This window comes from Ochrobactrum sp. S1502_03 (assembly GCF_044435015.1).
Lineage (GTDB): Bacteria > Pseudomonadota > Alphaproteobacteria > Rhizobiales > Rhizobiaceae > Brucella > Brucella chromiisoli.
Map to the genome: position 1 here is coordinate 1 of NZ_JAYEXN010000005.1, position 167431 is coordinate 167431.

The following is a 167431-nucleotide window of genomic DNA, read 5'->3' on the forward strand; positions in this document are numbered from 1 at the left end:
ATTTAAAGTTACGGGCCCGCGCACGCTAAACCTTGCAACCTAAAGGAGGGGTACTTTTTGGACGCCGATAAGGGGTCCCGTTTAAACGCCGATTGACACACGGTGTCAACCGTAACATCTGAAAGCACCAGCTTCGCCGGATAGGAATATGGCTTGCCATCGGCACGTAGTATCTCAATCTGGCCTATTTTCTCTTCTGCCGCAAATTGCACGGCATCGAGTTTTGTCGCAGGCAGGCGTAAATCCACATAAACACGTTCCAGCTGCTGAACGACTGCGAGTTCGGTCTGCCCCGAAATTGATGCGAGAGAGCCTTCGTCCGCGACGGTGCGCCCGACGTAGCCATCAATCGGCGATCTTATGGTGGCGAAGTCAAGATCAAGCTGACGACGGTGAAAAACAGCACGTGCCTCGGCCAGATTTGCCTGCGCCGTCGTTAGATTATTGCGCGCGTCTTCATAATTTTTGAGACTTGCCGCTTTACTCGCGAGCAAAGCTTCAGCGCGCTGAAAACCCGACCGAGCATGCTCCAGCGCACTTTCTGCACGCGTCAATGCGGCCCGTGCAGTTTCCAGATCCGCCAAAAATAAAGCGGGTTCAATCTCGAAAAGGATCTGACCAGCGCTGACACGGGAGCCGGCCTCAACAACTTTCTTTTTAATGATCCCACTGACTTGCGGCCTGATTTCAACTTTCTTAAAAGCCGCAACTCGCCCCGGCAGTTCATCCGTAAGAAGAACGCGTTCGCGACCGACTTTAACAGTTTCGGCGCGCACTGGGACGGCTGATGAGGCAACCTCGGCTTCCGGAGCTGAACTGCTCCGACCTTGCAAAGCAAGCATGGCAGCGATGAAACATCCGCCTGCAACGATAGCGAAAATGGAGAAGCGGCGGTGAGACATTATGTGGTCCAGATTGCATCTATTACCCGCTTGTCGCGCCGCTGCGTTCAGATAATATTGAGGGAATGTGCAGATCACGTGGAGGCAGTGATATTGCTTGCAGAAAATTTTCTCGTAAGCAGTGATATACGAAGAAGACAACGCCCCTTACTACAAAGCCTCAAGCGAATGCGGGTTAAGAACCACAGCAAAACGCAATAATTTAACGAGCGTAGTGGAAGGAAGCGTCTGGCAATTGCAGATGTGTTTCTTGCGTCGTATTAACAAGATACGCCATTAAAAAGGCGAACAAAAACAATATAATGCAGACGATCGAAAAATTGCGTATGAGCACAATGTTCCTCTTTGCGTTCATGTAACAGACACTCCGTGCAAGCCAATCTGACGTCAAATCAATTCGACGGGCATTACTCGTATGTGCCTAAGGACTGGAAAAGTTAGCAGTTTGCCAATGATTGGATGCGGCCCACTATATCTAGTCCGCCAATCGTCCGATACCAAAGAAGTGCTATTGCGATCTAAGTCGCTTTTTTAATCTCTCTCACCACACGTACCAGAGAGCGTATTTCTTAAAGCGGAAAGATAACCCCAACCATCTTCCATTGCGGTGAGAGCTGCACGAATCCACATCGCCACCTTATCATCAGATATCGGGCCAACTAGCTCCCAAAGCTTACCATCGATGTCTTCCGCTTTGATGAAAAACTTATCGTCTACCAAGTCCACAAGCGGAGGAAAAAAAACAATTACTGAAGTTTTATCAGTCATTCGATTTCCCTAGAATGAAAGCTCTCGGCCGACTCGGGAGGAGCAACCTTGCTTATTGAGATTGATCGTTCGTATTGGCCCTCTCAGAGAGGCGGGCCATCGCTGCAGCATGTCGATATCAAGCCTTTGTGGAATTATGGTGCAGATTCACTGCAAGCTTTATGAAGCGTATAAGTAACCCGTATAATATTACGTTGCGGATCTGTCGCAAAAATATTTGATAGGGACTATACGGCTTTATTTCTGGGCGCACTGATGCCGGGAGCTCTGCTAAGACTTCGAATGGCGAGCAGTTATCATCGGCTTGGCAATGCGTTTGGTAAAGCGATGATGCTGTTTCATGCTGTGTGGACAATTATTTTTCGATCATAGCGAGAGAGGGTTTTGTTTGTGAGCAGGAGAATAAGCCATCGTGGAGTGTACCTCCACAAAGGCTGTTTGACGCATTCAGGGCAAAATCCGCCACGTCCCGAAGGGATATGATGAAAATATAATTGTCCACACGGCTAGGGCGTACACTCATAAATAGCCGAGCTATTTGAGCTGACGGAACATGCTGCTGGCCCGCATGGCAATTCGCAAGCCAAGTCCAATAAACAACCGCGATCTCTTCCCACTTTGTCGCAATCTGGGTTTCCTGATCTCGCCTCATCGACTATTACGCCATAACTTTCCTGTTAACCCTCTTACATCTCCGACCGCCACCCGTTCATTGCGCGTTCATACTGCAGAGACCGGAGCGCGATAAATTCGGCCCTTGGCTATCAAGGCATTGATAATCTGTGTTCTCTGTCAGACCAGAAAATCGCACGTTCTAAACTCCACAGCCAAAGCTTGAGTCTGCTCACTTTTTACAGCAACAAACCGGATCGTGGAACGCAAAACTGCCTCGCAGATCGTTCCTGGATCATTCTTCTGGCGCTTAACGAATGGCTTCACATAAGCTGGCGGGATCGGTCAAACTGTACGTCCCAAAGCACCTATCTCAAACCCCAATGATGCCGGCTGGAACATGTGACCATCCCATCACAGCGATACAACAAGGGAGAGCGGTCTTTCTCAGAGATTGCATCAAATGGGCCGCATCAAACGAACCCAGCGTTGGCATATGGACAGCATTGTATTGATCCGCGGAGTTGTTTTGAGATCGCAAGCAATGGCATACCCACGCCCTTTTTGAGAGCAAGCAGCAGCTACCCATCAAAGTGATACCGTACCCAATAAGCTGCAATGACATGTGGGGACGAAAACTCGACACAAAACCATCAACATGAAACAATAGGGTTTATTCAGCTTTTTGAAAGTTAAACCCAGTTTTTATTTCACTGGTGTGACTGGCTCTAGAAGCCGTCTATCACGGTCTTTTCCGCTTTATAAGAAGCAAATAATACTTTGCCTTCCATTCGCAATCATATGTTGATTTGGTTACGATTGTCTAGTCCTAGAGCCGTTTTGACCCGAATTCCATTGCCCAAGGCAAAAAACATTCGGCCCCTGTTTGTGAGACGTATCGTTGAGTGCCCGGATACAAGCTCAGGCAAAAAGCCGCCTCCAAAGACCGACCGGCTTTGGTGATAATGCGCACCTCCTTTGAAGGCGGGACCTACCCTATAGATCTGACCGTTGTTCTTTATCTTGCCCCCAACCCAATTCTTAAACGTCCTCCTGTTGCTGCAGCGTCGCGCCTTTTTCGATATCGTTATCGCATAATGGCAATATGTTCGATGGATGAGATTGGTTCAGCATTCGCACAGGCAATGAAGTCGGTCCTCTTCGCACAGCTTACGTTTTGAATGCGCTGACACAATGTTGCCGGAGGAGATGACCCGCAAAATACGCTTTCACAGCAAGACGTCAGGAAACGCATTGCTAAAGAGCCCCAATCGAAGCGTTCCAATATCTTAACCAAATCCGATTGGCTGGTGATTCCTCCACAGCGGAACCGCAGAGCAGAGCTTGAGATTTGCTCAAACAAACGCCCATAAACGGGTATGCGTTGAACTGATTCCGATAGACTGCCGTCTATTTTCGACAAAAATCATAAGTTTCAATGTGATAGATGAAAACCGATTCGTAGGAAGGCAAACAATGAAATGGCTAAATTGCGTGGAGTAACGCTTTGTTAACAGAGCCTCTTGCGACAAAATAAGAATCGGACATAATGACGGTATTTAGGCGGTATTAGTTCCAGTGCCGTCACTAGGGACCTTAAGGTAATGAATATCGCAAATTCGACAGCACCGATGTCGTTCGACGACATGATATTGATGCAAGGGCGCGAAATATCGCACAAGCTCAATTTGCTGCGCCATGAAAACTTCCCTCCGGATGCGCGCAAGCAGTTGCGGCAATTTTCTATGGCTGAAGCTGCGTATTTTCTTGGTGTATCCCCGAGCAATCTCAAAAAGCTTCATCTGGAAGGCAAGGGCGTTGAGCCTACCATCCTTTCCGGCGGACGCAGAGCCTATTCTATCCAGCAGATGCAGGAACTGCGCCATTGGCTTGATCGAAATGGTCGTGCTGAGGTTAAGCGTTATGTACCGCATCGGCGCGGTGATGAGAAGCTCCAGGTCATTGGTGTTGTGAATTTCAAGGGCGGCTCGGGTAAAACAACGACTGCCGCGCATCTGGCGCAGCATCTTGCCCTCACCGGCCATCGTGTTCTGGCTATTGATCTGGATCCGCAGGCATCAATGTCAGCCTTGCATGGCATTCAGCCGGAACTCGACAATTTCCCCTCGCTCTATGAGGCCATTCGTTACGACTCCGAGCGCAAGCCGATCCGTGACATCATTCGTCAAACGAACTTTCCGGGACTTGATATCATTCCTGCAATGCTTGAGCTGCAGGAATATGAGTATGATACACCGCTTGCCATGCAAAACGGCGGGGAGGGTAAAACCTTTTTTAGCCGTATTGCCATGGCGCTGGCGGAGGTCGATCAGGATTACGACGTCGTTGTGATCGATTGTCCGCCGCAGCTTGGTTATCTCACGCTCACCGCCCTTTCAGCGGCAACGTCGGTTCTGATTACGGTTCATCCGCAAATGCTCGACCTCATGTCGATGTCGCAGTTTTTGCTGATGCTTGGCGATATTCTCAAGACCGTCCGTCAAGCAGGTGGTGCCGTGCATCTCGACTGGTTCCGATATCTGATCACCCGCTATGAGCCAACAGATGTGCCTCAGGCGCAGATGGTTGGCTTCATGCAAAGCATGCTGGCATCCCATATGCTCAAGCATCAAATGCTCAAATCAACGGCAATCTCGGATGCAGGCCTTACCAAGCAAACGCTTTACGAGGTTGAGCGCTCGTCCATGAACCGCGGAACTTATGATCGCGCCATGGAAGCCATGGAGCTGGTAAACTCGGAGATACGTGGGCTCATACATGAAGCCTGGGGACGTTAGACTGCCGTCTAATTTTGAAATAATGAAGTAAAATCAGTCTTATGCCTGGTTTGAGGATATGAGAATGGCACGAAAGAATATATTTGAAAGCGTCATGCGCCCGGAAGCAACGGAAGAACAGTCCGAAGCCCCCGTAGAAAGCGTGACTCGTCGTTTCGGTGCCGCAAAGTCTCTCTCCGCGTCTATTAACGAACTCGCAAAGCAGGCTGCACAAAAGCTGGATGGTGAAACGATCGTTGAACTGGACCCGGCGGTTCTCGATGTTTCTTTTATAGCGGACCGCCTGCAAGAAGCGAACGATCAGGAATATGCCGAGCTGCTGGAAGCCATTCGGGAAAGAGGGCAGGACAGTCCAATTCTTGTTCGCCCTCACCCGCAGACCAGCGGCCGCTATATGATCGTTTTCGGTCATCGCCGCGCCCGCGTCGCTCAAGAGCTCGGTATCAAGGTCAAGGCCGTCATCAAGCCACTGGAAGATCTTGAACATATTCTGAGCCAGGGGCAGGAAAATTCAGCCCGTGCTAATCTCAGCTTCATTGAACGCGTACTGTTTGCAGCGCGCCTTGAAGCGATGAATTTTGATCGCGAAGCGATACAGGCAGCCTTGTCGGTAGATTATCAGACCTTGTCGAAGATGCTGACAATCCCGCGGTCTATTCCCGAAGATATGCTGGTGGCCATTGGGCCTGCAAAGGGTATTGGACGGGATCGCTGGCTGGAATTGCGCAAGCTGATCGAAATGCCCAGCAAAGCGGATGCCGCGCGTGAACTGATCGCAACAGATGCTTTTAAAAATGCGCAGTCTGCCACACGCTTTGAGCAGCTCTATGGCTATTTGAAAGGGTCACGGCAAAACAAGCCTGTCACAAAGGCTGCTTCGCGCGCTGGAACCACATGGGCACCAGACGACAAGAGCATCAGTGTCGTGGTCAAAAAAACAGGTAAAACGGCCACACTGGCGCTTGGTGCCGCAAATGGACAACGTTTTGCTGAATGGATTTCCCGTAATCTCGATACGCTTTATGCGTCATTTCGGGATGAGGAAAAGTGAGTGCGTAAGCGTAATCCCAGTTCTGAAAAGCCCATAACCTATTTCAGAACTGGCCAGTATAAAGTTTTCATCGCATCGCCCAGATATCAAGAGGCAGTGCATTTAAAAAATTCAGGGAAACTTATCCCTGTCTTCTGAGTAGCGGGTAAGATTGAGTTGGATGCAAGTGATGGTCATTTGCACGAACGAACGAAAAGGAAACCGAAGCAAAAGAAAAAGGCCCCCAAACGTCGCCGCGTGGAAGCCCTTCTCATTGGTTTAGCAGCTAGAGAATCGCAAATCTACGAATCACTGTCAAGTATAATTAGCGTCATTTTGGCGGTTGAATTTCTTTTGCCTTGTGGAAGGTGGAAGAAAATGGAGTCTCAATTCGGCTTGACGCCCTTTGGTCGTCAAAGGATGACTCATGCCTTGCTGACAATGCAGCAAAAGGCACGGGAAATTCCTGAAGGATCAGCTGTCGATAAATGGCAGCTTCATCGTTGGCTCTGCGAAGGCAAGAGCATTCTTGGTATCAGTGACCGCACGCTTGCAGTTCTTGCAGCGCTGCTATCCTTTTATCCTGAGAATATTTTGAGCGAAACCAATGGCCTCATTGTGTTTCCTTCCAACAAACAACTCGCCTTGCGCGCCCATGGCATGGCCGATGCAACCTTACGCAGACATCTTGCAGCGCTGGTCGATGCAGGTCTTGTTGCGCGCCAGGACAGCCCTAATGGCAAACGCTATGCCCGCCGTACGAAAACAGGCGATGTCAAACTTGCTTTTGGTTTCTCTCTTGCCCCACTGCTTGCACGCAAAGACGAAATTGAAGCCGCCGCCGAAAAAGTCAAAGCCGATAAGACCCTGCTACGCGAATTGCGTGAGCAGCTAACTTTGCTACGCCGCGATATAGCCAAAACACTTGAATATGCCGTCGAACAAAAACTGGACGGATCATGGACTGATATCAGTACAGTTTTCAGAACTGTCGTGGACACAATTCCGCGCCGTGCCAGTGCACAAGAACTGCTTGTTTTAATCAAGAAGCTGAATGAAATTTACGCCACTGTTGATAACGCTCTGAAAAACAACGAAAAAAATCAAAATATGAGCGGCAGAGAGTCTCAAAATGAGCGGCAATATTATGAATCAAAACCAGATTCCTATATTGATAGAACCGTTGCAAACATGAGAACTAAACAGTGTTCCTCAACTGACAAACCGTTACCAGAAAGGACTGTCTCGCTTGATTTCGTCCTACGAGCCTGTCCTGAAATAACATCCTATGCTCAACAACCGATTACTCAATGGCAGCATCTTGTAGATGCAACCGATAAAGTTCACGGGTTTATCGGCATCGATACCCGACTGCATCAATTCGCTCTGAAAATTTTAGGAAGAGAAAACACAGCCATTGTTATTGCTTATCTCCTACAGCGATATGGCGAAATTCGCTCCATCAGCGGTTATTTGCGTATCCTGGTGGAAAAGGCCGCTGAAGACGGATTTTCTGTAAGAGCTTTGATGAGCAGCGCTCTGCACGGCAGACATCGCGACATGCAAGCACAACTGCAATGAAAAAGGCGCCAGAGCTCTCCCTGACGCCCGACATAGACAAAAAAACTGCTTAAGACTGTGTGTCTATAACAGCCTTGTTATCGTCCTTGGTTTTGACCAGCGAAACCACAATACCAGCGCCCAGAATGGCAAAGGTAATACCAAGCGACCATGCTGGCGGGAATTTCTCCCAGCCCATCAGGTCTGCAATGAACATCTTGGAGCCAATGAAGATCAGCAGAATGGACAGTGCATATTTGAGATAGGCAAAACGATGCAGAATAGCCGACAAGGCAAAGAACAGCGCTCTGAGGCCAAGGATCGCAAAGATATTGGAGGTATAGACGATGAACGGATCGGTGGTGATTGTGAAAACAGCAGGCACTGAATCGACTGCGAAAATCAGATCAGCAAATTCGATCATGACCAGCGCCAGGAAAAGCGGCGTTGCAAAGCGCAGCATCTTACCCGTTTTGCCATCCTTGATACGCACGAAAAATGCATTGCCATGCAGCTCATCCGTCACACGCATGTGTTTGCGGGCAAAGCGAAGAAGCGGGTTACGGCTTAGATCAGGCTCTTCATCATCACCAGAGAAGAGCATCTTGATCCCTGTGCCAATCAGGAAGATCGCAAAGAGATAAAGAACCCAGTGATAATTTGCGACAATTGTGGCACCCAGACCGATCATGATGCCGCGCAGGATGATAACGCCAAGAATACCCCAGAACAGCACGCGATGCTGATATTTTCTCGGGATTGCAAAGAAGCTGAAGATCAGCGCAATGACAAAGATATTATCAAGCGCCAGCGTCTTTTCGACCACAAAGGCCGTGAGATACTGTGCTGTCGCCTCGCTGGTCATCTGCCACCAGACGAAACCGGAGAAAGCCAGGCCAAGCGTTATATAGAACGCTGACATTTTGAGGCTTTCGCCAATCTCGATCTCATGGTCTTCTTTGTTGAAGACACCAAGATCCAGCACCAGAAGTGCAAGAACAATGCCGATGAACACCAGCCACATCCAGAGCGGTGTTCCCATAAAGAGTGTTGTGAAAATTTCCATTTCCGACCTCTGTTTCATTTAACAAGGTCGGCGAGGATATGACCGGGCTGACCTCGAGCTTACTCGAAGTGGTCCGACATCACGGTTTCAAGGAAACCGCCAGAGGGGCCCGGTCCACACTGTTTAAATAGAAATCGAAAGTTTGGATTCAAGTCTCAAGAGATTTTTTTTCAGATTGAGTGCCCAGCCGAAAATCCTCATCGTCAAAAGCTTTGACGATCAGCTCTTTCGGGCATGTGTTCGCTATCATGCTGGCCAATAGAATTCGTGCCTGTCCGGGGCGCAGGGTTTGCGAATGGATCGCACCGGCTGTAACCAGATCAAAACCACCGCCACCGCCGCCATAGCCTGCCAACAGCACACCTGTTGGAACGCGGCTTGAAACCACGACCGGAATATTATGCTTTGAGCATTGCTTCACGGCTTCAACGATAGCCGCGTTGGCATTGCCTGAACCAAGCGCTGCAAGGATGATGCCATCTGTGCCTGCTTGTATGCTGGCCTGAATATGCAGATCATCACAGCCGGGATTAATGGCAACGATGTCGATACGTTTGCCAGCGACCGGCGCGGGGAGGTGAATGCCGTCGGGTGTTTTAAGCGCGCGCACCGATCTGAAAGCGTCAGCGTGGTCACTGCTGTATTTGAAAGCACCCCATGCAGGAACAATCCGGCCACCAAAGGCAATCACCACGCCCTTATCCCTGCTGGCAGGATCAGCGGCAAGGCGGATTGCTGTGGCCAGATTGGCAGGACCGTCAGCATCGGGATGATCAGCTGTAAATTGTGCGCCTGTGAAAATGACTGGCTTGGAAATATGCCGTTGCAGATGAACAAGAAGGGCGGTCTCTTCCATGGAATCCGTGCCATGAAGCACAACAATGCCGCTGATTTGCGGGTCGTCGAGCTGCACTTGAACGGCATCGCTAATGGCCTGCATATCGATGAGCGTCAGGCTTGAAGAATCCTTGGCCATCAGATCAATTGCACGCAGGCTGGCATCACGCCCTGCAAGAGTTGCGAGCAGATCTCCGCCGTTCAGCGTCGGTGTGCTTGCCCCGTCTTCCCCGCGCTTGCTTGCAATAGTTCCACCGGTGGCGATAACCGCCACCAATGGTTGGAATTGCGTCTTATTCACTCTGCCCCTCACTTGTCAGCATGGCCCGCCTCGGCTGCGCGTTCGGCTGCCAGACGATAGATTCGGTCACGCAGACAATACCAGCCAATAACCAGCGCAGGTACAATGATAATCATCGAACCGATGGTATATGAGCCAATAGGGTAATCGAAAGCCATCAGCACCAGAACGCCGAACAAAAACAAAAGCGTGAGAATGCCGGTGTAAGGTGCGCCGAACATGCGGAAGTCCGGACGGGCGATTTCACCCTTGCGCGAAAGAGACCAAAGCTTGAGCTGGCACAGGATAATCACGCCCCAGGCGGTGATAATCCCCAGTGAAGCCAGATTAAGTGCAATCTCGAACGCTGCCGCCGGAACAAAGGCGTTGAGCACCACACCAAGCGCGGTCACTGCGGGGGTGACAGCGATGCCGCCATAGGGCACGCCATTTTTGTTCATTTTGGCAAGAGACGCAGGTGCTGAACCGGAAACAGCCATGGAGTGGAGAATGCGTCCGGTTGAGTAGAGACCGGCATTGAGGGATGACAGAACCGCAGTGAGAACCACAAGGTTCATGATAATATCAGCACCCTCGACGCCAATTTTACTGAAGAAGGTGACAAACGGGCTTTCTCCGCCCGAATAAAGCGTGTGAGGAAGCAGCATGGTGAGAAGCAGGACAGAACCGACATAGAAAACCAGCAAGCGGAAAACGACTGTTTTAATCGCGCCTGGCATGATCTTGCGTGGATCTTCTGTCTCGCCAGCCGTGGTGCCAATCAGCTCAATCGAGGCATAGGCAAACACGACACCTTGTATAATGACAAGTGCAGGCAATATCCCGTTGGGGAAGAAGCCGCCGCTCTCACGAATAAGATGGAAACCCGGCTGATGACCATCAATTGGTGTGCCGGTCACGACAAAATAAATGCCGACAATCAGGAAAATGACAAGCGAGAGCACTTTGACAAGGCTGAACCAGAATTCCAGCTCTCCAAAGACTTTGACCGAGAGCAGGTTCATCGAGAGCACAATGATGAGCGCGGTCATCGCAAACACCCACTGGTCAATGCCTTCGAGCCATGGAACATAATGCTTGAAGAAATTCATGTAGAGCGCGACAGCGGTCACGTCCGCAATCGATGTCATGGCCCAGTTGAGCCAGTACATCCACCCCGCTGCAAAAGCCATTTTTTCGCCGTAGAACTCGCGTGCATAGGAGACAAAAGAGCCGGAGCTCGGGCGATGCATGATCAACTCGCCAAGGGCGCGCAGTACCAGAAATGCGAAAAAGCCGCACACAGCATAAACAAGCACCAGTGAAGGGCCGGCCTGTTCCAGCCGTCCGCCCGCGCCAAGAAACAGACCCGTACCAATGGCACCGCCAATGGCAATCATCTGGATCTGACGTGGTTTAAGCGCTTTGTGATAGCCGCTGTCTTCTTCTTTGTAGACTTCACATTCAGATGGCGTCGCCTTGATAAATTCCGTTGTCATCGCTCCTCCCTGAGAGCCAGATTTTCTATGAAGAAATAGCTTTGATGAAATGCTTTCGACGATGGACCGTTGCGTTTTTGATATTCTGTAATGCTGTATGACAAATTTCTGAAGCTCTTAACGCATATCAGAAATCGGCAGTCAAGCAGGCGCGGGAGCGGATGTTTTTGATGAAATGCAGGGCGTGGGGCAGCTGGAACTTAGGGTCCACTGCGTCAATGTTATAAAAATTATACAGTAGATTCAGAATTTTAAATTCGGTTTTATGCCTTGGTATGCTCTGTCAGAACACGGCATAAATCACTCCGAGAACGAGCTGTTTTACATTATTTTTCTTTTGCAATAATCGTGGTCACAGCCAGTTCGACCTGTCCGAGATGGTTTTGCATGGCAAGCCGTGCCCGCTCCTGAGAGCCGGATTTGATCGCTTCGGCGATCTGGCGATGTTCAATATTGGACGCGGTGCGCCGACCAGCCATCAGATTGACGAGTTCCGACTGGCGCGAAAGGGCATCGCGCGCATCTGCTACGATATTGGCGAAAACCGTATTGCCGGAAGCTGTAGCAATCATGCTGTGAAATTCGGTGTCGAGAAGAACCCATTTATGAAGGTCCGTCTGCCTGTCCATGCGCTCACAAATATCCAGGATTTTTTCGATCTGATCCTGCGTATGGCGTGTTGCGGCCCAGCCTGCTGCGGGCACTTCAATAAACGGACGCGCCTCAATAAGATCACTCGCCGAATAGCCGCCATAACTTAATTCCGGGCCCGGTGAAGATTTCAGCACATAAGTGCCGCTTCCGGTGCGGGTGTGGGTGAGGCCGAGCGTTTGAAGCGAGCGCAGTGCTTCGCGCACGATTGGACGACTGACGCTGTATTTTTCCGCGAGCTTGGCTTCAGAGGGAAGCCGTATTCCGATCTGCAGGCGTCCGGTCGTTATGGCTGACCGTATATCCTCAAATACGATTTCAGCAGCATTTTTTCGGTTAACCGGCGTACTATTGGATACCCAGTCAATCATGATGCTCACTCCTCCGCTTTCACGCAACTTGTCTAACAGCTAGGCAATTTGTGAAATCAAGGCAACAGCTGTTTTAGGTATAATGCGGGTTGGCAAGCACATGTACAAAGGCGCAAAGCGGTTTTCGGGTAAGATGCAGGCTCATAGCGCGCTGCGATCTGATTGAAACGAAGTCTCACGTCATCTCGATAGAGCCTATGCGTTAAGAAAATATCAGCGTTGTAAGCTGTGATAGCGTCCTTGATGATAGATCAGAGGTTCGCCACTGCCGGTTACGATTTTGAGTGCGCGACCAATAACAATCGCATGGGTATGGCGCGTGATGACGTCTTCAACTTCGCAATCAATGGAAGCGAGTGCGCCTTTGAGCGCCAATGCACCGCTCGCAAGCCTGTACCATTCGGCGCCTTCATAGCGGCGCGCACCCTTTTCACCGTTCCGGCCTGCAAAACGATCGGCGATGGCCTGTTGCGCATCGGATAAAATATTGAGGCAGAAGCAACCTTCAGCATTGATTACCGGCCAGACAGATGCAGTGAGATTGATATTGACGATGATGGTGGGCGGTTCAACGGACAGTGCTGTCGCAGATGTCACCGTTGCCCCCGTTTTGGCTTCGCCGGTGCCAACACTCACAACACAGATGCCGGCAGCAAGCTGCCGCATCGCAGCTTTGAGTTCATCCGCTGTGGCCATTGCGCTGGGCGCATCGGGCGTTTCGAAATTCAGTCTGTTTGGATGTGCCATTATTCATGCCAACCGGAAAACCTGCGGGGCAGGCTTTCCGGCCTTTGTTTTGGGGAGGCGTATCGTGTCTATCTTATACCGGGTATCGGTGAGTATGGCTCATAGATACCCGGTTAAACTTGTGTGCTGCGTGAGCACCTTAGTGCCTTGGTGTCATGCCTGGCCGCGCAATATTGAGATGTTCGCGTAATGTCGAGCCACCATACTCTGTGCGGAAAAGCCCACGCTCCTGAAGGATCGGCACGACCTTTGTGTTGAAATCTTCAAGACCGCCGGGGAAATATGGAGGCATCACATTGAAGCCATCGGCAGCTTTGCCTTCAAACCATTCCTGCATCCGGTCGGCAATCTGCTCGGGCGTTCCAAGCACAATATGGTGGCCACGACCGGCCGCGACGCGAAGAGCAAGGTCACGGATGGTGAGATTCTCGCGGCGCGCCAGATCACGCAGAAGTTCTGCTCGGCTGCGAAGCTGATCAGAAATCGGCAGGTCGGGCAGGGGGCCGTCCAGATCATATTCGGCAAGGCTGTGGCCGATACGCTCTTCGAGAAGCGGCATGGCACTCTTGATATCTGTCCAGCGATTGAGTTCTTTCAGCTTTTCGGCAGCATCCTCGAAACTTTCGCCAATGATCGGCATGAAGCCCGGCATCACGGCAACGCTGTCGGCGTCCCGGCCTGCTTTGACCACGCGTTCTTTCAGGCCTGTATAGAATGCCTGTGCTTCCGGCAGGCTCTGCTGTGCTGTGAAAACAATATCCGCGATACGTGCCGCCAGATCCTGGCCTGGGCCGGACGATCCAGCCTGAATGAGCACCGGATGACCTTGCGGAGAACGCGGAATATTGAGCGGGCCCTGCACCGTGTAATATTTGCCGGCGTGATTGAGCACATGCAGCTTGTTCGGATCGGCATAGACGCCTTTTTCCTTGTCTTTGGGAAAAGCATCATCATCCCAGCTATCCCAAAGACCGCGCACGACATCGACGAATTCTTCAGCGACCGCATAGCGCTCATCATGTTCAGGATGGCTTTTGGAGAAGTTGTTTGCCGTACGGGCGTAGGATGTGGTGACGATGTTCCACGCGGCCCGTCCATGGCTCAAATGGTCAATGGACGCAAAGGCGCGGGCTGTGTGATAAGGCTCGCCATAGGTGGTCGAAGCGGTGGCTGCCAGCCCGATCTTGTCTGTGACCATGGCAAGTGCGGATAGCAAGGTCAGCGGCTCAAACCGCGCTACCATCGACGGATGCGCATCGACGCCGCTGGTCAGGCCATCGGCCAGAAATACCATGTCGAATTTCGCTTTTTCCGCTTCTTGTGTCACACGGCGCAGCAGATCAAAATTCTCGCTGCCCGCTTCCGCATCCGGGTGACGCCAGCCGGAAACATGGTGGCCAGCACCTTGCAGGAAAAGGCCGAGATGCATTTGTTTCTTGGTCATGTCTTTTACTCCGGGGATTGGTTGAGCCACGCGATAAGCTTTTGCAAGTCGTCTGCGCTGGTCATGGATTGGACGAGATCGGGTATGCCTGCAAAGCGCAGATCATCCTTTGTCGCATCTTTGAATTTGCCGGTTGGATCGCTGATACTCGGCAGACCATCGACACGCTTGGAAAGCATCGAGCCGTCTTTCAGCGTTACATCGATCATGACGAAGCGTGTTTTGGGATCGGGCGAGAGCCGCGCTGCGCGCTCGTCATGGTGTCGCGTTACTTTCGCTGCGAGCTGCGTGAGATCGGCATCGACCGGCCGCTCATCGAAATGCCCAATTGTCAGTTTTCCGTCCCGCAAAGCAGCCGCAAAAATATATTCCGGGCTGAACCGCGCATCAATGCCCGTCACAGGCTTGGTTGTCACCAGTGCGGCATCGCCTCCGGGGGGGAAGGTGATGGAAACGGAGGCGATCTGATCGGGTTGCAGCGCGTTTTCATGGCGCAAGGCTAAAGCGCCGACAGCAACCGGATGCGCCGCTGTACAGCAGGGGAACGCTTTCAGCGTCAGGCCCGGAACGATAATCTGCCATGGCGCACCCCAACCTTGGCTCACGCGGGATAGATCTTGCGCACCAAAGGCAAAGGCTTTGAAAAAGCCGTTTGCGTTGTCGATGAAATCCGGTGCACCGTGAAAGCCAGCTTCGGCCAGTCGGGCGGCCGTGAGACCGGCGCGCGCGGCAAATCCTGCATGAAGCGGCTTTGCGTCAAAGCCGAATTGCAGGCGAAGCCCTGCTGATTGTGTGGCCGCGAGACCAAGAGCAATGGCTGTGGTCGTCGCATCGAATTTGAGAAGATGCGCAATGGCTGCCGCAGCCCCGATGGTGCCGAGCGTTGCGGTCGCGTGAAAGCCGGTTTCATAGTGTTTTGTGCCCATGGCAAGGCCAAGGCGTGCCATGGTTTCCAGTCCGACAATGTAGGCGGCAATGAATCCGTGCGCGCTGACATTGCTTTCTGCGGCCACCGAAAGGAGTGCGGGAATGATTGCAATTGTCGGATGTCCGCGCACACTGCCATGCACATCGTCATAATCAAGCACATGGGCTGCATGACCATTGATCAGTGCTGCCGAAAAAGGATCGGCTTTTCCGCTCTGACCAATGAGCGCGACAGTGCCGCCCACACCCAGAACCTTGCTGACCAGAAGCGTGCTGCGATCATTTGCACCGCCAAGTGCGCAGGCAAGAAAATCAACAATTGCCGTGCGGGCAATCGCGATTGCATCGGGCGATGGTTTAGAGCCAACAATCGCCTGGCTTAAGGCTTTCGTTACATGATCTGTCATATCAGATGCCTTCACCGCCTTCATTGATGCGGTTTGCATTGCCACCAAGACCGTTCACGAACGCACGGATGCGCGGGTTTGTGGACTTGTAGAAAAGCTGCTCCGGCGTGCCGTGTTCGATGATGCGACCATTTTCCGTAAATACGATCGTGTCGCTGATTTCTTCGGCAAAACGCATCTCGTGGGTTACAAGAATGCTCGTCATGCCTTCATTGACCAGATCGCGAATGACCGACAGCACTTCGCCGACGGTTTCCGGATCAAGCGCGGAGGTGACTTCATCAAACAGCACCAGCTCCGGGCGCATGGCAAGCGCGCGGGCAATGGCGACACGCTGTTGCTGACCACCGGAAAGTTCGCCCGGATAGGCGTCGGTCTTATGTTCGAGCCGCACTTTTTTCAGCAGTTCTTTTGCGTGGCGCTCGGCTTCGGCTTTGGGCGTGCGCAGGATTTTGACCGGCGCAAGCGTGATGTTTTCAAGAACTGTCAGATGCGGGAACAGATTGAACTGTTGGAACACAATGCCGATGCGCTTGCGCAATTTAATGCGCTCGGCTTCGGTTTTAAGCGCATCCACGCGGGTTGCACCTACGGTGATCTTGCCTGATTGTGGGATCAGCAGACCATTGATGCAGCGCAGAATGGTCGATTTTCCCGAGCCTGATGGGCCGATAATCGAGACCGCATCGCCCTTGTTGATCTTGAGGTCGATGCCCTTGAGCACTTCATTCTGCCCGAAAGACAGATGAACGTTCTCCAGTTTGACCAATGTAGTTTTGGTGGTGTCGCTCATGTGAATTCCAGATCCTTGTCAGCGGGAGGAGAGCCGCTTTTCGAGCCGCTGTGTGAAGCGCGACACGGGATAGCAAAAGAGAAAGAACGCCATCAGCACACTCAGATAGATGATGACGGTGAAATCATTGCGCTGCACAGCGGTGCTGGCATCGGTTGCCGAATGCAGCAATTCATGCACGCCGACAAGCGAAGCGAGGGCCGTCCCCATGGTAATGGACGTATAAAGATTCATCCACGGTGGCAGCGAGCGCTTGATGCATTGTGGCAGAATGATCCAGCGCAGCGATTGCAGGCGCGAAAAGCCCAAGCCCTGTGCCGCTTCCCATTGCGCGGTCGGGATTGACTGGATAGAGCCGCGCGTAATTTCTGCAATATGTGCGCTTGCCGGGATCGCCAGGCCAACGACCGCCTTGATCCAGTCGGGGAAGGGGACATAATTGCCGAAAACCACCAGCTCGAACGGGAAAATATAGGTGGCGGCAAAGATCAGCACGAGATGCGGTGCATTGCGGAAAATCTGCACATAGGTGATTGCCGGTGCGCGGATGATTTTATAGGGCGCAAGCTCCATGATGCCGAGAATAATCCCTGCCAGCGAGCCAAGCGTGATGGCACAGATGCTGATGAGCACATTCATGGCAAAGCCTTTGCCAAGATAAGGCAGCCAGCTGAGCCAAATTTGTCCGAGCGACGGATCAATATAGAACCAGAACGCAACCGCAAGAATAATGGCCGTGAATGTGAGCGTTGCTGGCGAAAGCCTGAGGCCGGGCTTTTGTTCAATTGCGATCGTCATTGGCCATATCCCGGAATTGCAAGGCGTTTTTCAAACCAGTAGCCAAGGCGTGCGACGAAGAGATTGATGATGCTGAAAAACAAAAGAATGACCAGCATCAGTTCGACCACATTGTCACGCTGGGTCCAGATCAGGATCGACGCATAGGTGATTTCGCCCACGGCAATGGCCGACCCGACGGTGGACAGCTTGACCAGATTGACGAGATTATTGACGATTGCAGGCAGTGCGGTGCGGATTGCAAGCGGCAGTTCCACATAGATCAGCACCTGCAAAGAATTAAAACCGATGGCTCTGGCTGCTTCAATTGTTGTGCCGGGCACGGCTTCAATACCGCCGCGCAATGCTTCGGCGTGAAGAGCGGCACTATGCAGAGCCGTGATTGTTATCAGCCAGAAAAACGGTGTCAGGGGATTGTTCTGCGCGCCGCCAATTGCATTGGAAATCAGCATGTTGAGCACGAGAAATCCACACATGAGCTGAACGAGTGTCGGCGTATTGCGGGTGAGTTCGACATAGCCGCGCACTGGCACCGAAAGCCAGCGTTTGTTGGAGGTTAGCGCCCCTGCAAACAAAAAGCCGAAAAACAGACTGAGCGGAATCGTAATGATGACCAGTTCAAGCGTGGTGACCATGCCATGAAACCAGATCCCGCGTTCATAACTGCTGTTGAGAAATTCATAATTGAGGCCGATTGCGCCTGTCAGTTCGATAAAGCGCGAAATCAGAGCTTCTTCCATTGAAACTATCCGGTAATTTTCCGCAAACGCTCTGGAGATGCGGACGGATCGACCGCCCGCAAATCGTCTGGCCTGATAAAGTCGAAACTCACTGAGACTTGAGCTTGTTGTGCTCTTCTTCCAGATAGCTGAGGTTTGGCAGTCGGTTAGCCTTGGCGATCTCAATCATTTTTCCCGACGCATGCAGATCGCGGACGATCTTGTCGAGAGCTGCTTCGGTATCGTTTTCATCCTTCTTGAGCCAGATGACAGAATCCGATGGAATGAGGTCGGTTGGGGTAAGAAGACCGTAATCCTTCCATTCATCGGCGCGATCCTGAAGCAACAGGCCGAGTGTGCCGCTTACGTGCACCGAAACATCGCAATTGCCGCCCTTGAGTGCCAGAAGTGATTCCGGCTGGCTTGGCAGTGCTTTAACATTGGCACCATATTCCTCGGCCAGCGGCTGTGCATAATTGGAGCCTTGCGAAACGCAGGCGACCTTACCCTTGAGGTCTTTCCAGTCTTTGATACCACTGTCTTTACGACCAATGGCGGCACCACCCATGCGATCATAAGGCGTCTTTACATAACCCAGTGTTTTGGCGCGCTCTTCTGTATATTGCATGTTGGCGATCAGAATATCGACCTTGCCCTGCTGCAGAAATTGCACCCGGTTGGGCGGCGTGACAGTCTGCGTTGCAAGCTCTACGCCCAGCCCCTTTGCGAGTTCTTTGGCAATATCGATGTTGAGGCCCTTTTGTTCCTGCGTCTTGGGATCAATATAGCCAAAGGGCGCGCCCGAAAGGATGACGCCAACGGTTAGTTTGCCTTTGGCTTTGATACGATCCAGCGTTGCGTCCGCATGGGCGGAGACGGAGGTCGCAAGCGCCATGAGCGAGCCTGCAATGAGAGCTTTGGTAATGTTTTTGACGCTGAGGCGCATGGGGGAATTCCTTGGTTTAAGCTGGTGCGAATTTAAGGAAGCCACCCTCTCTTTACGACGAACAGAATTCCATTCCTGAAAACCAGGTTAGAATATCATTCTAATAAAGCGGAAACATGGAACGAAATTCTTGGACGCTATTCGATAGCGTCCTTTGTGAGAACTTATTGATATGTTCGGGCATAAATTCAGTTACCCGGCCTTTGAGAAATTGCTAAGGTTTCATCTGGAGAGCATGCGGATCTTCGTTTGAAGACTGCCGCGTGGGATGAGCGACAACCATAGAAGAGAGACATTCATGTCTGTTCGGTTCAATCGGCTGTTACTGGCCTTTACGACTGCGTTTTGCTTTGCGACATCATTGAGTGCCAATGCCACCGAAACCCGGCGCATTGAAACGACGCAGGATGCCGATTATTTCGGCTTTGATATGCGAACCGAAAAGAATGTCTCGCTCGCGCAATGCAAAAGCATCTGTCTTGGCGATAATACCTGTCTGGCCTTCACCTATAATCCAAAGGTCAAATGGTGCTTTCTGAAAGCTGATTTTAATAAGCTCAACGAGTCTGTCGGTTCCATCGCGGGCAAGGTCGTGACGGAAACGCCTGCCGCGGTCGCCGTTGAAGATATTGGTGCGCCGCCAGCAATCTCGTTCTTTGCCGCCAATCTGGTTGATGAAGCCCGGCGTCTAAAGCGTGAAATGGCAAGCCTTGAAAGTTCAGACAGCCTGCGCACATTGCGCAATGAGGCGAGCACTGCCAGCATGAATGGCGATCCGCGAACGGCGATGGAAAAATTCCGCTTAGCTGCAAGCATGGCGCCGGACGACAGCCAATTATGGGCCGGATACGCACTTTCCGTCCTTGCTATCGAACCATCGAATTATCAGGAACGTTCCAAGTTTCAGCGCGATGCGACCTCTGCCGCATGGTTCGCCTACCAGACATCCCGCACCACCGACGACCGTGCGCAAGCACTTGCTGCCATGGCGCAGGCGCTGGAAAAGCGCGATGCGTCGCGCCCGGCTTTGCAGGCCTATGAAGCAAGCCTTGATCTCGTCAATTCCGCATCGGTTCGCGCCGCCTATGAAGATCTCAAAGCCCGCAAAGGCTTCCGCATCGTCAATAACACGGTCGATAATGATAATGCCGCGCCGCGCATCTGCGCGCAGTTCTCAGAAGATCTGGTAAAAAGCGGTGTCGATTATTCGAGCTTCGTTACGCTCGATAATGGTGCGCCAAAAGCTGTTGACACCAAGGACCGCCAGATTTGCGTCGAAGGTCTGGAACATGGCCGCAATTATAATGTGACGTTCCGTCAGGGTCTGCCATCGTCTGTTGGCGAAGTGCTTCCAGCACCGGTTACGCTTTCGATCTATGTGCAGGATCGCGCGCCATCCGTGCGCTTTACCGGCGATAGTTTTGTGCTGCCTGCGAAAGCCCGTCGCGGCATTCCGCTGGTCAGCGTCAATCTGGATGCTGCCAAAGTGAAGCTTTACCGGGTTGGTGACCGTTCGCTCGCACAGCTCCTTTCCGGCTATCAGTTCCTGCGTCAACTCGACAGCTACGACATCAGCACGGTTTCCGATCAGATGGGTGCACCTGTCTGGGAAGGCGAAATCGAGGTTGCTGGCAATGAACTGAACAAAGAGGCGACAACCAGTTTCCCGGTTGATGAAGCGTTGCCAGCGCGCAAGCCCGGCGTCTATGTGCTGACCGCCGAGCCGCTGGTGCAGAAGTCCGATGATGAATATGGCACCAAGGCCACGCAATGGTTTGTCGTTTCCGACATCGGCCTTTCGACCTATACCGGACAGGACGGCATCAATGTATTTGCCCGGTCGCTTGAAAGCGCAGAACCGCTTAAAGGCGTGAAGCTGACGCTGCTTGCACGCAACAACGAAGTGCTGGGCGAAGCGACCACCGACAGCGATGGCCGGGCGACGTTTACACCGGGACTGACACGCGGCACGGACGGCATGGTGCCAGCGGTGCTGATGGCCAGTAGTGATGATGAGGATTTCACATTCCTCGACATGGCGCGCGCCGGTTTCGATCTTTCCGATCGTGGTGTGACAGGCCGTGCCGTGCCGAAAGCGCTTGATCTTTATGCATGGACAGAGCGCGGTATCTATCGTGCTGGCGAAGTTGTGCATGTGGGTGCGCTTGCGCGTGACGACACCGCAACCGCGATTGATGATCTGCCACTCACCTTTATTTTCACGCGCCCCGATGGCGTGGAAGATCGCCGTCTTGTTTCCGATAGCAAACTGGCGGGTGGTCATGCCATCGACCTGACCTTGCCGTCGAACGCCATGCGCGGCACTTGGACGGTGGGGATCTACACCGATCCCAAGCAGCCAGCGATTGCCACGCAAATGTTCCTGGTTGAAGATTTCGTGCCGGACCGGATCGAGTTCGATCTGACGTCCGACAAGCCGGAAATCGCCGTGGGTGAAACCGCCAATATCACCGTGGACGGTCGTTTCCTCTATGGTGCGCCTGCCGCCGGTCTTGCGCTTGAAGGAGAAGTCACGCTTTCGACCAAGCGTCAGTGGGACCGCTTCAAGGGCTATTATTTCGGCCTCGCTGATGAAGATCAGGGCGAAGCCACGCGCCTTCCTCTGGATGGTCTGTCGAAAGTCGATGACAATGGCAAGGCGACTTTCCCGGTTGCAGTTGAAGAAATGCCGTCAACGACGCGTCTCGTCAATGCAGCCGTGACCGTTCGTATGCGCGAAACGGGTGGCCGTGCGGTTGAGCGCAAGATCGATCTTGCCATTCAGCCGGAAACCGATCTCATCGGCATTCGTCCTGAGTTCTCCGGCGATGAAGTCCCACAGGGCGGAACCGCGAAGTTCAGCCTGATCGCCTCTGACAGCAAGGGTGATCGCAAGGCGCTTGATGGCGCACAATGGTCGCTGGTCAAGATCGAGCGTAATTATCAGTGGTATCGCAGTGGCAACAGCTGGAACTACGAACCAGTGACTTTCACCAAGGCGATTGCCAACGGCAAGATTGACCTTACAACCGATAGCGAGGCTGAAATCAGTCTGCCGGTCGATTGGGGCCGTTACCGTCTGGAAATCGAAACTGCCGATGCTTCAGGTCCGGCCACAAGCTATGAGTTTGATGCAGGCTGGTTTGTCAGCTCAACCTCGACCGAAACGCCGGACGGGCTCGAAATCGCGCTCGACAAGGAACATTATGCGGCAGGTGACACGGCAGAACTGAAAGTGTCCCCGCGTTTTGCCGGTGAGTTGCTCATCACCATTGGTGCAGAAAAGCTGCTCAAGACCATCACGGCCAGCGTGCCGGAAGGTGGCACGACCATCGATATTCCGGTGGGTGAGGATTGGGGTGCGGGTGTCTATGTCACGGCCACGCTGTTCCGTCCGGGTGAGGCGATTGAAAGCCGTATGCCTGCGCGTGCGATTGGCCTGAAATGGCTCAAGGTCGATCCTGCCGACAAGCAGCTAGCCGTTTCGCTCACCCCGCCTGAAAAGATCGCGCCGCGCTCGACACTTTCCATCCCGGTTTCGGTTGAAAATGCGGGTGGCGAACAGGCCTATGTTATGGTCGCGGCGGTCGATGTCGGCATTCTCAATCTCACACGCTATCAGCCGCCGAACCCTGAAAACTGGTTCTTCGGTCAGCGTCAGCTGGGCCTTGAAATGCGCGACATGTATGGTCGCCTGATCGACGGTTCGCTCGGCGTCACCGGCAAGCTGCGCACAGGTGGCGACGGTGGCAATATGGCAGCGGAAGGCAGCCCGCCCACCGAAAAGCTGGTTGCGCTGTTCTCTGGTCCTGTTGAACTCGACAGCGACGGCAAGGCGATCATCGATTTCGACATACCGCAGTTCAACGGGACCGCGCGTGTCATGGCGGTGGCATGGACCAAAAAAGCTGTCGGCCACGCGGTCGCCGATGTCATCATCCGTGATCCAGTAGTCATCACGGCTGGCCTGCCACGCTTCATGGCCCCCGGCGATCAGGCCAATATCCGCTTCGATATTGCCAATACGGATGCACCGGACGGCGATTATCGTGTGAGCCTTGAGACCACCGATAATCTCGGTGTCGAGGTTGGCTCTTATCCTGAAAGCATCGCGCTTAAAGGTGGCAAACGGCAGTCGATCAACGTTCCACTCAATGCTGTGGCCACGGGTGCGGGTGGTGTGACGATCCGGCTTTCCAACGATGCTGGTCTCAATGTCGAACAGGCGCTTGCATTGCCGGTGCGTCCGGTTGATCTGCCGGTCACGACCCGTCATGTCGTCAATCTCACGGCCAATGGCGGAAGTGTGCGGGTAGATGGCGGTCTTCTGTCTGAAAGCCTGCTTGATGGTGCTTTCGTCAGCGTTGGCGTGACGCGCAGTGCGGCCTTTGATGTGCCCGCTTTGCTGATGGCGCTCGACCGTTATCCTTATGGCTGCACAGAGCAGACCACCAGCCGCGCACTGCCTTTGCTCTATTTAAGCGAAATGGCAGCAGGTACGGAAGCGGCAGCAGGTCTTGCTGATCAGGAAGAGCTTAAAAAGCGCGTACAGGATTCTATCTTCCGCGTGCTCAACAACCAGTCTTCGAGTGGTTCGTTCGGCCTGTGGTCGCCGGGATCGGGTGATCTCTGGATGGACGCCTATGTGACCGACTTCCTGACGCGTGCCCGCGAAAAGGGCTATGGCGTGCCGCAGCAGGCGATGCTGTCAGCGCTTTCTAACCTGCAAAATGCGCTCGGCTATACCACCGACGTCAAGGAACGCGGCAACGACATTGCCTATGCGCTTTATGTTCTGGCACGCAACAAGAAGGCTTCAGTTGGCGATCTGCGTTACTTTGCCGATACCCAGCTTGAAAACTTTGCAAGCCCGATGGCCGTTGCCCAGCTTGGTGCAGCATTAGCGCTTTATGGTGATCAGCCGCGTTCGGAACGCGTGTTCAATGCGTCGCTCCAGCTCGCAACCAGCCAGTCCAGCTATGACTATAATCGCTCCGATTATGGTTCGCCGCTGCGTGATGGTGCAGCAATGCTGGCTCTGGCTGCGGAAACCAAGCCTGCGCCGAAAGTGCTTCCCGCTCTCATTACGCTGGTCGAGTTCCAGCGCGAAAAGGCGCGTCACTTAAGCACGCAGGATCAGGCATGGATGCTGCTCGCAGCCCGCGGGCTTCAGGATGACAATGGCGCAATCAGCCTCGACATCAATGGCACAGCGCATCAGGGCGCGTTCTCCGAGCGTCTCAATGGTGCAAGCCTTGAAGCGCAGCCGCTGGTCGTCACCAACAAAGGTCAGGGTTCAGTTGATGCTGTTGTGACAGCCGTTGCGCCGCCTGCACAATCGCTGCCTGCGGGTGGCGAAGGTTTCAACATCGAGCGCACCTATTATACGCTTGATGGTGAACCGGCCAATGTCACCGGGGTCAATCAGAATGAGCGCTATGTGGTTGTTCTGAAAATCGACGATTTGCAGGAATGGCAGTCGCGTCTGCTTGTGACCGATCTGCTGCCCGCTGGTTTCGAGATCGACAATCCGGGGCTTGTTTCCAGTGCTGACCTTGGCAATTTTCCATGGCTCGACAGCACACAGGCAGCGCATCTTGAGTTCCGCAATGATCGTTTTGTGGCCGCTTTCGACCGTTCGGCAGGCGAGAAGAAGCCGATTACGCTGGCTTATGTGGTGCGTGCTGTGACGCCGGGTCTTTATACCCATCCGGCAGCAACGGTTGAGGACATGTATCGTCCGCAATTTGCAGCGCGCACGGCGACAAGCATGATGGAGGTGACTTCTGGTCAATGAAATCAGGCTGGAAAATAGCGATTGGCGGTGCCGCATTTCTTGGCATCGCCGCTGTCGGACTCGTTATCGGGCTTGACTGGCTCGACCGCGCTTATCCGCCGCCTTTGCCGGAACGGCTGACCATTTCCACTGAAGTCATGGATCGCGACGGCGCTTTGCTGCGTGCCTATGCAACGCCGGACGGCTATTGGCGGCTGAATACACGGATTGAGGATGTCGATCCGAAATTCGTGAAAATGCTGATCGCCTATGAGGACAAGCGTTTTTACGAGCATGGCGGCATTGATTTCACAGCGCTATTGCGTGCCGCCTATCAGCTTGCAGGGAGTGGCCGTATTGTTTCCGGCGGTTCCACACTTTCCATGCAGCTTGCACGCCTTATCGAGCCGCGCGAAAGCCGGAGTTTTGGCTCAAAATTCCGGCAGCTTGCGCGTGCAGTCCAGATTGAGCGGCGGCTGAGCAAGTCTGAAATTCTCGAACGTTATCTGACACTCGCACCCTATGGCGGAAATCTGGAAGGCGTGCGCTCGGCTTCACTCGCCTATTTCGGCAAGGAGCCGCTGCGCCTTACCACATCGGAAGCAGCGCTCCTTGTGGCTTTGCCGCAATTGCCGGAACGCCGCCGCCCGGATCGCGAGCTCAAAAATGCTGTTGCTGCGCGCGATCGTGTGTTGGATCGCATGGTTGCGTCTGAAGTATTCACCAATGAGGAAGCCGAGCGCGCATCGCGTGAGCGCATATCCGCGACGCGTCATCCCTTGCCTTCATTGGCCGCTCATTTTGCCGATCTCGCATTGAAGCGGGCACCGACTGAGGCCCGGCATCAGCTGACGCTTAAAAAGTCGGTGCAGGTTGGGCTTGAAGTTGTGGCGCGCGAAGCTGCCGCAAAGCTTGGGCCAAAAGTATCGGTCGCCATGGTGCTGGCCGACAGTCGCAACGGCAATATCTTAGGCGAAGTCGGATCCGCCGATTATTTCGATGGCAAGCGGCAGGGCTGGATCGATATGACCCGCGCTGTGCGCTCGCCCGGTTCAACGCTCAAGCCTTTCATCTATGGGCTGGCTTTCGAGCAGGGACTGATTGCGCAGGAAACCATCATCGAGGACCGCCCTCAGGATTTTGCAGGCTATCGTCCGCGCAATTTCGATATGAGCTATCAGGGCGATGTCAGCATCCGTCAGGCGCTGCAAATGTCGCTGAATGTGCCGACCATCAGCCTGCTTGATGCCGTCGGCCCTGCACGGCTCACCACGCGTATTCGACAGGCGGCGGTTAATCTGCAATTGCCGAAAGGTGAAGCGCCGGGACTAGCTATCGGCCTTGGTGGCGCGGGCATCAGTCTGCGCGATCTGGTGCAGCTTTATACTGGCCTTGCCAATGGCGGGCGAGGGGCAGCCCTTCATGACGGCACCGAAGGTTCAGAACCGGTGCAGCCATCGGCTCCTCTTCTCACCGAACAGGCGACATGGCAGATTGGCGATATCCTGGCTGGCGTGGTGCCGCCGCAAGGCGCGAAACGCCTCGGCCTCGCTTACAAGACCGGCACGTCCTATGGCTATCGCGATGCATGGTCGGTCGGTTATGACGGGCGTTATGTGCTGGGTGTCTGGGTCGGGCGTGCCGATGGCGGCTCGGTGCCGGGCCTTGCCGGTTATGTTTCGGCAGCGCCCATCCTGTTTGAAGCCTTTGTGCGCTCAGGCGTGACATCCGTGCCTCTGCCGCGTGCGCCTGCTGGCGCGTTTCGGACAGCACGAGCCGATCTCCCGGTGACGCAGATACGTTTTTCGTCTGCAAGCGATGCTCTGCCGGTTGTCAAACCCACGATTGAGCCAGCACCGCGTATCGTATTTCCACCAGATGGTGCGCATGTCGAACTCAAAGCCCTGACCGATAATGCCTCGCCGCTGGTGCTGAAATTACAGGGCGGACGCGCACCGTTTCGCTGGCTTGCCAATGGCAAACCCATTGCCGAACCCAATCGCCGCCGCACGGCCACCTGGCTGCCGGATGGCACCGGCTATTCTACGCTGACTGTTGTTGATGCAGGCGGACGCGCTGTAAGCGTGAAAGTTTTTATTGAGTGAACAAGAGAAATCAGTTCAGACGCTTATCTTTGAGGCTGTCCGGGATAAGCCGAATCGTTTTGTGATTCATGATCATTGCTGGCAAGGAGGCCAGCAATGATAGCCCCACTTCTTTCTTTCGATTTACGGACCCGCGTTGCGGCGGCCTTGGTGGGAGACACGAGCGTTCACGCAGCTGCAGACCTGTTCGCCGCGGTAATCTTCATCGTCGCCGCATATATCCTATATCGTAACTGGACTGGTATCGGCTAACTCTGGAACTGGCAGTTTTTCATGGTGGGGCAGGCGACGCCGGAATGAACACCTATTCGCGGCTGCCCCACGGCTGTGGCAATTTGTGCCTGTTCAATGAAAACCGGCCGTCTTCAAGACAGAAATGGAAAGCCGGATCATAGCAGCAGAAATCCGATTTTCGCCTATGACCTAACCACAACCGCCAGCCATCCCAGACTAACCATCCATAAGGGCGCTGTCAGTCGTCCCATAATGCGTCGGTTGGTAGCCATTGCCAGCAGAATTATCATCAGTGGCGTAGCCAGTACTCCATTGATAGTAGAGGGTCTCGGGGGCATCGGCAAACAGTCGGACAGCGGCCCCCATCGCTGCAAGGACCACCCCAATGTTGATGAAATTTGCGACGAACAATAACATAACCGCGTCACGCAATAGCCAGGGGGAATGATGTCGGCGCAAGTTTTGTGCAACGCCAATACCTGCACTCACACCTTGCATTGCAGCCATTAAAGCGTTTTCCTTTCATGATGGATCGTATCCGCAGGAAGCAAAGTAGTTTTGAGCTTCTTGTTGATCAATGAGTTCGACGATTTTTCCAATCCTGTCCCATAGGCCGCTGACGGTTCGCTCAGTGACCTTTCGCAAAGGGACTTTTAACCTGAAGAAAACGTTTTCTATAGGGTTGAAGTCCGGGCTATATGCCGGCAGAAACATCAGCCTCGCGCCCGCCGCTTCGATTATCTCACGTGCCGCGGGCCGTTTGTGACTGGAAAGATTATCGAGGATGACGATATCGCTTGGCTTCAATGTCGGAGCGAAAACCTGACCCACATAAGCCTCGAACCATTCACCATTGATAAGTCCATCAATGACGAGAGGCGCGACCATTCCTGTGTTTCGTAGTCCGGCAACAAGCATCGTTGTTTTACGATGGCCGTGCGGGAAGTCCTTTTGCAGCCGCTCGCCCTTGAGACAGCGTCTGTGCGTAGGTGCCAGATTGGTTGTAGTCCATGTTTCGTTGATAAAGACCAGTCGTGCAGGATCGAGATCACGTTGCTTGTCGAACCAAGACTGACGCATTTCCAAAAGATTCGGACGGCTTTGCTCTACCGCGTGACCAATCTTTTTTTTGCGCGTCTGGTCGTGCCGGATGAGGAAACGGTGTAACGCTGACTTGCTGATAACAATACCTTGTGCAGCCAGAGCGTCACGCAACTCGAACAAGGTGGCGTCCCGATGCTCGCTGAGCCACATCATAATCAGATCAGCATGGGCTTCCATCTAGCGAGAATGGCGGTCACCACCAAGTGGACTGGGATAAATATTCCCCTTTTCAATTTGCAAGTTTCGCCAACGGCTGACTTATTTAAAATATGACTTTATCTATCTTGTTTTTATGCAGGCATAGGGATTATAGGGAGAATTATATAACAGGCCTTTCTAATCGCCTCCATCGATCAACCCAGAGGTTTCTCTCCGTGCTCTCATTGAAGTCCTTCTTTTCCGCTTCTGGCCTAGTTGCCATTTTGGCGCTGCAAATCAGCCCGGCTGGTGCTGCAACGACACAATATCCGCTGACCATTGATAATTGCGGCGCAAAGATCACCATCAAAAAAGCGCCGGAACGTGCAATTGGTCTTGGACAGAACAGTGCTGAAATCATGCTGCTTCTGGGCCTTGAAGATAAGATGGCCGGAACAGCATTTTGGCCGAGTAAAGTTCTTCCGCAGCTTGAGGAAGCAAATGCCAAGGTCAAGCTTCTGACCGTCGAGTTTCCAACCTTCGAATCGATTCTTGCAGAAAATCCGGATTTCGTGGCCGCTGCATTGCCGACCTTGATCGGGCCGAGCAGCAAGGTCGCCAAGCGCGAAGATTTTGATAAGCTTGATATTCCAGCCTATCTGTCACCCAGCACCTGCCTGAGCACAACGCGGGTCAAAGACCAATATGGCAGCCGCGACGAGCTCTGGAACATGGATCTGCTTTATAAGGAAATTGACGAGCTTTCTCAGATTTTCGATGTGGCCGATCGTGGTCAGGCGCTGATTGCTGATTTCAAGGCGCGTGAAGCGGCATTGCGTGCGAGCGTACCCGCTGGCGATAAAAAGCTTTCCTATGTGTTCTGGTTCTCCAGCCAGTCACCGTCTGCTGATGCCTATCTGGGCGGTGGAAATGGTGCTTCGACCTTTATCGCGGATGTTCTGGGTGGCGAAAACGCCATCAAAGCAGAAGCTGAATGGCCAACACTTGGCTGGGAAAGCATCATTGCAGCCAACCCGGATGTTATCGTTGTTGCCAATCTTGACCGCAACCGGTGGGAACTCGACAAGCCGGAAGCAAAGATTAAGTTCCTCAACACCGATCCGGCTGTCAGCCAAATGCCCGCAGTGAAGAACAAAGCCATTGTTGTCATGGACGGCCAGGCGATGAACCCGACCATTCGCACGATTTATGGTGCTGAACAGGTTGCAAGCCAGTTGAAAGAACTTGGTATTCTAAAGTGAATGTCGCAAGCCATTCTCTGAGGCACTGGGGGGCTTTCGGCCTTTTGCTGTTGGCGTCCCTTGCCTGTATTGGAACAGTTGTCGGTATCAGCGTCGGGATTGGAGATCTTCCAATCCCGTTGTCAACCACATTGGCGGCTATAACCAATCGTCTGGGATGGACGAACATCGAGCTTAGCCGCATTCATGAGACGGTGATCTGGGACTATCGTCTCAGCCGCGCTTTGGTTGCAGCTTTCTGCGGTGCGGGCCTCGCCCTCTCGGGTGCGATCATGCAATCACTTTTGCGCAATCCACTGGCCGAGCCTTATGTGCTTGGTATTTCGGCTGGCGCCTCCACCGGTGCCGTGGTTGTGGTGATTTTAGGTGTTGGCGCGGGCGCGGTCTCGCTCTCAGCGGGTGCTTTTGTTGGCGCCTTCGCAGCATTTTTCTTTGTCGCCCTTTTGTCCAACGGCACAAGGGGTGGTGCGGATAGAACCATTCTTGCGGGTGTCGCCGCGTCGCAGCTTTTCAACGCCATAACCTCTTATATTGTCACGACCTCGGGAAATGCGCAGCAGGCGCGCGATGTGATGTTCTGGCTGCTCGGTAGCTTTGGTGGTGTGCGCTGGCCTGAATTTGTGCTGGTGTCGATCATTATCACGCTTGGTCTGTTGGCCTGTCTGCTCTATGCCCATGTTCTCGATGCATTTGCCTTTGGTGATGAAGCCGCGTCCTCACTTGGGGTCAATGTCGGTCGCGCGCGCATTGTTCTTTTTGCACTGACGGCAATGATGACTGCCACAATCGTCAGTATGGTGGGTTCAATCGGATTTGTCGGACTGGTTGTCCCGCATGCAGCACGTTTTATCGTCGGGCCGCTGCATATACGGTTGCTGCCAGCCTGTGCGGTGATAGGCGCGATTTTCATGATTCTGGCTGATATTGCTTCGCGTGCCCTCATACCGCAGCAGGTTTTGCCCATTGGCGTTGTGACGGCACTCGTCGGTGTGCCGGTCTTTTCCATCATTCTTTATCGGTTTCAGCGCGCGTCATGACGATTAAGGTAGAAAACCTAACCTGGAAAATTGGTAAGAAGACCATTCTGGATGATGTTTCCTTTGAAGCGAAATCCGGCAAAATGCTCGGTCTTCTCGGACCAAACGGTTCTGGAAAAACATCGCTTCTGCGGCTGATCGCTGGATTGAAGCGACCAAATTCGGGCAGCGTTTTGCTGGATAATACGAATATTACAACAATAGCGCGCCGTGCTGTTGCTCAACGCGTTGCTTTTGTCCAACAGCATGCGACCACCAATGCCAATTTGAAGGTCCTAGACGTTATCAAGCTTGGGCGCTTTCCTCACAGGTCCATGTTTTCGGGCTGGGCGAGTAGCGATGATGCGGCCGTTGAGTATGCGATTGAGCGCACCGGCATGAAAGCCAAACGTAACGAAAGCTGGCAAAGCCTGTCGGGTGGTGAAAAGCAGCGCGCGCATATTGCAAGGGCGCTTGCACAGACACCCAAAGAGCTGATCCTTGATGAACCGACCAACCATCTTGATATTCAACATCAAATGGCCTTGCTGCGGCTTGTCTCAGAACTGCCGATTACCAGCATCATTGCACTACATGATCTCAATCATGCGGCTATGTTCTGTGATGAGCTGATGATCATGCAGGCAGGCAAGATCGTGGCTTTCGGCTCACCGGAAGACGTTATAAATCAGCATCTTCTCAAGCAAGTTTTTTCCGTTGATGCCCGTGTCGAAATATCTCCACACAGTGCGCGGCCTCATATTCATTATTTGAAATAACGTCAGGTGAGGGGAGGAGAGAATTCCGAAAAGCGGCTCCCGCTTTTGCTGGAAATGCTTTAACTTCAAAGGCCTGCTTCCGAAGAAGTTTCACTTTCTTCAGCATAATGAAATTTGTGCAGATTTTTAAAATAGGTGATGATTTTGCCATCATAGCCTATTTCTTGATAAACACTTTGCTGTATCTTACTGCGAATATCTGTCGGCTTTTCACCATATTTTTCATGAAATAGCTTCGAGAACGAGCTATAGTCACTAAAGCCTGACTGATAGGCGAGTTCAGCAAGGTGAATACGTCTGCCATTCGAGGCTCTTAGGCGCCTGAAAGCGAGAGCCAGTCGTTTATTTCTGATAATGGCCGCAATGCCTCCCTCTTCGGCGAAAATGCGATACAGATGAGAGCGCGATATGTTGAAGCGTTTCAGGATGCTTCCTGTGGAGAGCGAAAGATTTTCGATATTTCTATCGATGTAATCCAAAATTCTCTGCTTCGTTATAATGCTCAATGTTGTTGATTCAGCAGCGTTAAACTCTTTGCCGTTCAGGCTCATTGCAAACATATCTATAATAGAATTCTGAATGCCCTCAATTTGTACAGTGTTGAGGTGTGGAGAGACCTTCATAAAACCTTGTGTGCAGTTGACCAGAAACGCTGTCAGTGGGTCTTCTGATCCCAGAACGCGCCCGTGAATATTGCCGTTTAAACCGCTGCGCTGAACCAGAGCGCGCGGTAGCACCATTGTCATTCTGCTGCCCGGCGTTACTTCGGTTGTCAGCTTATAGGCCATGTCCATAATGAGAATATCGCCTACAAAAGCCTGTGAGCATATTCCGTTAAAGTCGCCGCGTTGCGTTCCTTGTGTGACAACCTGAATCATATAATGGTCGAGACCAAAGCGTGAGATGGAGTGCTCGTTACGTATATATTTTTGGGCGTTGAATTTCGTTTCGCCCATAACTAATTCGCCAATCTGGTTGGCCGTAATTTCTCCGTAAAGAGTCTGTGGTGCCTCTCGTGGATCTATAACGGTTTCAAAGGCAGGCAGCGTTACTTCGCGCCAATAGTCATTTCTATCGCGTTCTTCAATTAAATCTGTCGAAAGTCTGATAGAGCTTATCAATACTATTCCCCCGATTTCCAAGAACTTACAATATGTAATAAAAAGGGTTCTTTAATATGAGATAGGTGATGAAATGATTATTAAATGTAAATATTTTATTAACGCACAATTTTTGATTAATACTATTTAATGCAGATTTTAGCAATTGTAATTTGTGCATCGTGTGGCGCGCTCCATGGAAGTTTTGCGGAAGCGCGGTTATGGTGCGCGCAAGAGCAGTTATGGAGAACTTTCGTTGAAAATTTTTGTTTTTGGCAGTGTGAATGTCGATGTTAGCGCCCGAATGGCCGCATTGCCGCGTCCGGGACAAACCATCAATGCGTCGGGATATGGCATTGGTCTTGGTGGCAAGGGGGCCAATCAGGCGGTTGCTATCGCCAAGCTTGGTGGCGAACTTTGTTTTGTCGGCGCGGTCGGCAGAGATTCGTTTGGCGATTTGGCTGTCAGGCAAATGCAGGAGTTTGGTGTGGATACCAGGAGTATTCGCGCCGTTGATGGTGCTGATACTGGTATTGCGATTATTCAGGTTGAAGAAGCGGGGCAGAACACGATTGTCGTTTGTGCTGGCGCCAATGCGCTTTGGTCTGCATCGGATGTAGACGCTTATCGGTCTGATATTGCCAAGGCTAAGATCACGCTTTTGCAGCGTGAAGTGCCACATGAGGTTAATCTTGCGGTGGCAAGGGCTGTGAAAGAGGCGGGCGGAACAGTGCTGCTTGACCCTGCGCCTGTGGGCGATGCAAGCCGCATGGCTGATCTGATTGCATTGAGTGAGATCATTTCGCCCAATGAAACGGAAGCGGCTGAAATAACGGGGATCGAACCCACGGATCTGCCATCTGCTGAAGCGGCTGCGCGCAAGTTGCTTGAGCGTGGCCCGAAGATTGTGATCGTCAAGCTCGGCAGCCGCGGTGCATTGCTGGTAACAGCGGATGAGGTCAAGCATTTTGAGCCATTCAAAGTGAAGGTGGTCGATACGGTTGCGGCAGGTGATAGCTTTAATGGCGGTTTCGCTGTTGCCTATTCGCAAGGCCAGTCGTTGCATGATTGCGTGCGTTTTGCTTCTGCCGCTGGCGCGATTGCGGTGACGCGTGCGGGTGCAGGATCGGCTGCGCCAACAGCCCGCGAAGTTGCTGATTTGCTCGGCAAAAACTAAGCGTTTTTAATCTTGAAAAGCCGCGCTGGTTCAACTGGCGCGGCTTTGTTGCACTGGCGACCGGAATAAAGCTCTGGTTTGAGCCAATATGCGAGGGCCTAAGGTCAGCAAAGGCGCGAGGGCATCGTCTTCACAGGGATGGGTTATTTCACAAGTGCCTGGTTGGGATGGCGCAATGTCAGATCAAAAGGGTTGAGTTTTTCGGTGATAATGGCTGCCTCTCTGCGCAACAGGTCAGTGATGGTGTGCTGACGTTGTTCTGTTAATCGCGACGCCAGTGTGCCGATGCTGAGGGCTGCGACCGCTTCACCGCTCCGGTTGAGGACGGGAACACCAAGGCCGGACATGCCGTCGATCATGTTGAAATTATAGGTGGCGGCACCTGTGCGCCGGACATCTTCAATCATGATACGCAGATCCACCTCATCGACAGTGGCCTTGTCGAGAATGCGCGGCATGTTGAAGCGAATGATCGCCTCGCGCTCTTCTTCCGGCAGGAACGCCAGAATGGCAAGACTGCCCTGTCCGATGCCAAGCGGAACCTTGCCGCCAATATCACCGGTAAAGGAGCGGATCGGAAAAGGTCCTTCCACGCGATCAAGACAGACGGCATCGAAATTGCTGCGTACCAGCAGAAAGACGGTATCGTTGAAGGTGGTTGAGAGACGCAACAGTGAGGGGCGCGCAACGGTGAGGATTCCATCGCGCTGACGCGCCTGTGCTGCCATGGCGAAAAAGTCCAGCGACAGACGATAGGCTTTCTTGTCGGGAAGCTGCTCGACAAGATTTTCCGCAATCAGTGTTTTGAGCAAACGATGGGCGGATGGCTGGCTGAGTTCCAGATCGCGCGCCAGATCGATCAACCGCACGCCGTCTTCCGTGCTTGCGGCCAGACCTTTCAGAATATGAATTGCCTTCACCAGACTTGAGTTAAGCGCGGCACCAGATTTCAAATTCTCTGATATATCATCCATGAAATTGCTTCCAAATTTTGCATAATGAAAGAAATATATAATTTATTCCGAAATTGAAAATTATAATTTGTAATCGTACAAAATTTTCTGCCATTTAAAATCCGTCGCCAATGGGAAGGTCCGGCAAGGTATCAAACAAGATGCTGTAAGCGGGTCGGCGGTTTTAACTTGCAGTCAAGGGAACGCTGCGGTCACATCTTTGGCCGGAGATGCTCGCGTTCAATCGATTTAAGTCCGATCAGCGCTTCAAGCGCGATCAAACCGCCCCGCCAGCCAGCCCTGTCCAAGAGGCGACGTGAGACAACATCACGGCGCTTCCGCTCCCCCAGCCTATGGCGGAAGTCTTGCCGAGAGGGAGACGCAATGAGCTTTTTGACCCTTTCCAATATTTCCCGTTATTACGGCAAATTCGCAGCCGTCGATAACTTCAATCTGGAGATTGAAAAGGGAGAGTTCATCTCGCTTCTCGGCCCTTCGGGCTGCGGCAAGACAACAACATTGCAGATGATCGCTGGTCTTGTGCCGCCATCATCCGGCACGATCACCCTAGATGGGCGTGATATCACAAGCCTTGCTCCAGCAAAGCGCGAGCTTGGCGTTGTCTTCCAGAGTTACGCACTCTTCCCACATATGACGGTTGCGCAGAATGTGAGCTTTGGCCTTGAAATGCGCAAAGTACCAAAGGCTGAGCGAGAAAAACGCGTTCGCGATGTGCTGGAGCTGGTGCGTCTGAGCGCTCTTGCCGACCGCTACCCGCGAGAAATGTCCGGCGGTCAGCGCCAGCGTGTTGCCATTGCCCGTGCGCTGGTCATCAATCCGCCGGTGCTGCTGCTCGATGAGCCGCTGTCTAATCTTGATGCGCAGCTGCGTGAAGAAATGCAGTTCGAACTGCGCCGCATTCAGCGCACAGTTGGCATTACTACCATCATGGTAACCCATGATCAGGCGGAAGCGCTGTCGATCAGCGACCGTGTTGTGGTTATGGAAAAGGGCCTGATTACGCAGGTCGATGCGCCATATAAGCTCTATGAGCATCCGCGTAACCACTTCATTTCCAACTTTGTTGGCAAGTCGAACTTCCTCAAAGCTCATGCCGGTGAAGGCCATATCAAGCTGACCGATACGGCAGTGCGTTTCCCTGCAAAAGATGCTTCCGCTTCCGGTGAAGTTTCGGTGTTTATCCGCCCGGAAAAAGTACATCTGGTCGATGCGGATCAGGGTCATGTCAGCGGCGAAGTCACCACGCGTTACTTCATGGGTGCGCAATGGCTGCTCGGCGTTCTGACGCCAGCCGGTATGCTGTCGGTCGCGCTGTCGAACCTTGGAAACCCGCCGCCAATTGAAGGCAGCAAGGTCGGGCTTTCATGGGATCATGAAGATTGCCGGGTTCTCGATAAGGGAGCGCACTGATCATGGGTGCGGTTTCGCAAACAGCTTCGGGTGAGACGAAAGAACGGCGCAATTATCTGCCATTATTTCTGAGTGCCCCTTCAACACTGATGTTCTTCGCCCTTGTGCTTTTGCCGCTGGGGCTGACGGTGCTGCTCTCGTTCAACAGCTACAGCTATGACAAGGGCATCGAAGATATTTACACGCTTTCCAATTACACGCAGGTGCTTCAGGATCCCTATTACCTGAACATCTTCTGGCGCACGCTCAAGCTTGCTCTGATTACCACCGTGATCACTGTGCTGATCGGCGTGCCGGAAGCCTATATTCTCTCCAATATGCGTGCGCCATGGCGCTCGATCTTCCTGTTGGTGATTATTGGCCCGCTGCTGGTTTCGGTCGTTGTGCGTACATTCGGCTGGAGTATGCTTTTGGGCCGTAATGGCCTTGTGAACAGCGTGCTGGAATTTGTCGGCCTGCCAGCCCAGCAAATCCTCTACACCGAAACAGCCATCGTGATCGGTCTTGTGCATATCATGCTGCCTTTCATGGTGATCCCTGTCTGGACGGTGCTGCAAAAGCTTGATCCGACGGTTGAGGCCGCTGCGCTCACGCTTGGTGCGTCGCGTTTCACCGCCCTGCGCCGTGTGGTGTTTCCGCAGGCCGTGCTTGGCATTTTGTCGGGCAGCCTGATCGTCTTTGCGCTCTCGGCAAGCTCCTTTGCTATTCCGGGTCTGCTTGGCGGACGTCGTCTCAAAATGGCGGCAACGGTCGTCTATGACGAGTTCCTGATCGAGCTGAACTGGCCGCTGGGCGCTGCTATCGCCATTATCGTTCTGGTCGCCAATCTTGTGATCATGATCGCCTATAATCGCATGCTTGAAGGGCAGGCGAGAAAGAAGCTGGGGTAACGGCCATGGTCAAGAACGGTCCTTTCGCTCTTCTCTTCCACACGCTGGTCGTCATCTTCATGCTGGCACCGATGGTTGTCGTGTGTCTGGTGGCTTTCACGCCGGAAAACACGCTGACCATGCCATGGAATGGTTTCTCGCTGCGCTGGTTTGAGGCAGTCTTTGCCCATAACGACTTCATGACGTCGTTCTCCAACTCGCTGAAGCTTGCAATCTTTTCGGCAACAATTTCGACATTGCTGGCTGTTCCGTCAGGCCTTGCGATTGCACAGTATAATTTCCGGGGCCGCGATGCGCTGAACGCACTGTTTCTGTCGCCGCTGATTATTCCGCATCTGGTGCTGGGCGTCGCATTTTTGCGTCTGTTCTCGCTGATGGGCCTCACAGGTTCGTTTGGCTGGCTGGTCGCAACGCATGTGATTGTCGTAACACCTTATGCGTTGCGGCTTATTCTCGCGTCACTCAGCAGCATGGACCGCAATGCGGAAAATGCAGCCCGCACGCTGGGTGCCGGTGAATGGACGGTGTTCCGCCGCATCACGCTGCCATTGCTTCTTCCGGGTCTGTCGGGTGGCTGGTTGCTCGCCTTCATCAATTCGTTCGACGAATTGACCATGTCGATCTTCGTCACCTCGCCATCCACGGTCACGCTGCCAGTGCGCATGTATATGTATGCCAGCGAATCCATCGATCCGATGATGGCGGCTGTATCGGCCCTGATGATCCTCGTTGCAACCGTGACCATGGTTATCATCGACCGTTTGTTTGGTCTTGATCGTGTCCTCGTGGGTAAAGGCTGAGCAGATACTCATGACGATCCCGGTTTCGCCTGCCGCGGCGCAATTCCGCAGACTGTATCGGCTGACTGAACAGCCGATCAGCTTTTCGCTTGACGGCGTGCCTTTCGAGGGACGCCGTGGCGATACCGTGCTGACCGCTATTCTCTCGGTGCAGGGGAAGGTGCGTCATACCGAATTTACCGGAGAACCGCGTGCAGGCTTCTGCCTGATTGGCGCGTGTCAGGATTGTCATGTCATGACCGTTGAGGGTCGCAAGCTTCGTGCCTGCACAACGCTTTTGGAAAATGGCATGTCCTTTGTGACGGAGGCTCAACGATGAGCGCGGCACGTCATCCGGTTATTGTGGGCGCTGGTCCGGCGGGTATCCGCGCGGCTGAAACGCTGGTCAAAGCGGGCCTTCATCCGATTGTACTCGATGAGGGGTTTCGTTCGGGTGGCCAGATCTATCGCCGTCCGCCGTTTGATGATGGCCGCAGCTATCGTGCTCGCTATGGCTCCGAGGCGCATAAGGCTGAGGCGCTGCACAAAACGTTCGATACGCTTCGCGGCGCAATCGATTATCGCCCGGAAACGCTCGTCTGGAATATCACTCGCAGCGACGACGATCGTCTCGATCTGCTGACCAGCGGTGCGCATAGCCAATTGCCTTACAGCCATCTTATTCTGGCGACGGGTGCAACTGATCGGGTTCTGCCGTTTAAAGGCTGGACCAAACCCGGTGTTTATACGCTCGGCGCATCTCAGACGGCACTGAAAGCACAGGGCTGCACTGTTGGCGAGCGCGTGGTTTTCATGGGGTCGGGGCCACTGCTTTATCTGGTGGCATGGCAATATCACCATGCGGGCGCAAAGGTTGCAGCCGTGCTGGATACAGCGCCTGTCACGTCAAAATTCCATCTGGCGCATCTGGCACTTTATGCCCCGCGCATCGTGGCGCTTGGCGCTTATTATGGACTGCGTCTCAAGCTTGGTGGTGTGCCGATCCATTATAATGTGCGGCCCGATGAAGTGCTTGGTGATGACCATGTGACAGGCATTCGCTATCGCACGGGTAAGCATGTTCGTGACGTCGCGTGCGATGCGCTGGCTTATGGTTTTGCGCTGCGTCCGGAAACACAGCTTGCGGATCTCGCGGGTTGCGAATTTTGCTTTGAAGAACGCGACCGCGCATGGCTTCCTGCGGCAGACTTGCTTGGCCGTTCAAGCCGCGAAGGTGTTTATGTGGCAGGTGACGGTGCAGGCATTGCTGGTGCCGATGCTGCTGAAATTCGTGGGGCATTGGCCGCGATTGCTCTGCTTCGCGATATGGGAATGCCATTTGATGAAGGCAACGAGCGCGCGCTTTTGAAAAAGCTCAACCATATTTATCGCGAGCGGCTGATCGTGGAAAAAGCTTTCCCGTTTCCACACAACTGGTTCGATACGGTTGCGGGCGACGTAACGCTGTGTCGTTGCGAAGAAATCGCGGTCCGTGACGCAAAAGATGTCATCAGCCAAGGCGATACGCGCGAGATCAACCGGCTGAAAGCACTGACCCGTGTTGGCATGGGTCGTTGTCAGGGGCGCATGTGCAGTGCCGCCGCCGCAGAACTTCTGGCGTCGATGCAGGACAAAACCCCTGCTGAAACAGGGCGGATCCGTGCGCAGGCACCCGTCAAGCCGATCCCGCTTGGCTTTGGCGCACCGGACAGAGAAAGCACTTCGTCATGATGAGACATCTTCAGGCCGACGCGGTGATTATTGGTGGCGGGATTGTGGGCGGGTCGGCAGCACTTTTCATGCGCAAGGCTGGACTGTCGGTCATCCTGCTCGATAAGGGCTTTTGCGGCGCGCAGGCAAGTGGTGTCAATTATGGTGGCGTGCGCAGACAGGGCCGCGCGCCGGAACAATTGCCGCTGGCACAGCGCTCGCACGCATTATGGGCGCGCCTGCCGGAACTTATCGGCATTGACGGCGAATATATGCGTTGCGGCCATCTGAAACTTGCACGCACGGAAGCCCAGTTTGAAGCGCTGGAAGCCTATGCCGCCAAAGTCAGGCCGCTTGGGCTTGATGTCGAGATGATCGGTGGCAATGCGGTGCGCGGGCGCTTCCCATGGTTGCCCGGCGATGTGGCGGGTGCCTCGCTTTGTGCGGAAGATGGCAATGCCAATCCGCGTCTGGTTTCACCGGCCTTTGCGCGTGCGGCACGGGCTGCTGGCGCAACGGTTCTGGAAAATACCCCGGTTATTGAAACGCGTGAAACCGGCGATGGCTTTGCCATTCTCGCCGGCGACGGTATCGAAATCCGTTCACGCCTTTTGTTCAATTGCGCTGGCGCATGGGCGGATCAGTTTGCTGCCTCGTTTGGCGAGTCTGTGCCTTTGACGCGCATTTATCCGTCGATGGTTGTGACCGAGCCAATGCCCTATCGCCTGCCGATGAGCCTTGGCGAAGAAGGCGGCGGTTTCTATGGTCGTCAGGTCACGCGCGGCAATTATGTGATGGGTGGCGGGCGCGGTACGCCGCTTGCAAACCCGGATTTTTCGCGGCCTTCGGTCAATGCGGCATCGTCTGTTATGCTACGCGCGATTGAGCTTTTTCCGCATCTTCAACATGCGCAGGTGATCCGCTTCTGGTCAGGAACGGAAGCCGAAATGCCAGATGATAATCCGGTTATCGGGCCGAGTTCCCGCGTCAAAAATCTCTATCACGCCTTTGGTTTTAACGGTGCAGGGTTCCAGACCGGGCCCGCAGTCGGCGCGGTTCTCGCTGACCTCGCAATCAGGGGCGAGACAGAAACACCGATCGATGCCTTTTCGATCAACCGCTTCACTTCAACCAATACCAATCTTAACATGGAAGGGAACTAGCATGAAAAATCAACATATTACCGCAATGACGGCAATGGCGCTCGGCCTGTCAGTCGCGTTTGTATCAGCTGCATCCGCTGAGACCAAGACGCTCTATATCGGCATGAATGGCGGCAACATGGAGAAGGCTTACACCGAGCACGTTCTGCCGGAGTTCGAAAAGGCCAACAACGTGAAGGTCGTTGTCGTTCCGGGCACTTCGGCTGATATTCTGGCCAAAGCAACCGCGCAGAAAGACAATCCACAGATGCATGTCATGCTGCTCGATGATGGCGTGATGGTGCGCGCGATCAATGGCGGTCTTTGCCAGAAGATCACCGACGATGCAGTTCTTACCGACATTCAGCCAGCCGCGCGTCTGAAAGACGATATGGCCATCGGCGTTGATATGGGCATGACCGGTATTGCCTACAACAAGAAGCTTTTCGACGAAAAGGGTTGGGCAGCTCCTACCTCGTGGATGGATTTCGCGGATGAAAAGTACAAGAACGCAGTCGTGTTCCAGTCAGCTTCCGCTTCGACTTTCGGCCTGCATGCATTTTTGATGTTCAACCGCATTCAGGGTGGTGATGAAAAGAACCTGGAGCCAGGTTTTGAAAAATTCCCGGACACCATCGGCAAGAATGTTCTGGAATTCATCCCGTCATCGGCCAAAATTTCGGAAATGGTTCAGACTGGCGAAGCAGCAATTTTCCCGCTGACCCCAACCGGCGTCAACAACCTGAAAGACAAGGGCATTCCGGTTGAATATGCACAGCCAAAGGAAGGTTCTGTCATTCTCGCTGTGACTGAATGTGTTCTCGCTGGTAATAATGAACCGGAGCTGAGCCAGAAGCTTGCCCATTACCTGCTTTCCGCAGATGCGCAGAGCAAGGCACTAGACCATGGCAACGTCATTCCATCGAACCTGAAAGCAAAGGCCGGTACGCCAGAAGCACAGGCCAAGCTTGATGCTTTCAACGGCTACATGAAAACCGCCAATACGCTTGACTGGGATGCCGTCAACGAAGGCCGTCAGCAGCTTAACAGCCGCTGGAACCGCACGATCGAACAGTAAGATCATGTTCTGATGAAGAAAAGGCCGCAGATTGATCTGCGGCCTTTTTTCTATGCTGGGATATTGGCTTTCTGCTTTCGTGCCGATTGCCATAAGAGCGGCACAAGAATGAGAGCGACCGCCGGGAATATCATCCAGTTGATGGTTTGCCAGCCTGATGAATGCAAGAGCGATCCGGCAAAGAAGGACGCACAGGCAACCGTGCCGAAGACGAAGAAGTCGTTTGCGCCTTGCGCTTTGCCGCGTTCTTCCGGCGTGTGGCAATCGGCGACCATCGCGGTTGCGCCGATGAAACCGAAATTCCAGCCAATGCCCAGCAGGATCAGCGAAATCCAGAAATGGCTGAGATCAAGGCCCGAGAGAGCAACGATTGCCGATAAGCCAATAATCAGCAGGCCCAAAGCGGTAACGCGCTCCTTGCCGAACCGCGTGATCAGCAGGCCTGTAAAGAAACTTGGCCCAAACATTGCCAGCACATGCCACTGAATACCCAGCGCCGCGTGATCAACCGAATGGCCGTGGCCAACCATGGCGATGGGGGCGGCAGTCATAACGAACGTCATCAATCCGTAGGAGACGACGCCAGCGGCCAAAGCCAGCATGTAACGCGGGTTCAAAAGAATTTCTATGAGCGGTCGTCCGCTATCAGCGGCCTTGTTGGATTTGGTAGTTTTCGGCGAACGAAACAGCATGAGCACCGGAATTGCGAGAAGCGCAAGAACGGCCTGGCTCAGGAAGCTTCCCACATATGGCGTTGACGGCAATGCGTCACGTGTCCAGATGACAAGCTGTGGGCCAATAATTGCGGCGATCAGGCCGCCGATCATCACATAGGAAATGGCGCGCGCTTTGAGCGTGCCTGTTGCGGCATCGGTAGCCGCAAAGCGATAGCTTTGAACATATGCAGCATAAAAGCCAGCAGTGAACGTGCCAAGACAGAAGATCAGGAAGGACGTTGAAAAAATGCCAAGGGCTGCAATCAGGCCTGCTGCCATGCCGAAACACGCGCCCAACAGATAGCCGTTGCGGCGTCCAACGGTCCGCATCACGAAAGCCGCTGGCAATGTGCCCAATGCGAGACCAAGATTAAACAGGCTCACCGGCAGCGTGACGAGTGCCGGATCGGAAGAAAGCTGCTGGCCAACCAGACCGCCCAGCGAAATGATGATGGGTGGACTTGAAGCACCCAGTGCCTGTGCTGCGGTCAGCACGAAAATATTGCGTTTGGCGATGGTCTGGTCGGTCATGTTTCACCCTTTCGGGATGCGCGTTTCGTGGTGCCTGATCAGGTCTTGGCTATTCAGCCGGGACCTGAAAATTTGTGCAAAGCACTGCCATCACCTGCCGCGCTATATCGCTTTCAACGCGATACCATATCGTCTGCCCGTCACGTCGCCCGGCGATAATGCCCTCACGTCGCAACAAAGCCAGATGCTGTGAAACGGTCGAGTCGCGTAGGCCGATCAGCTCTGCAAGCTGTCCCACCGACTTTTCTCCTCCGTACAGCCGACACAGAATCATAAGCCGGTGATTGTTGGCAATTGCTTTGAGAAATTCACTTGCCTTGTCGGCCGCGAGATGGGTTTTGACACCGGGGTCGATTGGGTGAGTTCTATTCATATCTTCATAACTACGAAACCATGAAGATATAGTCAATCCGTAAAGCTGAGCAAAAGGGCTTCTGCTTACACTCATGATATTGTAGTTTTCACGCAGTGATTTCGCTGATTGGCCGTGGAGTTGTCGTGCGCATAGCTGTGTTGGGAATTGTTGCCGGTGTTGTGTTGTCGGGTCAGGCTTATGCAGACGATGACTGGAAAGCCGTTGAAATTATAAAACCTTATACGATTTCCGGCCACACTGGCCCGCAGCTTTATGAATCCATTGGCGAGCGTGGCCCACAGGCCGGAAAATCCCGCGTGATTGCGCACACGACCTTTGTCTTGACCTGGGATCGCAAGTTCGACAATTCCAACAATGGCTGTCGGATTGTATCAGCAAAGCCAAAACTCAAGATCACCTATACGCTGCCCAAGCCATCACAGAAGCTTTCCTCGCCAGTGAAAGAAAACTGGGAACGCTTTTATGACGGCATTTACAAGCACGAGCTTGTCCATGGCGAGACCGCCAAGGATATGACGCGCGAGATCGTCCGCACAACGGTGGGACTGTCCATCCCGAACGATCCGAAATGCCAGAAAATGCGCCGCGAACTGATTAACCGTATCAATGCGCTGGTCGCCGTTCAGCGTCAGCAGGGCCGTGATTTCGACCGCATTGAAATGGGATCCGGCGGCAATGTTGAACAGCTTATTCTGGCACTCGTGAACGGAGGGTAGCCTACGCCGGACTTCCGGCGCAGGCTTGCATCACTAAGCTCGTTTAGCACGAAGCGCTTTCGCTGCCGCCACCATATTGACGAGGGCAGGGCGCACCTCATCCCATTTGCGGGTTTTCAGGCCGCAATCGGGATTGACCCATAGCTGGCCATCGGAAAGCTGCTTGCGGGCGAGTTGCAACAGATCAGCCATCTCACCCACATTCGGAACGCGCGGCGAATGAATATCATAGACGCCCGGCCCGATTTCGTTTGGATATTTGAAGGTCTTGAAGGCTTCGAGCAATTCCATGCGTGAGCGCGACGTTTCAATAGAAATCACATCGGCATCCATATTGGCAATTGCCGCGATGATATCGTTGAATTCCGAATAGCACATGTGGGTGTGGATCTGCGTTTCATCGGCAACGCCGGTCGAGCAAAGGCGAAAACATTCGACGGCCCAGTCAAGATAATGTGCCCAATCGGCGCGGCGCAGCGGCAGACCTTCACGCAATGCGGCCTCATCAATCTGGATCATAGTGGCGCCTGCAACTTCAAGATCATGGACCTCGTCACGAATGGCGAGCGCAATCTGGCGGCAGCTTACCGAGCGTGGAATGTCGTCGCGGACAAATGACCAGTTGAGGATCGTGACCGGGCCCGTCAACATGCCCTTGACCGGCTTGTCGGTCAGCGATTGTGCATATTTCCACCATGCCACCGTCATCGGTTCAGGACGCGAGACATCGCCGAAAATGATGGGCGGGCGGACATAGCGCGAGCCATAGCTTTGCACCCATGCGTGCTTGGTGAAAGCAAAGCCCGAAAGCTGCTCGCCGAAATATTGCACCATATCGTTACGTTCAAACTCGCCATGCACCAGCACATCAAGGCCGATTTCTTCCTGCCAGCGGATTGCGGCTTCCGTCTCACGCTGAATAAAACCTTCATATTGGGCGCTGGTGATCTCGCCTTTGTTATGTGCTGCGCGTGCTTTGCGCACTTCCGGGGTCTGCGGAAAAGAACCGATGGTTGTGGTCGGAAAAGCGGGCAGGCCAAGCTTTGCGTTCTGTCGCTTCTGACGTTTTGCAAAAGCACTCTGGCGGCTTTTCTGCGCCTCGGTGATATTCGCAATCCGCTGTTTAACGGCTGCATTATGCACGCGGGGTGAGGTGGCTCGCGCGCCGACCGCTTCGCTTGCAGCCTTGAGTTCGGATAGAACAGTGCTTTTGCCGGATGCCAGGGCGCGTCCGATGATGGAAAGCTCGTCGATCTTCTGCGCTGCGAACGCAAGCCAGCTTTTGAGTTCTTCATCGAGAGTGGTTTCAAGCTCCAGATCAATCGGCACATGCAAGAGCGAGCAGGACGGTGCGATTTCGATTGTTTCCAGCCCGCGCTTGTCGATCACAGGCTGTATACGGTCGATGATTGCGCTGAGATCGGCGCGCCAGATATTGCGCCCGTCGATGACGCCAAGTGAAAGCACCTGATCTTTGCGTGCTTTGTTCACAACGTCCGCAAGCTGGTCTGCCCCACGCAAAAGATCGACGTGCAGCCCCGCAACCGGCAGGGCAAGCGCTGTTTCGAGATTGCTGCCAAGGTCTCCGAAATAGCTGGCAAGCAGGATTTTGACCGGGCTTGCGGTGCTCAAACGCTGATAGGCCAGTTCAAAGGCAGCACGTTCATTGGGGATGAGGTCGAGAACCAGCGATGGCTCGTCAATTTGCACCCAGTCTGCCCCGGCTGCCGCCAGCTCCTCCAGCAGCACTTCATAAACGGGCAGCAGTTTCGGCAGCAGCGCTATCGGGTTGAAACCCGCTGCGGTCGATTTTGCCAGTTTCAGAAAGGTCACCGGCCCGAGAATGACCGGGCGCGTGTGAATACCCAGCGCTTTTGCCTCAAGAAAATGCTCAACCGGCTTCCGTGACGAAAGTGCGAAGCTCTGATCATCGGTCAGTTCTGGCACCATGTAATGATAGTTGGTATCAAACCATTTGGTCATTTCCAGCGCGGTTACGCCGTCACCCTGATGGTTGCAGCTGCAATCACTGTGCGTTTTGCCTTCGCTCCCACGCGCCATGGCGAAATAGGTTTGAAGTGATATATCGCCGCCCGACCAGCCATAGCGCGCAGGGATCGCCCCCACCATCACGGCAGTATCGAGCACATGATCGTAAAGCGAGAAATCATTGGATGGGATTTTCGTGATGCCGCGGTCGCGTTGTTCTGTCCAGTTGGCGGCGCGCTGGGCGCTTGCGATTGCGAGCAGTTCCACCTCGGACGTCTTACCGGACCAGAAGGCTTCGAGTGCGAATTTCAGCTCACGATGACGGCCAATGCGCGGCACGCCCAGCGTGGCGGTAGCAAGTGTTGCTGTGGCGATTGTTGTTTGTGACATAGCTATATACCCCGACATAGAAAGGGGCGTGGGCTTGCAGATGTGCACAGAAGGCCGCCAAAAAGCGACCAGATATGCGACACTCCGGGAGACCCCGCCCGTTGACGTTATTTGTCATGGCAGGTCTCCTGGCTCGCGGGTCAGCACCTTAGCGCGCATCTTCACCCGAAAACTGTTTCACGTTTTCGGGATGCACTCTGATCCGCCTTCCCGGAATTTTCATTCCAGTGGCATGATGGATCAAGGCTCACCGCTTACAGTTGCGGGGGCAGCACCGGTATTGTTTGTAACGCACCGGTTTCCCTCTTAGCTTCCGTCTGAAATCTGACGAAAGAACCATAACAATGGCCAGTCTGGCGGAAGCATTGCCGCTTGTCAACATCACATAAAGAAATGTTTATATCTTTAAATCATGATCATTGGTAATTCGTTTCGCGCTTTTCTGGCCTGTGTTGAACCACCTGCGCTCACAAAGCTGGGATAGGTGATTGCCAAAAAGCCGTAATTATTTCAAATAGTCCATCGGCCATATGCTCACCAATCGAAAGCGGGATAGACGTGCTCCGTATCAAATTTGCTTTTCTTTGCCTCATCCTCGCAATTGCTTCTCCTGCCAATGCTCTAGAAGCTGGTGCGCTGCCTGTTCTAAAGCCGCTGCCGCAGCAGGCACAGGCTGCTCAACTGACATCTGAATTTCTTCAGCGTTTTCATTATAAGCCCGTGCCGTTAGACGATGCATTGTCAGCCAAAATCATGGATCGCTTTATCGAGATGCTCGACCCTGAAAAGCTGATCTTTTTGCAATCCGACATTGATAGTTTCAAAACGCGCAGCACGCAGATCGATGATGCAATCGAGGGGCAGGATCTGAGTATTCCGTTTGCTATTTTTAACATCTATAGCCAGCGCATTGCTGATCGCATGTCTTATGCGGAGCAGTTGCTCAATGAGAAGTTCGATTTCAGTGCAGAAGAGAGCTATCTGGTCGATCGCAAGAAAGAATCTTGGCCAAAAACGGAAGCGGAACGCAATGATCTTTGGAGAAAGCGCGTCAAGAATGACTGGCTGCGTCTGAAACTTGCCGGCAAAGATGATAGTGCTATTCGCGATACGCTGACCAAACGCTACGAAAACTTACTTTCACGGGCGTCACAATCCAAAGCTGACGACGTATTCCAGCTCTTTATGGCTGCTTATACAACCTCTGTCGATCCGCACACAGATTACTTTGGTGCCAATGCTGCCGCCGAATTCGATATTTCGATGAAGCTTTCCCTCGTGGGTATCGGCGCGGTGTTGCAGGATCGGGATGACTTTACAACCATTCGCGAGTTGACTGCGGGTGGTCCGGCGCAATTGTCGGGTAAGCTTGCGGTTGGTGATCGGATTGTTGGTGTCGGTCAAGGGGAGGATGGGCCTATCAAGGAAGTTGTCGGGATGCGACTTGATGAGGTCGTCAAACTGATACGCGGCGACAAAGGCTCTATCGTGCGTCTTGAGATATTGCCTGCAGAAGCCGGAGCCGACGGTAAACATAGGATTATCAGTCTTGTTCGCGATAAGATCAGCCTTGAAAAGCAGGCTGCTCAGAAGAAAGTCTTGTCTGTAGAAGATGGCACCGCAACACGTAAAATTGGTGTCATTACACTTCCCGCCTTCTATGAAGATATTGAAGCGCGGCGAAAAGGTGAAAAGGACTACAGAAGTGCCAGCCGCGATGTTGCAAAGCTTCTTGGCGAGCTTAAGCAGGAAAAAGTGGATGGCATTCTGATTGATCTGCGTAACAATGGCGGCGGATCATTGAGTGAAGCGATTGATCTCACTGGTTTGTTCGTTGGAAAAGGCCCTGTTGTTCAGCAGCGCAACGCAAAGGGTGAAATCAAGGTCGAACGCGATGATCTCTCTAAGCCTGCGTGGGAAGGTCCGCTTGGTGTGCTGATTAATCGTGGTTCTGCCTCCGCGTCCGAAATCTTTGCGGCTGCGATACAGGACTATGATCGGGGTGTGATTATCGGTGAGCCGAGCTTCGGGAAGGGCACTGTGCAGACGGTGGTCAATCTGGACGAGGTGGCACAAAATCCGCAACCAAAATTTGGTGAGTTGAAATTTACGGTTGCCCAGTTTTTCAGAGTGAACGGTGGCACGACCCAATTGCGCGGCGTATCGCCCGATATAAGTTTGCCGGGTCTTTACGATCTCAAAACTGTTGGTGAAGCAAGCTTTGACAATGCCTTGCCGTGGACCCAGATAAAGGCTGCGAAACACAAGTCTTTTGGCGAGGCGAAGGCTTTCCTTCCCTTGCTGCAGGAAAAGCACGATGCACGCGTTAAAGAGGATGTCGAGTTCCAGCGCTTTGCAGATGATGTTTCTGCGTTGAAGCTCAATCGCGAAAAAACGACGATTTCTCTCAATGAAGATGAACGTCGGGCCGAAATGAAGGCGCAGGCAGCGCGCGCGCGTACACCGGGTCAAAATGATGATGGCTTGCAGTCAAACGAGCGAAGCCTGAGCGATGACATCGCTTTGGAAAAGGCGCGCAAGGACATTAAGGATGTGCTGCAGAATGAAGCTGCTGCGATTGTTGTTGATCTTGCAGACTTACAGAGGAAAGGTGCAAAAACATCGTCCAATTAAACAATCGCGTTGTTGGTCTTCCACGGCACCGGCTGGTCAAATTTGCGCGCAAATTCGAACAGCCGGATAGTCTGGATCAGAGCGGAGCAAGCTTATAGCATTTTCTGTTTTGGGTGGATCGCTGAAAATGCTTTCGCTGTTTGTTGCACCCATTATCCCGCGAAAAACTGCTTCGCACTTTTGCTGGAAATACTTTAAAACTTGCGGCTGAATGAGACTTTCAAGTTACGTCCCGGCATGGCAGAAATGCCATCGCTGAGATAAGGCTCATAGTTCTTGTCGAACACGTTTTCCAGCGCAAGACGCAATTCAGAGTCCTTCATCAGCCCCTGCGTCGGGGTCCAGTTGAAGAACAGGTCATGCACGGAATAGCCCGGTGCTTTGGGGCGATTATAGCTTAAATCACCTTTGACATGCGAGGTTCTGTCCTGCTTGTCGACGAAGGTCCCAGTCCAGCCGAAGTTGATGTCGTTATCGGGAAGTTTGTAGCCCAGCGTCGCCACCGCAGTCGTTGGCATGATGTCGTTGATATAGCTGTCCGGTCCGCGCACATTGTTGAGTGTGCCCTCACGTCTGCCGATCATGTAAGTGAGGCTGGCATCGGCGAACATGAAGTTGTTTTCGTAATGGGCTTCGAGCTCGATGCCGCGCGTATAGTAGGACGGCATATTCCAGTAAAATGGCGCTTCACCGTAGCTGAGATTGGCATTGTTCGCGCTGCCGACGCGTCGTCCGACCGGGTTGGAAACATGATTGTTAAAGAACGAACCGCGCACCATCAGCATATCGCCATCGGTAAACAGGTTGTTGAGCGCAGTGTCCGCACCGATATTGATGGTATTGTTGCGCTCTACCTTGAGGTTGCGGCTGGTTCCTGACGCTTTCGTCTGTATGCTCTGGGTCGAGTAGATTTCATCGATGTTTGGTGCACGCATTGCATAGGCCCAGTCGGCAAAAAGCCGCGTTGCGGGGGTGAGCTGATAGGAGGCGCTCAGAGCGGGCGTGAAACCGTGATGTGATGTTGCCGAATAATCGTGACCAGCGGCGGGATTGTTATAACGAGGGGCGGCGTTTGGAACGCCCTCGGAGCGTACATAATCGTAGCGAACACCGGGCGTGATGATGAGCTTATCGGTGACTGTCATGCGGTCGCGGATGAAGAAGGATGTCATGTCCTGCTTGCCAGCGGGCATGATCCATGGCGCATAATAACCGTAATTATACTGTGCTTGCTTCGCATTGGCTTTATCGAACATCGTCACATCACGGACGTGATGATTATATTGCACACCGTAATTCAGACTGTGTTCAATGCTGGCCAGTTCGAAATTGGAGGTGTTCTCTGCTTCGAGGTGAAAATCCGAATATTTTGCATCGTTTTCGGTGCCTCCCAGTGATCCAGTGCCATTCACGCCCGGAAAGCGTTCGGCATGCATATCGGTTGAGGAATAGCTTGCCATCATGCGCGTGTTCACCAAATCGCTGTCGCCGTCATAGGTGTGTTCGACAACCGATGTGAAATCCTTCAGTTCGCGCCAGGCGAGAAGCCTTTGAATGGCGGCTTTATATGCGGGCGTACCCGGCACCAGCGCATTGTTGCTTGGCTCAAACTGCCCGCGAATGGCGGCAAGCGGTCCCCAGTTGGCACTTTCACCATAAAGGACGGAAGCTTTAACTGCGTGACCACCATATTCGCCACTCAGCTTGCCGGAGAAAGACGTCAGCTCAGAATTGGAGTAATTGTAGATGTCTCCGCCGCCGATCCGCATATTGTCACCCTTGCGCCAGGTCAGGCTGGCTATGCCGTCGAAATCAATTGCAGTGCCGAGATTGGAGCGGCCATAGATGGCTCCGGTTTCCAGAAATTGCTTGTTCGCCGTCTGATAGGCAGTCTTGCCCCAAATGCCCCAGCTTTCGCCATCGCGCAGCATGTCGGCTGCATCCTTGCTTTCCAGCTTTATGGTGCCGCCAAAGCCACCATTGCCGTAACGAACGGTCGTTGCCCCTTTTTCTATTTCGATGCGTTTGAGAAGTTCGGGTTCGACAAAAATTGTACCCTGATCGTATTTCTCGAAGTTCTTAGGGGCGCCATCGAGCAAAATGCGAACATCTGTCTGGCGTGAAAAGCCGCGGATGGCAATCGACTGGCCTTCGGTGCGCACGCCGCCCAGCATGGAGACGCCGGGTGTTCTTTTGACGAGTTCCGGAATTGTCGAGGCTTGAGCCTGTTCGAGCTGTTCCGATGTGATTTGCGATACTCGCGGATCAAGTTCGGCAAAATTCACGCCGGTGATATGCGAAATGCTGATTGTATCAAGTTGCAGCGAGCCGTCATCGGTCGGCACTGGCGCATTGTTTGCTTCCGCCGGGCGCTCCAGCCGAACGGTTTTTTCGCTGGTAAACCGGTATCGAATGCCGGTATTGCGGAGTATCGTTGAAAGCGCTTCAGCGAGCGTCATCGTTCCGTGCACACCCGGTGTATTCAGTCCCGTTGTCACAGATGCATCAAATGCAATTTGCAAGCCTGTCTGAACAGCAAGGCGGTTGAGGCCTGTTGCAAGCGACCCTGCCGCAACATTCACGGTGACGGGTTGGGTTGCCGCTTGGGCCATAGCTGGTGCTGCAAAAAATGGGCTTAAAACAGTGCCGCTTAAAAGCAGCGAAGCAAAAAGAGGCCGCATATAGGCGGTAAGAATGCGTGAGGAGGGGCTTTTCATGTCGTGTCCAGTCTCAACGTTCAAGGCGTTGAAAATTTCGGTGTTGAAGCATCCGCGCATGTTGCGCGCATTGCCTTTCATGGACTGGACGAATGAAAACCGGCTTATGGGACATTCAATTGAAAATTAATTATGCAGGACTGTCAGCAGCGCCCCGATATGCGTGGCTTTCAGATCAAACACCTTGATAAAATCATCAAGCGCGGTGGACGGTGAAGACAGATCGAAAGTGCCAGTAATGCGGCGTTGCGCAAGATCATTGCTTGCAATCATGATCCGGCCGGGAAGATGTCGTGCAATATCTTCGACCACGTGCGAAAGCGGCTGGTCTTCAAAAATGAGCCGCCCATTGCGCCATGAGGCTGCGAATTCAGGATCAATCGCCGTGACCTGTCCGATGCCTGTTGCACTGTCGTAAAAAACGCTGTGGCCTTGTTCGAGACGCAAGGTGTCACGCGGGGTGGGTGCTGGGCCTGAAGCGCTGCTCTTGACCTCAACGGCGTGCTCCGTGACGACCACGTCTGCACCGCGCTCTTTCAGCTTCACATCGAATTCAGTGCCAAGAGCTGTAATATTGCCCTTGGCAGCGCTCACCGTGAAAGGGCGCTGCGTGTCCTTGGCAACGATGAAATAGGCTTCCCCGCGCAGGAGATGAACGTGACGGCCTTTGTTTGTGATGTCAAAAGAGATGGCCGAACTTGAATTGAGCTGAACGGTCGATCCATCGGCGAGTTTTATCACGGGCATTTCGCTGCTTGCAGACATCGCGTCTGCGCGCAGGCGCATGGGGCCATCAAAAGCGATGAAAGCTGCTGCGAAAGCAACAAAAACCAGCATTGACGCCACTGTCGCGCGCACCGGAAAACGCGGTCTTCTGGCAGCTGTTTTGGCGAAATCGATATCCTGCAACAGCAGTAAACGCGTATCGCTGAAAACACGTGAGGCTTTTTTGAAGGCCAGCTCATGCCGGCTATCGCTTGCGCGCCAGCGTGCGCATGCCTCCGCCAGCGCCATATCCTTCGGCGATGCCTGAAGCTGCATCAGCCAATCGACGGCCTGCTCTTGAATCAGGCGTTGTGCCTTGTCTGGTTTTGACGTGGATGAGCGCATCATCCCTGATCCAGTTCATCAAGCCGACAGAGGCAGTGAATCAGCGCCTTGCGAAGGTGGCGGTCCACCATATTGCGCGTGATTCCAAAGCGGCTGGCAATTTCATCTGACGGCAGATTGCCAATGCGATGGGCAATGAAAACGCGGCGCTGGCGAAGAGGAAGTTCCATAATCGCATGACGCAGGCAGTTGAGCCGTCGCGGCATGTCAAGGGCGATGTCAGGATTGGCGTCTTTGCTGGCGATATACGCGGCTTCTTCTTGCGTGCCGGAAAAGAGCTTGGCTTCAAAACGCTCGCGGCGAAACCGGTCAAGGCCCAGATTAATAGCCGCACGCGTTAAAAATGCGTGGAGAGATGACTTGCCTTCAAGGTCGGTCCGGCGATCTTTCAGCCTCACATAAAGATCATGGACAATGTCGTTGGCATTTGAGGATACGTGCCCGCGTCGACGGACTGCGCGACACAGCTCGTCATAATAATCAGTAATGGCAACATCAATCTCTGCCATATCGCGCAGCGGAAAAGCCGCGGGCAGATTAGATTTCTCTGACTGGTTCAAGGCGGGCACCGGATTTGTATGGCCGCATTATAAGGATGTGCTCAATTAAATGCAATTATATATGAACAATTTACTCATCTTATGAGTGCGCCGTCATATCACGTGGTTTTCGGCGGCGGGTAATTTTACTCTTGTATTTTCAATTATACATCTGTATTCAGGAGTCGAGTTCGCTACAGGGATGAAGGCAGAGGAGCCTTCCCGAGTGATCTTTCAAGCAGTCAGGCGGGAGGAAGTTTCGTCTGATTTCCAAGGGAGGACTTTATGAAAAAGCTTGCTTTGCTGGCAGCCGTTGCTGCCTTTTCGCTGCCCGTCTCGGTTATGGCGCAGGACGCGCCCGGCACTGTCAAAAAGGACAGTTATCGTTTTGTCATCGTTCCAAAGGTCGTTCATCCTTGGTTTGACAAGGTGAATGAAGGTGCACAGCAGGCCGCTGCTGCACTCAAGGCGCAGACCGGCGCCAATGTTGAAATCGTCTACTCCGCACCACAGAGCGCAGACGTTGTTCAACAGAACCAGATTATCGACAGCGCGCTGGCCACCCGTCCTGACGGCCTCGCACTCGATTTGCTTGATCCATCGGGCAACCGTGCATCGCTTGAAGAAGCGCAGAGCCAGAAAGTGCCGCTGGTGCTGTTCGACTCCGTGCCGCCGGAAGGCATGAGCATTACCCATATCGGTTCAGATTTCTGCGAGCAGGCCAAGATTGCTGCGCGTCGTCTGGTTGAAGTGCTGGGTGGTGAAGGCGAAGTTGCAATCATGATGGGCGTGCCAACTGCACCGAACCATTCGATCCGTGCGGAATGTCACCGTGAAGTGTTCAAGGAACATCCGGGTATCAAGGTCGTTGCTGAAGGCATCGACAATGACAGCATCGAAATCGCGCAGCAGCAGGCGGCCGCCATTATGCAGGCCAATCCAAACCTGAAGGGCTGGGTTGCTTCGGATGCCGCTGGCCCGATCGGCATCGGTCAGGCCATCGTTGAAGCTGGCAAGCAGGGCAAAGTCACGCTGGTCGGCCTCGACAACCTGCCGGAAATGCTCGACATGATCCGCAATGGCGTCGCTGACAGCTCGTCCGCATCGCAGCCTGAACTTCAGGGTTACTGGTCGGTGATGACGCTATGGGCACAGGCAACCGGCGCGCCGGTTCCAGGCTATATCGACACCGGCAATGCTTTCCTCACCAAGGAAAACGTAGGCAACTGATCCGTTCCGATCTTGTTGCAGGAGCACGGGTTCTCCCGTGCTCCATTCTTTCCTGTCCTATCGGCTTTGACCGGCTGCTTGCCGGAAATGCAGCGATAGTTTTCCAAGGTGTCCATCATGGCTTATCTTGAAACAAGCGGATTAGGCCGGGACTTTCCGGGCGTAACCGCGCTGGATGGCGTTGACCTGAAAATCGAGCTGGGTCGCACGCATATTCTTGCCGGCGAAAATGGTGCTGGCAAATCCACGCTCGTAAAAATTCTGACCGGAACCGACAGCGCTTCGCGCGGTCAGGTGCTGATCGATGGTCGTGATCCTGTTACTGATCCTGCGCTTTATAAAAACGTTGCCTATGTTCCGCAGGAATTGACGCTTTTTCCGCAGATGAGCGTCGCGGAAAACCTGTTCATGCCATTCAATCGAACGGGGCATGGCGGTTTTGTTGTCAACCGCAAAGCGCTGATGATCGAGGCAAAATCCTATCTCGATCGCTTTGGTATTGAAGCGCGCCCTGACGATCTGGTTGCCAATATTTCCGTGTCTGATCAGCAGCTTTTGCAGATCGCGCGTGCCTGCACCAATGAGCAGATGAAAGTGCTGATTCTCGATGAGCCGACCTCCTCGCTGACACGTGTTGAAGTCGAGCGTGTTTTCAAGGTTATTCGCGGTCTTCTTGATCGCGATCATGCCATCGTCTTCATCAGTCATAAGATGGAAGAAGTCTTCCAGATTGGCGATGATTATACCGTTCTGCGCAATGGCACCAAGATCGAGAGCGGTCACATCAAGGACATCACCGAAGCCGATCTGATCCGCGCCATGTCTGGCCGCGACCTGTCCTTTGATGAGCATTTCCGTCCGTCAAAGCCGACCACTGAAACCATTATGGAAGTGCGTGGCCTTTCGGGATCGCGTTTTGAAGACATCAGTTTTGATCTGCGCAAAGGCGAAATTCTTGGCTTCGCCGGTCTGGTGGGCGCTGGACGCTCCGAAGTGATGCAGACGATCTTCGGCTTTCTAAAAGCTAAATCCGGCGAGGTAAAGGTCGAAGGCAAAAATTGGACACTCAATGATACCTCACGTTCGGTATCGGGCGGCATGCTCTATCTTTCGGAAGAGCGCAAACACCACGGCATTCTGCCTCTGCTTTCACTGCGCGAGAATATCGGCATTTCGATACTGGAGCTGACCAGCGGCAAGCTCGGCATTTCCGACCGTCGTGAACGCAATATCGTGCAGAAAATCATCGATGACTACGGCATCCGCACATCAGGAATGGGCAAGCGTATCTCGCAGCTTTCGGGTGGCAATCAGCAGAAAGCCATTATTGGCCGCGCCATGGCCACGCGCCCGCGTGTGCTGATCTTTGATGAGCCGACGAAGGGTATCGATATACGCACCAAGTCCGAGATTTATCGCATCATGAAAAATCTCGCTGAAGAGGGTGTCGGTGTCATCCTCGTCTCTTCGGAACTTAATGAATTACAGAAATGCGCAAGCCGTATCATCACCATGCATAACGGCCATATCACCGGTGAGTTCTCCACCACCGATACCAACAATGAAACACTCGTGGGCGCGATCTTTGGAACAGAGGTAAAAGCCGATGCAAACTAATCCTTTTTCCAATCTCATTCGTACGCCGCTGGCCGGTGTCTTTGTGGCGCTTCTGGTGATCTTTGCCCTGTCGGCAACCCTATCGCCTTACTTTCTCACGCCTTACAATCTGTCGGTTGTTGCACGTGGCCTGGCCTTTGTCGGTCTCATCACCATTGCTCAGTCGATGCTGATGGTGCTGGGCGAACTCGATCTGTCACTTGGCGTGATCGGCGGACTCTGTGGCGTGGTGTCCGGCATTCTGATGGTACGGATGGGTTTTGAGCCTTATTCGGCCATGTTGCTGGCGATCCTGCTTGGCCTTTGCCTCGGCCTGTTCAACGGCTTCCTCGTCACCTTCCTGCGCCTGCATTCGCTGGTGCTGACCATTGGTACGGCAGGCATTTTCGGCGGTGCCAATCTGGTGCTGACCCGTGGTGTTGCCATCACCGGTATTCCGCGTGATGTGCAATATCTCGGCCGTGGCGATCTGTTCGGCATTCCGGTGCCATTCATCATCATGTTTGTTGCATTGCTGATCGCGACTTTCGTGATGCTGAAAACGCCGTTCGGTCGCTACATGTATGCGATCGGCAACAATCGTGACGGCGCCCGTATGTTGGGCATTCGTGTGGATCGCGTGCGTCTGATGGTATTTGGTGCTGCTGGTGCGATTGCTGGTCTTGCCGGTGTGCTGATGGTTGCGCGTCTTGGAACTGCCCAGCCGTCGATTGGCGACAGCTGGGTGCTGGCTCCGATTGCTGCATCGGTTATCGGTGGTGTTGCCACAACGGGTGGCATCGGTAGCCCGATTGGTGCGATCTTCGGTGCAGGCATTATCGCTATTATTGAAAACATTATCGTTCTGTTCGGTGTCTCTCCTTATTGGCAGGGCATTGTTTCGGGTGCAATCGTCGTGCTGGCTATTTCGTTCGATGCCATATCGCGCCGTTATCTGCGCCGGGATGCCCACTGATCTGAACACGCGACGAGTTTTAGAAAGCTAAAGACATGAATGAACAAGTCAAAACCAAGAAGCTGATCAACGCACCGGAAAACATCATTGCAGAAATGATCGAAGGCATGGTCGGCGCGCATCCCCATATGCTGCGTGTTGAAGGTGAAACGGGGCGTGCGGTTGTGGCAGTTGATGGCCCGCGCGAAGGTAAGGTCGGCATTGTTGTCGGCGGTGGCTCAGGTCACGAACCCGCTTTTGCTGGCTATGTCGGGCGCGGCCTTGCAGATGCAGCAGCTGTTGGTAACGTATTCGCCTCCCCATCGCCTGCACATATTGCAGAAGCGGCACGCGCTGCGGATGGCGGCGCGGGCGTGCTGATGCTTTACGGCAATTACACCGGCGACGTTCTCAATTTTACGATGGCGGCGGAAGAACTCGCGCAGGACGGCATGGATGTGCGCCATGTCGCGGTTGCGGATGACGTAGCCTCGGCGCCGCTTGATCGCAAGTCGGAGCGTCGCGGTATTGCCGGTGACTTCTTCGTATTCAAGGTTGCAGGTGCTGCCGCTGATCTGGGTGAATCCCTGCCACGCGTCGAAGCGCTTGCGCAGGCCGCCAATGAGGCGACCCGTTCGATGGGCGTGGCTTTAAGCCCTTGCTCCCTGCCCCAGACAGGTAAGCCGAACTTTGCCATCGGTGACGATGAAATGGAAATCGGCATGGGCCTGCATGGTGAGCCGGGCATTCGTCGTCAGAAGCTTGCGCCTGCTGATGAAGTGGCCGACGAGCTAATGGCCTCGGTTGTCGAAGAACTGGAACTCAAGGCTGGTGATCGTGTTGCGGTTCTTGTCAATGGACTTGGTGCAACCACGCATATCGAGCTTTATCTCATTTTCCGCCGCGTCAAACAGATTCTGGACGGTAAAGAAATTCAAATCCATGCCTCATGGGTTGGCGAATATGCAACGTCGCTCGAAATGGCCGGTGCATCTGTCACGCTGATGAAGCTTGATGACACCTTGCAGACGCTGCTTGATTATCCATGCCATACACCTGCCTTGACGGTTGGCGCTGTGCAGGCAGGTGATCGTGAACCGGCCTCGCACCGCAAGGCTCAACGCAGTGCAGACCACAAGGAAGTGGCTTCTGAAGCGCCGCGCAAGCTCATCACCGAGGGTGATGTGACACCTGCACTTTTCAAGGCGATGATGATGAATGTCGGCAATCAGATCATTGCCGAGAAGAACTGGCTTTCGGAACTCGACGGCGTGATTGGCGATGGCGATCACGGCATTACCATGGAAATCGGCTGGAAGGCTGTGCAACATGCGCTTGAAGACGAACAGGACGATGAGACGATTGAAGCCATCTGCAAGCGCATGGCCAAGGCGTTTCTGGATGCGGTTGGCGCATCGTCAGGTCCGCTTTATGCAACGGCATTCCTGCGTGCAGGTACGGCTGTCAGCAATCGTCTCAACCTTGATGGAACCGGCATTGCTGAATGGCTTGCAGCCGCGTCGCAAGGCATCCAGGATCGGGGTCGCGCGGCACCAGGTGACAAGACGATGATCGATGCCTGGGTTCCAGCGGTTGAGGCGGCAAGCGAGGCTGCGAAGGCTGGCAAATCCACGCTCGACGTGCTGATTGCGGCACGCGATGGTGCGGAAGTGGGCATGAAGGCAACAGCTGCAATGGAATCGCGTCGTGGTCGTTCAGCCAAGCTTGGCGAACGCTCCATCGGTCATATCGATCCGGGTGCAGCATCCACATTCGTAACTCTGCGCGCTATGGCAGAAGCGTTGCAGCATAACGCCTAAAGGTCAGCGCCTCATCTGTTGGATAAAGCGGATGAGGTGCTTTCAATATTTTTCAGATATCACTGTTCCTGTGTGTAAAACGCTCTGATTGTATATGAGCGGCTTGCCATAGAGCCTATTTTCCTTGTGTCTGGGCATCTTTGATAAAGCATGATGGAGTCGATTCGTCGCTGGATTTTCTGGCGGTTCGAATGAGGCCCTCTTTGTTTCATTGCAGGGGTTTTAGACATGACTCTCAATTTGATCCATTTTCCGAATTTCAGAAAGACCTTCTTCGGAGCCACATTTCAAAAAGATGTTCTGGCATTAATGGGGCGCATACGTGACGAAATTGGCTGTCGCCACATCATGCATGCTTACCGGCACCGTGTGCGTGATAGTGCCAAAAGCTTTGCATCTGATCTGACTGTTGTAACGTCTGCGCCAACCGGGTGGGTCGCTAGATATGCCAAAAACAATTATTTCAGGATCGACCCGCTTTTTCAGGAGGACGCGCCCTATTTTCGCTCAGATGTGAGCGGGCTTGTTCACGATCTTAAGCGTGATGTGCAGACAAGCAAGGCGGTTGCAGAAATGTTTCGCGATGCAGACAAGTATGGCTTGGGCAATGTCCATATAGCTGTATCAGCCCGCTCGCAAAAAGGGATCTGCGGTTGTTCGCAGTTCAGTTTCTGGGTCGACGATCTCGCAGATTGTGATGCGTTTATTGCTGAATTGCGCCCACGTTTGCTGAGTCTGGCAGGTAAACTTCACAACAAGCTTTGCGGTGGCAGCGCATTGAACGCGTCGGTTGCGCTTCTCACACAACGCGAACTTGATTGCCTGCGCTGGGCTGCCAATGGCAAAACCGACGGCGAGATTGCCGAAATCCTCAGCATCGCGCGCTGGACGGTCGTGACCTATCTTCAGAATGCAAAAATAAAGCTCAATTGCTCAAACCGTACGTCAGCGGTCGCAACGGCGCTTGCACTTGGCATCATTGATATGCCCGACGTGCAGCATTTGTTCAGCCAGTAATCTCAAGAATAAGTTGTATGGAGTGAAATGCGCTCTAAGCGGATTTCGGAAGTGAAAGCTTTGCGTCGTCAATCGCATGGGCAAGTCTTGCTGTGTTCTGGGCCGGGTCTTCAGCAGGGTTATCGAAAACGATATGGTTGAGTTCGACGTTTGCCGTTTTGCCGGACAATGTCAGACGAAAATAGGCGTAAACGCCTTTGTTGCGGAATTCCATATCTAGCGTTACCGATGGAGTGCTGAACCAGTCGCAAACAAAATCACCGCCATGACCGAGACCAAGTGTTCCAGGATAGAAGTAAAGTTCGGTTGCTGAATTCACCACATCGGCAATGTTGGCGAAAAGTTCGCAACGGATGAAGGCGATAAAATCCGCCGGATCTACCAGACGTAAATCAGCCACGACTTCCCGAATACTGCGCGCAATGATGGCTTCGCGTTCATTGGAAAACTGCATGCTTTTCATCGTGACACCACCAGTCCGCATGGACAAAGATGTATTATATTAGCGCATAATAAATTCATTGGAAAACCGGTTAATGTATTGAATGACGCGTATTGATAACACGGATAAGTTCCGCAACAGCTTTGTAAAATTCCGGTGCAATCATTTGATCGACGTTGACTTGCTTGTAAAGGGCGCGAGCCAATTGTACATCTTCAAAAACTGGAACTGAATTTGTCGCCGCAATTTCTCTAATTTTCAACGCGATCAAGTCTTGCCCTTTTGCCACAACAATCGGTGCTGCATCTTCATTGGCACGATAACGCAATGCGACAGAAAAATGGGTTGGATTTGCGACAATCAGTGTTGCTGTTGGAACCGCACTGATCATACGACGACGGGCACGGTCGCGGCCCAGCGAGCGAAGGCGTGCTTTGACCAGCGGATCGCCTTCGGACTGCTTGAGCTCGTCTTTGATTTCCTGCTTGGTCATACGCAATTCCTGTTTCCAGTGAATCCGTGACCATGCCAGATCAAATGCGGCAATGGCTGTAATTGCCACAACATTTGCAACCAGCAATCGTACCAGATTTTCGCGCAGGAACTCGGGGAGACTGCTGGGGTCTGCTGCAACAGCTTGCGTGAAAAGATCATTTCCTTTGAAAAACACAAAAAAGACGATGATGCTCGCAGCACTGAACTTTGCCAAAGATTTTAGAAACTCGACCTGACCCGAACGCCCGAAAATGCGCTGCCAGCCCTTGATCACAGATATGCGCGAGGGTTGTGGGCGAATGCGTTCGCCAACGATGCGCGGCGCATTTTGAAAGGCTGACGCTGCAATGCCGGACAGCGGAATGATGATAAAAATCGGAACCAACGCCAGGCCGATCGCCAACGCAAGAACGCTAAAAAGCTGGCTCGCATCTTCCGCGCTGTTCAGCAGCCAGTCTTCAGGACGGTCGATCAGTTCGCGTAAAAACATGGTGAGTTTGGTTGTGGCGGGGGCTGCGATAAAGACTGCGATGATCAGAAAAGATGCGACACCGGCAAGAGCCGGCATTTCGCGTGAAAAAGGCATATTGCCCTTATCGAGTGCGTCGCGGATCTTCTTCTCGGTGGCTTCTTCGGTTTTGCTCTCTTTGTCGGTATCGTCTGACATGCGTCACAAACCTTAGGCTCTGGGCCTAAACTGTCGTTTCATCGGGATCGAGCGTGATGATTCCCCGCTCAGACAGGTCAATTGCAATACGTGCAATTGCGCGGCGCGCATCTGCAATGTTCTGGCTTGTGATATTGCCCTGTTCTGCGGTGAGTTCGCTTTCGACCATTCGGCGACCGCGGGCCGACAGCGAGGATAGGATGGTTTCCTGTAGAGCTGCATCTGCGCCGCGAAGCGCCGTTGCGATCTGTTCAGTCTGGACCTCATCGAACAGAAGCAGACGCGCCCGCTGCGAGAGCCGCTCGATATCATCAAAATTGAAGAGCTTTGCCTTTATTCGGGAAATATCGTCGTGGCTCAGGTCTTTCAGGCTCGCCATAAGCTCTTCCATCTCCTGACGGTCGAGCTGGTTAAAGATATTGGCGATCTGGCTGTGATGGGCCTTGACCGGGCCTGCTTCATTGCGCCCAAGTAGATCGCGCATGAGCACATCTTCCAGAAGCTCGGAAGCGGCCGGAGCAACATTACCGATGTGAAGTGAGCGCTGCACCACTGCACCGCGCAATTGTGGGGGCAAACCTACAAAAATGCGGGCAGCCATATCGGATGGCAGCTTGGAAACAATATAGGCGATGATCTGCGGATGCTGATCTGCGAGATATTCCTGCAAGCTCTCGACGGGCAGGCGGGCAAGCTGTACCCAGACAGATTCCTGCACGAGCTGCGGCTGCACGCGCTCTTCAAAAACAGCATCTGCCTCATCCTGTGGCAGCGTTTCACGCAGCAATCCTTCAAAGCGTTGCGCTGCTTCTGAAACAGGTGCGCCTTCGGCGAAGGAATCTTCGAATTGCTTTACCAGAAGCTCAAAATCTGCCGGTGCAATCGGTTCGAGCGTTCGCGCGTGACCGGCCAGCTTGCGCAAGTCGTCCGCGTTGAAATGCTTGAGAAGGCGTGATGCAGATGGCCGGCCAATGGCGACAAGGATCGCGGCAGCCTTCTGTGGACCGGAAAGTGTTTTGAGTACTTCGCTCGCGCTACCGTCGGAAAGCTTTTGCTGTGCATTGTCGGCCATGGTCGATCCGTTACTTACCGATGATTTCGGTCAGGCTGACACCGAAGCGTGAGGAATCGTCTTCAAGAACAATCACTTCACCGCGCGCGATTATGCGCCCGTTGACGACGATGTCGACCGGATCCCCGATCTGTTTATCAAGTGTAATGACTGCGCCGCGTCCCAATTTCATAAGGTTGGCAACCGGCATGGTCGTGCCTCCCAAAACCACTTGAACATCAACCGGAATACCCATGATAAGTTCAAGGTTTGGTTTTGCGTTACCCGATTTGGCAACACGTGGCCTCTCTTCACGCAGCTCTTCAATGGCGTCATCCAATTCCTGCTGCATTTTTTGATCCTTGTTCTGACTGCTCATGCTTGGCCTGCAATTTCTACTGTGGCTTTTTTGACGGCACGGCGCACAAAGACGGGTAAGGCCTTCTTTTCCTTAGGCGTAGGTTCGAAGGTATGCTTGAGCGCTTTATTCTCTGTGCGACTGGAAATCTCAGCCACATTGCGCGCCTGTCGCATATCGCGGGTTAGGGCCTTGCGCAGGCGGTTGAGTTCTTCAATAGCCTCATCCATTTCACGGCGTACACGTGTCGTTTCAGCAAGCCGCGCTTCAAGCCGCATTGTTTCATCGGAAAGATCGGTTCGCTGGGCTTGAAGCGATTTTGCCACACGTTCCAATCCATTGGATGCCGCAGCAACACGAAGGGTAAGCATCTTTCCGAGCTTGATCGTCTCGTTTGCCTTGCGGCCAACGACAATCAGAGTGACAAGCGAAGCGAGAGCCATCAGCGTGGAAAGAATATTAGCCAGCAACAAGCTCATCAATGAGATCCTCTTCTTGATTGACCGGATCGCCAACCTTGACTGTAAAATGAATTCCGGACTTGCCGAGGCTGCACTTGAACAGCTGTTGGTCTTCGGCACGCAGACGAACCTGCTCCATGGCATCAGCGGGAAGTTGCAGTATCTCACCGACTTCGAGCTTTGAAAGCGCCTCCAGCGTCATGCTGCCTTGCTGAATGAAGGCTTCAAGCTCAATGCGCGCTCGGCTGACTTCATTGCGCAGCTTCTTTGTCCATGCAGGATCAGCCTGATTGACCGGACGCCGCAAAAATGCTGCAACCGCATCCTGCATAGGCTTATGGCTGTTGCGCGGCAGCAGAAGATGTAAAGTGCCGGTTTTGCCTGCAGCAGCAACGTTGATGCGGCAGCTAAAAAGGCGGGATTGCTCGAAGTCCTCGCGGTTGAAATCTGCCGTATCCTGACTTTCTCTGGCCACGAAAAGCGCGTTTGCATTGTGCGTGAAAACCTGGCTCAGCGAAGCCGCAAGATGCGCAATGGCAAGGCTGGACACTTTGCGCTCCATCATGCCAAAGGGGCGTTCCAGATCCGCGCTTCCGAGATTGCCTTGCGCGCCAAACATGGATTCGATGACGGCAAACACAAAAGTGGCGTCAGCGGTCACGTAAAGCGAACAGCCCCAGCTGTCGGCTTTCAGCGGCGCTATGATTGCAGCCTGGTTAAGAATCCGGCTCAGGTTGTCTTCATCTGTGGCGATTACAGGCCCCACCTCTGCATCAAAGGCGGCTGCTGAGCCGTCTGCAAGACGCGTACAAAGATGCAGGGAGGCATCCTTGAAGACATGCGCAAGTGATTTGAGATCGTCGCCTGAAAGACCTGCTGCTCGCAGAAAATTTTCAGCAAGGACGTCATTTTTGCGGTTCTGATCCGAGACGCTCATGTCATGCCGCCTGTTGGAGCGGTGCGTTCGACATGGTTTCCTGCTCAACAATGTCGATGCTTGGGCGCTCATATGCGGAAATCGTCTTACGACCATATTCCAGCGCAATCTGCGGCAGCGAACCATTCATGTAGGCCAGCAGCGTTTGCTTGACGACTGTATAAAGGCGGTTGTTCTTTTCACGGGTTGATTTGATCTTTGTGGCAATCGGTCCAAAAACGCCGTAAGAAAAAAAGATACCGGCAAATGTGCCCACAAGCGCTGCTCCGATAAGGTGGCCGAGAACTTCTGGTGACTGTTTAAGCGCCCCCATGGCCTTGATGACACCGAGAACCGCCGCAACGATGCCAAGTGCGGGTAAGGCTTCGGAGATGCTGACCATTGCTTGATAAGGCTTGAGCTTGTCGCGCGAGATCGTATGGATTTCTTCATCCATCAGCGCTTCAATTTCATGGGACCGAACATTGCCTACAATGATCAGGCGGCAATAATCGCAGATGAAGTGCATAAGGTCCTCATTTTTCATAATGCTTGGGAAAGCTTGAAAAATTGGAGATTCCTTCGGATTGTCGATATGGATTTCCACTTCATTGCGCGATTTTGCGCGCAACTCGCGCATCAGGCTGTAAAGCACACCGAGAACATCAAGATAGTCGCGCTGTTTCGGCACCTTGTTGGTGAAGGCTTCCATACAGGCACGTCCGGTATCCTTCACCAGCGAAAATGGGTTGGCAATGAAAAATGTACCTAGTGCCGAGCCGAGGATGATGACGAATTCCCATGGCTGAATGAGCACGCCGACATGACCGCCCATAGCGATGAAGCCACCGAGCATGCAACCCAGTGTGATGGCAAGGCCGATGAGAATACCCAAAGCTGAAAACCCCACAGATACAATTTCTTTGATTGCACCTTAAGAGGTTCGCCTTGCGCGAAGCTTGCCGTTGGGTTCTGAGCGCAATCAGCTTCGGACAAGCTTGACCTTTCATAAAGAGGCAAATGCTAGCAGAGGGTCATTGCGGAAATGGTCGATACGATGACAAGCTATCGCCTGATCGCGTCGGATATGACACGATCATTGCAGCGTGTGTCGAAGGAACCTTTGGTGGAGCGGGAAACCGCTTATTACAAAGAAAATATAGGCACCGTGAAATCCATTGATGATTTCATGGCCGATACCCGGCTTTTCAATTATGCGATGAAAGCTTATGGCCTTGAAGACATGGCTTATGCCAAGGCTTTCGTTCGCAAGATTCTCACTGAAGGCGTTGTCAGTGATGATGCTATGGCGAACAAGCTGACAGACAAACGTTATAAAGAATTTGCGACCACCTTCGATTTTGCGGCCAAAGGCGATAAGGCGACCGACACGCGTGCAGCACAGCAGGGCGTGATTGATAAATATATGCGCCAGACGTTGGAGACCGAAGCAGGCAGCCAAAATGAGGGCGTCCGTCTGGCGCTTTATTTCCAGCGTAAGGCCCCCAATATTTCCAATGCTTATGAAATCCTTGGCGATAAAGCCTTGTTGTCAATGGTGCAGGCGACTTTTGGTTGGCCGTCAACCATGTCCAATGCCGACATCGACAAACAGGCAAAGATGATCGCCGACCGCATCGATTTCGATAAAATGTCTGATCCTGATTATGTCTCGAAGTTCATTTCCCGTTTTACGGCCATGTATGAGATGAACAATCCCACAGCGAGTTCGCCTGCATCTATTGCATCGCTGCTGTTGGGTGGCACCTCATCGGTTGGCATTTCGATGAATATTCTAAGTACCCTGCAAAGTTTTAAGCTGGGCGGGCGCTAGAAGATGCAGAACAATTCGATCTATGTTGGTCTTTCTTCCCTTGTGACACTTGAACGGCGGATGGATGCGATTGCGCATAATGTTGCCAATGTTTCAACTGTTGGCTTTCGGGGTGAAGGCACAAAGTTTGAGTCCATTGTTTCTGACAAGGCCAGCAATGGGGTTAGTTTTGCAAGTGCCGGCAAAAGCTATATCCGCACCGAAGCCGGCCCGCTGATCAAGACCGATAATCCGCTTGATGTCGCGGTCAAAGGTGATGTGTGGATGGCTGTTTCTACGCCGCAGGGACAGGTCTATACGCGCGACGGCCGTATGAAGATGATGATGACGGGCGACCTTGTTTCGGTCATGGGTAACGCTGTTCTTGATGCAGGTGGGGCACCCATCGTGCTTGATCCGAATGGTGGGGCACCGAAGATTTCAAGTGATGGGGCTATCTATCAAAATGGTGCGCAAATTGGCGCTATCGGGTTTTATTCCATTCCAGAAGATGCTGAGCTGAAATATGCTGGTAATTCCGGTGTGGTTTCAAATAAGCCCGCTGTTCCCATTGTAGACAATAACAATGTGGGCCTCGTGCAGGGCATGATAGAAGGCTCCAATGTCGACGCCATGACGGAGATGACGCGGCTTATCAGCGTCAGCCGGGCCTTTGAGCAGGTCAATAATCTGCTGACCCAGCAGGAAAGCACGGTCGCTGAGGCTATTCGAACGCTGGGCTCTAAAAACGGATGATAGCCGATCTTCCGCTCGCACGACTTGCCGCTTTTGTTCGCCAGCAGGCAGTTGCACCTAGACCGCTTACAGGCCTCGGCGGTACGGTCAGTGATGTGTCGCGTTCAGCGATTGCGGTTCGTGGATTATCACGCAATGCGCGCTTGGGCGATGTGGTAGCGATCCGCGCGGGAGGTGGTCAAAGTCTTGGAGAGATTATTCGTGTCGCTGACCGGCAGGTACTCGTAAAGCCTTTTGATGACAGGATGATACCCGCGCTGGGGGCTGCGGTTTTTGAGGAAGGGCCTCTGGAAATCTCTCCTGCGGCTGAGTGGCGTGGTCGTGTGATCAATGCGCTTGGCAATGCGGTCGATGGAAAAGGTGTTGTTCAGCCCGGAACACGCCCGATGGCGTGTGAAAACCTGGCTCCGGCGGCTTTGCGACGCACACGCGTGGATCGTGGTTTACGGACGGGCGTGAATGTCATCGATATTTTCACCCCGCTTTGTTTTGGTCAGCGCATCGGTATTTTTGCAGGGTCAGGCGTTGGAAAATCTACGCTGCTTGCCATGATGACACGGGCGGCCGATTTCGACACAGTGGTTCTCGCATTGACTGGTGAGCGCGGTCGTGAAGTGCGCGAGATGCTTGAAGAAACTATGGCAGGTTATCTCGACAAAACGGTAACGGTTGTCTCAACGGGCGATGAAAGTCCGATGATGCGCCGTTTGGCGCCCAACACGGCGACGGCAATCGCCGAATATTTTCGCGATCTCGGTCAGAATGTTCTGCTGATCGTTGATTCCGTTACACGCTTTGCCCATGCAGCGCGCGAAGTGGCAATTGCTGCCGAAGAACCGCCGGTTTCGCGCGGCTATCCGCCGAGTGTGTTCAGCCAGTTGCCACGCTTGCTCGAACGCGCTGGTCCGGGGTTGAGCGACGCAGGCGGCAGTATTACCGGAATTTATTCAGTGCTGGTTGACGGCGACGATCATAATGATCCGGTGTCAGATACGATTAGAGGCACGCTTGACGGCCATATTGTTCTGGATCGCGCGATTGCCGCGCAGGGGCGTTTTCCAGCGGTTGATATTCCAGGCTCCGTATCGCGTCTTGCAAAGCATAACTGGTCTGCCGACCAGCGCAAACTGGCCGGACAATTGCGCGCAATGATCGCACGATTTGAGGAAACGCGCGATTTGCGCGCAATCGGAGCCTATCAGAAGGGGCATGATGGATTGCTTGATCAGGCTGTTGATCTGGTGCCCCGTGTCTATGAAGCGCTGCAGCAATCGCCCGAAACAAGCGTCTCTGACGATCCTTATTCAGACCTTGCCGCAGCTTTGCGCGCAGATAAACAGGCATAATGTATCATGATAGGATCTCGTAAAAGCAAGGAAGAAGCAGTGCTGGCCGATCTCGCAGCAGAGGTGGAGGCTGCTGTTGTTCAGCAAAGCGGAAAGAAGTCGCAAAGCCCTGTGGATCGCTATCTTAAGTTCGGTGCGATCACGCTTGCTGCGATCTGCGCGATGCTTCCCTTTGTGACTTACTTGCAGCGTGTTGATCTTGGGCTTGAAAAAAAGTCGGAAAGCAAGATCCTTGATCCGCTTGATCGCACGGACCAGAAGACCGTGCGTCGCTTTCCGTCGTTTCGGCCCAGTGAAGAAGTGGCACCGAATGCAGGTGTGGATAACACCATGACCGGGTCTGTCATGTCCAATGGCAAAGGCTTGCCCGGAACCAGCAATGGCCAGGGCGGGGACGGTGGCAGCGAGGGACAAAAGCTTCCAAAGCCTGTTTTTGCCCTACGCGAAGTCGTTGGCGGCATGGCCATGATTGAAGACGCATCTGGTTATTGGTTTGTGGAAAAAGGCTCGCTTTTGCCCGATGGCAGCCATCTTGTCTCGATCCGGCGTCAGCAGGGATCCGGTCTCTGGCAGCTTTCGACATCTAGTGGCGGCGTGATTGAGTTGCGTAAATAAGGGAATAGTTCTTCAACCTTACCCCGCGCAAGCTTGACGCAAGTTCCGACCTTTAAGTTAATCAAAGGTAAAGGCGGGAAACTCCATGAGCTCCATTCATCTGTTTGATCTGGCGACGAGGCAGGCACAGTGGTTGTCAGTAAGACAGGCGACTGTTGCAGGCAATGTCGCGAATGCAAACACACCGGATTTCAGGGCACGGGATGTTCAGCCCTTCGCAGATGTGTTGAGCAAAACGCAGCTCACCATGGCCGCCACCGATGCGCAGCATCTGGAAGTGGATGCCAGTGGCATTGCCGGTGCGCGTCTGCGTCCTGAAGACATTACCGAGCAAACCCATTCGGGAAACACTGTGGATGTTGAGCAGGAAATGATGAAGGCTGGTGAAATTGCGCGCGATTATTCGCTCAATACAAGCATCGTCAAAGCGTTTCACCGCATGATGCTCTCGGTTGCGAAAGGGTAATTGATGTCTTCCGATGCTTTGCAGAACACATTGAAAATCGCGGCTTCTGGCCTCTCGGCACAGTCCACACGCCTGCGCATTGTTTCGGAAAACATCGCCAATGCGCAGTCCACGGCCAAGACTGCCGATGCCGACCCGTATCGCCGCAAAACCGTTTCCTTTCGCACTGAAGTCGAACAGGCAACGGGTGCTGCGCAGGTGCGTGTTGCGGAAATCGGAAATGATATATCGCCCTTTATCGAACAATATGATCCGAGCCATCCGGCAGCGGATGCACGGGGCTATGTTCAATATCCAAACGTCAACATGGTCGTTGAAATGGCGGATATGCGCGAAGCAAACCGTTCGTATGAAGCCAATCTCCAAGTGGTCAAGCAGGCACGTGAGTTGATCTCGATGACCATTGATCTGATGAGGAACACATAATGTATGACTCCATCATGAGTATTTCGGCGCGCAATGCTCTTTCGCGCCTCTCCGAGACGGTTGCTGAGACCAATGTGGGTGCCACAAGGGCGCCGCAGGCGGTTCCAAGTGCGTCCGTGACCTCTTTTGGCGAAATACTTTCTCAGATGACGGGTTCTGTCGGCCAGAAATTGCAGGCCGCAGAAGCAACATCAATTCAGGGTATCAAGGGTGATGCACCGATACGTGATGTGGTGAGTTCCGTTATGGAAGCGGAACAGTCGCTGCAAACCGCCATCGCCATCCGTGACAAGATCGTGCAGGCCTATCTCGAAATCAGCCGTATGCCGGTTTGAATTCAACTCGAAGATACCTCTTTGTTTTTCGCATTGCCCACCGCAAAGCCGCTACGCACTTTTGCTGGTAATGCTCTAAGGACGCGCTATGAAAGCCCTGACGATCGCCGCAACTGGTATGAATGCCCAGCAGCTTAATCTTGAAGTGATTGCGAACAATATCGCCAATATCAATACGACGGGCTTTAAGCGTGCGCGCGCAGAGTTTTCCGATCTGCTCTATCAGGCAGAGCGTACCGCAGGTGTTCCCAATCAGGCCAATCAGTCTGTCGTGCCGGAAGGTGCACTGGTCGGTTTGGGTGTTCAGACAGCAGCAGTGCGCAATCTGCATGTTCAGGGCGGCTTCAATCAGACAGGCAATGATCTTGATCTGGCGTTAACCGGCAAAGGTTGGTTTCAGATACAAAGCCCGACCGGGGAGACGCTTTATACTCGCGCCGGTGCATTCAACACCAATGCGGATGGCCAGCTTGTGACCTTGGATGGAAATCTGGTTCAGCCAAACATTTCTATTCCGGCCAACACGATCGAAGTGGTGGTGAATGATTCCGGCGAAGTTTTTGCCAAGGTTCAAGGAAATGCCGGCATCGAAGTGGGCCCAGCACTTGGACGTATCGCGCTTGCGACCTTTACCAACGATGCAGGCCTTGAGCCACTTGGTGGCAATCTTTACCGGGAGACAGAAGCATCTGGTGGCCCGATTGCGGGAAGTCCCGGCGATCCGGGTTTTGGTACGGTCAAACAGGGCTATCTTGAAGCATCCAATGTCGACCCGGTGAAGGAAATTACCGATCTCATTTCCGCACAGCGCGCTTATGAGATGAATTCAAAGGTCATTCAGGCTGCGGACGAAATGGCAGCAACTGTTTCCAAGAACATGCGCTGACGGTGAGGGCTATGATGAAGTGCCTCAAACGGGCTTTTCTGAAATCAAGTGCACTAATCGCCACGAGTTTTCTGGTATTGAGTGTACCGGCTGCACAGGCCGCAGAGCGCATGACTTTTGTCGTGCCCTCCGTCACTGTTTATCCCGGCCAGATCTTGAACAACATTTCGCTGGTTGAAAAACAATTCTACATCAGTCCACCAGCCGCAAAGCAATATGTGCTTTCACCAGCACAGGTCACGGGCAAGGTTGCACGCCGAACCCTGATTTCAGGAAAGCCGATCTTGGTGACGGCCCTTTCGGAACCCTCAATGGTCACGCGTGGTGAGCCTGCACTTATGATTTTTACTTCCGGCCCGTTGACGATCACGGCGGCTGGTACGCCACTTGAATCAGGTGCTGTTGGTGATTTCATCCGAATTCGCAATGTCGATAGCGGGCTTATCGTTTCCGGTACTGTGTTGGCAGACGGCCGTATTCAGGTGGGGATGCAGTGATCAAAACATGCGCCGCCCTTATCGCCTGTCTTGCTTTGGTGCTCACGCCAATGGCAGGCCTTGCGGATGAATCATCAAAGAACGCAACCGAGTTTCGCTCGGCTGTTGAAGCCGATGCGGACTGGCTTGGTGCGGGAGGTGATCCGTCCAAAATGGCCTATGCCGAGCTTGGTCGTGGCAGTGCGGTTGCGCGTCTCAAAGACATTGCTACAATTCAAGGCGTGCGTGAAAATCAGCTTGTCGGTTATGGTCTGGTTATCGGTTTGAATGGTTCAGGCGACAGTCTGCGGAATTCGCCCTTCACAGAACAGTCCATGCGCGTAATGCTGGAAAATCTCGGCATCAATGCGCCACGCAATTCGACCCGTGCGAAGAACACGGCTGCTGTTATCGTTACAGCCAATCTTCCACCTTTTTCTGGTGCGGGGTCGCGCATTGATGTCACAGTGTCTTCGCTTGGCGATGCGACTTCCCTTCAGGGCGGTACATTGATCATGACGCCGCTTCAGGGTGCGGATAATCAGGTCTATGCGGTTGCACAGGGCAATATGATTGTATCTGGCTTTTCTGCGCAAGGTGAGGCCGCAAGCATCACGCAAGGAGTCCCCACATCGGGACGCATTCCCAATGGCGCATTGGTTGAGCGCGAAGTTGCAGGGAGTTTCGGCAGGGATGCTGAGATGATTGTCGAGCTGCGCGACCCTGATTTTACCACCGCCGTTCGCGCTGCTGATACAATCAATGTTTTTGCCAAGCGACGATATGGACGGGGTGTTGCGCTTGCGCGCGATGCAAAGACCATTCGCATTACACGCCCGAAAAATGTGCCGCCTGCGCGCTTTCTTGCCGAGCTTGAAGGTTTGCCTATTACAACCGACGAGGTTGCACGTGTCGTTGTGGATGAGCGCACGGGAACGGTGGTCATCGGGGACAAGGTGCGCATTTCCAAAGTCGCGATCAGCCATGGCAGTCTGACGGTTCGTGTGACTGAAACACCGATGGTTGTGCAACCTGAGCCATTCAGTCATGGCGAAACGGCGATGGAGCCGAATACGGAAATAGCCGTGAACCAGCCTGACGCCAAAATCGGTATTCTGACGGGGGCCAATCTCGAAAATCTTGTGAAGGGTTTGAACCAGATGGGTGTGAAGCCAAACGGGATCATCGCAATCCTTCAGGCGATCAAGACATCCGGTGCCCTTCATGCAGAACTGGTGGTGCAATGACTGTGACCAGCACGATGATCCGCCTGGGTTCCGCTTTGGTGTTTTTTCTTGGCGCCGCTCAGCTATCATTCGCGCAGCAGCTCGAAACGTCTGTTTCGCTTAATCCCCCGACGGCTCAAGCGCCGCTTGGTAATCTTGATGAAATCCGCAAGTACTGCGGTAATCTCGATAATCAGGCATCGGATGCCCGGTATTCACTTCAGCTCAAACAGCTTACAGAGCTGAAGGCTGATGTTGAAAAGCGTATGCAGGCGCTTGAGGAAAAGCGCAAGGAATATGAAATCTGGCTCAAACGCCGTGATGATTTCGTCAATACAGCGCAGGATTCACTTGTCGATATTATTTCAAAAATGAAGCCTGATGCGGCAGCAGCGCAAATGGCACTCATCGGTGATGAAGCCGCAGCAGCGCTTATCCTTAAACTAAACCCGCGTGTTTCCAGCATCATCCTGAATGAGATGCCAACGGAAAAGGCGGCAAAGCTTGCCCGCGTCATTGTCGGAGCACAGCGCACGACTGCAACGCTGCAACCCACCAAGGAGCAGCGAACGCAAGTGGAAACCGGGAAGAGCGTGCAATGACAAAAAACATGAACAAAGCACCACTTGTGATTTTGTTGATGGCTTTGATGGCGGGTTGCGCTGTCAAACCTGAAGAAATAGGTCGTGCGCCTGATCTTTCGCCTGTTGCAGCCAATCTTGGCGTGCAGAACAATCCGCAATATAGCGGCTATCCGGTTCGACCAAGCAAGGCTGCATATTCGTTGTGGGACCAGCGATCGACGAATTTTTTTAAGGACCCGCGTGCACAGGAACCAGGTGATGTGCTGACCGTGATCATCTCGATCAATGATCGTGCCAACATCGACAACAAGACGGATCGCGAGCGTATTTCAAAGGGACTTTATGGCGCCGGTGCATCTTTTGATACGCGCAGCCTGTCCGGTTCGTTTGCCGGTGGTGACTTGGATGCCTCGGTCAATACTCGCTCTAACAGCTCGTCCAAAGGCAAGGGCACAATTGAGCGCAGCGAAGATATTCGTCTTCAGATCGCAGCAATCGTTACAGATACGCTGCCCAACGGCAATCTCGTTATCCGGGGTTCTCAGGAAGTGCGCGTGAATAATGAATTGCGGGTGCTGAATGTCGTTGGCGTCGTGCGACCGCGTGATATTTCCGGCTATAACACGATTTCTTACGACAAGATCGCCGAAGCGCGCATCTCTTATGGCGGGCGCGGGCGTTTGAGCGAAGTTCAGCAGCCACCTTATGGCCAGCAGATTCTCGATCAGATTTCGCCGTTTTAGAGTCCATCAGTATGAGCGATATGTCTTCCGATAAAACTGGCAACAAAAAAGGCTCCATGATGGGCCTGCTGGTTGCCGTCGCCGTTTTGACGGGAATCGCCGGCGGTGGCGGGTGGTATCTTGGCGGCATGATTTCCGCCACACAGCAAGCCAATGCACCAGCAACTGGCAAGGAAGACAAGCCCAAACAGGGCGAATTTGAATCCCGTACGATTGGAACCGTTGTGCCGTTGCAACCCATTGTTACCAATCTCGGTATTCCCCAGACGACATGGGTGCGGCTGGAAGCATCGCTTGTGGCAAAACCGGGCCATGAAATTCCGCCCGCTGTTGCCGCCAACGTCGGGGATGATTTCGTGAGCTTTTTGCGCAGTGTCAATCTGATGCAATTGCAGGGTGCGGCAGGGCTTGCCTATCTGCGCGCCGATCTTGAAGAACGCGCACGTCTGCGCTCGGAAGGCGTTGTCGAACGCGTCTTTATTTCGACACTGGTAGTGGAATGAAAAAAGTTTTTGGTTTTGGCGTTTTTTTGACGCTTGCTTTCACTGCCAACGCACCGGCGCAACAAGGCTTGTCGCTTGATACTCTGCTGCCTGCAGGCAGTGGGGCGGCAAGCGGCCAGATCGTGCAGATATTTGGTCTTCTGACCGTGCTTTCGATTGCGCCGGGTCTCTTGATCATGGTGACGAGTTTTACTCGTTTTGCCATTGCCTTTTCGCTTCTGCGTTCCGGGCTGGGCTTGCAGACAGCACCTGCGAGCATGGTGATGATTTCGTTGGCTATGTTCATGACCTTTTATGTCATGGCGCCGGTGTTTGATCGCGCGTGGAACAACGGTGTGGAACCACTGATGCGCAATGAGATTACGCAGCAAGTGGCTTTCAATGAAATTTCCTCGCCATTTCGTGATTTCATGATGAGTCAGGTGCGTGACAAGGATTTGCGGCTGTTCGAAGACCTTGCCGATCCCTCATTCCGAACCGGCGAGGATGGTGTTGTCGATTTCCGCGTGCTTGTTCCGGCATTCATGATTTCCGAATTGCGTCGCGGTTTTGAAATAGGCTTTCTCATCGTGTTGCCGTTTCTGGTTATCGATCTTGTTGTCGCGACACTCACCATGTCGATGGGCATGATGATGCTGCCGCCGACGGTCATATCATTGCCGTTCAAAATTCTCTTTTTTGTGCTGATTGATGGCTGGAATATTCTTGTTGGAAGCTTGATAAGGTCATTTTCTTAGCCACTATTTTTAAAAAATGTGCCGTCCGTTAAAAACGAAGAGTATGTATTAATATTTTATTAACAATTCACGCATAGGGATGGTGGCATGATGGGTCCCGCGCGTTTCGCGGTGACAGGCATGATGCCGCTCCACCATGCCGGTTGTTTTCAAATCCGGCCTGTCCCTCAGTTTGTTTTCCCAAGGGGCACTACAATGGCTAGCATTCTTACAAACTCTTCGGCTTTGACCGCGCTTCAGACTCTTTCTTCGACCAACAAGTCGCTGGAAACAACGCAGAACCGCATTTCGACCGGCCTTCGCATCGGCGAAGCTTCAGACAACGCTTCTTACTGGTCGATCGCAACCTCGATGAAGTCCGACAACAAGGCCAATTCGGCTGTTCAGGACGCTCTCGGCCTCGGCGCTGGCAAGGTTGATACTGCTTATTCCGCGATCAACAAGATCAAGGAATCGGTTGACGAAATCAAGACCAAGCTGGTTTCGGCGATGGGTGCGAGCGCTGAAGACAAGGGCAAAATTGCCACTGAAATCACATCGCTCGTTTCAAACATCAATTCGGCTCTCAGCAACGCCAACTATGCAGGGTCCAACCTGCTCAATGGTCCTACTGAAGATCTCGACATCGTTGCATCTTACAACCGCACCGGTTCGACCGTGACGATTGACAAGATCACTGTTGCATCGACGGCGACAGACGCCAAGACGATGGTTGCAGACGTTGTAGCCGCTACTCTGTTCACTGCCGCTTCAACGGATACAGAAATCGAAACGGCTCTGGGCACAGTTGAAACTGCTTTGTCCGAATTAACCACTGGTGCTGCAACGCTTGGTGCAGCAAAGTCACAGATCGACAGCCAGAAGAGCTTCCTTTCGGGTCTTCAGGATTCGATCGAAAAGGGCGTTGGTACGCTGGTCGATGCTGACATGAACAAGGAATCGGCTCGTTTGTCAGCTCTCCAGGTTCAGCAGCAGCTCGGCGTTCAGGCCCTGTCGATTGCCAATTCATCGAACCAAAACATCCTGTCGCTGTTCCGTTAATAAACGGTGCTGCACGGGTTTCGGTCTAAAAATGAAGGCGCGGATTTATTCCGCGCCTTCATTTTTAATTATCAGTTTTTTCTGCCGCCACTTTCGCACAAGCTTCGCGATCTAGTTTGCATCCATCAGGATGGCGGTGGTATTGATGCAGCAGAATTTCCAACAATTGATCGAGCAACTCAAGGGGACGTTTGGCAAGCTTGGCCTGCGAAAACTCATTGCGCTCGGACTTGTCGGCACTGCCCTGATGGGCGCTATCCTTTATACAAGTATTTATCTCAGCCGCCCGTCTTATGAGACGCTTTATGTCGGACTTTCGCGCGATGATGTGAACCGCATGGGACTGGCATTGGGTGAGGCGGGTATTACATTTGATGTGAAATCAGATGGCTCATCCATTCTGGTGCCTATTGGCAAAGCCGAACAGGCACGTATGTATTTGGCAGAAAAAGGTCTGCCGACCTCCAACAATGCCGGCTATGAACTTTTCGACAATATGGGGTCGCTGGGCCTTACGTCCTTCATGCAGGAAATTACCCATGTGCGCGCACTTGAAGGCGAGATTGCACGAACCATTCAGGCTATTCGCGGCATAAAAGCTGCGCGGGTTCACATCGTGCTGGCCGAAAAGGGTTCTTTCCGTCGCGGCGACCAGAAGCCATCGGCATCGGTTGTTATTCGGGCGGAAGGTGGCTTTGCAGCGGAGTCCGCGCAATCAATCCGCCAGCTCGTGGCGGCTGCGGTTCCGGCACTTGAAGCGTCTGCGGTTACTGTTCTGGATACCAATGGGCGTCTTCTTGCGTCCGCCGGTGAAGCGGCCAATGGCGCGGCGTTGATGACGGCTTCGCTTGAGCAGCAGGTTGTCGACAATGTTGACGAGAGCATTCGCAAGGCGCTCGCGCCCTATCTGGGTATGGGGCATTTTCAGACCAGTGTTCAGGCGTCACTCGATACGGACCGCCGTCAGACCAATGAAACAAGCTTCGATCCTGAATCGCGCGTCGAGCGCTCCGTTCGAGTTGTGCGTGAAAGCGGCGACAGTCGCAATTCGCGCAGTGACAATGCCACCGGCGTTGAACAAAATATTCCGCAAGAAGAAATTGGAAGCCAGAACGGCGAAAACTCGTCTGAAAAGACAGACCGCCGTGAGGAACTCACCAATTATGAGATGAACACGAAGACAGTGTCCACCGTCAGCGATGGTTATTCCATCAAGCGGCTTTCGATTGCTGTGGTGATTGATCAGGCGCGTTTGCTGGAAACGGCAGGCACGACACCTGCGCCGGCCGATTTTGTGGATCAGCAGATTACCAAAATTCGCGATCTTGTCGCGACTGCCGCGGGGCTCAACTCTGATCGCGGTGATGTCATCAATGTCACGGCGGTCAATTTCATGAATGCTTCAGGCGCAGATATGGAGCCGGTTTCGACACCGTGGACCGATACTTTGCTGCGCCAAAGCGGTTCCTATGTGAATGCGCTCGCAATTCTTGGCGCTGTAGCTCTTCTGATCTGGTTTGGCCTTCGTCCGCTTCTGCGTGATACGGGCGCCACGCCAACTGGCACGCAGGTTGCCGTGCGTGAGCCGGGGGCGGTGGCTGTTCCAAATCTCGTCGCAGGAGCGGATCAGCTCTCGGACTCTGATGCCACAAAAGCTGTCCTTGGTGGGCCCGGAGCCTATGCAGATCAAATGAAAAGCAGCCTGAGCGATCTTCGCCAGCGCATGAAAATGCCCGCAAAGCTGCGCCTCGAACAAATGATCGAGATGGATGAAGAACGTGTTGCAGCCGTTCTCAAGCAGTGGATTCATGAAAGTGCAGCGCCAAAAGAAACTAGCAAAATATCAACGTCCATGCCGGAGCTTGAGGCAGCCTGACGATGACCTCGCTCGCTTTAAGTCGCTATCTGCCTGATTTTTCAACGTATCGCATTGCTGACGATGCGATTGAAATTATTGAGGCTCCAGTTTCACAGGCGCCGCTTGCCGTTGAAAAACTGGATGTCGAGATGTCATTTAACGCTGAACGGGCTGAGGTCTCACAGATCTTAGCCTTCGAGGAAGAAAAGCGGTTGGCATTTGAAGCGGGACGTGAAGATGGCCACAAAGAAGCTGAAGCGCTTTATGCAGCGGAAAAAGCCCGGCTGTTGCGCGCGCATGACGACGAAATCGAGGCACTGCGCGCAGCCTTTTCGCGGGAGCAGGCAAATCTTTTTGCCGTTTCTCTCACGCAGGCACTGGTTTTGCTTGAGCAAAATCTCTCGCAGCAGCTGGCAGAGATTTTGATGCCGCTTTATGCCCGAAAATTGCAGCAGGATGCCGTGGAAAGCTTTGCCGAACGGATCAGCACGCTGGCCCTTGAAGGCGAGGCACCGGAAATTTACGGACCCGCGCACCTGCTGGGGTCATTGCGTCAACACATGGATCTTTTGCCGTCTGGATGTCAGTTCATCGAAAATGAATCCGGCGAAGTATCATTTTCCTTTGGCGAGCGGGTGCTTGAAACACGCCTCGCGCCACTTCTTGAAGAGATAGCGGAAACCGTCAGATGAGTATTGATCCGGAAACCAAACGCGAAATCATCATTGTGCGCCGAGGTAACCGCGACGATCATGACGGGCATCATGGTGGCGTTTGGAAGATCGCATATGCTGATTTTATGACGGCTATGATGGCATTTTTTCTGGTTATGTGGCTTATTAACGCTGCAAATGAAGAAAGCAAAGCCGCAGTTGCGAGCTATTTCAATCCGGTTAAGTTGATGGACCGGCATTCCAGCCCCAAGGGCGTGCAGGATGTCGATCAACAGGATGGCCGTGTCCGCTTTGACAGCGATCAGAAGGTTGAAAACAGCACCAAGGTTAACAATACCGGCAGCGTGGATGCTGCAAGTGATCAGGAAGAAAGCCGGATGTTCCGCGAACCCTATGCGGTGCTTGCAGAACTGGCACATGAAACAGGTATTTTGCAGAACCAGTCCGCGAAAGGCGATGGCGGCGTTTCCCAATCCGGTCCGCAGACCGGATCGGATGGCGGCGATGCCTATCGTGATCCTTTCAGTCCTGATTACTGGTCAAGCAAGGCTGCTGAGGCATTGACACAGCCTGAAACTGCACCTTCGACACCACCCACACCGTTAATAGATGCGAAGCCTGAAGAAGAGCGCGCCGAGAGCCAGGAAGCGCTTATTTCGGAATTGAAAAAGGCGGCTGAGGGCGACACAGCCAAGGCAGCAAATAACGCGCAAAAAGTGGAATCTATGCCGGAGGTCACGGTTGTGCCTGTCGAGGGCGGCGTGATGATACAGCTCACCGACAAGATCGATTTTGGTATGTTTACGATTGGATCGGCCAAGCCGGATGCGCGCGTTGTTGAAATACTGCGACGTATCGCTCAGGTCATTTCGCGCCAGCCCGGCGAGGTTATTATCAGTGGCCATACCGATTCACGCCCCTTTAAGAATGCCAATTACGATAATTGGCGGCTGTCTTCCGCACGTGCGCAGATGGCCTATTATATGCTGATACATGGTGGGCTTGATGAGAAGCGGGTTCTGCGTGTCGAAGGCTATGCTGACCGGCAGCCCAAAAACCCCAATAATCCAAATGCCGCCGAAAATCGTCGTATCGATATTTTCTTGAAATCCAATCCATGAAGACGCTGTTCGCCCGCCCTTTGCTGGCGTCATTTGCGTGCCTCCTGTTGATGCTGGGGCCAATGGCAGTGTATGCATGGAGCGCCCCTGATACTCATGCGTCTCTTGCTGAAGGTCAGGACTTGCCGGTACTGGAGCCTTATAAGCTTGTGCGCTCGTTGCGCATGCTTCAGGATCAGTTGGTCACGGGAAAACCGGAAGCCGTGATAATGCTGAATCGGCTTTTGAGCCTCATCAGTGCTGATATGCAGCGCGCGCCAGATGCTTTCTGGGACAAACCCGAGAATGTTTATGCTGCGATTATCTATCTTTTCAATGGCGGTAATCCGGGTGCGGTGCGTGAGGTTCTTACCGGTTTAAAAGGCGAAGTGGTTTCATCTGAGCTTGTTAATGGTGCGCTTGCCTACGCATCTGGCCAGAACATTGAAGTGGTGAAACTGTTTTCTGTGCCGCTTGCAGCAGATGTTCCAGTGGAATTGCGGTCGTCGATTGTTCTGGTAACAGCCAATCAGATGGCGGCATTGGATGCGGCGACGGCCTTGCGGCGCCTTGATCAGGTGCGACTTAGTGGGCCGGGCACGTTGTTTGAAGAAGCGGCTATTCGCCGTTCTATGCCCATTGCTGCCCGGCTTGGTGATGCAGACAAGATCAGGCTCTTGTCACGCAATTATCTCCAACGCTTTGCGCGCTCGCCCTATATGCGCGATTTCATGCAGCAGTTTGTCGATGCTGCGCTGAAACTAAACGACCGGATTGACAATGCCGAATTGGCCAAGCTTATCGGCACAGCCGATCCGGCCTTGCAATATTCATTTTATCTGCAAATTGCACGTGGATCGCTGGTGAATGGCCAGACGGAACGGGCACGCTTCATGTCTGGAGAAGCGCGCAAACTTGCTGATAGACTAAAAACTGATCCAAGTCGCGCCAATCTTTATGCTGCAGCAAGCGGCGTGGCTTCTGATGGCGCGCGTGACGCCTTGCGCGAGCTTTCGCAGATTTCACCCGATCATCTGCAGGAGCGTGATCGCAAGCTTTTAAAGGCTGCGGAGGCTATCGCAATAGATGTTACACGCAAACCTGTTCTGGAAACCGATATTCCCACCATGCCGGTGGCTGCTGGCACGTCGCCACCCGAAACTGTGGCGGTTGCTGAACCGCCGTCATCACCAGGTACAGGCTGGGCGCCAGCACCTAAGCAGCCGGAAGACGACTTGCAAAAAACCTTGGAAGAGGCGCGGCGCAAGATAGCAGAAATCGATGCTTTGCTAGGAAAGAACGTTCAATGAGCATGGATATTTTGGCAAGAGCAGATCGGCGGCTTATATCTTTGGCAAAAAGCGCTCCGGCCCAGCAGAGCCAAAGTGGTGGACAGGCGCGCGAAGATCAGCAGATGTCGGATACAGCAAAGCTTTTTGGCGCATTGCTGGAAAAACCACAGAGCAAAGAGGCCGGAACGTCCGCACAGAAAGACGATCGTGATCCGCAGGAGGCGGACGCCGTATCCGCTGATCCTCTGCTTCAATCATATGTTTGCACTGTGCCACAGCGCCTTTTCAGCCTTGCTGCAAACCTCTCGGTGGCCCATGAAACAAATTCTCCATTGCCGGTCGGGGCTGACAGCCAACCTGCTGTTGTACCCGATGCCAATGAAGCCGATCCCACTTCATTAGCACCAGACGCTGCACTCTTTGCTCTCTCGACTGATATTGAAAACAAACCTCTCGGACTTACCACGGTCGATAAGCGGCAAGCTGCTCCCATCAATACTAAAACGGGCAATGGAACGGAAGTGGTCCTAGAGAACAGTGTTCTGAAACAAGACAATGCACCTCCAGAACGGGAGAATATGGCGGAAGAGGCCGCTATCGTGAAACGACCAGCCGAGGGGGGGGATGTGCAGGATCGTATTGTCATTCAGCCGCCGCCGCAGATATCTCGCGGCAATGGGCCTATTGAAGCAAAGGTCGAAATTGTTGCCCAACAAGCATCTGCGCGCATCGACGACATTCAGCTTATTTCTGAACGCAGTTTTGGCGCGGTCAAGACATTGCATATCAAGCTTGATCCTGTTGAGCTTGGGACGGTGACAGCACGTATTCGGATGGAGGCCGACACGATTGAAGTGCATCTTATCGCCGACAAGGCACATGGCGCGGAAGCCCTGGTTGCGGATCGCGCGATGATAGAAAAAGCGCTGAAAGCTGCGGGCGTTACTGAAGATGCAAAAATTACGGTGACGGTCGCTGAGCGTGGTGCTCTCACTCTCCAGCAAACCACATCCAGTCAAAGTGCCGGGCATCAGCAGGCAGGCAATCAGCTGTCTGGCCAGCAACAGGGCTCCGGTATGCAAAGTGACGCCGATGGCCGTAACGGCTCACAGGGGCAGTCGCAGTCGCATTTCATGGGTGGAGAAAGCAGGCAGAATGGTGAATCCGCACATACAAGACGTGGCCCTTCCGACGCACGCAGTCCGAATGCGGAGGCGATATTGGATGCTACCGCTCACAATAACGGTCGTCATCGCGGCCTGGTTGTCTAATGCGATTTTCGCCAATGCCGCGAATATTTGCGAACGTGAAATGCACCGCGCATCCTCGCGTTATGGCGTCCCGCTTGGGATACTTTACGCGGTCGGTCTGACGGAGACAGGGCGAAAAAACTCTCTGCAGCCCTACGCTATGAATATTGAGGGGCGCGCTGAGTTCTTTTCGTCGCAAGCAGCAGCCCTGCGACGGTTTGAAGAGGCCCATGCCGAAGGCGTAAAGTTGATTGATCTGGGTTGTATGCAGATCAATCATTATTATCACAGCGGCGAATTTCCATCGGTTGCGGCCATGCTGCAACCATCCCTGAATGTTGATTACGCCGCACGTTTTCTAAGGCGCCTTCGGGATCGCGAAGGCAATTGGACCATGGCAGTTGCACGCTATCATGCAGGCCCGAATAATGACCCTGCGCAGAAACGGTATGTTTGTCGCGTGATGACAAATATGGTCGTAACAGGCTTCGGAAAATGGACGGAGCAGGCAAAAAACTTTTGCTCGGTTTTATAAGTAAGTGCTTAAAATTCAGTGGTTGTATCCGAATGGCAGATACACCTCAATTTTAGGTGCACACTCTGAGGTTGCTTTAACTGAAGGGCTTAATTTAGGGATCAAGTTTTTAAGTCCTTGTAATGAATCGTTAAATATCGTGAGGCGTTAACGATTTGTTAACTTTTTTGCACCACTAATCGGGCATCATTGCAATTAAAGCGATTCCTGACGCATTAGGTTAATCTATTGCGGATCCCTATTTATTGGGGGCAACTATTTGTAATTGTCGCTGAGTCCTCCTGCCAGTTAGGTCTGCCTTAGATGGGGTAACATATTGATTCGGAAGGCGGGCCGATGATCGTAGTCGTAGATGAGCGCGAACTTGTGACCGAGGGGTACTCCTCCTGGTTCGGCCGAGAGGGCATCACGACGACGGGGTTTCGTCCATGTGATTTCAACGATTGGGTTGAAACTGTACCACAGCATGACATTATGGCTGTCGAGGCATTCTTGATTGGTGAATGCGCTGGTCAAAGCGGTCTTCCCTCCCTTATTCGTGAACGGTGCAAAGCCCCGGTGATAGCGGTTAATGATCGCCCATCTCTTGAGCATACGTTAGAACTTTTTCAATCTGGGGTTGATGATGTTGTCCGCAAGCCGGTTCATGTGCGAGAAATTCTCGCGCGCATCAATGCGATCCGCCGCAGAATAGGCATCGCAGGTTCAAGTGACGACGATGGCACAGAGCTTGGACCAATCAAAGTGTTCTCTGATGGCCGTGACCCACAGGTCAATGGCATCGATTTTATTTTGCCACGTCGTGAGCGCCGCATTCTGGAATATCTGGTTGCCAATCAAGGCCGTCGTCTTAACAAGACCCAGATTTTCAACGCAATCTATGGCATTTTCGACAGTGAAGTCGAAGAGAATGTCGTTGAAAGCCATATCAGTAAGCTGCGCAAAAAACTGCGCGAGAAGCTTGGTTTCGATCCGATCGATTCCAAGCGCTTCTTAGGCTACTGCATCAACATCGAATAAGCATATCCTCCCTAGCGCATCCCGAAAAGTGGGAACCGGTTTTCGGAACGAGATGCGCGTGAAAACAAAGAGATAGAGCATTTCTAACGGTCCAACTTAAAAAAGAAATGTTCTAAATGCCAAGACGACAGTTTCACGCAAGCGTCGCCCGTTAGCCTCGTTGCGAGTTGATAATTTCTCAGGAGCTGCCAATGAGCCTCTACGGTATGATGCGCACCGGCGTTTCAGGCATGAATGCGCAGGCTAACCGCCTTTCGGCGGTTGCGGAAAACATCGCAAACGCCAGCACCGTTGGCTATAAGCGCGCTGAAACACAGTTTTCCTCACTTGTGCTGCCAAGCACTGCCGGTCAGTATAATTCCGGTAGCGTTCTGACCAACGTTCGTTACGGCATATCCGATCAGGGTGGAATAAGGTCGACCGCTTCAAGAACCGACCTTGCAATTGATGGAAACGGCTTTTTTGTTGTGCAGGGCGCGGATGGAACCAGTTACCTCACGCGTGCTGGCTCGTTTGTACCCGACAAAGACGGCTATCTTGTCAATACAGCTGGATATTATCTTCTGGGCGCAGGTCCCGATGAAAGCGCCGGTGGCTTGACCATCGCGGGCCTTGAAAGGATTAATGCCAATGCTGCGGATCTGGAGGCTCAGGCCAGCACATCTGGCACATTTACGGTTAGTTTACCGTTGAATGGACAGGTTCCTGCGGCAGGCGAATTTAATCATAAAACGTCTCTGATCTCTTATGATTCTCAGGGTAAAAAGATTACGCTGGACGTTTATTTTACAAAGTCTGCGGATAACAACTGGGATGTTTCGGTCAAGAATGCCGCCGATGGGGTGGAAGTCGGAACAACGAGCCTTGAATTTGATCCTGCCAACGGAGATCTGGTTGCTGGCGGTGTGGTGAGCGTTGATCTTACAGGTTACAACGGTTCAGCGCTCAGCCTTAATCTTGGGGCTTCCAAGGAGGCTTCAGGTGAGTACACAATTTCTGAGGCTGTTATCAATGGTCAGGCCAAGTCCTCAATGAAGAGTGTCGATGTGGCCAGTGATGGCTCTATTGTCGGTATCTATGAGAATGGTTCGCAAGTCATTCTTGGGCGGATTCCACTGGCCAAAGTTCCAAGCCCCGACCGTATGACTGTTGTGAGCGGCAACGTTTTTCTTGCCAGTGCTGAATCCGGCGAAATTTCTCTTGGCTTTCCGCAAAGCAGCGGAATTGGCAAGGTTATGTCGGGTTCACTTGAAGAGTCCAAGGCTGATATTGCACAGGAACTCACGGATATGATCGAAGCGCAACGAAGCTATACTGCCAATTCGAAAGTCTTCCAGACCGGTTCCGAACTTATGGATGTTCTGGTTAATCTGAAACGCTAAACGAAATGATTTCCCGAAGAATAAACCTGGGAAAAATAGCCGCTCCGCAACAAGCGGCTGAAGCATGACCGAAGGTCGGGTTCGAGAATTTATTAATTGGTCGTGGCTGTTTTCTGTCCTTATGGACGCGAGGCGCTACGGGGGTAGTAAATGGGGATAAAATGTCACTTAGTTCTGCTCTACTGACAGCCAAAAGTTCGCTTGCGGCCACGTCCAAGCAGACCTCGGTTATCTCTCGCAATGTTGCAGGGGTAAACGATACGGATTATTCGCGCCGCACCGCTTCTCTCGTCTCTGGCCCTTATGGGTCGCTTTATGTGAATATAAATCGTTCTGCAGATACTGCGCTTCTCAACCGCTTCATGCAGTCTAACAGTGCGTCGTCGTCTTCATCCATTCTTGCCGGAGGCCTCGACCGCCTCTCATCGCTTTATTCGGCGGATAATTATTCCGCCTCACCATCGGCTCTCATTGGTGATCTCCGTGATGCCCTGCAGACTTTTGCAGCTACGCCCGCAAACGCCGCACTCGGTAACAGCGTTGTCTCCACCGCAGAGCAGCTTGCCAATGCACTCAACGATGGGACGAAGCAGATCCAGACCCTACGCAATGATGCTGATGCAGAGATTACGGACTCAGTGGCAAGCATTAATGATGTGCTGGCTAAGTTTGAAAAGGTCAATCAGCAGATCTTGAGCGGCACGCGTGCTGGTAACTACATTTCTGATTTCCTTGATCAGCGTGATTCCTTGCTCAAGCAACTTTCGGGCGAGGTTGGCATCACGACGATGATGCGCGGCGATAATGACATGGTCATTTTTGCTGAAAACGGCGTGACTTTGTTTGAGACCACAGCACGAAAAGTGAGCTTTGAAACCTCTCAAGGTCTTTCTGCCGGTGCCGCTGGGAATACGGTTCTGGTCGATGGCGTGCCATTGACACATGACACGTTCGACCAGCCTTTTGGCACGGGCCGCTTGAGCGGTCTTCTTCAGCTACGTGACCAGATCGCACCGCAATATCAGATGCAGCTCGATGAAATTGCGCGTAGTCTGATCAGTATATTTGCTGAGAGCGATCAGAGTGGTGGCGGTGGCGCAGCGAAGACGGGCTTGTTCAGCTGGTCAGGGTCGCCGGCGGTCCCGGGCGCAGGCTTGTTATCGGGCCTGGCTGGTACGATCAAAGTGTCTTCAGCATTTATAGCATCTGCAGGTGGCAACGCACTGTTGCTGCGTGATGGCGCTAACTACAATTACAATCTTGATAGTGCGGCTGGTTTTAGCGACAGGCTTCGCGCTTTGAATGAAGCGTTCAGCGAGCGACCGAGTTTTAGTGGTTCGACCGGGCTGAACTCGGAATCAAGTCTGATTGATTACAGCGCGTCTTCGATCAGCTGGCTGGAAAGCAAACGTCAGGCCGCGAATACAAGCTTTTCGTATAATCAGACTGTAGCAAAGCAGGCGGATCAGGCGCTGTCCAATGCCAATGGTGTTAATATCGACACTGAAATGGCTCTGCTTCTCGATCTGGAACATTCCTATCAGGCATCAAGCCGGGTGTTGACGACGATCAATGCCATGCTTGATGACCTCATTAAAGCGGTGTGAAGTTCATGAAAGCGCAATCTATCTCGACTTACGGCGCGTCTGCTGCTCTTAAAGCTCTGGTGAGCCAGAATAAGGCGCAGCTCGTCAAAGCACGGCAAGAGGCGACGACCGGAACTGTGTTTGATGTGGGGCTTGCCTTGGGTGCAAAATCCGGCCAGACAATTTCCTTGCGTAAGGAATATGATCGTCTGGATGTGCTCACCGATATGAACAAGCTTGTTCAGCAGCGCATGGCCACCACGCAGACCGCCACCACAGCCATCATCGAGAAAGCGCAGAATTTTCTGGGTGATCTGACAGGTGCCAGCAATTCGCCAGAAAGTGTTGCGACCGCTGCAAAATCTGCCCGCGCGATGCTGGATTCAATCACCGGTCTTTTGAACACAAGCTATAATGGCGAGTATATTTTTTCCGGCGTGAATACAGATGTAAAGCCGGTTTCTAATTATACCGCAGGTGGCTTGGCACAAGAGGCCATTCATCACGCTTTCAAAAATCATTTCGGTTTCGCATTGGATGATGCTCAGGTCGTGGGCATCACCGGTGATGAAATGAAGGCCTTCCTGGATGGTGACTTTGCTGACCAGTTCAACGATACCAATTGGGGGCTGAATTGGTCCGATGCCTCTGACACCGTCATCAAAAGCCGCATTTCTCCAACAGAGACGACTGAAACATCGATTTCTGCAAATGCGGATGGTTTTCGCAAGGCGATGATGTCGGCGGTTATGATTGCAGAATTCGCAACGATCGGTCTCAATAGTGCGGCTTTTGAGGCTCTGACGTCTAAAGCCCTGAGCACGACGACACAGGCAGTCACCGAAACCACATCGGAGCAGACAACACTCGGACTGGCACAGTCGCGCACCACAGCAGCCACGACCCGTATTGCGGCGCAACAGAAGATTTTGAACCATTCAGTTAACAATCTTGAAGAAGTCGATCCTTATGAGGCTTCTGTGCGTGTCAATGCGCTGATGACACAGATGGAAACATCTTATGCACTGACCGTTCAGCTGCAAAATATGAGCCTGCTCAATTATCTCAAGTAATGGGTCGGCAGCGCGAGAGCGTTCAGAACTAAACACCATTTTGCGGTCTCATGAGGGGATCCGAAAAAGGGTGATGATAAGCGGAGAAACCATGTATCAGTTGCGCTACGAAGATGTCATGAATGACGATATGGCCAGCGCCAAAGAGCGCGAGCAGATGCTGTTTGACCGCTCGATCGCCATGCTCGCGGCCGCCAAGGCGAATGGCTCAGGCTCGCATGAAGCGATTGATGCTGCCTATTTCATCAACCGGCTCTGGACAACTGTTATCGACGACCTTGCTTCGGCTGAAAACGCGCTGCCCAAGGAATTGAAAGCTGCGATCATTTCGGTGGGAATATTTATTCTCAAGGAAATCGAGCGGATTCGACAGGGTGAAAGCGATGATTACGACACGTTGATTGAGATCACGCGCTCCATCCGGGATGGTTTGTGAAATGGCTATAACCCCCAAGTCGGCCATGCGTCTTTCGCTTCGGGCTGGCGAGAAGATTTATATCAATGGCGCTGTTTTGAAGACGGACCGAAAGGTCTCGCTGGAGCTCCTCAACGATGCGACATTTCTGCTTGAAAATCATGTGCTTCAACCGGAAGACACGACGACCCCGCTTCGTCAGCTTTATTTCGCAGCACAGATGATATTGATCGAGCCGACTATGCGCGAACAGGCGCATGATGCTTTTGCGCGCATGTTGAAAGGAATGTTTTCGACTTTCGCCGATGCAACAATTCTCAAGGCTCTAAAAGAAATTGATGAGCTGGTTCACAACGGACGTATCTTTGAAGCGCTTAAAACCATTCGGGCGCATTATCCGCGTGAGACTGAATTGATGGGGACTGAGAGCGTGAATTCTGTTGTTGGCAAGTCGAATAATTCTGCGGAGATAAGCCTATGACCACAACATCCGCTGTCGGCAACAACACGGCAAATACGAATACGAACAACAAATCGGACAGCAGTTCAGCGGCTGCCAAAGCAAGCGTTGATTATAACTCATTCCTCAAACTTCTTGTTACTCAGATGCAGAATCAGGACCCGACGGCACCAATGGATGCGACACAATATGTCTCGCAGCTGGCGACTTTCTCAAGTGTCGAGCAGTCTGTGCAGATGAATGCCAAGCTGGAAACGCTCATCGCCAATTCATCGCTGTCACAGGCGGAGGGATTGATTGGAAGAACGGTGACAAGTGCCAACGGTACGGTGTCGGGCATCGTAAAAACCGTGACGATCCAGTCGACTGGTATGCTTGTAGAGCTTGAAGACGGCAAAACCATGCTGATTGAGCAGGGCACCAAGATCAGCTGAGGATAAGAGCTTTGAACGAAGCTGATGCGCTCGACATCGTTAACTCGGCGGTTTGGACCGTGCTCATGGCGAGCGGGCCTGCCGTGCTTGCCGCTATGCTTGTTGGCATAGGCATTGCCTTGTTTCAGGCTCTGACCCAGATTCAAGAAATGACGCTGACCTTCGTGCCGAAGATTATCGTAATCTTCGTTGTGCTGGCACTGACCGCGCCTTTTGTCGGTGCACAGATCAACGCCTTCACATTGCTTGTCTATTCGCGGATTGAAAACGGTTTTTAAATCAAGCTGTTCAATCAGATCGAACGCGTTTTCAATTCGCGACGAAGCCCTCGCGCAAGCTTCGCATTCTATAGTCCATCTGACAACAGGAGATGGATGTGCAGCAGGCAGTCGCTAAGCCCTTCACAAAACGCGGAATTTTGACCGGCAGCGACTTGGGCCTGGCTGCCGGTATTATCATTATTCTGACGGTGCTTTTCCTGCCGGTTCCGGCGGTGTTTCTGGATATTGGGCTGGCTTTTTCTATTGCCTTTTCAGTGCTTATCCTCATGGTCTCTTTGTGGATTCAGCGTCCGCTTGATTTTTCTGTATTCCCCACCGTTCTGCTTATTGCCACCATGATGCGTTTGTCGCTTAATATTGCGACAACCCGTGTTATTCTTACACATGGTAACGAGGGGTACCTAGCGGCAGGCCACGTTATTGATGGCTTCTCGCAATTCGTGATGGGTGGCGATTTCGTTATTGGTCTTGTGGTTTTCACGATCCTTATCATCGTTAATTTTCTCGTTATTACCAAGGGCGCTACGCGCATCGCAGAAGTTGGTGCGCGCTTTACACTTGATGCTATACCCGGCAAGCAGATGGCAATTGATGCTGACCTTTCATCGGGTCTAATCGATGAAAAGGAAGCACAGCATCGCCGTCGTGAACTCGAAGAGGAAAGCTCGTTTTTCGGTTCGATGGATGGCGCATCGAAATTCGTGCGCGGCGATGCAATTGCCGGACTGATCATCACAGCAGTCAATGTTTTTGGTGGTATTATCATCGGCGCCACCCGCCATGGTATGAATATCTCGGAAGCGGCTGACGTGTTTACAAAACTGTCGGTGGGTGATGGTCTTGTAACGCAGATTCCTGCGCTGATTGTGTCGCTGGCCGCCGGTCTTCTGGTTTCCAAAGGTGGCACGCGTGGCTCTGCCGATCAGGCTATTTTCGGACAGCTTGGCGCTTATCCTAAAGCGCTTCTCATCGCATCCTTCCTTATGTTTGTTCTGGGCATTCTGCCGGGACTTCCTGCATTTCCATTCTTCCTGCTTGGCAGTGCGATGGCTTTTGTGGGCATCGCGGTTCCACGCAAACAGGCGAAATTGCGCAATGCACAAACTGCGCAAGCAGAGCTCAAGCAGCGTGATGCTGATGAGCAGGAACGTAATTCCGTTAAGGCATCGCTTGAAACCAGCCAGATTGAACTTTGTCTGGGTAAGCAACTCTCAGCACGCTTGATAGCATCGCAGCAGGAGCTCGCGCATCGCGTCGCCAAAATGCGCAAGAAATTTGCGCAGGAATACGGATTTGTCATACCTGAAATCAAGGTCACGGACGATCTTTCGCTGCCGCCCAAAAGCTACCGGATCAAGATCCATGGTACGTCAGTTGCGAACCATGAATTGCGCGTTGGTGAAATTCTGGTGGTTCTGGGCGAGCGCCCGATCCCGGCCGTTCCGGGTGAGGAAGTGCGCGAACCGGCATTTGGTATGCGGGCCTATTCGGTACCTGAAACATTTGCAGCTGATTTACGTCGCGATCGCTATATGACTGTCGATAATCTTTCTGTTTTGCTCACCCATTTGAGCGAGATTATTCGCAACAATTTGTCTCAGCTTTTGTCCTACAAAGATATGCGTATTCTTTTGGACCGTCTTGGCTCGGAATATCGCAAGCTTCTCGAAGATATTTGTCCGGCAAATATCTCATATTCGGGTCTTCAGGCGGTTCTCAAACTTCTTTTGGCAGAGCGAGTTTCGATCCGTAACCTGCATCTCATCCTTGAATCGATTGCCGAGATTGCACCGCTGGTGCGCCGCCCTGAAATGATAGTCGAGCATGTGCGCATGCGAATGGCGCAGCAGATATGCGGCGATCTTTCAGACAATGGTGTGCTGAACGTGCTGCGGCTTGGCAATCGTTGGGATCTCGTTTTCCATCAAAGCCTTAAGCGTGATAACAAAGGCGAAATCGTTGAGTTCGACATTGATCCGCGTCAGCTTGAGCAATTTGGCAACGAAGCATCGGCTGTTATTCGCAAGCATTTTGAGAGCGGTGAGCGGTTCGTGCTTGTGTCGTCACCAGAAGCCCGTCCCTATATCCGCATGATCATCGAGCGGCTCTTTGCAACCTTGCCAGTGCTTTCGCATGTTGAAATTGCTCGCGGTGTGGAAGTGAAATCGCTCGGCGCGATTTCCTGACGGGAGAGAACTCGTGCCCATCGCACAATTGCCGCTCAACGAGATTGTTCTTGCAGCTATGCTTGCATTTTGCCGTGTTGGTGCCTGCATCATGCTCATGCCGGGCATTTCAAGCGCGCGCATACCTTTGCAAATTCGTTTGTTTATTGCATTGGCTTGCTCCTTTTCAGTGTTGCCCTTTGTGATTGGCAATATCGGTACGGGCTTTGACGTGGATCGGCCCTGGATCATATTTCGTCTCATGCTGAGCGAAATGTGTATTGGCGGAATTATCGGCATTCTGGCGCATATTTATTTTTGGGCTTTGCAGTTCATGGCTAATACTATGGCCATGGCGGTTGGCTATTCCGGCTCGCCTGGCGATGCGATAACCGAGCCTGAGCCGCAGGCGGCACTAGCAACGATCGTCACTTTCAGTGCGCTGTTTTTGTTTTTTGCAACCGATATGCATCTTGAGATTTTACGCGCGCTTCTCAATTCTTATACGGCAATCCCGGTCGCTGGGCGTTTCCGTCCCGATGCTGCTATGATTGATTTCACCGACGCATTGTCCGATGCATTTCTTGTAACCTTGCGGATTGCCGCACCTTTTATTGTGTTTGCCGTCTTAGTTAATTTTGCAATTGGCCTCATCAACAAGCTTACACCGACCATTCCGATCTATTTTGTATCGATGCCCTTTGTTTTGGGAGGCGGTTTGTTGGTTGTCTATTTAATCCTCCCTGAATTGCTGCACTTTTTTACCCAAGAAAACGCAACGCATTTGCGTGATTTGTTCTGAGGCTCATATGGTGCAGACAAAAGCAAAAAGCTTGAGCAAATTGGTGGCGCTGCAAAAGCTTGGAGCTAACCGGTTGGAGGCTTCACTTGGAGCCACGGATGCGCGACGTGTGAAGCTCATTGAAGAGCGCGATGCACTAATCGCCATGCAGGAGAGGCGCTATGAAAGCGACGTCTTTGCCGTGGATCCAGCGCTTTTGATAAAGCGGATGGGAATCAACGCACTGGCGCAGGACCGCATTGAGCAGGAGCTGGAAACCCAGCGCAGTGCTCTTCTCAAACAACAACGCCGGGTAGAACATTTGACCTCAAGGCTTGAAGCCGTTCGCACAGAAAATGAGCGCAAGGATTTTGCCGTGCTGCTTGACGAATTTCTGAGCCGGAAAACCGCGGCGAAAACGGAGTAATTCGCTTTTAATTTCCATTTTGCACCGCAAGCTTCAGTCAAGATTAAAAAGATATTGTGCAATCAAGAGATGAAGAGGGAAAAATTGCATGGCGATCAATCCGGTGTCAGATTTGGTGATGGACGTAGCGCGTGCTGCTGATCCGCAAGCCTATCGCGCGGCATCAGAGCGCCTAAAATCCCTGAGCGCGGTTGCAGATACGAAGGTCGGGTTCTCAAGCTATGCTGATCGTTTCAACGCTGGGGCCAAGGCAGAACCGCCAACGCAGGACCCGGCAAATTCCGCTTACCGGAAGTTTGAAGCTTTCATGCTGCAATCTTTTGTACAGTCGATGTTTACAAGCGATGCTTCTACCACCTTTGGTAAGGGGATCGCCGGAGAATATTGGAAGTCGATGATGTCGGAGGCCATGGCAAACAAAATGGCTGATAGCGGGGGTGTTGGCATTGCGCGCTTGCTTGAAGAGCAGGCCACACGCAAGGCGCAGCTTGAACCTGCATCTGCGCTGGCAATAGCCGGGAACTCTGTAGCGAATGATTTGGTTCATGGATTTGAACGCCAACACATTCAGTGGCAATTAAATAACAACGACAGGAAGGATAGCGCGAGCAGCTAAGTTTGCGCGCATATCATTCTGCTTTAGATAATGACTGAGGAACCCGATAATGACCGATAGCTCCGAAATTAGTCTGCCAGAACAGCGCCAGATTGTTGCTGGCCAGGCTCAAAGTCTTGAACAGGAAGCAGCATTGAAGCCGGTTGTACGGGCGATCCGACACCTTGAGGACGTGATTGAAGCTGAAACGCGCCTTCTTCTTGAAGGCGGCACTCCTGATCTCGTTGAAATCAATGCACGTAAAAGCCGTGGCCTTTATGATTTCAACAAGGCGATGACCAAGGCGTCAAACCTTGCTGGACCCAGCATGATGAAAAGCCTTCAGCCACTGCTTGATGGCTTCAAGCAGAAGCTTGAAAAGAACTGCGAGGCGCTGCAAATGCATCTGCGTGCCGTTGGCGAGCTTGCTGATCTTATTCGCGGTGCGCTTGAAACCCAGGACGCTGATGGCACCTATAGTCGACAAAGTGCAAGACTTGGTCATGTTCGATGATCCGCATTATTGTCATCGGTCTCTGGATCTGCGTCGTTGCTTTCGGCTCACTGTATTTTGCTGTGCAGAACAGTGCCGATCCCTCTGATGAGGCCGCATCGCCGGGTGGCTTTGGCGGGCTTGATTATGTGAAGACCGACGTCATGAGTGTGCCGATCATTACCAAGGGATCGGTTGCTGGCTATGTCGTGACGCAGCTGGTTTATACGGTCGATTCCAACACCCGTAAGAAGTTGACTGTGCCACTTGAATATTTCATTACCGATGAGATATTCCGTAAATTTTACGGCAGTTATTCGGACACGAAGGAAGTTGAGAAAGTCAGCTTTGAAGATGTGCGCGCGTCAATCATTGGAGACATTAATTCACGGTTTCCCGAGCCGGTAATCAAGGATATTCTAGTTGAGCAGTTCAATTATATTTCCGCAGCCGAAATCCGAGCGATGAACACGCGTGGCAGTGCTAAACCTTCCGGGCAGCAGGCGAGCGCTCACAGCGAATAATATTTGCCAGCAAGCTGGTTTAAACGCTCTTCATCCAACGGGGCGATTTCGCTGTTGAATTGAAACTGTAAGCCGATTTCGCGATTTTCACGCCAGACAATCTGCGCCAGCAAAGCACGGCCATAGAAATCGTCGAACAGCCAGAAACGTTCTGGCAAGTTGGGAACATCACATATTCTTAATCGCGCGCCGTGGGGCGCGATATCGCTGAACTGACATTCGATGATGAAACGCCCGTCAAGCCCGACGATTTTACCGGATCGCAAGCGCGTGCGCTGGCGTTCTTCGCTTCGCCTTTCATTTGGCGGCTTTTTGCGCACCATGACAACCTGCCTCTTGTTCCCTTTAAACGGATTTATAACAGCATTGTTTTCTGCAAGGGTTACGCTCGCCGGTGACACACCGGTTTCTTTCTGAATATGGCTAATTAGCGTAAATACGCGTGATTGGTAGGGGGCGACAAGCCGGAGTGGACGATGTGGGGGCGCATCCCGAAAAATGTGAGACGGTTTTCGATCTGATTGAATGCGATTTGCGCTTTAACGTGGACCTTGCAGCAAAGCACTGGCCACGCCTTCATTCGTAACGAGACGATTGACATAGCCTCCGCGCAGAATAGCCCGAATGATGGGTATTTTGTTCAGTCCGCCGGAGACGAGAATGGATGCCGGCTTGAGCTTGAGCTTATCAGGCGGCAGGGCGATAATTGAATCGTTGAGAAAATGGTCGATCGGCTTGCCCTGTGCATCCAGAAAATATCCAAGAAACTCGCCGACTGCGCCAAGTTTCAGCACAGCATCGAGATTATCTTTAACGACCCTTATGTGTGTGAGTGATGTCTCGGACGTAAGTGACCCACAGGATACAAGACCAATATCGGCAATTTCCGTTCGTGCCAGGACGTCAGTCAATTCATCGCTCAGCAGAATTGCATCGCGGCTTTCTCTGTTCGCACAATAGATGGGGGCGGTGAGATAGTGGCATTCAACACCCAGCGCGCGCGCGAAGGCTGTTGCGACTTCAAACGTGTTGGTGGAGGAGCCGCTGGTTACACCGCCGGTCAAACCAACCACCCAGCTTTCAGGTTTTGGGCGCGCACGCAGACTGCGCACTGCAAAGCTGAGTGTGCGGCCGGATGCTATCCCTACACCCATATCGCGGTTTGCAATCAACTCGCTGGCCATTGCGCCGGCGGCTTCGCCGATCACACGCTTCTGCTCCAGATAATCATCAAGATCAGGAACAACGACAGCCTCCGCAAGGCCATAGCGGACCGCAACTTTCTCTGCGAGCTCAATACAATCCACAAGCGGCAGACTGACCCTGATTTGTATCTGGCCGGACTCGCGCACCTGCCCGATAATCTTATTGACCTTGAGACGCGTTATATTCAGACGCTGCGCGATTTCCTGTTGGGTCTGACCACCGACGAAATAGAGCCAGGCCACGCGTGCGCGCTCCTGATCCTCATCTACAGACACCAAATTTTCGTTCATTCACTGGTCCCTAGAGCATTTCCTTTTTTGATTTAATCATCGGAAATGCCCTATCTATTTATTTTCACGCATTATCCAACGCAAAACCGCTTCGCACTTTTGCTGGAAATGCTCTGGCAGGTCACATAGGCGTCTGCGAGTTGTTGCAGGAAGCATATCATGTCTCAACTCTTTCCATGAATTGGGGCCATGCTGCAATGACTTTTGATCGTGCGGAACACTTAATTTTCAAAGTTTAGCAGCAACATCACACCTGTTGCATGCTGCTCGCATTTTAGAGAACTCACAAGACAATCCCAATATTAAGTCAAATAAACTTGACTATTAACATCATATTAAATAATGGATGCGCGGCAGGAAAACTTCCCGTATGGCGGGTATAGCGATGTTCATTAAAAATTGTCAGAAAATGCCTTTCAGTCGCTTCGTGGAAAGTGACATGTTCTGGGTTGCATATGGCGGGGCGTTTGCTTTGATCATCCTGATTGGCAATCTTTGGATGACTTAAGACAGGCTCAAATTACTCGCTGATCGGGTGTTCGGCAGATACGAGCAGTTTGTCGATGCGTCGTCCGTCAAGGTCAACCACTTCGAAAATCCAGCCATTTTTAACGAAAGTTTCGCCCACTTCCGGCAGATGCTTGAACTCTTCAAGAGCAAGTCCGGCAACCGTGCTGTATTCTGTGCCTTCATCGATTTCAAAGTGCAAAAACGCTGAAAATTCGTCAATCGGCATCCATCCAGATACCAGATAGGAGCCGTCATTCCGGCGTACGATGGCCAGTTCCTCGACATGGTCTTCCTGCATGGCGCCGATGATGGCTTCCATCACATCGCCAGCGGTTATAAGCCCTTCGAAATGGCCATATTCATCATAGACAAGAACCATATGCGTTGGCGTGCCGCGTATCGCTTCCACAACGTCCAGTGCATCCGAAAAATCAGATACGACCGGAACATCCTTCACGATGTCGCGGATATTGACGCTGCCCTTTAAGGAAAGCTGGTTGAAGAAATCCCGCACCTGTAAAACACCGATGATTTCATCGGAATTGTCACCACGCACCGGCAGGCGCGAGCGGCTGCTATGCTGCAATTGATCGCAAATTTCTTCGAAACTGTCGCCAATATCGATCATTTCGACATCAAGACGCGGTGTCATCATACCGCGTGCGGTGCGATCAGCCAGACGCATCACGCCTGCAATCATGCGCGATTCTTCGGTTTCAATCACACCCGCACTCTGCGCTTCCGCCAATACGGATTTGATTTCCTCATCAGTCACACCATCGCCGGACTTACCCGATTGACCAAGAAGGTTAAGCACGAGACGCCCAGAATTATCCAGCAGCCACACGAGGGGGGCTGCCATTTTTGAGAGCATCTTCATTGTTGGTGCGACACGGCTAGCAATGACTTCCGGTTCGCGCAGTGCAATCTGTTTTGGTACCAGTTCACCGACGATGAGGGACAGATAGGTGATGAGAACAACGACGGAACCCACACCAAGAGCATCGGCGAATGAGGGCGATATACCCTGACTGAGCAGCCATCCACTTAGCCGTGCACCAAGGGTTGCGCCTGAAAATGCACCGGAAAGAATACCGACCAGTGTAATGCCGATCTGGACTGTTGACAGAAATCTGCCTGGGTTTTCAGAAAGCTCGATTGCCATGCGCGCACCGAGGCTGCCTTTATCCGCCAGCACACGCAATCGGGCGGGGCGTGAAGAAACAACTGCGAGCTCCGACATTGCAAGGACGCCATTGAGGACCGTCAGCAATATCACCGTCACGATTTCAAATAACAAAACTGTCCCCGGAATTTAACTATTGGATTTCTATCATAGGAATTATCGTAGGTTGTTTCCAGTGGGGACTGAATGGAAATACAAAATTCATATGGCGCAGTGAGAGTTTTTTCAAAGAAAATCCACGTCTGGCATGCGGGGTAGGTTGTTTAATAGTTTACGCGTGTAGGCATGTTGAGGGTCGGTCAAGAGTTGTTGCGTATCACCTTGTTCGACAATCCGGCCCTTTTTCGGCACGATCAGCCATTGGCATAGCAAAGCAACAAGAGCAATATTTTGTGAAACCATCACAAAAGTCGTTCGTTCAGACAATGTCCGCCTGCGTGACTGCGCAATCCTGGATCGATAAAGGGTGCGTGGACAATCGAGGATATCAAAGCAGCTTACTGGTAAACAAACAGTCGGACCATGCGCAGAAACCTTCGGCCAGGATCAGTGCTTCAGGCTGTCGAGAGAGCTTTTCTTTCTTGGTTAGATGTCCGCCCGCATATAAGGTGAAGCGGGGAACTTCGTTTTTCGGGTGGTCCGGTTCTTGAAAGCGCAGCGATCGGGAAAGGTGGCCTCTAAAGCAGGTGGCCCAAAAGTGGGATCCGGTTTTGGTTTGAAGACATGCGGACAAACAAAGAGTTAAAGCGTGTTGCATTTTATCGTATTGATATAACGCGCTGTAAATGTTGATCCTTTTTACATTGAGATGCGCTCTGATGTCGGAATGACAAGGCCTTCAAACGATAACGGTGATCGCTTTTCCACACCTGTTGTCATTGAAGTTTCGTAAATCCGTCTTCCGGCTGTCAAGTTGAAGCAGCATAGGCATTCGCGCCTCAGTAAAGGAGCGCGTAGCAATGCCTCAATCAATTGAACTCACGAACATCGGAAAAACCTTTGGCGGAAATGACGTCCTCAAAGGCATTGATCTTTCCATTCGTCCGGGCGAGTTCATTTCACTCGTCGGTATGTCCGGATGTGGTAAATCAACCCTGTTGCGGATTATCGCAGGGCTTGAAGCGCCCGATAGCGGCTCTGTCGCCATTGGCAATCAGGACGTAACCGACATCGACCCCAGCGATCGCAATCTCGCGATGGTTTTTCAATCCTATGCGCTTTATCCGCATATGAATGTTCGCCAGAACATTGCGACACCGCTTAAAATGCGCAAGCTGAAGCTATCGGCACGACTGCCGCTGATAGGGCGTCTGTTTTCATCCGCTAAGGTGATGGCAGAAATCGACGATGCCGTTTTACAGGCTGCCGAGACTTTGCATATCGAGCATCTGCTTGATCGTAAGCCTGCGCAGCTTTCAGGTGGACAAAGACAGCGCGTTGCCCTTGCACGCGCCCTGGTACGCTCTCCGTCAGCCTTTCTCATGGATGAGCCGCTTTCCAATCTTGATGCCAAACTGCGCGCCCATATGCGCAACGAGCTTGCGCAGCTTCATCGCCGCCTTGGTGCGACCTTTGTCTATGTGACACACGATCAGATCGAAGCGATGACCATGTCAGACCGCATTGCGCTCATGTCAGAAGGTCGTATCGAACAATTGGGAACGCCGGATGAACTTTACAGCCGCCCGGCAACGCTGACGGTTGCGCGCTTTATCGGCACACCGTCGATCAATCTGCTTCCCGTTGAAATAGACGATCAGGGGCATGTAACCTTCATCGGGAAAGCACTCGGAATAGCGGTGGCACCGGGACAAAGCGGACCGGCGATGCTGGGTCTGCGTGCTGAAGATTTGCGTGTGGTGGAAAAAGGATTGGCTGCACGTGTTGAGCGCAGCGAAACCCATGGTGCTGATCGCTTTGTTACCTGTCGTCTTCTCGATGATAACAACATCGAAATCACATTGCGCCAGCGTGCGGGCGATAGCTTCAATGAAGCCTCCGATGGCGTGCTTCATATTGGCTTTTCCCCGGATCGCATTCATTTGTTTGGCAATAATGGTTTGCGTATTGAAGCCATGCGCGAGCGGGTGCTGGCATGACGAGCACCGATTTTAAAGACGTTAGTGCTCTCGGCTATCGGGCACGTCAGTCACGCACAGCAAGACATCTTGTCATGCGTGGATTGATGTTTGCAGCACCGGCAGGTCTGCTTTTGCTTGCAACCTACATCATCCCGATGATCGTTCTGGCGGGATTTTCGGTGACTGATTATCAGCTTGGAGCCCTCTCGTCCCGTTTTGTGGGGCTGGGGAATTTTATCAAAGCTTTTAGCGATCCCGTTTTCATACGGTCGCTGAGAAACACGGTTCTCTATGCGCTGATTGTCATACCGTTCGGCGTGTTTCTCGCGCTTGGCATTGCACTGCTTGTTTACAATCGCAAGCGGAGCCGTGGGTTCTGGGAAGTTGCTTATTTTCTGCCGGTGACTGCAACTTTGGTTGCTATGGCAACCGTCTGGCAGTTCCTGCTGCATCCTTCCATCGGCCCGGTGAATGCCGTCATCAAATGGTTTGGGTTTGAGCCGGTATCATTTTTATCCAATCCCGCATTGCTTATTCCGACCATGGCTCTGATTGGAATCTGGCAGGTGCTCGGCTTCAACATGGTGCTGTTTCTGGCGGGACTGACGGCAATCTCCAAAGATCTGCATGAAGCGGCGCGTCTTGATGGGGCGAAAAACCCGATTGATCGTTTTTTGACGGTGACGTGGCCTATGCTCGGCCCCACAACCATGTTCGTTGTCGTTACGACCTCCATTTCCGCATTCAAAGTGTTTGAGACGGTTGCGGTGTTGACCAAAGGGCGCTTCGGTTCAGAAACACTGCTTTTCAATCTTTACCTTGAAGGTTTCGAATATTCGAACACCGGTTACGCAGCAGCCCTTACGCTGATTTTTCTGGCGATTGTGCTGGTGCTTTCCATTGGACAAACCCTCCATCTCGACAAGAAAGTGCACTACTGATGGCCGCACTTCGAAAATATATGCCGCATCTCGTTTTGGCGCTGGGTGCGTTCGTTATGCTGCTGCCATTCTACTGGATGGTACTGACCTCAATTCGCTCTCCGGCAGAAGTCTTCAACGTATCGCTTTGGCCAATCCCGGAAAAATTTGATGCTGTCGAGAATTATACACGGGCGGCTGCTCAAGTGCCCATGGCGCGCTTCATGCTCAATGGTGTCATTGTCTGTTTCGGTATTCTGATCGTGCAGGTTCTAACTGCCGTTCCCGCTGCCTACGCACTGGCGAAATTGCGTTTTCCGGGCCGCAAACTCATGCTTGCCTTGGTGATTGCAGCTCTATGCGTGCCTATTCAGGCACTCGCTCTGCCGCTGTTTGTCGGTTTGGCAAAGATGCAATTGCTCAACACCTATTTCGCGATGATGGCTCCGTTCTTTCTGTCGGTTTTTGCGATCTTTCTGTTTCATCAGTCGTTTCGCAGCTATCCCGATGAAATCATCGAAGCGGCCCGTATGGACGGCTTTTCTGAGATGGAAATCTGCTGGGGTATCGTCCTGCGTGGTTCTCTGCCTTCGCTTGCAGCCTTCGCTGTCTTTTCACTCGTCGCACATTGGAACGATCTGTATTGGCCGATGGTCGTTGTCTCTGACACCAATCTCGCGCCACCACCACTCGGCATGCTGTTTTTCGCCGATATCGAGTCTGGTGCGAATTACGGCGCGCTCATGGCAGGGGCCACGATCATTACCGCGCCCATGGTCGTCTGTTTCCTGCTTGCACGCAGGCATTTCATCGCGGGCATCACGATGACCGGCGTCAAATAATCCCGTTCACCACTTACTTTCCTCCCACTGTCCACTGGAGACTTTTATGACCATCAATCGACGCCGTGTCATTAACGGCATGCTTCTGGGCCTTGCCGTTGCGGGCCTTGCCAAGCCCGGCATTGCTGCCGCGGGCGATGTCACGCTCAACGTGCTTTACAATCTGCCAGGTTTCACGAAATTCCATCAGCCGCTGGCCGATGAATTCATGAAGAACAATCCTGATATCAAGATTAACTTTCTTGCGCCGGCAGTCGGTTACAATGAAGGCCAGCAGCAGGTGCTGCGTGCAGCGGTCACGGGCAATCTCCCGGATGTTTATTTCTCTGGTTATAATCTGACGGGTGAGTTGGTGCATACGCTTGCGCCACGCAATCAGATTACCGATCTGGGACCCTTCATCGAGGCTGAAGGCGGTCAGGCGTTCCTCGATAAGAATTATAGTCCCAAGATGGCTGCACTTGGTCAGGTTGACGGCAAGCAATACGGTTTGCCGGTCAACGCATCATCGCCCATCATCTATATCAATTCTGATCTGGTGAAGAAGGCTGGCGGCGATCCTGAAAACATGCCGAAGACCTTTGCCGGTCTTATTGAACTGGCAAAGAAGATTCACGCCCTTGATCCAAAGATTGCGGGGATGGGCTATGACATCAATGGTTGGCCGGATGACTGGTTATGGCAGTCGCTGGTCTTTCAGCAGGGTGGCAAGCTGGTCGATGAAAAGACCAAAAAAGTTGCTTTTGATAATGAAATTGGCCTGAATGCACTTAAGCTTACACGCCAGTTTGTGACGGAAGGTGGCCAGAATCTGCTCGATTGGGATCAGTCGCGCCAGCAGTTTGGTGCGGGCCTCACAGGGTTTATTTTCTCGACCCCAGCCCATGTCCAGACCATTGAAGGCCTTGTGGGTGATCGCTTCAAGCTTGTGACTGCGACTTTCCCGCTTGATAATGCTGAAAATGGCGGCGTTCCAACAGGTGGCAACTCGGCTGTTATCCTGACACAGGAAAAAGAAAAGCAGGATGCGGCCTGGAAATATCTGAAGTGGATAACCGGCCCCCAAGCACAGAACGTGATTGTGCGCATTACCGGTTATTTGCCGACAAACAAGCTTGCGACCGGACCGGAATATCTGGCTCCATATTATGCCGAGCATCCCAATGTCGAAACCGCATCGCGACAGGCTGACCGCTCGTTGCCTTGGGCCGGTTATCCGGGTGGCGATTCCGTTCGTATCTGGCGCACGCAGCGTGACATTATTGGCACGGTCATGCGTGGCGAAATTTCGCCTGAAGACGGCCTCAAGCAGCTCGTTGAACAAACAAACGCACTGATGAAATAAGAGCGGCATCCGATCATTGGGGCTGCGAAACCAGCGATAGTCGGCCTTCGCAGCCTTATTCATTCCCCGAAAGACAGATTATGAAAATCATCCAGATCACCGATACCCATCTGATGCCATCGGGCATTGTGGTCAATGGTGTGGACCCTGAAAAGCAACTGCGGATCGCGGTCACAGACATTATCGAAAAACACAGCAACGCCGATCTTTTGGTGATCACTGGTGATCTTTGCAATTATGGCGATCCCGAAGCCTATGAATTGCTGCGTGAAATTCTCGCTCCTGTGCCATTTCAAACGCGTCTGTTGTTAGGCAATCACGATCGCAGACCGGAATTCATTACTGCCTTTCCCGATCATCCGCGCGATGAAAATGGCTATATCCAGTCTTATATGGATACCGATTTTGGTCGCTTGCTGTTTCTTGACAGCCATGAAGCCGGCTTGATTGGCGGTATCTTTAAGGAAGACAGGCTTGCGTGGTTGGACGCAGCGCTTTCAGGCGCAGGCGATCTGCCTGTCACGGTTTTCATCCATCATCCACCATTTGATGCTGGCATCGCTCATTTTGATGCGATCGGCATGCATGACAATGGCGCGCTTATGCATCGTCTTCATGCGCACCCTGCCGGTGTCCGTCACATTGTCTTTGGTCATATTCATGTGCCACTGGCAGGCACGAGTGCGCAAGGCATTGCTTATAGTTCGGGGCAGGCGTGCTCTCATCGCTTCATTACGGAACTGGATATTCCAACCCCCTGGTGGACGGGCGGGCTACCATGCTACCGCGTGATCAAACTTGATGCGCATGGGGTGCGCGCCTATAATTTTGAGGTTGGACAGGTTCCCACAAGCCGGGCAGAAATCTGCGCTGGTCCTTAGGTGGGTTTTGTAAACGATGGTCAGTCCAAGGTTGCTTCGTCAAAGACAATGACCTGTCCGATGGTCTTTCAGTTTCCGTGATTGAGGGCTTAAAGCAAGGGGTAGTCGGGGCTTTGAAGGAAGCACCGCTTAGAGCATTTCCTGTTTTGATTGGAACATTGGAAATGTTTTCATGAAACAGGAAAACGCAATAATCTTGGGAATTTTCTGGCGGATCAGCCTGATGCAGGAGAGGTCCTCAGCACCCGCAGCGCATTCAGGATCACTGCGACATCAATGGCTTCCTGAAGGATCGCGCCTTGAACTGGAGGCAGATAACCAAGCGCTGCCACGATCATTGCTATAATGGATAGGCCTATGCCTAAGACAACACTCTCTAAAGCGATACCGCGCGACCGTTGAGCGATCTCTATACCCGTGCGGAGCCGATCTATCCTGTCGACGAGAAGCACGACGTCAGCTGCTTCTGCAGACGCTGCGGCACCTCTGGCTCCCATCGCAACCCCGACGTCTGCAACGGCAAGCGCCGGCGCGTCGTTCACCCCGTCGCCGACCATCATCACCGGGCCGTATTTTCGCTCGCTGATGACTGTGTGCACCTTTTGATCGGGTGTCAGTTCGGAGCGGATTGCATCCATCCCCAGTCCGCTTGCAATGCGTTGGGCAACTGCATCGCGATCGCCGGTTGCCAGAGTGATGCGCTTGATGCCATCCTTGCGTAGCCCGTTGAGCGTCTGCATGACATCGCTGCGCACGCGGTCGGCCATAATGATGAAGCCCGCCATCTTGCCGTCTATTGCCACTGCAACCACGGCAGACCCGGCTTCTGTTTCAGGGACTTCAATCTGCTCTGACTGTGTCTGTTTTCCAACGAAGCTATTGCCGCCGACAGCAATGTTTCTGCTATCGACACGCCCTGCCACGCCATCTCCGGCAATTTCCGAAACCTCTGATGGTAGCGCAAGATTGATGCCACGTCTTTGCGCTGCCAATACCAGTGCCTGCGCCATTGGATGTTTGGACATTTGATCAAGAGAGGCAGCGAACCGCAGCACCTCATTTTCGGTGAATCCCTGCTCAACATGGATAGAAACAATCTGCGGGCGGCCATCGGTCAGAGTTCCTGTCTTGTCCAGCACCAGCGTATTGATGCGGGCCATATTCTCCAATGGACGGGCACCTTTGACCAAAACGCCGAAGTGAGCGCAGCGTGAGACACCCGCAACAAGAGCGACGGGGACTGCAAGAATGAGAGGGCAGGGTGTTGCCACAACAAGAACCGCCACCGCCCTGATCGGGTCTCCCGTGAGCCACCATGCGCAAAACGCGATCACGATGGTCACAATCAGAAAGCCGACAGACCAGCGATCTGCCAGCCTCGACATTGGAGCCTTTGAGTGCTGAGCCTTTTCGACAAGGCGAACAATGCCAGCGTAGGTGCTGTCCTTGGCTTCGTGCTTGGTAACGATATCAAAAGCATCACCAGCATTCATCGAGCCACTGAGCACATCCGCGCCGCGAGAAAGTGAAACGGGAAGTGACTCTCCCGTCAGTGCCGACATGTTTATGAAGGCATTTTCGGACGCGATGCTTCCATCGACGGGGATGATTTCGCCCTGCCGGATCAGCAGCCGATCATCCTGCCGAACGATATCAACGGCAACTTCCTGCAGGTGGTCATTCTCATACCGCATTGCCGTTCGTGGAACACGAGACAGCAGATCATGCATTTCGCGCCGTGCTTGCCCTTCGGCAAAATTTTCAAGGAACGCTCCGCCTGTGTACATGAGCGCCACAATTGTGGCCGCCAGTGTTTCCCCAAATGCAAGAGCCGCCGACATTGACATCGCAGCAACGATATCCAGCCCAAATTCTCGTCGCCATAGGCTGCGGATGATATCGACGAATAACGAAGCAAGTACCGGCAAAGTGGCAATGGTCCAAGTGAGCCGTGCGCTTTGCGTATAATTGAAAAAATGCAGGACGAGCCCGATAATTAGCCCGCAAAGGGCAAATATCAGAAGACTGGCTTTAAACGTGTCTTTAGCCGAGCGTTGCATTTTTCACGTCTCCGCATAAGCGTTTTGGAAGAGGGAACCGGCGTTCGAAACGCGCGCTTATGGCAACGAGAGAGGTGAGAATAAAGACATCTTCGATGCTTCTGCCGTCATATAAGCCATGGGTTATTGCGTGCTTTTTCGAAGGGTGCTGGCGCTTGCCAACTTGTCTTAAGGTGCGCAGCCAAAACAGCATGGAGATGATCAGACGGCCGTGCCGACCAGGGCGCCTATGCCTGCGGTCAGTGCCATTGCCAATGCGCCCCAGAAAGTAACCCGCGCGGTGGCTTTCATCACATCTGCCCCTCCTGTTTTGGCCCCGATTGCGCCAAGTAAAGCCAGAAACAGCAAGGAAGCGATGGCGACTGCGTACAGCAGGATCGAAGGCGGCGCGATGATGACCATGAAGAGCGGTAGAGCTGCACCAACTGAGAAAGTGGCGGCGGACGTCAGTGCTGCCTGCACAGGGCGCGCTTCCATGTGCTCGACGATGCCGAGTTCTTCGCGGGCGTGCGTTTCGAGAGCGTTGTGTGCCGTTAGTTGAACTGCCACCTGCCGCGCCAGATCATGGGTCAGGCCCCGTTCAATATAGGTTTGCGTTAACTCGTCAAGCTCGGCTTCGGGCTGCGTTTCCAGTTCTTTTCGCTCACGGGCGAGGTCGGCTGTTTCCGTGTCAGACTGAGAGCTGACCGAAACATATTCACCTGCTGCCATGGACATTGCGCCGGCGACAAGGCCTGCAACGCCAGCAACCATGATCTGTGTTGTGCCAGGTGAGGCGGATGCGACACCCATAATCAGACTGGCCGTTGAGACAATACCATCATTTGCCCCAAGGACTGCAGCGCGCAGCCAGCCGATCCGGGATACGAGATGTTTCTCTGTATGTGATCGGGTCATATATTCGTCTCCCGCCAATCAATGTCCGCTGCTATCTTAGCTTTAATGGGACCTTTTACCAGTGGGCTACTTTTTTGTCATTAATGGCCTGCACACACTTGAGCCTAAAGGGAGTTGTGCAGGCAGAGTGGTTGATAAAACTATTAAGATGAGGGATTGCACAGCAATTCAATATATATTATATTATTTTTTATATTGAACCAATAGGAGGCAAAAATGCCTATCACCAGGATATCAGAAAAGCTGTCGGTATCGTCTCAGCCAAGCTTGGATGAGTTGCATTCACTGCGTGGCCGTGGCTTTGGGGCGCTTATCAATAACCGACCCGATGGCGAAGATGCTGATCAGCCCGGAAACCAAACTGAATACGATCTGGCCCGTCAAAGCGGTCTCTCCTATAGTTTCATTCCGGTTACAATGAATTCGATCACTGAGGCCGATGTGCGGGCTTTTCAAAAGGTGGTCAGAGAGTCTGAAGGGCCGGTGCTCGCTCACTGCAGGACAGGGACTCGCGCGCTTAGCCTTCACCTGATTGGCGAGATGCTTGATGGGCGAATGTCTGCCGATGAGGTTACGGCATTGGGGCGTCTTCATGGTTTTGATATGAGTGCTGCCATTGCTTGGTTCAAGCAGTTTAAGCAACGTCGACCGCAGGTAAAGGGCTTCTTCGACAAAAGGACCTGGAGCGTGCAGTATGTGGTGTCAGATCCAGAAACCCGTATGTGCGCCATAATTGATCCGGTTCTCGACTTTGATGAAAAGTCAGGCTCAACCGCGACGGCCAATGCAGACGCGATCCTTGATTACGTTCGCGAGAATGATTTGACGGTCGAATGGATACTCGACACGCATCCGCATGCCGACCACTTTTCCGCAGCGCAGTACCTGAAAGAGAAAACCGGCGCAAAAACTGCGATAGGCGAGCATGTTGTCGATGTTCAGGCGCTTTGGAAGCAAATCTACAACTGGCCTGAGCTGGCTGCTGATGGCTCGCAATGGGATCGGCTGTTTGTTGATGGCGATACATTCAGTATTGGCTCGATCAATGCCACGGTGATGTTTTCTCCCGGACACACGCTTGCTTCGATCACTTACGTGATCGGTGACGCTGCCTTAGTTCATGACACGCTCTTTATGCCCGACAGCGGCACGGCGCGCGCCGATTTTCCCGGCGGAGATGCAGATGTCTTGTGGCATTCGATCCAGGCGATCCTGAGGCTTCCGGATGAAACCAGAATATTCACCGGCCACGACTATCAGCCGTGCGGTCGGGCACCACGCTGGGAAAGCACGGTTGGGGATCAGAAGAAGTTTAATGCCCATATTGCCAGCATGACGGAAGATGCGTTTGTTGCACTGCGCAACAAACGGGACAAGACATTGCCGATGCCTAAACTGATCCTGCATGCCTTGCAGGTGAACATACGCGGCGGGCGTCTTCCTGAGCCGGAAGCCAACGGAAAGCGCTACCTTAAGTTTCCACTGGACGCATTGGAGGGAGCTGCATGGGAATGACCAATGACATGAATATGATGATGAAGGGTGGTTTGTCCCCAACAGAGCTTTCTTCGCGAGCAGGTGAGGTTGCAAACCTGCTCAAAACGCTGTCGCATCCGGCGCGGTTGATGCTTGTCTGCAGTTTGGTGGAAGGCGAATATTCCGTCGGCGAACTCGAAGAAAAAGTTGATGTTCACCAACCGCATCTGTCGCAGCACCTGACCGTTTTGCGCGGTTCGGGGATTGTCGAAACCAGGCGCGAGGGGAAACAAATCTTTTACAGCCTGACGGAAGACAAGGCGGCACAATTGATCAATGCCCTTTATGCCATTTTCTGCGTGGAGACACAAAAATGAACATTTACCTCTCATCGCTGGTTGGTGGGATGCTAATCGGCACTTCCGCCGCGATGCTGCTGGTCCTTAACGGCAGGATTGCAGGGATCAGTGGCATTGTCGGACGCCTGATACAGGGGAACGGTGTGCTGCTCAACTTTGCCTTCGTTCTGGGGCTCATACTTGGCCCGGTCGCCTATCTGATCATTTTTGGCAATTGGCCAGCTGTTCAGATCACGGTTGGCTGGCCACTGATCATCGTCGCCGGTTTGCTGGTTGGCTTTGGATCGCGCATGGGATCGGGTTGCACCAGCGGCCATGGCGTGCTGGGACTCGCGCGTCTGTCACCACGATCTATGGCCGCAGTTGCCACTTTCCTGACAACTGGAGTGATTGCCGTGACTGTGCTGAGGGGGCTGGGCCTATGAACCGGAAGATCTATGAGTTCTGCGTTGCTCTTGCCGCTGGGGGCATTTTTGGCTTCGGCCTGTCTTTGTCTGGAATGCTGAATCCGGTCAACGTGCAAGGCTTTCTCGATATTTTTGGCGCATGGGATCCACGTCTTGCCTTTGTTCTGGGCGGCGCCGTGATGGTGGCCTTTATTGGCGTACAGATAGCGAAGCGGATGCAGCATCCTGTTTTTGCCGAGACGTTTCATATGCCCACCAACCGGCGAATTGATACGCCACTGATTCTAGGCTCTGCGCTGTTTGGTCTGGGCTGGGGGATCGGTGGCTTCTGTCCCGGTCCTGCCATCGCATCATTGTCGCTCGGGTTGCCGCAGAGCATTCTGTTCGTTGTTGCGATGCTGGTCGGCATGGCTTTTCATGACGCATTTTGGAGCAGACGCGCGTAAGCTGACCTTTTCTTGCGGCCATTGGCTTCGGAATGATAGTTGGTTAGGGTCTTTTCAGCAAAACTGCGCAGCGGTTTGCGTGGGATAACGCTTGAAAACAAATAGATAGGGCATTTCCGATGATTTAATCAAAACAGGAAATGCTCTAGCCCGTTTGGGCACGCGAATGTAACGAAAGCAGAGAACATTTTTATGCCGGCGATACCATTGCCCTTTGTTGTCGCCCTGCTCTTGAGCATTCTGCTTATTCGCGTGTTTGTTGAGAAGAGGGCATTTTTCAGACCGGCCCCCGTCTTCATCAGCGCTTGTATTCTTTTGATGATCACGGTTGGATTGCGCTGGAGTATCGATCTTCCATGGATTCGTTTCATCCAGCCGGCCATTGCTTCGCTCTTGCCACCGGTCGCCTGGCTTTGCTTTTCAAGACTGCGGCAGTCATCTGCAATGCGGGCATGGCCGCATTTTCTTCTTCCCGCAGCGGTGGTGTTCCTTTCGGCCTTTTGGGTTCAATGGCATCCGCCGATTGATCTTATTCTCGCCGTTGTTTACTTCGGGTACGGGGCTGCTCTTCTTCGCAGTGGGTCTGCGGGGGCTGATTGTTTTGAACGCGTCCGACTGAGCGATACGGACGGCGCGCTCAAGGCCGTTTCCACGGTTGGTGGTCTTCTGCTTTTTTCGGGGATTATTGATCTCATAATTGCCGGAGATTTCGGTTTTTATCGTGGACACCACGCGGCTTTGATCGTTGGGATCGCCAATATGATCATGCTTCCGATCATTGCTTATGCAATTGCTGTTATCGGTCGAAGCATACCTGATGATGAGAACCGCGAGGCTGAGCCGGAGGTTCCGTTTATCACAGAGCAAGATCGGCAGATCGTTGATATGGTCGATGTGATGATGCTTTCGAAGAAGCTTTATCGCGATCCTGATCTGACACTGAGCCGGCTATCACGCCGACTTGGTATTCCTTCCCGGCAAATATCAATGGCAATCAACCGTGCGCTTGGGCGCAATGTGTCTCAAGTCGTCAACGAATACCGGATCCGGGACGCCCGGCGCCTGCTGGAAGAGACGGATCTGCCGATCACAGCCGTGATGTTCGAATGCGGCTTTCAAACGAAGTCAAACTTCAATCGGGAATTTACCAGAGTGACCGGCGCGACCCCAAGCGACTATCGTCGCCTGGGCGCACAGCGCACGAATACCGAGCGTGGTCCTATGGTTTGATCGGGAGGGCCGTGGCTAGAAACCCGATTACCAGAAAGGAAATCTCCCGGTGGATTTCTTCGCGCTCGCGTGTTCCCGCCTCCTTGCAAACAATCCCGTCACCTGGCGTTTCTTCTTCAATCAGTGCGGCAGCGCCGGGTTTGCAAAGCTGCATGAAACTGAAATGAAGTGCATCGGGAATGTCGACATAGGTCGAAGAGGCTTTGCGCAAATGCTGCGCAAGATAGCCGCTTTCAAGCACGGCAGGCATATCGCCAATATCAGTGCCAGCACTGATAACAAGTGACGGGATGTCGATGCTTGCCAGACTTTCCGGCGAAAACCCGCGCGCCAGCCCCAAATCAAGGGAAATGAAAGCTCCAAGACGCGGATCACCCATTTCCTTCTCAAGTTCGCGGTTTCCAAGCCCGAGTTCTGCCGAAAGGCTGCACGCACGGGGGCTAGTATGGATCTTGCAATCCTGTTCGAAGCGGGCAGTATCAAAGCGCGCACCTGCAAGCGCGGTTACGGTCCATCCGCCTAACGAATGGCCGATAGCGGCAATCCGCTGTGCATCAATTTGTCCGCCAAGTTGAGGATCGGCCATCAGGGCATCGATAACACGGCTCAGATCATGTGGCCGTTCCCATAATTTGCCAGCCTGATCCGCATTTTTATTGAAGGTCGTTGTCCCAGGGTGATCCGGTGCAGCGACAATATAGCCTTGCTGAGCAAGATCGCTCGCAAGCCAGTTTAAATTGCGCCAGTTACCGCCATACCCATGCGAAAGAACCACCAGCGGATGCGAACCGGGCGTGGGGGCTGCTTCTTTCACTGCGGGCGTGCCATAAAATACGCTATTCTCGCCTACAGTTGAGGTTTTGGACGGATCATCCGTTGGATACCAGATCGCAATAGGCAGGGATCGCGCAGCGCCTTTATCAAGTTCAATCTGCCTAAAACCGACAGTTTCGGCAGAATGAGCGAGCGTTGCGATGGACAGCCACATTGCGGCAGTCAAAAAGGAAAACTTCAGCATGAAAGCCTCTTGGTTGATTTAACACGGCTCACATGCTTCAAAATCAGGGCATTGGAGACCTCAAACGCGATTGAGGACGTGCCATCGACCCTGATTTATGCGCCTTATCAAAGCGTGTCTGGTCAAACGTGTGCTGACAGACGCGCTGGCGGTCAACTTATGCCCATGGCGGACCTGCCGCCCATTCTCGGCGCAGTGCTTCTATAAAACGGCGCACCTTGGGCGAGACGTGACGGCGGGTGGGGTAAACTGCGGTGATTGGCAGTTCTTGGCGGTGTTGCGCCTGCAGGACAGGCACAAGGCGACCCCGCTTTATATCTTCGCCGACGAGGAAAGCCCCAAGCTGGGCAATGCCAAGACTGTTGAGCGCTGCATCGCGAATGGCTTCGGTGTTATTGAGCCTTAAGTTCCCCTGAACGGCAACGTCACGTAGCTCGTCACCGATCTGGTAACGCCATGGCACTGGCGCGTTTGCATAGGTGAATACAATCTTCTTGTGATGCTGGAGATCGTCTAGACCTTGCGGGGTTCCGTGCTGTTGCAGATAGGCCGGTGAGGCGCAGGTGATAAGATGGTGGGGGGCGAGAACCTGTCGGATCAATCCACTGTCAGTCGGTCCACCAATGCGAACGGCGACATCAATTCCATCGCTGACGAGATCGCAATAATCGTCTGAGAATGTGATGTCTGCTTCCAACTCTGGCCAGTCAGCCAAAAATCGGTGAAGCACGGGCAGCACGTGCAATCGACCAAAAGCCGTTGGCACATCAAGGCGAAGTCGGCCCTTGGGGACTTGATTGCGCTCAGCCAGTATCGCCTCCGCATCATCGACCTCGCACAGGATGCGCAGCGCGTGGTCATAAAACAGTCGGCCTTCCTCGGTCAGGCTGACACTGCGCGTTGTACGGTGGACCAAACGGGTGGCGAGGTTTTCTTCAAGCCGGGCAATGCTCTTTCCGACGGCTGATCGCGTGACGCCTAGCTTCTCGGCAGCCTGGGTAAAGCTTGCTGTGTCTGCAACACGAACAAAGGCCAGCACATCACCAAAATGATCTAGCATTGTATCCAAATTGTCCCATCTGTTGCCGATTTCAATCACTTTATCAATTTATCAGACCCAGTAAAGACTGCACTCACGCTGGGGCGCAGTTCTTTCGCCTTCGATAAGAGGTAGCCGATATGGATATGATGACTGAATCAGAACAGACGACGAAATATGGAGGATGGGCATCGGTCTATGTGGTGGGCCTCACGACTTTCGCGGTCGTGACAACAGAAATGCTGCCTGTCGGCCTCATGACCGCAATTGCAAGGGCAATGGATGTTTCAGTCGGAACCGCCGGATTTATAATCTCGGCCCCTGCAATCCTTGCAGCATTCTTTGCCCCTGTTGTCGTTGCCATAGCGGGCGACATTGACAGACGGAAAATTCTTGCTGGTCTTCTCACTGTGTTGACTGTCGCCAATATTGCCTCGGCCATTGCCCCATCCTTCCAATGGCTCCTTGTCGCGCGGGTCGCCGTTGGGTTTTGTATGGGCGGTATATGGGCTGTTGCCGGAGGACTTGCACCGCGACTGGCGCCAGCCCAATCCGTTGGAGTGGCGACGGCAATCATTTTTGGTGGCGTCGCCGCCGCGTCGGTGATGGGTGTGCCGCTTGGCGCCATGATTGGGGATGCCGCCGGGTGGCGATGGGCATTTGGCACAATGGCAGGGTTCAGTGCGACCGTGCTCGGTCTTAGTCTGTTGGTTTTACCTGCTTTGCCGGTTAATCAGTCTATCGGGTTCAGCAAATTTACAGCTGTGTTAAAGCACAGGCTGGTTCAGCTTGGGTTGATCCTTACGCTGCTGCTCGTCGCAGGACATTTTATGGCCTACACGTTCATAGGGCCGCTTTTACGAACAGTCTCCGGGGTTGCGCCCGAATGGATCGCTGCGCTGTTATTCATTTATGGGGCGGCGGGAATTGTGGGAAATTTTCTGGCAGGCACGATGGCCGCAAAGAGGCTCGGATTAACTCTCGGGTCAATTATTATTGGTCTTTCAGCGGCAATCCTGGGGTTTGCCGTTCTGGGCGAGACACCCGCTACAACTCTCGGACTCCTCGTTTTATGGGGGCTGGCCTATGGCGGTGTTTCCGTCACTTTACAGATATGGATGATGAAAGCCGCACCATCTGCCATTGAGATCGTGACCGCGCTTTTCGTCTCTATCTTCAACATTGGCATTGCAGCCGGATCGTTTCTTGGTGGGCTAACTGTCGACCACATCGATCTGCATGCAAACCTTCTTTTTGCTGCCATTTTACCCGCTTTTGCGCTGCTTCTCATGTTCGTTCTTCAACGGAGAGACTGAATTGACCTATGATATTTTTGAACTTGGCGACATCCAGTTACAATCAAAACGCTGCATCCGCGACGCGAAGCTGGCTTATAAAACCTATGGCACTCTGGCTCCTGCCAAGGACAACGTTATCCTTTATCCGACGTCCTTTGCCGCCACACATGATGATGCAGCATGGCTAATCGGTCCGGGACGGGCGCTTGATTGTGATAAATATTTTATCATTGTGCCCGATATGTTTGGGAACAGCCTATCCAGTTCTCCCAGCAATACGCCAGCGCCAGCGGGCGCAAGCCGCTTTCCAACGGTGACGATCCACGACAATGTCAAACAACAACACCGCCTTTTGACCGAAAGGTTTGGCATTGAGACGATACATCTCGCCATAGGCTGGTCTTTGGGCGGTGCGCAGGCGTTCGAATGGGCGGCGGCTTTCCCCGATATGGTAAAACGCCTCTTTGCTTTTCAAAGTGCTGCCCGCACATCGCGACATTTTTATCTGTTCTTTGAGAGTGTGCGCGCTGCAATCGAGTTGGATGCCAGTTTTAAGAAAGGCTTTTATACAAAACCACCCCACCGTGGGCTGCGTGTCGCCGCCGGTATCTATGCGGCATGGGGCTTTTCGCAGGCATTCTTCCGGCAGCGGTTGGACGAAAAGGCGTTGGGCTATGCATCGCTTGATGACTTCCTCATCGACTTCTGGGAGGGGTGGTTTTTAAAACGGGATGCAAACGACATCCTGTCCCATCTGTGGACCGGGCAGCATGCCGACATCAGCGCAAACGAAAAATACCTCGGCGATCTCAGCAAGGCGCTGGCCGCAATCCGAGCCGACACGATCATTATGCCTGCATCCAGTGATCTGTATTTTCCAGTTGACGATGCTGTCCGGGAAGCGTCGCAAATTTCGAAGGCGGAGCTGCGGGTCCTGGAATCTGTCTGGGGGCATGTGGCTGGCGAAGGAATGAACGATGATGATACTGCGGTCATTGAGCGTGCCATCACCGACTTGTTGAGCCGATGATACCTCAATGAGGTTGGACATCCGCGCGATTTTCGTTCGACAACAGCGGATACTTGTGGGTCGCAGATACCAGGCCGACAAGTATCCTTCTTTCGGGCACGCGAGGGTTGTTTTGGAATGAACCCTGCTTGTCTTTTGCTCGCGCCTGAGCCGGCGTATCTGTCTTATAACAATGAAATACTTGTATTTTACTCCCATCGTCGAATGAATGCGAAAGCTAAACAGCTCAAATTCGTGATGGCTTAAACAGAATGCCGATTTCCTCTGCCATAAGATCAGAACAATTTGCTTTACGTACCTCAAACTCGACGCTAAGATCGTTCACGTGACGCTTTGGGAGGAGTTCACATGCGATCAAATATGGGATCACTGATAAGCCGTAATACGCCTTGTTCAGACAACGCTGTCTTTGGCGTGCGCGCATGAGTGCGACTGAGAAAGAGAACGCTGTTCCGCTTCTCGAAGCGGTATCGCTGTCGAAGTCTTTCGGGCCGGTTCAGGTTCTCAAGAATATCAACCTGAAAATTTACGGCGGTGAAGTTCACGCGATTATCGGCGAAAACGGCGCTGGCAAATCGACATTGATGAAGCTTCTTGCCGGTAATGAGCGTCCGACCAGTGGTGAAATTCGCATTGATGGCAAGCCGATAGCTTTTTCGAACCCGGTGGAGGCCGAGGCGCAGGGTATCGTGCTCGTGCATCAGGAAATTCTGCTGGCGCCTGATCTCACCGTAGCGCAAAACATTTATTTAGGTCGTGAGCTTTCTAACGGGCTTGTTGTCGATGATAAATCGATGCGCGAGGGCGCGCGCAAAGCCATTCGTGATCTTGGTGCTGACATTGATCCTGATATCATCGTGGGCCGTTTGTCGATAGCGCAACGTCAACTGGTGCAGATTGCCCGCGTGCTGCTTGTCCCCCATCGCGTTGTGATTTTCGACGAGCCAACAGCATCGCTGACACCGGTTGAAACCGAAGCACTGCTGAAGGTTATTTGCGATATTCGCGCCAAGGGCGTTGCCGTTCTTTACATCTCCCACCGCCTGCCGGAAGTGAAAGAAATTTCTGATCGGGTCACGGTTCTGCGCGATGGAACGCTCGTTGCTGCTCACATGACGTCCGAGCTTCAGCCAAATGATATGGCGCGCCTGATGGTTGGCCGTGACGTTGCCAAGCTTTATCCGGACAGATCCGCCCAGCATGGGCAGGAAAAGGTGCTTGAGGTCGAAGATTTCAGCGTTCCGGGTTATGTCAAAACAGCAAGTTTCACCCTGAGCCGCGGCGAAATTCTGGGCTTTGCAGGTCTCGTTGGTGCGGGGCGTACCGAGCTTATGGAGGGGGTTGTCGGCCTTCGGCCCGGTAAGGGGCAGGTTCGCCACAATGGCAGGGCCGTCAATTTCCATAATGCGCATGAAAGTCTGTCTGCGGGGATCGCTTATCTGAGTGAGGACCGAAAAGGCAAAGGCTTGTTGCTTGGCAAAGACCTTGGCATCAATCTGACATTGGCATCGATCCGCAAGTTTGTCCGCGGTTTGCAGATCGACCGGCAAAAGGAGCGTGTGGCGCTCGATGATGCGATCAAGGAATTTGATATTCGCACAGGCCGCAAGGATATTCTGGCCGGTCAACTTTCCGGCGGAAATCAGCAAAAGTTGCTGCTGGCCAAGATGATGATGCTCAATCCCTCTATTGTCATCATCGACGAACCAACACGTGGCATCGACGTGGGCACGAAAGAGCAGATTTATCAGTTCATTGCGAACCTTGCCGATGAAGGAAAATCGATCATCGTTGTTTCGTCTGAAATGCCAGAATTGATCGGTATATGTGATCGTATCGTCGTCATGCGTGAGGGCCGTATTGCCGGTGAGGTGACCGGTGAGCGCATGAACGAGCATGATATTGTTGTCCTTGCAACAGGCGTCAGCACGCAAGCAGCATAGATAAAAAGGGGAGTGAATGACTGACGTAGTGAATGACAAGAGCAAAGCGCCGAAGACGTCAAAAGACTGGGATTTAAGGGCGATCGCGCCTTTTATTGCGCTGCTTTTGCTGCTTGTTCTCGGAACGCTTGCCAATCCGAATTTCATCAGCATCGACAATTTGCTGAATGTTGCAACGCGCAGTGCTTTCATCGCAATCATTGCGCTGGGCGCGACTTATGTCATCTCATCGGGAGGGCTTGACCTCTCGGTTGGTGCCATGGCTGCCTTTGTCGGCAGCATCATGATTTTGTTCATGAATAGCGGCGTTATTGCCGATCCGGTGATGATGTTGATCGCGGCCGTGCTTTTGGCCGTGGTTGTGGGTGCGCTGTGCGGGCTGACCAACGGATTGATCACCACTCTAGGCGGAATTGAGCCCTTTATCGCAACACTTGGCACGATGGGCATCTATCGCGGTCTGACGACATGGCTGTCGCAGGGCGGGGCTATTACGCTGCGCAATCCAGAGATCCAGTCGCTTTACCGTCCTGTTTATTTCGGTGATGTGTTTGGTGTGCCAATTCCGGTCATTGCGATTTTCGTAACGGCAGCAATTGCGGCCTTTGTGCTCTATCGCACGCGCTATGGACGGCATGTCATTGCGGTCGGCTCCAGCGAAGATGTCGCGCGCTATTCGGGTATTTCTGTCAGGCGCGTTCGCACCATTGCTTATGTTGTGCAGGGCCTTTGCGTGGCTGTCGCCGTCTTGCTTTATGTTCCACGACTGGGTTCGACTTCCGCCACGACCGGCATGTTGTGGGAGCTTCAGGCAATTACAGCCGTTGTGGTTGGCGGTACGGCTTTGCGCGGTGGCGTGGGGCGCGTCTGGGGCACGATCTGCGGCGCCTTCATTCTCGAAATCGTCGGTAATATCATGCTGCTTTCCAACTTCATCAGCGAATATCTGATCGGCGCCATTCAAGGTGCGATCATCATTATCGCTATGTTGGTGCAACGCTCGCTCTCGCGACGATGAAATGCCGGGGTGCGATGTCAGGTATGTCACACCCCGAATGACAAGTTTGACAGGATTGAAGGGGCGGTCCGGTCACAAAGGGTAAAGCCCCCGACCACATGGGAGGAAAAAATGCGAGGAAAGTTTTTAAGTCTGGCTTTTGCTGCTTTGACAGCGGGAGCTGTGGCCTTCACAGGCATGGCAAGCGCTCAGGACAAGAAGGTAACGATCGGCGTCTCGATTCCTGCTGCGGATCATGGCTGGACCGCTGGTGTCGTCTATCATGCGGATCGTGTGGCCAAGCTTTTGATGCAAGAGCATCCGGGGCTTAACGTGATCGTCAAGACATCGCCCGATGCTGCCAGTCAGGCAAATGCGTTGCAGGATCTTGCCGTTCAGGGGCTTGATGGGCTTGTCGTCTTGCCGACCGATCCTGATCCACTGGTCAATGCAATCAAGGAAATCAAGGACAAGGGTACTTTTGTTGCGCTTGTTGACCGTGCGCCAAGCAATAACGACAATTCGATCCGCGATCTTTACGTCGCGGGCAACAATCCGGCGCTCGGACAGGTTGCAGGCGAATATATCGCTAAAAACATGCCCGATGCTCAGGTTGTGGTCATTCGCGGTATGCCGATCCCGATCGATCAGCAGCGTCAGGACGGCTTTGACAAGGGTATTGAAGGCTCCAACGTCAAGGTCCTTGATCGCCAGTATGGCAACTGGAATCGCGATGATGCTTTCCGCGTGATGCAGGACTTCCTGACCAAATATCCGAAGATCGATGTCGTCTGGTGTCAGGATGACGACATGGCAGTTGGTGTGCTTGAGGCCATCAAACAGGCCAATCGTGATGATATTCAGTATGTTATCGGTGGCGCGGGTTCCAAGGACATGATCAAGAAAGTCATGGACGGCGACAAGCTCATGCCGGTTGATGTGCTTTATCCGCCTGCGATGGTTTCAACAGCCATGCAACTGGCAGCCGGTCACTTCTACGATCAGATTCCGGTCAGCGGCGAGTATATTCTCGATGCAACACTGATCACCAAGGACAATGCCGAGCAGTTCTACTTCCCGGATTCACCGTTCTAATATTCAAATGCGCGCCCGGTTCACGGGCGCGCGGTTGCACAAATTCAATAAAGTTGCGTTCGATTTGGAGGACTTTTGATGAAAACGATCAAGGGGCCGGGGATTTTTCTCGGGCAGTTTGCTGGCGATGAAGCGCCATTTAATACATGGGATGGCATTACCAAATGGGCTGCGGAAAAGGGCTATGCGGGTGTGCAGGTGCCGACCTGGGCAAGCCAGTTGATCGATCTTAAAAAGGCTTCCGAATCCAAAGATTACTGTGACGAATTTGCCGGTGTCGCGCGTGAAAACGGCGTGGAAGTGACAGAGCTTTCCACCCATCTGCAAGGTCAACTTGTTGCTGTTCATCCGGCCTATGATGAAGCATTTGATGGTTTTGCTGTGCCGGAAGTGCGCGGTAATCCCAAAGCCCGTCAGGCATGGGCGGTTGAGCAGGTGAAGATGGCCATCCGCGCCTCGCGCAATTTGGGCATTGGCGCTCATGCAACATTCTCAGGTGCTTTGGCGTGGCCGTTTATCTACCCATGGCCGCAGCGTCCCGCTGGTCTGGTTGAGACTGCTTTTGACGAATTGGCACGCCGCTGGTTACCGATCCTTGATCATGCAGATGAGCATGGGGTAGACATCTGCTACGAAATCCATCCGGGCGAAGACCTGCATGACGGTGTGACGTTTGAAATGTTCCTTGAGCGGGTGAAGAACCACCCGCGTGCGAACATGCTTTATGATCCGTCGCATTATGTGCTGCAATGTCTGGATTATCTCGACAATATCGACATTTACAAAGACCGTATCAAGATGTTCCACGTCAAGGATGCCGAGTTTAATCCGACAGGTCGGCAGGGTGTCTATGGCGGTTATCAGGGCTGGGTTAATCGCGCTGGCCGTTTCCGTTCGCTGGGTGACGGACAGGTTGATTTTGGCGCAGTGTTCTCGAAAATGGCTGCCAATGATTTCGATGGCTGGGCGGTTGTTGAGTGGGAATGTGCGCTCAAGCATCCTGAAGATGGTGCGCGTGAAGGTGCGGAGTTTGTGAAACACCATATCATTCGCGTGACGGAAAAAGCCTTTGATGATTTTGCCGCTGGCGGAACCGATGATGCAGCCAACCGGCGTATGCTCGGACTTTGAGGAAACACGATGACCATTGAAGCAAAAACCAAAGAAACCGCCAATCCACGCATTCGTTTGGGTATGGTTGGCGGTGGTGCCGGTGCGTTTATCGGCGGTGTGCATCGTATGGCATCCCGTCTCGATAACCGCTTTGAACTGGTGGCCGGCGCATTGTCCTCCTCGCCTGAAAAGGCACAAGTTTCGGGACGCGAACTTGGGCTTGCGGAAGATCGTATTTACTCAAGCTATAAGGAAATGGCGATCCGCGAAGCACGCCTTAAGAATGGCATTGAAGCGGTGGCGATCGTGACGCCAAACCACGTGCATTACGATGCGGCAAAGGAGTTTCTGCGCCGCGGCATTCATGTGATTTGCGACAAGCCGCTGACCTCGACTTTGGCTGATGCAAAGAAGCTCAAGAAAGTGGCCGATGAGAGCGGCGCATTGTTTGTGCTTACGCATAATTACACCGGCTATCCGATGGTTCGTCAGGCGCGTGAGATGATCGCTAATGGTGAGCTTGGCGATCTGCGCGTTGTGCAGGTGGAATATGCGCAGGACTGGCTCACCGAAGCGGTTGAGGAAACAGGTGCCAAGGGGGCTGTCTGGCGCACCGATCCGGCGCAATCCGGTCTTGGTGGCGCAACGGGTGATATCGGTACCCATGCGTTCAACCTTGCATCCTTTGTCACCGGGCTGACGCTGGACAGCCTGGCGGCTGATCTCGATAGCTTTGTTGCGGGGCGTCGTCTTGACGATAATGCCCATGTGATGCTGCGTTTTGCAGGTGGTGCTAAGGGTATGCTCTGGTGCAGTCAGGTGGCACCGGGCAATGAAAATGCGCTGCGGCTGCGTGTTTATGGCACCAAAGGCGGCATTGAATGGGCGCAGGAAGATCCAAACCGGCTGTGGTTTACACCGTTTGGTGAACAGAAGCGCCTAATCACCCGTGGTGGTGCGGGTGTCGGGGATGCCGCAACACGTGTCACGCGTATTCCGAGCGGTCATCCGGAAGGCTATCTTGAAGCTTTTGCGACGATCTACAGTGAAGCTGCCAATGCTATTCAGGCGCGACGCGACAATACAAAACCTGAGAGTGCGGTGATCTATCCGACTGTCGATGATGGCGTGAAGGGCGTTGCCTTCATTGACGCTTGCGTGCGATCGTCTAATAAAAATGGCGGATGGGTCAGTCTTTGACATGAAATAAAACCGAAAAAACGCCGTCCTTTTGGGCGGCGTTTTTGCTATGTCGTCAAAGCTTGTTGGATGACACAGCTCATCTGCCGTAGAAAAGCCATCTTGATTTCATGTTTGTCCGAAATGTGCCTGATAAAGCCAACCAGTTTTCGGTCGTCGCTGTAGGGTGCGCGAATTCAATACCGTTCGAAAGCGTGTACCATGCAGAAATTCCGTCCTGTGATTGCCAGCGGACCGCTGTGCCTTTTAACGGCACTTTATGTGCTCATTTTTACAAACACATCGTTCTGGCGCGCGGCCGGAAATTTTTATGCCGATTCACCGCTCAGGCTTGCAGGCATAGTCGTCGTTGTTTTGCTGCTTTATGTGGCACTTTTTGTTTTGTTTTCCGCGAAATATGTCATCAAGCCGATGCTGATATTTTTCATATTGGTCGCGGCTGGCGGTTCTTACTTCACAGATACCTTTGGCACAATTATCGATAAATATGTCATTGAAGCGGCGCTGACGACAACGCAGGCTGAATCCGGCGCACTGCTTACGCCAAGCTTTATGTGGCACATGTTTCTTTACGGTGTTGTGCCTTCTTTATTCATCGTATGGGTTCGCGTCAAACATCGGCCCATTCTGGGTAAATTGCTGGTCAATACAGGCGTTATCCTAAGTTGCGTCATAGCATCGCTTGTCATCATTGGTACGAATTACGCGGCTTATTCATCGATGTTTCGTGAGCATGGTGCTGATATCATGCAAAAGCTTATGCCAAGCACACCGATTGCCAGCACGATCCAATATGTATCGCATGTATATAAAAACCGCTCTATTGTGATTGAGCCGCTTGGGTTGGATGCGCGGCAGGCGCTGACGCAATTGCCGGGAGGCAAAAAGCTTGTCACCGTTGTCGTCGTGGGCGAAACAGCACGTGCGCAGAATTTCAGCCTCAATGGCTATGCGCGGGAAACCAATCCTGAATTGAAGCAGCGCGACGTTATTGCCTTCACCGATACGACGAGTTGTGGCACGGAAACCTCTGTGTCTGTGCCTTGCATGTTTTCGCCTTTCACCCGCAAGGATTATTCCAATACGAAATTTCGCGGTTCGGAAAACCTGATGGACGTGCTTAAACATGCAGGTGTCGACGTGAGCTGGTATGAGAATAATACCGGCAGCAAGGGCGTTGCCGAGCGGATCAAACTCATTGATTTGCAGGGTGCACAAGACAAGCGTTACTGCGACGGCGGCGAATGCATTGATCAGATTCTGGTCGATAATTTGTCAAAGGCACTGGATGACATATCGCAAAACACGACGATCGTTCTGCATATGACGGGCAGTCACGGTCCGGCTTATTATCGCCGCTATCCGGCGGAATATGCAGGTTTTACGCCGGATTGCCGCTCGAATGATTTCGCAAAATGCTCGCGGGAAGAAATTGTCAACGCCTATGACAATTCGATCCTCTATACGGATCATATTCTCTCGGAGATCATCGATCTTCTCAAAGCGCATGAGGACAAGCTTGCACCCGCGATGATTTATATGTCTGATCATGGCGAGTCGCTTGGCGAAGACGGTCTTTACCTTCACGCCGCGCCCTATTTCATCGCGCCATCGCAGCAGACGCATGTTCCTTTCATTACATGGTTTGCGCCTGATTATGTCGCGGATATGGGACTCAATCTTGATTGTCTGCGCAAGACAGCGGGCGAGCCATCATCGCATGATAATCTGTTTCATACTGTGCTCGGCATGATGGCGGTAAAGACGTCCGCTTATGATCAGAAGCTTGATCGATTTGCGGCCTGCCGGACACCGCATAATGTCGTGTTGCAAGAGCCGCAGGGATCAAAGAGCTAAAGAGAGCTTTGCGTGTCTGAAAGTCTTTTGAAGTTTAAAAGAAAACCCCGCTCATTGAGCGGGGTTTTCTGTTTTGCGTATGATTAAACGTAGCGGTTGACCACGTTTTCCAGATATTCCTGACGGCCAGATTTTGGCTGCGGATTGATATCCTTTGCTTCGACTTCTGACGTGATTTGCTCCAGCGATAGGCCCGTTGCAAGCTTTTTGCCAAAATCGCTCGACCATCCTGCATAACGCTCATCGAGAGGCTTGGACAGCGCGCCGTCTTCCAGCATACGAGCGGCAGCCTTGAGGCCGCGTGCGCAGCAATCCATGCCGCCGATGTGGCCGATCAGAAGATCCTGCGGATCAAGCGACTGACGGCGCAGTTTGGCGTCGAAATTGGTGCCACCATTCTTGAAGCCGCCGTCGAGCAGAACCTGATAATAGGCCAGCGCCATTTCCGGCACATTGTTCGGGAACTGATCCGTATCCCAGCCCGACTGATAGTCGTTGCGGTTCATATCGATAGACCCGAGAATACCGAGGCTGCGGGCCAGTGCCAGTTCATGCTCGAACGAATGGCCTGCAAGGATGGCATGGCCCTGTTCGATATTGACCTTCACTTCATTTTCAAGGCCATAGCGCTTGAGGAAGCCGTAAACCGTTGCCACATCATAATCATATTGATGCTTGGTTGGCTCCTGCGGCTTTGGCTCAATCAGGATCGTGCCCTTGAAGCCGATCTTGTGCTTGTACTCAACCACCAGATTGAGGAAACGGCCCATATTGTCGAGCTCGTGACCGAGATCTGTATTGAGCAGGGTTTCATAACCCTCGCGACCGCCCCAAAGCACATAATTATCACCGCCAAGGCGCTTGGTTGCATCCATACACGTTTTGACGGTAGCAGCGGCGAAGGCGAACACTTCAGGGTCGGGATTTGTTGCCGCACCTGACATATAGCGGCGGTGCGAGAAGAGATTGGCGGTGCCCCACAGAAGCTTGATGCCGGTTTCAGCCTGCTTCTTTTCAAAGATATCGACGATTGCTTCGAGGTTGCGGGTATTTTCGGCAAAGTTATTGCCTTCCGGGCGCACATCGGCATCGTGGAAGCAATAGAAAGGCGCGCCGAGAAGCGAAAAGAATTCGAATGCCACATCCGCTTTCAGTTTTGCAGCTTCAAGACCATCCTTATACCACGGGCGATCGAATGTACGCCCACCGAACGGATCGCCGCCTTCCCATGCGAATGTGTGCCAATAGGCGACCGCAAAACGCAGGTGATCTTCGAGGCGCTTGCCAAGGACGATTTCGTCTGGGTTGTAGTGGCGGAACGCCAGCGGATTATCGCTGTCTGGTCCTTCGTAACGTATTTTCTGGATGTCGCCGAAAAATCCGGTGCTCATCATGCTCCTCCAATGTTGATGTGAGTGTGCTGTGCTCTTGCTTGTTAAGCGAGTGGACGCAATGCGGGGTAAAGTGCGTGATAGCGCTGATAGGCTTCGTCATAGGACGAAAGCAGCGCCTGTTCGGGCTCGATGGTGCGGGCTGTGCGCGGTGGCGTGCAGATCGCGAAAGGATCAGCACCACTGGCAGCGATCAGCCCGAGGCGCGCCGCACCAAATGCCGCGCCAAAGTCGCCTTCTTCCGGCAGCGAAATGGGGACATTCAAGGCCGTTGCGATTGATTTAAGCCAGTAGGTGGACCGTGAACCGCCACCCACAGCGATGAGTGATTTGATCTGTGTGCCCGCCGATTGCAAGGCGACAAGATTGTCACGGATGGCAAAGGCCACGCCTTCAAGAACTGCCTGCGTCATAGCCTTGCGATCAGTCTCATGTTCAAGGCCGCTGAAAACGCCACGGATTTTTGCATCATTATAAGGCGTGCGCTCGCCGGAAAGATAAGGCAGGAATGTCACGCTGCCAGGGGCTTTGAGTGCGTCGCCAAGCTCAGTGTCGAGCGCATGCGGTGTTGCGCCTGCGATGCGGGAAAACCACTCAAGCGCGCTGGCTGCTGACAGGATAACGCCCATCTGGTGCCAAGTGTGGGGAAGCGCATGACAGAAGGCGTGGACGGCACTTTCAGGCTTGGGCTGATAAGCGCCATTGGCTGCAAACAACACGCCTGATGTGCCGAGTGAAACAAAAGCATTGCCGGGTTGAACCGTCCCCATGCCACATGCGGATGCCGCGTTGTCACCTGCGCCGCCTGCAACGACAGGCGCCTTTGAAATTCCCCAGCGCGCAGTCAGCTCCGCGCGCAAAATGCCAGTCGCGTCGCTGCCTTCGGCAAGCTTGGGCATCTGGCTTTCAGTCAGACCCGTCTTCGAGAGAAGTTCAGCCGACCATTTTCGCGCGCCGGTATCCAGCCAGCTTGTGCCTGCGGAATCGGACATGTCGGACACATATTCGCCGGTCAGCCAGAGGCGCAGATAATCTTTTGGCAAAAGAACCATGCGGGTACGGGCAAAAATATCCGGCTCATTGCGCGCAACCCAGACGAGTTTCGGCGCTGTAAAACCCGGAAAAACGATGTTGCCGGTGATCGCACGGAAGGCTGGATCAGCATCTAATTCTGACGCTTCCTTATAGCTTCGGGTGTCATTCCAAAGAATGCAGGGGCGAAGCACCTGATCGTTTTCATCAAGCAGCGTTGCGCCATGCATCTGACCGGAAAGGCCAATGCCTGCAATGGCTGCAAATTCCTTTGGATGGGCTGTGCGCAGGCCATCAATTGCCGTTTCGCAAGCCTTGATCCATTGGGCTGGATCCTGCTCGCTCCAGCCCGGATGCGGACGCGAAACATCAAGTTCACCATGCGCGGAGCCGATAAGCTTCTGCTCGCCATCGATCAGAAGCGCCTTTACGCCGGATGTTCCAAGATCAAGCCCGAGATACATATTTGCTCCAGTTGAATTGCCGTTTGGTCTGCGCCTCAGTCGAGCTGCGGCAGGTTGTCTTTGAGAAAAATTTCGATGCGGATATGTTCCTGCCCCTGCACAATGGCGAGGCGGTCCGCAGTGGCTTTAAGAATGCGAATGGCGCTGCGAATTTCATGACCGGCGTCCTGCGCAAGCACGGCATGAACGAGGCCGTCTTCGAGTGCCTGCGATGTAACGCTGTCGCGCTCGTGGGCGATGACCAGAGGCCGATTGTCATTGCGTGACGCTGCAAGCGCACGGACAAGTCCGCTGTTCCCGGCTCCCAAACTATAAATTCCAGCCAGATCTTTGCGTTTTGCGAGAAGATCAAGCGCAAGTTTTTCAACGCGCGCGCTTTCGTCAAAACCTTCGAGAACCGGCAGGATCGCGCGCCCGGAAAAATCGGTCGCCATCGCGCTTTTGAATCCCTCAAAACGCGCCAGATGATCGTGCACTTTCAGCGAGCCAGCGATAACCGCAATGGCGCCATCGGTGCCGCTCGCAAAGAGACCCAGCAAACGCGCCGCCGTGCGTCCGGCTGCAACATTATCGATGCCGACATAATGCGCGCGCGAAGAACCGCCAAGATCAGACACCAACGTGACGGCATGGATGCCCGATTCGGTCAGTCTCTCACATGCTTGACGCACCGGATCAGTATCGACGGCCACAAAAGCCACACCATCGGGTTTGCGTTCAGCACTTTCATCCAGCGCTTTCACAAGAGCTGCTTCATCAAATGCCGGAATAAGCACCAGATTGATCAGAACCCGCTCGGAATATCCACGCTCGGTGGCCGCTTCAAGCTCGCTGCGCAGGCTTTGCATGAAGGTGTTTTCGTTATCCGGTAAAATGAAATCGAACTGATAAAGCCTGCCGCGTGCGAGATTGGCAGCGCTGACATCACGCACATAGCCAAGCGTGTTCATCGCGTCCGTTACACGCTCGCGGGTTTTCGCTCTTACGCCGGGGCGGTCGTTCAGCACACGGTCAACCGTGGCGAGACTGACGCCCGCAGTTCTGGCTATATCATGCACGGTAGGTTTCATTTTCACTCCTCGGAGCGCAACATATGAGCAAAAATGAGGTACGTAAATCAAAAAATGCTTGCTATTCATTTTTGTTTCCGTATCAATTGCACCTGAGGATGGGGTCGTGCGCTTGCGCACGGTCCTGCTTTGGTGATCTTGGTGCATTGCACCGTGGGAGGATCAGCCAGATAAAGAATGAAGGGCCTCTTCGGAGGTCGCTTGTCGTGCCAGACTCCGGGGGCGGGTTCGTTCGGGGCGAGGTCTTTTATCAACCGGCATCAAGCCGGCGGTGATTGGAGGAAACGTGCATGAAACGTCGTAATTTTTTGACAGGCGCGCTTGTCGCAGCAGCGCTCGGTATCGGTGCCATGGGTACCACGAGCGCCTTTGCATCGCCTGAAAATCCGGTTATCGGTTTTTCTATTGACGATCTGCGCGTAGAGCGCTGGGCGCGTGACCGTGATTATTTCATCGCGGCAGCGGAAAAGCTGGGTGCCAAGGTCAATGTTCAGTCGGCTGATGGCAATGAAGAAAAGCAGGTTAAGCAGGTTGAAAACCTGATTTCGCAGGGCGTTGATGCCATCGTGATCGTACCAATGAACTCAAAGGTTTTCGATGCGGTCGTGGCGGATGCAAAGGCTTCGGGCATCAAGGTTCTTTCTTATGATCGCCTGATCCTCAACGCCGATATCGACGCTTATATTTCCTTCGACAATGAACGCGTTGGTTACATGCAGGCGGAAGCTGTGTTGAAGGAAAAGCCGGAAGGCAATTATTATCTGCTCGGCGGTTCTCCAACGGATAACAATGCGAAGCTGCTGCGTGCAGGCCAGGAAAAGGCGCTGAAGGAAGCAGTCGATTCCGGCAAAGTCAAGATCGTCGGCTCGCAGTGGGTTAAAGAATGGAGCCCGACAGAAGCGCTCTCCATCATGGAAAATGCGCTGACTGCGAACCAGAACAAGATCGACGCTGTTGTTGCTTCCAATGACGGTACTGCTGGTGGTGCAATTCAGGCACTCGCAGCACAGGGCCTTGCAGGCAAGACAGCTGTGTCGGGTCAGGACAGCGATCTGGCCGCTGTAAAGCGTCTGGTTGACGGTACACAGACCGTGACTGTTTATAAGCCGCTCAAGCTGATTGCTGAAGAAGCAGCAAAGCTCACGGTTCAGCTCGTTCGTGATGAAAAGCCTGAATTCAATGGCAAAATCGATAATGGTTCCAAGGAAGTCGACACACTCCTGCTGACGCCAACGGCTGTCACTAAAGATAATGTCGATATTTATGTAACCGATGGCTTTTACACGAAGGAACAGATCGAAGGAAAGTAAGCCTTTTCTTCTGCCTGTTTGATTGCAGACTATCGGACTGGGTACTGCATTAAAGATATGCGGTACCCAGTTTAAGATCATTCCTGGTCTCCTGTCTTTGACAGCGTTGTCGGTACTGGCTTGCGCAAAGCAAGGTTTTTGAAATTTACTGCAAGGTCATTGTTGATGTCCGAATACCTTCTGGAAATGCGAAATATCGGTAAAGAGTTCAACGGCGTGAAGGCGCTCGATGGCATTTACCTGAAAGTGCGCGCGGGAGAATGTGTCGGGCTGTGCGGCGAGAACGGTGCAGGCAAGTCCACACTGATGAAAGTGCTTTCAGGGGTCTATCCCTATGGCACGTGGACCGGCCAGATTTTCTGGGAAGGCAAGGAACTCAAAGCCACTGGCATTCGTGATACGGAAGCTGCTGGCATCGTCATTATCCATCAGGAACTGATGATGGTTCCCCATCTTTCGGTGGCTGAAAACATTTTTCTGGGGTCTGAGCCCACCACTGGCGGCTTCATTGATTATGACCAGATGAATGCGCGTGCGGCAGAGCTGCTTGCACGGCTCAAGATTAACGACATCAATGTTGCTTTGCCCGTTTATCATTATTCCGGTGGCAAGCAGCAATTGATTGAGATTGCGAAAGCGATCAACAAAAACGCAAAACTTCTGATCCTGGACGAACCGACATCGGCGCTGACTGCTTCTGAAACGCGCGTGCTGCTTGATCTGATCAAAGACTTCAAACAACAGGGCATGGCTTGTGTTTACATTTCTCACAAGCTTGATGAAGTGGCGGAAATTTCGGACACCGTTACAGTTATTCGCGATGGCGCACATATTGCGACACGCCCCATGGCCGAGCTTACAACGCCAGACATTATCACCATGATGGTGGGACGCGAGATGAAAAACCTCTTTCCGCGTGAGCCCCATGACATTGGTGAGGTGGTGTTTGAAGCACAGAATATCAGTTGCTGGGACGTGACCAATCCCGAGCGCAAGGTGGTTGATAATGTTTCCTTCGCTCTGAGACGAGGCGAGATTTTGGGTATTGCGGGCCTTGTCGGGGCAGGGCGCACCGAGCTGGTCTCAAGTCTGTTCGGCGTCTGGCCGGGTGCGCATGAAGGAAAGGTTTTCCTCGAAGGGAGGGAAATCAAAATCAAAACTCCGCGGGATGCGGTGCGCCAGGGCATTTGCATGGTGCCGGAAGACCGCAAACGCGACGGAATTCTTCCGATCATGCCTGTCGGTCATAATATGACGATTTCCGTGCTTGAGCGGTTTTCGCTGCGCGCTTTGATAGACAAGGAGGCGGAGCTTGCAACAATTCAGCGCGAAATTCTGCGCCTTAAAGTGAAGACGGCTGATCCGATGCTGGAAATTGCTTCGCTGTCGGGTGGCAATCAGCAGAAAGCAGTGCTTTCAAAAATGATGTTGCCTGATCCTAAGGTTCTCATTCTTGATGAGCCAACACGCGGCGTTGATGTTGGTGCAAAATACGAAATTTATAAACTTATATTCGAGCTCGCCAAACAGGGCGTATCCATTTTGATGGTTTCATCCGAAATGCCGGAGGTGCTTGGCATCAGTGATCGTGTTCTCGTGATTGGCGAGGGCAAATTGCGCGGCGATTTCCCGAATGAAAATCTCACCCAGGAGAAGGTTCTTGCCGCTGCAATTGGCAAGCCTGCAACCAATGCGGCCTAGTTTTTATAAGTCTAATTCCGCAGTCAATCTAACCGGTGCATGACATGACGTTGACAGGCAAAAGCCTCAGAAAATTTCTCGCAGAATACAAGATCGTGGCGCTTCTTATCGTTGTTGCGCTGATTTGGGCATTCTTTGCTATCATGACTTACGACCCGGAAATGGGGCGGTCGCAGTTTCTGACGGCGCGTAATTTCTCCAATCTTCTACGGCAGATGGCGATTACCGGGATGCTGGCCTCCGCCATGGTGTTTGTCATTGTAGCGGGTGAAATCGACCTCTCTGTCGGGGCTATGCTAGGCTTGCTGGGCGGTATCGCAGCCGTGCTCGATGTGGTTTATGGCTGGCCATTATGGGCAACAATCAGCACCGTGCTGGTTCTGGGCGTGATTTTGGGCGGCTTTAATGGATGGCTGACGGCTTATCTCGGCATTCCGTCCTTTATCGTTACGCTCGGCGGACAATTGGTTTTCCGCGGCATCGTGCTCGGCATTATGGGCGGTGTAACGATTGCGCCGATCTCATCAGATTTCAAATATCTGGGGCAGGGTTATCTGCCGGAATGGTTTGGGAATGTCTGTGCGATGGCTTTGTTCGCCGTGCTTATATTGATCACGCTGCGGACGCGCGCCAGCAAGCGAAAGCACAATCTGCAAACGCTGTCACCGGCAATGGAGATTGCACGCCTGATCGGTACAGGTATCCTGATCCTTGGTTTCATTCTGGTGCTCAACAGCTATCAGGGCGTTCCATTTCCGGTTCTGGTGTTGCTGGTCATTCTGGGTGTTTTCACAATCATTTCGCGACAGACGGTTTTTGGCCGGCATATTTATGCGGTTGGCTCAAATCTCGAAGCAACGCGCTTCTCTGGCGTTAATGTGAATTTTGTCAAAATGGCTGTGTTTGCGCTGATGGGGCTGATGGCGGCTGTCGCAGGGCTGACCACAACAGCGCGTCTTGCAGCCGGTACGCCATCGGCGGGTTTCGGTGGCGAACTTGATGCGATTGCATCGTGCTTTATCGGCGGTACATCCATGCGTGGTGGCGTGGGATCAGTCATTGGTGCGCTGGTCGGTGCGCTCATCATGTCGAGCCTCGACAATGGCATGTCGATGCTCGGCGTTGATACATTCTGGCAGCAGATCATCAAAGGCAGCATTCTGGTGCTGGCCGTCTATCTTGACATTGTATCGTCAGGCACGCGTCGCGCCTGACGGAGCGGGGGTAAGCGGCGCATGGAAGCTGGAATTGATAAGTTCTGCTTCCAATCAAAGACCTGAGAGCGCCGATCTGATCGGATCGGCGCTCTCAGCGTTAAACACAGAGTTTTTCTTCCCTGCTTTCGCCGATCAGGCTTCTGGAGAGTATCCGAATGTCACGGCGGGGTTTTCTGCCGTTTCAACCCAGATGCTCTTTGCTTGCGTGTAAGCCATCAACGCATCCTTACCACTGGAGCGGCCATAACCGCTGCGCCCAAAGCCGCCGAACGGGGACATAACAGAAATGGTCTTATAGCCGTTGATCCAGAACGTACCGGCACGCACATTTGCAGCAACGCGATGCGCGCGTGCAACATTTTCGGTCCATACCGCGCCCGCAAGACCATACGGATTATCATTGGCAAGCGCGACGGCTTCGGCTTCGTCATCAAATGGCATAACAGCCACGACAGGGCCGAAGACTTCTTCCTTTGCGATATTCATTGCAGGATCAACCTGATCGAGAATTGTCGGCGCATAATAATATCCGCCGGTTTCTTCAAGTGCTTCCGGCTTCTTGCCGCCCGCTGCCAATACGGCCCCATCTGCAACACCGTCGCGAACCATCTGGTCGATCTTTGACCATTGCTTTGCATTGTTGATCGGACCGATTTGTGAATTATCATCATAAGGATCGCCGACAACGATGCGGTTTGCTGCCTTGGCATAGCGCTCAACAAATTCCTGATGGATCGAACGATGCACGAGCAAGCGCGAACCAGAGACGCAGCTTTGTCCTGCACCACTGAAGATAGCCGATTGTGCACCGATAATCGCACGCTCGATATTTGCATCTGGAAACACGATGTTCCCGGATTTGCCGCCAAGCTCAAGAATACAGGGAACCACGTTCTTTGCAGCAGAAGCAGCAATGGCCGAACCGGCCTGAGCCGAACCGACAAAGACCACAAGTCCGGTTCGCGGATGCGAAATCGCAGCTTGCCCCGCTGTTGGCCCATTGCCCGCGATTACATTGACCAAACCGCGCGGTGCACCGCCCTGTTCACACATCAGGCCAAGGATAAGCGTGGACAGCGGTGTGAGTTCTGATGGTTTAATGACGACGGCATTTCCTGCGCAGATAGCAGGCGCGATCTGCCAGCCACCGGTAAACAATGGCGCATTCCATGGGGTGATTTGCGTCACAACGCCGATTGGTTCGTGTCGTGTATAGTTAAGGTGGCTGCTCGGCACAGGAATAACATCGCCGTAAAGCTTATCGCACCAGCCTGCATAATATTCGAACATTTCGGCAACGCGAACAGCCTCACCGCGAATATCGCGAATGGGGCGTCCGGCAGAGCGGCTTTCGATTTCCGCAATGCGCTGCGCATGCTCGCGGATATGCCGGGCAATCTCGTTCATCACGCGACCGCGACCGGAAGCCGTCAGAGCCATCCATTCCTTTTGCGCGCGCGCAGCACTCTCCATTGCGGCATCAATAACCGATTGATCTGCATCTTTGTAAGATGCAAAGACTTTGCCCGTCGCCGGATCAGTCAGGTTCTGCTCAGCGCCATTTCCAGTGATAATCTCACCATTCACAAAGCTACCGATCTCGCCTGCGGGAAAGAAGCTTTTAAAAAGTTCCGCTATGCGTTCGGACTGTGCGTTTTTATCTACACTTTGCGTCATTGTTTCGCTCACTCTTTGGATGAATCGGGTTGAAAAGCACCCATGCGGGTGAAATCATCGCTGTCTTGGAGATGTTCTGCATTGGCCCAGAGTTTTGCGACCACTGACGTGAGAGGCGTATCCGCGCCGGTGCGCTCGGCCATTTCCTGAGCGAGGCGAACGTCTTTGCGCATCAACCCCATCGAAAAGCCGCTGTCGAAACGATCATTCATAACCCATGTCGGAAAATGGACTTCGCTGATCATGGACTTACCGGACGCCGCGTTCAAAACGCGCAATGCAGCCTCTGGGCTAATTCCGGCAGCAAGAGCCAGTTTCAGGCCTTCGCTGGTCGTGACCATGTGAGCGGCAGCAAGCAGATTATTGACAAGTTTCGCAACATTGCCAGCACCACTTGGTCCAACATGCAGCGCTTTGGCCGCCATCGATTCAATAACCGGCTGCGCAAGCGCCAGATCGGCATCACTGCCACCGATCATCATCGTCAGTTTTCCGGAAGCCGCACCAGCCGGTCCGCCACTGACAGGCGCATCAAGGAAGCCATGGCCGAGGGCATCAAGTTTTTGCGCTAAAGCGCGGCTGACATCAGGCTCAGACGTCGATGTGTCGATAATAACGACCCGTTTGCGATCTTGAGACAATTGATGGAGTTGTGCATTTACAACCGCTTCAACATCACGGGCAGTTGGCAGAGAGAAAACCAGAAAATCTGCTTTTTCAAACAAAATATCGAGTGTGTCTGCGGGCGTTACATCTGCGTTTTGCGCCAATGCTTTGCGCTCATTTGACAAATCGAAGCCGAGGGTAGGAAAGCCTTTTGCCGCCAGTGTTTGCGCCATGCCCAGCCCCATGCTGCCGAGGCCAACAACACCGACAATTGGTTTTTCCTGTTGCGACATTCCACATCTCCATTGTTTTGCGAACAGACCCGCGTCCACCGCATTTTGAATGAAGAAAAGCTCGCATCAAAGCGTGCAAACGCATAGTCGGCCCGGCAACAACGTTGTGTCCCACATGGTGCAACAGTCCCTTAAAGAACTTATACAAAGGTGCTAAGACGCTGGTGTATCACGCCTTGAAAATGCTCAATCGTCACACGGTTTTAACCAAGGCTCTATGAGCCATGCTTTCCGATCCTCGGTATTACCTGAACGCAGCCATATTATTGGCAAGAAAGCCACTCAGTCTTTCGACAGAAAGCGGCAAGCGGCGGCGTGCTCTCACCAGCAGATGCGCACTCGCTTCCGCAAGTAGCGGATCGGACAGCTCTCTTACGGCGACTGCGTTGCGCGCCAATTCTGTGGAGACAGCGAAACGAGGCAGAAACGATATGCCAAGGCCAGCAATTACAAAACGCCGCAAGACATCGATCGATGTCGTCTCGACGAGTGGCGAAATAACGAAACCCCGGTCTGCAGCAACACGCGTAACAAGCTGTGTAATGCCATGCCCCGGCGCCAGCAGCGCGTTGGCTATGCCCGCACAGTCCGCCAGTTCCAGCTTGGCTTTCGTCAATAAAGCATGGTGCGGCGGCGTCACCACGCACAGCGATTGTTTTGAAATCGCCAGCGAGCGAACGCGTGCGTCCATCAGAGGGTTGTAAGCAATGCCGATATCGGCATCTCCATTGGCAATGCCGTCCAACACTGTTTGTGTCCCGCCCAGTTGTAGGTCGTATTGCACATCGGGGTAGATTTTGACGAAGGAACCGAGGCCATATTGAAGAACATCGGCAAGAAAGCCCTCACCGCATAAGATACGGACACGCCTTTGCTGCACGCCCTTGAGAAAGCCGAGTTGCTCAGTCAGCAAACTGTGCTCTTCAAGAACGCGCCTGCTGTGTTCCAGAACAAGTTCACCTGCCTCTGTCAAAGTCATGCCGCGCGCCGTGCGTTCAAACAGAGGCAAACCGATATTGCGCTCTGTTTCAGCAATCTGGCGGCTGACAACCGATGGCGCAACGCGCACATGCTCGGCTGCGGCACGGATAGACCCGAACCGCACAACAGCCATGAACATGCGTAACTCTTTAGCGTCCAGTGTTTCCATGATCGTTTGTTGCTGAGAAGGCACCGCTAATCAATATGCATTGCGTATATTGCAACGCAAAACTCAAGCTGGTGCCAGCTCGCTTGCAACAAGTTTGATCCAGAAATTGGCCCCAATGGGCAAAAGGGCGTCGTTGAAGTCATAATAAGGTGAGTGCAGCCCCGGATTGGAGCCATCGCGTCGGCTGCCCAGCCAGAAATAGCAACCGGGCTTTTCCTGCAACATAAACGCAAAATCTTCCGCGGCCATGCTTGGCGCCACATCCAAAACGTTCAGACCGAGGTCGGGTGCAGCGGCAAGCGCACGAATCTTGCGTGCATTTTCTGCCGTATTGATCGTTGAAGGATAGCGCTCCTCATAATCCACACGTGCTGTGCAGCCAAAAGCTTCTGCAACCGAAGCAGACAAATTCTGCATACGACATGCGATGATCTGGCCGACTTCAGGCAGAAACCAGCGTGTTGTTCCGCGTATGATCATCGTCTCAGGAATGACATTCCAGGCATCGCCGCCATGCATCTGTGTAACGGATACAACTGCCGATTCCAGTGGCGACACATTGCGGCTGGCGATAGTCTGTAGAGCGGTGACCAATTGCGCCGCCGCCACCACCGGATCGGCTCCTTCATGCGGCATTGCCCCGTGAGCGCCTTTGCCCTTCAGTTCAATCTCGAAAGTACCGAAAGCCGCCATCATTGCATCGTCGCGGGCTACACATGTGCCCACATCGAGTGCTGGCCAGTTATGCATGCCATAAACTGCATCGACCGGAAAATCTCTGAACAGGCCTTCCTTTACCATTTCCCGACCGCCACCTTCATTTTCTTCCGCCGGCTGGAATATGAAGTGAACCGTTCCGTCAAAGTCGAGCTTACTAACCGCTTTCGCCGCCGCAAGAGCCATGGTGACGTGTCCGTCATGGCCGCAGGCATGCATTTTGCCTGAAGTCTCTGACACATAGGCAACGCCACTCTTTTCGACGATTGGCAAAGCATCCATATCGGCCCGAATGCCAATCGCACGTGGTGATGAGCCGCGTTTAAGGCTGCCGATGACACCCGTTTTCGCATAACCGGTTCGAACATCATAACCCCACAGCCGAAGTTTCTCGGCGATGAATGTTGATGTCCGGTTTTCCTCAAATGCGAGTTCCGGATGTCGATGCAGATCGTGCCGCCATGCTGTGGCTTCCGCAATATCGGCTTCACTCAAAACAGCAGCCATATTTGAACGCTCCCAATAGATTGCTGACGGGTCCTGTGACCGGACCCGCCGGAGAACAATTTAGCCCATGATACGCAACATCAGATCGGCCACAACAACCGAACCAAGATAGGTACCGATCATCACGCATATAGCGACGATGACGATTTTCCAACCGGAGCGACGGGCAATTTCAAATTCATTCCGCGTCAGTGCCAGACCACCATAGGCCAGCGCCGGTGTTGCGAGCGCCAGAAAGTTAAGCTCACCCACCTTGGCCAAAACGAATTCTGATCCGGGAACGCCGGGGATCGTAATGATAATAGCGATAAGCGAAACCCAAGCCACACTTGGCAGATAAAACGGCATGTAGCGCGCCATAATCAGGCCACCAAGAGATGCCGCATAAAGCACTGCCATACCCGGCAAAGCCTGCACAGGCGTGACACCTGTGCCAACCCAGTTGGCAATCAGACCCAGAAAGCAAGCAATGATGAGAAGCAGCGCATTCTCAAGAATATCGATTTTGCGTTCGTCTGTGCTCTCGACAGACAAGGTCAATGTATCGACTTTGTTTTTTACTGATTGTGAAGTCATCGATCTCTCCCCTTATGCAGCGTTACGGTATTCTTCGGGACGGCACTTTTTATAAAGCCATTCAGTCAGCGGCAGAGCCACAAACAGACCGACATAAAGTCCCGTTGCATAAGTGAGAATGTTACTGGCCGCAGCGAGCGCAAGAATGAGATCCTGTTGTTCGGGGATAACACTCACCAAACCGCCCGTACAGGCAGCAAGCATACTGCCAGAGCCCACGCCACACGACATGGCCAAAGCACGGACATCGAACACGCCCAGACTGTGCACCAATGGCGGCATAATTGCGAATACGAATGTACCGATAAGAGTTCCTGTCGCGTAAACACCCATGACACCTGCCCCTTCAGGGCTGTCGAGGCCATATTTATCCGCGATCAGTGCCAGATTGGGTTCACGATCAATCGAGTAGGTCGCCCCAATCGTCTCACGTCCCATGCGCAGCACGAAGACGGCAATCGGAAAGGCGATGGCGATTGTTCCCAGATTGCCTATTTCTTGCAAAATCAGTGCCGGTCCGGTTGCAATAATATTATCAATCTGTGGACCGACTGTTGTGCCAAATTTTGCAATGAATGGCATAATGGCGATGGTAATCATCGTGCCTGATAGCTTGATAGAATCAGATTTGAGGACTTTTCCAGTCGCTTTCAGGATATGTGGATTGAGAATCACACCGAGCGCAAACGCGTAAAGCATTGGCAGAAAGATAACCGCGCCAATGCCGATGGATATTTTACGAATGCCAATCAGCTCTGAAATACAGATGATAAGCAGGACGAATACGTGCAGCCAGATATGGCGCATCGCAAATACGTTATTCCCCTTCACGCGGGCCTCCTTGTTTTTGTCTTACCGCTGCCTAACAGTATGATCAGTTTAAAAGCAAGCACCAGACTGACATGCGCGAACGGAGCGTTGCTTTGCCAGCAACAGAACAAGCGATCAGGAGGTGGTCAGGAGATTTACGTTTTACGTTTTGCCGGGGCCGCTTCACGAGCGAATCAATTCTGGCGTTGTGCGCGTGGTATGGTGACAAAAAGCTGAATAATTATGGTCGCATCGGAGGGAAATTAGGCCCTAATGTTTATAATCACCGCCAGCGCATCTGTTTACAACTCCACATTAGTGCCAAGTGTGAAACACAATCTCAGTACAATGAAGAGGGATTTTTGCAGCCGCCGGCCAAAGCTTTCATTTGGGTGATCTTCGACGCATCCAGGCCGTCGTATTTTGTTCGCCGCTTGTAGAATGAAGGATTGTTCATCCCATGTTCGCGGCATAAATCGGGCACTGGAACACAACCTACTGCTTGGCTCAGGATGGGAAGAATTTGCGGTTCGTAAAATCCCTTGTTTTCCTGCTCTCAGAACGCTGGAAACTCGGCGCAGCGCGCCGGTTCTTTAAAGCGTAAATGCTGTTGGAGTAAAACAAGGGTCGATAAGATTATGCTTCGCGTAAAGGGGGCGAGCGTCGGCATTGAAGTGTCTTATATTATCCGCAGAAGCCAGTTCGTCAATGACAACCGCTCGTCATCGCAGATCTTTGCGAAACGCGCAGCATAGGTGCATCAAAAGATAACAAGTCAGTCTTTAGCCTACCGAGAAAGCTCCGAAAAAACTTTCTCTCAGCTTATTGATTTGTCAGTGCTGCGAACTGAGCACAATGATCGGCAATTGAAGTTCCTGTACCATCGGCTATGTCCTGCATTGAGGTGCGATTTTCCCCGTCGAAGCTGTAGCCCTGTTCGCCTGCGCTTTCATATTGATCACCTTGTGCCGCATCTGCGGGGGCGGGGAGCATCGTGATCATTTTTTCATAAGCTGTAACAACATCATTGGAGATGTGACCTTCTGTGGCGCAATATTTGATCAAGCCAAGTTGGTTACGCGATGAATTAAATAAGAGTTGGGTGTCATCGGCAAATGCCGACGATGAAGCGATAATGAGCGGCATGGAAAGCAAGATTGAGAATGATCGGTTACGCATGGAAATGGGACCTTAAATAAATTGATATTGATTTCTAGGAACGGGAAGAACTACTGGCTCTCTTTGTTTTTTTTCATCATCCGACCGAGCGTTACCTGTGATTTATACTGTGCGCAAACCGTCTTCACATCGACGTCATTGGCTGCTGCCAGATCACTCAAGGATTGTTCGTCACCTTGTAGATAAGAAATGCCCTCACGCCCCTTCTGCTCGTGCACGTCAGCTTCAGCCGAGCTTTCAACCTCACCAAAAATTTCTTCAGTGCCAACATGAAAAAATTCTTCGGAATCGGGTTCGAGAAACCCTAGGTTGCTGCAATATGCGACAATTCCCTGATCATTTCGCCTTTCCAAATAGGCCGGGTCGGCATTGGCCTGCGCCAAGGCCGTTACAGAAGATAGCATCATGATTGTTAATACAGGAAATGCAAGATATACAGTTTTACGCATCTATTCAGACCGCCTTGATATTTTATATTTATATTGCGGGCTCAATTACACTTAATATTGCGAGCGCGCGAGGTTCGATATCTTCGACATTCGTATAAGGCTTCCAATTAATCGTCAGTACGCCATCTTCCATCTTCACACCATCTTTATAATTGCTTGAAGGTGCGCTTGTCTCATCATAGCGGATGGTGATGGATTTCAACCCGTCTTTGAGAGCCGTTCTGCCGATATCTGTTGCAGTGATTGTTCCAATCGCTTGGAGTATCGGATCAATGATTGGTTTACGCAAATAGTCATCGCTTGCGTATGAATCTGCAAGGCCTGGTAGGGCTAGACTTTTGGTATCCAGATTGATGGTGACCGGAAAGCCAGCTAAGTCCTGAATTTCCAGTTGGTATTTTGGCCAGATATCGGTTGCATAAGTAGCAATGGCGCGGCGCTCAGCGAGCCCCAGGTTCTCAGCAAGTGCTGCAGCAGGTGCCGATGAACAGAAAATGCCAATCAGTGCCACATAAAACAATTTTTTCAAGACGTGCTCTTTCCGAGTTTATCAGGAAATATCGGAGGCTTTTCAGCCGATTGAGTCACGTTTGGTATCACTCTGTCCGCAATTTGGAACCATCCAATTATGATGTGTAGCTCAGACCAATTTATTTGGGAGCATTTCCAATGTTCAAATCAAAACAGCAAAAACTGCTATTTTTCAGCAGCTTACTATTGCGGGTTTCGATTTGATTCGAGCTTTAAGTTGCGCTCTGCGTTTCAGCGCTTCGTATCGACGATGTCATCGGCCGGGCAAATGGCTTCTTCTTTGGTTTAGGCAACAAACCTTCACGCTGAGCCTTTTTCTTTGCTTCTTTTTTCGCTCGACCTATTGCAGCTTCTTTTTCGCGAATTCGTCTTTCGGACGGCTTCTCATAAGCGCGACGGGCCTTCATTTCGCGAAACACACCTTCGCGCTGCAATTTCTTTTTCAAAACACGTAGGGCTTGATCGACGTTATTATCTCTGACTAGAACTTGCAAAGTATCTCCTCTCTATTGTTTTTTATACAGAATGATCACGGGCTATTCTTGCAGCCCTCAAACGATCGGTCTTGGCGGCGATAGCGGATCTCTCCTCGTTGAGAATAGCTTGAGCTGCCAGATCCGTTCGCGATTTCTGTGCTTCAAGGCGTGAAGGCATTGGCTTGAACAGCGTATCTTTTGTAAGTTCTGTTATCATTTTTTTTCTTCCGATTTGCGTGAATATCTATAGCGACCGCGTTCGGCTTTTAGAGCAACCGCCCGCACTTCTTCTCAAAACATTTGAAAGTTTTGCCCACTCTCCCGACAAAACGGGGCGCTCTGCGCTGACATTTGATGTCGATGCCTGTTTTACAGGCGTAACATCAAGTTTTCGTATAGTGGGAATGAAGTTATACGCATGATCAATTTGAGTTTTCATGATGCCTCCCAGGTGAAATATTTCCTCGTCTGAAAAAGATCAAATAAAAAAGGGTCGAGTGTCCACCCGACCCCTCAAGTTTTAACTTCTTTCAACAGTGCCAGTACATCCGTGGTCAAAGGAAAGAAGAAAAAATATTTAAGCAGCCTGCAGGTTGCAAGCCGACATTTTGCCGGACTTCATGTCCCGCTCCATATCGTAGCCAATCTTCTGGCCTTCGACGATTTCGCGCATTCCGGCGCGCTCGACGGCAGAGATATGAACGAAGGCATCAGCGCCGCCGTTGTCAGGCTGAATGAAGCCGAAGCCTTTTGTGGAATTGAACCATTTAACTGTGCCAGTGGTCATAATGAACCCTTTCATAGCAGTATAGAGGATGGCACGCTGTTGCGTGCGCAAAGTGATAACGATTTTTAAAAGGGGGTTCGTTCAGGGCACGGTGCTAAACGTGCAATAAGCAAAACTCATCAAGAAAATATCGATGTATTTTTAATAATATTTTTTTGATTAATTGTCAAATTATATTTTAATAATATTCTGTTTGGGCGCTATTTTTGAATTTTATTTTATAATCTATCGTCGATAATATTTATGAAGTTAAGTCAGGCGAGCTCTCTCCTTATCGGAGAGCCCACCCAAAAGATAAGTTGTTCATTTATGGCGTGCCATATGCAGCGGTATTGTTCGGCAATGGTGCGACGTTCATGCCATGATTTGGAATGACACCTGACATAAAATTCTGCAGAACAAGTTGCGACTGTTGAAAGAGCGGGCCGGATAGCGGCTTCATTTTGAAGGTCACATAACTGGCTTTGGACATCATCTGTCTGAGGATGCGATTGCTCATATGGAAATCAACGTGGTGAATATTGGAAGGCATGCAGCCCTCCTTTCAGATTGTGGGTAAGGACAAGCTGGTCCCTGTCAGCAAGCCTTGATAAAAATGAATGGGCCCGCAGCTTGAGGGTCAGCTTTTATGGGCCAAATAGCAAGGAAACAATTGAGGTCACTTAAAGGCGGACAATTAGTTGCCCATAGGAGCCCTCAGAGGTGGCCCGGTGCGTCAAAGCAGTTTCGGATTTCTTTTGGGGGTAAAACTTTCGACGCAGCAAGGTGCTTTGCCCTTTGTTATCTGAATTTGAGCCTCAATGTTTAAACAATATATTTGATTATAATAATCGCCAGCGAGACAGTGATTGCACCGCCGATACGCGTCGCAATCTGCGCGAAAGGCATGAGCGTCATACGGTTTGCAGCAGTAAGGATGGCGATGTCCCCTGTGCCGCCTTGACCGCTATGACAGCCGACCACGATCGCGGTGTCGATCGGATACATTTTAACCAATCGGGCGGTGAAAAAGCCGGTCGCGATAAGGGAAAACACCGTAGCGAATACCGTTATGACGGTTGGGAGGGTAAACACAGCAACAAATTCTGCCCACGGCGTAAAGGCGACGCCCATAGCAAACAGCAGTGGCCAGGTGACAATGGTTGAGAAGAACTTGTAGACATCGCGGCTTCCGCTTTCGATGCTCGGCTCAAACACGCGGCCGATCTTGGCGGCAACAACCAGAAACAGCATGCAGATGGGTGCGGGAAATTCCGTCAATTTTTGAATGAAGACGCCGAGAAGGTATAAGCTGACAATCGTGACGCCCGCCGCTGCGATTTCGGTTATGTCGGCTGATTTTGAATTTTCAGTGTTTTGGGAAGCCACATTTGCCTTGCCCGGTTGAAGCTGTCCTTCGCCGGTCAGGTGGGGCAATCGCTTGCCCAACAGATTGAGAAGTCCGCATAGCAGGACGGCTGTGAAGCTCCCAAGCATGACAATGGGTATGATCTGAGCAAAAAGCACATCTTGTGATTGATGAAGGATGAGTGAGTATCCGAGAGACAAGGGGATTGCGCCTTCTCCCAAGCCTCCCGCCATAATTGGAACGACGATGAAAAACAGACTGTGCGTGGCGGTGAATCCCATCGTCATGCCCGTCAAGGTGCCGACGATCATAGCAACGATCGACCCGGCGGCAAGGGGAATGAATACCTTGATGAAACCTGCCAACAGGACCTGACGGTCCATGCTGATGATGCTGCCGACGATAATTGCTGAAATATATAGATAGAGAAAATTCGACTGTTTGCTGAATGTCGTCACGGATTCTGCAACCGACGCCGGTATCCAACCATAGAACACTGCAGCCGAAGGGACAACAAATGCCATGATTGCGGCACCGCCCATCAGCCCGAGGATTCGCACACGCTTGCCCAATTCCATAAAGAAGAAGCCGCCAATCGCCAGAATGCCGATCGACATCGTCAAATCAGAGGGCACCTTACCGATTGATACGAAGCCAACGACCAGAAGCGCGATAAGCAGATAAACAGGAAGCGGAACGATGCCTATGCGAATGCGCTGTGCAAGCCAGAAGCTTTCACGCCAATCTGCGCTACAAGTTTTATGCTCGGTCTGTTCACGATGAGCCATGCTTCCTCCTTCACGCTATTGTTTTAAATTTCAATAACTTTGGTGCTGAAATAAAATAAGATCTGCATTGACGGTGCGCGCAATTGCGCCCTGTCGCTGGAAATTTGTCGGATGCGTATTTCGTTGTTTTATTTATAAGTATAATTTATAAATAATGGTGGTTATAGCAATTTTTATTTAACTTGTATTTAGTATTGAATGCAATTTTATTTGTTGTAAATTGTGCGCGCCTTGTGCGGGGCGGAGTATAGGATATGAGTTTTAGTTGTACTTTAAGCGGGTTTGGTCAGTTTTCCGGCCGGCCGTAATTATCCGCCGGTTTTTCTCTGACCCTTTCATCGCTGTTTTAAATGCTGCGCAATAGCGCTGCAGTCAGCGGGTGGTATGAAATTTCTTCATTCTTAAATCCTTATTGAGAAAAGGCACGGACTTTCAAAATTGACATCAGTTAGAGCGCAAAAGATAAATTAGTCCAACTCCTGCAATTGAGGGGGAGGATTCAAGCAGCTCTTACAGCCATGTGGCATCGATGTCTGTCATAAGCTAGCGTTGACCGCCTCTCGAACGGGTATAATTTGCGCAGTTGCATAATCGTAAAGTATGGCAATATGGCGTCACAGACAAAAACGCCATTGCACAGCTTCAAAGGCCGAAGACAGTGATCGTGTAGCCGGTCTGTTAAGGTCAGCCGTTTTGGCCGGTGCAAGTTTTGCGGTTAGGAAAGGGGCGATGCCCTATGCGCCGTGCTGCGTTTTTGCATTTGGGATATAACGAAATAAGCGCGATCCTTCCTGTATTTTAGAGCAGTTTTGTTGCGCTCATTGCTGCAAACACATTGACTCTTTTTTCAAAGGGCTTAAAAGCGCAATCGGAAAAGGAGACAATCCCGTGAATGCTTCTCGCGCATCACATAGCCTGTGCGGACGAAATGGCCTCATCGCCATTTTGAGCCCTATGGCATCCGTTTCCAAAACTACCATGGCCACTTGCATTAAAACGACCACCAAAACGGTCTGACCCCTTGGCCTGCTCGCCCTCTCTCCCCGGGTCCGGCCCAGGGAAAAGGCCCGCTGGTCGCGGGTTTTTATGGAAGCGGAGAGGACAGGAGAAGGTAAATGGGTTTTAAAGTTGCAGTCGTCGGCGCCACCGGAAATGTCGGTCGCGAAATGCTCAATATCCTTGAAGAACGCGGTTTTCCGGCTGATGAAGTCGTAGCGCTTGCTTCGCGTCGTAGCCAGGGAACGGAAGTATCCTATGGCGACAAGACGCTGAAGGTAAAAGCGCTCGACCAGTATGACTTTTCCGATACCGACATTTGCCTCATGTCCGCTGGTGGAAATATTTCCAAGGAATGGTCGCCTAAGATCGGTGCGCAGGGCTGTGTCGTTATCGATAATTCGTCCGCATGGCGCTATGACGCCAATGTGCCGCTCATTGTGCCTGAAGTGAACCCGGACGCGATCGAAGGTTTTCGCAAGAAGAACATTATTGCCAACCCGAATTGCTCGACTGCGCAGCTCGTCGTGGCGCTGAAGCCTTTGCACGATGCAGCCAAGATCAAGCGCGTCGTTGTTTCGACCTATCAGTCCGTTTCGGGTGCTGGCAAGGAAGGCATGGATGAGCTGTTCCAGCAGTCGCGCGCGGTGTTTGTTGCTGATCCGGTCACTGCTCAGAAGTTCACCAAGCGGATCGCGTTCAACGTGATCCCGCATATCGATGTCTTTATGGAAGACGGTTACACCAAGGAAGAATGGAAGATGGTGGCCGAAACCAAGAAGATGCTTGATCCAAAGATCAAGCTCACGGCAACGGCCGTTCGTGTGCCTGTGTTCATCGGCCACTCGGAAGCCGTCAACATCGAGTTTGAAAACCCGATTTCGGCGGAAGAAGCACGCGATATTCTGCGCGAAGCGCCAGGCTGTCAGGTTGTCGATAAGCATGAAGACGGCGGTTACATCACGCCGTATGAATCGGCTGGCGAAGATGCAACCTATATCAGCCGTATCCGTGAAGACATCACGGTTGAAAACGGTCTGGCACTGTGGGTTGTTTCCGACAACCTGCGCAAGGGCGCTGCTCTCAACACGATCCAGATCGCCGAACTGCTTGTCGCTCGTGGCCTCATTACGCCAAAGGCACTGGCTGCTTAATCAAGATTGCAGATCGCAAAATAAAGGCGCCGGTTTTCCGGCGCTTTTTCAATTTGAGAGACTGTCTTTGAGATTGTTGCGGACATCAAGCAGCTGTGCTCGAAGATGCTGTAAATCCCCGATGGGTTGACCGAGTGCGCAAAGCACCTGTTCCGGGATGCTTTCAGCTTGTTTGCGCAACGCGCGGCCTTCATCGGTCAGCGTGATGCGAACCTGCCGTTCATCTTGGCTGTCACGGCGGCGCGCAATATGCCCTGCTGCTTCCAGCCTTTTTAAAAGCGGGGTGAGGGTGCCGGAATCGAGATTGAGTTTCGCGCCGATTTCAGAAACCGTGCGGTTATCCTGTTCCCACAAAACAATCATGACCAGAAACTGCGGGTAGGTGAGTTCCAGCTTGCTGAGGATCGGCTGATAGGCGCGCGTCAGCGCATTCGCCGTCGAATAGATCGCAAAACAGACCATGTCCGACAAATTGAGATGAGATTCCTTTGGGTCTTCTTTCATAGCGCAAGCTCCATGGCAGAACTTTATAGGAGGTGGAATTGAATTGCGCATCACATATTTGTGATAATGTATTTTGCAAAATTAGATTGTGAACAATTTAATAATTTGCAATTTTGGTTGCGGAGATACATGAATACGCACCAACGGAGATTTTCAAATGGCTATTCTTTACACCACCCAGTCTACGGCAACCGGTGGACGCACAGGCAGCGCCAAGACCGCTGATGGACGTCTCAGCGTTGTTCTTGACACACCAAAGGAGCTTGGCGGTTCGGGCGGCGAGGGCACTAATCCTGAGCAACTGTTTGCATCTGGTTATGCAGCATGCTTTCTCGGGGCATTGAAATTTGTCGCAGCCAAAGAAAAGGTTTCTGTTTCCGCTGATAGCACAGTGACCGCAACGGTTGGTATTGGTCCGCGTGAAGATGGTACTGGTTTTGGACTGGATGTGGCTCTGGAAGTCGCTCTGCCGGGCGTTGATAAGGCCAGGGCAGAAGAGCTGGTCAATGCCGCGCACATTGTTTGCCCTTATTCACATGCAACGCGCGGCAACATCGATGTCCACCTGAGCGTGGCATAAAGCGCATCCCGAAAAGTGGGAACCGGTTTTCGGAAAAAGATGTGCGGCGAACAAAATTTGCACAAGGCGCCCAGACGGGCGCCTTTGTTTTATTCATTGAGGCAGATCATTCAACGCTTTTAGGGCTGCCTCAACCTGTGCTCGCGTTTCTTCGCTCAATGGCAGAATTGGCCGCGGCGGCTCGATCTTTGCAAGATCAAGCAGATCGGCAATAACATACATCACACGGAAACTGCCATGGGTTTTGAACAGGCTCCAGAGCGGTTCAAATGTCCTATTGATGCGCTCGGCTTCTTCCTGTTTGCCGCTTTGTGCAGCGCGCACCAAGGCTGCAAACTGCTTTGGCAGAAGGCCCGCTGCCACACTGTAGAAAGCATCAGCGCCTGCAAGCAGCGCATTCTTTGCGCCCCAATCGCCGCTATAACCGATGGCGAAATCATCGGGCGTTACAGCGCGCAGTTTCGCGATCTCAGCCGCGTATTTATCATCGGCAGGCAGGGGCATTTTGATTGCCCTGATGTTTTTGAGTTCTGCCAGGCGCGCAATCAGCTCATCCGTGAAAATGAAACGGGTGGTGCCGGGATTGTTGTAGATGCACAAAGGCAGATCAGTCGCTTGTGCAACAGCTTTGAAGTGCTGAAAGCCTTCCTCCTGCGTGAGCGGTGTATAAGACACGGGCGCGAGCAACAGTGCATCAGCACCGGCATCTGCCGCATCGCGGGCAAGCGCTTGCGCTTCATCGGTCCGCAATGCGCCAACGCCCACAATGAGCGGTGTCTTACCACCGATGCATTTCACGGCGGTTCTGACTGTATGTCGGCGTTGTTCTCGTGTGAGGAACGCATAGCCACCGGTGCTTCCCAGCAGGCCGATTGAGTCCGCGCCTGTGTCATGGATGCGGGTGAGAAAAGCGCTGAGCATATCCTCTATGAGATTGCCTGCTGTATCGATTGGGGTGAGAGGGAAAGCGGAGAGACCTTTGAAAATCTTCATTGCGATACTCATACTTCAAGCTGGTCTAGCGTGACAAAAGCAGGCGAATACCAGCAAAGGCAAAGACGGCTGACAGAATGCCTTCGATCCACCGGCGAGCGCGCCGGTATAAACGCACCATGGGCGCGGTTGAAAAGATGATGGCATAGCCACAGAAGATGGTGATGCTTAGGACAATGCAGCCGCTGAGGAAGGCTGCAACCTGTGGCCATGATGAATTTGGTCCAAGGCCAAGCGTTACCAGCGCGATCCATGACAGGATCGACTTGGGATTGGAAAGATGCATCAGCAGTCCGCGCCGATAAAGCTCTCCATCCGAAAGAAGAGCATCGCCATTTATCGTACGTGCTGCAATCTTCTCGTCTGATGCCATGGCCGCGCGTGCTGCTTTGAAAGCAAGATAAAGCAGATAGAGTCCGCCGAAAATTTTTAGAATAATCAGTGCCTCGGCGTAGCGGGTGAGGATTGCCGAAACTCCGGTCGCGGCCATTACGCCCCAGAATATGGAGCCAGTCACAACCCCTGTGGCGAATATCAGCCCCGCTTTTCGACCCTGATTCATGGCTACGCCCATAATGCGCATATTGCTGGGGCCCGGGCTTCCGGCAGCAATAACATAGGTCGTGTAAACGAGCAGAAGCTGGTAGGCAGCCGGAGAAAGGTTCATGATCGTCACTCAGTTTGAACTGAGGCAATCAATAGCATTCTCCGCATGCAATATCTGTATTGCGATTGTATCGAAATCTCACGAAATTGTCACTGTTTTGGTCAGAAATGGCCAAGCTGCGCCATTCATCGCAAATCTGTCATTCTATTCCGCCTGTGCTTCAAGATTTTCCATATCGTCATCCGAAAGGCCGAAATGATGGCCAATTTCATGGATAAGCACATGGGTAATGATGTCGCCGAGCGTCTCTTCATGCTCGGACCAGTAGTCGAGAATAGCGCGGCGGAAAAGTGTGATGCGGTTTGGGGTGTCGCCCGTTTGCAGGCTGAAGCGTTCACCAATGCCCGCGCCCTCGAACAGTCCTAACAGGTCGAAAGGCGTTTCCAGTCCCATATCTTCGACAATCTGTTCTTCGGGGAAGTCAGATATCTGGATAATAATATCGCCGCACAGCGTCCTGAACTCTTGAGGCAGATGCGCAAGAGCTTCAATCGCGATAGATTCGACTTCATCAAGTGACGGCGACAAACGTGCCGCCCAGTCACCGCTTTGATCTTCTCGGGCCATTTCAGCCAATCGTGTCCTATTCACTCGTTCAGGCCACCATGCTTAGACCAGAGGTAGATAATGATTTGATCATTATGCCCAAGGACGCAATTCAGCGTTTTTCGCCTCGAACGTATCAATGCTTTTAGCCTTTTCCATGGTCAGGCCGATGTCATCAAGACCATTGAGCAGGCAGTGGCGCTTGAAGTCGTCGAGGTCAAAGGAAATCGAACCGCCATCGGGGCCATGGATTTCCTTGGTTTCGAGATCAACAGTCAGCGTTGCATTGGCGCCACGCGACGCGTCGTCCATCAGCTTGTCGAGATCTTCCTGGCTGACCTTGATCGGCAGAATGCCATTCTTGAAGCAATTGTTGTAAAAGATGTCGGCAAACGAGGTTGAGATCACACAGCGGATACCAAAATCAAGCAATGCCCAAGGCGCATGTTCACGCGAAGAGCCACAGCCAAAATTATCGCCTGCGACAAGAATCTGCGCATTGCGATAGCCGGGCTTGTTGAGCACGAAATCCGGATTTTCGGTTCCGTCTTCGTTAAAACGCATTTCGGCAAAAAGCCCCTTGCTCAGACCTGTGCGCTTGATCGTCTTGAGATAATCCTTCGGGATAATCATGTCCGTATCGATATTGACGATCGGCAGGGGGGCTGCAACGCCCGTGAGCTTGGTGAACTTATCCATCTTCCTGACCTGTCGGTTGGGTATTTTAAATTTGCAGTCTGATTTACATCAGCCCAGCACAGAGTCAATCTTTCAGGAGGCGAGTGCCCAATAGGTCGCAACCTTGAAGCAGATTAGCAGCGCTTCCGGCCTGTTTTGAAGAGGCCGGAAGTGGTTATCGTGTTTTGCGCATGAATATGTCTGAAATTAGTATCTAAAATTCAGAATCATGCGCCGGAGTTGGTTTGGGCGAAATTATTGCATATCAAGTGCGATGCCGCCGGCTTCACTGCCAGTCAGCCTGCGTGCTTTTCCATCTGCTCCGACGACAACGGTATAGCGTCTGCGCAGCATGGTGAGGTTTGGCGAAACTGCGACATCAATCGCAGGGTCGAATTGCAGGGTGATCCGCCAGAGATCAGGCTTGATCGTTTCTTCAACAGCGATAATGCGTGCTTTAAAAACAGTTGAGTGAAAGGTGCCTGAAACGCGTTGACTGACACGGTAAGGGGCCGCACCGTCTTCGATATGCGCGGCATCGGTCTTCGCGCCATAGGCTGCCAGCGTGTTCCAATCACGTGTACCGGACTGGCGAGCAACGAGGTCAAGCGCTTTTCCGTGGCTGATTTGGATGCCCTCTTCCCCCAGAGCCTGCCGCAAACGGCGAGCCTGATGTTTAAAATGCGTCGTATTATGCCCAGCAAGGGTAGCTGTGGTCATGGTTTTGCTCCTGAATGTGAGCAGCGTTTTCGTGAACGGGTACCCGCATTGCCGTTTCTGCCGTCACCGGAACAGGAACGTGAATTCAGAATGCTTTACCATGGCCATGAGGCTGCGAGCGGCGGGTGCATTCCAACCCAAGGGCGGAAAATAGGCATATGTGAGGAGGATTACAAGCCCCTCAATATGGGAATGGGGTGCTTGCACCCTGGCGCTGTTCAGTGCACAAATTGCGCATGAAAACACTTGCTCGCCCACGTCGTTCCGTTTTGTTTGTTCCTGCCTCCAACAGCCGTGCGCTGGAGAAAACGCTGGCGCTTTCAGCCGATTGCGTGATTTACGATCTTGAAGATTCTGTTGCGCCAGAAGCAAAAATCGCTGCCCGCGATGCGTTGATTGCGCATTTTTCCCTTTATCCCAAGGTTCAGTTTGAGCGCATCGTGCGGGTGAATGCTGCGGACACGCAATGGGGAGAGGCGGATATTCTGGCGGGCGCGAAAATCGGCGCGGATGCCGTTCTTCTGCCAAAGGTCGAGCGACCGCAGGATGTGATTGATGCCGCTAATCTGCTGGATGGCAGCGATGCCGCGTTGTCCTTGCGCATCTGGGCAATGATTGAAACGCCACGCGGCATTCTCAATGCGGATGAAATTGCCATGCTTGGCCATCGTTCGGCGGCAAGGCTTGGCTGTTTTGTGGTTGGACCCAATGATATTGCGCTCGCCACGGGCGTTCGTCCGCAAGCCGGGCGGCCTTATTTGATCCCATGGCTCATGCAGATTGTTCTCGCGGCGCGCGCAGGCGGTATCGATGTGCTGGATGGCGTTTATAATGATTTTCGCGATAGCGCTGGCTTCGAGGCTGAATGCTTGCAAGCGGCTCTGATGGGCTTTGACGGCAAGACGCTCATTCATCCGTCGCAAATTGGCGCTGCAAACCGTGCTTTTTCGCCATCGGATGACCAGCTTGCCCATGCCGGCGCTGTGATAGAGGTGTTTTCGAAAGCAGAAAATGCGGATAAAGGCGTTGTGTCGCTGGACGGCCAGATGGTTGAGCGCCTGCATCTCGCAATGGCTGAGCGTCTGCTTGCAAAATCAAATTCATCATCATGACAAAGGAAGAAAGACTATGAAGCTTTATCGTTTCATCACTGGCCCGGATGACTCCGCATTTTGTCATCGCGTGACCGCCGCTTTGAACAAGGGCTGGCAGCTTCATGGCTCGCCAACCTATGCGTTCAATGCAGCAACGGGCGTGCTCCATTGCGGCCAGCCGGTTATCAAGGAAGTTGAAGGTGTAGACTATACGCCGGACATCAAGCTCGGCGATTATTGATAAGACGAGAAAAAGGCCGGTTTCCCGGCCTTTTTTTCAGTTCAGTCCACGCTTTTCAATCATTGCATCGGGCGTTGGCATCTTGCCGCGGAAGGCTTTGTAAAGCTCTTCCGGATCGCGGCTGCCACCGGCTGAATAGATATATTGCCTGAGTTTTGCTGCCAGTTCCGGGTTAAATGCATCGCCGGTTTCTTCAAAAGCCGCAAATGCATCGGCATCGAGCACTTCCGACCACATGTAAGAATAGTAGCCGGCTGAATAGCCATCACCAGAGAAGACATGGGTGAAATGTGGTGTGCGGTGACGCATGATAATTGCATCTGGCATCGATAGCTTTTTCAGCGCTGCTGTTTCAAATGCCAGTGGATCGGTGATCTTTTCCTTGCCGGTATGGAACGCCATATCGACGAGCGCAGATGCGGTGAATTCAACCGTGTTGAAGCCTGCATTGAACGAGCGCGCGGCAAGCACCTTATCAAGAAGTGCCTTTGGCATGGCTTCTCCCGTGCGATAATGCACGGCGTATTTTTCAAGCACCTGCGGCACGGTCAGCCAATGCTCGTAAAGCTGCGACGGCAATTCAACAAAGTCACGCGAAACGGCGGTGCCGGAAACGGCTGGCCATGTTACATCCGATAAAAGTCCGTGCAGCGCATGGCCAAATTCATGAAAAAGTGTGCGGGCATCATCAAGCGAGAGAAGCGCCGGTTCTCCGGCTTTTGGTTTTGCAAAATTCATGACATTGTAGATGAATGGTTTTTGGCCTGCATCGAGCTTGTGGCTCGATTGCAGCGAACTCATCCACGCGCCGGAACGTTTCGATTTACGGGCAAAATAATCACCGAGAAACAGGCCGCGTTCGCTGCCGTCCGCATTGAGCACCTGAAACACCCGTACATCTGGATGCCAAGTGGTAATGCCCTGCTTTTCTTCAAAGCGAATACCGAAAAGGCGCGTTGCCACATCAAAGCTGGCTTCGATGATCTTTTCGAGTTGCAGATAGGGTTTCAGTTCAGCCTCATCGAAAGCAAAACGCTCGGCACGCAGCTTCTCGGCATAAAAACGCCAGTCCCATGGCGCGACCTTGTGATTGCCACCATCGGCGGCGATCAGACGTTCCAGTTCTGCTTCTTCTTCGCGCGCCTTGGCCCGCGCCTTATCCCACACGGGTTCCAGCAGGTTCATGACAGCCTCTGGCGTCTTGGCCATGGTGTCATCAAGCTTGTAGGCGGCAAAATTGGCATAACCGAGCAGATGCGCCTTGCGCTCGCGCAGTTCCACCATTTCGCGCACAATCTCGCGATTGTCGTTGTCGCCTCCATTTTCGCCACGCTTAGCCCAGGCATTGAAAGCTTGCTCTCGAAGTTCCCGGTTTTCTGAAAAGCTCAAAAATGGTTCGACAATCGAGCGTGAGAGCGTCACCGCCCAAACGTCAGGTCGGCCATGTTCGCCAGCCGCACTTTGCATGGCGTTTTTAAGAAAATCGGGAAGTCCCGCAAGATCGGCTTCGTCGGTGATGAAAAGCGCCCAGCCTGCTTCATCCTTCAGCACATTCTGACCGAAGCGTGCGCCAAGCCCGGCGAGTTTTTCATTGATGCCTGCGAGTTCGCTTTTGCCTGCCTCATCAAGTTTCGCACCAGAGCGCACAAAGCCCTTCCAGGTCTTTTCCAGCACACGCTTTGTCTCCATGTCGAGATCCAGATGATCGCGCTTTTCATACAGTGCGTTGATACGCGCAAAGAGAGCCGGGTCCATCATGATACGCGAGTAATGGCGCGACATTTTCGGCGCGATTTCGCGCTCAAGCGCCTGAATCGTATCATTGGTATGTGCACCCGCGCGCAACCAGAAAACTGACGAAACACGGTCGAGCGCCTTGCCTGAAAGCTGTAAGGCTTTGAGCGTATTCTCAATCGTTGCCTCGGAGGCACTGTTTGCAATGGTTTCCACGTCTGCAAGGTCGTAAGCCAAAGCAGCATCAAAGGCGGGGGCGAAATCGTCATCCTTGAACGCGGTGAAATCCGGCAGGCCGAGAGGTCCATTCCATTCGGTCAGTGCATGATTATAGACGGGCGTGTCGGACATCGCAAAACTCTCACTTAAATGAACTCGATATGAGTAAGACTTAGGATTTGAATGCGTTGAGGACAAGGGGAATTGGCAGTATAAGCAGAATATGAAAAAGCCGTCATGAAAGTCGCGCAGGGGTTGACTTTGATGCCGACCCGGCGCACATGAGCCTCGCAGCCGCATTTTCTTTGGCTGCATTTCAACCGGAGTTTTATTCTCTTATGCCAAGCGACAGTCACAGTCGATTGTTTCAGCCGTCAAGGCAGTTCGTGATCTGATCGCTTGCGGTCGGCTTGCACGATCTGCCTCTGACGGCGGATCGACAGAAAGGCAAGCCTATGACCGACAACAACTTCTTCTCTGAAGTGCTTAATGTTGCCGACCTCCCTGCTGCGGCAATTGCCAGCCGCATCGCCGATATTCGTACAGGTGACGCGGTCGAGATCGTCAATGAACTGGATGCAGATGATGCAATCGCGGTTCTTGCACAGCTATCGCACGATGATGCCATCCGCCTGCTTGACCAGCCGGAACTGGAACGTGCGACCGAAATTCTTGCAAATTTACAGCCCAATATCGCAAGCTCGCTGCTTGATGGCATGTCCGCTGACCGTGCCACGGACGTTTTCCAGGACATGGAAGATGCGGATCGGGCACGGCTTTTTCCCATTCTCGCGCCTGAGACAAAGGCTGCGTTGAAAAAGCTTATGGGCTATCCGCCGAACACGGCTGGTAGTCTGATGACCATTGAATTCATCACGGTTCCTTCGGACTGGAATGTCGGGCAAACGCTTGATCATATTCGTAAGGTCGAGCGCACACGGGAGACGGTTTATGCAATCTATGTGGTTGAGCCACAGACCCGCGTTCTGCTGGGCGTGGTCAGCCTGCGTCGTCTGATTGTTCGTGAGCTTGATGAGCCGATCCTCTCGCTTGCCCGCGATGATGATCCGATCACCATTTCGCCCCTTGCCAACCGTGAAGATGTTGCGCGGCTTTTCCGCAAGCACGACCTTCTGGCGGTGCCTGTCGTTGATGACAGCCGCCACATCATCGGCATTGTTACTGTCGATGATGTGCTGGATGCCATGACCGAGGATGCCAGCGAAGATGCTTATCGTTTCGGCGGCATGGAGGCACTTGATAAGCCTTATATGCGCATCGGCTTTGGCGAAATGCTTAAAAAACGCGGTGGCTGGCTGGGTATCCTGTTCCTTGGCGAAATGCTGACCGCAAGTGCGATGCAGCATTTTGAACTGGAGCTGGAAAAAGCACTGGTTCTGACCTTGTTTATTCCGTTGATCATGTCGTCCGGCGGTAATTCCGGTTCGCAGGCAACCTCGCTGATCATTCGCGCGCTGGCTCTACAGGAACTGACGCTTAAGGACTGGTGGCGGGTCGCAATTCGCGAAATACCAACCGGTCTGGCACTTGGTGCATTCCTTGGGTTTATCGGTGTTGTCCGTATTGCTATCTGGCAGAATCTCGGCATCTATGACTATGGAGAGCACTGGATGCTGGTTGCGGTCACGGTGGGGATGGCGCTTGTCTGTATCGTGACCTTCGGCTCGCTGACAGGTTCGATGCTGCCGTTCATTCTGCGCAGACTGGGCTTTGATCCCGCAAGTGCCTCGGCGCCTTTTGTCGCCACACTGGTTGATGTGACGGGTCTCGTGATCTATTTCAGCGTTGCGCTGGTCATTTTGTCGGGTACCTTGTTATAGAAACACCGGCAAAACTGTCACAATCAGCCTGTAAACAAACATCTAAATCCGGTCTTTTCGGGTTAAATGAGGGGCAGTTTCGCGCTGCCCCTTTCTAAAACGTAAAAAAACCTGTAAGAGCGCCCCATTGATTTTCCGTGCATCCATCTTGGCGCGGCTCCCAACTCATACAGAAGTGATCTCTATATGGAATTGCGTAATATCGCTATTATCGCACACGTCGACCATGGCAAAACAACGCTGGTCGACGAACTGCTGAAGCAGTCCGGCTCTTTCCGCGACAATCAGCGCGTTGCAGAACGCATGATGGACTCCAACGATATCGAGCGCGAGCGCGGCATCACCATTCTCGCCAAGGCCACTTCGGTTGTCTGGAAGAACACCCGTATCAACATCGTCGACACGCCCGGCCACGCCGATTTTGGTGGTGAAGTTGAGCGTATTCTTTCGATGGTGGACGGCGCTATCGTTCTCGTTGATGCTGCTGAAGGCCCAATGCCACAGACGAAGTTCGTGGTTGGCAAGGCGCTTAAGGTTGGTCTGAAGCCAATCGTTGCGATCAACAAGATCGATCGCCCGGATGGCCGTCATGAAGAAGTCATCAACGAAGTGTTTGACCTTTTTGCCAACCTCGACGCAACCGACGAGCAGCTCGACTTTCCGGTGCTTTACGGTTCAGGCCGCAATGGCTGGATGGCATTGAACCCAGACGGCCCAAAGGACGAAGGTCTTGCGCCGCTGTTCGATCTGGTTCTCAAGCACGTTCCTGCGCCAAAGGTTGCGGAAGGTCCGTTCCGTATGATCGGCACGATCCTCGAAGCTGATCCGTTCCTTGGCCGCATCATCACCGGTCGCATCCATTCCGGTTCGATCAAGCCGAACCAGAGCGTTAAGGTTCTTGATCAGGAAGGTAAGCTTCTTGAAAACGGCCGTATTTCGAAGATACTCGCTTTCCGCGGTATCGAACGTCAGCCGATTGAAGAAGCACAGGCAGGCGACATCGTTGCTATTGCCGGTCTTTCCAAGGGCACGGTTGCAGACACGTTCTGCGATCCTTCCGTGACCACACCACTTGAAGCGCAGCCGATTGATCCACCGACCGTAACCATGTCCTTCATCGTCAATGACAGTCCGCTGGCTGGCACGGAAGGTGATAAGGTTACCAGCCGCGTGATCCGCGATCGCCTGATGAAAGAAGCTGAAGGCAGTGTTGCTCTCAAGATTGAAGAATCCGGCGAAAAGGATTCGTTCTTCGTTTCCGGTCGTGGCGAATTGCAGCTTGCTGTTCTGATCGAAAACATGCGCCGTGAAGGTTTTGAGCTTGGCGTTTCGCGTCCACGTGTTGTCATGAAGGACGGCGAAAACGGCGAGAAGCTGGAGCCTGTCGAAGAAGTCGTCATCGACGTTGATGAAGAATATTCGGGCACCGTTGTTCAGAAGATGTCTGAACGCAAAGCCGAAATGGTCGAACTGCGTCCTTCGGGCGGCAACCGCGTTCGTATGGTGTTCTACGCACCGACCCGTGGTCTGATCGGCTATCAGTCGGAACTTTTGACCGATACACGCGGCACGGCGATCATGAACCGCCTGTTCCACGATTATCAGCCATATAAGGGTGAAATCGCTGGCCGTAACAATGGCGTTCTGATCTCCAACGATCAGGGTGAAGCTGTTGCCTATGCGCTCTTTAACCTTGAAGATCGTGGTCCAATGATCATTGACGCAGGCGTCAAGGTTTATCAGGGCATGCTGATCGGCATCCACTCACGCGATAACGACCTTGAAGTAAACGTGCTGAAGGGCAAGAAGCTCACCAACGTTCGCGCGGCAGGCAAGGATGAAGCTGTGAAGCTGACGCCGCCGATCCGCATGACACTGGAACGCGCTCTGTCATGGATTCAGGATGACGAACTGGTTGAAGTCACGCCAAAGTCGATCCGTCTGCGCAAGCTCTATCTCGATCCAAATGAGCGTAAGCGTTTTGAAAAGAGCAGCAAGTCAAGCGCTGCCTGATCTTTCTGATGCTATAAAAAAACGGCGCCTTCGGGCGCCGTTTTTGTTTGGGGTAACAAGATTTATTCTTTATCGCTCGCCGCGGCGATAGGGCTGCATCAGCGCCTGTGGAACGCGTGCTCGGCGCGCCATAACAATCAGCGCCACAATCGACATGATATATGGGATCATCAGGAAGAGCTGATAAGGCACGAGCTTGCCGTAAACGGTTTGTAGACGCAGCTGGAACGCGTCAAAGAGCGCAAACAGCAAGGCGCCTAAAAGTGCGCGCGCAGGCTTCCATGAGGCAAATACGACGAGCGCGATACACACCCAGCCGCGTCCCTGCATCATGGTCGGGAAGAACGAGTTGAACGCGGAGAGCGTGAGAAACGAGCCGCCAACAGCCATCAATGCACTGCCGAACATGATGGTGAAAATACGCACCCGGATCGGGTTGATGCCTTGCGCTTCGGCTGCATGTGGATTTTCACCGGTCATGCGAATGGCGAGGCCAAGTGGTGTGCGAAACAGCACATAACCAAGCAGCAGTGCCAGTGGAATGGCGATCCATGTGAGTGCTGTCTGGGTGCCGAGAACCTGTCCAATAAACGGAATATCCGCAAGCCAAGACGGATTGACTGGCTGGAACGGTGTGATTGTCGGTGGTGTGGAAGACAATGGCACCAGCAGACGAAACAGGAAATAGCTCAGACTCGACGCAAACAGCGTGATGCCAAGGCCGACCACATGCTGCGACAGGCCGAGTGGAACGGTTAGCGCTGCGTGCAGCAGGCCAAAAACAGCACCCGATGCGGCAGCAGCCAGCACGCCGACCCAAAGATCTGCCCCGTTGAAGACGGTCAGCCAGCCGATCATTGCGCCAAAGGTCATGATGCCTTCGATGCCGAGATTCAGAACGCCTGCACGTTCGCAATAAAGTGCGCCGAGCGTGCCGAAAATCAGCGGTGTTGCGATGCGCAGAACCGATACCCAGAGGCCAGCGGAAAGCAGGATATCCATCAACTCGTTCATCGGGCGATCCTGTATTGGGTGAAGAAGAGGGCGACCAGCATGGTGAGCAGCGACAGTGCAACCGTCACATCGGCGATGAAGCTCGGAATGCCAATGGCGCGGCTCATTCCGTCTGCGCCAACGAACATGGCTGCTGCAAAAAGGGCCGAAAAAATCGCACCAATGGGGTTCAGATTGGCAAGCATGGCAACGATGATGCCGGAATAGCCAAAGCCCGGCGACAGATCGGTTGTGACATAGCCTTTGACACCCATGACCTGTATGGCACCGGCAAGACCTGCAAGGCCGCCGGAGATGCAGGCGACTTTCACCAGCGTTTTGCCAAGGGGTACACCTGCAAAACGCGCGGCTTTCGGGTTAAGTCCCGCAGCTTTGGTTTCAAGACCAAACACGGTGCGCTTTTGGACATAGGCGATGATCAGCGCAAGCGCGATGGCAATCAGAATGCCGATATGGAGCCGCATGCCCGGCATGATTTTTGGCAGCACGGCTGCATCCGGTACAGGTTCCGACTGCGGCCAGCCGAAAGCCAGCGGGTCTTTCATCGGGCCTTCGATCATCATCGAAACGAATAGAACAGCCACGAAATTGAGCAGCAGCGTGGTCACGACTTCATCAACGCCAAAGCGCAGGCGAAGGCCGAGCGGGATCAGCAGAAAGATCATGCCAGCAATCGCACCCACGATCAGCAGCAGCGGAATGAGTAAGGGCGCTGGCAGGGCTAATTGCGTGCCAAGTGCCACAACTGCCAGTGCACCCATATAGAACTGGCCTTCGGCACCGATATTCCAGAGCTTTGAGCGGAAAGCGACAGCCGCAGCAAGGCCGGTCAGCATCAGCGGGGTCGCGCGGGTCAGTGTTTCGGTAATCGAAAGCTTTGTACCGAATGCGCCGATTGCAATCTGGCGAAAGGATTCAAGTACAGGGGCGCCCGCGGCTGCGATCAGCAGGCCAGCCAGCACAAAGGCAGCGAGAACCGCAAGAACCGGAGCCGTTGCCACCAGAGCCATGGGCCTTGTTTCGCGTCTTTCAATACGCATCAGTTGAGCCCCTTCGTAGTACTATTCTGCCATTCGCCGGCCATCATCAGGCCCAGTCTTTGCGCATTGGCCTCGGCTGCATCAATGGGTGGAGACAGCTTTCCTTTGACGATAGCCTGCACGCGGTCGGCAAGGCCGATAATTTCGTCAAGGTCTTCCGAGATAAGCAGCACGGCAGCACCTTTGGCCCGCGCTTCCAGAATGCGGGCATGAATGGCAGCGACTGCACCTTCATCAAGGCCGCGCGTTGGCTGGGCAGCAATTAAAATGCGCGGGGCTGTTTCAAGGTTGCGGCCCAGAATGAGTTTCTGCATGTTGCCGCCTGAAAGCAGACGAATGCGGCTGTCGGGCGTGCCGCCACGCACATCGAAATCTTTAATGATGCGGTTGGTAAATTCACGCGCAGCCGTTCGATTGACCAGAATGCCACTGGAAAATTGCCGATCGCGGACGCGCTCAAGTATAGCGTTTTCCCAAAGTGTGAGATCGCCGATTGCGCCTTCCGCATTGCGATCTTCCGGGATACGGCCAACACCCATTCCCACAAACTGACGCGGATCAAACTTCTTAACCGCCTCGCCGAACATAACGAGTGAGCCACTGGCAGGCTGGCTGAGGCCGGAAACAAGACGGCCGAGCGCCGCCTGACCATTGCCGGAAACGCCGATGATGCCGAGGGTTTCGCCAGCGCGCAGATGAAAATCAAGATCGGTCAAGCGCGCCACACCATCTTCCACCACAGTGACATTCTTTGCTTCAAGCAAAGTCTCGCCGGGGGTGGCGGCTGCGCGCGAAGGGCGCGAAACACGGCGGCCAACCATCAGTTCAGCCAGCTCTTCCTTGGAGGTTTCGGACGCTTTGCGTTCTGCGACAAGCTTGCCGCCACGCAAGACCACAACACGGTCAGCGGCAGACATGACTTCATGCAGCTTGTGCGAAATGAAGATGAGTGACAGGCCCTGACGCGCCATTTCTTTCAATGTCGCAAACAGATTTTCGGCTTCCTGTGTGGTCAGAACGGCAGTCGGCTCGTCGAGGATCAGAATATCGGCATCGTTGTAGAGCGCTTTTAGAATTTCCACGCGTTGCTGCTCGCCGACCGATAGATCGCCAAGCCGTGCATCGGGATCGACCTGCAAGCCAAAGCGTTTGGCAATTTCCGAAATCTTCGTTCGCGCTGCACCATGCGCTGATTTTAGTTTCCAGAGGCTTTCGGTGCCCGTGATGATGTTTTCCAGAACCGTGAGATTGGGAGCCAGTGTAAAATGCTGATGCACCATACCAACGCCCGCATCGATTGCGGCGCGTGGCTTACCCTGCGGGATTTCGGTGCCCTTGACGAAAACGCGCCCTTCATCAGGCACGTAATGGCCGAACAGAATGTTCATTAGCGTGGTTTTGCCAGCGCCATTTTCGCCTAAGAAAGCGAGGATTTCGCCGCGCTCAAGCTTTAACGAAATAGCGTCATTGGCGGTCAGCGTGCCAAAGCGTTTGGTTATATTTTGCAGTTCGAGAACTGTGGTGGTCATGCGTTCAACCCCGCAACGCCAAATTTATGCTGAAAGCGACAGTCCTCTTCCATCAACTCGCCCAGGTTTAAGAGAAGATTGTCCGCTCCCATACGAGCAATCAACTGAATTGCAAGCGGCATACCGTTTGCGTCCGTGCCAAAAGGCATGGAAAGCGCCGGAAAGCCGGAAATATTGGCCAAGGCCGCATAAGGCGCGAATGCATTCATCTTATGCCAATGTGCGTCCACATCGTCATGATCCATAGGATATGAGCCGACCGGCTGCGGACCAAGCGCCAGCATCGGCGTTATTAACACATCAATGTCATGGAAAATCTGCCAGAGTTGATAGGCGGTCATAACGCCGCCATTCATGGCGTCGTAGAGTTCGACTGCGCTCATTCTGCGTCCGCGCAATGCCACGGCTTGCGTCAGTCTTTCAAGCTTATCTTCGTCAATTGAGAATGCATCAATCGCCGATGCCAGATTGGCCGAGATGATCCGGTCAAAAGCTGTGGCACTCGTGTCAACGAGCGGGGAAAGAGCATCCGCATCGATCGCCCGAATTGTGTGGCCTTGCGCTTCGAGAAAGCGGGCTGCATCTTCAACCACTTGTTGACGCTCTTCCGTTACCGGATATTTGGTCAAATCTCCCGAAACAATACCGATGCGCAATTTTGAGAGGTTCGTGTCCGGTACGAATGCCAAATCAGGCAGGAAGCTTTCGGCGTTGCCAGCAACGAGCGGGAATAAAGTCTTTGCATCGCGAATTGAACGGCAAAGCGCAAATTCGCTTGCGATGCCTGCGAGATAATTGCCGAAATGCGGACCGGCTGGCATAGCGCCACGGCTTGGCTTGAGGCCGATCAGCCCACAAGTTGCCGCTGGAACGCGGATCGAACCACCAGCATCGGTTGCGTGCGCTATTGAAACAATACCGGCTGCCACGGCTGCGGCTGCACCGCCCGACGATCCGGCAGGCGAGAGTGTGTCGTCGAACGGATGACGAGCGACGGGGCCGTCTATCGGCTCGCTCGCAAGCGCCATGCCGAATTCTGGAACGGTTGTCGTGCCGAAAAAGTTAAGGCCCGCTTTGCGCAAACGCGCAGCGAGTTCTGAATCAAGGTCTCGCGGTGCATTCGCACAGGCGCGCGAACCAAGCCGGATTGGAAGTCCAGCGCAGGGTCCGCCTAAGTCCTTGAACAGCGATGGCACTCCGGCGAATGGCGCTTTGTGATCAAAAGCACTCGCATTTTTGCGCCCCAATTCTTCATCGAGATATGCAATGGCGCCCAGAGGGCGCCATTTTTCTGCGGCTTCAATCGCGGCATCCATGGCCTCTCGTGCGGTCAAAACGCCTTTCGCAATCGCGAGTGCGAGCGCTGTTGCATCCTGTTGCTTCATATCGAGTGCCACGTTGCTGTCCTGAAATTTCTTACTTAGGCTCTGCCGGATTTGGCTCGACCTTGAAAGTGCCAGCCTTGATCTCGGCGCGACGGGCTTCCATTTTGGCTTCGACGTCTGCCGGAGCAACGCCCTTGACGTAAACGATGTCGTTGCCGCCTTCCTTCATCAGGCTGAATGGCGTGTAATCCTTGCCGGTTGGATTGCCAGCCTTGACGTCTGCAACGGCTGCATCAAGGATCGGGCGGAAGTTCCACATCGCATTGGCAAAGACGGTATCCGGGTAGCGTGGCGTGTAATCAATCAGCGAACCAATTGCTTTGATGCCGCGTTCTTTGGCAGCATCTGCCGTACCGATACGCTCGCCAAACAGGATGTCAGCGCCAGCGTCGATCTGGGCGAGACCAGCTTCGCGTGCCTTTGGCGGATCGAAGAATGTGCCGATGAACGAAGCGTTGAACTTCGCATCCGGGCGGGTTTCTTTCACACCGTCCTGAAATGCATTGATAAGCATGTTGACTTCAGGAATTGGGATAGCACCGACCGAGCCGAAAGTGCCGGTCTTGCTCATGCCACCCGCAAGCATTCCTGCGAGATAGGCCGCTTCAAAATTCCATGTGCCGAACACGCCGAAATTGTCGCCCTGTTCCTTGCCGGACGAGCCCATGATAAAAGTGGTCTGTGGGTAATCGGCTGCAACCTGACGCGCTTCACGCTCGACAGCATAGGATTCGCCGACGATCAGTTTGATGCCCTGTTCTGCATATTCGCGCATGGCGCGCGGATAGTCGCTGGCCGAAACGCCTTCCGAAAAGACATATTCGATAACGCCGTCGTCATTGGCCTGCTTGAGCGCTTCATGAAGGCGCGAGTTCCATGCATTTTCAACAGGTGATGCATGAATGCCTGCGACTTTTAACTTTTCTTCTGCCGCGAAAACGCTGGTGGAGAGTGCTGTTACACTGAGAGCCGCAGACATTGCGAGAACGCTGCGGCGTGTGAGTTTGGACGGTGTGGTCATGGAAACCCCTCTTGGGTGATGTGTAGACGTGCAATTATGCGCGACTGATTGCTCCGCCTCTTTTTGCGAGGCTTATGAGCAACGTCACGTATTTCAGACGAATCTGCCGTTAATTCAAGCGCTTTTATCAGACGATTGAAAAAGAGGCACTGCTTTTTCGTCGTATTTTTGTGGGAATATTATTCCTGTGGCGCATAATCTGCGCCGTCAACCGAAGACGGACGGCCTTCAAGGTTGAGTGCGCTGATGCGTTGTGGTGTTTCGGCGATGATTTTTCCGCGTTTGACGACTATCAGGCGGTTGGCTTTCAGGCGAAGTGCTTCCAGCGCGTCGCGTGCCTGAAGCACCACGAAATCTGCATTGCAGCCTTTTTCAAGGCCGTAACCTTCAAGGCCCAGCGCTTTAGCCGAATTGACGGTGAGCGCGTTGAAGACCTGTTTCTTGCCTTCAATCGATGTCATCTGCGCGACGTGAACAGCCATATGGCCGACTTCCAGCATGTCACCCGAACCCATAGAATACCATGGGTCCATCACGCAATCATGGCCAAAGGCTACGTTAATGCCAGCCGCCATCAGTTCCGGCACGCGGGTCATGCCGCGACGCTTCGGATAGGTATCTGCACGGCCCTGCAATGTGATGTTGATGAGCGGGTTTGGAATGGCGTTCATCTGCGCTTCCGCAATCAGCGGAATGAGCTTGGAAACGTAATAATTGTCCATGGAGTGCATGGAGGTGAGGTGCGAGCCGGAGACGCGGCCCTGAAGGCCAAACCGCATTGTCTGTGCGGCCAGTGTTTCGACATGGCGCGACATTGGATCATCGGTTTCGTCGCAATGAATATCAACCGGCAGGCCGCGTTCTGCGGCAATGCGGCAGAGTTCTTCTAGCGATGCTGCACCGTCTGCCATGGTGCGTTCGAAATGTGGAATACCGCCGACAACATCAAGGCCCATATCGAGCGAACGATTGACGAGATCGACAGCACCGGGCGAACGATAGTACCCGTCCTGCGGGAACGCCACGAGTTGAAGGTCGATATAAGGTTTCACCTTTTCGCGCACTTCGATCATCGCCTCTGCCGTGAGCAGACGCTGATCGCTGACATCGACATGACTGCGAATGGCAAGCAGGCCCTGACTGACAGCGAGATCGCAATAGCGAAGCGCGCGCTCAACCATGGCGTCAACGGTCAGCATGGGCTTGAGTTCACCCCAAAGCGCGATGCCTTCCAGCAATGTGCCGGAGCGGTTTAAGCGCGGCAAGCCGAGCGACAGAGTTGCATCCATATGGAAATGCGGATCAACGAAAGGCGGTGTGACCAGCCGGTTTGAAGCGTCGATTTCCTTGGCTGCCTGATGATCGCCCGTGGATGGCACAATATCGGCAATCTTGCCGTCTTTGACCAGAATGTCCTGCTTTTCACGTCCGTCGGGGAGATTGGCGTTTCTTACAATCAGATCGAACATGGGCGGCCTCTTGGTCATTATAAAAATATGAGTGCTATAAAGTGCTGCTCATTTGCGTTTTGACTTATACCCAACTTTGCACGCACGCAATGCTAACAGAGCCATAAGGGGTCGTCATCCGCAACGTAAAATGCTAGTCCGCAAAAATACTGTTAGCAGGATAGCCATGTTCACCATCAGCCGCATTGAAACCATGACACAGGAGATCAAGAAGAGCCGTTTTCTGGCTATTGCCGCTCCTGTGGCGAACGAACAGGCGGCAAAGGATTTCCTGACTGAATATTCCGATCTGTCTGCGACGCATAATTGCTGGGCATGGCGCATGGGACAGAATTATCGCTTCAGCGATGATGGTGAGCCGAGTGGCACGGCAGGCAAGCCTATTTTGCAAGCGATAGACGGTCAGCAGCTTGATAATATTGTGGTGGTTGTCACACGCTGGTTTGGCGGTATTCTGCTGGGCAGTGGCGGGTTAATGCGCGCTTATGGTGGCACGGCGGCCATGTGTCTTCGGCAGGCTGTGAAGACCGAAGTCATCCCCGTAATTGGTTTTGCGCTGGCGTGTGATTTTTCTGATCATGCGCTTATAAAAGCGCGCCTGACGGCTGTTGAGAATGTGACGATTGCGAACGAGAACTTCACCGCAACCGGCGTCGAAATAACGGGTGCGATGCCGCTTGCCGCACAAGATGATCTGGCGCGTCTGGTGAGCGACATCACTCGCGGTAAAACCGTGATAAAGTTTGACGACTGATCAGGAAAGCTGCGATTTCCGCAGCGCTTCTGCTGAATAATGTTTACGTTTGTCTTCATATATCAAAAGATCAGCGCGCTTCGCAACCGTTTCCAGTTTTTCACCCGGCATACTGGTGGCGGCACCCATCGAAAGCTCGATTTTAAGCTGCGAATAATACTGGTTGTTGATATCGACCAGCCGGCGAATATCTTCCATCACCGCGTCCGCGCCGCGTTCATCAACATATGGCAGCACAACCGCAAATTCATCGCCACCGATACGGGCAGCATGGCCGGGAAGTTTTACGGCTTCGTTGAGCACTTCACCGATACGGCGCAGCAAACCATCGCCGCTGGCGTGCCCCAGCTGGTCATTGGCTGCCTTGAGGCCGTTGAGGTCAATGATGATGATTGAGACTGGGGGCTGTCCCTTGCGCTCAAGACGATTGAGTTCATCGACATAGAAAGCGCGGTTGTGCAGCTTGGTCAGCACATCATGTTTGCCAAGATATTCGAGATAGGCTTCTGCCTTTTTGCGCGCGGTAATATCAGCCAAGGCGACTTGAACCAGCGACCAGTCTTTTTCGTGTCCGGGGAGCACTGAAAACTGCAAGAGTAAATGCCGCTCGCTTCCATCAAGTGCATAGTTGACGACCTCGCGGCGCTGAAACAGAACGCCATTCCAAAGGTCGATGAGTTGCTCGCGGAAATTCGTTTCCATATCGCCTTTGAAAACATTTTGCAGGTTCTGCAACAAGGTAGCTTTGTCGGGCGCCAGAAACAGTTCGAGTGTTTCGCGATTGATATCAAGGACGCGGATTTCGCTCATGCACTGACGCACAAATTCAGGATGCACATCCGTAAAAATGCGAAAATCGACAATGCCGCGCTCGCGAATATCGTCCATCATCTGTTTGATACGGCTGAAATCTTCAACCCAGAGCGAAACAGGGGAATGCTCAAACAGGCCTTCCGCGTGCTGCTTATGCTTATTTTGCTCGCGCCGCGCTTCTTCGCGTGCTGTCACGTCTTCGATAGACAACAGAACACGCTCCCAGCTTTCTTCATGGCCGGGGAGAACCACGCCCTTAAGCTGAATATCGAGACGCTTGCCACCGAGAGAATAGTTTATGGTATCGCTCATAAAGGCGTTGTCACCATTCCAGAGCTGAACCATTTCTTCGATATGCGGATCAACCATATCGTCGCGGAACACACGCTCCAGATTTTCCTTCAGATGGTGGATGTCGCGTGCTTCATAAAGCGATAACGTTTTGCGATTGACCTTGAGCACACGGATCTGGCTTGTGCAGATGCGCAAGCGGCCGAGATCTTCTTTGAGGAAGGCTCTTAAATCTGTCACGCCGAGCTTGCGCCATTGCTCAAATTGCTTCCGCAGGCCGCTATAGTCTTCAAGCCACAGGGAAATTGGCGCGAGTTCAAAGACATTGGCACCGTCATTTAAGGCAGATTCAATATTCATCGTTCGGTTCTAAACCTGAGAGCCGAACCGAAAATTAAGTTGAGCGATTTCAGGAGTTTATGATTCTCTGTGGTTTACCAAGACTACGGAGGATCACATGGCCTGGACTGAAACCGC

Annotated in this window: 155 protein-coding genes, 3 pseudogenes and 1 riboswitch; of the genes and pseudogenes, 87 read left to right on the plus strand and 71 right to left on the minus strand. The window is 52.7% G+C overall.

The features are described 5' to 3' along the window. Positions 1-8 precede the first annotated feature (8 nt). From VBH83_RS05715 to VBH83_RS05725, 3 genes and pseudogenes are all read right to left on the minus strand, one after another. Entirely contained in the window at positions 9-1043 is a 1035-nt protein-coding gene (locus VBH83_RS05715; RefSeq protein ID WP_396996716.1) for an efflux RND transporter periplasmic adaptor subunit, read from the minus strand. A gap of 390 nt (positions 1044-1433) precedes the next feature. After that, positions 1434-1670, minus strand: a complete 237-nt coding sequence (locus tag VBH83_RS05720; protein WP_265986939.1) for a hypothetical protein — start codon at positions 1668-1670, stop codon at positions 1434-1436. Positions 1671-2465: 795 nt separating this feature from the next. After that, a pseudogene (locus tag VBH83_RS05725) lies at positions 2466-2692 on the minus strand (IS110 family transposase); the annotation flags it as partial. 1194 nt (positions 2693-3886) lie between these two features. On the opposite strand from VBH83_RS05725, the gene repA reads away from it, so the two are divergent. The 3 genes from repA to repC all read left to right on the plus strand — a co-directional run bounded on the left by repA (position 3887) and on the right by repC (position 7691). After that, positions 3887-5080, plus strand: coding sequence for a plasmid partitioning protein RepA (repA, locus tag VBH83_RS05730; protein WP_265984972.1), 1194 nt, complete (start codon positions 3887-3889; stop codon positions 5078-5080). A gap of 64 nt (positions 5081-5144) precedes the next feature. Continuing rightward, positions 5145-6131, plus strand: coding sequence for a plasmid partitioning protein RepB (gene repB, locus VBH83_RS05735; RefSeq protein WP_265984974.1), 987 nt, complete (start codon positions 5145-5147; stop codon positions 6129-6131). Positions 6132-6488: 357 nt separating this feature from the next. Further along, the gene (gene repC, locus VBH83_RS05740; protein WP_265985206.1) at positions 6489-7691 is read left to right on the plus strand and encodes a plasmid replication protein RepC; all 1203 of its coding nucleotides are present in this window, start codon (positions 6489-6491) and stop codon (positions 7689-7691) included. A gap of 49 nt (positions 7692-7740) precedes the next feature. Here the strand turns inward: repC and VBH83_RS05745 are convergent, their stop codons facing one another. The 11 genes from VBH83_RS05745 to VBH83_RS05795 form a co-directional block, all read right to left on the minus strand. Then, a complete protein-coding gene (locus VBH83_RS05745) occupies positions 7741-8736 on the minus strand; it encodes a TerC family protein (RefSeq protein ID WP_265984975.1) in 996 nt (331 codons plus the stop codon). A 148-nt stretch (positions 8737-8884) separates the two neighbouring features. After that, positions 8885-9874 (minus strand): asparaginase, encoded by a 990-nt coding sequence (locus VBH83_RS05750; protein ID WP_396996720.1) that lies wholly within the window; start codon positions 9872-9874, stop codon positions 8885-8887. Between the two features lie 8 nt (positions 9875-9882). Next, positions 9883-11352, minus strand: a complete 1470-nt coding sequence (locus VBH83_RS05755; protein WP_396996722.1) for an amino acid permease — start codon at positions 11350-11352, stop codon at positions 9883-9885. Positions 11353-11678: 326 nt separating this feature from the next. Next, entirely contained in the window at positions 11679-12374 is a 696-nt protein-coding gene (locus tag VBH83_RS05760; protein WP_265984981.1) for a FadR/GntR family transcriptional regulator, read from the minus strand. A gap of 213 nt (positions 12375-12587) precedes the next feature. Further along, entirely contained in the window at positions 12588-13121 is a 534-nt protein-coding gene (locus VBH83_RS05765; RefSeq protein ID WP_265984982.1) for a flavin reductase family protein, read from the minus strand. A gap of 139 nt (positions 13122-13260) precedes the next feature. Further along, positions 13261-14565 (minus strand): LLM class flavin-dependent oxidoreductase, encoded by a 1305-nt coding sequence (locus VBH83_RS05770; RefSeq protein ID WP_265984983.1) that lies wholly within the window; start codon positions 14563-14565, stop codon positions 13261-13263. Positions 14566-14570: 5 nt separating this feature from the next. Continuing rightward, the gene (locus VBH83_RS05775; RefSeq protein ID WP_265984984.1) at positions 14571-15899 is read right to left on the minus strand and encodes an MmgE/PrpD family protein; all 1329 of its coding nucleotides are present in this window, start codon (positions 15897-15899) and stop codon (positions 14571-14573) included. Position 15900: 1 nt separating this feature from the next. Next, positions 15901-16692 (minus strand): amino acid ABC transporter ATP-binding protein, encoded by a 792-nt coding sequence (locus VBH83_RS05780; RefSeq protein ID WP_323054550.1) that lies wholly within the window; start codon positions 16690-16692, stop codon positions 15901-15903. A gap of 18 nt (positions 16693-16710) precedes the next feature. After that, complete coding sequence (locus tag VBH83_RS05785; protein ID WP_265984985.1) at positions 16711-17490, minus strand: amino acid ABC transporter permease; 780 nt, start codon at positions 17488-17490, stop codon at positions 16711-16713. Further along, on the minus strand, positions 17487-18230 hold the full coding sequence (locus VBH83_RS05790) for an amino acid ABC transporter permease (RefSeq protein WP_265984986.1): 744 nt from the start codon (positions 18228-18230) through the stop codon (positions 17487-17489). The genes VBH83_RS05785 and VBH83_RS05790 overlap by 4 nt, the downstream gene beginning before the upstream one ends. Positions 18231-18318: 88 nt before the next feature. Then, entirely contained in the window at positions 18319-19104 is a 786-nt protein-coding gene (locus VBH83_RS05795; RefSeq protein WP_396996850.1) for a transporter substrate-binding domain-containing protein, read from the minus strand. A gap of 349 nt (positions 19105-19453) precedes the next feature. Between VBH83_RS05795 and VBH83_RS05800 the strand changes: the two genes are divergently transcribed. Together VBH83_RS05800 and pbpC are read left to right on the plus strand one after the other, a co-directional pair. Next, entirely contained in the window at positions 19454-24952 is a 5499-nt protein-coding gene (locus tag VBH83_RS05800; RefSeq protein WP_396996727.1) for an alpha-2-macroglobulin family protein, read from the plus strand. Further along, on the plus strand, positions 24949-27036 hold the full coding sequence (pbpC, locus tag VBH83_RS05805; protein ID WP_265984990.1) for a penicillin-binding protein 1C: 2088 nt from the start codon (positions 24949-24951) through the stop codon (positions 27034-27036). The genes VBH83_RS05800 and pbpC overlap by 4 nt, the downstream gene beginning before the upstream one ends. Before the next feature lie 450 nt (positions 27037-27486). Here pbpC and VBH83_RS05810 read toward each other — a convergent pair whose 3' ends face one another. Further along, on the minus strand, positions 27487-27777 hold the full coding sequence (locus VBH83_RS05810; RefSeq protein ID WP_265984992.1) for a hypothetical protein: 291 nt from the start codon (positions 27775-27777) through the stop codon (positions 27487-27489). 15 nt (positions 27778-27792) lie between these two features. Further along, a pseudogene (locus tag VBH83_RS05815) lies at positions 27793-28632 on the minus strand (IS630 family transposase); the annotation flags it as partial. 116 nt (positions 28633-28748) lie between these two features. Between VBH83_RS05815 and VBH83_RS05820 the strand changes: the two are divergent. From VBH83_RS05820 to VBH83_RS05830, 3 genes are read left to right on the plus strand one after another with little or no spacing between them, the layout of a single operon-like run. After that, positions 28749-29774, plus strand: coding sequence for an ABC transporter substrate-binding protein (locus VBH83_RS05820; RefSeq protein ID WP_265984994.1), 1026 nt, complete (start codon positions 28749-28751; stop codon positions 29772-29774). Continuing rightward, entirely contained in the window at positions 29771-30811 is a 1041-nt protein-coding gene (locus tag VBH83_RS05825) for a FecCD family ABC transporter permease (RefSeq protein ID WP_396996730.1), read from the plus strand. Before VBH83_RS05820 ends, VBH83_RS05825 begins: the two co-directional genes overlap by 4 nt. After that, entirely contained in the window at positions 30808-31569 is a 762-nt protein-coding gene (locus VBH83_RS05830; protein ID WP_265984996.1) for an ABC transporter ATP-binding protein, read from the plus strand. Before VBH83_RS05825 ends, VBH83_RS05830 begins: the two co-directional genes overlap by 4 nt. Positions 31570-31634: 65 nt before the next feature. Here the strand turns inward: VBH83_RS05830 and VBH83_RS05835 are convergent, their stop codons facing one another. Beyond that, positions 31635-32690, minus strand: coding sequence for a helix-turn-helix domain-containing protein (locus VBH83_RS05835; protein WP_396996732.1), 1056 nt, complete (start codon positions 32688-32690; stop codon positions 31635-31637). Positions 32691-32865: 175 nt separating this feature from the next. Here VBH83_RS05835 and rbsK point away from each other — a divergent pair, with 175 nt between their 5' ends. After that, positions 32866-33846 carry a ribokinase gene (gene rbsK, locus VBH83_RS05840; RefSeq protein WP_396996734.1) on the plus strand — a complete coding sequence of 327 codons (981 nt, stop codon included), beginning with the start codon at positions 32866-32868 and terminating at the stop codon, positions 33844-33846. 143 nt (positions 33847-33989) lie between these two features. On the opposite strand, the gene VBH83_RS05845 is transcribed toward rbsK, so the two are convergent. After that, entirely contained in the window at positions 33990-34820 is an 831-nt protein-coding gene (locus VBH83_RS05845; protein ID WP_265984999.1) for an IclR family transcriptional regulator, read from the minus strand. A 363-nt stretch (positions 34821-35183) separates the two neighbouring features. On the opposite strand from VBH83_RS05845, the gene VBH83_RS05850 reads away from it, so the two are divergent. Genes VBH83_RS05850 through VBH83_RS05880 form a run of 7 tightly spaced genes read left to right on the plus strand, consistent with a single transcriptional unit; the run spans position 35184 to position 41829 of the window. Continuing rightward, entirely contained in the window at positions 35184-36230 is a 1047-nt protein-coding gene (locus tag VBH83_RS05850; protein WP_396996737.1) for an ABC transporter ATP-binding protein, read from the plus strand. Positions 36231-36232: 2 nt separating this feature from the next. Next, positions 36233-37120 (plus strand): ABC transporter permease, encoded by an 888-nt coding sequence (locus VBH83_RS05855; RefSeq protein ID WP_396996739.1) that lies wholly within the window; start codon positions 36233-36235, stop codon positions 37118-37120. Positions 37121-37125: 5 nt separating this feature from the next. Beyond that, positions 37126-37920 carry an ABC transporter permease gene (locus tag VBH83_RS05860; RefSeq protein ID WP_265985002.1) on the plus strand — a complete coding sequence of 265 codons (795 nt, stop codon included), beginning with the start codon at positions 37126-37128 and terminating at the stop codon, positions 37918-37920. Positions 37921-37930: 10 nt separating this feature from the next. Next, a complete protein-coding gene (locus VBH83_RS05865; protein ID WP_265985005.1) occupies positions 37931-38239 on the plus strand; it encodes a (2Fe-2S)-binding protein in 309 nt (102 codons plus the stop codon). Continuing rightward, complete coding sequence (locus VBH83_RS05870) at positions 38236-39630, plus strand: NAD(P)/FAD-dependent oxidoreductase (protein WP_265985006.1); 1395 nt, start codon at positions 38236-38238, stop codon at positions 39628-39630. The genes VBH83_RS05865 and VBH83_RS05870 overlap by 4 nt, the downstream gene beginning before the upstream one ends. After that, on the plus strand, positions 39627-40772 hold the full coding sequence (locus VBH83_RS05875) for an FAD-binding oxidoreductase (RefSeq protein WP_265985008.1): 1146 nt from the start codon (positions 39627-39629) through the stop codon (positions 40770-40772). The genes VBH83_RS05870 and VBH83_RS05875 overlap by 4 nt, the downstream gene beginning before the upstream one ends. A 1-nt stretch (position 40773) precedes the next feature. Continuing rightward, entirely contained in the window at positions 40774-41829 is a 1056-nt protein-coding gene (locus VBH83_RS05880; RefSeq protein ID WP_265985010.1) for an ABC transporter substrate-binding protein, read from the plus strand. A 50-nt stretch (positions 41830-41879) separates the two neighbouring features. Here VBH83_RS05880 and VBH83_RS05885 read toward each other — a convergent pair whose 3' ends face one another. Continuing rightward, positions 41880-43076, minus strand: a complete 1197-nt coding sequence (locus VBH83_RS05885) for an MFS transporter (RefSeq protein WP_396996743.1) — start codon at positions 43074-43076, stop codon at positions 41880-41882. Between the two features lie 49 nt (positions 43077-43125). After that, positions 43126-43449: a helix-turn-helix transcriptional regulator gene (locus tag VBH83_RS05890; RefSeq protein WP_265985012.1), complete on the minus strand. Its 324-nt coding sequence runs from the start codon at positions 43447-43449 to the stop codon at positions 43126-43128. Between the two features lie 131 nt (positions 43450-43580). Between VBH83_RS05890 and VBH83_RS05895 the strand changes: the two genes are divergently transcribed. Next, positions 43581-44168: a DUF922 domain-containing Zn-dependent protease gene (locus tag VBH83_RS05895; protein ID WP_396996852.1), complete on the plus strand. Its 588-nt coding sequence runs from the start codon at positions 43581-43583 to the stop codon at positions 44166-44168. Positions 44169-44201: 33 nt separating this feature from the next. Here the strand turns inward: VBH83_RS05895 and metE are convergent, their stop codons facing one another. Next, on the minus strand, positions 44202-46547 hold the full coding sequence (gene metE / locus VBH83_RS05900) for a 5-methyltetrahydropteroyltriglutamate--homocysteine S-methyltransferase (RefSeq protein WP_396996746.1): 2346 nt from the start codon (positions 46545-46547) through the stop codon (positions 44202-44204). Between the two features lie 100 nt (positions 46548-46647). Then, a riboswitch (cobalamin riboswitch) is annotated at positions 46648-46903 on the minus strand. A 202-nt stretch (positions 46904-47105) separates the two neighbouring features. Here metE and VBH83_RS05905 point away from each other — a divergent pair. Next, positions 47106-49181, plus strand: a complete 2076-nt coding sequence (locus tag VBH83_RS05905) for a carboxy terminal-processing peptidase (RefSeq protein ID WP_396996748.1) — start codon at positions 47106-47108, stop codon at positions 49179-49181. Between the two features lie 194 nt (positions 49182-49375). Here VBH83_RS05905 and VBH83_RS05910 read toward each other — a convergent pair whose 3' ends face one another. After that, on the minus strand, positions 49376-51898 hold the full coding sequence (locus tag VBH83_RS05910; protein ID WP_265985017.1) for a TonB-dependent receptor: 2523 nt from the start codon (positions 51896-51898) through the stop codon (positions 49376-49378). On the opposite strand from VBH83_RS05910, the gene VBH83_RS05915 reads away from it, so the two are divergent. Then, positions 51897-52028, plus strand: coding sequence for a hypothetical protein (locus VBH83_RS05915; RefSeq protein WP_265985019.1), 132 nt, complete (start codon positions 51897-51899; stop codon positions 52026-52028). The two genes, VBH83_RS05910 and VBH83_RS05915, sit on opposite strands and share 2 nt — an antisense overlap. Here VBH83_RS05915 and VBH83_RS05920 read toward each other — a convergent pair. Continuing rightward, positions 52025-53011 carry a FecR family protein gene (locus VBH83_RS05920; RefSeq protein ID WP_265985021.1) on the minus strand — a complete coding sequence of 329 codons (987 nt, stop codon included), beginning with the start codon at positions 53009-53011 and terminating at the stop codon, positions 52025-52027. The two genes, VBH83_RS05915 and VBH83_RS05920, sit on opposite strands and share 4 nt — an antisense overlap. Further along, a complete protein-coding gene (locus VBH83_RS05925) occupies positions 53008-53577 on the minus strand; it encodes an RNA polymerase sigma factor (protein ID WP_265985022.1) in 570 nt (189 codons plus the stop codon). The genes VBH83_RS05920 and VBH83_RS05925 overlap by 4 nt, the downstream gene beginning before the upstream one ends. 255 nt (positions 53578-53832) lie before the next feature. Here VBH83_RS05925 and VBH83_RS05930 point away from each other — a divergent pair, with 255 nt between their 5' ends. The 5 genes from VBH83_RS05930 (at position 53833) to VBH83_RS05950 (ending at position 60165) form a co-directional block, all read left to right on the plus strand. Further along, positions 53833-54777, plus strand: a complete 945-nt coding sequence (locus VBH83_RS05930; RefSeq protein ID WP_265985023.1) for a substrate-binding domain-containing protein — start codon at positions 53833-53835, stop codon at positions 54775-54777. Between the two features lie 117 nt (positions 54778-54894). Beyond that, the gene (locus tag VBH83_RS05935; RefSeq protein WP_265985024.1) at positions 54895-56394 is read left to right on the plus strand and encodes a sugar ABC transporter ATP-binding protein; all 1500 of its coding nucleotides are present in this window, start codon (positions 54895-54897) and stop codon (positions 56392-56394) included. After that, on the plus strand, positions 56384-57349 hold the full coding sequence (locus tag VBH83_RS05940) for an ABC transporter permease (protein WP_265985025.1): 966 nt from the start codon (positions 56384-56386) through the stop codon (positions 57347-57349). Before VBH83_RS05935 ends, VBH83_RS05940 begins: the two co-directional genes overlap by 11 nt. 35 nt (positions 57350-57384) lie before the next feature. Continuing rightward, on the plus strand, positions 57385-59148 hold the full coding sequence (gene dhaL / locus VBH83_RS05945; protein WP_396996753.1) for a dihydroxyacetone kinase subunit DhaL: 1764 nt from the start codon (positions 57385-57387) through the stop codon (positions 59146-59148). A gap of 228 nt (positions 59149-59376) precedes the next feature. Continuing rightward, a complete protein-coding gene (locus tag VBH83_RS05950; RefSeq protein WP_265985027.1) occupies positions 59377-60165 on the plus strand; it encodes a LuxR family transcriptional regulator in 789 nt (262 codons plus the stop codon). Between the two features lie 34 nt (positions 60166-60199). Here the strand turns inward: VBH83_RS05950 and VBH83_RS05955 are convergent, their stop codons facing one another. The 7 genes from VBH83_RS05955 to motA form a co-directional block, all read right to left on the minus strand. Beyond that, positions 60200-60628 carry a hypothetical protein gene (locus VBH83_RS05955; protein WP_265985028.1) on the minus strand — a complete coding sequence of 143 codons (429 nt, stop codon included), beginning with the start codon at positions 60626-60628 and terminating at the stop codon, positions 60200-60202. A 70-nt stretch (positions 60629-60698) separates the two neighbouring features. Further along, the gene (flhB, locus tag VBH83_RS05960; protein WP_396996755.1) at positions 60699-61769 is read right to left on the minus strand and encodes a flagellar type III secretion system protein FlhB; all 1071 of its coding nucleotides are present in this window, start codon (positions 61767-61769) and stop codon (positions 60699-60701) included. A 25-nt stretch (positions 61770-61794) separates the two neighbouring features. Further along, positions 61795-62841, minus strand: coding sequence for a flagellar motor switch protein FliG (locus tag VBH83_RS05965; protein WP_396996757.1), 1047 nt, complete (start codon positions 62839-62841; stop codon positions 61795-61797). Between the two features lie 10 nt (positions 62842-62851). After that, positions 62852-63199 (minus strand): flagellar motor switch protein FliN, encoded by a 348-nt coding sequence (fliN, locus tag VBH83_RS05970; RefSeq protein ID WP_265985031.1) that lies wholly within the window; start codon positions 63197-63199, stop codon positions 62852-62854. Next, on the minus strand, positions 63196-63657 hold the full coding sequence (locus VBH83_RS05975; RefSeq protein WP_396996760.1) for a BAB2_0123 family type IV secretion system effector: 462 nt from the start codon (positions 63655-63657) through the stop codon (positions 63196-63198). Before VBH83_RS05975 ends, fliN begins: the two co-directional genes overlap by 4 nt. Then, complete coding sequence (locus VBH83_RS05980; protein WP_396996762.1) at positions 63638-64576, minus strand: FliM/FliN family flagellar motor switch protein; 939 nt, start codon at positions 64574-64576, stop codon at positions 63638-63640. Before VBH83_RS05980 ends, VBH83_RS05975 begins: the two co-directional genes overlap by 20 nt. A gap of 1 nt (position 64577) precedes the next feature. Beyond that, a complete protein-coding gene (motA, locus tag VBH83_RS05985) occupies positions 64578-65450 on the minus strand; it encodes a flagellar motor stator protein MotA (protein WP_396996854.1) in 873 nt (290 codons plus the stop codon). A 150-nt stretch (positions 65451-65600) separates the two neighbouring features. Between motA and VBH83_RS05990 the strand changes: the two genes are divergently transcribed. The 35 genes from VBH83_RS05990 (at position 65601) to VBH83_RS06160 (ending at position 94853) form a co-directional block, all read left to right on the plus strand. After that, complete coding sequence (locus tag VBH83_RS05990; RefSeq protein WP_265985034.1) at positions 65601-66389, plus strand: DUF1217 domain-containing protein; 789 nt, start codon at positions 65601-65603, stop codon at positions 66387-66389. Positions 66390-66392: 3 nt separating this feature from the next. Beyond that, entirely contained in the window at positions 66393-67124 is a 732-nt protein-coding gene (gene flgF, locus VBH83_RS05995; protein ID WP_396996764.1) for a flagellar basal-body rod protein FlgF, read from the plus strand. Next, the gene (gene fliI / locus VBH83_RS06000; RefSeq protein WP_396996766.1) at positions 67121-68470 is read left to right on the plus strand and encodes a flagellar protein export ATPase FliI; all 1350 of its coding nucleotides are present in this window, start codon (positions 67121-67123) and stop codon (positions 68468-68470) included. Before flgF ends, fliI begins: the two co-directional genes overlap by 4 nt. Positions 68471-68473: 3 nt before the next feature. Next, a complete protein-coding gene (locus VBH83_RS06005) occupies positions 68474-69085 on the plus strand; it encodes a hypothetical protein (RefSeq protein WP_265985210.1) in 612 nt (203 codons plus the stop codon). Between the two features lie 85 nt (positions 69086-69170). After that, complete coding sequence (flgB, locus tag VBH83_RS06010) at positions 69171-69551, plus strand: flagellar basal body rod protein FlgB (RefSeq protein ID WP_265985037.1); 381 nt, start codon at positions 69171-69173, stop codon at positions 69549-69551. Between the two features lie 3 nt (positions 69552-69554). Further along, positions 69555-69977: a flagellar basal body rod protein FlgC gene (gene flgC / locus VBH83_RS06015; RefSeq protein WP_265985038.1), complete on the plus strand. Its 423-nt coding sequence runs from the start codon at positions 69555-69557 to the stop codon at positions 69975-69977. Beyond that, entirely contained in the window at positions 69977-70312 is a 336-nt protein-coding gene (locus VBH83_RS06020; protein WP_265985039.1) for a flagellar hook-basal body complex protein FliE, read from the plus strand. The genes flgC and VBH83_RS06020 overlap by 1 nt, the downstream gene beginning before the upstream one ends. Before the next feature lie 88 nt (positions 70313-70400). Next, positions 70401-71198 carry a flagellar basal-body rod protein FlgG gene (flgG, locus tag VBH83_RS06025; protein WP_265985040.1) on the plus strand — a complete coding sequence of 266 codons (798 nt, stop codon included), beginning with the start codon at positions 70401-70403 and terminating at the stop codon, positions 71196-71198. Next, a complete protein-coding gene (gene flgA, locus VBH83_RS06030) occupies positions 71195-71695 on the plus strand; it encodes a flagellar basal body P-ring formation chaperone FlgA (RefSeq protein ID WP_265985211.1) in 501 nt (166 codons plus the stop codon). Before flgG ends, flgA begins: the two co-directional genes overlap by 4 nt. Before the next feature lie 50 nt (positions 71696-71745). Next, positions 71746-72921, plus strand: coding sequence for a flagellar basal body P-ring protein FlgI (locus tag VBH83_RS06035; RefSeq protein WP_396996857.1), 1176 nt, complete (start codon positions 71746-71748; stop codon positions 72919-72921). Next, positions 72918-73502, plus strand: coding sequence for a MotE family protein (locus tag VBH83_RS06040; RefSeq protein ID WP_265985041.1), 585 nt, complete (start codon positions 72918-72920; stop codon positions 73500-73502). The genes VBH83_RS06035 and VBH83_RS06040 overlap by 4 nt, the downstream gene beginning before the upstream one ends. Continuing rightward, complete coding sequence (gene flgH / locus VBH83_RS06045; protein WP_265985042.1) at positions 73499-74227, plus strand: flagellar basal body L-ring protein FlgH; 729 nt, start codon at positions 73499-73501, stop codon at positions 74225-74227. Before VBH83_RS06040 ends, flgH begins: the two co-directional genes overlap by 4 nt. An 11-nt stretch (positions 74228-74238) precedes the next feature. After that, the gene (gene fliL, locus VBH83_RS06050; protein WP_265985043.1) at positions 74239-74730 is read left to right on the plus strand and encodes a flagellar basal body-associated protein FliL; all 492 of its coding nucleotides are present in this window, start codon (positions 74239-74241) and stop codon (positions 74728-74730) included. Then, positions 74727-75467, plus strand: coding sequence for a flagellar type III secretion system pore protein FliP (fliP, locus tag VBH83_RS06055; RefSeq protein ID WP_265985044.1), 741 nt, complete (start codon positions 74727-74729; stop codon positions 75465-75467). The genes fliL and fliP overlap by 4 nt, the downstream gene beginning before the upstream one ends. A 195-nt stretch (positions 75468-75662) precedes the next feature. After that, complete coding sequence (locus tag VBH83_RS06060) at positions 75663-76508, plus strand: flagellin (RefSeq protein ID WP_265985045.1); 846 nt, start codon at positions 75663-75665, stop codon at positions 76506-76508. Between the two features lie 130 nt (positions 76509-76638). Further along, on the plus strand, positions 76639-78384 hold the full coding sequence (gene fliF, locus VBH83_RS06065; protein ID WP_265985046.1) for a flagellar basal-body MS-ring/collar protein FliF: 1746 nt from the start codon (positions 76639-76641) through the stop codon (positions 78382-78384). 2 nt (positions 78385-78386) lie between these two features. Next, positions 78387-79058, plus strand: coding sequence for a hypothetical protein (locus tag VBH83_RS06070; RefSeq protein ID WP_396996772.1), 672 nt, complete (start codon positions 78387-78389; stop codon positions 79056-79058). Further along, complete coding sequence (locus VBH83_RS06075) at positions 79055-80161, plus strand: flagellar motor protein MotB (protein WP_265985048.1); 1107 nt, start codon at positions 79055-79057, stop codon at positions 80159-80161. Before VBH83_RS06070 ends, VBH83_RS06075 begins: the two co-directional genes overlap by 4 nt. Next, complete coding sequence (locus VBH83_RS06080) at positions 80158-81450, plus strand: chemotaxis protein (RefSeq protein WP_396996774.1); 1293 nt, start codon at positions 80158-80160, stop codon at positions 81448-81450. Before VBH83_RS06075 ends, VBH83_RS06080 begins: the two co-directional genes overlap by 4 nt. Beyond that, positions 81447-82703, plus strand: coding sequence for a flagellar hook-length control protein FliK (locus VBH83_RS06085; RefSeq protein WP_396996776.1), 1257 nt, complete (start codon positions 81447-81449; stop codon positions 82701-82703). The genes VBH83_RS06080 and VBH83_RS06085 overlap by 4 nt, the downstream gene beginning before the upstream one ends. After that, on the plus strand, positions 82657-83217 hold the full coding sequence (locus tag VBH83_RS06090) for a transglycosylase SLT domain-containing protein (RefSeq protein ID WP_265985050.1): 561 nt from the start codon (positions 82657-82659) through the stop codon (positions 83215-83217). Before VBH83_RS06085 ends, VBH83_RS06090 begins: the two co-directional genes overlap by 47 nt. 336 nt (positions 83218-83553) lie before the next feature. After that, positions 83554-84237, plus strand: coding sequence for a flagellar transcriptional regulator FtcR (ftcR, locus tag VBH83_RS06095; protein ID WP_265985051.1), 684 nt, complete (start codon positions 83554-83556; stop codon positions 84235-84237). 191 nt (positions 84238-84428) lie between these two features. Beyond that, on the plus strand, positions 84429-85619 hold the full coding sequence (locus tag VBH83_RS06100; RefSeq protein ID WP_265985052.1) for a flagellar hook protein FlgE: 1191 nt from the start codon (positions 84429-84431) through the stop codon (positions 85617-85619). Between the two features lie 161 nt (positions 85620-85780). Then, positions 85781-87226, plus strand: coding sequence for a flagellar hook-associated protein FlgK (flgK, locus tag VBH83_RS06105; RefSeq protein WP_396996779.1), 1446 nt, complete (start codon positions 85781-85783; stop codon positions 87224-87226). Between the two features lie 5 nt (positions 87227-87231). Then, on the plus strand, positions 87232-88278 hold the full coding sequence (locus VBH83_RS06110) for a flagellar hook-associated family protein (RefSeq protein ID WP_265985054.1): 1047 nt from the start codon (positions 87232-87234) through the stop codon (positions 88276-88278). Positions 88279-88369: 91 nt separating this feature from the next. Further along, complete coding sequence (flaF, locus tag VBH83_RS06115) at positions 88370-88714, plus strand: flagellar biosynthesis regulator FlaF (RefSeq protein ID WP_265985055.1); 345 nt, start codon at positions 88370-88372, stop codon at positions 88712-88714. A gap of 1 nt (position 88715) precedes the next feature. Then, positions 88716-89174, plus strand: a complete 459-nt coding sequence (gene flbT / locus VBH83_RS06120) for a flagellar biosynthesis repressor FlbT (RefSeq protein ID WP_265985056.1) — start codon at positions 88716-88718, stop codon at positions 89172-89174. After that, complete coding sequence (gene flgD, locus VBH83_RS06125) at positions 89171-89587, plus strand: flagellar hook assembly protein FlgD (RefSeq protein ID WP_265985057.1); 417 nt, start codon at positions 89171-89173, stop codon at positions 89585-89587. The genes flbT and flgD overlap by 4 nt, the downstream gene beginning before the upstream one ends. 11 nt (positions 89588-89598) lie before the next feature. Then, the gene (gene fliQ, locus VBH83_RS06130) at positions 89599-89865 is read left to right on the plus strand and encodes a flagellar biosynthesis protein FliQ (protein WP_265985058.1); all 267 of its coding nucleotides are present in this window, start codon (positions 89599-89601) and stop codon (positions 89863-89865) included. Between the two features lie 92 nt (positions 89866-89957). Next, entirely contained in the window at positions 89958-92054 is a 2097-nt protein-coding gene (gene flhA / locus VBH83_RS06135) for a flagellar biosynthesis protein FlhA (protein WP_265985059.1), read from the plus strand. 13 nt (positions 92055-92067) lie between these two features. Next, entirely contained in the window at positions 92068-92835 is a 768-nt protein-coding gene (gene fliR, locus VBH83_RS06140) for a flagellar biosynthetic protein FliR (protein WP_265985060.1), read from the plus strand. Positions 92836-92842: 7 nt separating this feature from the next. Then, positions 92843-93241: a hypothetical protein gene (locus tag VBH83_RS06145; RefSeq protein WP_396996783.1), complete on the plus strand. Its 399-nt coding sequence runs from the start codon at positions 92843-92845 to the stop codon at positions 93239-93241. 88 nt (positions 93242-93329) lie between these two features. After that, positions 93330-93857, plus strand: a complete 528-nt coding sequence (locus VBH83_RS06150) for a rod-binding protein (RefSeq protein ID WP_396996785.1) — start codon at positions 93330-93332, stop codon at positions 93855-93857. A 49-nt stretch (positions 93858-93906) separates the two neighbouring features. After that, on the plus strand, positions 93907-94350 hold the full coding sequence (locus tag VBH83_RS06155) for a flagellar protein FlgN (RefSeq protein ID WP_265985063.1): 444 nt from the start codon (positions 93907-93909) through the stop codon (positions 94348-94350). Continuing rightward, positions 94347-94853 carry a hypothetical protein gene (locus tag VBH83_RS06160; RefSeq protein WP_265985064.1) on the plus strand — a complete coding sequence of 169 codons (507 nt, stop codon included), beginning with the start codon at positions 94347-94349 and terminating at the stop codon, positions 94851-94853. Before VBH83_RS06155 ends, VBH83_RS06160 begins: the two co-directional genes overlap by 4 nt. Here VBH83_RS06160 and VBH83_RS06165 read toward each other — a convergent pair. The 4 genes from VBH83_RS06165 to VBH83_RS06180 form a co-directional block, all read right to left on the minus strand. After that, the gene (locus VBH83_RS06165) at positions 94841-95176 is read right to left on the minus strand and encodes a PilZ domain-containing protein (protein WP_265985065.1); all 336 of its coding nucleotides are present in this window, start codon (positions 95174-95176) and stop codon (positions 94841-94843) included. The two genes, VBH83_RS06160 and VBH83_RS06165, sit on opposite strands and share 13 nt — an antisense overlap. A 216-nt stretch (positions 95177-95392) precedes the next feature. Beyond that, on the minus strand, positions 95393-96349 hold the full coding sequence (locus tag VBH83_RS06170; protein WP_265985066.1) for a sugar-binding transcriptional regulator: 957 nt from the start codon (positions 96347-96349) through the stop codon (positions 95393-95395). A gap of 520 nt (positions 96350-96869) precedes the next feature. Beyond that, complete coding sequence (locus tag VBH83_RS06175) at positions 96870-98159, minus strand: hemolysin family protein (RefSeq protein WP_265985067.1); 1290 nt, start codon at positions 98157-98159, stop codon at positions 96870-96872. A 111-nt stretch (positions 98160-98270) separates the two neighbouring features. Continuing rightward, positions 98271-98471 (minus strand): hypothetical protein, encoded by a 201-nt coding sequence (locus tag VBH83_RS06180; protein WP_265985068.1) that lies wholly within the window; start codon positions 98469-98471, stop codon positions 98271-98273. A gap of 533 nt (positions 98472-99004) precedes the next feature. Here VBH83_RS06180 and VBH83_RS06185 point away from each other — a divergent pair. From VBH83_RS06185 to VBH83_RS06205, 5 genes are all read left to right on the plus strand, one after another. Continuing rightward, positions 99005-100144, plus strand: coding sequence for an ABC transporter ATP-binding protein (locus VBH83_RS06185; RefSeq protein ID WP_265985069.1), 1140 nt, complete (start codon positions 99005-99007; stop codon positions 100142-100144). Then, positions 100141-101067, plus strand: coding sequence for a carbohydrate ABC transporter permease (locus tag VBH83_RS06190; protein ID WP_396996789.1), 927 nt, complete (start codon positions 100141-100143; stop codon positions 101065-101067). The genes VBH83_RS06185 and VBH83_RS06190 overlap by 4 nt, the downstream gene beginning before the upstream one ends. After that, positions 101067-101888, plus strand: coding sequence for a carbohydrate ABC transporter permease (locus tag VBH83_RS06195; protein WP_265985071.1), 822 nt, complete (start codon positions 101067-101069; stop codon positions 101886-101888). Before VBH83_RS06190 ends, VBH83_RS06195 begins: the two co-directional genes overlap by 1 nt. A 46-nt stretch (positions 101889-101934) precedes the next feature. Continuing rightward, complete coding sequence (locus tag VBH83_RS06200) at positions 101935-103233, plus strand: ABC transporter substrate-binding protein (RefSeq protein ID WP_265985072.1); 1299 nt, start codon at positions 101935-101937, stop codon at positions 103231-103233. Positions 103234-103313: 80 nt separating this feature from the next. Beyond that, complete coding sequence (locus tag VBH83_RS06205) at positions 103314-104114, plus strand: phosphodiesterase (protein ID WP_265985073.1); 801 nt, start codon at positions 103314-103316, stop codon at positions 104112-104114. A 215-nt stretch (positions 104115-104329) separates the two neighbouring features. Here the strand turns inward: VBH83_RS06205 and VBH83_RS06210 are convergent, their stop codons facing one another. Both VBH83_RS06210 and VBH83_RS06215 read right to left on the minus strand, forming a co-directional pair. Next, the gene (locus VBH83_RS06210) at positions 104330-106174 is read right to left on the minus strand and encodes a heavy metal translocating P-type ATPase (RefSeq protein ID WP_396996792.1); all 1845 of its coding nucleotides are present in this window, start codon (positions 106172-106174) and stop codon (positions 104330-104332) included. Positions 106175-106375: 201 nt separating this feature from the next. Continuing rightward, the gene (locus VBH83_RS06215; RefSeq protein WP_265985075.1) at positions 106376-107071 is read right to left on the minus strand and encodes a VIT family protein; all 696 of its coding nucleotides are present in this window, start codon (positions 107069-107071) and stop codon (positions 106376-106378) included. A gap of 216 nt (positions 107072-107287) precedes the next feature. Between VBH83_RS06215 and blh the strand changes: the two genes are divergently transcribed. The 5 genes from blh to VBH83_RS06240 all read left to right on the plus strand — a co-directional run bounded on the left by blh (position 107288) and on the right by VBH83_RS06240 (position 110989). After that, entirely contained in the window at positions 107288-108586 is a 1299-nt protein-coding gene (gene blh, locus VBH83_RS06220) for a bifunctional sulfur transferase/dioxygenase Blh (RefSeq protein WP_396996795.1), read from the plus strand. After that, positions 108577-108924, plus strand: coding sequence for a sulfite-sensing transcriptional repressor BigR (gene bigR / locus VBH83_RS06225; protein WP_265985077.1), 348 nt, complete (start codon positions 108577-108579; stop codon positions 108922-108924). The genes blh and bigR overlap by 10 nt, the downstream gene beginning before the upstream one ends. After that, positions 108921-109331, plus strand: coding sequence for a YeeE/YedE family protein (locus VBH83_RS06230; RefSeq protein ID WP_265985078.1), 411 nt, complete (start codon positions 108921-108923; stop codon positions 109329-109331). Before bigR ends, VBH83_RS06230 begins: the two co-directional genes overlap by 4 nt. Then, positions 109328-109759: a YeeE/YedE family protein gene (locus tag VBH83_RS06235; protein WP_265985079.1), complete on the plus strand. Its 432-nt coding sequence runs from the start codon at positions 109328-109330 to the stop codon at positions 109757-109759. Before VBH83_RS06230 ends, VBH83_RS06235 begins: the two co-directional genes overlap by 4 nt. A gap of 192 nt (positions 109760-109951) precedes the next feature. Continuing rightward, on the plus strand, positions 109952-110989 hold the full coding sequence (locus VBH83_RS06240) for a helix-turn-helix domain-containing protein (RefSeq protein WP_396996798.1): 1038 nt from the start codon (positions 109952-109954) through the stop codon (positions 110987-110989). Here VBH83_RS06240 and VBH83_RS06245 read toward each other — a convergent pair. Then, positions 110979-112007, minus strand: a complete 1029-nt coding sequence (locus VBH83_RS06245; RefSeq protein WP_265985081.1) for an alpha/beta fold hydrolase — start codon at positions 112005-112007, stop codon at positions 110979-110981. The genes VBH83_RS06240 and VBH83_RS06245 overlap by 11 nt on opposite strands. Before the next feature lie 157 nt (positions 112008-112164). Then, the gene (locus VBH83_RS06250) at positions 112165-113067 is read right to left on the minus strand and encodes a LysR family transcriptional regulator (RefSeq protein ID WP_265985082.1); all 903 of its coding nucleotides are present in this window, start codon (positions 113065-113067) and stop codon (positions 112165-112167) included. Positions 113068-113186: 119 nt separating this feature from the next. Here VBH83_RS06250 and VBH83_RS06255 point away from each other — a divergent pair, with 119 nt between their 5' ends. From VBH83_RS06255 to VBH83_RS06290, 8 genes are all read left to right on the plus strand, one after another. Then, entirely contained in the window at positions 113187-114362 is a 1176-nt protein-coding gene (locus tag VBH83_RS06255; RefSeq protein WP_396996800.1) for an MFS transporter, read from the plus strand. Position 114363: 1 nt separating this feature from the next. Next, on the plus strand, positions 114364-115374 hold the full coding sequence (locus tag VBH83_RS06260; protein WP_396996802.1) for an alpha/beta fold hydrolase: 1011 nt from the start codon (positions 114364-114366) through the stop codon (positions 115372-115374). A gap of 422 nt (positions 115375-115796) precedes the next feature. Then, positions 115797-117317: a sugar ABC transporter ATP-binding protein gene (locus VBH83_RS06265; RefSeq protein WP_396996804.1), complete on the plus strand. Its 1521-nt coding sequence runs from the start codon at positions 115797-115799 to the stop codon at positions 117315-117317. A gap of 16 nt (positions 117318-117333) precedes the next feature. Beyond that, positions 117334-118335: an ABC transporter permease gene (locus VBH83_RS06270; protein ID WP_265985086.1), complete on the plus strand. Its 1002-nt coding sequence runs from the start codon at positions 117334-117336 to the stop codon at positions 118333-118335. 111 nt (positions 118336-118446) lie between these two features. Beyond that, a complete protein-coding gene (locus VBH83_RS06275) occupies positions 118447-119409 on the plus strand; it encodes a substrate-binding domain-containing protein (RefSeq protein WP_396996806.1) in 963 nt (320 codons plus the stop codon). Positions 119410-119487: 78 nt separating this feature from the next. Then, positions 119488-120540: a sugar phosphate isomerase/epimerase gene (locus VBH83_RS06280; protein WP_265985088.1), complete on the plus strand. Its 1053-nt coding sequence runs from the start codon at positions 119488-119490 to the stop codon at positions 120538-120540. 9 nt (positions 120541-120549) lie between these two features. Then, on the plus strand, positions 120550-121722 hold the full coding sequence (locus VBH83_RS06285) for a Gfo/Idh/MocA family protein (RefSeq protein ID WP_265985089.1): 1173 nt from the start codon (positions 120550-120552) through the stop codon (positions 121720-121722). Between the two features lie 201 nt (positions 121723-121923). Beyond that, positions 121924-123579 (plus strand): phosphoethanolamine transferase, encoded by a 1656-nt coding sequence (locus VBH83_RS06290; RefSeq protein WP_396996809.1) that lies wholly within the window; start codon positions 121924-121926, stop codon positions 123577-123579. Between the two features lie 83 nt (positions 123580-123662). Here VBH83_RS06290 and xylA read toward each other — a convergent pair whose 3' ends face one another. The 3 genes from xylA to VBH83_RS06305 are packed head-to-tail and all read right to left on the minus strand — an operon-like array spanning position 123663 to position 127536. Then, positions 123663-124970, minus strand: coding sequence for a xylose isomerase (gene xylA / locus VBH83_RS06295; RefSeq protein WP_396996811.1), 1308 nt, complete (start codon positions 124968-124970; stop codon positions 123663-123665). Between the two features lie 44 nt (positions 124971-125014). Further along, a complete protein-coding gene (gene xylB / locus VBH83_RS06300; protein WP_396996813.1) occupies positions 125015-126466 on the minus strand; it encodes a xylulokinase in 1452 nt (483 codons plus the stop codon). Positions 126467-126501: 35 nt separating this feature from the next. Beyond that, a complete protein-coding gene (locus tag VBH83_RS06305; protein WP_396996815.1) occupies positions 126502-127536 on the minus strand; it encodes a LacI family DNA-binding transcriptional regulator in 1035 nt (344 codons plus the stop codon). A 290-nt stretch (positions 127537-127826) separates the two neighbouring features. Between VBH83_RS06305 and xylF the strand changes: the two genes are divergently transcribed. From xylF to VBH83_RS06320, 3 genes are all read left to right on the plus strand, one after another. Then, on the plus strand, positions 127827-128846 hold the full coding sequence (gene xylF, locus VBH83_RS06310) for a D-xylose ABC transporter substrate-binding protein (RefSeq protein ID WP_396996817.1): 1020 nt from the start codon (positions 127827-127829) through the stop codon (positions 128844-128846). Between the two features lie 165 nt (positions 128847-129011). After that, entirely contained in the window at positions 129012-130547 is a 1536-nt protein-coding gene (locus VBH83_RS06315; RefSeq protein ID WP_265985096.1) for a xylose ABC transporter ATP-binding protein, read from the plus strand. Between the two features lie 44 nt (positions 130548-130591). Continuing rightward, the gene (locus VBH83_RS06320; protein ID WP_265985097.1) at positions 130592-131761 is read left to right on the plus strand and encodes a sugar ABC transporter permease; all 1170 of its coding nucleotides are present in this window, start codon (positions 130592-130594) and stop codon (positions 131759-131761) included. Positions 131762-131896: 135 nt separating this feature from the next. Here the strand turns inward: VBH83_RS06320 and VBH83_RS06325 are convergent, their stop codons facing one another. The 15 genes and pseudogenes from VBH83_RS06325 to VBH83_RS06395 form a co-directional block, all read right to left on the minus strand. Continuing rightward, positions 131897-133441, minus strand: a complete 1545-nt coding sequence (locus VBH83_RS06325) for an aldehyde dehydrogenase family protein (protein ID WP_396996819.1) — start codon at positions 133439-133441, stop codon at positions 131897-131899. Positions 133442-133449: 8 nt separating this feature from the next. Continuing rightward, complete coding sequence (locus VBH83_RS06330) at positions 133450-134340, minus strand: NAD(P)-dependent oxidoreductase (protein WP_396996821.1); 891 nt, start codon at positions 134338-134340, stop codon at positions 133450-133452. Between the two features lie 244 nt (positions 134341-134584). Continuing rightward, on the minus strand, positions 134585-135490 hold the full coding sequence (locus VBH83_RS06335) for a LysR family transcriptional regulator (protein WP_265985099.1): 906 nt from the start codon (positions 135488-135490) through the stop codon (positions 134585-134587). Positions 135491-135553: 63 nt separating this feature from the next. Continuing rightward, complete coding sequence (locus VBH83_RS06340) at positions 135554-136714, minus strand: M20 aminoacylase family protein (protein WP_396996823.1); 1161 nt, start codon at positions 136712-136714, stop codon at positions 135554-135556. Positions 136715-136774: 60 nt separating this feature from the next. After that, complete coding sequence (locus tag VBH83_RS06345; RefSeq protein ID WP_265985101.1) at positions 136775-137290, minus strand: hypothetical protein; 516 nt, start codon at positions 137288-137290, stop codon at positions 136775-136777. 12 nt (positions 137291-137302) lie between these two features. Then, positions 137303-138097, minus strand: a complete 795-nt coding sequence (locus VBH83_RS06350; protein ID WP_323054552.1) for a DUF3100 domain-containing protein — start codon at positions 138095-138097, stop codon at positions 137303-137305. Between the two features lie 379 nt (positions 138098-138476). Continuing rightward, positions 138477-138623, minus strand: a pseudogene (locus VBH83_RS06355) (IS3 family transposase); the annotation flags it as partial. 299 nt (positions 138624-138922) lie between these two features. Further along, on the minus strand, positions 138923-139279 hold the full coding sequence (locus VBH83_RS06360; RefSeq protein ID WP_265985104.1) for a hypothetical protein: 357 nt from the start codon (positions 139277-139279) through the stop codon (positions 138923-138925). Between the two features lie 50 nt (positions 139280-139329). After that, positions 139330-139728: a hypothetical protein gene (locus VBH83_RS06365; protein ID WP_265985106.1), complete on the minus strand. Its 399-nt coding sequence runs from the start codon at positions 139726-139728 to the stop codon at positions 139330-139332. A 28-nt stretch (positions 139729-139756) separates the two neighbouring features. Next, positions 139757-140257, minus strand: coding sequence for a hypothetical protein (locus VBH83_RS06370; protein ID WP_265985108.1), 501 nt, complete (start codon positions 140255-140257; stop codon positions 139757-139759). A gap of 214 nt (positions 140258-140471) precedes the next feature. Beyond that, the gene (gene rpsU, locus VBH83_RS06375) at positions 140472-140753 is read right to left on the minus strand and encodes a 30S ribosomal protein S21 (protein ID WP_265985109.1); all 282 of its coding nucleotides are present in this window, start codon (positions 140751-140753) and stop codon (positions 140472-140474) included. A gap of 22 nt (positions 140754-140775) precedes the next feature. Further along, on the minus strand, positions 140776-140952 hold the full coding sequence (locus tag VBH83_RS06380; protein WP_265985110.1) for a hypothetical protein: 177 nt from the start codon (positions 140950-140952) through the stop codon (positions 140776-140778). A gap of 360 nt (positions 140953-141312) precedes the next feature. After that, positions 141313-141522 (minus strand): cold-shock protein, encoded by a 210-nt coding sequence (locus VBH83_RS06385; RefSeq protein WP_094507679.1) that lies wholly within the window; start codon positions 141520-141522, stop codon positions 141313-141315. A gap of 307 nt (positions 141523-141829) precedes the next feature. Then, complete coding sequence (locus tag VBH83_RS06390; protein ID WP_265985115.1) at positions 141830-142054, minus strand: hypothetical protein; 225 nt, start codon at positions 142052-142054, stop codon at positions 141830-141832. A 272-nt stretch (positions 142055-142326) separates the two neighbouring features. Beyond that, positions 142327-143658 (minus strand): 2-hydroxycarboxylate transporter family protein, encoded by a 1332-nt coding sequence (locus VBH83_RS06395; RefSeq protein WP_396996828.1) that lies wholly within the window; start codon positions 143656-143658, stop codon positions 142327-142329. Between the two features lie 1115 nt (positions 143659-144773). Here VBH83_RS06395 and VBH83_RS06400 point away from each other — a divergent pair. After that, on the plus strand, positions 144774-145808 hold the full coding sequence (locus tag VBH83_RS06400) for an aspartate-semialdehyde dehydrogenase (protein WP_265985116.1): 1035 nt from the start codon (positions 144774-144776) through the stop codon (positions 145806-145808). Between the two features lie 48 nt (positions 145809-145856). Here VBH83_RS06400 and VBH83_RS06405 read toward each other — a convergent pair whose 3' ends face one another. Next, positions 145857-146312 (minus strand): MarR family winged helix-turn-helix transcriptional regulator, encoded by a 456-nt coding sequence (locus VBH83_RS06405; protein WP_265985117.1) that lies wholly within the window; start codon positions 146310-146312, stop codon positions 145857-145859. 157 nt (positions 146313-146469) lie between these two features. Between VBH83_RS06405 and VBH83_RS06410 the strand changes: the two genes are divergently transcribed. After that, complete coding sequence (locus tag VBH83_RS06410) at positions 146470-146892, plus strand: organic hydroperoxide resistance protein (RefSeq protein WP_265985118.1); 423 nt, start codon at positions 146470-146472, stop codon at positions 146890-146892. Positions 146893-146985: 93 nt separating this feature from the next. Here the strand turns inward: VBH83_RS06410 and VBH83_RS06415 are convergent, their stop codons facing one another. The 5 genes from VBH83_RS06415 to VBH83_RS06435 all read right to left on the minus strand — a co-directional run bounded on the left by VBH83_RS06415 (position 146986) and on the right by VBH83_RS06435 (position 150496). After that, a complete protein-coding gene (locus VBH83_RS06415; RefSeq protein WP_396996831.1) occupies positions 146986-147885 on the minus strand; it encodes a dihydrodipicolinate synthase family protein in 900 nt (299 codons plus the stop codon). 25 nt (positions 147886-147910) lie between these two features. Further along, positions 147911-148552, minus strand: coding sequence for a LysE family translocator (locus VBH83_RS06420; protein WP_265985120.1), 642 nt, complete (start codon positions 148550-148552; stop codon positions 147911-147913). A gap of 144 nt (positions 148553-148696) precedes the next feature. Beyond that, a complete protein-coding gene (locus VBH83_RS06425) occupies positions 148697-149119 on the minus strand; it encodes a metallopeptidase family protein (protein ID WP_265985121.1) in 423 nt (140 codons plus the stop codon). A gap of 72 nt (positions 149120-149191) precedes the next feature. Then, positions 149192-149797, minus strand: coding sequence for a 3-isopropylmalate dehydratase small subunit (gene leuD / locus VBH83_RS06430; protein WP_265985122.1), 606 nt, complete (start codon positions 149795-149797; stop codon positions 149192-149194). A gap of 234 nt (positions 149798-150031) precedes the next feature. Beyond that, positions 150032-150496, minus strand: a complete 465-nt coding sequence (locus VBH83_RS06435) for a glyoxalase superfamily protein (RefSeq protein ID WP_265985123.1) — start codon at positions 150494-150496, stop codon at positions 150032-150034. A 236-nt stretch (positions 150497-150732) separates the two neighbouring features. Between VBH83_RS06435 and VBH83_RS06440 the strand changes: the two genes are divergently transcribed. Together VBH83_RS06440 and VBH83_RS06445 are read left to right on the plus strand one after the other, a co-directional pair. Then, positions 150733-151608 carry an HpcH/HpaI aldolase/citrate lyase family protein gene (locus tag VBH83_RS06440; protein WP_396996834.1) on the plus strand — a complete coding sequence of 292 codons (876 nt, stop codon included), beginning with the start codon at positions 150733-150735 and terminating at the stop codon, positions 151606-151608. A gap of 16 nt (positions 151609-151624) precedes the next feature. Beyond that, positions 151625-151831 carry a DUF1737 domain-containing protein gene (locus VBH83_RS06445; RefSeq protein WP_396996836.1) on the plus strand — a complete coding sequence of 69 codons (207 nt, stop codon included), beginning with the start codon at positions 151625-151627 and terminating at the stop codon, positions 151829-151831. Between the two features lie 36 nt (positions 151832-151867). On the opposite strand, the gene VBH83_RS06450 is transcribed toward VBH83_RS06445, so the two are convergent. Next, complete coding sequence (locus VBH83_RS06450) at positions 151868-153916, minus strand: M3 family metallopeptidase (protein WP_396996838.1); 2049 nt, start codon at positions 153914-153916, stop codon at positions 151868-151870. Between the two features lie 323 nt (positions 153917-154239). Here VBH83_RS06450 and mgtE point away from each other — a divergent pair, with 323 nt between their 5' ends. Both mgtE and typA read left to right on the plus strand, forming a co-directional pair. After that, positions 154240-155625: a magnesium transporter gene (mgtE, locus tag VBH83_RS06455; protein ID WP_265985128.1), complete on the plus strand. Its 1386-nt coding sequence runs from the start codon at positions 154240-154242 to the stop codon at positions 155623-155625. 186 nt (positions 155626-155811) lie between these two features. Continuing rightward, a complete protein-coding gene (typA, locus tag VBH83_RS06460; RefSeq protein ID WP_396996840.1) occupies positions 155812-157638 on the plus strand; it encodes a translational GTPase TypA in 1827 nt (608 codons plus the stop codon). A 69-nt stretch (positions 157639-157707) separates the two neighbouring features. Here typA and VBH83_RS06465 read toward each other — a convergent pair whose 3' ends face one another. The 6 genes from VBH83_RS06465 to VBH83_RS06490 all read right to left on the minus strand — a co-directional run bounded on the left by VBH83_RS06465 (position 157708) and on the right by VBH83_RS06490 (position 165096). Next, positions 157708-158652, minus strand: a complete 945-nt coding sequence (locus VBH83_RS06465; RefSeq protein ID WP_396996842.1) for an ABC transporter permease — start codon at positions 158650-158652, stop codon at positions 157708-157710. Next, positions 158649-159692 carry an ABC transporter permease gene (locus tag VBH83_RS06470; protein WP_265985132.1) on the minus strand — a complete coding sequence of 348 codons (1044 nt, stop codon included), beginning with the start codon at positions 159690-159692 and terminating at the stop codon, positions 158649-158651. Before VBH83_RS06470 ends, VBH83_RS06465 begins: the two co-directional genes overlap by 4 nt. After that, on the minus strand, positions 159692-161221 hold the full coding sequence (locus VBH83_RS06475) for an ABC transporter ATP-binding protein (protein WP_396996845.1): 1530 nt from the start codon (positions 161219-161221) through the stop codon (positions 159692-159694). The genes VBH83_RS06470 and VBH83_RS06475 overlap by 1 nt, the downstream gene beginning before the upstream one ends. After that, the gene (locus tag VBH83_RS06480; protein WP_396996859.1) at positions 161218-162606 is read right to left on the minus strand and encodes an amidase; all 1389 of its coding nucleotides are present in this window, start codon (positions 162604-162606) and stop codon (positions 161218-161220) included. Before VBH83_RS06480 ends, VBH83_RS06475 begins: the two co-directional genes overlap by 4 nt. 31 nt (positions 162607-162637) lie before the next feature. Further along, positions 162638-163627 (minus strand): BMP family protein, encoded by a 990-nt coding sequence (locus VBH83_RS06485; RefSeq protein ID WP_265985134.1) that lies wholly within the window; start codon positions 163625-163627, stop codon positions 162638-162640. Between the two features lie 179 nt (positions 163628-163806). Beyond that, positions 163807-165096 carry an amidohydrolase family protein gene (locus VBH83_RS06490; RefSeq protein WP_265985135.1) on the minus strand — a complete coding sequence of 430 codons (1290 nt, stop codon included), beginning with the start codon at positions 165094-165096 and terminating at the stop codon, positions 163807-163809. Between the two features lie 166 nt (positions 165097-165262). Between VBH83_RS06490 and VBH83_RS06495 the strand changes: the two genes are divergently transcribed. Next, positions 165263-165850 carry a YigZ family protein gene (locus tag VBH83_RS06495; RefSeq protein WP_265985136.1) on the plus strand — a complete coding sequence of 196 codons (588 nt, stop codon included), beginning with the start codon at positions 165263-165265 and terminating at the stop codon, positions 165848-165850. Here the strand turns inward: VBH83_RS06495 and VBH83_RS06500 are convergent, their stop codons facing one another. After that, positions 165851-167314 carry a diguanylate cyclase domain-containing protein gene (locus VBH83_RS06500; RefSeq protein ID WP_396996848.1) on the minus strand — a complete coding sequence of 488 codons (1464 nt, stop codon included), beginning with the start codon at positions 167312-167314 and terminating at the stop codon, positions 165851-165853. Positions 167315-167431 lie beyond the last annotated feature (117 nt).

Excerpts from the sequence above, each read along its gene's own strand:
- VBH83_RS05720 (WP_265986939.1), bottom strand. The coding sequence starts at position 1,670 with ATGACTGATAAAACTTCAGTAATTGTTTTTTTTCCTCCGCTTGTGGAC.
- repA (WP_265984972.1), top strand. The coding sequence starts at position 3,887 with ATGAATATCGCAAATTCGACAGCACCGATGTCGTTCGACGACATGATA.
- repB (WP_265984974.1), top strand. The coding sequence starts at position 5,145 with ATGGCACGAAAGAATATATTTGAAAGCGTCATGCGCCCGGAAGCAACG.
- repC (WP_265985206.1), top strand. The coding sequence starts at position 6,489 with ATGGAGTCTCAATTCGGCTTGACGCCCTTTGGTCGTCAAAGGATGACT.
- VBH83_RS05745 (WP_265984975.1), bottom strand. The coding sequence starts at position 8,736 with ATGGAAATTTTCACAACACTCTTTATGGGAACACCGCTCTGGATGTGG.
- VBH83_RS05755 (WP_396996722.1), bottom strand. The coding sequence starts at position 11,352 with ATGACAACGGAATTTATCAAGGCGACGCCATCTGAATGTGAAGTCTAC.
- VBH83_RS05760 (WP_265984981.1), bottom strand. The coding sequence starts at position 12,374 with ATGATTGACTGGGTATCCAATAGTACGCCGGTTAACCGAAAAAATGCT.
- VBH83_RS05765 (WP_265984982.1), bottom strand. The coding sequence starts at position 13,121 with ATGGCACATCCAAACAGACTGAATTTCGAAACGCCCGATGCGCCCAGC.
- VBH83_RS05770 (WP_265984983.1), bottom strand. The coding sequence starts at position 14,565 with ATGACCAAGAAACAAATGCATCTCGGCCTTTTCCTGCAAGGTGCTGGC.
- VBH83_RS05775 (WP_265984984.1), bottom strand. The coding sequence starts at position 15,899 with ATGACAGATCATGTAACGAAAGCCTTAAGCCAGGCGATTGTTGGCTCT.
- VBH83_RS05780 (WP_323054550.1), bottom strand. The coding sequence starts at position 16,692 with ATGAGCGACACCACCAAAACTACATTGGTCAAACTGGAGAACGTTCAT.
- VBH83_RS05785 (WP_265984985.1), bottom strand. The coding sequence starts at position 17,490 with ATGACGATCGCAATTGAACAAAAGCCCGGCCTCAGGCTTTCGCCAGCA.
- VBH83_RS05790 (WP_265984986.1), bottom strand. The coding sequence starts at position 18,230 with ATGGAAGAAGCTCTGATTTCGCGCTTTATCGAACTGACAGGCGCAATC.
- VBH83_RS05795 (WP_396996850.1), bottom strand. The coding sequence starts at position 19,104 with ATGGCGCTTGCGACCTCCGTCTCCGCCCATGCGGACGCAACGCTGGAT.
- VBH83_RS05800 (WP_396996727.1), top strand. The coding sequence starts at position 19,454 with ATGTCTGTTCGGTTCAATCGGCTGTTACTGGCCTTTACGACTGCGTTT.
- pbpC (WP_265984990.1), top strand. The coding sequence starts at position 24,949 with ATGAAATCAGGCTGGAAAATAGCGATTGGCGGTGCCGCATTTCTTGGC.
- VBH83_RS05810 (WP_265984992.1), bottom strand. The coding sequence starts at position 27,777 with ATGGCTGCAATGCAAGGTGTGAGTGCAGGTATTGGCGTTGCACAAAAC.
- VBH83_RS05830 (WP_265984996.1), top strand. The coding sequence starts at position 30,808 with ATGACGATTAAGGTAGAAAACCTAACCTGGAAAATTGGTAAGAAGACC.
- rbsK (WP_396996734.1), top strand. The coding sequence starts at position 32,866 with ATGGAAGTTTTGCGGAAGCGCGGTTATGGTGCGCGCAAGAGCAGTTAT.
- VBH83_RS05845 (WP_265984999.1), bottom strand. The coding sequence starts at position 34,820 with ATGGATGATATATCAGAGAATTTGAAATCTGGTGCCGCGCTTAACTCA.
- VBH83_RS05850 (WP_396996737.1), top strand. The coding sequence starts at position 35,184 with ATGAGCTTTTTGACCCTTTCCAATATTTCCCGTTATTACGGCAAATTC.
- VBH83_RS05855 (WP_396996739.1), top strand. The coding sequence starts at position 36,233 with ATGGGTGCGGTTTCGCAAACAGCTTCGGGTGAGACGAAAGAACGGCGC.
- VBH83_RS05860 (WP_265985002.1), top strand. The coding sequence starts at position 37,126 with ATGGTCAAGAACGGTCCTTTCGCTCTTCTCTTCCACACGCTGGTCGTC.
- VBH83_RS05865 (WP_265985005.1), top strand. The coding sequence starts at position 37,931 with ATGACGATCCCGGTTTCGCCTGCCGCGGCGCAATTCCGCAGACTGTAT.
- VBH83_RS05870 (WP_265985006.1), top strand. The coding sequence starts at position 38,236 with ATGAGCGCGGCACGTCATCCGGTTATTGTGGGCGCTGGTCCGGCGGGT.
- VBH83_RS05875 (WP_265985008.1), top strand. The coding sequence starts at position 39,627 with ATGATGAGACATCTTCAGGCCGACGCGGTGATTATTGGTGGCGGGATT.
- VBH83_RS05880 (WP_265985010.1), top strand. The coding sequence starts at position 40,774 with ATGAAAAATCAACATATTACCGCAATGACGGCAATGGCGCTCGGCCTG.
- VBH83_RS05885 (WP_396996743.1), bottom strand. The coding sequence starts at position 43,076 with ATGACCGACCAGACCATCGCCAAACGCAATATTTTCGTGCTGACCGCA.
- VBH83_RS05890 (WP_265985012.1), bottom strand. The coding sequence starts at position 43,449 with ATGAATAGAACTCACCCAATCGACCCCGGTGTCAAAACCCATCTCGCG.
- metE (WP_396996746.1), bottom strand. The coding sequence starts at position 46,547 with ATGTCACAAACAACAATCGCCACAGCAACACTTGCTACCGCCACGCTG.
- VBH83_RS05915 (WP_265985019.1), top strand. The coding sequence starts at position 51,897 with ATGTCGTGTCCAGTCTCAACGTTCAAGGCGTTGAAAATTTCGGTGTTG.
- VBH83_RS05910 (WP_265985017.1), bottom strand. The coding sequence starts at position 51,898 with ATGAAAAGCCCCTCCTCACGCATTCTTACCGCCTATATGCGGCCTCTT.
- VBH83_RS05920 (WP_265985021.1), bottom strand. The coding sequence starts at position 53,011 with ATGATGCGCTCATCCACGTCAAAACCAGACAAGGCACAACGCCTGATT.
- VBH83_RS05930 (WP_265985023.1), top strand. The coding sequence starts at position 53,833 with ATGAAAAAGCTTGCTTTGCTGGCAGCCGTTGCTGCCTTTTCGCTGCCC.
- VBH83_RS05935 (WP_265985024.1), top strand. The coding sequence starts at position 54,895 with ATGGCTTATCTTGAAACAAGCGGATTAGGCCGGGACTTTCCGGGCGTA.
- VBH83_RS05940 (WP_265985025.1), top strand. The coding sequence starts at position 56,384 with ATGCAAACTAATCCTTTTTCCAATCTCATTCGTACGCCGCTGGCCGGT.
- dhaL (WP_396996753.1), top strand. The coding sequence starts at position 57,385 with ATGAATGAACAAGTCAAAACCAAGAAGCTGATCAACGCACCGGAAAAC.
- VBH83_RS05950 (WP_265985027.1), top strand. The coding sequence starts at position 59,377 with ATGACTCTCAATTTGATCCATTTTCCGAATTTCAGAAAGACCTTCTTC.
- VBH83_RS05955 (WP_265985028.1), bottom strand. The coding sequence starts at position 60,628 with ATGAAAAGCATGCAGTTTTCCAATGAACGCGAAGCCATCATTGCGCGC.
- flhB (WP_396996755.1), bottom strand. The coding sequence starts at position 61,769 with ATGTCAGACGATACCGACAAAGAGAGCAAAACCGAAGAAGCCACCGAG.
- VBH83_RS05965 (WP_396996757.1), bottom strand. The coding sequence starts at position 62,841 with ATGGCCGACAATGCACAGCAAAAGCTTTCCGACGGTAGCGCGAGCGAA.
- fliN (WP_265985031.1), bottom strand. The coding sequence starts at position 63,199 with ATGAGCAGTCAGAACAAGGATCAAAAAATGCAGCAGGAATTGGATGAC.
- VBH83_RS05975 (WP_396996760.1), bottom strand. The coding sequence starts at position 63,657 with ATGAGCTTGTTGCTGGCTAATATTCTTTCCACGCTGATGGCTCTCGCT.
- VBH83_RS05980 (WP_396996762.1), bottom strand. The coding sequence starts at position 64,576 with ATGAGCGTCTCGGATCAGAACCGCAAAAATGACGTCCTTGCTGAAAAT.
- VBH83_RS05990 (WP_265985034.1), top strand. The coding sequence starts at position 65,601 with ATGGTCGATACGATGACAAGCTATCGCCTGATCGCGTCGGATATGACA.
- flgF (WP_396996764.1), top strand. The coding sequence starts at position 66,393 with ATGCAGAACAATTCGATCTATGTTGGTCTTTCTTCCCTTGTGACACTT.
- fliI (WP_396996766.1), top strand. The coding sequence starts at position 67,121 with ATGATAGCCGATCTTCCGCTCGCACGACTTGCCGCTTTTGTTCGCCAG.
- flgB (WP_265985037.1), top strand. The coding sequence starts at position 69,171 with ATGAGCTCCATTCATCTGTTTGATCTGGCGACGAGGCAGGCACAGTGG.
- flgC (WP_265985038.1), top strand. The coding sequence starts at position 69,555 with ATGTCTTCCGATGCTTTGCAGAACACATTGAAAATCGCGGCTTCTGGC.
- VBH83_RS06020 (WP_265985039.1), top strand. The coding sequence starts at position 69,977 with ATGTATGACTCCATCATGAGTATTTCGGCGCGCAATGCTCTTTCGCGC.
- flgG (WP_265985040.1), top strand. The coding sequence starts at position 70,401 with ATGAAAGCCCTGACGATCGCCGCAACTGGTATGAATGCCCAGCAGCTT.
- VBH83_RS06035 (WP_396996857.1), top strand. The coding sequence starts at position 71,746 with ATGGCAGGCCTTGCGGATGAATCATCAAAGAACGCAACCGAGTTTCGC.
- VBH83_RS06040 (WP_265985041.1), top strand. The coding sequence starts at position 72,918 with ATGACTGTGACCAGCACGATGATCCGCCTGGGTTCCGCTTTGGTGTTT.
- flgH (WP_265985042.1), top strand. The coding sequence starts at position 73,499 with ATGACAAAAAACATGAACAAAGCACCACTTGTGATTTTGTTGATGGCT.
- fliL (WP_265985043.1), top strand. The coding sequence starts at position 74,239 with ATGAGCGATATGTCTTCCGATAAAACTGGCAACAAAAAAGGCTCCATG.
- fliP (WP_265985044.1), top strand. The coding sequence starts at position 74,727 with ATGAAAAAAGTTTTTGGTTTTGGCGTTTTTTTGACGCTTGCTTTCACT.
- VBH83_RS06060 (WP_265985045.1), top strand. The coding sequence starts at position 75,663 with ATGGCTAGCATTCTTACAAACTCTTCGGCTTTGACCGCGCTTCAGACT.
- fliF (WP_265985046.1), top strand. The coding sequence starts at position 76,639 with ATGGCGGTGGTATTGATGCAGCAGAATTTCCAACAATTGATCGAGCAA.
- VBH83_RS06070 (WP_396996772.1), top strand. The coding sequence starts at position 78,387 with ATGACCTCGCTCGCTTTAAGTCGCTATCTGCCTGATTTTTCAACGTAT.
- VBH83_RS06075 (WP_265985048.1), top strand. The coding sequence starts at position 79,055 with ATGAGTATTGATCCGGAAACCAAACGCGAAATCATCATTGTGCGCCGA.
- VBH83_RS06080 (WP_396996774.1), top strand. The coding sequence starts at position 80,158 with ATGAAGACGCTGTTCGCCCGCCCTTTGCTGGCGTCATTTGCGTGCCTC.
- VBH83_RS06085 (WP_396996776.1), top strand. The coding sequence starts at position 81,447 with ATGAGCATGGATATTTTGGCAAGAGCAGATCGGCGGCTTATATCTTTG.
- VBH83_RS06090 (WP_265985050.1), top strand. The coding sequence starts at position 82,657 with ATGCTACCGCTCACAATAACGGTCGTCATCGCGGCCTGGTTGTCTAAT.
- ftcR (WP_265985051.1), top strand. The coding sequence starts at position 83,554 with ATGATCGTAGTCGTAGATGAGCGCGAACTTGTGACCGAGGGGTACTCC.
- VBH83_RS06100 (WP_265985052.1), top strand. The coding sequence starts at position 84,429 with ATGAGCCTCTACGGTATGATGCGCACCGGCGTTTCAGGCATGAATGCG.
- flgK (WP_396996779.1), top strand. The coding sequence starts at position 85,781 with ATGTCACTTAGTTCTGCTCTACTGACAGCCAAAAGTTCGCTTGCGGCC.
- VBH83_RS06110 (WP_265985054.1), top strand. The coding sequence starts at position 87,232 with ATGAAAGCGCAATCTATCTCGACTTACGGCGCGTCTGCTGCTCTTAAA.
- flaF (WP_265985055.1), top strand. The coding sequence starts at position 88,370 with ATGTATCAGTTGCGCTACGAAGATGTCATGAATGACGATATGGCCAGC.
- flbT (WP_265985056.1), top strand. The coding sequence starts at position 88,716 with ATGGCTATAACCCCCAAGTCGGCCATGCGTCTTTCGCTTCGGGCTGGC.
- flgD (WP_265985057.1), top strand. The coding sequence starts at position 89,171 with ATGACCACAACATCCGCTGTCGGCAACAACACGGCAAATACGAATACG.
- flhA (WP_265985059.1), top strand. The coding sequence starts at position 89,958 with ATGGATGTGCAGCAGGCAGTCGCTAAGCCCTTCACAAAACGCGGAATT.
- VBH83_RS06145 (WP_396996783.1), top strand. The coding sequence starts at position 92,843 with ATGGTGCAGACAAAAGCAAAAAGCTTGAGCAAATTGGTGGCGCTGCAA.
- VBH83_RS06150 (WP_396996785.1), top strand. The coding sequence starts at position 93,330 with ATGGCGATCAATCCGGTGTCAGATTTGGTGATGGACGTAGCGCGTGCT.
- VBH83_RS06155 (WP_265985063.1), top strand. The coding sequence starts at position 93,907 with ATGACCGATAGCTCCGAAATTAGTCTGCCAGAACAGCGCCAGATTGTT.
- VBH83_RS06160 (WP_265985064.1), top strand. The coding sequence starts at position 94,347 with ATGATCCGCATTATTGTCATCGGTCTCTGGATCTGCGTCGTTGCTTTC.
- VBH83_RS06165 (WP_265985065.1), bottom strand. The coding sequence starts at position 95,176 with ATGGTGCGCAAAAAGCCGCCAAATGAAAGGCGAAGCGAAGAACGCCAG.
- VBH83_RS06170 (WP_265985066.1), bottom strand. The coding sequence starts at position 96,349 with ATGAACGAAAATTTGGTGTCTGTAGATGAGGATCAGGAGCGCGCACGC.
- VBH83_RS06185 (WP_265985069.1), top strand. The coding sequence starts at position 99,005 with ATGCCTCAATCAATTGAACTCACGAACATCGGAAAAACCTTTGGCGGA.
- VBH83_RS06190 (WP_396996789.1), top strand. The coding sequence starts at position 100,141 with ATGACGAGCACCGATTTTAAAGACGTTAGTGCTCTCGGCTATCGGGCA.
- VBH83_RS06195 (WP_265985071.1), top strand. The coding sequence starts at position 101,067 with ATGGCCGCACTTCGAAAATATATGCCGCATCTCGTTTTGGCGCTGGGT.
- VBH83_RS06200 (WP_265985072.1), top strand. The coding sequence starts at position 101,935 with ATGACCATCAATCGACGCCGTGTCATTAACGGCATGCTTCTGGGCCTT.
- VBH83_RS06205 (WP_265985073.1), top strand. The coding sequence starts at position 103,314 with ATGAAAATCATCCAGATCACCGATACCCATCTGATGCCATCGGGCATT.
- VBH83_RS06210 (WP_396996792.1), bottom strand. The coding sequence starts at position 106,174 with ATGCAACGCTCGGCTAAAGACACGTTTAAAGCCAGTCTTCTGATATTT.
- VBH83_RS06215 (WP_265985075.1), bottom strand. The coding sequence starts at position 107,071 with ATGACCCGATCACATACAGAGAAACATCTCGTATCCCGGATCGGCTGG.
- blh (WP_396996795.1), top strand. The coding sequence starts at position 107,288 with ATGCCTATCACCAGGATATCAGAAAAGCTGTCGGTATCGTCTCAGCCA.
- bigR (WP_265985077.1), top strand. The coding sequence starts at position 108,577 with ATGGGAATGACCAATGACATGAATATGATGATGAAGGGTGGTTTGTCC.
- VBH83_RS06230 (WP_265985078.1), top strand. The coding sequence starts at position 108,921 with ATGAACATTTACCTCTCATCGCTGGTTGGTGGGATGCTAATCGGCACT.
- VBH83_RS06235 (WP_265985079.1), top strand. The coding sequence starts at position 109,328 with ATGAACCGGAAGATCTATGAGTTCTGCGTTGCTCTTGCCGCTGGGGGC.
- VBH83_RS06240 (WP_396996798.1), top strand. The coding sequence starts at position 109,952 with ATGCCGGCGATACCATTGCCCTTTGTTGTCGCCCTGCTCTTGAGCATT.
- VBH83_RS06245 (WP_265985081.1), bottom strand. The coding sequence starts at position 112,007 with ATGCTGAAGTTTTCCTTTTTGACTGCCGCAATGTGGCTGTCCATCGCA.
- VBH83_RS06250 (WP_265985082.1), bottom strand. The coding sequence starts at position 113,067 with ATGCTAGATCATTTTGGTGATGTGCTGGCCTTTGTTCGTGTTGCAGAC.
- VBH83_RS06255 (WP_396996800.1), top strand. The coding sequence starts at position 113,187 with ATGGATATGATGACTGAATCAGAACAGACGACGAAATATGGAGGATGG.
- VBH83_RS06265 (WP_396996804.1), top strand. The coding sequence starts at position 115,797 with ATGAGTGCGACTGAGAAAGAGAACGCTGTTCCGCTTCTCGAAGCGGTA.
- VBH83_RS06270 (WP_265985086.1), top strand. The coding sequence starts at position 117,334 with ATGACTGACGTAGTGAATGACAAGAGCAAAGCGCCGAAGACGTCAAAA.
- VBH83_RS06275 (WP_396996806.1), top strand. The coding sequence starts at position 118,447 with ATGCGAGGAAAGTTTTTAAGTCTGGCTTTTGCTGCTTTGACAGCGGGA.
- VBH83_RS06280 (WP_265985088.1), top strand. The coding sequence starts at position 119,488 with ATGAAAACGATCAAGGGGCCGGGGATTTTTCTCGGGCAGTTTGCTGGC.
- VBH83_RS06285 (WP_265985089.1), top strand. The coding sequence starts at position 120,550 with ATGACCATTGAAGCAAAAACCAAAGAAACCGCCAATCCACGCATTCGT.
- VBH83_RS06290 (WP_396996809.1), top strand. The coding sequence starts at position 121,924 with ATGCAGAAATTCCGTCCTGTGATTGCCAGCGGACCGCTGTGCCTTTTA.
- xylA (WP_396996811.1), bottom strand. The coding sequence starts at position 124,970 with ATGAGCACCGGATTTTTCGGCGACATCCAGAAAATACGTTACGAAGGA.
- xylB (WP_396996813.1), bottom strand. The coding sequence starts at position 126,466 with ATGTATCTCGGGCTTGATCTTGGAACATCCGGCGTAAAGGCGCTTCTG.
- VBH83_RS06305 (WP_396996815.1), bottom strand. The coding sequence starts at position 127,536 with ATGAAACCTACCGTGCATGATATAGCCAGAACTGCGGGCGTCAGTCTC.
- xylF (WP_396996817.1), top strand. The coding sequence starts at position 127,827 with ATGAAACGTCGTAATTTTTTGACAGGCGCGCTTGTCGCAGCAGCGCTC.
- VBH83_RS06315 (WP_265985096.1), top strand. The coding sequence starts at position 129,012 with ATGTCCGAATACCTTCTGGAAATGCGAAATATCGGTAAAGAGTTCAAC.
- VBH83_RS06320 (WP_265985097.1), top strand. The coding sequence starts at position 130,592 with ATGACGTTGACAGGCAAAAGCCTCAGAAAATTTCTCGCAGAATACAAG.
- VBH83_RS06325 (WP_396996819.1), bottom strand. The coding sequence starts at position 133,441 with ATGACGCAAAGTGTAGATAAAAACGCACAGTCCGAACGCATAGCGGAA.
- VBH83_RS06330 (WP_396996821.1), bottom strand. The coding sequence starts at position 134,340 with ATGTCGCAACAGGAAAAACCAATTGTCGGTGTTGTTGGCCTCGGCAGC.
- VBH83_RS06335 (WP_265985099.1), bottom strand. The coding sequence starts at position 135,490 with ATGGAAACACTGGACGCTAAAGAGTTACGCATGTTCATGGCTGTTGTG.
- VBH83_RS06340 (WP_396996823.1), bottom strand. The coding sequence starts at position 136,714 with ATGGCTGCTGTTTTGAGTGAAGCCGATATTGCGGAAGCCACAGCATGG.
- VBH83_RS06345 (WP_265985101.1), bottom strand. The coding sequence starts at position 137,290 with ATGACTTCACAATCAGTAAAAAACAAAGTCGATACATTGACCTTGTCT.
- VBH83_RS06350 (WP_323054552.1), bottom strand. The coding sequence starts at position 138,097 with ATGCGCCATATCTGGCTGCACGTATTCGTCCTGCTTATCATCTGTATT.
- VBH83_RS06360 (WP_265985104.1), bottom strand. The coding sequence starts at position 139,279 with ATGCGTAACCGATCATTCTCAATCTTGCTTTCCATGCCGCTCATTATC.
- VBH83_RS06365 (WP_265985106.1), bottom strand. The coding sequence starts at position 139,728 with ATGCGTAAAACTGTATATCTTGCATTTCCTGTATTAACAATCATGATG.
- VBH83_RS06380 (WP_265985110.1), bottom strand. The coding sequence starts at position 140,952 with ATGATAACAGAACTTACAAAAGATACGCTGTTCAAGCCAATGCCTTCA.
- VBH83_RS06385 (WP_094507679.1), bottom strand. The coding sequence starts at position 141,522 with ATGACCACTGGCACAGTTAAATGGTTCAATTCCACAAAAGGCTTCGGC.
- VBH83_RS06390 (WP_265985115.1), bottom strand. The coding sequence starts at position 142,054 with ATGCCTTCCAATATTCACCACGTTGATTTCCATATGAGCAATCGCATC.
- VBH83_RS06395 (WP_396996828.1), bottom strand. The coding sequence starts at position 143,658 with ATGGCTCATCGTGAACAGACCGAGCATAAAACTTGTAGCGCAGATTGG.
- VBH83_RS06400 (WP_265985116.1), top strand. The coding sequence starts at position 144,774 with ATGGGTTTTAAAGTTGCAGTCGTCGGCGCCACCGGAAATGTCGGTCGC.
- VBH83_RS06405 (WP_265985117.1), bottom strand. The coding sequence starts at position 146,312 with ATGAAAGAAGACCCAAAGGAATCTCATCTCAATTTGTCGGACATGGTC.
- VBH83_RS06410 (WP_265985118.1), top strand. The coding sequence starts at position 146,470 with ATGGCTATTCTTTACACCACCCAGTCTACGGCAACCGGTGGACGCACA.
- VBH83_RS06415 (WP_396996831.1), bottom strand. The coding sequence starts at position 147,885 with ATGAAGATTTTCAAAGGTCTCTCCGCTTTCCCTCTCACCCCAATCGAT.
- VBH83_RS06420 (WP_265985120.1), bottom strand. The coding sequence starts at position 148,552 with ATGAACCTTTCTCCGGCTGCCTACCAGCTTCTGCTCGTTTACACGACC.
- VBH83_RS06425 (WP_265985121.1), bottom strand. The coding sequence starts at position 149,119 with ATGGCCCGAGAAGATCAAAGCGGTGACTGGGCGGCACGTTTGTCGCCG.
- leuD (WP_265985122.1), bottom strand. The coding sequence starts at position 149,797 with ATGGATAAGTTCACCAAGCTCACGGGCGTTGCAGCCCCCCTGCCGATC.
- VBH83_RS06435 (WP_265985123.1), bottom strand. The coding sequence starts at position 150,496 with ATGACCACAGCTACCCTTGCTGGGCATAATACGACGCATTTTAAACAT.
- VBH83_RS06440 (WP_396996834.1), top strand. The coding sequence starts at position 150,733 with ATGAAAACACTTGCTCGCCCACGTCGTTCCGTTTTGTTTGTTCCTGCC.
- VBH83_RS06445 (WP_396996836.1), top strand. The coding sequence starts at position 151,625 with ATGAAGCTTTATCGTTTCATCACTGGCCCGGATGACTCCGCATTTTGT.
- VBH83_RS06450 (WP_396996838.1), bottom strand. The coding sequence starts at position 153,916 with ATGTCCGACACGCCCGTCTATAATCATGCACTGACCGAATGGAATGGA.
- mgtE (WP_265985128.1), top strand. The coding sequence starts at position 154,240 with ATGACCGACAACAACTTCTTCTCTGAAGTGCTTAATGTTGCCGACCTC.
- typA (WP_396996840.1), top strand. The coding sequence starts at position 155,812 with ATGGAATTGCGTAATATCGCTATTATCGCACACGTCGACCATGGCAAA.
- VBH83_RS06465 (WP_396996842.1), bottom strand. The coding sequence starts at position 158,652 with ATGAACGAGTTGATGGATATCCTGCTTTCCGCTGGCCTCTGGGTATCG.
- VBH83_RS06470 (WP_265985132.1), bottom strand. The coding sequence starts at position 159,692 with ATGCGTATTGAAAGACGCGAAACAAGGCCCATGGCTCTGGTGGCAACG.
- VBH83_RS06475 (WP_396996845.1), bottom strand. The coding sequence starts at position 161,221 with ATGACCACCACAGTTCTCGAACTGCAAAATATAACCAAACGCTTTGGC.
- VBH83_RS06480 (WP_396996859.1), bottom strand. The coding sequence starts at position 162,606 with ATGAAGCAACAGGATGCAACAGCGCTCGCACTCGCGATTGCGAAAGGC.
- VBH83_RS06485 (WP_265985134.1), bottom strand. The coding sequence starts at position 163,627 with ATGACCACACCGTCCAAACTCACACGCCGCAGCGTTCTCGCAATGTCT.
- VBH83_RS06490 (WP_265985135.1), bottom strand. The coding sequence starts at position 165,096 with ATGTTCGATCTGATTGTAAGAAACGCCAATCTCCCCGACGGACGTGAA.
- VBH83_RS06495 (WP_265985136.1), top strand. The coding sequence starts at position 165,263 with ATGTTCACCATCAGCCGCATTGAAACCATGACACAGGAGATCAAGAAG.
- VBH83_RS06500 (WP_396996848.1), bottom strand. The coding sequence starts at position 167,314 with ATGAATATTGAATCTGCCTTAAATGACGGTGCCAATGTCTTTGAACTC.